Source organism: Actinomyces capricornis (assembly GCF_019974135.1).
Classification (GTDB): domain Bacteria; phylum Actinomycetota; class Actinomycetes; order Actinomycetales; family Actinomycetaceae; genus Actinomyces; species Actinomyces capricornis.
The window spans coordinates 345,783-576,468 of record NZ_AP025017.1 but is presented as its reverse complement, the minus strand read 5'-3'; the positions used below and the strand labels follow the sequence as shown (position 1 = coordinate 576,468).

At 72.4% G+C, this 230,686-nt stretch carries 175 protein-coding genes, 2 tRNA genes, 2 pseudogenes and 1 riboswitch (2 of these 180 only partly in view); of the genes and pseudogenes, 105 read left to right on the top strand and 74 right to left on the bottom strand.

The features are described from left to right. Both MANAM107_RS02325 and MANAM107_RS02320 read left to right on the top strand, forming a co-directional pair. Positions 1-1,532: the 3' portion of an ABC transporter ATP-binding protein gene (locus MANAM107_RS02325; RefSeq protein ID WP_223910601.1), read on the top strand. Its footprint begins 421 nt before the window's first position; the window shows 1,532 of its 1,953 coding nt (coding positions 422-1,953); its start codon lies off the left edge, out of view; it ends in the stop codon at positions 1,530-1,532. Next, the gene (locus MANAM107_RS02320) at positions 1,529-3,256 is read left to right on the top strand and encodes an ABC transporter ATP-binding protein (RefSeq protein WP_223910598.1); all 1,728 of its coding nucleotides are present in this window, start codon (positions 1,529-1,531) and stop codon (positions 3,254-3,256) included. The genes MANAM107_RS02325 and MANAM107_RS02320 overlap by 4 nt, the downstream gene beginning before the upstream one ends. 37 nt (positions 3,257-3,293) lie before the next feature. Here MANAM107_RS02320 and MANAM107_RS02315 read toward each other — a convergent pair whose 3' ends face one another. Next, entirely contained in the window at positions 3,294-3,947 is a 654-nt protein-coding gene (locus MANAM107_RS02315; protein WP_223910595.1) for a TetR/AcrR family transcriptional regulator, read from the bottom strand. A 163-nt stretch (positions 3,948-4,110) separates the two neighbouring features. Between MANAM107_RS02315 and MANAM107_RS02310 the strand changes: the two genes are divergently transcribed. From MANAM107_RS02310 to MANAM107_RS13150, 4 genes are all read left to right on the top strand, one after another. Next, complete coding sequence (locus MANAM107_RS02310) at positions 4,111-4,665, top strand: HXXEE domain-containing protein (protein ID WP_223910592.1); 555 nt, start codon at positions 4,111-4,113, stop codon at positions 4,663-4,665. Continuing rightward, on the top strand, positions 4,662-5,699 hold the full coding sequence (locus MANAM107_RS02305; protein WP_223912765.1) for a zinc-binding dehydrogenase: 1,038 nt from the start codon (positions 4,662-4,664) through the stop codon (positions 5,697-5,699). The genes MANAM107_RS02310 and MANAM107_RS02305 overlap by 4 nt, the downstream gene beginning before the upstream one ends. Before the next feature lie 25 nt (positions 5,700-5,724). Then, positions 5,725-6,468, top strand: a complete 744-nt coding sequence (locus tag MANAM107_RS02300; protein WP_223910588.1) for a TetR/AcrR family transcriptional regulator — start codon at positions 5,725-5,727, stop codon at positions 6,466-6,468. Positions 6,469-6,687: 219 nt separating this feature from the next. Then, positions 6,688-8,013, top strand: coding sequence for an NAD(P)H-dependent oxidoreductase (locus MANAM107_RS13150; RefSeq protein WP_308443632.1), 1,326 nt, complete (start codon positions 6,688-6,690; stop codon positions 8,011-8,013). Between the two features lie 136 nt (positions 8,014-8,149). Here the strand turns inward: MANAM107_RS13150 and MANAM107_RS02290 are convergent, their stop codons facing one another. The 6 genes from MANAM107_RS02290 to MANAM107_RS02265 form a co-directional block, all read right to left on the bottom strand. Then, positions 8,150-8,512, bottom strand: coding sequence for a hypothetical protein (locus tag MANAM107_RS02290; RefSeq protein ID WP_223910585.1), 363 nt, complete (start codon positions 8,510-8,512; stop codon positions 8,150-8,152). A gap of 428 nt (positions 8,513-8,940) precedes the next feature. Then, positions 8,941-9,381 carry a hypothetical protein gene (locus MANAM107_RS02285; protein WP_223913215.1) on the bottom strand — a complete coding sequence of 147 codons (441 nt, stop codon included), beginning with the start codon at positions 9,379-9,381 and terminating at the stop codon, positions 8,941-8,943. Between the two features lie 377 nt (positions 9,382-9,758). Next, entirely contained in the window at positions 9,759-10,613 is an 855-nt protein-coding gene (locus tag MANAM107_RS02280; protein ID WP_223910582.1) for an aldo/keto reductase, read from the bottom strand. A 134-nt stretch (positions 10,614-10,747) separates the two neighbouring features. Next, entirely contained in the window at positions 10,748-11,770 is a 1,023-nt protein-coding gene (locus tag MANAM107_RS02275; protein ID WP_223912760.1) for a zinc-dependent alcohol dehydrogenase family protein, read from the bottom strand. A gap of 276 nt (positions 11,771-12,046) precedes the next feature. Then, positions 12,047-12,895, bottom strand: coding sequence for an ABC transporter ATP-binding protein (locus MANAM107_RS02270; protein WP_223910579.1), 849 nt, complete (start codon positions 12,893-12,895; stop codon positions 12,047-12,049). Positions 12,896-12,930: 35 nt separating this feature from the next. After that, the gene (locus MANAM107_RS02265) at positions 12,931-13,998 is read right to left on the bottom strand and encodes an ABC transporter substrate-binding protein (protein WP_223910576.1); all 1,068 of its coding nucleotides are present in this window, start codon (positions 13,996-13,998) and stop codon (positions 12,931-12,933) included. 170 nt (positions 13,999-14,168) lie between these two features. Between MANAM107_RS02265 and MANAM107_RS02260 the strand changes: the two genes are divergently transcribed. Next, positions 14,169-15,152, top strand: coding sequence for a FecCD family ABC transporter permease (locus MANAM107_RS02260; RefSeq protein ID WP_223910573.1), 984 nt, complete (start codon positions 14,169-14,171; stop codon positions 15,150-15,152). A gap of 254 nt (positions 15,153-15,406) precedes the next feature. Then, positions 15,407-16,441: a FecCD family ABC transporter permease gene (locus tag MANAM107_RS02255; protein WP_223912758.1), complete on the top strand. Its 1,035-nt coding sequence runs from the start codon at positions 15,407-15,409 to the stop codon at positions 16,439-16,441. Here the strand turns inward: MANAM107_RS02255 and moeB are convergent. The 8 genes from moeB to MANAM107_RS02215 form a co-directional block, all read right to left on the bottom strand. Beyond that, a complete protein-coding gene (gene moeB / locus MANAM107_RS02250; protein WP_223910570.1) occupies positions 16,398-17,636 on the bottom strand; it encodes a molybdopterin-synthase adenylyltransferase MoeB in 1,239 nt (412 codons plus the stop codon). The two genes, MANAM107_RS02255 and moeB, sit on opposite strands and share 44 nt — an antisense overlap. Next, positions 17,633-19,780: an ATP-binding cassette domain-containing protein gene (locus MANAM107_RS02245; RefSeq protein ID WP_223910567.1), complete on the bottom strand. Its 2,148-nt coding sequence runs from the start codon at positions 19,778-19,780 to the stop codon at positions 17,633-17,635. The genes moeB and MANAM107_RS02245 overlap by 4 nt, the downstream gene beginning before the upstream one ends. Beyond that, positions 19,777-20,730 (bottom strand): molybdate ABC transporter substrate-binding protein, encoded by a 954-nt coding sequence (gene modA, locus MANAM107_RS02240; protein ID WP_223910564.1) that lies wholly within the window; start codon positions 20,728-20,730, stop codon positions 19,777-19,779. The genes MANAM107_RS02245 and modA overlap by 4 nt, the downstream gene beginning before the upstream one ends. A 57-nt stretch (positions 20,731-20,787) precedes the next feature. Further along, a complete protein-coding gene (gene narI, locus MANAM107_RS02235) occupies positions 20,788-21,576 on the bottom strand; it encodes a respiratory nitrate reductase subunit gamma (RefSeq protein ID WP_223910560.1) in 789 nt (262 codons plus the stop codon). Next, positions 21,573-22,301 (bottom strand): nitrate reductase molybdenum cofactor assembly chaperone, encoded by a 729-nt coding sequence (gene narJ / locus MANAM107_RS02230; RefSeq protein WP_223910558.1) that lies wholly within the window; start codon positions 22,299-22,301, stop codon positions 21,573-21,575. Before narJ ends, narI begins: the two co-directional genes overlap by 4 nt. A gap of 1 nt (position 22,302) precedes the next feature. Then, positions 22,303-24,012 carry a nitrate reductase subunit beta gene (narH, locus tag MANAM107_RS02225; RefSeq protein WP_223910554.1) on the bottom strand — a complete coding sequence of 570 codons (1,710 nt, stop codon included), beginning with the start codon at positions 24,010-24,012 and terminating at the stop codon, positions 22,303-22,305. Next, complete coding sequence (locus tag MANAM107_RS02220) at positions 24,012-27,830, bottom strand: nitrate reductase subunit alpha (protein ID WP_223910551.1); 3,819 nt, start codon at positions 27,828-27,830, stop codon at positions 24,012-24,014. The genes narH and MANAM107_RS02220 overlap by 1 nt, the downstream gene beginning before the upstream one ends. Before the next feature lie 93 nt (positions 27,831-27,923). After that, positions 27,924-29,252 carry an MFS transporter gene (locus MANAM107_RS02215; RefSeq protein ID WP_223910548.1) on the bottom strand — a complete coding sequence of 443 codons (1,329 nt, stop codon included), beginning with the start codon at positions 29,250-29,252 and terminating at the stop codon, positions 27,924-27,926. A 362-nt stretch (positions 29,253-29,614) separates the two neighbouring features. Between MANAM107_RS02215 and MANAM107_RS02210 the strand changes: the two genes are divergently transcribed. After that, a complete protein-coding gene (locus MANAM107_RS02210) occupies positions 29,615-30,259 on the top strand; it encodes a MogA/MoaB family molybdenum cofactor biosynthesis protein (RefSeq protein WP_308443631.1) in 645 nt (214 codons plus the stop codon). A gap of 58 nt (positions 30,260-30,317) precedes the next feature. Here the strand turns inward: MANAM107_RS02210 and mobA are convergent, their stop codons facing one another. The 3 genes from mobA to MANAM107_RS02195 form a co-directional block, all read right to left on the bottom strand. Next, positions 30,318-31,025 (bottom strand): molybdenum cofactor guanylyltransferase, encoded by a 708-nt coding sequence (gene mobA / locus MANAM107_RS02205; protein ID WP_223910546.1) that lies wholly within the window; start codon positions 31,023-31,025, stop codon positions 30,318-30,320. Next, positions 31,009-31,530, bottom strand: coding sequence for a cyclic pyranopterin monophosphate synthase MoaC (moaC, locus tag MANAM107_RS02200; protein ID WP_373314081.1), 522 nt, complete (start codon positions 31,528-31,530; stop codon positions 31,009-31,011). The genes mobA and moaC overlap by 17 nt, the downstream gene beginning before the upstream one ends. 213 nt (positions 31,531-31,743) lie before the next feature. Beyond that, positions 31,744-33,378 carry a molybdopterin molybdotransferase MoeA gene (locus tag MANAM107_RS02195; protein WP_223910543.1) on the bottom strand — a complete coding sequence of 545 codons (1,635 nt, stop codon included), beginning with the start codon at positions 33,376-33,378 and terminating at the stop codon, positions 31,744-31,746. Positions 33,379-33,691: 313 nt separating this feature from the next. Between MANAM107_RS02195 and MANAM107_RS02190 the strand changes: the two genes are divergently transcribed. Next, the gene (locus MANAM107_RS02190) at positions 33,692-34,177 is read left to right on the top strand and encodes a molybdenum cofactor biosynthesis protein MoaE (RefSeq protein WP_223912753.1); all 486 of its coding nucleotides are present in this window, start codon (positions 33,692-33,694) and stop codon (positions 34,175-34,177) included. Between the two features lie 161 nt (positions 34,178-34,338). Here MANAM107_RS02190 and MANAM107_RS02185 read toward each other — a convergent pair whose 3' ends face one another. The 3 genes from MANAM107_RS02185 to MANAM107_RS02175 all read right to left on the bottom strand — a co-directional run bounded on the left by MANAM107_RS02185 (position 34,339) and on the right by MANAM107_RS02175 (position 36,399). Continuing rightward, a complete protein-coding gene (locus MANAM107_RS02185) occupies positions 34,339-34,593 on the bottom strand; it encodes a MoaD/ThiS family protein (protein ID WP_223912750.1) in 255 nt (84 codons plus the stop codon). A 251-nt stretch (positions 34,594-34,844) separates the two neighbouring features. Further along, positions 34,845-35,993: a GTP 3',8-cyclase MoaA gene (moaA, locus tag MANAM107_RS02180; protein WP_223910539.1), complete on the bottom strand. Its 1,149-nt coding sequence runs from the start codon at positions 35,991-35,993 to the stop codon at positions 34,845-34,847. 100 nt (positions 35,994-36,093) lie between these two features. Further along, positions 36,094-36,399 carry a DUF2249 domain-containing protein gene (locus MANAM107_RS02175; RefSeq protein WP_223910536.1) on the bottom strand — a complete coding sequence of 102 codons (306 nt, stop codon included), beginning with the start codon at positions 36,397-36,399 and terminating at the stop codon, positions 36,094-36,096. Positions 36,400-36,687: 288 nt separating this feature from the next. Here MANAM107_RS02175 and MANAM107_RS02170 point away from each other — a divergent pair, with 288 nt between their 5' ends. Then, positions 36,688-37,974 carry a hypothetical protein gene (locus MANAM107_RS02170; RefSeq protein WP_223910533.1) on the top strand — a complete coding sequence of 429 codons (1,287 nt, stop codon included), beginning with the start codon at positions 36,688-36,690 and terminating at the stop codon, positions 37,972-37,974. Between the two features lie 430 nt (positions 37,975-38,404). Further along, positions 38,405-40,072, top strand: coding sequence for a multicopper oxidase domain-containing protein (locus MANAM107_RS02165; protein WP_223910529.1), 1,668 nt, complete (start codon positions 38,405-38,407; stop codon positions 40,070-40,072). A gap of 94 nt (positions 40,073-40,166) precedes the next feature. On the opposite strand, the gene MANAM107_RS02160 is transcribed toward MANAM107_RS02165, so the two are convergent. From MANAM107_RS02160 to MANAM107_RS02130, 7 genes are all read right to left on the bottom strand, one after another. Next, the gene (locus tag MANAM107_RS02160) at positions 40,167-40,985 is read right to left on the bottom strand and encodes a helix-turn-helix transcriptional regulator (RefSeq protein ID WP_223910526.1); all 819 of its coding nucleotides are present in this window, start codon (positions 40,983-40,985) and stop codon (positions 40,167-40,169) included. A 422-nt stretch (positions 40,986-41,407) separates the two neighbouring features. After that, positions 41,408-42,556, bottom strand: coding sequence for a ribosome small subunit-dependent GTPase A (rsgA, locus tag MANAM107_RS02155; RefSeq protein ID WP_223910523.1), 1,149 nt, complete (start codon positions 42,554-42,556; stop codon positions 41,408-41,410). Next, positions 42,556-43,989 carry a 3-phosphoshikimate 1-carboxyvinyltransferase gene (aroA, locus tag MANAM107_RS02150; protein ID WP_223910520.1) on the bottom strand — a complete coding sequence of 478 codons (1,434 nt, stop codon included), beginning with the start codon at positions 43,987-43,989 and terminating at the stop codon, positions 42,556-42,558. Before aroA ends, rsgA begins: the two co-directional genes overlap by 1 nt. 29 nt (positions 43,990-44,018) lie before the next feature. Then, complete coding sequence (locus MANAM107_RS02145) at positions 44,019-44,858, bottom strand: class II fructose-bisphosphate aldolase (RefSeq protein WP_223910517.1); 840 nt, start codon at positions 44,856-44,858, stop codon at positions 44,019-44,021. Continuing rightward, entirely contained in the window at positions 44,845-45,834 is a 990-nt protein-coding gene (locus MANAM107_RS02140; protein WP_223910514.1) for a 1-phosphofructokinase family hexose kinase, read from the bottom strand. Before MANAM107_RS02140 ends, MANAM107_RS02145 begins: the two co-directional genes overlap by 14 nt. A gap of 335 nt (positions 45,835-46,169) precedes the next feature. Beyond that, positions 46,170-48,398, bottom strand: a complete 2,229-nt coding sequence (locus MANAM107_RS02135; RefSeq protein ID WP_223910511.1) for an NADP-dependent isocitrate dehydrogenase — start codon at positions 48,396-48,398, stop codon at positions 46,170-46,172. A gap of 73 nt (positions 48,399-48,471) precedes the next feature. Next, positions 48,472-48,975, bottom strand: coding sequence for a DoxX family membrane protein (locus tag MANAM107_RS02130; RefSeq protein ID WP_223910508.1), 504 nt, complete (start codon positions 48,973-48,975; stop codon positions 48,472-48,474). Positions 48,976-49,255: 280 nt separating this feature from the next. On the opposite strand from MANAM107_RS02130, the gene MANAM107_RS02125 reads away from it, so the two are divergent. The 3 genes from MANAM107_RS02125 (at position 49,256) to MANAM107_RS13200 (ending at position 50,583) form a co-directional block, all read left to right on the top strand. Continuing rightward, positions 49,256-49,960, top strand: a complete 705-nt coding sequence (locus MANAM107_RS02125; protein WP_223910505.1) for a sigma-70 family RNA polymerase sigma factor — start codon at positions 49,256-49,258, stop codon at positions 49,958-49,960. Then, positions 49,960-50,367 (top strand): mycothiol system anti-sigma-R factor, encoded by a 408-nt coding sequence (gene rsrA / locus MANAM107_RS02120; protein ID WP_223910503.1) that lies wholly within the window; start codon positions 49,960-49,962, stop codon positions 50,365-50,367. The genes MANAM107_RS02125 and rsrA overlap by 1 nt, the downstream gene beginning before the upstream one ends. A gap of 141 nt (positions 50,368-50,508) precedes the next feature. Next, positions 50,509-50,583 carry a 50S ribosomal protein bL37 gene (locus MANAM107_RS13200; protein ID WP_373284822.1) on the top strand — a complete coding sequence of 25 codons (75 nt, stop codon included), beginning with the start codon at positions 50,509-50,511 and terminating at the stop codon, positions 50,581-50,583. A 99-nt stretch (positions 50,584-50,682) separates the two neighbouring features. Here the strand turns inward: MANAM107_RS13200 and MANAM107_RS02115 are convergent, their stop codons facing one another. Together MANAM107_RS02115 and MANAM107_RS02110 are read right to left on the bottom strand one after the other, a co-directional pair. Further along, a complete protein-coding gene (locus tag MANAM107_RS02115) occupies positions 50,683-52,293 on the bottom strand; it encodes an ABC transporter permease (protein ID WP_223910500.1) in 1,611 nt (536 codons plus the stop codon). Further along, entirely contained in the window at positions 52,290-53,285 is a 996-nt protein-coding gene (locus MANAM107_RS02110; RefSeq protein WP_223910496.1) for an ABC transporter ATP-binding protein, read from the bottom strand. The genes MANAM107_RS02115 and MANAM107_RS02110 overlap by 4 nt, the downstream gene beginning before the upstream one ends. A 58-nt stretch (positions 53,286-53,343) precedes the next feature. Between MANAM107_RS02110 and MANAM107_RS02105 the strand changes: the two genes are divergently transcribed. After that, positions 53,344-54,054 carry a TetR/AcrR family transcriptional regulator gene (locus MANAM107_RS02105; protein ID WP_223910493.1) on the top strand — a complete coding sequence of 237 codons (711 nt, stop codon included), beginning with the start codon at positions 53,344-53,346 and terminating at the stop codon, positions 54,052-54,054. 188 nt (positions 54,055-54,242) lie between these two features. Beyond that, positions 54,243-55,097 carry a DMP19 family protein gene (locus MANAM107_RS02100; RefSeq protein WP_223910490.1) on the top strand — a complete coding sequence of 285 codons (855 nt, stop codon included), beginning with the start codon at positions 54,243-54,245 and terminating at the stop codon, positions 55,095-55,097. Between the two features lie 108 nt (positions 55,098-55,205). Here MANAM107_RS02100 and MANAM107_RS02095 read toward each other — a convergent pair whose 3' ends face one another. Next, positions 55,206-55,796 (bottom strand): GDSL-type esterase/lipase family protein, encoded by a 591-nt coding sequence (locus tag MANAM107_RS02095; protein WP_179900287.1) that lies wholly within the window; start codon positions 55,794-55,796, stop codon positions 55,206-55,208. A 203-nt stretch (positions 55,797-55,999) separates the two neighbouring features. Beyond that, on the bottom strand, positions 56,000-59,812 hold the full coding sequence (locus tag MANAM107_RS02090; protein ID WP_223910487.1) for a multifunctional oxoglutarate decarboxylase/oxoglutarate dehydrogenase thiamine pyrophosphate-binding subunit/dihydrolipoyllysine-residue succinyltransferase subunit: 3,813 nt from the start codon (positions 59,810-59,812) through the stop codon (positions 56,000-56,002). Positions 59,813-60,210: 398 nt separating this feature from the next. On the opposite strand from MANAM107_RS02090, the gene MANAM107_RS02085 reads away from it, so the two are divergent. The 4 genes from MANAM107_RS02085 to MANAM107_RS02070 all read left to right on the top strand — a co-directional run bounded on the left by MANAM107_RS02085 (position 60,211) and on the right by MANAM107_RS02070 (position 66,599). After that, complete coding sequence (locus MANAM107_RS02085; protein ID WP_223912746.1) at positions 60,211-61,563, top strand: hemolysin family protein; 1,353 nt, start codon at positions 60,211-60,213, stop codon at positions 61,561-61,563. Beyond that, positions 61,560-62,693, top strand: coding sequence for a hemolysin family protein (locus tag MANAM107_RS02080; protein ID WP_223910484.1), 1,134 nt, complete (start codon positions 61,560-61,562; stop codon positions 62,691-62,693). The genes MANAM107_RS02085 and MANAM107_RS02080 overlap by 4 nt, the downstream gene beginning before the upstream one ends. A 942-nt stretch (positions 62,694-63,635) precedes the next feature. Beyond that, on the top strand, positions 63,636-65,825 hold the full coding sequence (locus MANAM107_RS02075; protein WP_223910480.1) for a M23 family metallopeptidase: 2,190 nt from the start codon (positions 63,636-63,638) through the stop codon (positions 65,823-65,825). A gap of 27 nt (positions 65,826-65,852) precedes the next feature. Continuing rightward, positions 65,853-66,599, top strand: coding sequence for a glycerophosphodiester phosphodiesterase family protein (locus MANAM107_RS02070; protein ID WP_223910477.1), 747 nt, complete (start codon positions 65,853-65,855; stop codon positions 66,597-66,599). A 189-nt stretch (positions 66,600-66,788) separates the two neighbouring features. On the opposite strand, the gene MANAM107_RS02065 is transcribed toward MANAM107_RS02070, so the two are convergent. Then, positions 66,789-66,861, bottom strand: a tRNA-Arg gene (locus tag MANAM107_RS02065). Between the two features lie 174 nt (positions 66,862-67,035). On the opposite strand from MANAM107_RS02065, the gene MANAM107_RS02060 reads away from it, so the two are divergent. The 23 genes from MANAM107_RS02060 (at position 67,036) to MANAM107_RS01960 (ending at position 91,020) form a co-directional block, all read left to right on the top strand. Continuing rightward, the gene (locus MANAM107_RS02060) at positions 67,036-68,085 is read left to right on the top strand and encodes a siderophore ABC transporter substrate-binding protein (RefSeq protein ID WP_223910474.1); all 1,050 of its coding nucleotides are present in this window, start codon (positions 67,036-67,038) and stop codon (positions 68,083-68,085) included. Continuing rightward, positions 68,082-69,146, top strand: coding sequence for an ABC transporter permease (locus MANAM107_RS02055; RefSeq protein ID WP_223910471.1), 1,065 nt, complete (start codon positions 68,082-68,084; stop codon positions 69,144-69,146). Before MANAM107_RS02060 ends, MANAM107_RS02055 begins: the two co-directional genes overlap by 4 nt. Then, a complete protein-coding gene (locus MANAM107_RS02050; protein ID WP_223910468.1) occupies positions 69,143-70,099 on the top strand; it encodes an iron chelate uptake ABC transporter family permease subunit in 957 nt (318 codons plus the stop codon). The genes MANAM107_RS02055 and MANAM107_RS02050 overlap by 4 nt, the downstream gene beginning before the upstream one ends. After that, a complete protein-coding gene (locus MANAM107_RS02045; protein WP_223910465.1) occupies positions 70,096-70,854 on the top strand; it encodes an iron ABC transporter ATP-binding protein in 759 nt (252 codons plus the stop codon). The genes MANAM107_RS02050 and MANAM107_RS02045 overlap by 4 nt, the downstream gene beginning before the upstream one ends. 112 nt (positions 70,855-70,966) lie before the next feature. Next, on the top strand, positions 70,967-72,043 hold the full coding sequence (locus tag MANAM107_RS02040; protein ID WP_223910463.1) for a carboxylesterase family protein: 1,077 nt from the start codon (positions 70,967-70,969) through the stop codon (positions 72,041-72,043). A 91-nt stretch (positions 72,044-72,134) separates the two neighbouring features. After that, positions 72,135-73,811: an arginine--tRNA ligase gene (gene argS, locus MANAM107_RS02035; protein WP_223910461.1), complete on the top strand. Its 1,677-nt coding sequence runs from the start codon at positions 72,135-72,137 to the stop codon at positions 73,809-73,811. Positions 73,812-73,934: 123 nt separating this feature from the next. Further along, positions 73,935-75,431: a diaminopimelate decarboxylase gene (lysA, locus tag MANAM107_RS02030; protein ID WP_223910459.1), complete on the top strand. Its 1,497-nt coding sequence runs from the start codon at positions 73,935-73,937 to the stop codon at positions 75,429-75,431. A gap of 349 nt (positions 75,432-75,780) precedes the next feature. Further along, a complete protein-coding gene (locus tag MANAM107_RS02025) occupies positions 75,781-77,598 on the top strand; it encodes a DUF7926 domain-containing protein (protein ID WP_223910458.1) in 1,818 nt (605 codons plus the stop codon). Positions 77,599-77,921: 323 nt separating this feature from the next. Further along, the gene (locus MANAM107_RS13020) at positions 77,922-78,053 is read left to right on the top strand and encodes a hypothetical protein (protein WP_263421913.1); all 132 of its coding nucleotides are present in this window, start codon (positions 77,922-77,924) and stop codon (positions 78,051-78,053) included. A 350-nt stretch (positions 78,054-78,403) separates the two neighbouring features. Beyond that, positions 78,404-79,732: a homoserine dehydrogenase gene (locus tag MANAM107_RS02020; protein ID WP_223910457.1), complete on the top strand. Its 1,329-nt coding sequence runs from the start codon at positions 78,404-78,406 to the stop codon at positions 79,730-79,732. Between the two features lie 2 nt (positions 79,733-79,734). Further along, complete coding sequence (gene thrB, locus MANAM107_RS02015) at positions 79,735-80,634, top strand: homoserine kinase (protein ID WP_223910455.1); 900 nt, start codon at positions 79,735-79,737, stop codon at positions 80,632-80,634. A 200-nt stretch (positions 80,635-80,834) separates the two neighbouring features. Then, complete coding sequence (locus tag MANAM107_RS02010; RefSeq protein WP_223910453.1) at positions 80,835-81,983, top strand: CE1758 family FMN-dependent luciferase-like monooxygenase; 1,149 nt, start codon at positions 80,835-80,837, stop codon at positions 81,981-81,983. A 154-nt stretch (positions 81,984-82,137) separates the two neighbouring features. Further along, positions 82,138-82,833, top strand: a complete 696-nt coding sequence (locus MANAM107_RS02005) for a CE1759 family FMN reductase (RefSeq protein ID WP_223912742.1) — start codon at positions 82,138-82,140, stop codon at positions 82,831-82,833. A 495-nt stretch (positions 82,834-83,328) separates the two neighbouring features. After that, the gene (gene rho / locus MANAM107_RS02000) at positions 83,329-85,416 is read left to right on the top strand and encodes a transcription termination factor Rho (RefSeq protein WP_223910450.1); all 2,088 of its coding nucleotides are present in this window, start codon (positions 83,329-83,331) and stop codon (positions 85,414-85,416) included. 359 nt (positions 85,417-85,775) lie between these two features. Further along, a complete protein-coding gene (gene rpmE, locus MANAM107_RS01995) occupies positions 85,776-85,988 on the top strand; it encodes a 50S ribosomal protein L31 (protein ID WP_223910446.1) in 213 nt (70 codons plus the stop codon). A 172-nt stretch (positions 85,989-86,160) separates the two neighbouring features. Continuing rightward, on the top strand, positions 86,161-87,246 hold the full coding sequence (gene prfA / locus MANAM107_RS01990) for a peptide chain release factor 1 (protein ID WP_223910443.1): 1,086 nt from the start codon (positions 86,161-86,163) through the stop codon (positions 87,244-87,246). Between the two features lie 116 nt (positions 87,247-87,362). Next, on the top strand, positions 87,363-88,334 hold the full coding sequence (locus tag MANAM107_RS01985; protein WP_223912738.1) for a N5-glutamine methyltransferase family protein: 972 nt from the start codon (positions 87,363-87,365) through the stop codon (positions 88,332-88,334). A 23-nt stretch (positions 88,335-88,357) separates the two neighbouring features. Beyond that, the gene (locus tag MANAM107_RS01980; RefSeq protein WP_223910441.1) at positions 88,358-88,834 is read left to right on the top strand and encodes a helix-turn-helix domain-containing protein; all 477 of its coding nucleotides are present in this window, start codon (positions 88,358-88,360) and stop codon (positions 88,832-88,834) included. Further along, positions 88,831-89,301, top strand: a complete 471-nt coding sequence (locus tag MANAM107_RS01975; RefSeq protein ID WP_223910437.1) for a hypothetical protein — start codon at positions 88,831-88,833, stop codon at positions 89,299-89,301. The genes MANAM107_RS01980 and MANAM107_RS01975 overlap by 4 nt, the downstream gene beginning before the upstream one ends. A 248-nt stretch (positions 89,302-89,549) precedes the next feature. Continuing rightward, positions 89,550-89,846, top strand: coding sequence for a COG3415 family protein (locus MANAM107_RS01970; protein ID WP_223910435.1), 297 nt, complete (start codon positions 89,550-89,552; stop codon positions 89,844-89,846). 45 nt (positions 89,847-89,891) lie between these two features. Continuing rightward, positions 89,892-89,978 carry a hypothetical protein gene (locus MANAM107_RS13195; protein ID WP_373314080.1) on the top strand — a complete coding sequence of 29 codons (87 nt, stop codon included), beginning with the start codon at positions 89,892-89,894 and terminating at the stop codon, positions 89,976-89,978. Positions 89,979-90,209: 231 nt separating this feature from the next. After that, the gene (locus MANAM107_RS01965) at positions 90,210-90,632 is read left to right on the top strand and encodes an IS3 family transposase (protein ID WP_223910433.1); all 423 of its coding nucleotides are present in this window, start codon (positions 90,210-90,212) and stop codon (positions 90,630-90,632) included. After that, on the top strand, positions 90,541-91,020 hold the full coding sequence (locus MANAM107_RS01960; RefSeq protein ID WP_223912735.1) for an IS3 family transposase: 480 nt from the start codon (positions 90,541-90,543) through the stop codon (positions 91,018-91,020). The genes MANAM107_RS01965 and MANAM107_RS01960 overlap by 92 nt, the downstream gene beginning before the upstream one ends. A 189-nt stretch (positions 91,021-91,209) precedes the next feature. On the opposite strand, the gene MANAM107_RS01955 is transcribed toward MANAM107_RS01960, so the two are convergent. The 4 genes from MANAM107_RS01955 to MANAM107_RS01940 all read right to left on the bottom strand — a co-directional run bounded on the left by MANAM107_RS01955 (position 91,210) and on the right by MANAM107_RS01940 (position 94,125). Continuing rightward, positions 91,210-91,704: a DUF4411 family protein gene (locus MANAM107_RS01955; protein WP_223910431.1), complete on the bottom strand. Its 495-nt coding sequence runs from the start codon at positions 91,702-91,704 to the stop codon at positions 91,210-91,212. Then, positions 91,701-92,864 carry an ImmA/IrrE family metallo-endopeptidase gene (locus MANAM107_RS01950; protein WP_223910427.1) on the bottom strand — a complete coding sequence of 388 codons (1,164 nt, stop codon included), beginning with the start codon at positions 92,862-92,864 and terminating at the stop codon, positions 91,701-91,703. Before MANAM107_RS01950 ends, MANAM107_RS01955 begins: the two co-directional genes overlap by 4 nt. Before the next feature lie 254 nt (positions 92,865-93,118). Further along, positions 93,119-93,430: a transcriptional regulator gene (locus tag MANAM107_RS01945; RefSeq protein ID WP_223910424.1), complete on the bottom strand. Its 312-nt coding sequence runs from the start codon at positions 93,428-93,430 to the stop codon at positions 93,119-93,121. Next, the gene (locus MANAM107_RS01940) at positions 93,427-94,125 is read right to left on the bottom strand and encodes a hypothetical protein (RefSeq protein WP_223910422.1); all 699 of its coding nucleotides are present in this window, start codon (positions 94,123-94,125) and stop codon (positions 93,427-93,429) included. The genes MANAM107_RS01945 and MANAM107_RS01940 overlap by 4 nt, the downstream gene beginning before the upstream one ends. 274 nt (positions 94,126-94,399) lie before the next feature. Here MANAM107_RS01940 and MANAM107_RS01935 point away from each other — a divergent pair, with 274 nt between their 5' ends. From MANAM107_RS01935 to MANAM107_RS13190, 4 genes are all read left to right on the top strand, one after another. Beyond that, positions 94,400-95,116, top strand: a complete 717-nt coding sequence (locus MANAM107_RS01935) for a DNA alkylation repair protein (RefSeq protein ID WP_223910419.1) — start codon at positions 94,400-94,402, stop codon at positions 95,114-95,116. Between the two features lie 204 nt (positions 95,117-95,320). Next, positions 95,321-96,127, top strand: a complete 807-nt coding sequence (locus tag MANAM107_RS01930; protein ID WP_223910416.1) for an alpha/beta fold hydrolase — start codon at positions 95,321-95,323, stop codon at positions 96,125-96,127. 62 nt (positions 96,128-96,189) lie between these two features. Next, on the top strand, positions 96,190-96,501 hold the full coding sequence (locus MANAM107_RS01925; protein ID WP_223910413.1) for a nucleotidyltransferase family protein: 312 nt from the start codon (positions 96,190-96,192) through the stop codon (positions 96,499-96,501). Beyond that, the gene (locus MANAM107_RS13190) at positions 96,473-96,850 is read left to right on the top strand and encodes a HepT-like ribonuclease domain-containing protein (RefSeq protein ID WP_373314065.1); all 378 of its coding nucleotides are present in this window, start codon (positions 96,473-96,475) and stop codon (positions 96,848-96,850) included. The genes MANAM107_RS01925 and MANAM107_RS13190 overlap by 29 nt, the downstream gene beginning before the upstream one ends. 157 nt (positions 96,851-97,007) lie before the next feature. On the opposite strand, the gene MANAM107_RS01915 is transcribed toward MANAM107_RS13190, so the two are convergent. The 6 genes from MANAM107_RS01915 to MANAM107_RS01890 all read right to left on the bottom strand — a co-directional run bounded on the left by MANAM107_RS01915 (position 97,008) and on the right by MANAM107_RS01890 (position 103,866). Further along, entirely contained in the window at positions 97,008-99,488 is a 2,481-nt protein-coding gene (locus tag MANAM107_RS01915; protein ID WP_223910408.1) for an ATP-dependent Clp protease ATP-binding subunit, read from the bottom strand. Between the two features lie 494 nt (positions 99,489-99,982). Then, complete coding sequence (locus tag MANAM107_RS01910) at positions 99,983-101,152, bottom strand: glycoside hydrolase family 16 protein (RefSeq protein ID WP_223910405.1); 1,170 nt, start codon at positions 101,150-101,152, stop codon at positions 99,983-99,985. Between the two features lie 196 nt (positions 101,153-101,348). Further along, complete coding sequence (locus MANAM107_RS01905) at positions 101,349-102,095, bottom strand: ABC transporter permease (protein ID WP_223910402.1); 747 nt, start codon at positions 102,093-102,095, stop codon at positions 101,349-101,351. After that, positions 102,095-103,006 carry an ABC transporter ATP-binding protein gene (locus tag MANAM107_RS01900; RefSeq protein WP_223910400.1) on the bottom strand — a complete coding sequence of 304 codons (912 nt, stop codon included), beginning with the start codon at positions 103,004-103,006 and terminating at the stop codon, positions 102,095-102,097. Before MANAM107_RS01900 ends, MANAM107_RS01905 begins: the two co-directional genes overlap by 1 nt. Beyond that, positions 103,003-103,245, bottom strand: a complete 243-nt coding sequence (locus MANAM107_RS01895; protein WP_223910396.1) for an AbrB/MazE/SpoVT family DNA-binding domain-containing protein — start codon at positions 103,243-103,245, stop codon at positions 103,003-103,005. Before MANAM107_RS01895 ends, MANAM107_RS01900 begins: the two co-directional genes overlap by 4 nt. Before the next feature lie 225 nt (positions 103,246-103,470). Next, positions 103,471-103,866 (bottom strand): winged helix-turn-helix transcriptional regulator, encoded by a 396-nt coding sequence (locus MANAM107_RS01890; RefSeq protein ID WP_223910393.1) that lies wholly within the window; start codon positions 103,864-103,866, stop codon positions 103,471-103,473. Between the two features lie 81 nt (positions 103,867-103,947). Here MANAM107_RS01890 and MANAM107_RS01885 point away from each other — a divergent pair, with 81 nt between their 5' ends. The 5 genes from MANAM107_RS01885 to MANAM107_RS01865 all read left to right on the top strand — a co-directional run bounded on the left by MANAM107_RS01885 (position 103,948) and on the right by MANAM107_RS01865 (position 109,656). Further along, positions 103,948-104,568 carry an NAD(P)-dependent oxidoreductase gene (locus MANAM107_RS01885; protein WP_223910390.1) on the top strand — a complete coding sequence of 207 codons (621 nt, stop codon included), beginning with the start codon at positions 103,948-103,950 and terminating at the stop codon, positions 104,566-104,568. 9 nt (positions 104,569-104,577) lie between these two features. Continuing rightward, positions 104,578-105,384, top strand: a complete 807-nt coding sequence (locus MANAM107_RS01880) for a protein-ADP-ribose hydrolase (protein WP_223910387.1) — start codon at positions 104,578-104,580, stop codon at positions 105,382-105,384. Next, on the top strand, positions 105,326-106,186 hold the full coding sequence (locus MANAM107_RS01875; protein ID WP_223910384.1) for an SIR2 family NAD-dependent protein deacylase: 861 nt from the start codon (positions 105,326-105,328) through the stop codon (positions 106,184-106,186). The genes MANAM107_RS01880 and MANAM107_RS01875 overlap by 59 nt, the downstream gene beginning before the upstream one ends. A gap of 99 nt (positions 106,187-106,285) precedes the next feature. Continuing rightward, the gene (locus tag MANAM107_RS01870) at positions 106,286-109,237 is read left to right on the top strand and encodes a UvrD-helicase domain-containing protein (RefSeq protein WP_223910381.1); all 2,952 of its coding nucleotides are present in this window, start codon (positions 106,286-106,288) and stop codon (positions 109,235-109,237) included. Positions 109,238-109,272: 35 nt separating this feature from the next. Further along, on the top strand, positions 109,273-109,656 hold the full coding sequence (locus tag MANAM107_RS01865; RefSeq protein ID WP_223910378.1) for a winged helix-turn-helix transcriptional regulator: 384 nt from the start codon (positions 109,273-109,275) through the stop codon (positions 109,654-109,656). Positions 109,657-109,834: 178 nt separating this feature from the next. On the opposite strand, the gene MANAM107_RS01860 is transcribed toward MANAM107_RS01865, so the two are convergent. Next, on the bottom strand, positions 109,835-110,236 hold the full coding sequence (locus MANAM107_RS01860; protein WP_223910375.1) for a nuclear transport factor 2 family protein: 402 nt from the start codon (positions 110,234-110,236) through the stop codon (positions 109,835-109,837). A gap of 457 nt (positions 110,237-110,693) precedes the next feature. On the opposite strand from MANAM107_RS01860, the gene MANAM107_RS01855 reads away from it, so the two are divergent. Continuing rightward, a complete protein-coding gene (locus tag MANAM107_RS01855) occupies positions 110,694-111,779 on the top strand; it encodes a type II CAAX endopeptidase family protein (protein WP_223910372.1) in 1,086 nt (361 codons plus the stop codon). A gap of 272 nt (positions 111,780-112,051) precedes the next feature. Here MANAM107_RS01855 and MANAM107_RS01850 read toward each other — a convergent pair whose 3' ends face one another. The 3 genes from MANAM107_RS01850 to MANAM107_RS01840 form a co-directional block, all read right to left on the bottom strand. Then, a complete protein-coding gene (locus MANAM107_RS01850; RefSeq protein ID WP_373314064.1) occupies positions 112,052-112,732 on the bottom strand; it encodes a sugar O-acetyltransferase in 681 nt (226 codons plus the stop codon). 158 nt (positions 112,733-112,890) lie between these two features. Further along, the gene (locus MANAM107_RS01845; RefSeq protein WP_223910369.1) at positions 112,891-114,903 is read right to left on the bottom strand and encodes a glycoside hydrolase family 84 protein; all 2,013 of its coding nucleotides are present in this window, start codon (positions 114,901-114,903) and stop codon (positions 112,891-112,893) included. A 158-nt stretch (positions 114,904-115,061) separates the two neighbouring features. Beyond that, the gene (locus MANAM107_RS01840; protein WP_223910366.1) at positions 115,062-117,725 is read right to left on the bottom strand and encodes a glycoside hydrolase family 31 protein; all 2,664 of its coding nucleotides are present in this window, start codon (positions 117,723-117,725) and stop codon (positions 115,062-115,064) included. A 257-nt stretch (positions 117,726-117,982) separates the two neighbouring features. On the opposite strand from MANAM107_RS01840, the gene MANAM107_RS01835 reads away from it, so the two are divergent. The 3 genes from MANAM107_RS01835 (at position 117,983) to MANAM107_RS01825 (ending at position 121,396) form a co-directional block, all read left to right on the top strand. Beyond that, positions 117,983-119,839 carry an alpha-glucosidase gene (locus tag MANAM107_RS01835; RefSeq protein ID WP_223910363.1) on the top strand — a complete coding sequence of 619 codons (1,857 nt, stop codon included), beginning with the start codon at positions 117,983-117,985 and terminating at the stop codon, positions 119,837-119,839. A gap of 138 nt (positions 119,840-119,977) precedes the next feature. Then, on the top strand, positions 119,978-120,541 hold the full coding sequence (locus MANAM107_RS01830) for a PadR family transcriptional regulator (RefSeq protein ID WP_223910360.1): 564 nt from the start codon (positions 119,978-119,980) through the stop codon (positions 120,539-120,541). Positions 120,542-120,580: 39 nt separating this feature from the next. Continuing rightward, entirely contained in the window at positions 120,581-121,396 is an 816-nt protein-coding gene (locus MANAM107_RS01825) for a CPBP family intramembrane glutamic endopeptidase (protein WP_223910357.1), read from the top strand. Positions 121,397-121,505: 109 nt separating this feature from the next. Here the strand turns inward: MANAM107_RS01825 and MANAM107_RS01820 are convergent, their stop codons facing one another. Further along, positions 121,506-123,863 (bottom strand): 6-phosphofructokinase, encoded by a 2,358-nt coding sequence (locus MANAM107_RS01820; protein WP_223910354.1) that lies wholly within the window; start codon positions 123,861-123,863, stop codon positions 121,506-121,508. Between the two features lie 370 nt (positions 123,864-124,233). Next, a complete protein-coding gene (locus MANAM107_RS01815; protein WP_223910351.1) occupies positions 124,234-125,037 on the bottom strand; it encodes an RIO1 family regulatory kinase/ATPase domain-containing protein in 804 nt (267 codons plus the stop codon). Positions 125,038-125,314: 277 nt separating this feature from the next. Here MANAM107_RS01815 and MANAM107_RS01810 point away from each other — a divergent pair. Then, a pseudogene (locus MANAM107_RS01810) lies at positions 125,315-126,099 on the top strand (ISL3 family transposase); the annotation flags it as partial. A 141-nt stretch (positions 126,100-126,240) separates the two neighbouring features. Here MANAM107_RS01810 and MANAM107_RS01805 read toward each other — a convergent pair. Both MANAM107_RS01805 and MANAM107_RS01800 read right to left on the bottom strand, forming a co-directional pair. Beyond that, positions 126,241-127,458 (bottom strand): MFS transporter, encoded by a 1,218-nt coding sequence (locus MANAM107_RS01805; RefSeq protein ID WP_223910348.1) that lies wholly within the window; start codon positions 127,456-127,458, stop codon positions 126,241-126,243. Between the two features lie 808 nt (positions 127,459-128,266). Continuing rightward, positions 128,267-128,878, bottom strand: a complete 612-nt coding sequence (locus MANAM107_RS01800; RefSeq protein ID WP_223910345.1) for a MauE/DoxX family redox-associated membrane protein — start codon at positions 128,876-128,878, stop codon at positions 128,267-128,269. 442 nt (positions 128,879-129,320) lie between these two features. Between MANAM107_RS01800 and sucC the strand changes: the two genes are divergently transcribed. The 9 genes from sucC to MANAM107_RS01755 all read left to right on the top strand — a co-directional run bounded on the left by sucC (position 129,321) and on the right by MANAM107_RS01755 (position 140,453). Then, positions 129,321-130,595, top strand: coding sequence for an ADP-forming succinate--CoA ligase subunit beta (gene sucC / locus MANAM107_RS01795; protein ID WP_223910342.1), 1,275 nt, complete (start codon positions 129,321-129,323; stop codon positions 130,593-130,595). Positions 130,596-130,598: 3 nt separating this feature from the next. Next, on the top strand, positions 130,599-131,573 hold the full coding sequence (sucD, locus tag MANAM107_RS01790) for a succinate--CoA ligase subunit alpha (RefSeq protein WP_223910338.1): 975 nt from the start codon (positions 130,599-130,601) through the stop codon (positions 131,571-131,573). Then, a complete protein-coding gene (locus tag MANAM107_RS01785; RefSeq protein ID WP_223910335.1) occupies positions 131,570-133,162 on the top strand; it encodes a cell division protein PerM in 1,593 nt (530 codons plus the stop codon). The genes sucD and MANAM107_RS01785 overlap by 4 nt, the downstream gene beginning before the upstream one ends. Before the next feature lie 76 nt (positions 133,163-133,238). Then, positions 133,239-133,904 (top strand): phosphoribosylglycinamide formyltransferase, encoded by a 666-nt coding sequence (gene purN, locus MANAM107_RS01780; RefSeq protein ID WP_223910332.1) that lies wholly within the window; start codon positions 133,239-133,241, stop codon positions 133,902-133,904. A 255-nt stretch (positions 133,905-134,159) separates the two neighbouring features. After that, complete coding sequence (locus tag MANAM107_RS01775; protein ID WP_223910330.1) at positions 134,160-135,533, top strand: hypothetical protein; 1,374 nt, start codon at positions 134,160-134,162, stop codon at positions 135,531-135,533. Positions 135,534-135,680: 147 nt separating this feature from the next. Continuing rightward, a complete protein-coding gene (locus MANAM107_RS01770; protein WP_223910328.1) occupies positions 135,681-136,253 on the top strand; it encodes an ATP-binding cassette domain-containing protein in 573 nt (190 codons plus the stop codon). A gap of 128 nt (positions 136,254-136,381) precedes the next feature. Continuing rightward, positions 136,382-136,468, top strand: a riboswitch (ZMP/ZTP riboswitch). A gap of 109 nt (positions 136,469-136,577) precedes the next feature. Further along, on the top strand, positions 136,578-138,368 hold the full coding sequence (gene purH / locus MANAM107_RS01765) for a bifunctional phosphoribosylaminoimidazolecarboxamide formyltransferase/IMP cyclohydrolase (protein ID WP_223912730.1): 1,791 nt from the start codon (positions 136,578-136,580) through the stop codon (positions 138,366-138,368). A gap of 249 nt (positions 138,369-138,617) precedes the next feature. Then, entirely contained in the window at positions 138,618-138,914 is a 297-nt protein-coding gene (locus MANAM107_RS01760) for a DUF3017 domain-containing protein (RefSeq protein ID WP_223910325.1), read from the top strand. 228 nt (positions 138,915-139,142) lie between these two features. Next, positions 139,143-140,453 carry a dicarboxylate/amino acid:cation symporter gene (locus MANAM107_RS01755; RefSeq protein ID WP_223912728.1) on the top strand — a complete coding sequence of 437 codons (1,311 nt, stop codon included), beginning with the start codon at positions 139,143-139,145 and terminating at the stop codon, positions 140,451-140,453. Here MANAM107_RS01755 and MANAM107_RS01750 read toward each other — a convergent pair. Both MANAM107_RS01750 and MANAM107_RS01745 read right to left on the bottom strand, forming a co-directional pair. Continuing rightward, a complete protein-coding gene (locus MANAM107_RS01750) occupies positions 140,450-142,267 on the bottom strand; it encodes an ABC transporter ATP-binding protein (protein WP_223910322.1) in 1,818 nt (605 codons plus the stop codon). The two genes, MANAM107_RS01755 and MANAM107_RS01750, sit on opposite strands and share 4 nt — an antisense overlap. Continuing rightward, positions 142,264-144,183, bottom strand: a complete 1,920-nt coding sequence (locus MANAM107_RS01745; RefSeq protein WP_223910319.1) for an ATP-binding cassette domain-containing protein — start codon at positions 144,181-144,183, stop codon at positions 142,264-142,266. The genes MANAM107_RS01750 and MANAM107_RS01745 overlap by 4 nt, the downstream gene beginning before the upstream one ends. A gap of 244 nt (positions 144,184-144,427) precedes the next feature. Here MANAM107_RS01745 and MANAM107_RS01740 point away from each other — a divergent pair, with 244 nt between their 5' ends. The 6 genes from MANAM107_RS01740 (at position 144,428) to MANAM107_RS01715 (ending at position 150,313) form a co-directional block, all read left to right on the top strand. Further along, positions 144,428-145,414 carry a malate dehydrogenase gene (locus MANAM107_RS01740; RefSeq protein WP_179900034.1) on the top strand — a complete coding sequence of 329 codons (987 nt, stop codon included), beginning with the start codon at positions 144,428-144,430 and terminating at the stop codon, positions 145,412-145,414. Between the two features lie 306 nt (positions 145,415-145,720). Next, entirely contained in the window at positions 145,721-147,055 is a 1,335-nt protein-coding gene (locus MANAM107_RS01735; RefSeq protein WP_223910316.1) for an ABC transporter substrate-binding protein, read from the top strand. A 215-nt stretch (positions 147,056-147,270) separates the two neighbouring features. Then, entirely contained in the window at positions 147,271-148,197 is a 927-nt protein-coding gene (locus MANAM107_RS01730; protein WP_223910313.1) for a carbohydrate ABC transporter permease, read from the top strand. Positions 148,198-148,268: 71 nt separating this feature from the next. Beyond that, entirely contained in the window at positions 148,269-149,096 is an 828-nt protein-coding gene (locus MANAM107_RS01725) for a carbohydrate ABC transporter permease (RefSeq protein WP_223912725.1), read from the top strand. A gap of 77 nt (positions 149,097-149,173) precedes the next feature. After that, positions 149,174-149,467 (top strand): Rv1322 family protein, encoded by a 294-nt coding sequence (locus tag MANAM107_RS01720; protein ID WP_223910310.1) that lies wholly within the window; start codon positions 149,174-149,176, stop codon positions 149,465-149,467. 603 nt (positions 149,468-150,070) lie between these two features. Beyond that, entirely contained in the window at positions 150,071-150,313 is a 243-nt protein-coding gene (locus MANAM107_RS01715) for a hypothetical protein (RefSeq protein ID WP_223910308.1), read from the top strand. Positions 150,314-150,338: 25 nt separating this feature from the next. Here MANAM107_RS01715 and MANAM107_RS01710 read toward each other — a convergent pair whose 3' ends face one another. Both MANAM107_RS01710 and MANAM107_RS01705 read right to left on the bottom strand, forming a co-directional pair. Continuing rightward, positions 150,339-150,845: a hypothetical protein gene (locus MANAM107_RS01710; RefSeq protein ID WP_223910305.1), complete on the bottom strand. Its 507-nt coding sequence runs from the start codon at positions 150,843-150,845 to the stop codon at positions 150,339-150,341. 234 nt (positions 150,846-151,079) lie between these two features. After that, a complete protein-coding gene (locus tag MANAM107_RS01705; RefSeq protein WP_223912721.1) occupies positions 151,080-152,579 on the bottom strand; it encodes a hypothetical protein in 1,500 nt (499 codons plus the stop codon). Between the two features lie 339 nt (positions 152,580-152,918). On the opposite strand from MANAM107_RS01705, the gene MANAM107_RS01700 reads away from it, so the two are divergent. The 3 genes from MANAM107_RS01700 to MANAM107_RS01690 all read left to right on the top strand — a co-directional run bounded on the left by MANAM107_RS01700 (position 152,919) and on the right by MANAM107_RS01690 (position 157,176). Further along, entirely contained in the window at positions 152,919-155,090 is a 2,172-nt protein-coding gene (locus MANAM107_RS01700) for a hypothetical protein (protein ID WP_223910302.1), read from the top strand. After that, on the top strand, positions 155,090-156,139 hold the full coding sequence (locus MANAM107_RS01695; RefSeq protein ID WP_306548224.1) for a DUF8094 domain-containing protein: 1,050 nt from the start codon (positions 155,090-155,092) through the stop codon (positions 156,137-156,139). Before MANAM107_RS01700 ends, MANAM107_RS01695 begins: the two co-directional genes overlap by 1 nt. 86 nt (positions 156,140-156,225) lie before the next feature. Continuing rightward, positions 156,226-157,176, top strand: coding sequence for a tetratricopeptide repeat protein (locus MANAM107_RS01690; protein WP_223910299.1), 951 nt, complete (start codon positions 156,226-156,228; stop codon positions 157,174-157,176). Positions 157,177-157,359: 183 nt separating this feature from the next. Here the strand turns inward: MANAM107_RS01690 and MANAM107_RS01685 are convergent, their stop codons facing one another. From MANAM107_RS01685 to glgX, 8 genes are all read right to left on the bottom strand, one after another. Further along, entirely contained in the window at positions 157,360-159,726 is a 2,367-nt protein-coding gene (locus MANAM107_RS01685) for a glycogen/starch/alpha-glucan phosphorylase (protein WP_223910296.1), read from the bottom strand. A gap of 449 nt (positions 159,727-160,175) precedes the next feature. Next, a complete protein-coding gene (gene glgB / locus MANAM107_RS01680) occupies positions 160,176-162,422 on the bottom strand; it encodes a 1,4-alpha-glucan branching protein GlgB (RefSeq protein ID WP_223910294.1) in 2,247 nt (748 codons plus the stop codon). A gap of 66 nt (positions 162,423-162,488) precedes the next feature. After that, a complete protein-coding gene (locus tag MANAM107_RS01675) occupies positions 162,489-164,021 on the bottom strand; it encodes a phosphotransferase (RefSeq protein WP_223912718.1) in 1,533 nt (510 codons plus the stop codon). 2 nt (positions 164,022-164,023) lie between these two features. Then, complete coding sequence (gene treS / locus MANAM107_RS01670) at positions 164,024-165,934, bottom strand: maltose alpha-D-glucosyltransferase (RefSeq protein WP_223912715.1); 1,911 nt, start codon at positions 165,932-165,934, stop codon at positions 164,024-164,026. Positions 165,935-166,047: 113 nt separating this feature from the next. After that, positions 166,048-168,165 (bottom strand): alpha-1,4-glucan--maltose-1-phosphate maltosyltransferase, encoded by a 2,118-nt coding sequence (locus MANAM107_RS01665; protein ID WP_373314063.1) that lies wholly within the window; start codon positions 168,163-168,165, stop codon positions 166,048-166,050. Positions 168,166-168,269: 104 nt separating this feature from the next. After that, a complete protein-coding gene (trpS, locus tag MANAM107_RS01660) occupies positions 168,270-169,385 on the bottom strand; it encodes a tryptophan--tRNA ligase (protein WP_223910291.1) in 1,116 nt (371 codons plus the stop codon). 181 nt (positions 169,386-169,566) lie between these two features. After that, entirely contained in the window at positions 169,567-171,285 is a 1,719-nt protein-coding gene (locus tag MANAM107_RS01655) for an alpha/beta hydrolase (protein ID WP_223910288.1), read from the bottom strand. 146 nt (positions 171,286-171,431) lie between these two features. Then, complete coding sequence (gene glgX / locus MANAM107_RS01650) at positions 171,432-173,798, bottom strand: glycogen debranching protein GlgX (RefSeq protein ID WP_223910285.1); 2,367 nt, start codon at positions 173,796-173,798, stop codon at positions 171,432-171,434. Positions 173,799-174,050: 252 nt separating this feature from the next. Here glgX and MANAM107_RS01645 point away from each other — a divergent pair, with 252 nt between their 5' ends. From MANAM107_RS01645 to MANAM107_RS01590, 11 genes are all read left to right on the top strand, one after another. Further along, on the top strand, positions 174,051-174,818 hold the full coding sequence (locus MANAM107_RS01645; protein ID WP_223910282.1) for an electron transfer flavoprotein subunit beta/FixA family protein: 768 nt from the start codon (positions 174,051-174,053) through the stop codon (positions 174,816-174,818). Positions 174,819-174,961: 143 nt separating this feature from the next. Continuing rightward, positions 174,962-175,975, top strand: coding sequence for an electron transfer flavoprotein subunit alpha/FixB family protein (locus MANAM107_RS01635; RefSeq protein ID WP_263421911.1), 1,014 nt, complete (start codon positions 174,962-174,964; stop codon positions 175,973-175,975). Between the two features lie 222 nt (positions 175,976-176,197). Further along, positions 176,198-177,628: a hypothetical protein gene (locus MANAM107_RS01630; protein WP_223910279.1), complete on the top strand. Its 1,431-nt coding sequence runs from the start codon at positions 176,198-176,200 to the stop codon at positions 177,626-177,628. Between the two features lie 9 nt (positions 177,629-177,637). Then, positions 177,638-178,798, top strand: coding sequence for an ARPP-2 domain-containing protein (locus MANAM107_RS01625; RefSeq protein WP_223910276.1), 1,161 nt, complete (start codon positions 177,638-177,640; stop codon positions 178,796-178,798). Between the two features lie 316 nt (positions 178,799-179,114). Next, on the top strand, positions 179,115-180,332 hold the full coding sequence (locus tag MANAM107_RS01620; protein ID WP_223910273.1) for an ATP-binding protein: 1,218 nt from the start codon (positions 179,115-179,117) through the stop codon (positions 180,330-180,332). After that, the gene (locus MANAM107_RS01615; RefSeq protein WP_223910270.1) at positions 180,329-184,201 is read left to right on the top strand and encodes a DUF5682 family protein; all 3,873 of its coding nucleotides are present in this window, start codon (positions 180,329-180,331) and stop codon (positions 184,199-184,201) included. Before MANAM107_RS01620 ends, MANAM107_RS01615 begins: the two co-directional genes overlap by 4 nt. Next, a complete protein-coding gene (locus tag MANAM107_RS01610; protein ID WP_223910268.1) occupies positions 184,198-186,306 on the top strand; it encodes a hypothetical protein in 2,109 nt (702 codons plus the stop codon). Before MANAM107_RS01615 ends, MANAM107_RS01610 begins: the two co-directional genes overlap by 4 nt. 66 nt (positions 186,307-186,372) lie before the next feature. Continuing rightward, positions 186,373-188,880: a DUF4132 domain-containing protein gene (locus tag MANAM107_RS01605; protein WP_223910265.1), complete on the top strand. Its 2,508-nt coding sequence runs from the start codon at positions 186,373-186,375 to the stop codon at positions 188,878-188,880. Between the two features lie 313 nt (positions 188,881-189,193). Next, positions 189,194-189,580, top strand: a complete 387-nt coding sequence (locus tag MANAM107_RS01600) for a GntR family transcriptional regulator (protein ID WP_223912708.1) — start codon at positions 189,194-189,196, stop codon at positions 189,578-189,580. Next, positions 189,577-190,398 carry an ABC transporter ATP-binding protein gene (locus tag MANAM107_RS01595; protein WP_223910262.1) on the top strand — a complete coding sequence of 274 codons (822 nt, stop codon included), beginning with the start codon at positions 189,577-189,579 and terminating at the stop codon, positions 190,396-190,398. The genes MANAM107_RS01600 and MANAM107_RS01595 overlap by 4 nt, the downstream gene beginning before the upstream one ends. Continuing rightward, complete coding sequence (locus MANAM107_RS01590; RefSeq protein WP_223910259.1) at positions 190,398-191,213, top strand: hypothetical protein; 816 nt, start codon at positions 190,398-190,400, stop codon at positions 191,211-191,213. The genes MANAM107_RS01595 and MANAM107_RS01590 overlap by 1 nt, the downstream gene beginning before the upstream one ends. 142 nt (positions 191,214-191,355) lie before the next feature. On the opposite strand, the gene mnmA is transcribed toward MANAM107_RS01590, so the two are convergent. Then, entirely contained in the window at positions 191,356-192,585 is a 1,230-nt protein-coding gene (gene mnmA / locus MANAM107_RS01585; RefSeq protein WP_223910256.1) for a tRNA 2-thiouridine(34) synthase MnmA, read from the bottom strand. A gap of 196 nt (positions 192,586-192,781) precedes the next feature. Further along, a complete protein-coding gene (locus tag MANAM107_RS01580) occupies positions 192,782-194,104 on the bottom strand; it encodes a cysteine desulfurase family protein (protein WP_223910253.1) in 1,323 nt (440 codons plus the stop codon). 286 nt (positions 194,105-194,390) lie between these two features. On the opposite strand from MANAM107_RS01580, the gene MANAM107_RS01575 reads away from it, so the two are divergent. The 7 genes from MANAM107_RS01575 (at position 194,391) to MANAM107_RS01545 (ending at position 204,862) form a co-directional block, all read left to right on the top strand. Continuing rightward, positions 194,391-195,368, top strand: a complete 978-nt coding sequence (locus MANAM107_RS01575; protein WP_223910250.1) for a sugar-binding transcriptional regulator — start codon at positions 194,391-194,393, stop codon at positions 195,366-195,368. Between the two features lie 396 nt (positions 195,369-195,764). Further along, the gene (gene fucP / locus MANAM107_RS01570; RefSeq protein WP_223910248.1) at positions 195,765-197,144 is read left to right on the top strand and encodes an L-fucose:H+ symporter permease; all 1,380 of its coding nucleotides are present in this window, start codon (positions 195,765-195,767) and stop codon (positions 197,142-197,144) included. Between the two features lie 4 nt (positions 197,145-197,148). Further along, entirely contained in the window at positions 197,149-198,171 is a 1,023-nt protein-coding gene (locus MANAM107_RS01565; protein ID WP_223910245.1) for an aldose 1-epimerase family protein, read from the top strand. 1 nt (position 198,172) lies between these two features. Continuing rightward, a complete protein-coding gene (gene rbsK, locus MANAM107_RS01560; RefSeq protein ID WP_223910242.1) occupies positions 198,173-199,141 on the top strand; it encodes a ribokinase in 969 nt (322 codons plus the stop codon). Positions 199,142-199,151: 10 nt separating this feature from the next. Further along, positions 199,152-200,675 (top strand): NAD(+) diphosphatase, encoded by a 1,524-nt coding sequence (gene nudC / locus MANAM107_RS01555; RefSeq protein ID WP_308443629.1) that lies wholly within the window; start codon positions 199,152-199,154, stop codon positions 200,673-200,675. Positions 200,676-201,046: 371 nt separating this feature from the next. Then, positions 201,047-202,657 carry a P-loop NTPase family protein gene (locus MANAM107_RS01550; RefSeq protein WP_223910239.1) on the top strand — a complete coding sequence of 537 codons (1,611 nt, stop codon included), beginning with the start codon at positions 201,047-201,049 and terminating at the stop codon, positions 202,655-202,657. Between the two features lie 78 nt (positions 202,658-202,735). After that, complete coding sequence (locus MANAM107_RS01545) at positions 202,736-204,862, top strand: ATP-dependent helicase (RefSeq protein ID WP_223910236.1); 2,127 nt, start codon at positions 202,736-202,738, stop codon at positions 204,860-204,862. Between the two features lie 86 nt (positions 204,863-204,948). On the opposite strand, the gene MANAM107_RS01540 is transcribed toward MANAM107_RS01545, so the two are convergent. Together MANAM107_RS01540 and MANAM107_RS13010 are read right to left on the bottom strand one after the other, a co-directional pair. Next, a complete protein-coding gene (locus MANAM107_RS01540; protein WP_223910233.1) occupies positions 204,949-205,917 on the bottom strand; it encodes a helix-turn-helix domain-containing protein in 969 nt (322 codons plus the stop codon). Positions 205,918-206,131: 214 nt separating this feature from the next. After that, positions 206,132-207,349 carry a YlbL family protein gene (locus MANAM107_RS13010; protein ID WP_263421910.1) on the bottom strand — a complete coding sequence of 406 codons (1,218 nt, stop codon included), beginning with the start codon at positions 207,347-207,349 and terminating at the stop codon, positions 206,132-206,134. A 164-nt stretch (positions 207,350-207,513) separates the two neighbouring features. Here MANAM107_RS13010 and MANAM107_RS01530 point away from each other — a divergent pair, with 164 nt between their 5' ends. Beyond that, on the top strand, positions 207,514-209,025 hold the full coding sequence (locus tag MANAM107_RS01530; protein WP_223910230.1) for a zinc-dependent metalloprotease: 1,512 nt from the start codon (positions 207,514-207,516) through the stop codon (positions 209,023-209,025). Between the two features lie 50 nt (positions 209,026-209,075). On the opposite strand, the gene MANAM107_RS01525 is transcribed toward MANAM107_RS01530, so the two are convergent. Continuing rightward, entirely contained in the window at positions 209,076-209,684 is a 609-nt protein-coding gene (locus MANAM107_RS01525) for a PPA1309 family protein (RefSeq protein ID WP_223910227.1), read from the bottom strand. Positions 209,685-209,925: 241 nt separating this feature from the next. Between MANAM107_RS01525 and MANAM107_RS01520 the strand changes: the two genes are divergently transcribed. From MANAM107_RS01520 to MANAM107_RS01505, 4 genes are all read left to right on the top strand, one after another. Next, positions 209,926-213,135 (top strand): UPF0182 family membrane protein, encoded by a 3,210-nt coding sequence (locus MANAM107_RS01520; protein WP_223910224.1) that lies wholly within the window; start codon positions 209,926-209,928, stop codon positions 213,133-213,135. 215 nt (positions 213,136-213,350) lie between these two features. Then, positions 213,351-213,424, top strand: a tRNA-Met gene (locus MANAM107_RS01515). 294 nt (positions 213,425-213,718) lie between these two features. Next, positions 213,719-214,708, top strand: a complete 990-nt coding sequence (locus MANAM107_RS01510; protein WP_223910221.1) for a hypothetical protein — start codon at positions 213,719-213,721, stop codon at positions 214,706-214,708. Between the two features lie 43 nt (positions 214,709-214,751). Then, a complete protein-coding gene (locus tag MANAM107_RS01505) occupies positions 214,752-215,675 on the top strand; it encodes an RCC1 domain-containing protein (protein ID WP_179900220.1) in 924 nt (307 codons plus the stop codon). A 192-nt stretch (positions 215,676-215,867) separates the two neighbouring features. Here the strand turns inward: MANAM107_RS01505 and MANAM107_RS01500 are convergent, their stop codons facing one another. The 4 genes and pseudogenes from MANAM107_RS01500 to MANAM107_RS01485 form a co-directional block, all read right to left on the bottom strand. Further along, the gene (locus tag MANAM107_RS01500; protein ID WP_263421941.1) at positions 215,868-216,353 is read right to left on the bottom strand and encodes a DsbA family protein; all 486 of its coding nucleotides are present in this window, start codon (positions 216,351-216,353) and stop codon (positions 215,868-215,870) included. Then, complete coding sequence (locus MANAM107_RS01495) at positions 216,350-216,607, bottom strand: Na+/H+ antiporter NhaA (protein ID WP_263421940.1); 258 nt, start codon at positions 216,605-216,607, stop codon at positions 216,350-216,352. Before MANAM107_RS01495 ends, MANAM107_RS01500 begins: the two co-directional genes overlap by 4 nt. A 178-nt stretch (positions 216,608-216,785) precedes the next feature. Beyond that, positions 216,786-217,334 (bottom strand): annotated as a pseudogene (locus MANAM107_RS01490) (Na+/H+ antiporter NhaA); the annotation flags it as partial. After that, positions 217,240-217,455, bottom strand: coding sequence for a DUF3107 domain-containing protein (locus MANAM107_RS01485; protein WP_179900221.1), 216 nt, complete (start codon positions 217,453-217,455; stop codon positions 217,240-217,242). The pseudogene MANAM107_RS01490 and the gene MANAM107_RS01485, both read right to left, overlap by 95 nt. A 231-nt stretch (positions 217,456-217,686) precedes the next feature. Between MANAM107_RS01485 and MANAM107_RS01480 the strand changes: the two genes are divergently transcribed. Beyond that, positions 217,687-221,508: a UrvD/REP family ATP-dependent DNA helicase gene (locus MANAM107_RS01480; protein ID WP_223910218.1), complete on the top strand. Its 3,822-nt coding sequence runs from the start codon at positions 217,687-217,689 to the stop codon at positions 221,506-221,508. Beyond that, positions 221,505-225,257: an ATP-dependent helicase gene (locus MANAM107_RS01475; RefSeq protein ID WP_223910215.1), complete on the top strand. Its 3,753-nt coding sequence runs from the start codon at positions 221,505-221,507 to the stop codon at positions 225,255-225,257. Before MANAM107_RS01480 ends, MANAM107_RS01475 begins: the two co-directional genes overlap by 4 nt. A 133-nt stretch (positions 225,258-225,390) precedes the next feature. Here MANAM107_RS01475 and MANAM107_RS01470 read toward each other — a convergent pair whose 3' ends face one another. Beyond that, positions 225,391-225,828, bottom strand: coding sequence for a thiol-disulfide oxidoreductase DCC family protein (locus MANAM107_RS01470; RefSeq protein WP_223910212.1), 438 nt, complete (start codon positions 225,826-225,828; stop codon positions 225,391-225,393). A gap of 173 nt (positions 225,829-226,001) precedes the next feature. On the opposite strand from MANAM107_RS01470, the gene MANAM107_RS01465 reads away from it, so the two are divergent. Next, the gene (locus MANAM107_RS01465; protein WP_223910208.1) at positions 226,002-226,694 is read left to right on the top strand and encodes a DUF6796 family protein; all 693 of its coding nucleotides are present in this window, start codon (positions 226,002-226,004) and stop codon (positions 226,692-226,694) included. Positions 226,695-226,743: 49 nt separating this feature from the next. Here MANAM107_RS01465 and MANAM107_RS01460 read toward each other — a convergent pair whose 3' ends face one another. Beyond that, positions 226,744-228,018, bottom strand: a complete 1,275-nt coding sequence (locus MANAM107_RS01460) for a phosphotransferase (protein WP_223910205.1) — start codon at positions 228,016-228,018, stop codon at positions 226,744-226,746. Positions 228,019-228,311: 293 nt separating this feature from the next. Between MANAM107_RS01460 and MANAM107_RS01455 the strand changes: the two genes are divergently transcribed. The 3 genes in view from MANAM107_RS01455 to MANAM107_RS01445 are tightly spaced (each overlapping or abutting the next) and all read left to right on the top strand, a layout consistent with a single transcriptional unit that may run on beyond the window. Continuing rightward, complete coding sequence (locus tag MANAM107_RS01455) at positions 228,312-229,574, top strand: TadA family conjugal transfer-associated ATPase (RefSeq protein WP_223910202.1); 1,263 nt, start codon at positions 228,312-228,314, stop codon at positions 229,572-229,574. After that, positions 229,574-230,425, top strand: a complete 852-nt coding sequence (locus MANAM107_RS01450; protein ID WP_223910200.1) for a type II secretion system F family protein — start codon at positions 229,574-229,576, stop codon at positions 230,423-230,425. The genes MANAM107_RS01455 and MANAM107_RS01450 overlap by 1 nt, the downstream gene beginning before the upstream one ends. Continuing rightward, on the top strand, positions 230,422-230,686 hold the 5' end (the start) of the coding sequence (locus MANAM107_RS01445) for a type II secretion system F family protein (protein ID WP_223910197.1). 662 nt of this gene lie beyond the right edge of the window; 265 of the gene's 927 nt are visible here — the first part of the coding sequence; it begins with the start codon at positions 230,422-230,424; the stop codon falls past the right edge of the window. Before MANAM107_RS01450 ends, MANAM107_RS01445 begins: the two co-directional genes overlap by 4 nt.

Below are 230,686 nucleotides of genomic sequence, written 5' to 3'. Positions count from 1 at the left end.
CCCGCGCCCCGCTGTCCTGGTTCACCGAGTCCTCCTCCGGCCGGGTGCGCAAGGCCGTCCAGAACGACGCCCACGACCTGCACTACCTCGTGGCCCACCAGTACGTGGAGTACACCGCGGCCATCGTCATGCCGCTGGCCGCGCTCCTCTACGCCCTCGTCATCGACTGGCGCCTGGGCCTGCTGGCCGTGGCCACCCTGCCGGTCTACGCCGCCATCCAGGCCTGGTCGATGCGCGGCATGGGGGACCTGACCCGAAAGGTCGACGCGATGCTGGCCGATGTCTCGGCCCGCATCGTCGAGCTCGTCAGCGGCATCGCCGTGGTCAAGGCCTTCGGCCGCGCCGGACGCGCCCACCAGCGCTACACCCGGGCGGCGCAGGACATGGCCGAGTACTACCGCGCCTGGTGCGCCCCCATGCTGCGCTCCAACGCCCTGGCCACCTCCGTCATCGCCCCGGCGGTCATCCTCCTGGTCAACCTGTCCGGGGGCGCGGCCATGGTGCGCGCCGGGTGGGTCGACCCCCTCCAGGTGCTGGCCACCTGCCTCATCGCCCTGGTGCTGCCCAGCGCCATCGACACCCTGGGCTGGTCGTCCTGGAACAACCGGATCGCCGGGGCCGCGGCCCTGCGCATCATGGATGTCCTGAGCACCGAGCCCCTGCCCGAGCCGGCCCGGGCCCGCAGCCCCCGGGACGGCGAGATCCGCTTCGAGGACGTCTCTTTCGACTACGGCGCCACCCGCGCCCTGGACGGGGTGAGCCTGACCCTCAGGCCCGGCACGGTCACGGCCCTCGTGGGCGCCTCCGGGTCGGGCAAGTCCACCCTGGCCACCCTCCTGGCCCGATTCAACGATCCCACGCAGGGGCGTGTGACCCTGGGCGGGGTCGACCTGCGCGACGTGCCCGCCCGCGAGCTCTACCGGCATGTCGCCTTCGTCCTCCAGGACGCCCAGCTGCTGACCCTCCCGCTGGTGGACAACATCCGCCTGGCCCGGCCCGGGGCCGACCTGGAGCAGGTCCGCGCCGCCGCCCGCGCCGCCCAGATCGACGAGGTCATCATGGCCCTGCCGCAGGGCTACGACACGGTCCTGGGCCGGGGCGCCGACCTGTCCGGCGGGCAGGCCCAGCGCGTGGCCATCGCCCGGGCCATCCTGGCCGACGCCCCCGTCCTCATCCTCGATGAGGCCACCGCCTTCGCCGACCCCGAGTCCGAGGCGGCCATCCAGGACGCCCTGAGCGAGCTGGTGCGCGGGCGCACCGTCCTGGTCATCGCCCACCGCCCGGCCGCACTGGTCAACGCCGACCAGGTGGCCCTGCTGGAGCGTGGGCGCCTGGTCGCCGTCGGCACCCACGACGAGCTCATGGCCGACCCCGCCTACGCCGCCCTGTGGCGGGCCGCGGCGCCGGCCGCCCCGACGGGCGCTCCTCCAGGCCCCCCGCCGGACGCCGTCGGCCGCAGCGCCTCCGGCCCGGGGGCCTCCCCGCAGGCCCGGCCCGCCGGCCCGAGCAGCACCCGGGAGGACAGGCCATGATCCGCTCCATCGTCTCCCTCATGTCCGACGAGGGCCGCCGCCAGGTCACCATCATGGTGGTGCTCTCCGTGGTGGCGGGACTGGCCCAGGGTGTGGCGGCCCTGCTGCTCCTGCCGATCGTCGACGCCATGGTCCTGGGCCGCTCGCCCTGGGGATGGCTCGGCGCGCTGGCCGCTCTGGCGGCCCTGGCCTCAACCCTCCAGTACTTCCTGGCCCGGGCCAGCTACGAGGCCGCCTTCGACATCCTGCGCCGGCTCAACATCGCCCTGGGTGACAAGCTCACGCGCCTGCCGCTGGGGTGGTTCGACACCCCGAGGCGGGGTGAGCTCTCCCAGTTGGCGGGCAAGGGCGTGATGGACCTGGGCGGCCTGCTGGCGCATATGCTCCCCCTCTTCCTGGTGGCCGTCAGCCAGTGCGCGGCCATGGCCGTGGGCTCGTGGTTCATCGACTGGCGCCTGGGCGCGGCACTGACCGCCTGCGCCCCGCTGTTCGCCCTGGCGGTCATCGGCGCGAGCCGCATGGGCGACGCCGCGGAGGCCCGCTCCCACGCCTGCGAGGTGGAGGTCAATGACCGGGTCATCGAGTTCGCCCGCGCCCAGGGGGCCCTGCGCTCCTGCGGGCGCGCGGACTCCTATGAGCCCCTCATCACTGCCCTGGAGTCCGAGCGCCGCACTGGCCTGTCCCGGTTCCTCGTCTCCGTCCTGGCCCTGGGGCTGGCGGGCGTGGCCGTCCAGGCGCTCCTGGCAGTCCTGGTGATCCTGGTGGCGGCCCTGGTGGTGGGAGGCCAGGTCGGCTCCTATCAGGCCGTGGCGCTCATCGGCATCGGCCTGCGCTTCATCCAGCCACTGGACCAGGTGGTCTCCATGTCCTTCGGGATCCGGCCGGCCCAGGCTCAGAGCGCCCGCCTGCGCCGGGTCCTGGACGCCCCGGAGCTGGTCGAGCCCGAGGCCTCGGCGCCGGCCACCAGCCCCGGTCAGGTGGTCCTGGAGGACGTGCGGTTCTCCTACGGCGCCGAGCCTGTCCTGCAAGGGGTGAGCCTGCGGGCCGAGCCGGGCACCTTCACCGCCCTGGTCGGCCCCTCCGGATCGGGCAAGACGACCGTGACCCGCCTCATCGCCCGCTTCTACGACGTCGATGCCGGCGTGGTGAGGGTCGACGGCGTCGACGTGCGCGAGCTGACCAGTGCCGACCTCATGGAGAGGCTGTCCATGGTCTTCCAGGACGTCTACCTCTTCGACGACACCCTGGAGGCGAATATCCGCGTGGGCCGTGTCGAGGCGAGCCGGGAGGAGGTGCGCCGGGCCGCCCGCGACGCCGGGGTCGAGGAGATCGTCGCCCGCCTGCCCGAGGGCTGGCGGACCCGGGTGGGGGAGGGCGGCAGCCGCCTGTCGGGCGGCGAGCGCCAGCGCGTGGCCATCGCCCGCGCCCTGCTCAAGCGCGCCCCCATCGTCCTGTTCGACGAGGCCACCTCCGCCCTGGACCCCGCCAATGAGGCGCGGGTGGTGGGCGCCATGGAGTCCCTGGCCCGGCGCTCCACGGTCATCGCCATCGCCCACAAGCTCAGCACCGTGCGTCGCGCCGATCAGATCGTCGCCCTGGGGGCGGACGGCCGCGTGGAGCAGGTCGGCACCCATGAGGAGCTCATGGCCGCGGGCGGGCGCTACGCCCGCTACTGGCGCGAGCGGGAGCGTGCCGCCGCCTGGCGCCTGTCCTCGGGCGCCTGAGGCGCGGCGACGGCTCTGCGCCCCCGGGCCCGCCCCATCAGGGCGCGCTGATCCCCAGCAGCTCGCGCACGAAGCGGCAGGCCTGGTCGACCGTCATCTCCTGGCCCAGGATGGTGGAGCGGTAGAGCAGACCGCCGATGGCCGCATCGACCAGGACCTCCGGGGCGGCCCGGTCATCGACCAGGCCCTCGCGGGCCGCACGGCGCACCAGCGCTACCGCCCGCTCGCGCACCGGGTCGATGATGCGACGGCGGTAGGCCTCCGTGAGCCCGGCATCGTCCTGGCGGTGGATGTCCAGGGTGATGGCCACGAGCCCGGAGCCGCCCCGGATCAGGGGGGTGAAGGCCGCGCTGATGAGCGCATCGAGATCGGTCAGGACGTCACCGCAGGGCTCGGGCGGGCGCCGATCGCCCAGCATGTGCTCGACGGCGGCGACCGCCAGGTGGGTGCGGGAGGGCCAGCGGCGGTAGATCGTCGTCTTCGCCGCTCCGGACAGCCGGGCCACGTCGTCGATGCGCAGGCCGGCGTAGCCGCGTTCGCCGAGCAGGTCGATGGTGGCCGCCAGGATCGCGGCGTCCGCCCCGGCGCGCCGAGGGCGACCGCGCCCGGTTCTGCGCCCGCCGGGCTGCTCGGGTCGTGAGGCGGGCGGGGGCGCTGGCGCTGGGGGCTGCGTCGACTTCTGGGATGGCACCGCTGCAGTCTCCCATGCCGCCCCGCCAGCCGATCCCGGCATCCCCGCCGAAGCGGACGGCGGCGTCGCCGGCCCCGGTGGGAACCCACCTCGGGGTGGAAGGCCTCCAGCCTTTACGCTACTATAAGTAGCGTAAAGATGTCTCATCCTCCTGGAGCCCCCGATGGACGATCTCACCCGCGTCAGCCTCGGCCTGCTCGCCGCCTGGGCGGTGCATGACGCCGAGGAGCTGCTCACCATGTCCCCGGCCTCGGCGGTCGTGCTGCCGGAGCTGCCCCACTGGCTGCCCATCCCCGAGAGCATGCGCACCTACGGCGTCTCGCAGGCCCACGTCAACCTCGCCATCGGGATCATGGCCGTTCCGGTGGCGGTCTCCTCCCTGGAGGGCGTGCGCACCCGCGGGGCCTCGCCCCTGCTGCGCGGCGGAGTCCTGGCCTTCGGCCTGCACGGCCTGGGGCATGTGGCGGGCGCCCTGGCCCGGGGCGGGTACACCACGGGCGTCCTGACCTCCCCGACGCTCGTCATCCCCTACTGGTTGTGGGCGAGCAGGGTCCTCGCGCGCCACGGGCTGCCCCGGGCCGACCGCGGCGCCGTGCTGACGGCCCTGGGGGTCATCCCGCTGCTGCCGGTGGTGCACGGCACGGTCCTGACCATCCTGGGCCGGCGCTCCATCCGCGCCCACCAGAGCCCCGCCCACCAGGGCCTGTGGCGCCGATGAGTGCCGGGGCGCCGAGGGCGGGGGAGCCCATGTGGGCGGTGGTCTTCCACCGCTATGGCGGGCCCGGCGTCCTGGAGATGACGGAGGTGCCCGTGCCGCGCCTGCGGCCCGGGGAGGTGCTCGTGCGCACAGCATCCTCGGGGCTCTCCGCCGTGGACCTGGATTACCGCAGCGGCGCGGTGCGCCTTCACGGCCTCGGCTTCCCCAAGCAGACCGGATTCGACGCCCTGGGCCAGGTCGTGGACTCGCGCTCAGCCCATGTCCCGGTCGGGGCCTGGGTGTGGTGTGTCCTCGGCCTGGAGCCGCTGAGGCGGCGCGGCACTGCCGTGGAGTACCTGGCCATCGACGACACCCGGGTCGGCCTGTTCCCCCACGGCTGGATCCCGCCCGAGCGGCTGGGATCCCTGCCGTTGGGGGCGCTGACCGCCCTGTGCGCCCTGCGCGATGCCGCCAGGGCTCGGCCCGGCCAGCGGATCCTCGTCGTGGGGGCGGGCGGGGCTGTGGGCACGGCGGCCCTCCAACTGGCGCGCATGCGCGGCATCGGGGCCGACGCCGTCACCGGGGCGTCGGGCCTGGAGGTGTGCGCGGAGCTCGGCGCGCAGGAGGTGGTGGACCACCATGACATCCGGGGCACCGAGCGCCTCCGGCGCGGTCTCTACGATGCCGCGATCCTGGCGGCCGGGCGCGCCGAGGACTGGATCGAGGCCGTGCGGCCGGCGGGTCGCATGGCCCTGACCCGGCCGGCCGCCGCCTGGCCCGGGCCTCGCAGCGCCGCTCGGGTCCTGCGGCGGCGCCTGGTGGTGCGGCCCGTCCTCGCCGGTCATGAGGCGGGTGATCTCACCCGGCTGGCCTCCCTGGCCGCTCGGGGCCGCCTGCGCCCCGTGGTCGGGCGCAGCTACGGCATCGAGGATCTCGCCCGCGCCCACGCCGAGCACGGCCGGGGCGGCACCTGCGGCGCACGGCTCATCATCCACCGCAGGGGGCCGGGCCGGCTCGCCGCCGCTGAGGACCCGCGCACTCCTCCTGCGCGATGACAGCCCGGGCGCGTATCCTGCATCCATGGCGCGCCTGGGACGAAAGACGGGGCCGAAGCCGGGATTCACGCGCGATGATGTCATCGCCGCAGCCCTGGAGATCGGCGTCGACTCCTTCACCATGGCCCAGGTGGCGGCGCGCCTGGGGGTGCGCCCCTCGGCCCTCTACCGCACCGTCGCCTCGCGCGATGACGTCGTGGCCGCCTGCCTGGAGCGCATCGGCGCCGGCATCCGGTTGCCGCGAGGGGGCCAGCCGTGGGAGGACTACCTGCGCGGCGTCGTGGAGGCCATGTGGAAGGCGCTCGAGGAGCACCCGGGCCTGGATCGCACCCTGATGTCCCTGCCCTGGACGAACCTGCACCTCCTGCGCACCGCTCAGTGCGCCCACGGCGAGCTCGTCGCCGCAGGCATGGACCCCCGGGAGGCCTACTTCGCGCTCGACGTCGTCATCGACACGACCGTGGCCACTCACCAGGCCGTCGCGGCCCTGCGCGCCCCGGCCCAGGAGGGACTGGGCGCGGGCGGGAGGGACGGCCGTGGGCAGCCCCGGCCCGTGGACGGCGGTCGGGCGGTCGATGGGCGCGAGCAGCTGCGGGGATTCGACGTCCTGGCCCACCACTGGGAGCGGATGAGCCGGGCCCAGGGCCCCGGCGGCGGGACGATCCCCCTGGCCCCCGAGGAGTCCTGGCTGGACCGCGGCTTCCTGGACCTCAAGATCGACCTGCTCATCGATGGGCTCCGGGCCCGCCAGGACCGCCGGCGGTCGTGAGGAGTGCCGCGCCCCAGCCCTCCGCGCGGTGGCCTGCGCGTCCTTGCCGGCCTCGTCCCGCCGGTGAGGCTCGGCCCCGCGCGCTTCTGGGCCGGGGGCGGGAGGAGTGCCAACGCTCATAGTGAACGCCTGGCACCGCAGTAGTCATCGCCTGATAACGGCACCGCATGGCCGTTACCGATTTGTCGCTGTTGTTATCGTCTCGTTATTGTGGTGCCCATGACACACCAGTCAGGGACCATGGAACCCGCCGCTGGCATCTCACGGGACGAGGTCGTCACCGCCGCCCTGGAGATCGGCATCGATAGCTTCACGATGGGCAAGGTGGCCAGGCGGCTCGGTGTGCACCCCCGGGACCTGGAGCGCACCGTGTCCTCGCGCGACGACGTCGTCGTGGCCTGCCTGGAGCGGGCCACGGCCGATCTGCGGCTGCCGCGCGCCGGCCTGGACTGGCCGGACCACTTGCGCTACCTCGCCGACTCGATCTGGACGATGCTGGAGGCCCACCCGGGCCTCGACCACACCCTCATCGACGTGCCCTGGGCCTACGTGCCCTTCATGCCCGCCGCCAAGCGGTCCCACACCGCCCTGGTCGAGGCGGGCCTGCGCCGCGAGGACGCCTACCTGGCGCTGAGCTACCTGGCGGACACCGTCCTGACCGCGCACCGCTCGGCCACCGCGATGCGCTCCCCGGAGCCCACAGGCGAGCGCGGCATCGACGCGGCCACCAGGATGTGGGATGAGCGCTTCGGCCAGGGCGGGGCCTCCTTCGGCCTGGAGGGCCGATCCGGGCACCGCGGCGAGGCTGAGCCTGTACCCTTCAGGCCTGAGGAGTCCTGGGTGGACGCCGCCTCCCTGGGCTCCAAGATCGAGGTCCTCATCGAAGGACTGCGCGCCCTCAGCACCGTGGTCACGGCCGATACCTCGCAGGCTGCCGTCGGATACGAGTCCGCCGCTCCCACGGATGCATCTACCGAAGAAACGGAGTCCCCCATGAAAACACTCGTGCTCGTCTTCCACCCGGACCTCAGCACCTCCCGCGTCAACAAGGCCCTGGCGGCACGTGCGCAGGCCCTGGGCGGGGACATCACCGTGCGATACATGTACGAGCTCTACCCGGACTTCAACATCGATGTGGCTGCCGAGCAGGAGGCCCTCATGGAGGCCGACCGCATCGTGCTGCAGTTCCCCATGTACTGGCTCTCCTGCCCCCCACTGCTCAAGAAGTGGGAGGACGACGTGTGGACCTACGGCTGGGCCTACGGCTCGGAGGGCACGGCCCTGCACGGCAAGGAGCTCCTCCTGGCCATCAGCGTCGGCGGCAATGCCAGCGCCTACGGGCGCGACGGTGTCCACGTCTACACCGTCCACGAGTTCCTGCGGCCCTTCCAGGGATCCTCGCGAGTCATCGGCACCAAGTTCATGGTCCCCTTCCTGTCCATGGGGGCCCTGGAGATCACTGACGAGGCCATCGCCCAGCGCGCCGAGGACTACGCAGCCGTGCTGTCCTCGGCCAAGCTCCCCGCCCTGGAGCTCTTCGGCTGAACAGGCCCGTTCCGTCGGCTGCGGAGGATCGCCGACCGGCGCATCCATCACCCGGTCCGGAGGGATGCAGGCCCGCGCCTTGAAGGTGCGGGCCTGCATCCCTCAGCATCGCCCTGCGGACGGGCTCACGGGCTGCTCAGCCGTCGTGGGAGTGGTCATCGCCCGGCTCGTGACTGTGGTCGTCGCCGTGATCGTGCGAGTGGTCGTCAGAGCCGTCACCCTGGTCGTGGGTGTGATCGTCGTTCGACTCGTGACTGTGGTCGTCGCCCGGCTCGTGGGTGTGGTCGTCGTCGTGGTCGTCACTGTCATCGGTCATCGCACCCGAGGGCTGGGCGCTCTCATCGGTCATGGCACCACCAGTGGCCTGCTCGGTGGCCTTCTCGGTCGGCGGGGCCGGGGTGGTGGCGCCGTCCCCGGCCTGGGAGCCTCCACAGGCGGCCAGGGCAAGGGCGGCGGTCAGGGCGAGGACGGAGCTGAAAAGAGGGCGGCGAATCCGCATGTCTCTCCTTCGGTGCAGGGAAGTGGTATGCCGGAGCCCCCGGGCGGGATCACCCGAGGACTCCGCACTCTACGGGTGATGAGCACCAGATCCAAGGGGGCTCCCCCGGCATCGTGCGATATCCGTCAGCATCCGCGTCGCGGCGGCGAAGGCGCGGGCGCCGGTCTGAATACGACATCGCCATCCCATCATCCGATATCCGATGATCTTGGGGTGACGGAGGGTGGGCGCACGCACTCCCTTACTGCTGCCCCGGCAGGCATGGACAGAAGACGAGGTCGGGGTGTGCCATGCGATGGTCGCACGGCGCACCCCGACCCGGTGCTGCCGAATTGGTAACGCCCCTGATGCGGGGCCGCCTCACGGCGCATGCGGCGATGGCGTGCCTCGCCGGGATGGAGCGGCAGGATCTGCCGCCCCCACAGGCCTCAGCCGAGTCCGCCACCATTCTCAGGGGCCTGGCTGGCGCCGTCGCCGGCGCCGCCGCCCTGACCCTCACCAGTGCCGCCCTGGTCGCCGCCGGCGCCGCCGTCCTGGCCTCCGCCCAGGCCGCCGCTGTCACCGCCGGGGGCCATGGTGGCCTCGCCACCGGCTCCACCGCTGCCGTCCTGCCCCTGGTCACCGCCCAGGCCGCTGTCGCCGCCGGGGGCCATGGTGGAGTCTCCGCCGGTGCCGCCCGGCTCGTCGGTCATGGCGCCGCCCGCGCCACCGGAGGAGGGCTTGGTGGAGGCGTCGTCCTTCATCGAGGTCTGGGCGGGGGCGGGTGTGGTGGCGTTGTCCGTGGAGTTGCCGGAGCCGCTGCATGCGGCCAATCCGAGCGCCGCGACCGCGGCGAGGGCAGTTCCGATCAAAGTACGCTGGATACGCATGTCTCTCCTTCAGGTGTAGGAACTGGTGGTCACTGCGTATGTCGCGTTTTCACCGTACCGGACATAAAGGTATGCGGAACTGACTTCGCCTAGAGCGTGTTCCCCATGTCGCCTTGAATGAAAGACACTCCCGGCGGGACTGGAAAGGGCCTGAAAAAAGATGTCCGCTGGCTGATCGTTGACGGAATGTTCGGTGTTGAATAACGGTGTCGCTGGCCCGCATCCCCAGGCCTGGCCCGATTCACAATGCGCCGGGGAGAACTGGGCCGGCGCTGAGGATTCTCGCCGCCCGTCGGAGTGCACGGACCGATATGGGGTCCAGGAGGGCGGGCAGGAGCGTAGGCCAGTGGCGAGGCGCCGGATCGCCCGGGCTGCGCTCAGGACGGGACCGTGAACGGGTAGTCGGCCGGGTCGTAGTCCTGCTCGGGGAAGCCCGGCCACCCGATGCAGTGCCCGGTGTCCAGGGCCGCCAGGTGCTCCAGCTCCGCGGCGCTGAGCTCGATATCGGCCGCCGCCAGGTTCTCCACCATGCGATCGCGGTTGACCGTCTTGGGGATGGTGATGACGCCGGTACGCACCTGGAAGGCCAGGGCCACCTGGGCGGGCGTGGCCCCATGGGCCTGGGCGACCTCGGCCAGGACCGGGTCGGTCAGGATGCCGCGGCGCCCCTGGCCCAGCGGGCCCCAGGCCTCCAGGCGGATGCCGTGGCGCTCCAGGGCCGGCATGAGCCGGCGCTGCTGGTAGACCACGCTGGTCTCCACCTGGTTGACGGCGGGCAGGATCCGCGCGCCCCCAATGATCTCCTCCAGGTCCTGGCCGTAGAAGTTGGACAGCCCGATCGCGCGGACCCGACCGGCCTCGACCGCCTCCTCCAGGGCGCGCCACGTGCCCGGGCCGTCCTCCTGCGGCCAGTGGATGAGCATGAGATCGATGCGCCCCAGGTCCAGGGCCGCCACGGAGTCCATGATGGCCCTGCGGCTCTCCTCGTACCCGGAGGTCATGATCTTGGTGGTGATGAACAGGTCCTCGCGCGCCAGGCCCTGGGACAGGGCCGCTCTCACCGCCTGCCCCACCTGCGCCTCATTGCGGTAGTACTGGGCGGTGTCGATGAGCCGGTAGCCCACCTCGATGGCCTCGCGCACCACGCGATCGGTGATGGCCGGCGGGGTCTGGTAGACCCCGAAGCCCAGGGCCGGGATGGTCGTGCCGCTGTTGAGGGCGATGTGATCCATGCTTGCTCGTCTCTCCTCGTTGAGTGCCTCGCCGGCGCCCCGGCGGACGGGCCGGGGCGCCACTGCAGAGACTATCGCGCCGGCCCGGAGCCGGAGGGGCCGGGCCGGCGCGATCGGGCGGGATCGGGCCGGCCTCAGGGGCGCAGGAGCACCTTGATGGCGCGGCGCTCGTCCATGGCCTTGTAGCCCTCGGGCGCCTCCTCCAGGGGGAGGCGCTGGGTGAAGACCCTGCCGGGGTTGATACGCCCCTCCAGGATGCGCTCGATGAGGTCGGGCAGGAAGCGGCGCACCGGCGCGGGGCCGCCGAGCATGGTGACCTCGGCGCGGAAGAGCACGTCGCCGGGCAGGGACACCCCGTGGGCCACGCCCACGTAGCCCACATGGCCGCCGGGGCGGCACGCGGCGATCGCCTGGAGCATCGACTCCTGGGTGCCCACGGCCTCCACCACTCCGTGCGCCCCGTAGCCGCCGGTCAGCTCCTTGACCCGCGCGGCGCCCTCCTCGCCGCGCTCGGCGACGATGACATCAGCCCCGAACTCGCGGGCCAGGGCGGCGCGGTCCTCATGGCGGGAGAAGGCGATGACCCGCTCGGCTCCCAGCGCCTTGGCGGCGAGCACCGCGCACAGCCCCACGGCGCCGTCGCCCACCACGGCGATGGTCCTGCCGGGCGCGGCCCCGGCGGCCACGGCCCCGAACCAGCCGGTGCCCAGCACATCGGAGGCGGTCAGGAGGGAGGCGATGACATCCTCGTCCTCGGGCTTGCCCCCGGGCACCACCACGAGGGTGCCGTCGGCCAGTGGCACGCGCGTGTACTGGGCCTGGGTGTCGCCGATGAAGTCGCCGTTGACGCAGCGCGACTGGAACCCGCTCCGGCAGATCTCGCAGGTGTTGTCGCTCAGGCAGAAGGAGCCGACGACGAAGTCGCCGGGCGCGACCGTGGTGACCTCGTCGCCGACCTCGACGACGGTGCCCACGTACTCGTGCCCCATGGCCCGGGGCCCGGCGAGCTCGTCCACGCCGCGGTAGGGCCACAGGTCCGAGCCGCAGATGCAGGCGGCCTCGACCTTGATGACCGCGTCGGTGGGCTCGATGATGCGCGGGACCTCGCGGTCCTCCACACGCACATCACCGCGGCCGTGCATGACGACGCCGCGCATCGTGGTGGGCAGGGCGGAGGGGGCGGGTGCAGTGGCAGTCGTGGTACTCACGGAGGAATCCTCACATCAGGTCTCGTTGATGCATGCGAGTGTAGGCCCGCCGCCTCGCCCCGGCTCGGGAGGGCCCGATTATTGCGCTGTGAGCCGAGGCGTGCCTCTCGCGGCCCTGGCCGCGCGCCAGGGCGCAGGTGCCCGCCCGGCATTGCCCTCGACGCAAGACGGCGCTGCTGCGCCGGCTGTGCGGCCGCCTGCCGCTGCCCGTCGCTCCCCGCGCGCTCAGGGCCGGACGCCCTGGTCCCGGTCCCGGGGCAGGGGCAGGACCATGGGGGTGCTGGTGAGGGGGTCGGGGATGACGTGGACCGGCAGGCCGAAGGCCTCCTCGACCACGGTGGTGGTGATGACCTCCCGGGGCCTGCCGTGGGAGAGGATCGCCCCCTGGTGCATTACCAGGATCCGGTCGGCGTAGCGGCAGGCCTGGTTGAGGTCGTGGAGCACGGCCACGATCGTGGTGCCCAGCTCGGCGTTCAGCTCGCGGCACAGCTCGAGGACCTCCACCTGGTGGGCCAGGTCCAGGTAGGTGGTGGGCTCATCGAGCAGGAGGATGTCGGTGCGCTGGGCCAGGGCCATGGCGATCCATACGCGCTGGCGCTGGCCCCCGGACAGTGAGGACACCGGCCTGCGCGCCAGTTCGGCCACCCCGGTGCGCTCCATAGCCGTCTGGACGGCCTGGCCGTCCTGGGCCGACCACTGGTGCAGGATCGACTGGTGGGGGTAGCGGCCCCGCGCCACCAGCTCGTGGACGGTGATGCCCGGTGGGGCGATGGAGGACTGGGCCAGCATCCCCACCCGGCGGGCGAAGCGCTTGGGGCGGATGCCGGAGATGTCCTGGCCATCGAGCACGACCTGGCCCGACGCCGGCGCCAGGGTGCGGCTCAGGGCCCGCAGCAGGGTGGATTTGCCGCAGGCGTTGGGCCCCACGATCATCGTCACCTGCCCGGGCGCCACGGTGAGCGAGAGGTCCTCGGTCACCGGGTGCCGGGGGTGGTAGCCCAGGGTGATCGCCCGCGTGCTGAGCACCGGGCCCGCCCCGGGGCGCGTGCCGCGCTCATCCTCCCCTGCTGCCACTGGCTCCGGTCCGTTCACCCGGGAGGCCCTGCGGGTCACTTGATGGTGGCGGAGACGGTGTCCATGACGAAGCGCGCGGCAGTGGGCCCGGCGTTGAGGTAGAAGGGGTCGTCCTCCACCTGGACCGCCTGGTTGTCGATGACTGCCGTGAGTGTGGGCCACAGCGCCATGGAGGTCAGCTCGCCGGCGTCCCCGCCCTGGACCCCGTAGAGGATCCAGTCGCCGTCGGCCTGGGTGAGCTGCTCCTGGGAGATGTCCATGGAGGTCTCGTCGGTGAAGGACTGGGACTCGGGGCGCGCCACCCCCATGTCCGCCAGTACGGACCCGGCGAAGGAAACCGTCCCGAAGATGCGGGTGCGGTCCCCGTTCTTGCGCAGCAGCGAGACCGTGGCGGAGGAGCCCAGGCGCTGGCCGGCCGCGGCGGCGTCGGTGTGGAAGGTCTCCAGCCAGGTCTTGGCGGTGTCGGGCTTGCCCAGGGCATCGGCCACCAGCAGGAAGTCCTGCTTCCAGTACTGGCCGGTGCCCTGGGTGGCCACGGTCGGTGCGATCTGGGTCAGGGTGGTGTAAAGGGCCTCGGCGTCCTTGCCGGAGATGTTCATCAGGATGAGGTCGGGCGCCAGGCTGCCGATGGTCTCGGTGTCGGGCTTGCTGCGGGTGCCGATGCTGGTGATCCTGCCCAGGTCCGCGGCATGGTCGGGGAAGGCCGTGGTCAGGTAGTCGGGCACGGTGCCCGCGCCGTCGCCGGAGGCGGCGCCCACGGGGACCACGCCCAGGGTCAGGGCGGCGTCGAGCTGGCCGGTGGCGATGATGACGACCTTGGAGGGTGTGGCCTCGATGACGGTCTCGCCCTGGAAGTGGGCGACAGTGCGCGGGAAGACGCCGTCGGCCTGGCCTGATCCCATGCCCTCGGGCACGGTGGTGGGCACCAGGGTGGAGGCCGCGCCCGGGGCAGGTGCGCCGGAGGGGCCCGCAGTGGACGGGGCTCCGGGGCCCGCTGAGGCGCCGGATGAGGAGGGGGACGATGAGGAGCAGGCCGCCAGGGCGGAGGCTGCGGCGCTCAGGCTCGCCAGGGACAGGGCGGTGCGACGGCTGTAACGAGTCATAAGCTAAGGGTTACCTCACTAGCGGGGTAATATTCAAGGCACTGCTCATATTTTCTTGCGAGAGGGGAGTCCCGGACTGTGATGACCCCGTGACGACGACTCGGCGATCCCGCCCACCGCGCCCGGCGCACCGGCCGGTCGCGCCCCCGGTCATCCGGCCCAGGGCCCTGATGGCGATCGCGCTGTGCCTAGGAGCGCTGTGCACCCTGCTCCTGGTCAGCCTGGCCGTGGGCTCGCGTGATCTGAGCCCGAGTGAGGTCTGGTCGGGCCTGATCGGCCGTGGTGCGGCCCGGCCGACGGTGGCCTCCATCATCGTCTGGGAGCTGCGCATGCCCCGTACCGCCCTGGCCCTGGCGGCGGGCGCGAGCCTGGCAGTGGCCGGGGTGGTCATGCAGGCCCTGACCCGCAACCCCCTGGCCGAGCCGGGCATCCTGGGGGTCAATGCCGGTGCGGCCCTGGCCGTGGTGGCCTCCATGTCGCTGCTGGGGCTGACCACGGTCAGGGAGTACCTGTGGTTCGCCTTCGCCGGTGCTGCCGCTGCGGCGGTGCTCGTCCACATCATGGCCTCGCGCACTGGCCGGGCCGGGCCCGCCCGGCTGGTGCTGGCCGGTGTGGCCCTGGGGGCGAGCCTGGGGGCGATCACCGGAACCATCACCATGTACGACACCGATGCCTTCAGCTCCTACCGCTTCTGGGTGGTGGGCTCCCTGGAGGGCCGGGACGCGGGCCTGCTGGCCTGGGTGTGGCCCTTCCTGGCCGCCGGCATGGTCCTGGCCCTGGTCAGCGGGCACGCCCTCAACGCCCTGGCGCTGGGCGAGGAGCAGGCCACCGCCCTGGGCGCCCACCTGGGCCGGGTGCGCCTGGTGGCCCTGGCCTCCATCACCCTGCTGTGCGGGGCCTCGACGGCGGCCATCGGCCCCATCTCCTTCGTCGGCCTGGTGGTGCCGCATGCGCTGCGCCTGGCCCTGGGAGCCGACCAGCGCCTGCTCCTGGGCGCCTGCCTCATCGCCGGGCCGGTCCTGCTGCTCGTGGCCGATATCATCGGCAGGCTGGTGATACGGCCCGATGAGATGGAGGCGGGCGTGGTCGCCGCCTTCGTGGGCGGGCCGGTGCTGCTGCTCATGGTGCTGCGCCCCCAGGGGGAGGCGGCATGACGGGGCCGGTCGCGCCTGGATCGCCCCAGGTCTGGTCACGGCGGCCGGCTCATCGGTCGCTGGTGGGAGTCCTCAGGCCCTCCTCGTCGCGAGCCCCGCGGGATCCGTCCTCCTGGCCGCCCCTGCCCGCGGCGGCCCCCGCCTCCGGTAGGGCACCCGGTGCCCGCGACGGCGGGGGATCACAGCCCCCTCGCCGCGCACCTGGCGTATCAGGCAGGAGCAGTCGCCCCGGAGCCGGGCCGCCGGCCAGCGCGCTGCGGGTGGCCCTGCCCGCGGCAGGCAGCCTCCTGCTGCACCGCCGCGGCCTCCAGGTCAGTGCGCTCCTGCTGACCGCGGCCCTGGTGGTAGCGCTCATTGCCCTGCTGACGGGCGCCTACCGGCTCACCACGGCCGAGGCGGTGGGGGTGCTGCGCGGTGGCGGCAGCGAGCTCGACCGCTTCATCGTGCTGGACCAGCGCCTGCCCCGGATCGTGGCGGCCCTCCTGGTGGGCTCGATGCTGGCCGTCTCCGGGGCGGTCTTCCAGAGCCTGTCGCGAAACCCGCTGGGCAGCCCCGATATCGTGGGATTCACCACCGGGGCCAGCACTGGTGGGCTGGTGGTCATCCTCCTGAGCGCGGCCTCGACCACGACCGCTATCGCCGCGGGGGCCACGGTCGGGGGCCTGGCCACTGCCGTGCTCGTGGTGGCGGTGGCCCAACGGCGCAGCGGTGGGGAGCCGGGGGAGTCGTTGGTGCTGGCGGGGGTGGCGCTCTCGGAGATGCTGTCCGCCTTCAACGACTACCTCATCTCGCGGGCCACCATTGAGAGCGCCGAGGCGGCCAAGGCCTGGCAGTTCGGCTCCCTCAACGCGATCTCCTGGGATCAGGTCCGCCCCCTGATGGTCGGGGCCGGTCTGCTGCTGCCGCTCATGGCCGTGCTGTGCCGCCCGGCAGGGGCCCTGGAGATGGGGGACGACGCCGCGGCGGCCCTGGGAGTGGGCGTGGGCCGGGCCCGCGGCGCGCTTGTGGGCTATGGGGTGGTGCTGGCCTCGGTATGCGTGGCGGTGGCCGGGCCGATCGGCTTCCTGGCGCTGGCCGCGCCCCAACTGGCCAGGCGCGTGAGCCGCTCGGCGGGGGTGCCCCTGGGCGCCTCGGCCGCCATGGGCTGCCTCATCCTCATGGTCGCCGACCTCATCGCCGCCCGCCTGCTCAGCCCCTTCCAGATCCCGGTGGGGCTGGTCAGCGCCGGCTGCGGGGGCCTGTACCTCATGTGGCTGCTGGGCCTGCGCGGCCCCCGGGAGGAGGGCTGAGCCCCACGGCACCGTCCTGGGCCCACGCCCGCATCCCGCCGTGCAGGCTGAGCAGGGCCCCGCGGTAGCCCGCCCGCCGCAGGGCCTGGATGGCCCGCAGGGACCGCCTCCCCGAGGCGCAGACGACGACGGTGCACCGGAGCGCATCCAGCTCGCCGGCGCGCCCGGGCACCTCGCCCAGGGGGATATGGACGACGCCGGGCATCGGCTCCAGGGCCGCCTCGACCTCCTCGCGCACATCCAGCAGCGCCGGGGGGTCCTCGCCGGCCAGGGCCGCCCGCAGCTCGGCGGCACTGATCTCCTCCCCGGCCTCCGGGCCGGTGCCCCGGCCGCCGGCCGGGCCCGGCGGGGCGCAGGGCCCGGCCTCCTGGGCCAGCGCGGTGATCGTGGGCTGCGGGCCGCAGGAGGCGCAGCGGGGGTTGCGATCCACCCGGATCTCCCGGAGGTGGGCGCCCCAGGCGTCGAGCAGGTGGAGGCGGCCGATGAGCGGGCGCGCCCCGCCCACGATGAGCTTGAGGGCCTCGGTGGCTTGCATGGTCCCGATGATGCCCGGCAGGACCCCCAGGACCCCGGCCTCGGCGCAGGAGGGCACCGCGCCCGCCGGCGGGGGAGCCGGGTGCAGGCAGCGGTAGCAGGGGCCCCGGCGCGCATCGAAGACGCCCACCTGGCCATGCAGGCCCAGGACCGCCCCATGGATGAGGGGCAGGCCCAGCATCACGGTGGCATCGGACAGCAGGTAGCGGGTGGGGAAGTTGTCGGTCCCATCGATAACCAGGTCCCAGCCGCGCAGGACCCCCATGGCATTGCCCGCGGTCAGCCGCAGCTGCTGGGGGCGGACCTCGATATCCGGGTTGAGGGCGAGCACCGCCTGCGCCGCCGAGTCGGCCTTGGGCGTCCCCACCCGGGCGGTGGTGTGGATGACCTGGCGCTGCAGATTGGACAGGTCCACGACGTCGTCGTCCACGATCCCCAGGCGGCCCACGCCCGCGGCCGCCAGGTAGAGGGCCGCCGGCGCGCCCAGGCCGCCGGCGCCCACGATGAGGACGCGCGCGGCCCGGATGCGCTGCTGGCCCACCAGGCCCACCGGGGGGACCAGGGCGTTGCGGTGGTAGCGGGCCAGCTCCTGGCGGGTCAGGGGCTCCAGGCGCTCATCACTGATGAGCGAGGGGATCGTGGGCCAGTCCTGCCGGCTCATCGGTCCCCCGCCTCATCGCGGCCCCGCCCTCCCGGGCGGTTCGGGTGATCCTGGCGGCCCTGCCGGCCCCGATGGCCGAGCCGGTCCTGGCCGTCCGGGTCGTCCTGGCCGCCCGGGTCGCGGCGGGGGCGCAGTGGCAGGATGCGCACCTCCACGGCCTTGACCACCGCGTGCAGGGCCATGCCGGCCTCGATGCCCAGGCAGGCCACCGCCCCCGCCGTCACCGTGGCCCGCAGGGCATGGCCGGCCCCGATCCTGAGCTCGACCACCACCAGCGCCCCGGCCCGCTCCATACCGACCACCCGGCCCTCCAGGACATTGCGGGGACTGCCCTGGGGCGCCTCGCGGTAGAGCGCCACGGCATCGGGCGGGATGAGGGCCATCCCGGGCCGGCCGGGCAGGAGCCCCCCGTCTCCCGGCGCATCCTCCGGCACGGGGCGCCCGTGGATGACCAGGCCCCCGCCGATCTCCACCGCCGGGGCCCGGCGGGTGCCGCTGAGGACCCCCGGCAGCACGGTGGCCCCCACCAGCCTGGCCATGAACTCCGAGCTCGGGCCGCTGAGCAGCTCGGCGGCCGAGCCGCGCTCCACCACACGCCCGCGCTCCAGGACGACGGCGTCGTCGGCCAGGGCCGCCACATCCAGGACGTCATGGGTGACCAGGACGACGGTCAGGCCCTCCTCCTGGGCGCGCCGGGCCACCAGGCGGCGCATCTCCTGGCGGGAGGGGGCGTCCAGGGCCGCCATCGGCTCATCGAGCACCAGGGCGCCGGGGCCGGTGGCCAGTGCGCGGGCCAGGGCCACCCGCGCCGCCTGGCCCCCCGAGAGCTCATGGCCCCGGCGCTGGGCCAGGTGGCCGGCCCCCACGGCCGCCAGCTCGGCCAGGGCGCGGCGGTGGGCGCGGGATCGCGACAGGCCGCGGCAGCGCGGGCCGAAGGCCACGTTGTCCAGCACCGACATATGGGTGAAGACCCCCGGGGCCTGGCTGAGCAGCGCCACATCCCGGCGCCCGGCCGCCACGAAGGCCCCCGGGCCGTCCAGGATCCTGCCTCCCAGCCGCACCGTGCCGCCGCGGGCATCCAGCAGGCCCGCAGCCACCGCGCAGAGCGTGGACTTGCCCGATCCGTTGGGGCCCAGCAGGGCGGTGATCCGTCCCGCCCCGGCCACCAGCTCGGCCGAGACCCCCCGCTCGGGCAGGACGCAGGAGATCTCGAGCTCCTGGCCGCGCCGGGCGCCGGCCGCATGCCGGGCCCCGAGGGCGGCGGCAGGGCCGCCGTCACCGGGCGCGCCGGGGGAGCCTGCAGCGCCGGCCGGCTCCGTGGAGCCGGCAGACCCCGCCGCCGGGACCCCGGCGCGGCCCAGCAGCCGGTCCCAGTGCAGGGTCGTGGCCCCCACGATGAGGAAGGACGCCGCGATGAGGACCACCGCCAGGGCCAGGGAGGTGGGGGTGTCGTTCTCCCGCTCCAGGTAGATGGCCAGGGGAAGGGTGCGGGTCACCCCCTCCTTGGAGCCGGCGAAGGCGATCGTCGCCCCGAACTCCCCCAGACTGCGCCCCAGCGCCAGAGCGGTGCCCCGCGCCAGGGCCGGGGCCACCAGCGGCAGGGTCACCCAGGCCAGCACCCTCCAGGGGCCGGCCCCCAGGGTGCGGGCGATTGCCTCGGCCGTGGTCTCGCGGCTGCGCAGCGCCGCCTCCAGCGTCACCACCAGGAAGGGCATGGACACGAAGACCTGGGCCACCACCACGGCCGCGGTGGAGAAGGCGATGCCGACCCCCCAGGCCTCCAGCTGCTGGCCCAGCAGGCCGCGACGGCCCAGGGTCGCCAGCAGCGCGATCCCCGCCACCACCGGGGGCATCGTCATGGGCAGCACCGCCAGGACGCGGCTCACCCTCACCCCCGGCCACTGGCGCGCCAGCACCAGGGCCAGCGGAGTGCCCAGCACCACGCTGATGGCTGTGGAGGCCGCGGTGGTGCGCAGGGAGAGCCACAGGGCCGCCCGCGCCGAGGGCGAGGACAGCAGCCCCGGCAGCTCGCCCCAGGCCACCCGCGAGCCCAGGCCCACCAGGGGCAGGACGACGGCGCAGGCGCCCAGGGCGGCCAGAGCCACCACCGCGACCGGCAGGGGCGATCGTGCGGCCCGCCTCACTCAGCGCTCTCCTGGGCTCCCGGCTCGGGGGAGGACTCGGCGCTGTCCCTGGTGGTCGCCGGCGATCCCGTCGCCGTGGGCGAGCCGGTGGCCGCCGGGGAGCCGGGGGCGGTGGGCGTGGCGCTCGCGGATTGGGGCGCGCCGCCGGGGGCGCCGAAGCCGTCGTCGGCCAGGACCAGCTGGCCCGTGCGCCCCAGGACGGTCTCGACGAAGAGCTGGGCGGCCTGCGGGTTGGCGGGCGCGGCGGTGGTGGCGATGGGGTAGTGGTTGACCACGCCGCCGTCGGGGATGCTGATCTCCTCCACCCCGGTGGCCGCCGCGGCGTCGGTGGTGTAGACGATGCCGGCCTGGGCCTCGCCGGACTCGACCTTGCCCCGCACGTCGGTCACCTTCTGCTCCTGCGAGACCGGGTCGAGGGTGATGCCCAGGGCCGTGGCGAGCCTGCCGGTGGCCTCCCCGCAGGGCACCTCGGGGGCGCAGATGACCAGGTCGGCGCCCTCCAGGGAGGAGTCCAGCCCGGTGACCCTGGCGGGATTGCCCTGCGGGACGATGAGGGTGAGCACATTGGTGGCGAACTCCTGGGGCTCGCCCACCAGGGACTGGGAGACCGCCTTGTCCATGGTGGTGGTGTTGGCGGTGGCCAGGACATCAGCCGTGGCGCCATTGGCCAGGGAGGCCACCAGGTCCTGGGAGCCCTGGAAGTCGAAGGTGATGGTCAGGCCCGGGTGCTGCTGCTCGATGGCCTCGCCGATCTCCTCGAAGCTGGCCTGGAGCGAGGCGGCCGCCAGGACGGTCAGCTCCCCGGAGACCTCCTGGGAGGTGCCCGACGGCGGCGCGGAGGGCGAGGCGGTGGGGCCGGCGCCCGTCCCGGCCTGGCCGGAGCAGGCGGCCAGGCTCAGGGCAGCGAGCAGGCCGGTGGCGGTCAGAGCGGCACGGCGGGTCAGGCTCATGAAGGCATCCTATGGTCGGGGAGGGGCGGGAGAGGAAGGTGGCCCAACGGTGGGGCCTCAGGCCCCGTGGGAGGCGGCGACGTCGTCGGCCCCCTGGTTGCCGGTGCCCTGGGTGCGCACCGGCTCCCAGCCGCGGGGCGTGGAGGAGGTGGAGATCGAGGCCTCCCGGGAGCGGTAGACCACGTAGGGCCGGGTCATGTAGCCCACCGGGGCGGAGACGGCGTGGACCAGGCGGGTGAAGGGCCAGATGGCCAGCAGCAGGAAGCCGGCGACGACATGCAGCTTGAAGGACAGGGGTACCTGGGCCATGAGCCCGGGCTCGGGCTGGAAGGACAGCACCGAGCGCAGCCACGGGCTGATGGTCTCCCGGTAGTCGTAGCCGTGGGAGTCCATGAGCTGGTGGGAGACCGTGGCGAAGGTGCCCAGCAGCAGCGGCACGGCCAGGAAGCAGTACATGACGATGTCGTTGCGGCTGGTGGCCAGGCGCACCGATTTGACCACCACCCTGCGGTAGATGAGCCCGGCCATCCCCGCGATCGTCATGAGGGCCGCCAGTGTCCCCAGGTAGGTGGCGCCCAGGTGGTACATGTGCTGGGTCACCCCCACCGCCCGGGTCCAGGACTTGGGCACCATGAGGCCCACCAGGTGGCCCGCGGCCACCATGAGGAAGCCCAGGTGGAACACGGGTGAGGCCAGGCGCAGGATGCGCGACTCCTGCCACTGGGTGGAGCGCGAGGTCCACCCGAACTGGTCGGTGCGCCAGCGCCAGGCCATGCCCACGGCCAGCAGGAGCAGGCAGGTGTAGGGCAGGGCCACCCACAGGAGGTTCTGCTCGATCGGGCTCATGACAGGACCTCCTGGGTCAGGGGCTGCTCCAGCGGGCTGATGACCGGGTGCTTGACGGGCATGGTCGGGAAGGGCAGGGTGTCGGTGACCCCCACCGTCTCGGTGGGCGGGCCCGCGGCCACCAGGGCCCTCATGCGCGCCGCGGTGGCCGGGTCGATGGCCGGCAGGGTCATGGAGACCGCCTCGATGAGCAGCCCGTAGGGCGAGCCGATATCGGCCAGGGCGCTGCGCAGCACCTCGATGCCCTCCCGGTGGCAGGACAGCAGGGCCTGGGCGACCTCGTCATCGCTGCGGGCCGAGAGCTCCAGGACCACCGGCAGGTAGTCGGGCAGCTCATCGCGGGTCATCTCATAGCCCGCGGCGGCCAGGGCCTGCTTGAAGGCCAGGATAGCGGCGCCGCGGTGGCGGGTATCGCCCACCGCGTAGTAGGTCAGGTAGAGGCAGCACCGGCGACGGCGGTCGAAGGTCTCCACATAGTGCTCGGCCAGCGCCCGCTCGCCGCAGCGGTGGGCCCGGGCCACGAAGTCCTCCAGGAGCCCGGCCACCTGCGGGGGCAGGTCGGCCGCGGCGGCGGACACGGCCTCCAGGCGGGGGGCCAGGCGCCCCTCCTGCGGGTAGTCCAGCAGCAGGGAGGCCGCCATGTGCACGGTGGCGCGCTGCTGGGGGCCCAGCTCCACCGGGGCCGGGGGCTCCAGGGCCCGGGGGGCGCGCACGAAGGAGGCCATCTCAGGGCTCCCTCACCGGGCGGGCCGTGCCCGCGGCGGCGCCCCCGCCCCGCAACGGGATCCCCGAGGGCCGCGTGTCGTCGTCGCCGAGGGGCCGGGGCACCCCCACGACCGGCGCGCCCGGGCCCGCGGCGGGCACCGGGTCGCGGCGCACCGTGGGCAGGGGCAGCGCCACCGTCGTCGGGCCTGCACCGCCCTGGCCGACCCCATGGAAGGAGGCGGCATCGGAGTGGCAGCCGGCCGGGGCGCCCTGCCCCAGCAGGGCGCTCACCTCCTGGTCGGCGCCCAGGGGCTCCATGCCGCGCGGCACCTCGGGCTTGGCGGTGGGGATGACGTAGCGGTCGTCGTACTTGGCGATGGCCAGCAGCCGGTACATCTCCTCCAGCCCCTGCCCGCTCAGCCCCACCGAGGCGGCGATGGCCGGGTCCGGCTCGCGGCCCAGGCGCACCTGGCGCATGTGGGAGCGCATGGCCGCCAGGCGGCGCAGCACCCGCTCGACGACGTCGGTGTCCCCAGCGGTCAGCAGTCCCGCCAGGTACTCCAGGGGGATGCGCATCTCGGCCACCGCCGTCAGCAGCACCCGGTGGTCCTCCCCGTCCAGACCGGTGGCCGCGACCTCGTCGACGATGGGCGACAGCGGGGGGATGTACCAGACCATCGGCATGGTCCGGTACTCCGGGTGCAGGGGCAGGGCCACCTCATAGGTGTCGATGAGCTCCCAGATGGGGGAGGACTGGGCCGCCTCGATCCACGGCTGGGGGATGCCCTCGGCCCGGGCCGCGGCCACGACCCCGGGGTCGTGGGGGTTGAGCATGATCTCGCGCTGGGCCATGTACAGGTCCTGGGGATCCTTGACGGCCGCGGCCTGGGAGACCCGGTCGGCGTCGTAGAGGATGACCCCCAGGTAGCGCAGGCGCCCCACGCAGGTCTCCGAGCACACCGTGGGCTCGCCCACCTCCAGGCGCGGGTAGCACAGGGTGCACTTCTCGGCCTTGCCGGTGGCGTGGTTGAAGTAGACTTTCTTGTAGGGGCAGGCCGACACGCACATGCGCCAGCCGCGGCAGGCGTCCTGGTCCACCAGCACGATGCCGTCCTCGGTGCGCTTGTACATGGCGCCCGAGGGGCAGGCCGACACGCAGGTGGGGTTGAGGCAGTGCTCGCAGATGCGCGGCAGGTAGAACATGAAGGCTGACTCGATGTCGGTGCGCACCTGGGTGCTCATTCCCGCCAGGACCGGGTCCTCGGCCAGGGTCTCCATGGAGCCGCCCAGGTCGTCGTCCCAGTTGGGGCCCCACGCGATGGTGGGCATGTACTCCCCGGTCAGCTGGGACCTGGCGCGGGCCACCGGGATCGTGGGGGAGTCCTTGGGCGCCGAGAGCAGGCGGTCGTACTCGTAGGTCCACGGCTCGTAGTAGTCCTGGACCGTGGGCATCTCCGGGTTGGCGAAGAGCGTGGCCAGTCGGCGCAGGCGCCCGCCGGAGCGGGGGCGCAGGCGCCCTCCCGCGGTGCGCTCCCAGCCCCCGCGCCACTTGTCCTGGTCCTCCCAGGCGCGCGGGTAGCCCACGCCCGGGCGGGTCTCCACATTGTTGAACCACATGTACTCCGTGCCCTCGCGGTTGGTCCACGCCTGCTTGCACGTCACCGAGCAGGTGTGGCACCCGATGCACTTGTCGAGGTTCATCACCATCGCGATCTGCGCCATGACCCTCATCAGAACGTCACCTCCTGGTTGCTGCGACGGCGGATGAGCGTGACCTCGTCGCGGTTGTTGCCGGTGGGCCCGATGTAGTTGAAGGCGTAGGCCAGCTGCCCGTAGCCCCCGGCGAAGTGGCTGGGCTTGAGCACGATGCGCGTCAGGGAGTTGTGGGTGCCCCCGCGCCTCCCGCTGCGCTCGGTCAGCGGCGTGTTCATCGTGCGCTCCTGGGCGTGGTGCATGAAGACCATGCCCTCGGGGATGCGGTGGGAGACGATGGCGCGGGCCGCCACGATGCCGTTGCGGTTGTAGGCCTCGACCCACTCGTTGTCCCGCACCCCGATCTTGTCGGCGTCGGCCGGGCTCATCCAGATCGTCTGGCCGCCGCGCCCCAGGGTGAGCATGTGCAGGTTGTCGAAGTACTGGGAGTGGATGGCCCATTTGTTGTGGGCGGTGATGTAGCGCACCGCCACCTCCACGGCCCCCTCCCGGCTGGTGCCCAGGGTGCCGGGCGGGGCCTCGCCGTAGAGGGCGTGGAAGTCCAGGGGCGGGCGGAAGACGGGCATGGACTCTCCCATGTCGCGCAGCCAGTCGTGGTCGAGGTAGTAGTGCATACGCCCGGTCAGGGTGTGCCAGGGCTTGGCGTGCTCCACATTGACCACGAAGGCCGAGTAGCGCCGGCCCCCGTGCTCCGAGCCCGACCACTCCGGGGAGGTGATGACCCCCTGCGGCCGCACGCGGGTGTCCTCGAAGGTGATGCGCTTGCCCGCCTCCTCGGCGCTGAGCTCGATGAGCCCGGTGCCGGTGCGCTGGGACAGGTCCCCCCAGCCCTGGGTGGCGATGCGCCCATTGGTGGTGCCCGACAGGGTCATGATGGCCTCGGCCGCCCGGATGTCGGTGTCGATGAGGGGGCGCCCGACGGCCTGGCCCTCCTGGGAGGCCCCGTGGTGGCGCCGGAGCAGGTCCACTTCGGGCCCGGGCTTGAGCATGATGCCCTTGCAGGGCAGGCCCAGCTCCTCGGCCAGTGGCCCCAGGGCGTCGAACTTGGCGCGGATCTGGGTGTAGTCCCGCTGGGTGGGTACCAGCTTGGGCATCGTCACCCCGGGGATCCACTCCTGGGGCATGTCCGCGACGCTGCCGTGGGCCATCGTCAGCGCGTCGGGCGTGTCATGGGCCAGGGGCGCGGCCACGACGTCGGTCTGGGTGCCCAGGTAGCGCGGCGCCCACTGCGAGATCATCGCGGCCAGGTCCTGGAAGATCTGGAAGTCCGTGCGCGCCTGCCAGGGCGGGTCGATGGCCGCGTTGAAGGAGTGCACGAAGGGGTGCATGTCCGTGGTGGAGATGTCGTGCTTCTCGTACCAGGTGGCCGCGGGCAGGACGATGTCGGAGTGCAGGGTGGTGGAGGTGTTGCGGAAGTCCGAGGTCCACATCAGGTCCAGCTTGCCGGCGGGGGCCTCATCGCGCCAGGTCACCGAGACCGGGCGCTGTCCGGGACCGGCCTCGGCGGCGTTGACATCATTGTCGGTGCCCAGCATGTGGCGCATGAAGAACTCCGTGCCCTTGGCCGAGGAGCCCAGCAGGTTGGTGCGCCAGTTGCACAGGATGCGCGGGAAGTTCTCGGGGGCGTCGGGGTCCTCGCAGGCGAAGCGCAGCGTGCCGGCCCGCAGCTCCTTGACCACGTAGTCCGCGGGCTCCATCCCCTCGGCCCTGGCCTGCTGGCCCAGCAGCAGGGGGGAGCGGTTGAAGGTCGGGTAGGAGGGGGTCCAGCCGCGCTTCATGGCCTCGACCATGGTGTCGGTGGTCGTGCGGCCCACCATGGCCCCGGGGTCGACCGGGGAGGCCAGGCGCTCGGCCGGGGTGGTGTCGTAGCGCCACTGGCTGGTGGTCAGATACCAGAAGCCGGTGGAGATCATCTGGCGGGCGGGGCGGTGCCAGTCCAGGGCGAAGGCGTACTGCTGGAAGCCGCAGATCGGGCGGACCTTCTCCTGGCCCACGTAGTGGGCCCAGCCCCCGCCGTTGACGCCCTGGGTGGCGCACATGGAGGTCAGCGCCAGGATCGTGCGGTAGATCTCATCGGCGTGGTAGTAGTGGTTGATGCCCGCGCCCATGAGGATCTGGGAGCGCCCGCCGGACTCGATGGCGTTGACGGCGAAGTCCCGCGCCACCCGGATCATGGCCGGGCCGGGAACGCCGGTGATCTCGCTGGCCCAGGCCGGAGTGGTGGGGTCGGTGGCGTCCTGGTAGCCCTCGGGCCACTGGCCGGGCAGTCCGGGGCGCTCCACCCCGTACTGGGCCAGGAGCAGGTCGTAGACGGTGGTCACCAGGCGGTCGCCCACCCATGTCACCGGCACGCCGCGGCGCACGACCCCGCCCCCGATACTGCCGGTGGTCGTCGTCGAGCCCGGCAGGTCGAAGCGGGGCAGGAGCACCTGGGCGGCCTGGATGCGGGGCCGGGACTCCGGGCCGCCGGTGGCACCGCCGGCGCCTGCATCGTCGGCGTCGTGGAGGTCCATGATGCTCATCACCGGGTCCACGCCCTCCATGAGCAGGTTCCAGCGGCCCTGGCCCTCGGGGGTGAAGCGGTCCGCCAGGGTGCCCCCCGGGTCGGCGGGGCCGCGCCGGCGGTCCCACACCAGGGGCCGGAACTCGTTCTTGGGCGCCCCGGCGGCCACCCCCTCGATATCGGAGGCGGTCACGAAGCGCCCGGGCACGAAGGCGCTGCCATCGGGGGAGGGCTCCAGGCCGATGAGGAAGGGGGAGTCGGTGTGGCGGCGCATGTAGTCCAGGAAGAGGGGCTCGCGCCTGGCGACGTGGAACTCCTTGAGGATGACGTGCCCCATCGCCTGGGCCAGGGCGCCGTCGGTGCCCGGGGCCACGCGCAGCCACTGGTCGGCGAACTTGGTGTTGTCGGCGAAGTCGGGGGAGACCGAGACGACCTTCTGCCCGTGGTAGCGGGCCTCGGTCATGAAGTGGGCGTCGGGGGTGCGGGTCAGGGGCAGGTTCGAGCCCCACATGATGAGGTACTGGGCGTTGTACCAGTCGCCGGCCTCGGGCACATCGGTCTGGTCCCCGAAGACCTGGGGGGAGGCCGGGGGCAGGTCGGCGTACCAGTCGTAGAAGGAGAGCATGGTGGCGCCGATGAGCTCGTGGAGGCGGGCCCCGGCCCCGTAGGAGACCTGCGACATGGCGGGGATGACGGAGAAGCCGGCGATGCGGTCGGGCCCCCAGGTGCGGATGGTGTGGACGTAGGCGGCGGCCACGATCTCCATGGCCTCCTCCCAGCCCACCCGCACCATGCCGCCCTTGCCGCGGGCCGACTTGTAGGCGCGGGCGGTGGCCGGATCCCCGGTGACCTGGGCCCATGCGGCCACGGCATCGCCGTCCTGGTCGGCCTTGGCGGCGCGGAAGGCGTCGAGCAGCACCGAGCGCACGTAGGGGTAGCGGATGCGCGTGGGGGAGTAGGTGTACCAGGAGAAGGCCGCGCCCCGGGGGCAGCCGCGCGGCTCGTACTCGGGCATGTCCGGCCCGGTGGTGGGGTAGTCGGTGACCTGCTTCTCCCAGGTGATGACGCCGTCGGAGACGTAGACCTCCCACGCGCATGAGCCGGTGCAGTTGACCCCGTGGGTGGAGTGGACCATCTTCTCGTGGCTCCACCGGCGGCGGTAGAAGGCCTCGGCCTGGCGCCCGCCGGCCAGGAACAGGCGGCGGGCGTCGGCCGAGGCCTGGCCCCGGCGCAGGTAGGAGCCGAGCTCCAGCAGCGCCGAGGCGCTCTCGACCCTCGTGTCGGGTCCCGGGACGATCGGGCCGCCGGGGCGGGGGCCGGGTGTCGCGCTCATGGATGGTTCCTCCGAGGTTGTGGTCATCGCGGCGGGTCGGAATCGGTGGGCGGTGGAGTCGGGTGTGCGGGGGCGGCGTCGTCGGGCGGCGGCTCAGCCCGGGCGCCTGGCGCCGGGGCGGGCGTAGCGCATCCAGGTGATGACGGCGCAGATGAGGCAGAAGGCGGTGCAGACCCAGTAGAAGGTCGCGGCCGGCATGGCCGCCAGTGCCACCCCCACCAGGAAGGGGCCCAGCGCGGCCACGGCGGCGGTGAAGCCGATGGCGCCCCCGGCCTGGCGCTTGGGCATGATCATGGGCATCTGCTTGAAGGTCGAGGCATTGCCCACCCCCGCGAAGAAGAACATCGCCAGCATCCCCCACAGGAAGGGGGTGAAGTCCCCCGGCTCGTCGGGGCCGGCGAGCTGGATGGCGCAGAAGGCGAAGGTCGCGGCCATGCCCAGGGCCGAGACGAGGGTCCACACCGCGCCTCCGAAGCGGTCGCACAGGGGCCCCCAGGCGAAGCGCAGGAAGGAGCCGATGAGCGTTCCCAGGAAGGCGTAGGCGGCGCCATCGGGCAGGTCGGAGGCGGGGAAGGAGCCGGCCAGGGGCGAGGAGGCGCCGAAGCTGTGGTTGATGATGAGCGCGGTCTGGGCGGCGAAACCCGAGAACAGGCCGAAGGTCATGATGTAGATGACGGTCATCAGCCAGGTGTCGAGGTTGCCGAAGATGTCCAGCTGCTCCTTGATATTGGCCTTGATGGGCACGTCCTTGAGGTAGAGGTAGGCCAGGAGCGCCGCCAGCAGGGACCAGGGCAGGAAGAAGACGGTGGCGTTGACCACCCGGGGAGCGCCCGGCGCGTAGGGCTCGACCCAGGTCAGGCCGAGCAGGGCGGTGCTCATGAGGAGGGGTGCGGCGAGCTGGATGACGCTCATGCCCATGTTGCCCAGGCCGCCCTGGAGGCCCAGGGCGGTTCCCGCCAGGCGCTTGGGGAAGAAGAAGCCGGTGGAGGGCATGTAGCCCGAGAAGGTCGCCGCCCCGATGCCGCAGGTGAAGGCCAGGGCCAGCAGCACCCAGTAGGGGGTGCCCGGGTTCTGCACGGCGGTGAACCATCCGAGCATGGGGAGCACGTAGAGCAGGGAGGAGGCCACGATCATCCTGCGGGTGCCGATGGTGGCGGGCAGGAGCATGTAGACCAGGCGCAGCAGTCCGCAGGACAGTCCGGGCATGGAGGTCAGCCAGTACAGCTGGTTCTTGGACAGATCGAAGCCGATCTCGTCGAGCCGGGGGGCGATGGCGCTGGGCAGGAACCAGACGGTGAAGCCCAGCATGAGGGAGAAGGTGGTGATCGCCAGGGTGCGCCAGGCGATCGAGGCCGACCAGTGCTCGGGGTCCTCGGGATCCCAACCTGTCAGGACCGTGCCGGTGGTGGTGAGGGGGGACATGGGGCTCCTGCTGGTCGGACGGATCTGCGGGCGCGCCGCCGGCGGTGGCGGTGCGGGGTTGCTGTGGAGCGCGCTGCGGCGCGCCTGAGGCGGGTGGGCGGTAGGTCGGCGGTAGGTGGGTCTCGGTGGGTCGTGGGCTCGGATACGAGTCGTGCTCGCCTCTGGATGGTGCCCGAGTCCTGTGGACTTCTCCTAGAGGGGCTTTTCTTCCTTGGAACAACGGGAAAAATCTGAGCGCCTCGCCAGTGAGGGCCGCTCTTATAGGTGATGCCACCCTATTCTAATGCTTGTTCGATTACTGGTGGGCGGTTCTGGCGCGAGATTCTCGGTGTGGTGACGCGGCCTGGCGCTACCGTGGGGCCATGCCGCACCCCCAGGACGCCACCAGTACCCCCGGCTCTCACAGCGCCGGCCCGCCGCGCGCCCGATCCCCCCGGGCCGGATCGTCGCAGGCCGGCGCCGCGGGCCGGGGCGCTGATGAGCCTCCCGTGGTCCAGAAGGGCCTCGTGCCCCTGGAGGAGCCGGTGCGCGGCGCGGTCATCACCGTCTCGGACCGCTGCGCCAGCGGCGAGCGCGAGGACCGCTCAGGACCCCTGGCCGTGCGGCTCCTGGCCCAGCACCGGGTCATGGCCCCTGCAGCGCGGGTGGTGCCCGACGGCGTGGAGCCGGTGCGCCAGGCCATCGAGGAGGCCCTGGCCCACGGCGCGCGGGTGGTGCTGACCACCGGCGGGACGGGGGTGACGCCGCGCGACCTGACCCCCGAGGCCACCATCGGGCTGCTGGAGGCGCGCCTGGAGGGGCTGGAGGCGCAGATCCGCGCCCACGGGCTGACCAAGACCCCTTTGGCGGGGCTCTCCCGCGGCCTGGTGGGGGTGACCTCCCGTGGGCCCGAGGGCGCCCTGGTGGTCAACGCCCCCGGCTCGCGCGGTGGGGTCCAGGACACCATCGCCGTCATCGGCCCGCTCGTGCCGCACGTCCTGGAGCAGCTCGGCGGCTCCGACCACTGACCCACTCTTCGACAATTTGCATGAGATCGGCCTTCTCCAGGGCCGGAAAAGGCCGATCTCATGCAAATTGTCGAAAGGAAGGGGGGTGGGTGTCCCAGGCGCGGATCTCCTCCCAGGTGTCCAGGTCGCGCGCCTCCGGGCCGGCCAGGGGCACCGCGACGACGTCGAGCACCCCCAGGGCCCGGCGCACTGCGACATCCCTGAGGGCCGCTCCACCGGGCGCCACCGCCGACCTCAGGGCGCGCGTGCGGTAGAGCCCCAGGAGGTACTGCCGGTGATCACCGTCCTGCACCACCGCCCCGTCCTCCTCCCCGGCCCCCGAGCCCTGCGGGCCCCCAGCGGCCAGCCTCCCGGCCAGGACGGGCAGCGCGCGCCAGGACTCCGGCGCATCACAGGTGAGCACGGCGGTCAGGCCGGCCGGCCCCGGCCGCTCCAGGCGGGCCAGGCCCGCGGCGATCCCGGCCACCGGCCCGCCCAGGGGCGGGTCCTCCAGGGCGCGCAGGACGCCGTCGGGTAGCGCCACCTGCTCGGGGGCCACGACGCACACGCGCCCCACCGCCAGGCCCTCGCCCCTGAGCCGGGCCAGGCCCGCCAGGAGGTGGTCGAGCAGCCGCGCCCCGCGCGCCACCACATCGGCCTTGGAGGCCCCGCCCAGCCGCGCCGCCGTACCACCGGCCAGGACGACGACGTCGATGGGGGCGCCCGAGCCGCGGGCCCCGCCGCCCCTGCCGGCCCCGCCGCCTCCGGGCTCAGGCCCCTGCGCCATCGCGCGCATCGCTGCCGGTGCCGCCATCCCGGTCACCCCGGCCGTCCCCGCCTTCGCCGCCGGTGCTGCCCGCCTCCTCCGCGCGGCTCCAGTCCCCCGAGCGGCCACCCGACTTGGCCACCACCCTGGCGCGGGTCAGCTCGACCGCCCGATCCACGCCCTTGACCATGTCCACGACCGCCAGGCCGGCCACGGTGGCCGCGGTGAGGGCCTCCATCTCCACCCCGGTGCGGTCCGCGGTGCGCACCGTGGCGGTGATGCGCACCCCCTCATCGACGATCTGCGGGTCGACCACGGCGCCGTGCACGCCGATGACGTGGGCCAGGGGCAGCAGTTCGGGAACCCTCTTGGCTGCCGCGATCCCGGCGATGCGCGCCACGGCCAGCACGTCGCCCTTGGGCACCGCGCCCTCGCGCAGGGCGGCGACGACGGCGGGGCTGCAGGCCACCAGGGCGGTGGCCCGGGCCTCGCGGACGGTGGGGGCCTTGGCGGTGACATCCACCATGCGGGCCGCACCCGTCTCATCGAGGTGGGTGAGGGCGGGCGCGGGGCTGGGCCGGTCCTGCAGCCGGGCGCCTGGCTCGCCGGTCGGGGCCTGGTGGCGGGGCCGGTGCTCGGGCTGGGCCGGGCGCCGGCGGGAGCCCGGTGAACCGAAGACGGAGAGGAAACCCATGGTGCTCCTTGGAGTGCTGTGGTGGTGCGGTGAGCCGATGGCGCGTCAGTGGTCGGCGGCTGGGCGCCCTGGCGGGCCCAGGGGAGACGGCGGTGCGGACAGGGGCAGGATCTGCAGCAGGTCGCCGGCCTCCACCCGCTCGACCTCGGCCCCCACCACCGCCAGGGCGTCGGCGCCGGGCAGGGAGGCCACCAGATGCGAGCCCGAGCCCAGGCGGTGGCTCGGCGCCACCAGCGCCCCGCCCGGATCGACGGCGCAGTCCGGCGTCGACTGCGCCCGGGCCCCGCCGCCGGCAGCGTCGGTGGGAGCCGGGCCGGCAGGAGCCGGGGCGAGGACGCGCACGGGCAGGTACTGGCGCCGGCCCGGTGGCGTGGTCCAGGACTTAGCCGCCCGCGCAGGGCGCAGGACCGGCTCCGCGGGCCCGCCGGCTCCGGAGGAGCGCCCGGGCGCTGACGACGCAGCCGGCGCAGCCGGCGCGGCTGCGGCCGACGACGGCGCGGGCGGCATCGCGGGATCGCACAGCGCTGATGGCGCTGAGGCGCGCGGGGTGCTCGGGCTCGCGGGGACGGTGCGGGCCGGGCGGCGGTGGCTGTCGTAGCCGCCCAGGCGCGCCAGGACGGGGGCGGCGATGGTGGTGAAGGAGACCAGGACGCTCACCGGATTGCCCGGCAGGCACAGCAGCGGGACCTGCCGGCCATCCCCGCAGCGCACGCGGCCATGGGCCTGCGGCTTGCCCGGCTGCATGGCGACCCTCTCGCGGCGCAGCCGGATGCGCCCCGCTGCGCCCGCGGTGGGGGAGTACCCGCGTGCGGGGCCCGAGCCGGTAGGCGCCGGGTCCTGCTGCCCGTCCTTCCCATCCTGCCCGGCTGCGGCGATCTCGGTGAGGGGGTCGAAGGCGCCGGCGGAGACTCCTCCCGAGGTGATGACCAGGTCCGCCTGCTCGGCCGCCTGGACCAGGAGCGCGGCCAGCTCCGCGGCGGTGTCGGGGCTGCGCAGCACCGCGGTGCACTGCGCCCCGTGCTCGGCCACCAGCCCCGCCAGGAGCAGGCCGTTGGAGTCCGGGATCGTGCCCGGCTCCAGGTCCTGTCCCGGCTCGCGCAGCTCGGCGCCCGTGGAGACCACCGCCACGCGTACCCGTGGCCAGGCCCGCACGGCGCCCAGGCCCGTGGAGGCCAGTGCCGCCAGCGCCCTGGCTGACAGGATCGAGCCGCGCCCCAGCACCGGCGCCCCGGCCCCCAGGTCCTCCCCGGAGCGGCGCACATGCTGGCCCCGGTGGACCGCCCGGCGGATCTCCACCTCCTGGGGCAGTGGGGCAGGGCCCGGCTCCTGGTCGGTGTCCTCCACCCTGACCACGGTGTCGGCCCCCGGCGGGAGCATCGCCCCGGTCATGATCCGCTGGGCCGTGCCCGCCGCCAGGGGCTGCGGGGCGCTGCCGGCGGGCGCATCCCCGGCCACGGGCAGGCGCACCGGGTGGGAGGGGCCGGCCCCGGCCGCATCCTGGGCGCGCAGCGCATAGCCGTCCATCGCCGAGTTCGTCCAGGGCGGCACCGCGACGGCGGCGGCGACGTCCTCGGCCAGGACCAGGCCGTGGGCCTGGGACAGGGGCACCTCCACCGGCGGTGGTGGCTCCATGCCGTGGAGCACCCGGGTGAGGTAGTCCTCCGGTGCGAGCATGGTCATGGGGCCTCCTCGGTGGTGGTGCCTGGCGGTGCGCCGCAGAGCCCATCATGCCCGACGGCGACCCGCCCCCGACGGCGGCCCGCTGGCACGCCGGTCCCTCGGCCCGCCGTCGGGGCTCCCCGGCGCGGGGCGCCCCGAGGCCCGGGGTTTGCACGTGGGGCGGCGGGTGCGTGCCCCGTCCGCACAGGTGGGTCCCCGGAGTCCGGGGCCCGGGCGCCGCGGGCATGGGTATGCTCGGGCCTCCAGCCCCGTGCCCCTCTGGGTGGGCGGGGCCCGTCCAGGAGGGTGGAGTGTGACTTCAGGGCCGACGAGCATGCCCGGCAGTGCGCCCGTGGAGCCGGGCGGGCGGCCTCCGGGAGCCGCCCGTGTGGTGCGGGCCGAGGTGACGCACGAGGCCATCAGTGCCGAGGAGCTGGCCGCGCAGGTCTGCGACGCCGCCGCCGGTGCGGTGGTGACCTTCAGCGGCGTCGTGCGCGACCACGACCAGGGGCGGGGCGTCACCGGCATCGAGTACAGTGCCCACCCGACCGCGGGCGAGGTCGTGGCCCGGATCGCGGCCCAGGTCGCCGCCAGCCGCGGCGCCGGGGCGGAGGCGGGCGTGACCGCCCTGGGGCTGGTCCACCGGGTCGGCGAGCTGGCCGTGGGGGAGACGGCGCTGGCGGTGGCCGTCAGCGCGCCCCACCGCGCGCAGGCCTTCGCCGCGTGCAGCGAGCTCGTCGAGGAGGTCAAGAGGCAGCTGCCGGTCTGGAAGCGCCAGCACTTCACCGACGGCACCTCCCAGTGGAGCAATATGGCCTGAGCCCACCGGGCCCGAGCCGTGGCAGGATCGGGCAGACAGCGGGCAGTGGCGGCATGCGGCGGGGCGGGCCCGCGCCATGGATCAGCATGGTTCAGCGGCACGACCGGGCCGCAGCGCTGCAGGGCCGCCGCCCTCGCCGGGGCCGGCGGGCCCAGTGGGCCTCAGCCGCCGGCGAAGGGCGGCAGGATGTCGACGGCGTCCCCCTCGCTCAGCGGCTGGAGGGAGTCGGCGGGAACCGACCGGGAGTTGACCAGGAGGCTGCAGATCGAGATGGTCGTGGCCATCTGCGTGCTGCGCCCCGCCAACTGCTCGCGCAGGGCGGCGACGGTGGTGCCCGCCGGGACCTCCAGGCGCTCCTCCTGGCGGCCCGCGGCCTCGGCGGCGCCGGCGAAGTAGCGCAGCGTCAGTGCGATCATCGGGGCGGTCTCGGACTCCAGGGCGCTGCCGGCGGGCTGGCCGCCAGCAGGGCGCGATTGGGGCGTGCGGCTCATCCGATGCTCACCTGCTCACTGACCGGCCCCATCTCCCACACTCCGTTCTCCGTAGGTCCGCTACAGGTCCTCTGCGGGCGCCACCTGTCCTGCCAGGAGCGCCTGCCGGCAAGTATGGCAGAGCATCCGGTCCGGCCCATCGGCCGCCGCCGGCGCAGCCACTCAGGGAGGCGCGCCTAGCCGCCGATGGCGGACATGGTGCGCCGGGGGCGGGAGAAGGCGGGGTCGCCCGACGGCGCATCGTCGCAGCCGTGGGCGCGGGGCTTGAGCCAGGTGGCCCGGGCCCACAGGCGCATGAGCTCCTCATCGCTGGCGCCGGCGCGCATGGGCCCGCGCAGGTCGGTCTCGGTGGCGGAGAACAGGCAGGTCATGAGGCGTCCGTCGGCGGTGATGCGGGTGCGGTCGCAGTCGTTGCAGAAGGGCGCACTGACCGAGGCGATGATCCCCACGCTCCCGCCGGGATGGTCGGCCCCGGCGCGCACGCGCCACAGGGCGGCGGGGCGGCGGTCGGGGCGGCCTGCCTCCTCCAGCGTGAAGCCCGCCGCGCGCAGCGAGTCCAGGATCTCCTCAGCGACGACGACCTCCCCGCGCTGCCAGGAGCTCGCCGGGCCCAGGGGCATGTGCTCGATGAAGCGCAGCTGCCAGCCGCGGCGCAGGCACTCGCGCAGCAGCTGGGGGGCGCGCTCGCCCACGGTGCCCGGCAGGGCCACCGCATTGATCTTGATGGGGGACAGCCCGGCGTTCTGGGCGCCGGCGATCCCGGCCAGGACGTCGTCGAGTCGGTCGCGGCGGGTCAGGGCGGCGTAGTCCTGGCGGTCCAGGGAGTCGACGGAGATGTTGACGCGATCCAGCCCGGCCCGCCGCAGGGCGGCGGCCCGCCGCTCCAGCCCCAGGCCGTTGGTGGTCAGGCCGAGGTCCGGCCTGGCGCCGCTGCGGGTGCGCAGCCCGGCCAGCCCCGCCACCACCTCCTCCAGGTCCCGCCGCAGGAGGGGCTCGCCCCCGGTCAGGCGGATGCGCTCGACCCCCAGGCGGGTGACGGCCAGGCGCGCCAGGCGGATGAGCTCCTCAGCGCTGAGCAGCGAGGGGGCGGGCAGCCAGTCCATGCCCTCGGCGGGCATGCAGTAGGTGCAGCGCAGGTTGCAGCGATCGGTCAGTGACAGGCGCAGGTCGCGCACGGTGCGCCCGTAGCGGTCCTGGAGCACCTCGGGCGGCGATCCCGTGGCTGGTGCGGGGGAGGCGGGTGGGTGGGCGCGCACCGTCGGCACGGGCAGGTCGGTGACCCTGCCCGTGCCGATCACCGGAGTCCCCGGGGGCGCAGGCGTCATGGAATCAGGATAGGCAGAGGCGGGAGCGGGCGTCGGCCTCCGGGAGGCGCTCACGGTGCCCGCGGATGCCCACGGGCGCCGGTGGGCCCTCCCGCCAGCCTCAGGCGGTGCGCAGGATCTCCACGCGCGCGTAGCCCTCGGCCTGCTCCAGCAGCGTGTGCCGGTAGGTGAAGGGGAGCTGGTCGATCTGGTGGAGCAGGGGCGTGGGCACATGCGGTGCCACGAGGTCGAAGCCCTCCCCGACCTGCAGGGAGGAGGCGGCGCCGATGATCGCGGGGTGGCGCAGGCGGTGGGGGATGGCGCGGGCGTCCAGGGTCAGGCGCTCGGAGGTGTGCTCCCCGCAGCCGCAGGAGTGCCCGGAGGCCTTCTTCTCGGAGATGGGGATGAGGTCGGGCGACTCGCTCATAGGGTGCTCCTCGGGCTCAGACGGGTTCATCATCGTTGGGCGGGCCGGGGTCGCATCGCTGGGCGGCGTCCCGGCGGCCGCGGCGCCCACGACCTTACTACCGGTTGATGGCGGATAAAAAGCCCGTCCGCTGCGGGCTCACCGGGGGTGCTCCCGGAGCCGACGACGGCGCTGCCATCCCGTCCCGCCCTCGTTGAGGCCCGCCGGGTCCTTGGCTACGGTTCGGGCTGTGAAGGACCAATGGCCGCGCAGGCTCGCCCCGCTTGTGGCGCCCCGGATGGCGGCCCCATGAGCCTGCCCGTCGGCCCGCCGCGGGGTGCGGGCACCGCTGGTCGCTCCGCCGCCAGCCGACCCGCCCCGCACCGGCGCCCCCATCGCCGCAGCACCCAGATCAGGCGCAATGCCCTGGTCCTGGCCTGGCTGGTGAGCGCCGCGGTCCTGGCCGCCCTGATCATCGGCGGCCCCCTGGCCGGCCTGGGCACCTGGCTGCCCCTGCACGCCCTGCTCCTGGGAGGCATCGGCTCGGCCATCACCATCTGGTCGGCGCACTTCGCCGACACCCTCCTGCACCGCCCGGCCCTGGGCGGAGCGGCCCTGCTGGATGCGCGCCTGTACGCCCATGCCCTGGGCACGGTCTGCGTCCTGGCGGGCATCACCGCGGGTCACCAGATCCTGGCGATGACCGGGGTGGCCATCATCATGGGCCAGGCGCTGACCGGCATGGTGGCCATCGGGGTGCAGTACCGGCGGGCGGTGGCCGCCCGCCTGGGCGCGCTGGCCCTCCACTACGCCGTGGCCCTGGTGCTGCTGGCCGTGGGCGCCGCCCTGGGCTACCTCATCTCCTGGGCCGACGACGCTGGCCGCGCCCACCTGGCCGACGTCCTCTACCTGGCCCACACCACCACGATGCTCCTGGGGTTCGTGGGCACCACCGTGCTGGGCACGCTGACGCTCCTGTGGCCCACGATGCTGCGCACGAGGATGGAGCCCGTCGCTCCGCGCTGGGCGGTTCGGGCCCTGCCGCTGCTCGTGGCGGGCACGGCCCTCACCGCCGTCAGCGGGCTGTGGCCGCCCCTGGCGGCGCTGGGGGTGCTCCTGTACTGGGGTGGCGCCTGCGGGGTTCTCCTCCCGGGCTTCCTCACCGCCCGCCGCGTCCCGCCCACCTCCTTCGCCACGGCCTCGGCCGCCGCTGCGGTGCTGTGGCTGCTGGGCTGCCTGGGGTACCTGGGGGTGGGGATCGCCCTGGCCGACGGCGCCGCCGCCGGGCGCGGCGTCATCCACGCCATCCGCCTGGCCCTGGCCGCGGGCTTCGCCCTGCAGATCCTCGTGGCGGCGCTGAGCTACCTCACCCCGGTCATGCTCGGCGGCGGACCCGCGATGACGCGCCGGACCAACGCCATCATGGACCGCTTCGCGTCCTACCGGGTGACCGCCGCCAACGGCTGCCTCCTCATCGCGCTGAGCACCGCCCTGCCCTGGCCGGTGCGCCTCGTGAGTGGGGCGGTGGCCGGGGCCGTGGCCGCCTACCTGCTCGTGGGCATCGTCCTGTGCCTGCGCGCGCTGCGCCGTGGGTAGGGGCGGCGTGGCGCGCGGGGCGGCGGATGGTGCCGGCCCCGCACGCCCGCACTCGGCCGTGGGGCGCCGGCACCGGTCCCGGTGAGGCGGGTGCGGGGCGGCGTGGTGCCCGGGGTGTGGGGAGGTGCTCGTGGGGTGCGGGAACGACGTCGTTTCGCGACGCAGGCGTCGCTTCGCGACGTGGACGTACCTTGCAGGTGTCGCCTCCGTCGCGAAGTGACGCTCCTGTCGCGACGTGACGCCCTTTCTCGCCCGCCCGCGGGCCCGGGCCGCCCGGCGTCGGCGGGGACGGCGGTCGCGGCAGCGCAACGGCATGGCACGCTTGGTCCCACGGGCCACCACCGGGACGGGGCGCGCCTCCCGGATGCTCCACCCGACCCCGGTCCCCAGTCCAGCACCCCGCTCCAGCCCCGTCGATCGAGAACCGGCCATGACCACACCGACCACACCATCCCAGCCCGACGACAGCGGGCACACCCCGCACGACCCGCGGAGGCCCCCGGCCCCCTCCGACCGCGGGGCCCCGCAGGCGGCGGAGGCGCCCCCGGCTCCCTCCGACCGCGACTCCACGGTGGGGGAGGACTCCGGGCCCGCCGTCGTCGCCCCCGGGCGCCGGGCAGTGACGGCGGGGACGACGGCGGGGGCCCCGCCCGCCTCCGCTCGCGCGCAACAGCCCTTACCGGGTGGTGCCGCGGCCCCCGCCACCCCGGGCGCCGACCGCCGCGGGGTGATCATGGGCGTGCTCACTGCGGGGGCCGCCGTCGTCGCCGGTGGGGCGATGGCTCTGCGGGACGGCGAGTCGACGACGGGATCGGGTGGCCAGGGTGTGGCCGCCACGGGGGAGACGGTCGAGGTCACGGTCACCGCCAAGGGCATGCGCTTCGTGCCCGAGACCCTCGAGGTGGCCCCCGGCGACCGCCTGGTCATCACCCTGGACAACCCCACCGGCCTCGTCCACGACCTGGTCCTGGAGACGGGCGCGACCACCGGCCGGATCGCGGCGGGCGGCACCGGGACCCTGGATGCGGGCGTCATCACCGGCCCCACCGAGGGCTGGTGCTCCATCGCCGGGCACCGCGCCCAGGGCATGGTCCTCCACATCACCACCGCCGGTGCTGCTGCCGCCGGGAGCAGTGGGGGCGCCTCCTCCAGCAGTCAGGAGCACGCCGGCCACTCCGGCCAGGAGGAGCCGGCCGCCACCCCCGACAACGAGGCCCCGCTGCCCGAGGACTTCACCGCCGTCGAGGCCACCCTGCCCCCGGCCCCCTCCACCTCTGGCGGGCCGGTCACCCACCGCCACACCTTCACCGTCACCGAGAAGGTCATGCCGGTCGGCGCGGGGTGCACCCAGCGCCGCATGACCTTCAACGGGCAGGTGCCCGGCCCGGTGCTGCGCGGCAGCGTGGGCGACACCTTCGAGATCCTCCTGGTCAATGACGGCACGATGAGCCACTCCATCGACTTCCATGCGGGCATCACCCCGCCCGATGAGGCCATGCGCTCCATCGACCCCGGGCGGTCCCTGGACTACCGCTTCACCGCCCAGCACTCGGGCATCTGGCTCTACCACTGCTCGACGGCGCCCATGAGCCTGCACCTGGCCTCGGGCATGCACGGCGCCGTGGTCATCGATCCGCCGGGCCTGGGCGCGGTGGATCGGGAGTTCCTCGTCGTGGCCTCCGAGGTCTACCTGGGCGCCGAGGGCGGTGAGCCCGACTCCCACAAGATCGCCGCCAAGGCCCCCGACCTCATGACCTTCAACGGGGTGGCCTTCCAGTACGCCCAGCGGCCCCTGGAGGCGCGGGTGGGCGAGCGCCTGCGCTTCTGGGTCCTGGACGCCGGCCCCTCACTGCCCACCTCCTTCCATATTGTCGGCCTCCAGTTCGACCAGGTCTTCCACGAGGGCGCGTGGACCCTGGGCGGCCCGCAGAGCATCGGCCGGGCCTGGTCCGGGGGCTCCCAGGCCCTGGGGCTCCAGCCGGCGCAGGGAGGCTTCGTGGAGTGCGTGGCCCAGGAGCCCGGCACCTACGTCCTGGTCACCCACTCCTTCGCCGACATGGAGAAGGGAGCCAAGGGCCTTCTGCGCATCACCGCCTGAGCGGGTGCCGGCGCCACGGCGCCCTCCGGCGCCGGGAGGGGCGGCGCCGGAGGGCGCGGTGCGGCAGGCTCAACGGGACCGCTCAGGCGCGGGCTCAGCTGGCCCTGGCCACCGCGGGGTCGTCGAGGGGCCCCTCGGCGTCCTCGACGTCGGCGGGGGCCTCGGCCCTGGCCGCATCCGCAGCGCTGGCCAGCTCATTGGCGGCGCTCAGGTCGAGGCGGCAGCCGTTGGCGGTGGGGCGGATGATCCGCACGGGGGTGACGATGTCGCCATTGCAGGCCACGGCCTGGCGGTTGCCGTCGTCGTAGGTGACCGCCCGCAGGAAGCCCTCGTGCATGGCGCACACCAGGGGGTGCGGGTTGTGGCCGTGGGAGACCAGCGGGCAGGCCCGCAGGACGATCTCATCGTCCTTGACCTCGGGGGCGAAGCCCATCATCGCCAGGTGGGGCAGCAGTGCCGACATGCGCTCCTTGGTGGTGGCGTCGAAGGCCGCCGCCACGTCGAGCACCGAGGGGGTCAGCTCGGCCCAGCGCTGCCCGATGGCCAGGGCCATGGCCTCGGCCTCCTCGCCCTCGCCCAGGACATTGGCGACGGCGTCCAGGAGGGTGAGGTAGGACTCGATGACCTGGCGGGGGTCGGGGGCGGTGGAGGAGTAGCGCAGCGCCGGGCGGCCGCGCTTGCCGGTGGGGCGGGTGGAGATGGTGACGAAGCCCGCGTCCACCAGGGAGTCCAGGTGCTCGCGGACGGTGTTGTGGTGCAGGTTGAGAGCGCTGGCGACCTGGACGGCGGTCATCGCCTCATCGGAGGCCTCGACAACCTCCAGGACCCGCCGTCGAGCGGCGGACAGATCGGCTCGTGCCGTCAGGTCGCCCAGCGCTGGGCGAGGAAACGATGCGATACGGGTGTTGTGCATGACAGGAAGAATATCGTGCTCTTCATTGTGGGAAAACCCAAAATCTGGATGGTTGAAACCTGCAATGGATCTGTTACGGGGATTCGGGCCTCCACCGGGGTCAAGGTCCTAGGTTTCCGCCATCCTCGCCACCGTGGATTTTGCCGAGGCTGGTGCGGTCGCAGCCGGGCGGGTCGACGGCGTCCAGGGGCTGGGCCCGAGCCCGCACGGGGGGTGCTGCGGTCGACGAAACCGTGACGTCCTTCGTGGTCGCCGTCGGCGTGTCTATCAGACCGCTGTGGCCGGCCTGAGCGCCGGGTGGAAGAGCCTGGGGGGTGGGCGCGGGGTGCTCGCCACTGCGGGCGAGCATTCCCTGGAGCGCTGCTGGAAACCGCGCCGGGAGCCGCTCCGGCGCAGCCCGGCGGGGGCGCTGCGGCCCGGCCTCAGGGACGCGTGGGATCCTCCGCCTCCAGGGCGGGGGCCAGCAGGCGGCGGAAGGAGTCCAGGCGGGCCCGGCGGTGGGTCGCCAGGGCCGCATCCCCGGCCTGCTCGGCCCACTCCTCCAGGGCGCAGTCCAGCGCCCCGGCGAGGTGGGGGCAGCCACGGGGGCAGTCCTGGGCCACCTGGGCCAGGTCGGCGAAGCCCTGGAGCACCTCGGCGCTGCCCACATGGGCCACCCCGAAGGAGCGCACCCCCGGGGTGTCGATGACCCAGCCGCCCCCGGGCAGCTCCAGGGCCTGGAGGCTCGTGGAGGTGTGGCGGCCCCGTCCGGTGACCGCGTTGACCTGGCCGGTGGCCCGCCCGGCCCCGGGAACCAGGGCGTTGATGAGCGTGGACTTGCCGACCCCCGAGTGGCCCACGAGCACCGAGGTGCGGCTGGTCAGGGCCTCGCGCACCGCCCCGAGCCCGCGGTGCGCACCCACCGGGACGGCCGGCTCCCCGCCCCCCTGGGGCCCCGGCCCCACGGGGCGCTCCGCGGGTCCCGGCCCCGGCCCGTGGGGCGCCAGGACGGTGCTCAGGCAGCGCACTCCCAGGGGCTTGTATAGATCTGACAAAGGCGTCGCGTCGGCCAGATCGCTCTTAGTAAGTATGAGGAGCGGCTCCATGCCCGCGTCATAGGCGGCGACGAGGTAGCGGTCGATCATCCGGGGGCGCGGCTGGGGGTCGGCCACGGCGGTGACGATGACCAGCAGCTCGGCATTGGCCACCACCGGGCGCTGCGTGCCCGCGGCGTCGCCGTCCTCGGCGCTGCGCCGCAGGAGGGTGGAGCGCTCCTGGATGCGCACCATGCGCGCCAGGGTGCCGCTGCGGCCACTGGTGTCGCCCACGACGGCCACCCGATCGCCCACCACCACCTTCCCCCGGCCCAGCTCGCGTGCCTTCATGGCGGTGATATCCCCACTGCCGTCCCGTGTCAGGCCGGGGTCATCGAGGCGGATGCGGTAGTGGCCGCGGTCGATGCGGGTGACCATGCCCTCCACGGCGTCGCGGTGGGCGGGCCGCTGCTTGGTGCGGGGGCGCGAGCCCTTGCCGGGGCGTACGCGCACGCGCGGGTCGTCGGTGCCGGTATCGCGCCGGGCCCGGCCCGCCATCAGCGCTCGCCCCCGCAGCTGGAGAGCATGCCCGACCACAGGCCGGTGAAGCCCGGCAGGGTCTTGGAGGTGCAGGCGACGTCGTCGAGCTCGATGCCGTCCACGGCCAGCCCGACCACGGCCGCGAAGGTGGCCATGCGGTGGTCGGCGTAGCTGCGCAGGAGCGCCCCGTGCAGCGGGGCGGGGTGGATGGCCAGGCCGTCGTCGAGCTCCTCGACCCGCCCGCCCAGGCGCCTGATCTCAGTGCTGAGGGCCGCCAGGCGGTCGGTCTCGTGCCCGCGCAGGTGGCCGATGCCCCGCAGGCGGCTGGCCCGGCCCTGATGGCCGGCCACCGCGGCCAGGGCCGCCAGGGTGGGGGCGAGCTCGCCGAGGTCGGACAGGTCGGCGTCGATGCCCTCGATGCGGCCGGTGCCGGTGACGGCCAGGGTCTGGGAGCCGTCCTGCGCCGGCTCCAGGACCACCTGCCCTCCCAGGCGTGCGAGCAGTTCGCGCCAGGCGTCGCCGGCCTGGGTGGTGGAGACGGGCCAGTGGGGCACGCGCACCCGCCCACCGGCCACGAGGGCGGCCGCCAGGAAGGGCCCCGCATTGGACAGGTCCGGCTCGATGGCCACCTGACCGCCCCGGGGCCGTCCCGGATGAACCCGCCACCGGGGCGGGCCGCCCGGGGCCGGGGCCTCGACGACGACGCCGCGCTCGCGTAGGGCCGCCACCGTCATCTCCACATGCGGCAGGGAGACCACCCGGCCGGTGGCGCTCACCTCCAGGCCCCGGGGCAGCAGCGGTCCCAGGAGCAGCAGGGCGGAGAGGAACTGGGAGGAGGCGGAGGCATCGACCCGCACCTGCTGTGGCGGGGCGCTGCCACCCGATTCCGCCGGGGCGGCCCCGGCGCCCGCCCCGTCCTCGGCGCCAGGCCCGTCGGCCCAGACCTCGACGGGCAGGAAGCCGGTCTCTGCCAGGTAGCGGACCCTCGCCCCCAGGGAGGTCAGCGCCTCCAGGAGTGGGCGCATGGGCCGGCGCCGGGCCGCCTCATCGCCGTCGAAGACCACGGGCCGGCGCGCCAGGGCGGCCAGGGCGGGGATGAAGCGCATGACCGTGCCCGCCAGGCCGCAGTCGATGCTCAGCCCGCCGGCGGGGGGCAGGGGCGCGGGGGTGATCCGCAGCTGCTGGCCCACCTCCTGCCGCTGCCCCTGGTCCTGAGGCTGCGCGGCCGCGGCCTCCAGCTCCTCGATGGAGGCGCCCAGGCGCCGGAGGGCCTCCAGCAGCAGTGCGGTGTCGCGTGAGCGCGGGACGCCGCTGAGGAGCGTCGCGTCCTGCGCCGTCGCCGCCAGGACCAGGGCCCGGGCGGTGAGGGACTTCGATCCCGGGAGGGCCACGACGGCGTCGAGGGGGCCGGTGGCCCGGGGCGCGGACCAGGCGTGCGGAGAGGGCTGCATGGGCCGAGCCTAGCGGGGGCTCTGCGGCCTCAGTCCTCCATGGCGTACCAGCGCAGGAGGCTCTCGACCTCCGTGCCCACATCCTTCATGCCCGGGCCCACGTACTTGCGGGGGTCGACCAGCGCGGGGCTGTCCTCCAGGATCTGGCGGACCCGCGCGGTGAACTGGACATTGAGGTGGGTGGAGACATTGATCTTCGTCATGCCGGCACTGATGGCGGCGCGCAGCCCCTCATCGCTGACCCCCGAGGAGCCGTGGAGGACCAGGGGCACCGGCACGGCCCGTGCCAGGGCGGTGATGAGGTCGTTGTCCAGCTCGGCGCTGCGCTCGGTCATGGCATGGGAGGAGCCCACGGCCACAGCCAGCAGGTCCACGCCGGTGTCGGCCACGAACTGGGCCGCCTGGTCGGGGTCGGTGCGCACCCCCGGCGCATGGACGCCGTCCTTGCCGCCGACCTCGCCCAGCTCGGCCTCCACCGGGACGCCGGCGGCATGGCAGTGCTCGACCACCTGCGCGGTGGTGCGCCGGTTGGCCTCATCGTCGAGCTGGGAGCCGTCGTACATGACGGAGGTGAAGCCCAGCTCCACGGCCTCCTTGATGAGGTCGACGTCGGTGGCGTGATCCAGGTGCACCACCACCGGGACGCCGGCGGCGCCGGCCGCCGCCAGGGTCCCCGCTGCGATGGGGGCCAGGGACCCGTGGTAGGACACCGCGTTCTGCGAGATCTGCAGGACGATGGGCTGGCCGGCGCGCTCGGCGGCGGCGGTGAGGGCCTCGGCGTGCTCCAGGAGGATGACGTTGAAGGCCCCCAGTCCCACGCCGCTGCGCCGGCGGGCCTGGGCCAGGGAGGAGAGGTCAGTCAGTGCCATGGGCTGGAACCACCTTGATCTGGGAGAGGAGCTGGTTGGACAGGCTGAGGTCCACCGCGCCGGCCACCGGGGTGGTCACGGCCGAGGCGGACAGGGCGACGGCGGCGGCCAGGGCGCGGGGCTGCAGCACGGGGGAGCCCGGGGCGGGCGGGTGGTTGAGGAGCTCGGCGGCCAGCGCGGCCACGGCCGAGTCCCCGGCGCCGGTGGGGTTGACCACCTCGACCCTGGGTGCGGGGGCGTACCAGGGGTGGGGGTCCTGGCCGCCGGAGGTGAACAGGATCATGCCCCGGGGCCCATCGGAGGCCACCACCGCGCCGGTGCCCGAGTCCAGGAGCGCCTGGGCGCCCTCGTGCAGGCTCTGGGCGCCGGTGGCCTGGAGCAGCTCCTCCCGGTTGGGGGTGACGACGTCGCAGACGGCGGCCGCCGCGGCCAGCAGGGGGCCGGAGGTGTCGACGATGGTGCGCGCGCCGCGCTGGCGGGCTCCCGCCAGCAGGTCGGTCAGCTGCTCGGCGCTGGTGCCCGGCGGGCAGGAGCCGCACACGGCCAGCACATCCCCGGGGCCCAGGTCCTTGAGGGCGGCGCGGGTCAGTGCCTGCCAGTCGTCGCGGTCCAGGGCGGGGCCGGGCTCGTAGAGGCCGGTGGCGGTGCCGTCCTGCGCGATGACGGTCACGGTGGTGCGAGTGGTCAGGCGGGGCAGGTCCACCCAGGCGGGCACGATCGCGGCGCCGTCCTGGTGGTCCCAGTGACGCAGGAGCTCGCGCAGCTCCTGCCCGGCGGGCCCGCCCAGGGGGCCGGTGACCCGGCAGGCCAGGCCGAGGCGGGAGAGCACCGCAGCGACATTGAGCCCCTTGCCTCCCGCCCGGCGGGAGACGGCGGTGACGCGGTTGGTGCACCCCAGGGCCGGCTCGGGCACCTCGTAGGTGACGTCGATAGCGGGGTTGGGGGTGAGGATCGTGATGCGGGGGCGCCTAGTCATGGCGCTCCGCCCGGCTCGGGGCGGCGGCCCCCGGCGCGGCCGCGCTCCATCCCACTGCGGTCATCATTGCTCCCACGGGTTGAGGCTGGCGGTGATCTGCGGCCGCGCGCTCGGCGGCCCGTGCGGGGCTCTGGCGCAGGCGCGGCAGCGCGCCCCATGATAGTGAATGATCCTGAGATATCCAAGCAGATATGTGTCAGGATCGATCATAGTTTTCCGGGGTGAGGGTCGTTGCTGGGCGCGATCGGCGCGGCCGGGGAGGGGAGGCGCGGCTCGGGCACGACGATGGCCGGCCCCGGGGCGGGGCCGGCCATCGTCGTCGGGGCGGGAGGGCCTTACATGGCGTCGATGATCCCGTTGAGCGCGGCCGAGGGGCGCATGACCGCAGTGGCCTTGGCCTCGTCGGGCCGGTAGTAGCCGCCGATATCGGCGGGGCTGCCCTGGACGGCCACGAGCTCGGCCTGGATCGTCTCATTGGCGGCCTCCAGCTGGGAGGCGACCTGCGCGAAGGCCTCGGCCAGCTCGGCGTCGGCCTCCTGGGCGGCCAGCTCGCGGGCCCAGTACAGGGCCAGCCAGGCGTGGGAGCCGCGGTTGTCGATCTCGCCCACGCGACGGGCGGGGGAGCGGTTCTCCTCCAGCAGGGTCGTGGTGGCCGCGTCCAGGGCGTCGGCCAGAACGGCGGCCCGGGAGCCGCCCGAGACCTCGCCCGCGTGCCGCAGCGCCTCGGCCAGGGCCAGGAACTCCCCCAGGGAGTCCCAGCGCAGGTAGTTGTCCTCCACCAGCTGGCGCACGTGCTTGGGCGCCGAGCCGCCGGCGCCGGTCTCGTACAGGCCGCCCCCGTTCATCAGGGGCACCACCGAGAGCATCTTGGCGCTGGTGCCCAGCTCCAGGATGGGGAAGAGGTCGGTGAGGTAGTCGCGCAGCACGTTGCCGGTGACGCTGATGGTGTCCTGGCCCGCCCGGGCCCGCTCCAGGGACAGACGGGTGGCGGCCACCGGATCCAGGATGCGGATGTCCAGGCCGCTGGTGTCCAGCTCTCCCAGGTGGCGCTGGACCAGCTCGGCCAGCACGGCGTCGTGCCCGCGGGAGGGGTCGAGCCAGAAGACCGCGGGGGCGCCGGTGGCCCGGGCGCGCGCGACGGCCAGGCGCACCCAGTCGCGGATGGGTGCCTCCTGGGTCAGGCATGCCCGCCAGATGTCCCCGGCCTCCACCTCGTGGGAGACCAGGACCGTGCCCGGCTCGCCCCCGGCGCCCCGGGTGATGACGACCTCCACGGTGCCGGCGGCGGGGATGAGGAAGGTCTTGTCGTGGCTGCCGTACTCCTCGGCCTTGCGGGCCATGAGGCCCACATTGGGCACCGTGCCCATGGTGCGCGGGTCCAGCGCCCCGTGGGCCTTGCAGTCCTCGATGACGGCGGCGTAGACCCCGGCGTAGGAGGAGTCGGGGATGACCGCCAGGGTGTCGTGGGTGGCGCCGTCGGGGCCCCACATCTTGCCGCCGCTGCGGATCATCGCCGGCATGGAGGCGTCGATGATGACATCGCTGGGCACGTGCAGGCCTGTGATGCCCCGGTCGGAGTCCACCATGGCGATGCGCGGGCCCGCGGCCAGCTCGGCCTGGATCTCCGCGCGGATGGCCTCGCCCTGGGGCAGGTCCGCCAGGCCGGCCTCGATGGCGCCCAGCCCGTCCTCGGCGCGCAGGCCGGCCTGTGCCAGCGCCTGGCCGTGGCGCTCGAAGACCCCCGGCAGGACGGCGCGCACCGCATGGCCGAAGATGAGCGGGTCGGAGACCTTCATCATGGTGGCCTTGAGGTGGACCGAGACCAGCAGCTGCTCGCGGGAGGCCGCCGCGACCTGCTCGGCCAGGAAGGCGTCCAGGGCGCGGGCCGACATGAAGGTGGCGTCCAGCACGTCCCCGGCGCGCACCTCCAGGGACTCGCGCAGGACCACCGGCTCCCCGCCGTCGGCGGGCCGCAGGCGGATGGCCACCTCGCCGTCGGCGGGCAGGACGGTGCTGCGCTCGTTGTGCCGGAAGTCCCCCGAGCTCATGGTGGCCACCCGGGTGCCCGACTCGGCCGACCAGGCGCCCATCCGGTGGGGGTGGGAGCGGGCGTAGGCCTTGACCGCAGCGGGTGCGCGGCGGTCGGAGTTGCCCTCGCGCAGCACCGGGTTGACGGCGCTGCCCTTGACGGCGTCGTAGGCGGCGCGGATCCGCTGCTCCTCCTCAGTGGCGGGGGAGTCGGGGTAGTCGGGGACCTCCATGCCCTGGGCCTGGAGCTCGGCGATGGCGGCCTTGAGCTGGGGCAGGGAGGCCGAGATATTGGGCAGCTTGATGATGGTGGCGGTGGGCGACTGGGTGAGGTCGCCCAGGCGGGCCAGGTCGTCGGGCGCCAGGCCGAAGGCCGCCAGGATGCGGCCGGCCAGGGAGATGTCGGCGGTCTCGACGCCGACCTGGGCCCGCCGCGCGAAGCCCTCGATGATGGGCAGCAGCGAGTGGGTCGCCAGCATGGGGGCCTCGTCGGTCCAGGTGTAAATGATGCTCGGCTGGCTCGACTGGTCGGTCATGGCTGCTCCCTTGGGCATAGACGGCGGCGTTGCACGCCTGAGGGTAGCGCCTCGCCCCGCTGGGGGGACAGGTTCAGGCCGCCTCCACCCCGTAGTGCCGGCGCACCGCCAGGTGGGCGGTCTCGATGGCCTCGCGCTGCTGGCGGGAGTTGCGCAGCTGCCAGGCCAGGGAGGGGCGGCCCTGGCGGTCCACGCTGGCCATGAGGAGTCCGGCGCCCAGCGCCGCCCCGCGCAGCAGACCGGAGAAGGCCTCGCGCCGCGCGCTGCCCGACAGGGTCCAGCCGGGGTTGCCCACAATGGTGACCGGGAGGTTGATGGCCGCCAGGACGGCGGCGCTGGTGCGCGGCGCCCGGCCCGTGGCCAGTCCCAGGCCCGCCACCACGCTCGCGGCGCCGGACAGGCGTGCCAGCATGCGGGCGTCGGCCCTGAGCATCGGCGGCAGGCCCGTGCGCTCCAGGGCGGGCATCACCCTCTCCAGCTTCTCGGCGTGCCTGCGGGGGCGCACCACGGCGTCGGCCCCATCGACGATGAAGGGGGCGGCGAGCATCGGTCGGGTCAGTGCGCGTAGAAGATCCATAGTGACCATCCTGACGCACCCGCACCTCTCAGGCCATGTTTTCCGCCCTCAGAGTGCCCCTGCGCCAGGCCTGCCGGTGCTCTCCTGCGGCCGACCGGTGGTGGGGCCGGGAATGAAACGGGGTGGTGGGCCCGTTGCTCAGGTCGTGACACTCTGCCTGACCCGCCCTGCGCCGCAGGGATCGCAAGCGCCCTCTGGCCGTGCCGGCGCCGTGGCAGCCAGCACCGCCGGCGCTGTCGATGACGGGGGCATGGCCCCGACCGGGCTAGGCTCGTGGCTGATGACGGACACCGACGACCACCGCACCGACGCCTCGCCGGCCGACGCCGAGCCGCACGAGTCGCAGGACGACTGCGACCGGGCCGCCTGCCCCGTCGAGGCCGACTCGCCCGACCGGGCGCCGGCCGACGAGGACGAGGCCGCCCGTGCTGCGCGCTTCGAGGCCGAGGCCCTGCCCTACCTCGACCAGCTCTACGGCGCCGCCCTGCGCATGACCCGCAACCAGGCCGACGCCGAGGACCTGGTCCAGGACACCTACGCCAAGGCCTTCGGCTCCTTCCACCAGTACCGTCCCGGCACCAACCTCAAGGCCTGGCTCTACCGGATCCTGACCAACACCTTCATCAACTCCTACCGCAAGAAGCAGCGCGAGCCCCTGCAGTCCGACGCCGATACCGTCGAGGACTGGCAGCTGCACCGCGCCGCCTCCCACGACTCCGTGGGCCTGCCCAGCGCCGAGAGCCTGGCCCTGGACCTGCTGCCCGATGAGGAGATCAAGGCGGCCTTCGGGGAGTTGAGCGAGGACCGCCGCCTGGCGGTCTACCTCGCTGACGTCGAGGGCTTCGCCTACAAGGAGATCGCCGAGATCATGGACACCCCCATCGGGACCGTCATGTCGCGCCTGCATCGCGGCCGCCGCCAGTTGCGCGAGCTCCTGGCCGACCATGCCCGCTCGCTGGGCTACGTCAGGGGGGAGGAGCAGTGATGAGCCGTTTCGAGGGTGCCGCCGCGCCAGGCGGCGCACCGGGGGCGCAGGAGGCTCCCGGCTCCCGGGGCGCCGGGGCGGCCGGGGAATCGGACTGCTCGTGCAGTGAGGCCCTGGCCCACCTGGAGGCCTTCTTGGACCATGAGTGCTCCGCCGATCTCACCGAGCGCCTGGCCCAGCATGTGGCCGCCTGCGACCACTGCTCGCGTCTGGCCGACGCCGAGACCCACCTGCGTGAGCTCCTGCGCTCGCGCTGCGCCGAGCAGGCCCCGCCCGAGCTGCGCGCCCGCGTGCTGGGCCGGCTCTCCCTCATGCGCATGTCCTCCTCGGTGAGCGTGACGACGGTCGACGGCGTCACCCGCACGACCCGCACCACCTCCCAGTCCTGGCGTATCGAGCGGGGCTGACGGCGGGGTGCGACCCGACCTCGATGTGGGTACCCTCACCGGGGCGCGGGGGAGGCGCCACTGGCAGCCTGAGGAGCCGGTGTGCAAGAATCAGGCGTTCCATGCCCCCTCGTGGGGCAGATCTGACACGAGGAGGCAGTGATGAGCAAGCGCGGTCGCAAGCGTCGTGCACGGGCCAAGTCCGGCGCCAACCACGGCAAGCGTCCCAACGCCTGAGCCGGGCCGGGCAGGCGCCCTGACGCACCACGACGGCGGCCGACCACCACGCAGGTGGCCGGCCGCCGTCGTGCGCGCCGGGGCGATGGTGCTGCCCGCTCATCCTGCGGCGAGGTCGCGGTGGCGGAACATGGCCGTGGAGGCGGCCAGCAGCACCACTGCGGCGGTGCTCAGCCCCGTCACGGCCGGCCCGCTGAGGTCCTGGAGCGGCTGGGTGCCCACGAGGTGGAGGGGCGAGAGGTCCTGGGCCCACTGCGGCAGCTGCAGGGCCTGTCCGAGGAATCCCACGGTGAGGATCCACCCGATGGCGGCCCACCCCAGCGCCGGCCACCGGGGCCCCAGCGCCCCCAGGGCCGAGCACAGGGCCACCACCACGGCGACCGGTGCCGCGTAGGCGGCCACCACGCCCCAGGCCGTGGACAGGTCCTCCACCTGCCCGGTCATCAGCCAGGCGCTGAGCCCCAGGGACAGGCAGGAGGCGGCGAGCACGACCAGGGAGCCGAGCAGGGCCAGCGCCCACCATGTGAGCCACAGGCGCCGGCGCGGCACCCGAGTGCAGAGCACGGCGGCCAGGCGGCCCGTCGCCTCCTCCGCGGCCAGGCGCGTGCCGGCCTGCACGCCGACAGCGGCCGAGGCCGCACCGGCCACGATCGTGGCCAGCATGACCAGCACGTCGGTGCCCCGGCTCGCCCCCAGGGCCAGCAGCAGGCTCGGGGTGGCCTCGGCGATCTCCTCCATCTCCCGGCCCAGCAGGCCCAGGAGCAGGGACCAGGTCACTGTCAGCGCCATGGCCCCCAGCATCCCCGGACGGAGCATGCGCCAGGCATAGCCCGCGCATGTCGCCAGGCGGGGGTGGGCCGCCCTCGGCCCCGGGCGGGGTGCCAGCACCCCGGCGCCCAGGTCGCGGCGCGCAGCCACCGCCGCCGTGATGAGGAGCAGGAGCCCGACGGCGATGAGATGGGCCAGGAGCGGCCAGGCCCGTGGCTCCTCGAAGGCGCGGACCTCGGGCAGCCATCCCAGCGGTCCCAGGACAGCGGCGCGAGAGCCGAAGCCGTCGGCCAGTGCGCGGGCCAGGAAGGCGGCAGTGATCACGCCGACGCCGAGGCGCAGCGCCGTCCGGCTCAGCGCGCACACCTGGCCCAGGAGGCACCCCAGGGCGCCGAAGAGCAGGAGGCAGGCCCCGGTGCTGGCCGCGTACCACGCGGAGCCGGAGGCGGGCAGCCCCAGGACGGTCAGGCCCACGAGGATCCCGCCCGCCATGAGGGCCGCCGTCGCCGTGAGCAGGAGGAGGGCGGCCCCCAGTGCGGCGAGCCGGCCCACGGGGGCGGCGGTGAGCAGCTCGGTGCGCCCGGCCTCCTCCTCACCGCGGGTCAGATGGACCGCCAGGATCAGGCCCGCCATGGGGAAGAGGAGCTGCCCCATGAACCCGACCTCGTAGGCCGTGATCCCGCCCAGGGAGGTCAGGCCGTAGCCGCGGCCGTTGAAGGCGATGATGACCGCGGAGGGCCCCATGAGCTGGGCGTAGTGCTCGCGCTCGGCCGCCGTGGGGTAGAGGCCCTGGGCGCTGACGGCGTTGCCGAGCACCAGCGCCGTGCCCAGTGCCGCCGCGCTCATGAGGGCGGGCCCGGAGGTGCGCAGCCCGATCCTCGTGCTCCGCCCCAGCCCGGACAGCAGGCGCGCCTGGGCGCGGTGGCCGCCGCGCGCGCTCACCGGGGCTCACCCCCGCCTTCGACCCGTGCGAGCACCGGCTCGGGGGCGTCGTCGGCCCCCGACGGCGGGGGCCCGGCCGCGCCGTCGTCCCGGTAGTACTCCAGGAACAGCTGCTCCAGGCTCGGGGGGCGCACGGCCAGGTCGAGGGGGCCTGCGGCGCTGAGGGCGGCCACGGCCTCGGCGAGCCCGGTGCGGGCGACCAGGAGGCTGGTCTCCACCCCGCGGGGCGCCGGTCCCTGCTGGAGGCGACTGACCCCCTCCAGGCGATCGAGACCCTGCGGGGCCGTGGCGGTCAGCGCCTCGATGGACACCGGCGCCCGGGCGCGCAGCTGCGCCAGGCTGCCGGTGGACACCGCCCGCCCGGCCCGCACCACGGTCACCCGCTCGCACAGGGTCTCGACCTCGGCCAGGATATGGCTGGAGAGCAGGACGGTGGCGCCCTGGGCGCTGCGCTCGGCCACCACCTGCTGGAAGACCGCCTCCATGACGGGATCCAGGCCGGAGGTCGGCTCATCGAGGACGAGCAGCTCGCAGGGGGTGGCCAGGGCGGCGATGAGCGCCACCTTCTGGCGGTTGCCCTTGGAGTAGGTGCGGATGCGGCGGGAGGGGTCGAGCTCGAAGCGCTCGATGAGCTCCTCCCGGCGCGAGGGGCTCACCGGGCCGTGCAGGCCGGCGAGCAGGTCGATGCACTCCCCGCCGGACAGGCCCGGCCACAGCGCCGTGTCCCCGGGCACGTAGGCCAAGCGCTCATGGATATCGACCGCCCGCTGCCATGCCGGCATGCCCAGGACCTCGGCGCTGCCGCCCTCGAGGCGCAGCTGGCCCAGCAGGGCGCGGATCGTCGTCGTCTTGCCCGCGCCGTTGGGGCCCAGGAAGCCGTGGACCTCACCGGTGCGCACCCGCAGGGTCAGGCCGTCCAGGGCGCGAGTGCTCCCGAAGGTCTTCACCATCCCCTCGGCACGGATCGCCAAATCTGAAAGCGACTTGCTCATGAGAGTAACTGTACATGCTACGGTGACCTTGTCCACCCCATGACAGCCAGGAGCCCGAGTGACCCAGACCGGCGGCGACCGCCCCCGCAGCGCTGCGCAGCAGGAGGGGGCCCTGGGCCCCAGGCCCGGACTGCGGGCCCGCAAGAAGGCCGCGACCATGCGCCATGTGCAGGCCACCGCCCTGGCCCTGTTCGCCGAGCGCGGCTACGACGCGGTGAGCATCGAGCAGGTCGCCGAGGCGGCCGAGGTCTCCCCCTCCACCGTCTACCGCTACTTCGCCACCAAGGAGGGGCTCGTCCTGCACGACGAGCACGACGACGTGCTGACAGCCGCACTGGAGCACCACTTCGGGCAGGGCCAGCCCTCCTGGGAGGCCATCCGGGCCTCGGTCGAGGAGATCTGGGAGCGGCACGTCGTCACCGATGCGGCCACGACCCTGGCGCGCATGCGGCTGTGGTCCCAGGTGCCGAGTATCCGGGCGGCGGGGTATCTCCTGGTCGAGCAGCGCGCCGATGAGCTCGCCGCCCTCATGGCCGGCACCGGGCGATGGAGCCGGGGCCAGGCCCGGATCATCGCCACGGGCGTCATCTCGATGTTCGTGGCGGCCCTGCGCAACTGGCACGAGACCGATGGGCGCACGCCGTGGAGCCTGCACATCGAGAAGCTCGCCCAGTGGGTGGGCACCATGGTCGACGCCCTGGGGCAGGGCCCCGAGGTGCCCGGTGCGGAGCGGGCTCAGGACGACGGGGCGCCGCCGCCCCGCGCGTGATCCGCGCGCGACCCGCCCGCAACCGGTTCGACACTGGCGAGACCTGCCCGAGACCCGCGCGCGACCCGCCCGTGATCCGCCGTCGATCCGCGTCATTGCAACGGCATGGCGCATGCGCACCGGGAGGGCGCGGCACTAGAGTTCCTCCATCCCCAACACGCCTGCCCGAGGAATCCCCAGGAGGACCCATGCTGATCGACCGGTTGTGCGGCCAGATGCTCGACCACGTCGTCATCTCCGCCGCCAGCGCCCGCAGCGCCGATCCGGCGCTGGCGGTGGCCTCCAACCGGGAGGTGGTGGACTACCTGCGCGAGCGGCAGGTGGCCTATGAGGAGATGAGCGTCCAGGCGGTGGGCTCCTACTTCGTGGACCGCTACCTGAGCCTGGTCCTGGAGGGCGGCATGGCCGGATTCGTCAGCCACTCGCAATGGAGCCCCCTCATTGTCAGCGCCATCGGGCGGACCCTGCCGCTCATCGGCGCCATCGGCCACGCCGAGATCTTCGAGCGCCTGTGGGAGGCCGTCGAGGAGGCGCCCACGCCGGCCCCCGGGGCCGATCCGAGGACGGAGGCCGCCTTCGAGGCCCTCACCCGGGAGTTCCTGGCGGCCCAGGCCGTGGAGGACCTGGTCGAGCTCAACGCGGCCTTCCTCACCGCCCACCCCCGCACCGAGCTGGTCGACCAGGACGACCTCCTGCCCTTCCTGGACTCCCTGCTCGCGGGCGCGACCCGGGCGCGGCCCGGCCAGGGCCGGGCCCCGGCGGGGTCGCCCGCCTCGCCGGGGGCTGCGGGCGCCATGGGGGCCCGGACGCATTTCGAGCAGGCCATCGACCTCTTCTGCGAGATGCGGGGCATGACCCTGGAGGCGGTCTCGGCCGGGGACCCCTCCTTCACCTACCGGGGCGCCCCGGCGACAGCCTGGCACTTCCTGACCGATGCGGGCCACTTCTCCGTGGTGGACCTGGGCGGCACCGCGGTGCTCTTCGACGAGAAGGACATCGAGGTCGCCACCATCGACACCTCCAGCCTGGCGCCCGTGGCCTGATCGCTCCCCGGAGCGTCCAGCGGCAGCAGGGCGCAGTAGGGCGTGGAAGCGGCGTCGCCTCCCTCCCGCTCCCTCCTCCGGGCTCAGGGGCAGCGGCGCCCGCCGGGCTCAGGCGGGCTGGTCGACCCCCAGCCACTCGTACCAGCCCCGGTGGAGGACCAGCCAGGCCAGGAGCCCGTAGCCGGCCTGGCCGGGGTGGGCGCCGCCGGCGGCGGTGACATCGGTGTTCCACTGCTCGTGGTTGCGCAGCGGCTCGAAGGCGTCGACGAAGGGCACCTGCCGGCGCGCGCACACCTCGGAGGCCGCCTTGGTCAGCTGGGCGGTGGCGTCGGGATCCACCCCCGCCAGCGGGGGAGGGCCGACGACGAAGCAGGCCCGGTTATCGGAGGCCGCCGTGTCCAGGATGTTGGCCAGTGCCAGGCGCGAGCGGGCGTAGGACACCCCGGCGCGCACATCGGCCACGCCCAGGCCCACGACGAGCCGGTTGCGGCCGGTGGGGGTGGAGCGGCGGGCCACCTCGGCCTGCCAGCGCTCGGCCAGCTGGGCGGTGGTCTCCCCGGGCACGGCCAGGGAGGTCCACAGGATGTCGGCCTCCCGCGGGGTGCGCGCCATGACCCGTCCCGTCCAGCCCAGGGCGCGCCCGTCGCCGTGACCGGCCACCAGCTCGTCACCGATGAAGCTCAGCCTTGTCTCCTCCACGGCATGCCTCCTCGTCATCATGGTGGATAGACGCTATCGCGCCCGACCCCCGCGATGTGGTAGGCCCGCGGTGTCGTGGCGCCGTGGTGGCCGACGGCGAACAGCGGCCGCGCCTGCAGGGGCGCGGGGCCGCCGCGCAGCGGCCCCGCACGCGCGACGCGCAGCACTCGCCGGTGCGGTGGCCGAGGGGACGCCGGAGGGGCTCAGTCGCGGGCGAAGGCGCGGGCCACCAGCTCCTCCTGCTGGGCGCGGAAGGCCCCCGCGGCGCCCACGGCGGGCGCGGCGGCCTCGGGGCGCGAGACCAGCCCCGGCAGGACGCCCCCGGTCAGCTCCACGGGCAGGTGCAGGGCCAGGTAGGGCCACATGCCCTGGTTGGCGGGCTCGTCCTGGACCCAGACCGGCTCCGCGCCCGCGAAGGGGGCCAGGGCCGCGCTGATGGCCTCGGCATCCAGGGGGTAGAGCTGCTCCAGGCGGATGATGGCGGTGCGGGTATCGCCGGTGGCCTGACGGTGGGCCAGCAGGTCGTAGTAGACCCGCCCCGAGCACAGCAGCACCCGGTCCACCTCGCCGCTGGCGGCAAGGCCCGCGTCGACCTCCCCGATGACGGGCTGGAAGGCCCCGGAGGTGAAGTCCTCCACGGGGGAGGTGGCCGCCTTGAGCCGCAGCAGCTGCTTGGGGGTGAAGACGATGAGCGGGCGGCGCGGGCGCCGGTAGGCGTGCTCGCGCAGCAGGTGGAAGTGGTTGGCCGGGGTCGAGGGCTGGGCGACCCACATATTGTCCTGGGCGCACATCTGCATGTAGCGCTCGATGCGCGCCGAGGAGTGGTCGGGCCCCTGGCCCTCCTGGCCGTGGGGCAGGAGCATGACCAGGCCCGAGCGCTGCCCCCACTTCTGGGTGGCCGAGGTGACGTACTCGTCGATGACGCTCTGGGCCCCATTGGCGAAGTCGCCGAACTGGGCCTCCCACATGGTCAGCCCCTCGGGGCGCTCCACCGAGTAGCCGTACTCGAAGGCCAGGGCCGCGTACTCGCTGAGCAGGGAGTCGTAGATCTCCAGGGAGGCCTGGTCGGGGGTCAGGAAGCTCAGCGGCGTCCACTCCGCCCCCGAGTCGTGGTCGTGCAGGACGGCGTGGCGCTGGGAGAAGGTGGCCCGGCGCGCGTCCTCCCCGGCCAGGCGCACCGGCACCCCCTCCATGAGCAGGCTGCCCAGGGCCAGCAGCTCCCCGAAGCCCCAGTCGATGCCGCCCTCGCGCGAGGAGGACTGGCGCTTGGCCAGCATCGCCTCCAGCTTGGGGTGGACGCGGAAGGAGGGAGGCCAGGCCACCTGGGCATCCCCGATGCGCTCGATGACATCGCGCGGCACCGCCGAGGTCCAGCCCAGCATCATGCCCGAGCCGGCCTGCTGGGAGGCGGGGATCTCCAGGGAGGAGCGCGGGATGCCCACCCTGGCGGGGTCGGAGAAGTCCTGGGTCTCGGCGGCGGACCGGCCCTCCGGGGCGCCCTCGGCGCCCCCGGCCTGGGCACGGGCCTCGGAGAAGACCCGCTCCAGCTCGTCGTGGTACTCCGCGGCCAGCTCCTCGGCCTCCTGGGCGGTGATGTCGCCGCGGCCCACGAGGGCGGAGGTGTAGACCTGGCGGGTCGAGGGCAGGGAGTCGATGAGGCGGTACATGACCGGCTGGGTCATCGAGGGGTCGTCACCCTCGTTGTGCCCGCGGCGCCGGTAGCAGATGAGGTCGATGATGACGTCCTTGTGGAAGGTGCGCCGGTACTCGTAGGCCAGGTGGGCGGCACGCGCCACCGTGTCGGGGTCATCGGCGTTGACGTGGAAGATCGGCACCTGCAGGCCCTTGGCCAGGTCGGTGGCGTAGGTGGTCGAGCGCGCCGAGGCCGCCCCCGTGGTGAAGCCGATCTGGTTGTTGACCACCACGTGGACGGTGCCGCCGGTGCGGTAGGCGGGCAGCTGGCTCATGTTGAGGGTCTCGTAGACCACGCCCTGCCCGGCGAAGGCCGCATCGCCGTGGACCAGGACCGGCAGGACCGTGTACCCCTTCTCGCCCAGGCCGATGCGGTCCTGCTTGGCCCGCACGATCCCCTCCACAACGCCGTCGACGGTCTCCAGGTGGGAGGGGTTGGCGGCCAGGGACACGCGGGTGGAGACCCCGTCGGTGCCGGTGAACACGCCCTCGGTGCCCAGGTGGTACTTCACGTCGCCGGTGCTGGCGCCCTCGATGACGCTGTTGCCGTCGAACTCGTCGAAGACCTGGCTGTAGGACTTCCCGGCGATATTGGTCAGCACATTGAGGCGCCCGCGGTGGGCCATGCCGATGACCACCTCGTCCAGGCCGTCATGGGCGCAGGAGTCCAGGAGGCGGTCCAGCAGCACGATGAGGGACTCCCCGCCCTCCAGGCTGAAGCGCTTCTGGCCCACGTACTTGGTCTGCAGGAAGGTCTCGAAGGCCTCGGCCTGCTCCAGCTTGGACAGAATGCGGCGCCGCTCGGCGTGGTCGATCTCCCTCCAGTCGGTCTCCAGGCGCTCCTGCCACCAGGTGCGCTGGGCGGGGTCCTGGATATGCATGTACTCCACCCCGACGGTGCGGCAGTAGGCGCCCCGCAGCATCTCCAGGATCTCGCGCAGGGTGGCGCGCTCGCGGCCACCCAGCCCGCCGGTGGGGAAGGTGCGGTCCAGGTCCCACAGGCTCAGCCCGTAGGAGGCGATGTCCAGGTCGGGGTGGCGCCGCAGGCGGTAGGTCAGCGGATCGGTGTCGGCGGCCAGGTGGCCGCGCTGGCGGAAGGCATGGATGAGCTCGGCCACGCGCGCGGGCTTGCCGGTCTCCAGCTCGGGGTCGTAGGTGGAGTCGCGGGCCCAGCGCACCGGCTCGTGCGGGATGCGCAGGGAGGCCAGGGCCCGGTCCCAGAATCCGTCCAGGCCCAGGAGCTTGCGCTCCACCAGCCGCAGGAACTCCCCGGAGGCCGCCCCCTGGATGACGCGGTGGTCGTAGGTGGAGGTCAGGGTCAGGATCTTGCCGATGCCCTGGCGGGCCAGGGTCTCGGCGCTGGCGCCGGCGAAGGCCGCCGGGTAGTCCATGGAGCCGACCCCCACGATGAGCCCCTGGCCGGGCATGAGCCGCGGCACGGAGTGCAGGGTGCCGAGCATGCCGGGGTTGGTCAGGGTCACGGTGGTGCCCTGGAAGTCGGCGAGCTCGAGGCCGCCCTGCCGGGCCCGGGAGACCAGCTGCTCGTAGGCGGCCACGAAGCCGGCCAGGTCCATGAGGTCGGCCTGCTTGATGGAGGGCACCAGGAGGCGGCGCTCGCCGTCGGCCCCGGGCACGTCCACGGCCAGGCCGAAGGCGACGTGCGCCGGGGTGTTGAGCATCGGCTTGCCGGCCTCGTCCACGGAGTAGGACACGTTCATCCCCGGCATCTCGGTGAGCGCCTCGACCACGGCCCACCCGATGAGGTGGGTGAAGGAGACCTTGCCCCCGCGGGTGTGGGACAGGTGGGCGTTGATGACGGCCCGGTTCTCGATGAGGACCTTGGCGGGCACCGCGCGAGCCGAGGTGGCCGTGGGCACCGACAGGGACTCCTCCATGTTCTTGGCGGTGCGGGCGGCGGCGCCCTTGAGGCGGGTGGCCGCGCCCTGGCCGCCTTGGCCCGAGGGGTCCTGGGCCTGGAGGGCGGCCCGGCGCTGGGCGTAGGGGGAGGTGGGCGGGGCGGCGTCCGACGGCGGCGCGGGCGGCAGGTCCGAGCGGCTGACGTCCTGGACGGCGGAGGCGGTGCGGGGCGCCGAGGGTGCCGAGGAGGCGGTGATCGTGGCCCGCCGGGGGCCCTCCAGGGGGTCGGGGGCGGCGGCGCCCTGCAGGGCCTGCCCGGCCTGGGGGTCGGCCTCGAAGAGCTCGCGCCACTGGGTGCTCACGGAGGCGGGGTCGGCGGACCAGGCGGCCCGCATCTCCTCCACTATCCACTCGTTGGCTCCGAATCCTGCGCTGGATCGTGGGGCGGGGCGGTCCTGCGTGGGCACAGCGTCTCTCCTCGGTGAGATCGTCGTTCACGAGGCCTGGTGGCGGGCCCGACCGGCCTCATGACGTGCGGTTCTGTCCGGTGCCATGGTACGGGCTCGGCGCCCCCGTCGCCGACGAAACGCGGGACCAAGGGCTCATATGTTTCCGACATATTGCGCCCTGCGGAGGCTCTCATCCGCGAGGTGCCCCCACCCGCGCCGCGGCTCGGGCTCCGCCCCGGCCGGCCGCGCGGTGATACCGTTCCTGCCACTATGCGATCGGCCTCCCGACGGACCCGCAGGCGCACCTCCCGCCAGCGCCCCGCCTCCTCACCCGCCCCCGACCACCCCCACTCACCGTGGCCGCCCCGCGCTGAGGGCGCCGGGGGAGCCCCGAGGCGGCCGTGATGACCGGATCGATGACCGACTGGCTCATGATCGGCGCCGGGATCGTCCTGACCATCGGCACCGCCCTGTTCGTGGCCGGGGAGTTCTCCCTGGTGGCCCTCGACCCCTCCACGGTGGAGACCCGCGCCGCGGCCGGGGACAGGCGCGCCGTCACCGTGCGCCGGGCCCTGGGGTGCCTGTCCACGCTGCTGTCCGGCGCCCAGGTCGGCATCACCCTGACCACCATCCTGCTGGGCTACACCATGCAGGCGGCCCTGGCCGGGCTGCTGGAGGGGCTGATGAGCCGCTGGCTGGCCCAGTCCGTGGCCACCGGCGCCTCGGTGGCCCTTGCCCTGATCATCGTCAACGCCTTCTCCATGGTGGTGGGCGAGCTCATCCCCAAGAACGCCACCCTGGCCGACCCCATGCGCGCCGCGGGGCTGGTGGCCCCCTTCATGATGGGCTTCACCACCCTGCTCCGGCCCCTCATCGTGGTGCTCAACAACACCGCCAACCGGCTGCTGCGCCGCATGGGCATCGAGCCGGCCGAGGAGATCAGCGGCACCCGCTCGGCCTCCGAGCTGGCGGCCCTGGTGCGCCACAGCGCCCAGGAGGGGACCCTGGACGTGTCCACCGCCGCCCTGCTGACCCGCAGTATCGGGGTCGGCCGGCTCACCGCCGTCGACGTCATGACCGACCGCGGCCGCCTCCACACCCTGGAGGCCGAGGCCAGCGCCGAGGACGTCGTGGCCCTGGCCCGCGCCACCGGCCACTCCCGCTTCCCGGTCATCGGCCGCGACGCCGACGACGTCATCGGCATCGTCCACCTGCGCCGGGCCATCGCCGTGCCCCACGACAAGCGCGGCGAGGTCCCGGTGGCCTCCTCCTCCCTCATCACCCCCGCCCCGCGCGTGCCCGAGACGATGCCCCTGGCGGCCCTGCTGGTCGAGCTGCGCGCCCAGGGCTCCCAGATGGCGCTGGTCGTCGACGAGTACGGCGGCACCGCGGGCGTGGTGACCCTGGAGGACGCCGTGGAGGAGGTCGTGGGCGATGTCGCCGACGAGCACGACCGGCGCCGCTCCGGCGCTCACCTCGACCCCTCCGGCCACTGGGTGGTGCCCGGGTGGATGCGCCCCGACGAGCTGGCCGCCCGCGCCGGCATCCACGTGCCCGACGACGGCCCCTACGAGACCCTGGGCGGGCTGGTGATGAACGAGCTCGGCCGCATCCCGCGGGTGGGCGACGCCGTCACCCTGCCGCGCGCGGTCCTGCGCGTGGACGCCATGGAGGCCCGCCGCGTCACCAGGCTGCACGCCCGGGCGCGCGAGGATGGGGGCGGCGGGGCCGGGCTGCCCGGCGGCCCCGCGGGGGAGGGGGGTTCATGAGCACCCCCCTGGCCCTCCTCATCACCCTCGCCCTCCTGGCGGGCAATGCCTTCTTCGTGGGCGCCGAGTTCGCCGTCACCTCCGCGCGGCGCAGCCAGCTCGAGCCCCTGGCCGAGTCCGGCGACGCCCGGGCCGCCACCGCCCTGTGGGCGCTGCAGAACGTCTCGCGCATGCTGGCCACCGCCCAGCTGGGGGTGACCCTGTGCTCCACGGGCCTGGGGGTGGTGGCCGAGCCGGCCATCGCCCATGCCCTGGAGCCCCTCCTGGAGCGGGTGGGGGTGGGCCACGGCGGCTCCCACGCCGTGGCCGTGGTCATCGCCCTGGTCATCGTCGTCTACCTGCATGTGGTGGCCGGTGAGATGGTGCCCAAGAACATCTCCATCGCCTCCCCGGACAAGGCGGTGCTGTGGCTGGCCCCGCCCCTGGTGCGGATCTCGCGGATCCTGGGCCCGGTCATCAACGGGCTCAACAGCCTGGCCAACGGCGTCCTGCGCCTGGTGGGCATCGAGGCCAAGGAGGAGGTCTCGGCCACCTTCAACGCCCAGGAGGTGGCCTCCATCGTCGAGCGCTCCACCGCCGAGGGGGTCCTGGAGGACTCCACCGGCCTGCTCAGTGGCGCCCTGGAGTTCTCCGAGGAGACCGCGGGCGGCGTCATGGTCCCCCTGGACCGCCTGGTGACCCTGCCGCGCGACTGCACGCCCGAGGATGTGGAGCGGGCGGTGGCCTCCACCGGCTACTCCCGCTTCCCCCTGGTCGAGCCCTCGGCGGGCCCGGAGCCGGGGGAGGAGGGCGCCGCGGGCACGGCGGTGGCTGCAGGGGCTGAGGCGCCCGGCGCCGTCGTCCCGGTCATCACCGGCTACCTCCACCTCAAGGACATCCTCTACGCCGAGGGCCCCGAGCGCGGTGAGCCGGTGCCCTCCTGGCGGGCCCGGGCGCTCGTGCCCGTCAAGCGCGACGACGAGGTGGAGGACGTCCTGGCCGCGATGCAGCGCACCGGCGCCCACCTGGGGCGGGTGGAGGACCCCGACGGCGCCCTGGTGGGCGTGGTCTTCCTGGAGGACATCCTCGAGGAGCTCGTCGGTGAGGTGAATGACGCCATGCAGCGCGAGGAGTACCAGCGCCGTGGGTGAGGCCTCCAGGGGTGCCGGCGCCCCCGGGATCCTGTGGATTCCTCGCAAGCGGGCCTCCCGGCGCTGTACAGTTCGGGCGGTGGAGGTCACATGTGTGTGTGACTCTTCTCCTGGCACGACCCTGTTTGCCTCGCTATCGTTCCGGCAGACAGGTAACGGATAGCGTTCTATTGTTATGAGGGGCAATCGACAACTCGCCGCCTGAGCGAGGGATCTACCAGCCGCATGGAGGCCGACAGCGTGACCACACAGCCGATGAGTCGACGCCAGCGTCGAGAGGCTGAGCGAGCCGCAGCGGCCGCTCAGCTCCGCACTGGCGCCCAGGCTGCGTCCAAGCCTCCCGAACCCGCCTCGGCGATTCCCTCGGCGCCCGCTGAGCGGCCCGCCGATACGGCCAGCCCCTCCGCCCGCCGCTCGGCCGAGCCCCGCGGTCACCGGCTCACCGAGGCCGAGGCCGCCAGCGCCCTGCTGGGCCAGACCGCTGTGCCCCCGGCCTCGCAGCCTGTGCAGCGCCGCGGCCGTCACAGCGCCGACTCATCCGCCTCATCCGCCCCGGCTGCCCAGTCGGCCAGGCCGACGATGTCCCTCCCCTCCACCGCGGAGGGACCGGCCGGACCCATCGGCTCAGCCCCCCTCGGCTCACAGGCTGGAGACGGCGCCGGTGCGGTGCCGATGACCCGCATGGCCCGTCGGCGCCTGTCGGCAGGTGCCGGAGCAGGGCCTGCGGCAACCGATGGCCCGGCGGGCACCACTCCCGGTGCCGCCCCGGGGCCAGGTTCGGCCCAGGCGGCGCCAGCGGCCCGGAGTGGGCGCCAGGGCGGGGACCGCCGGTGGGCGCAGAGCTGGTCGGCCGCCCCGTCAGACTCCCTGTCGGCCGGGGGCGGCGGCCATGCCCTGAGTGGCGCGCGCCCGCCCTCGGGGGGCTCCGCGGCTGAGGCGGCTGTGACCCTGCGCTCGCGCCGCCTCCAGCAGGTCGGCTCCGCGGTGGCCGCGGCCCACCAGTCCTCGGATCCTCAGGGCCGCGCCCCCCAGCCCGCCTCCCCGAGCCCGGCGCCCCAGTCCTCGGCGTCGAGGCCGACGACGTCCCAGGCCTCAGCGCCCCAGTCCTCGGCGCCGTGGTCATCGGAGCCGCGGGCCTCGGTGGCCACTGGTGCTCCGCAGGGCCGGGCGCCGCAGGCCCCCACCTCGCACGCCTCCGCCCCACCGGCTGCTCCCGGTGCCTGGGAGCGTTCGGCATCGGCGCCGTCGGCCGCCCCGGCCTCCTCCGGCACTGCGGCCCCGGCCGCCCATGAGGTGCCCGGGGGCGGACCCTCGGTCCCCGCCCGGGCGCGTCGATCCCGTCGTGCCCGGGGCTCCCGCGCCGCCCTCGATGCCTCGCTGGATGCCGCCCTCCTGGCCCAGTCCGGCGGCTCCGCCGCGACGCCTGCACGTCAGGCCCCTCATGGAGCCGCATCCCCCGGTTCGTCCGCCACCGGCTCCGGGGGCCCCGAGCCCACCACCCCGCGCGCCGGACGGGCCCGCACCCTGGGAGCCGGCGCCACGGTCGGGCATGCGGGGCGGGCCGCCACCGGGCGGGACTGGCAGGCGGAGGCCGCCTCAGGCGAGACCGCCTCAGAGGCCTGCGCCGTATCCGTGCCCGGTGCGGCCCGATCATCGGGCCCCCCGGTCGGGCCGACGCCGGCCGCCCAATCGCAGGATGCCGACGGGTCCGACGCTGATCGTTCCTGGGACTCCGCCACGGCCGCAGGCCTGAGCTGGAAGCCCATCGCCATCGCGGCCGCAGGCGCACCGGCTCACCAGTCGGCCCGCGGCCCGCAGGCGCAGTCCGCCCAGCCGCCCACGCCCGCCCGGGCCCAGGGGCCCGCCGGTGGTGCCGGGGCGCGCGCCGATGAGGCCGCCCCCGAGGCGGCCAGGGCCGAGCGGGCCATCGCCGGGAGGCTCACTGGCGGGAGGGCCACTGACGACGCTGGGGCGGCTCGGAGCCGCGGGGCGGCGGCGATGGCCGTGGTGAGCAGCCCGCAACGGCAGGCCGGCCGGAGTGCTGCGTCGCCCAGCCCGGCCGAGGTGGCGGCAGGCGCCGCCGAGGCTGCCAGCATGGGCGGTCGCGAGCTGCGCTTCTCCCGCGAGCTGGAGGAGTTCCGCAGCGCTGACACCCTCCAGGTCCCCGAGATCCGCCGCATGAGCCGAAAGGCCCGCAGCCGCGCCCAGGACGACCGCGCCCAGGAGGGCGCGGACACCGTCCGGGGCGAGTCCTTCGGCCTGAGCGGTGCGGGCTCGCGCCCCGTCCGCGGCAGCCGCCGACCCACCCCGGCACGCCCCTCCCCGGGGCGCCGCAGCGCCAGCGTCCTGGGGCGCACCGCCGTCCTGGTCACGCTGGCCGTGGCCACCGTCATCGCCCCGGTCAGCGGCCAGCTGACCAACGCCGCCCTGGCCAGCACCGGCGGGTTCTCCCAGTCCTTGAACGAGGCCTCCCCGCAGGCCAGCTCCCGGCCCTCCTCCGTGGCGGCCGCCGTCCTGGGCTCGGATGCCGACCTGGATGAGGAGGGCGGCGAGGACCTGTCCAATGTTCCCGATGCCGCTACCCTGGCCCGCATCCGCGAGGCCTACCAGAACGCCGCCAAGACCTGCTCCTCGGTGACGGGCGCCTCGGGCGACACCAGCGCCTTCAACTCCGCCCCGGAGCTGTTCTACCCCATGCTCCCGGACACCTACACGATCTCCTCGGAGTACGGCTACCGCATCCACCCCACCCTGGGCTACCTCAAGCTCCACGCCGGCCAGGACCTGTCGGCCCCCGTGGGAACCGCGATCTACGCCGTGGCCGCCGGTACCGTGACCACGGCGGGCATGGTCGACGGCACCGGCACCGTCACCATCAAGCACGAGGTCGATGGCAAGGTCTGGTACACCAGCTACCTGCACATGTACGAGGACGGCATCTACGTCAAGGCCGGGGACACCGTCACCGCCGGCCAGCTCATCGCCGGTGTGGGCAACACCGGCCGCTCCTCGGGCCCCCACCTCCACTTCGAGGTCCGCACCGCCGATGACACCGCCGATGAGTCCACCGTTGAACCGTGGGGCTGGCTCAAGGAGCACAACGCCGTTGAGCTGACCACCAACTGCTCCTGAATCCCCATTCCTGAGAGGCACCTAACCGTGGCACGTACACGACGTCCGGCCGTCATCGCACATCGCGGGGGAGGCCGCGAGGTCCCCGAGAACACCTGGAGCGCAGTGGAGCACGTCTCCAAGCTGGGCCTGGGGTGGATGGAGACCGACCTGCGGGCCACCGCCGACGGCGTCGTCGTCCTGGCCCACGACGAGGACCTGCGGCGCGCCTCGGGCGACCCCCGCAGGATCGATGAGGTCATGTGGGCCGAGCTGGCCGACCTCGATGCCGGCGACGGGCGCGGCTTCGTGCGCCTCTCCGATGCGCTGGAGCTCCATCCCGGCCTGCGCTTCAACGTCGACCTCAAGGCCTCCGGTGTCGTCCAGGGCGCCCTGCAGACCGTGCGCGACGCCGAGGCCCTGGGGCGGGTGCGCTTCGCCTCCTTCTCGGCCCGCCGCCTGGCCGTGCTGCGCCGTCAGGAGCCCCGGGCCACCACCTCCCTGGGAGTGGGGGACGTCATGGGCCTCATGCTGCTCAGCGAGGCGGCCCTGCCGCTGCCGCACACCCGCTGGGGCTGGACGCGCGGCCGGGTGGACGCGGTCCAGGTCCCCGAGTCCTACCGGGGCGTGCCCATCGTCACCCGGCGCTTCGTGGCGGCCGCGCACCGCGAGGGCCTGGAGGTCCATGTGTGGACCGTGGACAGCCCCGAGCGGATGCGGCGCCTGGCCGCCCTCAACGTCGACGCCATCATGACCGACGTGCCCACCCTGGCTACGAAGGTCCTGGCCGCCTGAGGCCGACCCGCACTGAGCAGGGCTCAGCGGCGGAACGCAGGGGATGTCGGCGCATCGGCGGTGCCTCATGCCCGTCATGCGGTAGCAGCCCTGCCATGTGCCGTCCAGGGCCGGTGACGTGCTGGGGCTGTCGCGGCTCCTCGGATCGACGAAGCCCCCGCCACGGGTGGTGGCGGGGGCTCGGGGCCGTGCCCCGGACAGGATTCGAACCTGCGACCTTCTGCTCCGGAGGCAGACGCTCTATCCACTGAGCTACCGGGGCCCGGGTCGGGACTCTACCAGGGCGCAGGCCCGGGAGCGTAATCGCCAGGCGCGCCCACCCTTGCTCCCGCGGTGGTCGTATGCATCACATAGCAGATCACGGCAGAGTTATGTAAGGCTAACCTTGTGAAAAATGGGGTGCGTCCCAGCGCCTCCACCCACATCAAGGAGCACCATGACCACTCGCCGATCCTTCCTCTCCCTGGCCTCCGCGGGCACCCTGGCCGCTCTCGCCGCCTGCTCCTCCGGCGGCTCCTCGGGCTCGGGCGCCTCCGCCTCTGCCGGGCAGACGCAGGGAGCCCCCGCCACGAGCGGCTCCGCCGCGCCCAGCAGCGGGGCCAGTGCCCCTGCGGCGGGCCCGGACGCCGGCGCCTTCCCGGTGACCGTCACCGACGGCAAGGGCGAGATGACCATCGAGAAGCTGCCGGAGAAGGTCGTCGTCCTGGACGTCACCGCCCTGGATACCCTGGTGGCCCTGGGGGTGGCCGACCGGGTCGTCGGCGTCGTGGCCAATGGCGACAAGCTGCCCTCCACCCTGGCCGAGCACTTCCCCTCGGCCGAGATCGTGGGCAGCTTCCAGGAGCCCTCCGAGGAGAAGATCGACGCCCTAGGGCCGGACCTGGTCATCGTCGGCGGCCGCTCGGCCGACACCTACGAGTCCATCTCCCAGAGCTTCACCGCCCTGCTCATGCCCGGGGGCCGCGGCACCGCCTTCTCCGAGCGCCTGACCACTGGCTCCGAGCTGCTGGGCAAGGTCTTCGGGCTCCCGGCCAAGGCCACCCAGGAGCTGGACGCCTACAAGGCCAAGGTCGAGCAGACCAAGACCACGGCCTCCACCATCGGCAAGGGCCTCATCCTGCTCACCAGCGGCGGGGAGGTCACCGCCTACGGCCCGGGATCGCGCTTCGGCCTCATCCACGACGACCTGGGGGTGGCCCCCGCGATCCCGGACCTCAAGCCCGAGGTCCACGGCGAGGCCCTCTCCTTCGAGCGCATCAACCAGGCCAACCCCGACTGGCTCTTCGTCGTGGACCGCGACGCCGCCATCGGCGAGTCCGGCAAGGCCGCCAAGGAGGTCCTCAACACCGAGCTGGTCACCTCCACCACCGCCTGGACCAAGAACCAGGTGGTCTACCTCGACGGCGAGCGCTGGTACATCATCGGCGCGGGCCTGCACAACGCCCCGGCCATGGTCGACGAGATCGCCACCGCCATCAAGGCATGACCGCGCCGCTGCCGGTGGCCCACCCTCCCGCAGCCCCAGCGCCGGGCCCGCGAGCGTCCTCGCCCGCGGGCCCGGCGCCCGCCGGGAGCGCGCAGCGCAAGGCCCTGCTCATGGCGGCCATGGTGGTGCTCCTCGTCGTCCTCATCCTCGCCTCACTGTCCGTGGGCGCCGCGCAGATCTCCCTGGAGGGGCTCCTGGGCGGCGGCGCCTCGGGGCGCGACGCCCGCATCGTCGTCGTCTCGCGCATCCCGCGCACCGCGGCCGCGGCCCTGGCCGGGGCGGCGCTGGCGATGGCCGGGGCCCTCATGCAGCTGCTCGTGCGCAACCGCTTCGTGGCGCCCTCGACCACCGGTACCGTGCAGTTCGCCACCGCCGGCATCCTGGCCGCCACCGTCCTGGCCCCTGCGGCCCCCGTGGCCACCAAGATGGCCATCGGCGCGCTCAGCGCGATGGTGGGCTCGGCCCTCTTCCTGTGGCTCCTGCGCCGCCTGCCCACCCACCGGCCCGACGACGTCCTCGTCCCCCTGGTGGGGATCATGCTGGCCTCCGTGGTGGAGGCCGCGACCACCTTCGTGGCCTGGCGCCTGGACCTCATGCAGACCCTGGGCACCTGGACCAATGGCGACCTGTCGGGCATCGTGGCGGGGCGCTACGAGCTGCTGTGGGGGGTGGGCCTCGTCGCGCTCATCACCTGGCTGGCCGCGGACCGCCTCACCCTGGCCGGCCTGGGCCGCGACCACGCCGTGGGCCTGGGACTGGCCTACGATCGCACCATGGCCCTGGGGCTGGCCATCGTTGCGGTGACCAGCGCCGTGAGCGTCGTCGTCGTGGGCGCCCTGCCCTTCCTGGGGCTGGTGGTGCCCAACATCGTCTCCCTCATCGTGGGGGACCACCTGCGCCGCTCCCTGCCGTGGGTGGCACTGGGCGGGGCCATCATGGTCCTGGGCTGCGATGTCATCGGCAGGCTCGTGCGCCAGCCCTACGAGATCTCCGTGGGGGTCATCATGGGCGTCGTCGGCTCCCTGCTCTTCCTCCTGCTGCTGCTGCGGGGGACCCGATGAGCGCGCGACTCCACCCCGGCTGGCGCCTGGCGGCCATGGTCCTGCTGGCCCTGGCGCTCGCCGTCCTGTTCATGGGCTATGACGTGCGCAGCCTGCACTCGGCCCTGCGCTTCCGCCTGCCCACCCTGGGGGCGCTGGTCATCGTGGGCTGGGCGGTGGCGGTGTCCACCGTGGCCTTCCAGACCATCACCGCCAACCGGATCCTCACCCCGGCGATCATGGGCCTGGACGCCGTCTACACCCTCATCCAGACCCTCGTGGTGGCCCTGGCCGGCAGCCAGGTGCTGGCCACCACCTCCAGCCTGGCCCAGTTCGCCGCCACCACCGCCGTCATGGTGGCCGCCTCCTGGCTGCTCATCGTCCCCCTGCTCAGCTCCGGGCGCCAGATCCACGTCCTGGTCCTGGCCGGGATCATCCTGGGCACCCTGCTGCGCAGCATCGTGGTCTTCATCCAGCGGCTGCTCGACCCCAACGAGTTCTTCGTCCTGCAGTCCCGGCTCTTCGCCTCCTTCAGCGGCGTGAGCACCGAGCTGCTGTGGGCCGGGGCGGGGGTGGTCGGAGTCCTGACGGCGTGGCTGTGGTGGCGCCGCCGCACCCTGGACGTCCTGCTGCTGGGCCGCCCGACGGCGGTCTGCCTGGGGGTGGCCTACGACCGGGAGGTGCGCCGGACCATGGTGGTCATCGCCCTGCTGGTCTGCGTCTCCACGGCGATGGTGGGCCCCATCACCTTCTTCGGCCTCCTGGTGGCCCACCTGGCCTACCGGCTGGCCGGCAGCCACCGCCACGCCTACACCCTGCCCATGTCGGGGCTGTGCGCCATGGTCACCCTCGTGGGCGGCCAGGCGATCCTCCAGCACCTGCTGGACTGGGGCACCGTCCTGTCAGTGGTGGTGGAGTTGGCCGGTGGGCTTCTTCTCATCATCCTGCTCATCCGGGAGGGCAAGCGCCAGTGATCTCCATCGACCGCGTCTCCAAGCGCTACGGCGACCAGCTCGTGCTGGACGGCGTGAGCGTCGACCTGCCGGCCGGCGGGGTGACCTGCCTCATCGGCCCCAACGGGGCCGGCAAGTCCACCCTGCTGTCCATCATCGCCCGCCTGCTGGGCGCCGACGCCGGGACCGTCGTCGTCGGCGGGCTGGACGTGACCACGGCCGACAGCCGCGAGTTGGCCCGCACCATGGCCGTCCTGCGCCAGGAGACCCACCTGACCGTGCGACTGACCGTGCGTGACCTGGTCTCCTTCGGCCGCTTCCCCCACAACGGCGGGCGCCCCACCGACGCCGACCGCCAGGCGGTGGAGGAGGCCATCGCCTGGATGGACCTGGAGGATCTGGCCGAGCGCCGCCTGGACCAGATGAGCGGCGGCCAGCGCCAGCGGGCCTTCGTGGCCATGGTGCTGGCCCAGGACACCCCCTACCTCCTGCTCGATGAGCCCCTCAACAACCTGGACATGACGCATGCCACCGCCATGATGCGCCGGCTGCGGGCGGCCGCCGATGAGCTGGGCCGCACGGTGGTCCTGGTCCTGCACGACGTCAACTACGCCTCCTGCTGGGCCGACTCCATCCTGGCGCTGCGCGAGGGGCGGGTGGTGGCGCACGGCGGCCCCGAGACGATCATGGACACCGAGGTGCTCCAGGGCATCTACGGGTGCTCCATCCCCGTCCACACCGTCGATGGCCGGCGCCTGGCCATGTACTACGCCTGAGCCGCCCCCGCCCCACAGGGCCCATTGAGGACCCGCCCCCAGGGAGGCCTTCACAGATGCGGCACAGCCAGGGCTGGCCTGACGATAAGGCGGGCAGTGCAGGATCGGGGCCATGAGCACCTCCACTCCTTCCGCCCCTGGTCTCCCCGATGGCCGTCCGCACCCCTCCCGTCCGCCGCGCCGTCACGTCCTGGCGCTGTCCCTGGCATCGGCCTCGGCAGCCGCGCTGGCGGCCTGCGGGCAGGGCTCCTCCTCCGCGGCCTCCTCCGCGGCCTCCGCCCCCGGCCCTTCGCAGGGGGCCACGGGGACCGGGGCCGCCGCCACCGAGCCCGCCGCCACCATGGAGGCCTCGGCCTCACCGACCCTGGAGGAGCTGGCCGCCACCGTGCCCGGCCTCTTCCGGCAGGCCGCCTACGAGGACGCCCAGACATCCAAGACCCTGCCCTACAACATCTACCTGCCGGAGGGCTACGAGGCCTCCGGGGAGAGCTACCCCCTGGTGCTCTACATCGCCGACTCCAGCCTTGCCGGTCAGGAGGTCACCGCGCCACTGGGGCAGTACGGCGCCCTCATCTGGGCGGCGCCCTCCGAGCAGGCCAGGCACAAGGCCATCGTCGTCGTCCCGGCCTACCCCGAGGTGGTCCTCGACGACCACGACGGCTACACCCTCACCGACTATGTGGAGATGTCCCAGCGCCTGGTGGCGAGCCTGGTCGAGGAGTACCCCGTGGACAGGGCCCGCGTGTACGGCACCGGCCAGTCCATGGGATGCATGACGGTGATGTACCTGGCCGCCCAGCACGCCGACCTCTTCACCGCCCTCATGCTCGTCTCGGGGCAGTGGGACCCCTCCCAGCTCCAGGGGCTGACCGGCCAGGACTTCTGGTACTTCGCCGCGGCGGGAGACTCCAGGGCCAGTCAGGGGCAGGAGGACGTGCGGGCCCTGCTCGACTCCGCCTCCGTGCCCTACGCCTCGGCCACCTGGGACGCCACCTGGAGCGATGAGCAGACCCGGGGAGCGGCTGAGGAGCTGCTCGCCCAGGACCAGGACCACCTGTTCGTCTCCTTCGAGGAGGGGACCGTGCTGAGTGCCAACCCAGTCTCCGAGATGGAGCACATGGCCTCCTTCGAGCCCGCCTACAAGGTCGGGGCCGCGCGCGAGTGGCTGATGGGCCGCAGGCGGGGCTGAGCGCGAGGAGCCCCGCAGCCCCGGCGGATCTGGGATCATTGTCATGAGGGCCGCACGCCGGCCCGCCTGTGCAGGCGGTACCCTTGCGCTCGTGACTCCCGAAGAGCTTGCCGCAGCGATCCGCACTGTCCTGACCACCGCCGCCTCCGACGGCTCCCTGTCCCTCAGTGAGCAGGAGGTTCCGCTGCCCCGCGTCGAGCGACCCAGGAACCGCGACCACGGGGACTGGTCCACCAATGCGGCCATGCAGCTGGCCAAGAAGGCGGGCACCTCCCCGCGCGCCCTGGCCGAGCTCCTCGCCCCCCGCCTGGCCGGGCTCGACGGCGTGGCCGGGGTGGAGGTGGCCGGTCCCGGCTTCCTCAACATCCGCCTGGACGCCGGGGCCGCCGGCGGGCTGGCCCGCACCATTGTGGAGGCCGGGGCCGACTACGGCCGCAACGAGACCCTGGCCGGCCAGCACATCAACCTGGAGTACGTCTCGGCCAACCCCACCGGTCCGGTCCACCTGGGCGGGGCGCGCTGGGCGGCCGTGGGCGACTCCCTGGCCCGGGTCCTGGCGGCCAGTGGTGCCACCGTCACCCGCGAGTACTACTTCAACGACCACGGCACTCAGATCGACCACTTCGCCGCCTCCCTCCTGGCCGCCGCCCGCGGCCAGGAGACCCCCGAGAACGGCTACGGAGGCGCCTACATCGCCGAGATCGCCCAGCGCGTCACCGCCGATGAGATCGCGGCGGGCCGCCCCGATCCGGCCTCGCTCGACGACGCCGAGGCGGCCGAGGTCTTCCGCTCCCAGGGCGTGGAGCTCATGTTCGACGCCATCAAGGCCGAGCTGCACGCCTTCCGCTCCGACTTCGACGTCTTCTTCCACGAGGACTCCCTGCACAGCTCGGGGGCGGTCACCCGCTCCATCGGCGAGCTGCGCGAGCGCGGCGTCATCGAGGAGCGCGACGGCGCCACCTGGCTGCGCACCACCGACTTCGGCGACGACAAGGACCGCGTCCTCATCAAGTCCGACGGCAACCCCGCCTACTTCGCCGCCGACACCGCCTACTACCTGGACAAGCGCTCGCGCGGGGCCACCTGCTCCATCTACCTCCTGGGCGCCGACCACCACGGCTACGTGGGGCGCATGATGGCCATGTGCGCCGCCTACGGCGACACCCCCGGGGTCAACATGCAGATCCTCATCGGCCAGATGGTCAATCTGGTCAAGGACGGGGCCCCGGTGCGCATGTCCAAGCGGGCCGGCACCATCGTCACCCTGGAGGATCTCGTCGAGGCGGTCGGGGTGGACGCCGCCCGCTACGCCCTGGCCCGCTCCTCCATGGACTCCACCATCGACATCGACCTGGACCTGCTGGCCTCGCGCACCAACGACAACCCCGTCTACTACGTCCAGTACGCCCACGCCCGCACCCGCAACGTGGCCCGCAATGCCGCCGAGCACGGGGTGCGCCGCGAGGCCGGCTTCGAGCCCTCGGCCCTGGACGACCCCGCCGACTCCGCCCTGCTGGGCGTGCTCGCCCAGTACCCCGCCGTCGTGGCCCAGGCCGCCGCCCTGCGCGAGCAGCACCGCGTGGCCCGCTACCTCGAGCAGCTCGCCGGGGCCTACCACGGCTGGTACTCCGCCACCCGGGTGACCCCGCGCGGCGATGACCCGGTCGAGGCCGGTCACGTCGCCCGCCTGTGGCTCAACGACGCCGTCGGACAGGTCGTGGCCAACGGCCTGGGCCTGCTGGGCGTCAGCGCCCCGGAGCGGATGTGAGCATCGCGGCCCGGTCCCGCGCCTGGGGGCCGGGCCGCGCAGCCCCGCCCCGGCCGTGCCGGCCCCGGCCATCTGCCGGGCGAGTCCCCGAGTTGTCCGCCCGCCCCAGCCCCGAGGAGCACCATGACCGAGACTGCTGAGACCGGAGCCACCGCTGAGGAGGGGGGGAGCGCGGTCCCCGCCGGTGAGGCCCCCCTGGGCGCCCTGGTCTGCCCCGAGCCGGAGGAGCGCCCCGACCTGTGGCCCACCACGGCCCGGCGCACTGAGGATGGTGAGCTGGAGATCGGGGGGCGCCCCGTCAGTGCGATCCTCGATGAGGCGCCGGCCCCTGTCTACGTCCTGGATGAGGCCGACTTCCGGGGGCGGGCCGCCACCTGGGCCGCCGCCATGGCCGAGGAGTTCTGGGAGGGCTACGGGATGGCGGGGGGCGAGGCCTTCTATGCCGGCAAGGCCTTCCTGACCACCCGGGTGGCCCGCCTCGCCCTGGAGGAGGGCCTGGGCATCGACACCGCCTCGCGCGGCGAGCTGGCCGTGGGCCTGGCCGCCGTCGAGCAGGTCGAGGGGGCCGGTGCCGCCACCAGGGCCCATCGCCTGGGTCTGCACGGCAATGGCAAGACCGAGGCCGAGGTGAGCCTGGCCGTCTACCACCGCCTGGGGCATATCGTCATCGACTCCCCCGAGGAGATCGAGTACGCGGCCGGTGCCGTGCGCCGCTGGCGCGAGGAGGGGCACTACGGCCCCCAGGAGCGGGCGGGCCTCATGGTGCGCCTGACCACCGGCATCCATGCCGGCGGCCACGAGTTCATCGCCACCGCCCACGAGGACCAGAAGTTCGGCCTGTCCATCCACACCGGGGCCGCCCGCGAGGCCATCGACCGGATCGTGGCGGCCCCCGAGCTGGAGCTGCGGGGCCTGCACTCGCATATCGGCAGTCAGATCACCGACCCGGCGGGATTCGAGGAGGCCGCCGCCGCCGTCCTGCGGCTGCGCCACGAGGTGGCCGCCGACACCGGCTGGCTGTGCCCGGAGATCGACCTGGGCGGGGGGCTCGGCATCGCCTACACCGGTGCCGACGACCCCGCCCCCTCGCCCACGACCCTGGCCCGCGCCCTGGCGGCGGTGGTGCGCCGGGTGTGCGCCGAGCTGGGCGATGAGGCGCCGCGCGTCTCGGTGGAGCCGGGGCGCTCCATCGCGGGCCCCTCCCAGGTCACGCTCTACCGGGTCACCGGCCTCAAGCGGGTCGAGCTGGGCCAGGGGGCCAGCCGCCTCTACGTCAGCGTCGAGGGCGGCATGAGCGACAACCTGCGCCCCGCACTCTACGGCGCCGCCTACACCGCCCTGCTGGCGGGACGGCGCTCGCAGTCCACCGGGGTGGTGCGCTGCCGCGTGGTGGGCAAGCACTGCGAGAGCGGGGACGTGGTGGTCCGCGACGTGGACCTGCCGGCGGATGTGACCGTGGGCGATGTGCTGGCGGTCCCGGCCACCGGCGCCTACGGGCGCTCCATGGGCATGAACTACAACCTGTTCACCCGCCCCGGTGTGGCCTGGGTGGCCGGGGGCGAGCAGGGCTGGGTGCTGCGCCCCGAGACCATCGAGGACCTCCTGCGCCTGGAGGGCTGAGGCGCTGCTGAGATCCCGGGTGGGGTGGCGGCCCGGCCCGAGGACGGCGGATGCGCAGGTCATGAGGCCCCGGCAGGCTCGTGGGTGGTCGAGTTCTTCTGCCGTCGGCGGCCCCCGTCAACCCCAGGAACCTGAGAGTTGACGGGGAACTTCCCTTAGTGCCTGCTATGGGACTGTGAGATATCGCCCGTCTGGCTGATGTGCTATGCGGATCGTGCGGTTTGTGACAGAGTGGTCACGAAGGTCACGGAGTGATAAGGAATAGCCGCCGTCCTGAGACGTGCCGGTGCTCCGTGAATGGGACGAGCCCGGCCTTCGACATCGACGACGTCCAGAACTCGGAGATCCCATGAACACAGTGCCAACGGGTGCCGTGTCCCGTCCGGCCCTCACCCGAGGGGCTGCTGCGGGACTGGCTGCCCTCCTCACTCTGCTCCTGGCCGCGATCAGCCCCCTGGCCTCGACGGCTCACGCCGCTGAGAACCCGGGCATCACCGTCACCAACATGTCGCTCACGCGCGTCGACGGCAGCAATGCGGACCAGGAGGGCAACCTCAACTACTACGACAACGCCCGTCTGAGCTTCGACTGGGATGCCAGCGGGACCACCCTGAAGCCCGGCGACTCCTTCACCATCGACCTGGGCACCTACTTCGAGAACCTCCAGGTTCCCTCCAGCCTGCCCATGACGGTGGATCACAACGGCGCTGACACGCAGGTGGGCACCTGCGATCTGACCGCCAAGGAGATCACCTGCACCTTCAACGACAAGGTGACCGAGCTCCAGCAGGCCGGCTTCCACAACTTCAAGGGCAACGGCTCGGCGCTGCTGGCCATCACCCAGACGACCACCTCGCAGACCGCCGACATCACCGCCAACGGCACCACCCAGGTGGACCTGCCCGGCCCTGGCGGCGGCATCAGGGGCCCTGAGAACTCCCCGTGGCAGCTCTACAAGTGGTCCTCCAGCTTCTACAACAACTACTCCGAGCTGACCTGGGGTGTGAACTTCGGCGCCAACGAGACCACCGGCACCAAGCTCGGCACCACCTTCGACGGCAGCCGTCAGACCATCACCTTCACCGACACCCTCGGCGAGGGGATGAGCTTCAACCAGGACCTCACCCGCTGGGTCCTCAACCTGCGGCCCGACGGCCAGCAGAATGTGAGGCTGACCGACGCCTCCGGTGCCGACGCCACCACCGAGCACGGCGACTTCGACGTCAAGGCCTCCGTGGGCAGTGACGGGCGCACCGCCACCCTGGAGGTCACCGGCCCCTTCAAGGCGGACACCAACTTCACCCTGGAGTACCCGGTGACCTTCGCGGGCGGCCAGGCCACCCCCGGCAGCACCTACAGCAACACGGTGACGATGAACGGCACCGACCTGTCCAGCACGCAGGAGCAGACCTACGTGCAGTACTTCGACATCAATGTCGAGATGGAGCGCGGCTTCGGCTCCTTCGAGGTCGCCAAGAGCGTCGAGGGCGACTCCGCCGGTGCCACGCAGGGCGCCTCCTTCGTCGTCGACGTCGCCTACGAGCTGCCCGCCGCGGCGAGCTCCTACTCGAACTGGGCCGCACCCGAGGGCCGCAAGCCCCAGGGAGAGGACCGCACCGGCACCACCAGCCTCACCGTCAAGGCCGGCGAGGTCACCCAGTTCGACGGCACCTTCCCCGTGGGCACCAAGGTCACCCTCAGCGAGGACCTCTCCCAGTCGACCGCCCCCGAGGGCGCCTCCTGGAAGGACCCGGTGTTCACCATCGATGGCCAGCAGACCTCCACCTTCACCATTGGTGACCAGGTGCGCACCAAGGTCGAGCTGACCAACGCCGTCGTCTCCGGGCCGCCCGCCGCCCCGCCGACGCCGAGTACCCCGGCCACGCCGAGCGCGCCGGCCACACCGAGCACCCCGGCCGCCCCTCCGGCGACGAGCACCCCTGGTGCCCCCAACGCCCCGGAGAGCCCGGGGGCGCCCAGTGCCCCGGCCACCCCGGACCAGCCGGGCACACCGACGACGCCCACCGCTGTGCCGCCCACCGGCGGCACCCCCGGCGGTCCGCCCACCCTGGCGCGCACCGGTGCCAATGCCGCAGCACTCCTCGTGCTGGCCGGACTGGGCATGGGCGGTGGCGCCTTCATGCTGGCACGCCGTCGCAGCTCCTGAACCGCGGAGCCCCGGAGGCACGGCACCAGCGCCTCCCTGAGGCCGGGTGACGGGACCTGACCCGCCAGCCGTCCTCGGAACCCTGCGGTGCACCCAGTGGCCCGCCCCGATCATCGGGGCGGGCCACTGCGCTGGAACCGCAGTGCTGAGAGCACAGCCCTGAGGCCGCTGGAGGGCGAGCACGGCCCGGCGCCTCATCCGTGTCCCAGGGTTGTCCCCGAGGCGGGGCCGCGCGCCGATCCATCTGGAGGAGGAGGCCCGCGCGCTCAGTATCCTTCCCCGGAGGGTGACCGGTGCCACGCGCGCTTCTCTAGGCTCATGCCATGAGCGCAGCAACCTCCTCACTGGAAGAGCCGCCCCCGGTCTGGCACCGCTCCGGTGACCTGATCCTGGACGACGGCCTGCCCCTCAAGCAGATCCTCCTGCTCCTCGCCCGCCGGATCGTGCGGCTCTGACCGGTACTGAGCGGCATTGACCGGCATTGACCGGCACTGACCGCCGGCGCTTGCAGCCGATCGGCGCCCGCAGGCGGGGTGCCGCCCGAGAGCCGGCCCATGGGTCGGGCCGGTCGTCGCCCCCAGCGGTACTGCTCACCGGTGGAGGTCGGTGGATGCCGGCGGGTGGCGGTATCGGTGGACGCCTGGTTCGCCGCAGCCTGCCCGCCCCTTATGCTGGCGACAATGACGGCCCGCCCGTCCTGCCCAGCGCGCCCCGCCCCCATGGCGCTGCCGGGCCGGGCTCTTGCGGAACGGCCGCCAGCGCACAGCACGCATCCCGTATCCGCTCACAGCAAGGTGGTTCCGCCGTGGTCCAGCCCCAGTCCTCCGCTCCCAGCTCCCGCGCCCTGACCGTCGGCGTCCTGGGGGCGGGCACCGTCGGCACCCAGGTGATCCGGCTCCTGACCGAGCAGGCCGAGGAGTTCGCCGCCCGGTCCGGGGCGCTGCTGACCGTCACCGGCGTCGCCGTGCGCGATGTGGAGGCCCCCCGGGACCCTGCCGTGCCTCGTGAGCTGCTCACCGATGACGCCACCGCCGTGGCCACCGGCAACGACCTGGTCATCGAGCTCATCGGCGGGATCGAGCCGGCTCGCACCCTCATCCTGGCCGCCTTCAAGGCCGGGGCCAGCGTCATCACCGGCAACAAGGCGCTCATCGCCGCCCACGGCCCCGAGCTGTATGCCGCAGCAGCGGCTGCCGGCACGGATTTCTACTATGAGGCCGCCGTGGCCGGGGCCATCCCGGTGGTCTACGCCCTGCGCGAGTCCATGGCGGGTGACCGGGTCACCAGCGTCCTGGGCATCGTCAACGGCACCACCAACTACATCCTCGATGAGATGAGCACCAAGGGCCTGTCCTTCGAGCGCGCCCTGGCCGCCGCCCAGGAGCTGGGCTACGCCGAGGCGGACCCGACCGCCGACGTCGAGGGCCTGGACGCCGCGGCGAAGGCCGCCATCATCGCCTCCCTGGCCTTCCACACCCGTGTGGGCCTCGACGACGTCACCGTCGAGGGCATCCGCGAGATCACCTCCCAGGACATCCGCGAGGCCCACGCCTCGGGATGCGAGCTCAAGCTCCTGGCCATCGCCCAGCGGTGCCGCCCCGAGGCCGGGGCGGCCGAGGGCATCTCCGTGCGCGTCCACCCCGCCCTCGTGCCCACCGACCACCCCCTGGCCAGTGTCCACGGCGCCTTCAACGCCGTCCTGGTCGAGGCCGAGTCCGCCGGTCGCCTCATGTTCTACGGGCAGGGCGCCGGAGGCGCGCCCACCGCCTCGGCCGTCCTGTCCGACGTCGTCGCCGCGGCCGCCCACCGCGTCCACGGCGGTCAGGCGCCGCGCGAGTCCACCTACGCCGCCCTGCCCATCCTGGGCCCCGGGGCTGCCGTGACCCGCTACCAGATCCAGCTGCTCGTCGACGACGCCCCGGGCTCCCTGGCAGCCATGGCCGGGGTCTTCGCCGATCATGCGGTCTCCATCAACTCGGTGCGCCAGAGCGCCTACGTCTCCCAGGAGCAGGCGGTCGTCACCATCGTCACGCACCCCGCGCCCGTGTCGCGCCTCGACGCCGCCGTGGAGGGGCTGGGCGCCTGCGAGCGTGTCCTGGAGGTCGTCTCCATCCGTCGGGTCGAGGGCGAGTGAGCATGAGACTGATCCATGAGCGCGCCGCCGTGCGCGTGCCGGCCACCACCGCCAACATGGGGCCGGGCTTCGACTCCTTCGGCATGGCCTTCCGCTTCTACGACGAGGTCGAGGCGCGCCCCATCACCGGTGTCACCCGGGTGGAGGTCGCCGGCGTGGGGGCGGGCAGTGTGCCCACCGGCGAGGAGAACCTCGTGGTGCGCGCCCTGCGCGCCGGTCTGGACGCGGTGGGCGCCCCTCAGGCCGGCTTCGAGATGCGCTGCACCAACCGCATCCCCCACGGGGGAGGCATGGGCTCCTCGGCCAGCGCCGCCGTGGCCGGGCTCATGCTGGCGCGCGGGCTCATCTCCGAGCCCGAGGCCCTGGGCGACGAGCTCGTCTTCGCCCTGGCCACCGAGTTCGAGGGCCACCCCGACAACGTTGCGCCCGCGGTCTTCGGCGGGGCGACCGTGGCCTGGACGCAGGCCGATGGCCTGCCGCGCATGGCCCCCATGCCCGTGGACAGCGCACTGCCCGTCAGCCTGCTCATCCCGCCGTCGAGCACGCGCCTGTCCACCGAGGAGGCGCGCCGGGTCCTGCCCGTCTCCGTGCCGCGGGCCGACGCCCTGTTCAACACCTCGCGGGCGGCGGTGCTCATGCTGGCCCTGGCCGGGAGGCCCGACCTGCTCATGGCCGGCACCGAGGACCGCCTCCACCAGGAGTACCGGCGCAATGTGCTGCCCGCCTCCATGGCGGTGATGGACTCTCTGCGCGACAAGGGCTACCCCGCCGTCATCTCCGGGGCCGGGCCCACGGTCCTCGTGCTCTCAGCCCTGGAGGAGGACACCCGCGCCACCCTGACCCACCACGGGTGGACCGTGCTCGTGCCGGGTATCGACACCCACGGTGCGGTCCTGAGCTGAGGGATCCGGCCCCGGGGCGCCGTCCGGTGCGCTCCGCCGTCGGCGGTGCCTGAGGCAGGCGCGCAGGCGGACTCCCGACCGAGCATGCGCATGTGAGGGGGGACTCATCCCCGGGTAGTTTACTATTCAACCAAATTGAGTCTAGAGTCGTGCCATCAGGACAGGCCACCACCGACCCTCCGTAGAAAGGCGGCACTGACATGCAATTCGGAATCTTCACCGTCGGGGACGTCACCACCGACCCGGCCACCGGCAAGGCCCTCTCCGAGCGCGAGCGCATCAAGAGCACCGTGGAGATGGCGGTGCTCAGCGAGCAGGTCGGCCTCGACTTCTTCGCCACCGGCGAGCACCACAACCCGCCCTTCGTGCCCTCCAGCCCCGTGGCGCTCCTGGCCAGCATCGCGGCTCGCACCGAGACGCTGCTGCTGAGCACCGCCACCACCCTCATCACCACCAACGACCCGGTGCGCATCGCCGAGGAGTACGCCTACCTCCAGCACCTGGCCGACGGGCGGGTCGACCTCATGATGGGCCGCGGCAACACCGGCCCGGTCTACCCCTGGTTCGGCAAGGACATCCGCAAGGGCATCTCCCTGGCCGTGGAGAACTACGACCTCGTGCGCAGGCTGTGGGCCGAGACGAACGTGGACTGGGAGGGCGAGTTCCGCACGCCCCTGACCGATTTCACCTCCATGCCCCGCCCGCTCGACGGCGTCGCCCCCTTCGTGTGGCACGGCTCCATCCGCTCCCCCCAGATCGCCGAGCAGGCCGCCTACTACGGCGACGGCTTCTTCCACAACAACATCTTCTGGCCCGTGGAGCACACCGCCAAGATGGTCCGGCTCTACCGCGAGCGCTATGCGCACTACGGTCACGGCAGCCCCGAGCAGGCGATCGTGGGCCTGGGCGGGCAGTTCTTCGCCGCCAAGACCCACGACGAGGCGGTGCGCAAGTACCTGCCCTACTTCCGCAACAGCTACGTCTACCAGGGCGCCAGCCTGGAGGAGATGACCGCCCACACCCCGCTGGCCGTGGGCACCCCCGAGCAGATCGTCGAGAAGTACCTGACCTACCGCGACGCCGTGGGCGACTACCAGCGCCAGGCCTTCAACGTCGACATGGGCGGGGTCCCGCACGCCGAGGTCATGCGCCAGATCGAGATCCTGGGCACCGAGATCGTCCCGGCCCTGCGCGCCGAGCTGGAGGGCTCCAAGCCCGCCGAGGTCCCCGAGGCGCCCCTCCACCCCCGCCACCGCGCGATCCTGGAGGGCGCCGAGCCCCCGGCGGACAAGCCCTTCTCCATGACCGACGACTTCGACCCGCTCACGGGCAGGAAGGTGAGGATCTGACATGTCGAACACCGCACAGGGGCCCGGCGCCCCCCGGTCCGGCCAGGGCGCCGCGGCGCCCGGATACGCCCCCGAGCGCCAGGAGGTCGAGGCGGCCCGACTGGCCGGGCGGGCCGGCACCACCACCGCGCGGGCCGATGAGGCCGGCGGCCCGATGGTGGGGGAGTACGGGGACTTCGATGACGCCTACGACCACACCCAGATGGGCCGGATCGCCCGCCTGGTGGCCGTCCACGCGGGGATCAGCACGCCGTCGACCTCGGAGAGGCTGGCCGACCGCCTGGCCCAGGCCGCGCGCCGGGCCCTGGAGGCCGACTCCCGCCTGGCCTCGGTGGAGGTCATCTCCCTGCGCCCCATGGCCGGCGATATCGCGCTGGCCTCCGTGGGCGGACCGATGAGCGCAGAGCTGGACAAGGCCGTGGAGTCCCTGAGCCGGGCCGACGGCGCCATCCTGGTCTCCCCGGTCTTCCAGGGCTCCTACTCCGGACTGTTCAAGAGCTTCGTCGACGTCCTGCCCGAGGGCGCCCTCGAGGGGATGCCGGTGATCCTGGGGGCGACGGCGGGCACCGCGCGCCACTCCCTGGTCACCGAGTACGCCTTGCGCCCGCTGCTGACCCACCTCAAGGCGCGCCCCGCCACCCTGGCGGTCTTCGCCGCCAGCGAGGACTTCGGGGCGGCCTGGGCCTCCGAGGCGCCCGCGGCCCGCAGGGAGGCCCCGCTGGGGGCCAGGGTCGAGCGGGCCGGCAGTGAGCTGGCGCAGATGCTGCGCTGCCACAGCCGCCAGGAGCCCGTTGATGCCATGGCCGGCTTCACGCCCATGGACTCCCTGCTGCCGCGCCGCTCCCGCTAGGGGGCGGGGTGGGGCGCTGCTCCCGGCCCCGGGCATCGCCCCATGCCCCGGCGCTCCCCGGCGGGCAGCGGTGGCTCACGTGGATCGTGAAGGCCTGCGGTCGGTGGTGCGATGACGCCCAGCCCGCGTCCTGCCGCAGGCCTTCACCCACGTTCACCCACGTCCCGCCCTGTTCACCGTCTCCCGGGACGGGCATCCCACCTGCCCTGGGCCCGCGCCGTGCGCAGCGCCTGGGCCCGGCCCGGCGCGGACGGGCCGTGATGAGCACGATGGCGCGGGGGAGTTGCCCTGCGAGGGCATGGGGCTGCTAGGATGACGGCAATGGCCCTGCGTATCGCAGCGCCAGCCCGCACCCGTCGTCGGCAGGAGGCTCTGCCTCATGATGCACGACGTTGCGTGCACGACCCTCTGTGAGCGACTCCAACGGCTCCTCAGTGGTCTCCCTGTTGAACGCCAGGCCGCAGCGCGTGGCGCAACCACACCGTAAGGACACTCGTGACCGAGACCTCCAGCTCCCAGTCCTCGCTCTCCACGATGCGCCTGGCCGAGCTCCAGGCGCTTGCCGGGCAGATGGGCCTCAAGGGCACCTCCCGCATGCGCAAGAGCGAGCTTGTCGCCGCCATCCGCGAGGCGCGCGGCACCTCCACTCCCGCCACAGCTCCCACACCCGACCAGGCGCCCTCCGCCGAGCAGCCCACGGGCCAGGCCGCTCCCGCTGAGGAGAGTGCGCGCCCCCGCCGACGCCGGGCCCAGGCGGCCGCCGGCACCCCCGCGCGCGAGTCCGCCCCGGCCCTCGACCTGGGCATCGAGCTGCCCTCGCGCTCCCCGATCTTCCCGGACACCTCTGAGGAGTCCCGGGCCGAGCGCGCCGACGACGCCGAGGAGGCCCCCGGGCCCCGTCGTCGCCGCGGGCAGCGCGCCGACCGCACCGACCACGACCATGCCGGCTCCGACCGTGAGATCGACGAGTCCCGCGATGACCAGCCGCGCGAGTCCCGCCGTGGGCGCCGTCGCGCCCAGGCCGCCGCGGGCACGCCCGAGCGCAGTGACAGCCGCAGTGGCAGCGCTGAGCGGGGCGGGTCCTCCCGACGCGAGTCGAGCCCCGATGCCCCCGAGGACCACCTCGACGCCAAGGCCGCGCTCATGCGCGACCTGGCCGACGCCACCGGTACCGCCGCCGTCGAGCCCACCGAGCGATCGCGCCGCAACCGCGAGGAGGACGATGGCTACGACGAGGGCCGCGGCGGGCGCCGTCGGCGGGGCCGCAAGCGCGGGCGCGACCGCTTCGAGCGCGAGGGCCGCGACACTCAGGGCCGTGAGGCGGGCGAGTCCGGCGGGCGCCAGGGCCGGGGCCAGCCGCGCGAGGAGGAGGTCCTGCTGCCCGTGGCCGGCATCCTCGACGTCACCGACCAGCAGCACGCCTACCTGCGCACCTCCGGCTACCTGCCCGGCCCCAAGGACGTCTACGTCTCGGGCCACCTCATCAAGGACAACGGGCTGCGGGCCGGCGACGCCGTCACCGGCTGGGTGCGCGAGGGCGGGGAGACCACCAGCCCCGGCGCCCAGGGCCGGGGCAACCGGCGCCAGAACCGTGCGGGGCGCGTGAAGTACAACCCTCTGGTGAGCGTGGAGACCATCAACGGGATGGACGCCGAGCGCTCCAAGCGCCGCCCCGAGTTCACCAAGCTCACCCCCCTCTACCCCCAGGAGCAGCTGCGCCTGGAGACCACGCCCAAGGCCCTGACCCCCCGCGTCATCGACCTGGTCTCGCCCATCGGCAAGGGCCAGCGCGGGCTCATCGTCTCCCCGCCCAAGGCCGGCAAGACGATCGTCCTGCAGCAGATCGCCAACGCCATCGCCATCAACAACCCCGAGGCCCACCTCATGGTCGTGCTCGTCGACGAGCGCCCCGAGGAGGTCACCGACATGCAGCGCACCGTCAAGGGCGAGGTCATCGCCTCGACCTTCGACCGCCCCGCCTCGGACCACACCACGGTGGCCGAGCTGGCCATCGAGCGGGCCAAGCGCCTGGTCGAGCTCGGCCAGGACGTCGTGGTCCTCCTGGACTCCATCACCCGCCTGGGGCGCGCCTACAACCTGGCGGCCCCCGCCTCGGGGCGCATCCTGTCCGGTGGTGTGGACGCCTCGGCCCTCTACCCGCCCAAGCGCTTCTTCGGTGCGGCCCGCAATGTGGAGAACGGCGGCAGCCTGACGATCCTGGCCACGGCCCTGGTGGAGACCGGCTCGAAGATGGATGAGGTCATCTTCGAGGAGTTCAAGGGCACCGGCAACATGGAGCTGCGCCTGTCCCGCCAGCTGGCGGACAAGCGCATCTTCCCGGCCGTGGATGTAGCGGCCTCGGGCACGCGCCGCGAGGAGCTGCTCATCGATCCCGCCCAGCTCAAGATCATGTGGCGCCTGCGCCGCCTCTTCGCGGGCCTGGAGCAGCAGCAGGCCCTCGAGCTGGTGCTGTCCAAGCTCAAGGACACCCAGTCCAATGCCGAGTTCCTCATGGTCATCTCCAAGACCACCCCGGCCGGCACCTCCCTGGCCGACGCCGACGACGAGGCCACCCCCGCCTGAGCGCGGGCGGGGTCCGGGCTTGGCCGCGGGGCGTGTCCTCGGGCAGTCCCTCGCGCCATCGGGCGCTGGGCGCCCTTGGTGCTCCCGCCGGACCCGGTGCCAGCCCTGCGGGCGCGCCCCGCAGCCCGGCTCCTGCGATGCCGGAAGCACGATGCGACTGCGGGTCGTCGCCTCGTGCGCTTCGTGGAGGCGCCTTGAGGGGCGCGGTCTCGCCCGGACCGTCAAGCGGCAGGGTGCCCGGGTTCACGGGCGCGAGCATTGTGCCTGGTGCGCCCACGTGGAAGAATCACCGATCGGCCTCCGGTTCACCCGTGCCGCCGCATGGGACCCGGACCCTCTGATCGCTTAAGGAGACACCGATGAAGCAGGGTATCCACCCCGACTACGTGGCCACCACGGTCACCTGCACCTGCGGCAACACCTTCGAGACCCGCTCCACCGTCACCGACGGTGAGATCCGCGTGGACGTGTGCTCGGCCTGCCACCCCTTCTACACCGGCAAGCAGAAGATCCTCGACACCGGTGGCCGCGTGGCCCGCTTCGAGGCCCGCTACGGCAAGCGCGGCAAGTAGCCCCGCCTCACGACGCCGACGGAGACTCCCCGCGAGTCGCCGTCGGCGTCGTCGTGCATCAGCGGCCCGCACCGGCCTTGTCGGCCCCGCAGACCCCGCAGATGGCGGCCCGGGGCACGGCAGCCCAGCGGCCGACCACCGATGACCAGCGCAGCATGAGGAAAGGTGAGCCGTGAGCGACTTCCAAGCAGCCGCCCCGCTCCTGGAGGAGTACGCGGCCATCGAGGCCGAGATGGCGGGCCCCGCGGCCTCGGACCCGGCGGCCATGCGCCGACTGGGGCGCCGTTACGCCGAGCTCGGGCGGGTGGTGGCCGCCTACCGCGCCTGGCAGGCCGCCAGCACCGACCTGGCCGACGCCGTCGAGCTGGCCGAGGAGGACGCGGAGTTCGCCGAGGAGCTCCCCGCACTGCGGCAGGCCGAGGCCGAGGCCGCCGAGCGCCTGCGCGAGGTGCTCGTGCCCCGCGACCCCGACGACGCCCGCGACGTCATCATCGAGGTCAAGGCGGGGGAGGGCGGGGAGGAGTCCGCCCTGTTCGCCTCCGACCTGGCCCGCATGTACACCCGCTACGCCGAGCGCCAGGGCTGGGCCGTGGAGGTCCTGGACGCCACCGACTCCGACCTGGGCGGGTACAAGGACATCCGCCTGGCCATCAAGACCCGCACGCCCGTCGAGCCCCAGGAGGGGGTGTGGGCGCACCTGAAGTACGAGGGCGGCGTCCACCGCGTCCAGCGCGTGCCCGTGACCGAGAGCCAGGGGCGCATCCACACCTCGGCCGCCGGGGTGCTGGTCATGCCCGAGGCCGACGATCCCGGCGAGCTGGAGATCGACGCCGCCGACCTGCGCGTGGACGTCTTCCGCTCCTCGGGGCCGGGCGGGCAGAGCGTCAACACCACCGACTCGGCGGTGCGCATCACCCACCTGCCCACCGGCATCGTGGTCTCCATGCAGAACGAGAAGTCCCAGCTGCAGAACAGGGAGGCGGCCATGCGGGTGCTGCGCGCCCGGCTGCTGGCCGAGCGGGCGGCGGCGGCCGCCGCCGAGGCCGCCGAGGCGCGCCGCAGCCAGGTGCGCACCGTGGACCGCTCCGAGCGGATCCGCACCTACAACTTCCCTGAGAACCGCATCGCCGACCACCGCACCGGCTTCAAGGCCTACAACCTCGACGCCGTGCTCGACGGCGACCTGGGGCCGGTCATCGCCTCGGCCATCGCCATGGATGAGGCCGAGCGCCTGGCGGCCGTCGGGGACCAGGGGTGAAAGACAGTCCTGAGGGCGGTCGGGCGGTGGACCCGCTCCTCGACTGGTCGCAGGCTCCTTTACGTCTTCGGAGCGGGTCCACCGCCCGACCGCTTGGCAGGCACGCCTTCCGCCGCCTGGTCCGAGAGGTCGGGCAGGCTTTGAGAGAGGCGGGAGTTGCCTCTCCTGAGAGCGATGCTCGGGTGCTGGCCGAGCATGTGGTGGGGGTGTCCCTCGTCATGTGCGAGGGGGCGAGTGCCGAGCAGGTGGAGACCTTGCTCGCGTTGGTGGAGCAGCGGTCCGCGCGCGTGCCGCTGCAGCACCTCACGGGGCGCATGTGGTTCCGGGGCCTGGAGATGGTGTGCCGGCCCGGGGTATTCATCGTCCGGCCCGAGACGGAGGTGGTGGCCGGCGCCGCGATCGACGCCGCGCGGGAGGCCGCCCGGGAGGGAGTGGGCCCGGGGGAGTGCACCGACGACGGGGCCGCGCGCCACCGGGAGGCGGACGGGGCCCCGATGCGGGCCGCCTCCGGTGCGGTCAGCGGGGAGGCGGCACTGGTGCGCGAGCCGCTCGTGGTGGACCTGTGCGCCGGTTCGGGGGCGATCGCCGCGGCGGTGGCCGCCGAGGTGCCGACAGCGCGGCTGATCGCTGTGGAGCTTGACGCCGCTGCTGCCGCCCTGGCCCGGGACAACTGTGAGCGCCTGGTGCCGGGCCGGGTGGAGGTCGTCCAGGCCGACGCCACCGCTCCCGGCACGCTGGCGCTGCAGGACGGGACGGTGGACGTCGTCGTCTCCAACCCGCCCTATGTGCCGGCGGGCGCGGTGGAGGATGCCGAGACTGAGCGGCATGACCCCGATCTGGCGCTCTACGGCGGGGGAGGAGATGGCCTGGAGCTGCCCCGGGCCGTGGTGGGGCGGGCCTCGGCGCTCCTGCGGCGGGGCGGCGTACTGGTCATGGAGCACGACCCGGGGCAGGGCGCTGCGCTGCGCGAGGCGGCGGCCTCGGCGGGCTTCCGCAGCGCCGTCACCGGCCGGGACCTCACCGGCCGCGACCGCTACCTGCGGGCGGTGCGCGGTGTGAGGACGCGGTCATCTGATCGCCCTTGTTAGCGGCGTTTCTATATGATGGGGTCGTGGCACGATTCCGAGTCGAGGACGCACCTGCTCTGGTGCGGGCAGTGCACATTGATGCGGGCTTGCAGGCTGAACTGGCTGGGCGTGCAGGGGTTGCGCAGCCAAGTATCGCCCAGATTGAGCGAGGGCGCCGAACGGTGTCTCCGGAGATGCTGGGGCACATTCTCGAGGTTGCGGACTACCGCCCATTACTTGCACTTAAGGTGCTTGCGGAGAGGATTCGTGAAATAGCTGGCATCCATGGCTTGGAGAATCTCAGAGTGTTTGGGCCTGCTCTGACTGGATCTGACGGCTATCGCAGTGATATTGGTCCCTTCTTCACCCCGCACGAGGGTGTGGATCTTTTTGATGCTGCACTGTTCTCGCAGGAGGCCGAGGAATTGACTCGCTTTAGTGGTGACGCGGTCTCAGGAAGGTCTACGACAGCGCAGAGAGGCGTGCTGGCCGATCCTCTATATGAGGATGTTGCCTTATGAAAAAACCTAAAGGGCCCCGCATTCTACTCTTTAGAAAAACTGATGGAAGCGTCGACAAGCGCATCTTCATGAGAATGTATGGGCCTGTCATTCTCGCGATTGCGGCGATGGCTTCGGTGGTCTTGTTCATCTTTTACTCCACCGTTATATATGACTCTCGTAAGGATATTCCACAGGCTCCATTCCTTCATGACAGATATCTCTTGCACAATCCTAAGGATATCACTTCGGAGGTATGTGGCAGTACTCTTCCTTGCAGGTGGGCATCTACGTCAGATGAAGCCACCGTTATGATGTTCGAGTCCAAGGATGATGCGAAGGAGGCTGCCAGCACTCTTCCTGACGCTCGGCGGTCTAATTGGATTGTCGTCAGCTTCCACTCCAATCAGCTTAGCCAGCAGGAAAAAGCGGAATTCATGAAATGGGTAAACGGAATCTGGCATTCCGATGATGCATGGTTTGATTAATGGTGCGGTGTGACTGAAGACCGACTGATGGTCGATGGTGAAACGGTGCTCACGAGAGTATGAGTGGATGCCGTGGCGTGTTGGGCGTTTTTCAGACTGGGGTTGTTATGTGGGTCAGGCTGCTTTCTGGTGCCCCAGGAGTTGGCGTTCGACCTCGTTGGGTGTGCGGTATGGCTGGCTTTAAACAAAACCGTATTCCGGCGCGTTCTTGGGTGGAGTTTAGTGCGGGCGCGGTATAGAATGGGTGCATGAGGGTTGATGTGACATCGGAAGAGCGCGAGGTCCTTTTGAGGTGGAAGAAGCGCAATGACATGCTCATTCTCGTGAGGTTGAAATCCGAGGCGGTTCTCTACGCCTCCCGCGGTGTTGATACGGGCATCATCTCTGAGATGGTCGACCGCACCGCGAGGACCGTGAGGGAGTGGCTCTCGGATTGGCGGCGCTCCAGGCTGTGCTCGGTGGTCAGCGGTCATGCCGGCAATGGACTGCCTGGCGTTTCTCGGACAGTGGGAGAAAATGTTGTCCCGTTTGATCCGATAGGATAGAGAGCATGTCGAGAGGGAAGTGACTGCGAGGAGTTCAAGGCACAGGTGGTGCGCGAGGTGATCGAGAAGGACCGCACGATCGCATCAGTGGCGTCCTCCTATGGCCTAGTGGCCCAGACAGTAGGAAACTGAGTCGCCAGGTATCGAGAAGAGCACGCCAGCGATGACGATAAGCAGGCCGCCGCCGAGTCCGCAGAGATCGCAAGACTCAAAAAGGAAGTAAGAGAGCTCCGCCAGGAGAACGATTTCTTAAAAAAGCGGCAGCCTTCCTCAGTCCAAGGAGCGTCCCTGAGCGATAAGTACGGACTCATTCGCAGCGAGGAAGGTAACTATCCCGTCTGGTCCATGTGACGGTGGCTGGGGGTGTCGAAATCCGGCTACTACTCCTGGAAGTGCCGCAAGGACTCCAAGACCGCATCTCGCAGGAAGGAGCTGGCCGAGTTGATACGCGCCGAGTTCGAGGCCTCCAATGGCGTCTACGGGTATCGGCGGATCACCGCCTCCCTGGCCCGCAAAGGCATCAGCGCAGACCCCGATACGGTGCGCCGCATCATGAGTTCTCTTGGCCTGCAAGCGGCGCAACCGTGCCGAAAGGTCCGCACCACCACCCCGGCCGCAGATGTGAGCTCCAGGCTCGATCTGGTGGAGCGGGACTACCGCCGCAAGCAGCCCAGGGCTCAAGTGGGTAGGCGACATCACCTACATCCGCACCTGGGCGGGATTCGTCTACCTGGCCACCGCTGGGGACTGCGCCACCAAGAAAGTCGTGGGGTATGCGATGGCTGATCATATGCGCGCCTCCCTGGTGTGCGAGGCTGTCGATATGGCGGTGCGTAACTGCCCCATCGTCAAGGGCGAGACGATCTTCCACTCCGATCGAGGCTCGCAGTACACCTCCGAGCAGTTCTCGGCGCATTTGGTCAAGCACGGCATTCGTGCCTCGGTGGAACGAACCGGGGTATGCTGGGATAACGCCTGGGCAGGGTCCTTCAATGCCACACTGAAGAACGAGAGGGCGCATCGCATGGTCTACCCCACCAAGACCAAGGCCATGAACGATGTTGCCTCATGGATAGAACTGACCTACAATCACACCCGGCTGCACTCCGCGCTGGGATACCGAACCCCCAACGAGGTCGAGCAAGAACTACGGACCCACAGCCAAGCAGCCTGAAAAACCGAAAATAACCCCAGTCCGAAAAACACCCAGCAGTCCAGTTGACAGCCTTGGGGAATCCGTTGTGGTGCTCCCCGGGGGTCCAGTTCTGCACCGCTTGGCGCGTGACTCCCAGGCGGGCCGCGATCTCGGGGCGGGTGACCAGGTCGGGGACGAGGCGGATACGGCGCAGCCGGTGGGACCTCCTCACTGAGGAGCGAGGGCGAGTCGGGCGCCGCAGGTATGCATCATGGTGAACGTGCTGCACCAGGAGACATTCATCGCGTCGCAGGCGTCGGGGATCTTGACCCGCTTTCGGCTTCCCGAGCCGGCGACCTCGTGAGTGACGACGGTTAATCCGTAGGCTGCGGCATGTGCGACCAGGAGGAAGTCGGCGTTGGACGCCGTGAACGCATTCAAGGCGGCAGGCGTGAAGTGCTGTTGATGCGCCCACTGGATGAGAGGCGGGAACCGGGCGATCGTCCGCTGATCAGGGGAGACGAAGAACCCCTTGTGACTCCTCGCCCAGTCTGAGAGCTCGTCCTCGCCGGCGACCAGCTCCCGGTGAACCGCGTCAATGCTGCACGCCTTCCCTGATGCCTCGACGCACTCGAGCCAATCCCAGAACCCTGGCGCCAGGTCGAAGGCATAGTATGAGTTCTTGGCCTGAATGAAGACGTTGGCGTCGAGGAGGTAGGTCATGCTGCGACTGCCGTCTCTCCCAAACGGGCGAAGGTCTGGTGGCTCTGAGTTCCTAGAAGTCGATAAGCGTCCCGGTAGAGGGTATGGCCCTCGTGCGCACTGGAGACGACTGCCTGGATGAAGGGGAGTCCGAGCCGGTACCGCTGAGTCTTATAGAACTCCCCACCCGACGAGGTAGTGCTGCGCCGTTCCTCCAGGAGCTGCTCGCTCCGCTCCCGCTCGCGCTCCAGCAGCGCCTGGAACCGATCAGGAGTGAGAAGACTGTGGTCGCGAAGGCAGCAGAGAAGCACCTGGGCGCTGATGCCGTAGGACTCCGCATGCCTCCGCAAGGCATCGGAATCCTCCAAGAGCTCAAGCGCGCCATCGCGTGCGGCCTGGGGAACGAGGACCTCCGCGGCAACCCGGTTGCACCACCGCTCGGCAGCAGGTGCCTGCTCGGCGAACGGGGTCGCATCGGATAGGGCGGATCCCCCGAGCCACAGGTGGGCCAGCTCGTGAACCAGGGTGAAGACCTGTGCGGTCTTCGCGTCGGCGCCATTGATGAAGATCAGCGGGGCGAGGTCGTCGGTGAGGGTGAAGCCGCGGAACTCCCGCACGTCGAGGGGTCGGTTTCCATTATTGCCGACGATGCCGCTGACCATGACCAGGACCCCCAACTCCTCCAGCCTCTCAACCAGCGCTCTGCGAGCACTGCTGGCATTCTTGAAGCCCCGGGCGCGCAGAGCGCTGATCTGCAGGGACTCACTGATCCTGCGCGCCGCATCGGTGACGGGCGTTGCCGTTGTCAACGAGCCGATGAATGCGGGCCCCGCTCCACGGCTCGCCGCCACGTAGTCCCGGTACCAGTCCTGGCGGAGCTGGCAGGTGTAGATGGTGTCGAGAAGGTTGGCGGAGGGCTCTCGGAGTGCCTGATCGCCGAGCGTTCGCATATCCGGGATGGGGATCTCCTCGACGGGCGGCTCGGGCAGGAACAGCGTGTCCAGACCGACGTGAGTGGCCTTCGCGAAAGCCTCGAGCTGCTTGAGGGTGGGCTTCCTCGTGCCCTCGAGCCACTGGGGGAGCTTGTTCCGAAAGCCTTGGGGGATATCGCGCGACTCCCACCCGGCTCGTCGGGCCGCCCACCGCAGGAGGTCGGGCTCCACATCGACCCTGATGGTCATGGCTGCCCTCCTTCATGCCCGTGCATGCGCAGCACAGGTGCTTCACTGCCTGGCATTCAGCGTAGCAGGGGGATCGGGCGCCCTCGGGGAGCTCTGCGAGCTCCGGTGACTTGTCCCCGTGGGCTGCAGGCTCCCGCGTCATCACGCCAGAGCGTGAGGGCCCTGCCCTCATCGGCTCCTACGCTCACCGCGCCGAGGTGCGCGGCGTTGTCACTGGAGATGGCGAGGAGTCGGGCGTCACCCGCCTGCCCCCGTCAGCCGTCGGCGATGGCGCGCAGCGCCTCCAGGTGCGCCTGCCACTGGGCGCGGCCCTCCTTGGTCAAGGACATCCAGGTGCGGGGCCGCTTGCCGACGTAGCCCTTCTTGATGCGCACCATGCCCAGGTCCTCGAGCTGGGAGGCCTGACGGCTGAGCACCGAGTCCGAGACCTGCAGGGTGTCGCGCAGGGTGGGGAAGTCGATCTCCTCGGCCGAGGCCAGGGCTGCCGCCAGGGAGAAGCGCACCGGGTGCATGAGTGCGTCATTGAGCCGATGGCGCGGGTGCTGATCGTGCTGCTCGGTGCTCACTGTCGCGCCTCCCGCCAGGCGCCCCACGTCGTCACTACGGTGATCGCCCCGATGGCGGCGAGGGAGAACCAGAGCTCACCCCTCCACAGCATCGTCATGCCGAGCATGACGAGCAGCCACAGGACGCCCCAGATCGCCATCACCTGGAGCCATCGTGTAGAGAAGCCCGCCTTGGCCGACCGGTGGAAGGCACCGAAGGCGATGAGGAGAGTAGCCAGCCAGGGCATGGAGACCGACAGGGGCAGCCAGACGAGGCGCTCATCGGCGAGGGTGACCAGGTGCAGGGCGACGATGAGCATCGAGCACAGGCATCCCAGGGCTAGCAGGAAGAGGCTCGGGACCACGCTCGCGCGCGAGCGGGTGGAGGCGCCCAGGCGCTCGGCCCGCACAAGGAGTGCCTGGGCCTGCGCGGCGCCAAGCTCCTGGGCTGAGAGCGCGGGCGGTAGGAAGGGGTCCTCTTCCTCGACCTCATTGACCGCCTCCTCCGCCTGACGGGTCCGGCTGGCGGAGGAGGCGATGACGATCGCCACGGCATTCGCAACCGCGAAGAACCCCATGGCGGCCATCTCCGGGCTCCTCGTCGTGACACCGATGGCGATGAGCGTGGCGACAGCGGCGATGCCCAGTGCGAGAAGGATGCGCCCCACCGGCCCCTGAGGGAGGGGTGCTCGGTCTGGGGCCCTGTTGGTGCTCATGGTGTGCTCCTGTGGGTCGGTGCGGCTGATGGTGGAGCGTCCTCGCTCCACGAATCAGACTCTAGCAAGTACTTTCCAAAGTGACAAGTACTTGCGTGCCGGGGTCCTCGGTCCCCAGGGTCGTCGTTGCACATCTTCGGCGCCCACCGCCGAGGCTCGGACCGAATGAACCGCGGGATCGTGCGGATCAACCATTCGGTCGATTCTTGACGATGTGCAGCCGGGGCTGCGGCCGCCACTGCGCCGGTGGCGCGACTCTGGCTATCGTGGCGGCATGAGTCCACTGGCAGGCACCCAGCTCGCCGAGGAGGCGGAGGCCCTCATTTGTGACCTGCGCGAAGCCCTGGCCGCGGCCGGCGATCCGGCGTGCGCCGCCCAGCAGCGCGCCTACCTCAAGTCCGACATGGAGATGTACGGCGTCGGCGTCCCGGCCGCCCGCCGCATCGCCCAGGCGGCCGCCGCCTCCCACCCCGGCCTGTGGCGGGAGGCCGCCGACTGGCGAGCCGTCCTGCATCAGGTGTGGGACGGGGCGGAGCGCAGGGAGGAGCGCTTCGCTGTACTTGCCATCATCCGCTCCAAGCACTCCGCGCCGCATGCCGACCGCATCGACTCCCTGGCCCTGTACGAGCACCTGCTGCGAACCGGCCAGTGGTGGGATCTGGTGGATGAGGCCTCGCATGCCGTGGGCCTTGTGGTCCTGGCGCATCCCGCCGCGGCCGCCCGGATGCGCGCCTGGGCGCGCGACGCGGACTTGTGGGTGCGCCGCAGTGCCATCATCTGCCAGCTCCAGCACAAGGAGCGCACCGACCTCGACCTCCTGCGCGACGTCGTCGAGGCCAATCAGGACGACGGCGAGTTCTTCATCCGCAAGGCGATCGGCTGGGCGCTGCGCGACTACGCCCGCACCGACGGCCGGTGGGTGCGCGCCTTCGTCGAGGCCCACCCGCGCCTGTCCCCTCTGAGCCGCCGTGAGGCCCTCAAGCACCTGTGAGGCGGGCACTTTCGCTGGGTCGCTCGCATCCTGAGGGCCCAGACGGCGCGGAATCAGCGGGCGAAGAGCGGATGAGCCAGCGAAAGGCGCCCGAGCCCGCAGCCCGTCGCCCGCCACCGCCCGCTGCCACCCGTACAGTTGCCCCACCGCCGCGCCACCACCCCACCACCACCCAGGCGCCCGCGGGCCAGACCGGAGGAGACCATGAGCACCCAGCCGATCACCTGGATCCGCAGCCGCCGCCCGGGGGCGCCCCAGCTGCTCCTGTGCCACGGCGTGACCGACAACGCCGCCTCCCTGGCCGGGGCTCTCCAGCACTGGCAGGATGCCTACGACGTCACCGGCCTGGATGCCCGCGGTCACGGCACCTCCCCGCGCCTGACCCCCGACCAGCTCGCCGACCCCATCTCCGTCATGGTCGACGACGTCATCTCCCTCCTGGAGGACCGCCAGGCCCATGAGCCCGGCGTGCCCCGCGTCCTCGTGGGCCACTCCATGGGCGGGGCCGTGTGCGCCGCCGCGGCCGCCGCCCGCCCCGACCTCGTGGAGGCCCTCATCGTGGAGGACCCGGCCTGGCTCAGCGCCGAGCAGGAGGAGTCCTACCGGCAGGGCGCCTGCGCCTCAGCCGACCACATGGACCGGATCGCCGCTGACCCCGCCCGCGCCCTGGCTCAGAACCGGCGGGACTACCCCGCCTGGGAGGTGCAGGAGGCCTGCGCCTGGCTCCAGGCCAAGACCCAGGTCGACCGGGGCCTGCTGCGCACCGGCATTGTCACCCCGCCCACCCCGTGGCGGCAGGTCGCCGCGTCCCTGAGCGTGCCCACCCTGGTCATCACCTCCGACGGCGGGGGCGTCCTGCTCGGTCAGAAGGGCCTGGCGCAGGTGCGGGCGCTGGACAACCCGTGCCTGACCACCGCCCTGGTGCCCGGCGCCTCCCACTGCGTGCGCCGCGACCAGCCCCGGGGCTTCTACGAGGCCTGCAACTCCTTCCTGCGCCAGGCCCTTCCCTGAACCTCTGCGGGTGGCTTCGGCTGGGCTTGGCGCAACGCGGCTCTCCTTGAGATACTTCGCTCATGAGCGGATTCGAGCGTTTCCTGCCGAGCGCGCAACTCCTGGCTCGCGCATGTCAAGAGCATGGTGTTGCTCGGCTGCGCTTGTTCGGCTCTGCGGCAACGGATCGTTTCGACCCGGATCGTAGTGACCTTGATTTCCTTGTGGATTTTCTCCCGGGGCGCTCGGATCGGCTTGCCGACTATCTTGGTCTTCGAGATGAGCTGGCGCGATTGACGGGGATGTCAGTCGATTTAGTTATCGCCGACTCGATGAGGAATCCTTATTTCCGGGCCTCGGTCCTGGATGGAGCGAAGGAGCTCTATGCGGCGTGAAACGTCAGCGTACTTGTGGGATGCGCTGCAAGCGGCTCGGGCTGCGGGGCAGTTCATCGAGGGCGTTGAATATCAGGAATTCGTTGGCGATCTCATGCGCAGGTCGGCCGTGGAGCGGCAGATCGAGGTCCTTGGCGAGGCACTTAATCGCATCCGTCGCGCCGACCCTGATGTGTCCTCGGCGATCGAGGATGCGGATCGTATCATTGGGATGAGGAATATCATCGTTCATGAGTATGGGAGCATTGATTACCTTCTTGTCTGGCAATCAGTGACAATGAGGGTGCCGGCGCTTGCTGCGCTATTGGCGTCACTGCTTGAGGAGCATGGGCAGGATTCTACGCCGTAGGGTGCGCCTGTCGTCGTCAGGTGGCGATAGCGGGCACTGCATGAGCCGGAGTGCACATGCTGGGAAGAGCTCCTTCCAGATACCGCGTCAGGCACTCAAGCGCGTGAGCCCCGGCCTCGCCCGGCTGTGTGGGAGGCACGGGCGCAGCCGAGTGTGATCACGCAGGTTCGTCCTCGCTGCTCTCGCCGGGCTTCTGGCCGCGGGTCACCGACAGCTCCAGGTCCCCGTCCGTGACCTCCACGACGACGGTGTCCCCAGGCTGGGCGGCGCCGTCGAGCAGGAGGGCCGAGATCCGGTTGTCCAGCTCGCGCTGCACTGTGCGCCGCAGCGGGCGCGCGCCCAGGCCCGGGTCGAAGCCCTCCTGAACCAGCAGGTCCTTGGCCCCGTCGCTGACCTCCAGGGCAACATCCTGGGCGGCCAGCAGGCGCCGCGTGCGGGCCAGGATGAGATCGATGATCTCGCGCAGCTCGGCCTGGGTCAGGCGGTGGAAGATCACCGTCTCATCGATCCGGTTGAGGAACTCCGGCCGGAAGTGGCTGTGCAGCAGCTCCATGATCTGCGGCTCGATCTCGGCCAGGTCGCCCTCATGGTCCAGGATGAGGTGGGCCCCCAGGTTCGAGGTCATGATGACGATCGTGTGGGTGAAGTCCACGGTGCGCCCCTGGGCGTCGGTCAGGCGCCCGTCGTCGAGCAGCTGCAGGAGGGTGTTGAAGACATCGGGGTGGGCCTTCTCCACCTCATCGAAGAGGATGACCGAGTAGGGCTGGCGGCGCACCCGGTCGGTGAGCTGGCCGCCCTCGTCGTAGCCGATGTAGCCGGGAGGGGCGCCCACCAGCCGAGAGACCGTGTGCTTCTCCTGGAACTCCGACATGTCCAGGCGGATCATCCGCCCCTCATCGCCGAACACGGCCTCGGCCAGGGCCTTGGCCAGCTCGGTCTTGCCCACGCCCGTGGGGCCCAGGAACAGGAAGGAGCCCAGGGGGCGACCCGGGTCGGACAGCCCCGCCCGCCCTCGCCGCACCGCCGCGGCCACGGCCGCCACCGCCTCGCCCTGCCCGATGACCCGGTGGTGCAGGGCATCCTCCAGCCCCAGCAGGCGGGTCTTCTCCTCCGCGGTCAGGTCGGCCACGGGGATGCCGGTGCGGCGGGAGACCACCTCGGCCACGTCCTGGGTGTCGACGACGGGTGTGGCGCTCTCGCTCGAGGCCTCCAGAGCGGCCTCGGCCTCCTGGCGCTGGGACTTCAGCTCCCCGGCCCTGGTGAAGTCCTCGACGGCCACCGCCTCATCGATCTCCCGGGACAGCGCCGCCACCCGATCCTCCAGGGCCTTGGTGTCGGCGTCGGGGGTGCGGGCCTTCAGCCGCGCCCGGGCCCCCGCCTGATCGAGCAGGTCGATGGCCTTGTCGGGCATGAAGCGGTCGGTGATGTAGCGGTCGGACAGCTCGGCCGCGGCGGTCAGGGCCTCATCGGTGTAGGTGACCCCGTGGTGGGCCTCGTAGACATCGCGCAGGCCGTGGAGGATCTCAATGGTGTCCTCCACGCTGGGCTCGCTGATGAGCACCGGCTGGAAGCGCCGCTCCAGGGCCGCATCCTTCTCGATGTACTTGCGGTACTCATCAATGGTGGTCGCCCCGATCGCGTGGAGCTTGCCGCGCGCCAGCGCGGGCTTGAGCAGGTTGCCGGCATCCATGGAGCCCTCGCCCCCGGTGCCTGCCCCCACCACCGTGTGCAGCTCGTCGATGAACAGGATGATGCGCTCCTGGGAGGCCTCGACCTCGTCCAGGATCTTCTTGAGCCGTTCCTCGAACTCTCCGCGGTACTTCGCCCCGGCGACCACCGCCCCCATGTCCAGGGCGATGACGCGCGCCCCGGCCAGGGAGGAGGCCACATCCCCGTTGACCACGCGCTGGGCGATGCCCTCGACGATGGCCGTCTTGCCCACGCCCGGATCCCCGATGAGCACCGGGTTGTTCTTGCGGCGCCGCGCCAGGATCTCCACAGTCTCCTCGATCTCCTCGGCGCGCCCGACGACGGGGTCGAGCTCGCCGGCCCGGGCCTGGTCGGTCAGGTCCGTGCCGTACTCGTCCAGGGTCGGCGTTGTGCTCTGGGGATGGCCGCCCCGGCCACCGGCCAGGGGCCGCTCGCCCCGGCCGGGCTCGATGGGCCGGCGGGTCAGGAGGCGGGCGGCCGGGTTGTCGGAGTTCGAGGCGATGCCGATGAGGATGGACTCGGGGCTGATGTAGTCCGCCCCGGTGCGGGCCGCATGCTGCTGGGCGACCTGGATGGCCAGGCGCAGGCGCGGGCCCAGGCGGGGTGCGTCGTCCCCGGTGGGCAGGCCGTCGAGCCAGCCCCCGACCGTGTCGGCGACCTCCTGGGGTGACAGGCCGGCATCGGTGAGGATGGACCGCCCCTCGGGGGAGGTGGCGGCCGCCAGCAGGACATGCTCCGGGGTGACCTCGCTGTTGCCCCGCTCGGCGGCCTCGTCGACGGCCTCGGCCAGCAGGCTCTTGGCCGACTCGGTCAGCAGGCGGGAGAGGTCCACGCGCTGCACGGGGGCGCGCCGGGGGCCCGAGGGGCCGAAGAAGCGCTCGAAGATGTCGTCGAAGGGGGAACCGGGGCCGATGGGCCAGTCGCTCATGGTGGTGCCTACTCTCGGTCGGGTGCGCATGCCAGCGCTGGAGGCGGCATGCCGATGGCGTGTCCGGCGCATGAGGGCCCTGGTGGCGGCGCGGATGGCGCGAGTGGTGCGGCAGCCGCGGCCCTGCGGTCTCAGCGTCCAGACCTCGTCAGAATGTGACGGTCCTCCCATGGTAAAGGCGGGGCCGGTTCCCTCCAGGGCTTCGCCTCTGGGCGAAGCACGCTCAAGGCTCCGGCCCTGCTGCCCGACGGTGTCCGCCGGCCGCCCGCCCTCCCGCGGAGTCCCCTCGGGCGCCCCGAGCCCCGTCCCCGAAGCGCGGGCTGTGCAGCTCGGGCAGTGCGGCTGGGTGCCGGTCCTCGACGACGACGCCCCCGGCCCCCGGAGCGCAGCCGTGCGGCCGCCCGCGAGGGGACGGCCGCACGGCGTCTGCATGAGTTCCAGGCGCTCCTGGGCCCTGGCTCTCGGGCCCGCCCGGGAGGCCGGCCCGGTGGGGCTCAGTTCCTGGTGTAGTGGGCGACGTAGTCGATCTCGATGTCGCTGACCGCAGGCGTCAGCGGCCCGGGCACACCGCCGTCGACGGTCTCGGTGCTGCTCTGCCAGCCGTTGGGGTCCATGGCGCCGGTCTGGAAGCCGATGAACATCTGCTTGTCCGTCACGCTCGGGTGCTCGATGGTGCCCCAGGGCCGGCCGTCGAGGGTGAAGGTGATGAGGTCGGGCTCCACGATCACGCCGTAGGTGTGCCAGCCGCTCATGTCGTGGTGGTCCATGAAGCGGTGCTCCTGCTTGTTGTCCGGATCCCAGTGGTAGACGCCCATGACCTGGGGGCCGTTGACTCGCCCCTCGGCGAAGTCGATCTCCGGGGGCCAGCCCTCATCGGCGGGCCACAGGAGGAAGGCGTAGCCGATGCCCTTGGCCTGCGGGAACCTCGCGCGCACCTCCCACCTGCCGTAGGAGGCGGTGTGGACGAACTTCGAGCCGGCGCCCCCGGCGCTCCACTGCCCGTTCTCGTACTGGGTGCGGATGACGAGGCTGCCGTCGCGGGTGAAGGAGTTGCGCTGGGACATCACGCCCATGGCGCCGTGGCCCACCGGCGGGTCGCCCCAGCCGTAGCGCTCCCACTTCGTCTGCTCCAGGGGCGTGTCGAAGCCGTCGAAGAAGTCGATGCTCCAGCCCTCGATCTGCGCCTGGGACTGGTCGTGGCCGGGCTCGGAGCCGGGTGAGCCGGTGCTGCCCGGTCCTCCCGTTCCCGGGCTCTCGGGCGCCTGCCCGCTGCCGGTCTCCGGCGCGGTGGGCCCCGCGGTGCCCGGCCCTGCTGCTGGCGGCTGGGGCGTCGTCGACGACGGCCCCCCTGCCTCGGGCGGCGCCGCTGACGGAGCCAGGGGCGAGGCGGGGCCCGACGGCGCTGCGGCACTTGCGGCGGGGCTCGGCTGCGCGGGGGCGTCCAGGGAGGGTGAGGGCGCCGCGCCCCCGCCCTCATCGGCCGCCGGCCCCTGAGACTCCCCGGGGGCCCCGGGCTGCTCGGCCGCCGGGCCCACTGTGCTCGTGGACCCCGGTCCGCCGGCTCCCGCGTCCCCGGGGGCCGGCCAGCAGCCGGCCAGGCAGGCCGATGCCATCCCCGCCGCCGTCAGGGCGGCGATTCTCCGTATGCCGTAGTGCGTCATCATCAGTCCTCTCCTCCTGATTGCTGCACGGGTACCCTAACCACTGCACGGGGAGCGCGGGCCGGTTCGGGCGGACTCCTGTCCGCGCGGGGCCGAGTTGCAGGGCTGAGGGGGGCGGGTGGCCCGATCCCGCCCCTGCTCCGCCCCATGCCCTCGCGGTCCCATCGGCTCTATCGGCCCGGGCTCCAGCCCGGCCGGCTCAGGTGCTCCACGTGAACAGGCGCGCCCCCAGTGCCCCGAGGATCATGGCCATGCCGGCCAGTACTGCCGTCGCCGGGCCGTAGTGGGACCACGGCTCGCCACCCCACAGGCCCCGCACCAGGTCGACCAGGTAGTAGAACGGCGAGTAGCCCATGATGCGCTGGACGCTTGCGGGCAGCTCGGCCGTGGGGATGAACGCCCCGGAGGAGAGCATGAGCACGATGAACAGCCCATTGCCGATGCCCGTGGCGGCCCGCGAGGAGGGGAGGACGGCTGCCAGCGTGTAGCCCAGGGCCAGGAAGGCCACTAGTCCGAGTGCCACCGCGGCCACAACCAGAAGCGGATTCCCCCGCAGGGTAGCGCCGAAGCCGAGCATGCCGGCCGCCAGCGCCAGGATGACGCCGGCCATGCTGATGAGGAAGTTGACGCTCAGATCCGCGGCCACATAGATCCCCTGCCGCAGCGGCGTGGCCCGTAGCCGGGCCAGGGCCCCGCTCTCGCGGAGCTGGAGCTGGGTGACCGGCAGGAGCAGGACGCCGGTCATCGCCACCACCAGACAGGAGCAGGCGGGCAGCACGGCGTCGACGAATCCCTGCCCCCCGAATTGGGGCGTGGGGTCATTGCCGAAGAACAATCCGAGGATGATGACCAGCATCGGGGCGAAGATGAGGCTGAAGAACAGGCCCACCGGCTCGCGCAGCGCGGAGCGGGCGAGCATGACGACCAGAACCCGATAGGTGCGCATCAGTGTGCCTCTCTCATGGCGCGCCCGGTGAGGTTGAGGAAGACCTCCTCCAGGCCGGGCGAAGTGGTGGACATGCTGGTGACGCCGACGCCGGCCCCGGTCAGGTGGGCCAGTGCGGCCTGGGCGAAGGCTCCGGAGCCGCGCACCACCGTCGCCGCGCCGTCGGCCTCCACCGAGGAGACGCCCTCGACGGCGGACAGGGAGGCGGGTGCCGGCCCGTCCAGCGAGAGCCGCAGGCGGCCCTGCCCGCCGTGAGCCGCGATGAGGGCCGCGATGGTGTCCAGCGCGATGATCCGGCCGTGGTCGATGATGGCGACCCGGTCGCACAGGGCCTCGGCCTCCTCCATGTTGTGGGTGGTCAGCACCACGGTCTTGCCGCGCTCGCGGATATCGCGGACGACGTCCCACATCGCCAGGCGCGCCTGCGGGTCCAGCGCCGTGGTCAGCTCGTCGAGGAAGAGCAGGTCGGGGTCGTGGAGAAGGGCCAGGGCGATGAACACCCGCTGGCGCTCGCCCCCGGACAGGCTCGTGACGTAGGAGGACTCCTGGGCGGCGATGCCGAGCCGCTCCAGGAGCGGGCGCCAGGGCAGGCAGCGCTCGTAGAAGGTGGAGAAGAGCTCCAGGGCCTCGCCCACCTTCAGACGGGGCAGGAGCGAGGCCTGCTGGAGCTGGACGCCGGTGCGCTGGGCCAGGGCGCGTGCCTGCCTGGTCGGGTGGAGGCCAAGGACCTCGATGGCTCCGGAGGTAGGTTCATCCAGGCCCTCGATGCAGTTCAGGAGCGTGGTCTTGCCCGCGCCATTGGGGCCGATGAGGCCGAAGATCTCGTTGTCCTCCACCTCCAGGCTCACGCCGTCCACGGCGGCGAGGCCACCGAAGCGGCGGGTGACGCCTCGGCATGACACGGCGGTCACGGCTCCTCCTTGGCCTGCGGTGGTTGGGCGCCGCCGCTCATGATCTGCGTGATGTAGAGGTCGGCGAGATCGGGCGGGACGATGGCGATGCCCTGCTCGACGTCGGCCAGGATGAGGACGGTGTCTCCCGGCTGGATCCCGAACAGGTCCCGGACCCCTTTGGGGATGACGATCTGGCCCTTCTCTCCGAGGGCGACGGTGGCGGCGAACTTTCCTGGGGGTGGTGCTGGTGAATTCATGACCCAAGGGTAGCAAAGTAGGAGAAGTAAGACTAGTTGAACTAGTGAGTCATGGGGGAGTGGTGAGCGGGGCGCCCCGCCCTCCCCGCCGGCTCTGCGCATCGTCTCGCCCCGACGGCGCTCCCGGCCCCGACGTCCCGGCATGCCCGCAACGCCGTCGATGATCCGCTCATCGGCCGCCCCCACCTGGTCCCGCCCGGACCGCGGGTGGGCCGGCGCTGCGCCTCAGGCGCCCCCCAGTGCTGCGGCCCCTGCGGAGAGGTCCTCTGCTGGGTCTGCGTGCCGTGAGAGCTCCTGGTACCGACTGCCCCAGGAGGAGAGGCTGTCGAGCACGGGCGCCAGACTGCGCCCGAGGTCGGTCAGGCCGTACTCGACCCGTGGGGGCACCTGCGCGTAGGCCTTGCGCCAGATGAGCCCGTCCTCCTCCATCGATCGCAGGTTGGCGGTCAGCACCTTTTGGGTCACCCCGCCCACCGCATTCCTCAGGGCGGTGAAGCGCAGCGGCCCGGCCATGAGGTCCCGCAGGATCAGTACCTTCCACTTGTTCCCGATCAGCAGCAGACATGTCTCCACGGGGCAGGCGGGCAGGTCCGCCCGGTCGTGTGTTGTGATAACGCCCACGATTGCCTCGGTTTCCTTTTGGTTCCTAGTATCCGAACGATCCTAAGGTAGTCGTGCACCCGATCAGAAAGGAAGAGCATCATGAAGATCGTCATCATCGGAGCCGCAGGCAGGGCAGGTCGCCTCATCGCGCAGGAGGCCGCCCGGCGCGGGCACGAGGTCCTCGGTGTGGGCCGCAGTCCCAAGCCCGGAGTCGACCGCGTCAAGGACGTCTCCGACATCGACAGCACTGATATCGCGGATGCGGACGTGGTGGTCGACGCCCTCGGCTTCTTCACCCCCGACACCCTCGCCCAGCACACCTCGTCAGTGCTGCACCTGGCCGATGTGCTCTCCGGGAGCCCCACGCGCCTGCTGGTCGTCGGTGGGGCCGGGAGCCTCTACGTGGACCCCGAGCACCGCACCCGCCTGTTCGAGACCCCGGACTTCCCCGCGGAGTACCACGCCCTGGCCAGCGCCCAGGCGGCCCAGCTCGATGCGCTGCGCGGGCGCGACGACGTGGCATGGACGTACATCAGTCCCGCGGCCGATTTCCAGGCCGACGGCGAGCGCGCCGGCGGCTACGTGCTGGCCGGCGAGGAGCTCGAGACCGGTGCCGACGGCAACAGCGTCATCTCCTACGCCGACTACGCCATCGCCGTCATCGACGAGGCCGAGCAGGGCCGGCACCCGCGCCAGCGCATCTCGGTCCACGCGGAGTAGCGGGCCCCGATGGAGCCGGAGACCAAGGACAGCCTCGTCAGGAGCATGCTGGACTGGTTCCAGCAGGACTCCCCTCAGGCATGGGCGGCCCTGTCGGGCTGGCCGCGGCGGACCCCCGATGAGCGCCGCCGCCTCCTGCGGGGCCTGATGAACCTGCGGGGCCCCGCGCCCGTGCCCATCGGCGTCGCTGACGACCAGGACCGCCTCCTGCGCGCCGAGATCAGCGAGCGCGGGCTCATCGAGGCGATGTCCTTGGCTCCGCTCGCCTCGGATCAGCGCCTGGCCCTCTGGCGGGGGGACATCACCCGCCTGCGGGCCGACGCCATCGTCAACGCGGCCAATGCCCAGCTGCTGGGCTGCTTCATGCCGCTGCACCATTGCATCGACAATGCCATCCACTCCGCCGCGGGGATGGGGCTGCGTGCCGAATGCGCGCGCATCATGGCCGAGCGCGGGCGCCCGGAGCCCACGGGGACCGCCACCCTCACGCAGGGGCACTGCCTGGCCGCCCGCCACATCGTGCACACCGTCGGCCCCATCGTCCGCGGCGCCCCCACCCCCGAGCAGTGCCGTCAGCTCGCCTCCTGCTACGCCTCCTGCCTGGCAGCGGCGGCGGGGGCAGGGGCCAGGAGCATCGCCGTGTGCTGCATCAGCACCGGTGAGTACGGCTTCCCCCAGCAGGAGGCGGCCCGGGTCGCCCTCACGGCGCTGCGGGCGGAGCTGGGCAACCACCCCACGATCGAAAGGGTCGTCCTCAATGTCTTCACCGGCACCGACCAGGCCATCTACCGCTCACTCCTCGGGCCGGACGCCTGAGGGCCGTGAGGCGGCACGGATCCTCAAGGAGGCGATCGACGCCGCCGACGCCGTGGTGCTCGGGGCGGGCGCAGGCCTATCGGCAGCCGCGGGGCTGACCTATGACGGCCCCCGGTTCCGCTCCCTGTTCGCCGACCTCATCGAGCGCTACGGCCTGTCCGACATGTACAGCGCCGGCTTCCACCCCTTCCCCACGCCGCAGGAGCGCTGGGCGTACTGGTCCCGCCACGTCATGGCGAACTGCTACGACCAGCCGGACCTGCCGCTCTACCGCCACCTGCTCGGCCTGCTGGAGGCAACCGAGTTCTTCGTCGTGACGACGAACGCGGACACCGCCTTCCTGCGCAACGGCCTGCCGCCCGAGCGCCTCTTCGCGGTGCAGGGAAGCTACGCCCGCTTCCAGTGCAGCCGGCCCTGCCGGCAGGAGACCTGGGACAACGAGGCGTCGATCAGGGCGATGGCAGCCCACCAGAGCGATGCACGCATCCCCAGCGGTCTTCTTCCCCAGTGCCCGTGGTGCGGTGCCCCCGCCGCCATGAATCTCCGCATCGACAGCACCTTCGTCCAGGACGCCTCCTGGGACCGCTCCTGCCGGCGCTACCAGGACTTCCTCGATCGGCATGGCAACGAGCGGGTGCTCTACTTGGAGATCGGGGTGGGATGGAACACCCCGGGCATCATCAAGCTCGACTTCTGGCGCAGGGTGCATGCCAACCCCCGGGCCACCTACCTCCTGGTGAATCCCGACTCCACCGTCCCCGCGGAGATCAGGGACCGCACCATCATCCTCGATGGCCTGTGACGCCCCATGCCCGCCTGCCGCCCCTGGGAGGGGCGGCAGGCGGCGATGATGCGCGGCCATGAGCATCATGTCGTCGCCCTGGCCTAGGCTTGGTGCGCCATGAGTAACGCGATGAACCCCCTCTTCGGTGCCCTGCCCATGCCCGGCGCGGACGCCCGGCCGCCGGCCGAGGCCGCCCTGCCCGCCCTGGTTCCCAGCGAGGGGCGGGCCGGGGCCTGGGAGGACGACTCCTGGGCGCAGGTCGAGGCCCCCGAGGAGGACTGGGGGCCCGAGGAGCCGCCCGCACCCGAGGATGCGGCCGCCATCGCCCCCACCTGGGAGGAGCGCCAGGACGAGGTCGCCGCCCTCGTGGCCCGAGCCCAGGCCAACGCCGCCGCTGCCCGGGCCCGCCAGGACGGGCGGGCCCGGGGCGGGACCGGCGCCGGCGACGCCGGAGCGGGCGCCCCGCCGTCGTCCCGCCCGGGCGCCCCCTGGGGGGTGGGCGCGGCCGACCCCGAGGAGCTCGTCCGCGGCCTCAACCCCGCTCAGTCCCAGGCCGTCACCCATGCCGGCAGCCCTCTGCTCATCATCGCCGGCGCCGGTTCGGGCAAGACCCGCGTGCTCACCCACCGCATCGCCCACCTCATCGCCACCGGCCGCGCCCGCCCCGGGGAGATCCTGGCCATCACCTTCACCAACAAGGCCGCCGCCGAGATGCGCGAGCGCGTCACCGCCCTGGTGGGGCCAGCGGGGCAGCGCATGTGGGTCTCCACCTTCCACTCCGCCTGCGTGCGCATCCTGCGCCGCGAGCACGAGGCCGCAGGCCTGCGCTCCACCTTCTCCATCTACGACGCGGCCGACTCCACCCGCCTCATCACCCTCATCGTGCGCGAGCTGGGCATCGACCCCAAGCGCTTCACCCCCAAGACCTTCGCCCGGCGCATCTCGGATCTGAAGAACGAGCTCATCACCCCCGCCCAGTTCGCCGAGAGGGCCGTGGCCTCCAATCCCCTGGAGCGCCACCTGGCCGAGGTCTACCCCGCCTACGCCGCCCGCCTGGCCGCCGCCAACGCCCTGGACTTCGACGACATCATCATGCGCACCGTCCAGCTCCTCCAGACCCGGCCGGCGGTGGCCGAGATGTACCGGCGCCGCTTCCGCCACATCCTGGTCGACGAGTACCAGGACACCAACCACGCCCAGTACGTACTCGTGCGCGAGCTCATCGGCGGCCCCGGCTCCAGCGGGGCCTGCGCCCCCGGAGCCCCCGGCCGGTCCAGCGCCCCGCCCCCGGGCGAGCTGACCGTCGTGGGCGACTCCGACCAGTCCATCTACGCCTTCCGCGGGGCCACCATCCGCAACATCGAGGAGTTCGAGGAGGACTACCCCACCGCCGAGACCATCCTGCTGGAGCAGAACTACCGCTCCACCCAGAACATCCTCACCGCCGCCAACGCCGTCATCGCCCGCAACACCGGGCGGCGCGCCAAGAGCCTGTGGACCGACTCCGGCCAGGGCGAGCCCGTCGTGGGCTACGTGGCCGACTCCGAGCACGACGAGGCCCGCTGGATCAGCCAGGAGATCGACCGCCTGTGCGACGAGCACGGCCTGCGGCCCGCCGACGTGGCCGTCTTCTACCGCACCAACGCCCAGTCCCGCGCCCTGGAGGAGGTCTTCATCCGCTCCGGGCAGCCCTACAAGGTGGTCGGCGGCACCCGCTTCTACGAGCGGCGCGAGATCAAGGACGCCATCGCCTACCTGCGGGCCGTGGACAACCCCGACGACGACGTCAACCTGCGCCGCATCCTCAACGTCCCCAAGCGGGGCCTGGGGGACAAGGCCGAGGCCGCCCTGGCCGAGCACGCCACGCGCCACGCCGTCTCCTTTGGCCTGGCCATCGCCGATGCCGCGGGGGAGCCCCGCGAGCACCCCGGGACCGGAGCGGTGGGAGCCCCCGGAGGCGCGGGCCCCCATGCCGGCGATCCCCCCGCCGTCGAGGGCCTGACCACCCGGGCCCGCAACCAGGTGCGCGGCTTCCACGAGCTGCTCACCACCCTGCGCCACATGCTGGCCGCCGGCGACGGCGTGGCCGACATTCTCGACGCCGCCCTGGACGCCTCGGGCTACCTGGCCGAGCTGCGCGCCAGTGACGACCCCCAGGACGCCACCCGCGTGGAGAACCTCGCCGAGCTGCACTCAGTGGCCTCCGACTTCCAGGCCGCCAACCCCGGCGGGACCCTGGCGGACTTCCTGGAGCGGGTCTCCCTGGTGGCCGACTCCGACCAGCTGCCCGACGCCGACGCCCAGGGCCAGGACCAGGGCCAGATCACCCTCATGACCGTGCACACCGCCAAGGGCCTGGAGTTCCCGGTCGTCTTCGTCACCGGCATGGAGGACGGCACCTTCCCCCATATGCGCGCCCTGGCCGAGGAGGCCGAGCTGGCCGAGGAGCGCCGCCTGGCCTACGTGGCCCTCACGCGAGCCCGCCAGCGCCTCTACGTCACCCGGGCGGCAGTGCGCTCGGCGTGGGGGGCGGCCAACGCCATGCCCGCCTCCCGCTTCCTGGACGACATCCCCGCCCAGACCATGGAGTGGCGGCGCCTGGCCTCCTCCACCGAGGCCCTGCGCGGGGGCAGCTCCTGGGGGGAGGGCGGCCTGGCCTCGGGCTTGCGCCGCTCCTCGCGCGAGGCCTACTCCGACGACGACGATTTCGCCCCGCCCGTGGGCGCCGGCACGCCGCGCGCGGGCAGGCTCGGGCGGGTCGAGACGCCCAAGGACCGGGCCGAGGCCCGGCGCGCCAAGCGCCTGTCCGAGCGCGGCGGGCCGGCGCGCCTCGATGGCAGCCGGGGCTCGGGGGAGTCGGACCCGCAGGAGGAAGCGCTGCCCGCCGCCGTCGCCGGGATCCGGGTCGGGGACACGGTCCTGCACGACTCCTACGGCGCGGGCACCGTCGTCGGCCTGGAGGGCCGGGGGCGCTCCCTGACCGCCCGCGTGGAGTTCACCATCGACGGCGCCCCCACCACCAAGCGCCTCATGCTGCGCTACGCCCCGGTGACCAGGGCGCCACAATGACCACTGCGGGTACGGGCAGGCGAGGCGGGGACACGATGGCGAAGGACTACGACGTCATGGGGGAGGGGTGCCCCTCGCGCTCCTCCCTGGCCCGGATCGCCAGCAAGTGGCCCGCCCTGGTGATCCTCGCCCTCAGGGAGGGGCCGCTGCGCTTCACCCAGGTCCAGGCGGTCGTGGAGGGCATCTCCAACAAGGTGCTCACCGCGACCCTGAGGACCCTGGAGCGCGATGGGCTGGTGGCCCGCGAGGCCTTCCCCGGGGTGCCTGCGAGGGTCGAGTACTCCTTGACCCCCCTGGGCCGCAGCGTCCTGGAGCCCATGGCGGCGCTCCGGGCCTGGGCTGAGGCTCACGCTGGCGAGGTGCTGGAGGCCCGGGCCGCCTACGACGCCCGGCACGGCGAGCGGGCGGGCCAGGACTGACGGCCGCCACGGTGCCGGACCGGCTGCCGTGGTGGGCCGGGCTCGCGCGCTGGGCAGTGCCCTGCGGTGAGGTTCCTGCTGCTTGTCCGGGATGTGCGGCCATGTGCGGCGCTGGCTGGCGTCCGCCGCACGGTGCCTCGTGGGCCGGGCCGGGACTGGCCGCCTACGGCGGGGCCGGTCAGGCCCGCCCCCAGAACTCGTCCTCGGCGGGGCCGTCCTGGGAGAACAGGTGCACCTCGACGATGCGGCCGTCCCTGACCGTCAGCAGGTCGACCCCGGCCTGGTCCAGGTCGGCGCCTTCGCGCCTGCCCGAGAAGCGCACCGGGACGGCCACCAGCTCGCCGTTGCCCATGGCCGGGCCTTGGGGGACCACCGCGAGGGTGCCCCCGCTGGCCTCCATCATCGCCCCGATGAGGGCGCCGACCTGCTCAGGGCCGGTGTGGTCCCCCGAGAACCGGTTGGCGCCGGGCTGGTGCCAGACGACGTCGGGGGCCAGCAGGGCCATCGCCTCAGCGACCCGGCCCTGGGCCAGGGCCTGGAAGTAGTCGTTGACGACGTCGAGCGGTGTGCTGGTGGACATGAGGGCTCCTTGCTGTGGTCCTGCGTGCTGCGAATCGCTCCGGGTCTCCCACGGCGGGCTGATGCGGCCCCTGATCGGCCGACTGCCGGTAAGCAGCCGGTGGTTGCCGGTGTGGGCGGTGCCCCGGTGCGCGGCATGCCATCTGGGCATGCGCCAGGAGCCTGGCACCGGCGCTCCGGTTACCTCCACGTCACTACAGGAGTGAGGCTCGCCACTTCCGGTGCGCTGCGGGGCTCGCCCGGGACTGGGAGGGGGCCGGAGCCGGCAGGGAGTGCAAGATGAGCGTCGGTTGGCGGCAGGGACGTCGCTTCGCGACATGGACGTACCTTCCAGGTGTCGCCTCCGTCGCGAAGTGACGCCCCATTCGCGAACGGACGTTCTTCGTGTGCCTGGCGGTGGCCCCAGGATCGGACCTGGGGAGGAGTGCGGGGATGGGGCGCGGCGGGATACTGGAGAGATGAGCACGCACCACGTCCGCGGGATTTCGGAGGCCGGTACCACCACCAGTTGCGCCAGCGGCGTGGCGGATGCCATCGGCGGGGTCCGAACCGGCCACCCGGGCGCCGGCCACCCGGGCGCCGGCCGCCTGCGCCGGCTCCTGCCCACGGCCCCGGCATGGCGGCGTCCGGGCCACCGCGCCGAGCGGCTGGGCTGGCTCCAACTCATCCTCGGCATCGCCCTGGTTGTCATCGCTCAAGTCCTCGGCGGACTGGCTCAGGGGCTGGTCACCGCCGTCGGAGGCCCCGGGAGCCGTGGCCTGGGCTCGCTCAGTGGCGCCCTCGTCACCGCTGTGGTGGCACTGGGGGCCTACTGGTACCTCATCCGTTTCACAGGGCGCCGGGACGTCGTTGAGATCGGTCAGGGCGGCGCGCTGGGGGAGCTGGGCGTGGGATTGGCCATCGGGACCGCGCTCATCAGCGCCGTCGTGGCCGTCCTCGCCCTGGCGGGCTCCTACCGGGTCCAGAGCGTGGGCTGGAGTGAGGGCATTGTCCTGGGGCTGGCCTCAGGCATCTCAGCCGGTGTCGCCGAGGAGGTCCTCTCCCGCGGCCTCCTGCTGCGCCTGCTGGAGGACTGGCTGGGCACCTGGTGGGCGCTGGGAATCACCGCCGTCCTCTTCGGCGCCGGCCACCTGGGCAACGCCGAGGCCACAGTCCTGGGCGCCGTGGCCATCGCCCTGGAGGCGGGCATCCTGCTGGGGGCCTGCTACCTGCTCACCCGCCGCCTGTGGCTGGCCATCGGGGTGCACCTGGCTTGGAACTTCATCCAGGGCGGCATCTTCGGCTCCGACATCTCCGGGACCGGCAGCGGCCGCGGGCTCATCGAGGCCGGCTTCCCCGGCCCCGACCTGCTCACCGGAGGGCCGATGGGACTGGAGGGCTCCCTGATCGCAGTACTGCTGTGCACCGCCGTCGGGGTGGCGATGATGCTGGAGGTGCGGCGCCGCGGCCTCATCGTCGCACCCCTGTGGCGCCGCAAGTGCCAGGCCGCAGAGGTGCCCGTCCCCCAAGGGCGCTGCACATCTTCAGAGCGGCTGCGGGCATGAGAGCCCCGGAATGCTGCGGAACGGCCCGGCGCTGCCCGACCGGCAGGGGCTGAAGATGTGCAGCGGGCCCGGCGCTGCACATCTTCAGCGCGAGCCCCACCAGCCGATTGGCGGCACCACGCGGATTCCCACGCACTGGAGCAGCCAAGCGGCTGTGAAGATGTGCAAGGGGCCCGGCTCCTTGCTGCGAACTCCTGGCCGCGGACTGCCGGGAGGATCCCGCTGTGCGCCATGGAAGGGCCCGTGGCGCCGGGGAGGACGGCGCCGGCGGCTCAGTGGCGCGGGGCGAAGGTGGAGTCCTCCAGGGAGCGGATGACACGGGCAGGGTTGCCCACCGCCAGGCTGTAGGGCGGGATGTCCCTGGTGACCACCGAGCCCGCGCCCACCACGGAGCCCTCACCGATGCTCACCCCCGGGCACACGATGACCCCGCCGCCCAGCCACACGTTGTCGCCCAGCGCGATGGGGTCGGCCGCCTCCAGGCCCGCCCTGCGCGGCGCGGGCTCCAGGGGGTGGACCGGCGTGAGCAGCTGGACATTCGGCCCGATCTGGCAGAAGGACCCGATGCGGATCTCAGCGACATCAAGGGCCACCAGCCCGTAGTTGGCGAAGGTGCCCTCTCCCACGGTGATGTTGTCCCCGTAGTCCACGCGCACCGGCGGCAGCAGCCGGGCGCCCTGGCCCAGGCCCGGAATGGCCGAGCGCAGCAGGTCCCAGCAGTCCTCCTGCCCCAGGGCGAAGGCGCGCTCGAACTCGTAGAGCGCCTTGCGGGCGTGCGCGGCGATGCGCGCATTATCCGGATCGTCGGCGACGTACCAGTCGCCCGCCAGCATGCGCTCGCGGTTGGTGCGCTCATCGCCGTGGAAGTAGGGCTCGGCCTCGGGGAAGCGGGGTTCTGACGCCTCGGACCGGCTCCGGGGTTGGGCTGTGGGCTCGCTGCTGGGATCGCTCATGGCCCGACCGTACAGCGCCGACGCCGCAGCGGTGGAGATCCACCATGCGAGTGCGGGGTACACGAAGCGAGTGCGGGGTACTCGCTTCGTGCACCCCGCACTCGCACGTCGCAGCCTGCGCCCGCGTGGAGGCCTGCGCTCCCCGCTCGCGCGACCCGCTAGCGGTTCTTCCAGGCCTCGCGCGCCTCGTCCACCAGCTCGCTCATGGCCTTCTCGCCGATCGTGGGCGCCACGGCATTGGCCACCACATTGCCCTGCTCATCGAGGGAATCCACCTTCCCCGCGGCGGTCGCGGCGACCATCGCCTCCATCGTGTCGTGCGCCTTCTGGGCTCCAGCGGTATCCCCGCGGCGCAGTGCCAGGATGAGGTCGATCGCCGCGAGGTCGGCCTTGGCCCACTGCGAGGTCACCTCGATCCACGGCTTGGTATCGGTGTAGAAGCCCTCCTCCTCCACCGAGGCCAGTGTGGTGGGCGCGTCGGCGAGCAGTCGCAGGCGCGAGCGGAGCACCTCCGCCTTGGCGTTGAGATCCGCATCATCCGAGCCCTCCGTGGCCCAGATGACGTGGTAGGTGTCACGCCAGGTATCTGTCTGCTGCCACCCGGAGAACTCCCACTGGCGGTGGATGTCCACGAAGGCCTGGGCCGTCTGCCACGTCGGCCCGGAGTCGGCGCCCACGATGTGCGCCAGTGCCGTATCGCGCGCCACCCGGGCATCGTGCTTGGCGGGGTTCCAGGCGTAGCCGGCGTAGTCGGCCAGGGCCAGGCGCGAGGCGTAGGGCTGGATCATGGGGTTGGTGGTGATGCCGCTGATGGTGCTGCTCAGGTCGGCACTGCGCGCGGGCATCGCCCCCAGAAAGAGGCGGGCCTGGTTCTCCCCGTCGTTGGCCGGGAAGTTGTCCCAGATCACCAGGCTGGAGGTGTCGTAGTTCTTCTTGGCCTGTGCCGCCTGGGTGGTGGTGATGGAGTCGGTGACGATGGCGCGCCCGGTCCACTGGACCCGCACCCTGTTGTCCAGGGCCGAGCCGAGGGCCGTCATGTAGGGGGTGGCCTCCACTCCGACGTAGTGGGTGGGCACCGTCCACAGGTCGGGCAGGCCGTTGGGCCGGATGTACTCGTTCTGGATCCGGTTGAGGAAGTGGGCCTGGGCCTTGGCCAGGGACACCAGGCGGTCCCCGTTGCCGAACTGGGAGGTGTCGGACTCGCACAGAGGGGCGGGCAGGCCGTCAGGGCCCAGCAGATCGTCCAGGGCCACGTAGAAGCTGGTGATGCCGATACCGCGCAGCTGGTCGAGAACCGCGATCGCGGCGTCGTAGTCCTCCTGGGAGGTGTAGCAGATGGAGTCCCCGGGCGAGAGGGTGACCACGAGCTCCACGTGGGCGGCCTGGGCGGCCTGGGCCAGCTCGGCCATCCTGCCCAGCTCCGCGGCGGGGTAGAGAGTGCGCCAGTTCTTGCGCAGGTAGGGGTCGTCCTTGGGAGCGTAGATGTAGGTGTTCATGCGCTGCTCGCCCATGTAGGACAGGGTGTCCAGGCGTGCCTGGTGGCTCCAGGGCACGCCGTAGAAGCCCTCGACGACGCCGCGCACGGCCATCGTGGGCCAGTCGCGCACCTGGGCGCCGGTGACGCTGCCGTCCTCGATGAGCTGGTCCAGGACGGTGATGGCGTGGAACAGGCCATCGGCGTCGCGCCCCAGGGCCACCACTGTGGGCACGTCCTTGCTGAGGGTGCCCAGCAGGTAGCCCTCGGCCTGGGTGGGCACGCTCTGCTTGGGGGGCAGCCAGGAGCTGACATTCGCCGCCGCCGTGCCCAGCACGACGCGGGCTGCGGGCTTGGCCCCGGAGGCCACCACCGTGCCGCCGGCATCGGTGATCTGCTCGGTGACGGCGGCAACGACGTCGTCGTCGACCTCGCCGAGCTTGGTCACCTCGACCGATCCGTTGAGCGGGACCGCCGGGCCCTGCCAGGTCACGGACTGCGGGACCGGCAGCAGGACGGGGCGGCTCTGGGCGGCCTGAGCCGCCGGGGGGCTGATGAGGAGGGTGAGGACCAGGGCTGCCATGACGGCGATGGACATCAGGGGCAGGCCGGCGGTGGTCTGGGTGGACTGAAGGGGGCGGGCGGTGGCCACGCACACCTGGGGAGTACGGGTCCGTTCCCGTTCGGGGTATGCCATGGGCTGCATTGTGCCTGATCACAGGGTGAATAGCACGGCGAGGGCGCCTTGTTCCGCGCTGGTGGGCGCCTGGGCGCGACCAGGCCGCCCCTGGTCGCGCCCCGCCTGCCGGGTGGGGCGCGCCAGTCCCAGCGAGGAGCTGATCGGCCGACGGCCCGTCAGAACAGCTCGGCGACGGCGCTGCGCAGCGCCTCAGGCAGGCCCAGGGCCTCCAGCTCGGCCAGCAGGGCGGTGCCCTCCAGCCCCCGCTCCACCGCCTCCCAGGCCCGGTCCTTGGCCAGGTAGTCCAGGCGGGCGGGCTCCAGGAGGCCGTACAGCTCCTCGCGCCAGGGGGCGGGAGCCTCCACGGCGCCCTCCAGGACCAGCTCGACGCCGTGCTCCAGCTCCTGGTGGCTCAGCTCGCCCAGGTCGAGGAGCACGCCCGCCCCCAGGGTGAAGCCATCGGCCGCCACACTCCGGGGGCTCAGCCCGCGGCGCTGCTCCGAGGCCCCCACCTCCAGCGATGCGCCCGAGCACTCAGCGGCCAGCAGTCTCACACGCAGGTGCCGGGTCTCGGGGACCACGGGGCTCCCACCCTCCAGGCGGATACTCAGCCGGGCCCGGTCCGCACTGCGGGCGCCCTCGCCCCGCGCGATGTCCTGCCCGGAGGCGCCATCGGGCAGGACAGCACCCTGGCGCCGGGGCCCGGTGGGCTCAGCCGGACCGGCCGGGGCGCCGTCGTCGATCCGGCCCTGGGCGCCGGCCTCGCCGGCGGGGCCGGACCCGCTGCCCTGAGCCCCGGACCAGGACAGCGCCAGGACCGTGCGGGCCGTCTGCCGGGGCCCGGGGGCCGGTGAGCCGTCGTCCTCCTCCAGCACGAAGACGCCGTCGCCGCCGGGCACCACCACGATCTCCAGCTCGCGCGGATTGTCCCCGGCGGCCTCATCCAGGCCTGCCGCCAGGGGGATGATCGAGCCCGCCCGGGCCAGCACCGGCAGGCGATCCAGGGGCCGGGACAGGACCAGGGTGCGGCCTGCGGGTCCCGCCTCATAGCGCCGGCCCGTGGGCAGGTCGTACCACCGGCCCTCGGGCAGCCAGGCGGTCTCGCGCCCCAGGCCCGTGACCCCGTCGAGCGGGGCGGTCATGGGCACCACCAGCAGGTCGCCGAACAGGAAGGTCCGGCGGTGGGCGTAGGCGCCCTCCTGGTGGGGGTGGTCGTGGTAGAGCGGGCGCACCGGGCCCACCCCCTCGGCCGCCGCCCGCCGCGCCCAGGTGTACAGGTAGGGCACCAGCCGGTGGCGCAGCCGCAGGTGGGCCTCCATCGTGGCCCGTGCGTCGCGCGAGTAGCGCCAGGGCTCCTTGGAGTTGAACACCGAGCGGGTCGAGTGCAGGCGGTTGATGGGAGAGAAGCAACCCAGCTGCACCCACCGGGCCGCCATGGCGTCGTCGCGGACGCCGAACATGTGCCCGCCAATGTCATTGGACCACCAGTAGTAGCCGATATTGGCCGCCGTGGCCGTGAACTCCGGCTGGAAGCGCAGCGAGTCCCAGGTGGTGATCGTGTCCCCCGAGAAGCCCACCGGCGTGCGGTGGCTGGAGGCATCGGCGAAGCGGGAGAAGGTCACCGGACGACGGCGCAGCCCACCGTCCGGCCCGGCGGGGCGCTCGCGGCCGGAGTCCAGGTAGTGGATGTGGTTGAGCATCCACAGCGGGTCCAGGCCGGGGATCGTCGTCGTGCCGCCCTGCTGCCAGTCCAGCCACCAGAAGTCCACGCCCTGGTCCTCCAGGACGTGGTGGATGCGCGAGAGGTAGGAGCCCACGAAATCGCGGTCCCCGACGCTGAAGGGTACATCCGCCCCGTGGGAGGCCTCCAGCCCCAGGTCGGAGCACACCGCCTCGTAGGCCTCCTCGTGGCGGCGGATGCCCTGGGCCGGGTGGACGTTGAGGGAGACCAGCATGCCGCGCCGGTGGAGGGCCTCCAGGAAGGCGGGCGGGTCGGGGAAGAGCTCGCGGTTCCAGGTGTAGCCCGTCCAGCCCGTGCCGATGGCCGGGTCGATGTCCACCAGGTGCCAGTCCATGTCGATGACCGCCACGGACAAGGGCAGGCGCTCCGCGGCGAAGCGGTCCATGAGCGCCAGGTACTCCTGGTCGCTGTAGGCGTGGTAGCGGCTCCACCAGTTGCCCAGCAGGGCCCGGGGGATGAGCGGGGTGGGGCCGCTCAGGCGGAAGAAGTCGGTCAGGGCTCCGCGGTAGTCCTGGGCGTAGCCGAAGAGGTAGAGGTCCTGGGCCCCGTCCTGCAGGCGGCCGCCGGCGGGGCGCGGGGCCACCCACTCATCCTGCGTCAGCAGCAGGGAGGCGGAGTCGTCCAGGACGGCGATGCCGGTCAGCGCCAGCAGCCCCGGCTCCAGGGCGGTGCGCCCGTCGACCTCATCGAGGGTGCGGGTGGTCCCGCCCAGGTTGGTGGGGAAGGCCTCCTGGGGGTCCCAGGCATCGCCGTGGTACCAGGCGCCGCCATGCGGGGAGAGGGTGGTGGTGCGCAGGCGCACATTGAGCCCGGAGCGGCTGAAGCCCAGGGAGGGCACGTGGGTCAGGTGCAGGTGCTCGGTGATGATCTCCAGGTGGTCCTCGCCCCGCACCACCTGGAACGGGCCGGGATCGCCCAGGTCGCGGTCGAGGACCAGCTGGGTGGCCTCGTCGCAGAACACCCCGGTGGGGGAGTGCTCCATGCGGATGAGGCGGCTGGTGAGCACGGTGAAGCGGAAGGTGGGGCCGGCCACGACGGCGTCGGGGCGGGCGGGGGCCGGGCGCGGCTCTGCGGGGGCCTGGGACAGTGGAGAGGTCATGGGGGCAAGGGTGGCACCGCACCGCCCTCATCGCATCCGACCCGCCGCTGCACATCGTCGGGCCGGTGGGGCCGGGGGTGGGTGGGGCGATTGGCGTGATGGCGCGGCTGGGCGCGGTGGCGGCGGGCTGAGGATGTGCAACGGGGTCTGGCAGACTATGGCGCTGGCCGCCCGGGCGCCGCCCGAGTGGCCAGCCGGGCCGCCGCAGGCCGATCGCAGTCCCGCCGCCCCTCCGTCGTCGTAGGAAAGGACCTCCCATGAGCTCCCAGGCACCATCCCTCATCGTCTCGCCCAGGCACGTGGGCACCCAGGAGGACTGGTGGCGCCACGCCGTGGTCTACCAGGTCTACCCCCGCTCCTTCGCCGACTCCAACGGCGATGGCTACGGCGACATCCCCGGCATCACCTCCCGCCTGGACTACCTCGACGCCCTGGGGGTCGACGTCGTCTGGCTCAGTCCCGCCTACCGCTCCCCCCAGGACGACAACGGCTACGACATCTCCGACTACCAGGACATCGACCCCCTGTTCGGCACCCTGGAGGACATGGACGCGCTCATCGCCGGCCTTCATGAGCGGGGGATGCGCCTGGTGATGGACCTGGTGGTCAACCACACCAGCGACGAGCACGCCTGGTTCGTCGAGGCCCGCTCCTCGCGCACCAGCGCCAAGCGGGACTGGTACATCTGGCGCCCCGCCCGGCAGGTCGAGGGGCTGGCCCCCGGGGCGCCGGGAACCGAGCCCACCAACTGGGGCTCGGCCTTCTCCGGGCCGGCCTGGGCCTGGGACGAGGCCACCGGTGAGTTCTACCTCCACCTGTTCTCCACCAAGCAGCCCGACCTCAACTGGGAGAACCCCGAGGTGCGCCGCGCCGTCTACGACATGATGGCTTGGTGGCTGGACCGGGGCGTGGACGGCTTCCGCATGGACGTCATCAACTTCATCTCCAAGACCTACCCGTTGGCCGACTCCCCCCGGGGCGAGGGCCAGCTCTACGGCTCCGGCTTCGACGCGGTGGTCAACGGTCCGCGCATCCACGAGTTCCTGGCCGAGATGCACCGCGAGGTCTTCGCCCCCCGCCCCGGGCACATCCTGACCGTGGGGGAGATGCCGGGAGTCAGCACCGAGCAGGCCCTGCTGTACACCGGGCCGCAGCGGGCCGAGCTGGACATGGTCTTCCAGTTCGAGCACGTGGGCCTGGCCGACGGCCCGGGCGGCAAGTTCGACCCCGTGCCGGTGGACCTGGTGGCGCTCAAGACCAACCTCGCCTCCTGGCAGGAGGCGCTGGCCCCCGCGCCCCGGGAGGGGGGCGGCCTGGAGGAGCGGGGCTGGAACTCCCTGTACTGGGACAACCACGACCAGCCGCGCGCGGTCTCGCGCTTCGGCGACGACGACCCGGCCTGGCGCCGGATCTCGGCCAAGACCCTGGCCAGTATCCTGCACGCCCACCGGGGCACCCCCTACGTCTACCAGGGCGAGGAGCTGGGGATGACCAATACGGTCTTCACCGGCATCGAGGACTACCGGGACCTGGAGTCCATCAACCACTTCCACGAGCGCGTGGAGCAGGGGGACGACCCGGACGCCCTCCTGGCCGCCATGCCGGTCAACTCCCGGGACAACGCGCGCACCCCCGTGCAGTGGTCCGACGCCGAGCACGCCGGCTTCACCACCGGAGAGCCCTGGATCGCGGTGGCCCCCAACTATCGTGAGATCAACGCCGCCTCCCAGGTGGGGGTGGCCGGCAGCGTCTTCGAGCACTACCGCGCGCTCATCGCGCTGCGCCATGACGAGGACGTCCTGGCCCTGGGGGCCTTCCGCCTCCTGGCCGCCGACCACCCCAGTGCCTGGGTGGTGCTGCGCGAGCTGGAGGGCCCGGGGGGTGCCGAGCAGCTGCTGCTCATCGCCCAATGCGGGCGCGGGGACCTGGCGCTCAGCGGGGCCGGCGGCCTGTGGGAGGCGCTGGCCGCCGAGGGCCTGGAGGCCGGCGACTGGTCGGGCGCCGAGGTGCTGCTGCGCGCCGGGGACCCGGAGGTCCGGCCCGGCTCCGGGCCCACCGGTGCGCCCGAGGTGCTGGCGGGCTGGGACTCGGTGCTGCTGCGCCGTCGCCCCTGACCCCTTCTTTTCGACAATTTGCATGAGATCGTACTTCTCCAGGCCCGGAAAAGGCCGATCTCATGCAAATTGTCGAAGGTTAGGAGGGCGGGGCAGCGCCTCGCCCCGGTCGGTGCCGCCCTGGTCTACTGTGGCGGCATGAAGCTCCGGCACGCGATCCTGGGCCTGCTCGCCGACGAGCCGCGCAGCGGCTACGACATCAGCAGGGCCTTCGCCAGTTCGGTCGTCCACTTCTGGTACGCCGACCAGTCGCAGGTCTACCGCACCATCAGCCGCCTGGAGGCTGATGGCGCGATCTCCACGCGCGTCATCCCCCAGAGCGGGCGCCCCGACCGCCGCGTCCACTCCCTGACCGACGCCGGGCGCGCCGAGCTCGAGGCCTGGCTCACCAGTCCGCTGGAGCCGCGCCAGGCCAAGGACACCCTCCTGGCCCGGGTCTTCTTCGCCGCGTCCCTGGGTCACGAGAGGGTGCTGGCCCTCCTCGACGAGGTCGAGCAGACGATCCGCGCGGACCAGGAGGGGCTCGAGGCGGTGGAGCAGGGGCTGCTGGCGGAGATCGATGACGCCGGCGAGAGCCTCGATACCGTGCTGAAGATGGCGACCCTGCGCTATGGCCTCCACGGGGCGCGGGAGGAGCTGAGGTGGATCGAGCAGACCCGGCGGGCTGTGAGGGATGATGCGGCGAGGGCTAATCCCACCTGATACTGGTAAAGTCTAATACTTGTGAAGTATAGTATGTAGATGCTGTCTCGTTTCTCGCTGCCCCTGTACATCCTCATCGTCCTGTCCTCGGGCTGGGTGGGCCTGGCCGTCAACCGCCTGGCGGGCCTCCCTGATTCCATGGAGTCCCCCGCGACCCTCATCTGGATCCTCACCCCGCTGCTCGCCGGGGCGGTGCTGGCCCTGTCCGATCGCGCGCGGCGGCGCGCCTACCTCGCCTCCTGGCGGATCGGGCGTCCCAGTGCCTACGCCGTGGCACTGGCAGTCTTCCCCGCCGCCACCGCCGTCGCCCTGGGGCTCGGGTGGGCGCTCGGGGTCTTCGGCCTCACGGGCCTGGGCGCCTACGGGCCGGCCGTGGCGGCCGCCGTCGCGCCGACCCTGATGAAGAACATCGGGGAGGAGGGGGCCTGGCGCGGGTATCTCGCCCCCGCACTCATCGCCCGCGGTCTGCCCGAGGCCTCCGTGTGGCTCCTCTCCGGGGCGGTCTGGGGCCTGTGGCACCTGCCCTACTACCTGTTCTTCCTCGATGAGGCGCTCATCCGCGCCGTGTGGGACGCCCCGCCGATCGTCTACGCCCTGGTGGCGATCCCCCTGTGCATCGCCTGGGCCCCGCTGCTCACCGAGCTGCGCCTGGCGGGCCGCAGTGTGTGGCCCTGCGTGCTCGCCCACAGCTGCGCCAACCTCATCCAAGTCCCGCTGTCCCTCGGCTGGCTGCCGATGAGCACCCCCGAGGCTCTCCTGTTCTCGCCGATCGTGGGGATCGTCCACAACGGGATCGTCCTGGGCGCCGGACTGGCGCTCCGGCGTCGCAGGAGGATGTCACGGCCGTCTCGATGAGGGGGGCGACGACGTCACCGCCCTACTTTTCGACAATTTGCATGAGATCGTACTTCTCCAGGCCCGGAAAAGGCCGATCTCATGCAAATTGTCGAAAAGAAGGGGAGGGTCAGGGGCGGTCGGGATCGGCGGCCTCGTCGACGGCCTCACCGAAGTCGGGCACCTCCTCCACGGGCAGGACCCCCACGTTCTGGCTGACCAGGTCCACGGCATCGCGCATGCCCAGCCACCACTGGTGGCGGGGACGGCGCTTGGCCAGGTCGAGCTCCTCATTCATCCGGTCCAGAGGGCGGTGGCTGACCTTCCCGCCCACCAGGCCGACGTACCAGGCCGCCGGGATCCCGCGATCGAGCTCCTTGGCCAGCAGGCCCAGGGCGTAGGCCACCAGCTTGGTGGCCAGGATGCGGTCGAAGGCGGAGGGGTTACCGCCCTGCTGGAGGTGGCCGATGACCGCCTCGCGCACGTCGTACAGGCCGCGCCCCTCCTCGGCGAAGATATGCGCCAGCACATCGGTGGTGTAGTTCTCCGAGGCCCGCTCGTTGCGCACCACCAGGTAGAGGCTGCGCCCGGAGCGGAAGGCATCCACCATCCGCTGCGAATCGGCGGCCAGGCCCGCCAGCCGGATCCCGTCCTCATTGAGGTAGACCTTCTCCGCGCCGGTGGCGATGCCGGACATCAGGGACAGGTACCCGCACTTGCGCCCCATCACCTCGGCCACGAAGCACCGGTGGGAGGCCGCGGCCGACAGCTTGATGGCATCCAGTGCGGCCACCGCGTTGTTCAGGGCGGTGTCCGCCCCCACGCTCAGCTCCGAGCCCGGCAGGTTGTTGTCGATGGAGGCCGGCACGCACACGATCGGGATCTGGAAGGCCGGGTAGCGGTCGCGCTCGGTGACCAGGCGGTGGGCGGCTAGGTAGGCGTTAAACCCCCCGATGATGAGCAGGGCGTCGATCTCGTGCTTCTCGATCTCACGGCCCAGGGCGTAGAGCTGCTCGATCTCGGGGATCTCGCGGCGCGTTCCCAGGGCCGCCCCGCCGTCGCCCACCCATCCCTCGACGTCGGCCCAGGTCAGCTCGCGCACATCGCCGTCGAGCAGCCCGGGGAAGCCGCCGTGGACGCCCAGCATGGTGAAGCCGTGGTCGATCCCCAGGCGCACGGCGGCGCGCGCCGCCGTGTTCATGCCCGGGGCCAGGCCGCCGGCGTGGAGGATCGCCACCCGCCGGCGCCGGCCCCCGTCCTGGAGGCGGCCGGGGTCGTGGTCGGGGTGGGGCGGGACGGACATCGTCTCGAAGATGCCGATCATCTGCTCGAAGCTGCCGCCGCGGGCCTTGACGGCCGCCAGGTAGTCATGGGCCGCCACGAGGTCCTTGACCGAGCGCGTGGCCTGGACCTGCTTCATCATGGGCAGGCGGCGGATGCGGTTGTGGCGCTCGGCGATGATGACCGGCTCGGCGCCCGGGCCCATGGTGATGGCCTCGCGGGCCGCCGCGCAGCCCAGGAGCGTGGACATCCAGCGGTCGTAGGCGCTGGGGCGGCCACCGCGCTGGACGTGGCCCAGGATGGTCACGCGCGCGTCCTCGCCCAGGCGCTCGGACAGGACCTGCTTGATGTCCTCGGCGGTGATCCGCTTGCCGTCCCGGTCGGTGGCGCCCTCGGCGACGATGACCATGGACTCGCGCCGCCCGGCCGCCCGGCCCTCCTTGAGCCGCACGCACATGTCCTCCTCCCAGTTGGGGCCCGGGGGCAACTCGGGGACCAGCACGTAGTCGCAGCCCCCGGCCACGGCCGCCATGAGCGCCAGGTAGCCGCAGTGGCGCCCCATGACCTCCACGATGAAGGTGCGCTGGTGGGAGGCGGCGGTGGAGGAGATGTCGTCGATGGCCTCCAGGATGCGGTGCAGGGCGGAGTCAGTGCCGATGGTCATATCGGCGCCCACGAGGTCGTTGTCGATGGAGCCCACGATGCCGGTGACCATGAGCTCGGGGTGGGCGGCGGCGGTCTCCTGGGGGATCTCGCCGTTGTCGACGAGCTCGGCCAGCAGGGAGGGCCAGTTCTTGCGGAACTCGTTGGTACCGGTGAGGGACCCGTCGCCCCCGATGACGACGAGCCGGTCGATGCCGTGGGCCAGCAGGTGCCGCGCGGCGGCCAGCTGCCCGGCGCGCTCGCGGAACTCCGCGGAGCGGGCGGTGCCGATGATGGTGCCGCCCTTCTGGAGGATGGAGCTGACCGAGTCCCAGGTCAGTGGCCGGATGGCGTCCCCGCCGGCGACGGCCCCGGCCCACCCCTCCATGACGGCGTAGGGCTTGGCGCCCAGGCGCAGGGCGGTGCGCACGACGCCGCGCACGGCGGCGTTCATGCCCTGGGCATCGCCCCCGGAGGTCAGGACGCCGATGCGCACGGGCTCCTTGGGCAGGTGGGTGGGTTCGGGGTGCGCGGTGGTCTCGTCGTGAGCGGCGGTGCTGGGCATGGCGGGCGGGTCCTTCCGGGGTGCCAGGGTGAGACGTCGCCCCCTATTCTGCCCCGACCGCCTGCCGGGGTCACCACCCCGGGCGGGCAGAGAGCCTCCGCATGTCGCTGGGTCACTCGCATCCGGCTGGGCCAGATCGATGGATCTGGACGGGCGGGATACGGCTGACCCAGCAGAAAACGGCAGACCCGGCAAGAGAGGTGGTGCGCAGGGCTGGGCGGGCCCAGGGCGTCCGCTTCGCAGGGCCGACGGCGGGGCCCGGCGCCGGTGCGCGGGTGCGGCTCGACGACGACCGGGACCTCCCCGGCCCCGTTTCGGTGGGGCCCTACTGCGGAAAGGCGCCGGGGCATGCGGACCGGGGGCGTGTGTATCAGGACGACCAGGCCTCGGCGATCGTCAGGGAGAGCAGCTCCTGCGGGTCGCGGGCGGTCGCGCCTCTCTCGGCCAGCCACCGCGTGACGTTGACGCAGTCGCGCTCCAGCAGCGAGGGCCCCAGAGGGTTCCTCGCGATGTCCACGACCTGCGGGCAGTCGATGATGACTGCGTCCCCATGGCGCACCAGCACGTTGTAGACCGATAGGTCGCCGTGGGCGTAGCCCAGTCTGGCCGCGCCGATGAGGAAGATGAGGAAGTCGGTGATCTGCTCATACAGGTGCGTGGCCAGGCCGGGATCGAGATCGATGTCGCAGACCCGGGGGCTGGCCTGCCCATCGTCATCGCCGATCCACTCCATGACGACCTCGTGCCCCAGGTACTGAATCGGATAGGGAACGGCGAGACCCGCCTCATAGAAGAGCCGCAGGAACCGGAGCTCGGCGGCGGCCCACTCGGATTTCTCCATGCCGATCCCGAAGCGCGTGCGACGTGCCAGTGCGCGCTTCTCACGCGAGCCGGCCACCTTGCGGTCATCCCCGTTGTTGGTCGTGAGCATGGTGGTGGTCGGGAGGAAGGGGCGGTAGCGCTTGCACAGCATGAGGCACGAGCCGCCGTCGGGGGCGACCCTCTCGATGAGATAGGCCTCGGCCTCCTTGCCTGTCCGCACCACGCCGCGCTCGTGCTCCACCGCCTCCGCACTGGTGACCAGCCATGGTGGGTGCGGCTCCGGGCCGAGCGTCCTGCCGGGGGTCATCTGCGCCCACTGGCTGGGGCGGGTGCCGGCGATGAACTCGCTCATGGCCGCTCCTGGTGTCAAGGGGTACCCATGCCTTGATAGCACACCCAATGCCGCCGCCCCACCCCTGCGCATTGAGATGGAAACCCCTCCTCCCGCATGTTGCCGGGTCACTCGCATCCGGCTGGGTCAGATCGATGGACGCCGGGTCACCCGCATCCGGCTGGGTCAGATCGATGGATCTGAGCGGGCGGAATGCGGCGGACCCAGCAGAAAACGGCGGACCCGGCAGAGAACGGCGGTGCGCAGGGCTGGGCGGGCCCAGCTGCTCGGGGCCGGCCGCCGGGGTCGCCAGCGGTGCGTGAGCGTCGTGATCGACCTGACCCCCGTGCGCGAGGGCAGTGGTCCGGCCAGGCTGCTGGACATGATAGAGGGCCGCTCGAAGAAGGCCCTGGCCTGTTGGCTGGCCCAGCGCGACCCCGCCTGGCGCGCCGGTGTCGAGATCGTGGCGATGGACGGCTTCACCGGCTACAAGACCGCCACCGCCGAGCAACTACCGGCCGCGCGGGCGGTGATGGATCCCTTCCACGTGGTCAAGCTCGCCGGCGACGCCCTGGACGAGACCCGCCGCAGGGTCCAGCAGGCCACCACAGGGCGGCCTGGGAGGGCCAATGACCCCCTGTACACGGCGCGCCGGGCCCTGCTGACCAGGGACGGCCTGCTCACCGAGAGGCAGGCCGGGCTCCTGAAGGTACTGCTCGCCGACCAGCGCCACACTGCTGTGGAGGTCACCTGGGCGGTGCACCAGAAGATGATCGACGCCTACCGCAACCCCGATCCCGCCGCCGGCAGGCCAGTGATGAGCGCTCTGATCGACTCTATCGCCACCGGGGTGCCAGCCGGCATCCAGGAGGTCTCCCGCCTGGGGCGGACCCTGAACCGGCCCCACCGAGGACACCCCTGGCCTACTTCGACCACCCCGGCGCCTCCAACGGCCCCACCGAGACCATCAACGACAGGCTCGAGCACCTACGCGGCATCGCCCAGGGCTTGCACAACCTCACCCACTACATCACCCGATCCCTCATCCACGCCGGAGGCCTCAGACACCGACTGAGCACCTAGCTACCCCCTCAAACCGGAAGCGCCGTGTTGGTGTCATGCGAGAAAGTCGTAACGCTGTCCGGGTGATCCTCCTGAATGATGAAAGATTCGCCCGAAGAGACGATGAATGTTATGATTGGAAGACGCTCACAAAAGGTATTGTCATGAATCGTCGCCAGCCACCATCTGCTTTCTAGATGGAATGAAGGAGCCGAAGATGATGAGCCCACCAGCCACCGCACTAAATACCACAGCGACCTGTGTGCCCATGAGGGACCCCAGAACCCCGGCGCGAAAGTTTCCCAACTGCGGACCGGCCATGGCAATGATGTTCTGAACGCTTCCCACTCGACCGAGCGCGGCGGTTGGCGTCTGTACCTGCACTACCGTCTGTTGAATGATTACGGACCACACATCCAATATGCCCATCGCAAGTATCGCTGATAGGGCCACCGAGAGAGTGGAGGTCATTCCGAGAATCGCAACTACCGCACACCAGAGACAGGCGATAATTATGACCGCGTTGACTGGCCGACGAATTCGCTCAAGTTTGCCGGAAAAAGTTGTCCCTAAGAGCCCCCCGACACTTAATGCCGTCAGTAGTGAGCCGTAGGTTGTGGCATCTCCTTCTAATACCTCTTCGTTTAGGGCGGGAAATAAAGCTGTAGGTAGGGCGATGGATGTGGCTAGGATGTCTGTTAGTAGCACTGTGCGAATATCATGTATATTCCAGGTAGTTTTGAGGCCGGAAACAATGACTGAGATGCCCGGCTTCTCTTGAGATGCCGCCTCAATGTTTGGTAGGGTTGCAATAGACAGGAAATATGGGATGAGTGTTATCGTGTGGACGGCAAATATTAACCCTATTGTGTTCTTATCAAGCAGCAAACCACCCAGTATTGGGCCAATGATTTGCCCCATGTTCATGCTTAGCATGTAGAGACTCATTGCAGCCGGGATAGAAGAGTTGGCTAATAGGTGGCTGATGTATGGGCGCCGAGTGGGGGATGTAATCGCGCCGAATGCTGACTGGGCAAAAAGTGCGGTATAGAACAGTGTCAGCGAGAAGCCTATGAGGGCTGTGGTTGCCAAGAGAGCCAAGGCCACCACGACCTGCCCACCGACACCGACCAGGCCAAGTCTGCGAGGGCGACTGGTATCGGTTAGCGCTCCGCCAACCAACCCGAACACCAGCGTAGGAAGGCCGATGGCCAATCCAAGGCCGCCGACCGCGAGAGATGATTTTGTCTCATCGTAGACGGTCCAGGCGATCGCCATCTGCGTCATTTGAGCGGACACGCTCACGAGCACCCCGGCTGACCATAGTCGCGCGAATGGGCGCGACTCGCGCAGGGGGCCGATGTTGATCAGAAGACCCATTCAACCAGTATAAGGGGTAGATCGACGTCAGGCCGCTTCACACGTCAAGGGTAAGAGAGAGTAGGTCTCGTAGTGTAGCCGCCGGTGGTCGTGGACCCGCGCTGAATGTGGGTGCGGTCACTATGTGGTCCTTCGGCCTGAGGGGGTTATTCATAGGGTTTGTCTGTGTCGATAGTGGGTGCATCGGTCATCTCGGGAGAGAATTGGGTTGCCACACTCGATTCTCATGGGGAGGCGTCCGATGCGTTATTGGTCTACCGCGGGGCTGTGCGATGATGATGTCGATGAGCTTGTCGGGCGTATCGGTCAGGTGCTCGAATCGCGTGGTCAGAGTCTGCTGGACTGCTGTCTGGGGCTCAGGCGGGTCGAGAATGCCAGCTATTCTGGTAAGCACCACGCCCAGTGCCTGAGCGTCCAGGCCCCGTCATCACCGACGGCATGCTCGTGGCAGTCTCATGCCCTGTGCCCGGCTCGCGTCATGACAGCGCCGCCCTTCGCTTGTGCGGTTGGGATGTGACCCTTACCGGTGCTGATTGGATCGCGGGCGCCGCCTACGCTGCTCACGGCGCACTGACCCCGATCAAGAAGTCTCCGACAGAGATCGCCTGGAATGGGAGAATGAGTTCGATTGGGTCGTACGCCCTCCAGGTGCGCCACTATCGAGCGCACGATCGCCACCTTGAAGAAGTGGAGGATCCTACTCCATGGGCTACCGCCACCGCCTAGCAGAATTTCCTAGAATCATCACCCTGATCGCCAAACTCGAGCTCTACGGAATAAGTTGGTAATACCTACATGGATAACACCCTCAGTGCGGAGCGCCCGGCCGGCCCACCTGGCCATCGATGCCGCGTGTTCTCGCATGAGGACGTGCCGCTGGCCCCTCCGTGAGGGGATACTCGGGGTGTGCGGTAGCGAGGATGCGGAAGAGTCCGATCGACACTCCGATGACGACCAGGGCCATGATGGCGGCCAGGATGGTCTGGTCGATTGTCCGAGTCGGGTGATCGGCGACGACGGCGGTCGCCAGGGCGGCGATCAGTATGAGATGACGAAGAAGTTCAGAGGGCCTTACCCGCGCCGGCCCGGTTCTGTGTCCGCTTCCGTATCCACCATCGCCGGATGCATACCCTCGGAAAAGAACGATCGCCATTCCCGTGCAGGAGACGAGGAGGAGTGCAATGAGAAGGGCTGCGCTGCCTGACGGGAATACTCCGGAGGCGAGGAGGAGGCCGCAGAAGAACTCGGTCGGGGCGGTGAGCGCTGCCAATGCGCGTGAGATATGGGGGCCGGTGATCCTGTAGGACAGGATGGCGGTGAGCAGGGGCCTCGGGCTGGCCATCTTCGAGGCGCCGGTGTAGATGAAATAACAGCCCGAGATGAACCAGAGCATTCGTAGAGTGGAATCCAGGGTGTGCATGCTCGGATCCTCCGTGACTGTGAATGCATTAACGCGGATGATCGAGGCTACGCCGGGGGTGGGTGAGAGACAAGGCTGTAGCGCGATGCTGTAGGACATCTCCAATCGAGGCTGCGCCATGGCGCATGCATGGCCATGATCATTGTGGGTGAGGCACAACCGGTCATCCGCCTGGTACGCACCCGTGCGCTTTGATCGCCGTCGCCAGCATCACCGACACCGTCGCCAGCATCGCTGCCACCACCGTTATCAGTGCGGAAGCGCCATACGGGCTACCCCACTCGAATCGCGCTGCTCGCCGCCCCCCGACCCCCGGGGTCCCGACGCGCAGCCCGCATCTCCCGACGCGCCCGGCGTCGGGACGTTAGGCTCAGACCGGATGCGCGACCGGCCAGCGCCGGCCGTCGCGAGCAGCAGCCAACACGCCGGGAGGACACGCCGCATGGATCTGTACGAGTACCAGGCCAGGGAGCTCTTCCGCTCCCACGGCGTCCCCGTCCTGGGCGGGGCCATCGCCACCACCCCCCAGGAGGCCGAGGCGGCCGCCCAGCGGCTCCTCGACGGCGGCGCCGAGCTGCTCGTGGTCAAGGCCCAGGTCAAGACCGGCGGGCGCGGCAAGGCGGGGGGCGTCAAGCTCGCCCGCAGTGCCGAGGAGGCCCGGGGCAGGGCCGAGGACATCCTGGGCATGGACATCAAGGGGCACACCGTGCGCACCGTCCTCATCTCCGAGGGCGCAGACATCGACCAGGAGTACTACTTCTCCATCCTGCTGGACCGCGCCGAGCGCCAGTACCTGGCCATGTGCTCGCGCGAGGGCGGCGTGGACATCGAGACCCTGGCCAAGGAGCGCCCCGAGGCCCTGGCCCGCATCGGCATCGACCCCCTGGAGGGCCTGACCCCCCAGGTCGCCCAGCGCATCGTCCAGGCCGCCGGCTTCGCGCCCGGCCCCATCGCCGACCAGGTCGCCACCGTCATCACCCAGCTGTGGGAGGTCTTCACCACCGAGGACGCCACCCTGGTGGAGGTCAACCCCCTGGTGCTCGCCGACGACGGCCGCATCCTGGCCCTGGACGGCAAGGTCACCCTCGATGACAACTCCCGCTTCCGCCACCCCGAGCACGAGGCCCTCGTCGACGCCGCCGCCGACGACCCTTTGGAGGCGCGGGCCAAGGCCGCGGGCCTGAACTACGTGCGCCTGGAGGGCGAGGTCGGCGTGCTGGGCAACGGCGCCGGACTGGTGATGTCCACCCTCGACGTCGTCGCCGCGGCCGGCCAGGAGCACGGCGGCATGCGCCCCGCCAACTTCCTGGACCTGGGCGGGGGCTCCTCGGTCGAGGTCATGGCCACCGGCCTTGAGGTCGTGGCCTCCGACCCGCAGGTGCGCGCCATCCTCGTCAACGTCTTCGGCGGCATCACCTCCTGCGACACCATCGCCCAGGGCATCGTCTCGGCCGTGGAGACCCTCGGCGGGCTGCCCAAGCCCATCGTCGTGCGCCTGGACGGCAACAATGCCGAGGCCGGCCACGCCATCCTGGCCCGGGCGGCCATCGAGGGCGTCACCATGGCCCAGACCATGGACGGCGCCGCCGACGCCGTGACCGCCATCGCCGAGAAGCAGCCGGCCGCTGCCGGTACTGCCGACGCCGAGGGCGCCGCGACCGGCGCCCCATCGCGCACCGCCACCCCCACCGCCCCGACCGCAGCCCAGGAGGCCTGAGCCATGAGCATCTTCCTGACCGAGACCGACCGCGTCATCGTCCAGGGCATGACCGGCTCCGAGGGCCGCAAGCACACCGCCCGCATGCTCTCGGCCGGCACCAGGATCGTGGCCGGGGTCAACCCGCGCAAGGCGGGCACGACCGTCGCCTTCGACGTCGCCCCCGTGGGGCCCGGCGCGGGGGAGGTCGTCCCCGGCACCGTGGAGGTCCCCGTCCACGGCAGCGTCCAGGAGGCCAAGGAGGCCACCGGTGCCGAGGTCAGCGTCGTCTTCGTGCCGCCGGCCTTCGCCAAGGCCGCCGTCACCGAGGCCGTGGACGCCGGCATGCGCCTGGTCGTGGTCATCACCGAGGGCATCCCGGTGGCCGACGCCACCTGGATGCGCGCCCATGCCGCCGCCCACGGCGTGCGGCTCATCGGCCCCAACTGCCCCGGCATCATCTCCCCGGCCCGCTCCAATGTGGGCATCACTCCACCCGACATCACCGGCCCCGGGCCCGTCGGCCTGGTCTCGAAGTCGGGCACCCTGACCTACCAGCTCATGCACGAGCTGCGGGACCTGGGCTTCACCACCTGCATCGGCATCGGCGGGGACCCGGTGGTGGGCACCACCCACATCGAGGCCCTCGAGGCCTTCGAGGCCGACCCCGACACCGAGCTGGTGGTCATGATCGGCGAGATCGGGGGCGACGCCGAGGAGCGCGCCGCCCTCTACATCCGCGACCACATGACCACCCCCGTGGTGGCCTACGTCGCCGGCTTCACCGCCCCCGAGGGCAAGACCATGGGGCACGCCGGGGCGATCGTCTCGGGCTCGGCGGGCACCGCCGAGGCCAAGAAGGAGGCCCTGGAGGCCGCCGGTGTCAAGGTGGGGCGCACCCCCAGCCAGACCGCCCGGATCGCGCGCGAGCTCTACCGGGCCAAGGCCGGCGGGACCACCGGTGGTGGGCAGGCAGGTCCTGCAGGCGGGCGCGAGTGAATCTCAAGCGGCTGCGCCCCCACGACTGGGGGTGGGCCCTGAGGGCTGGCCTGGAGTCGGTCCTGCCCATCTGGATCCTCGTCGTCCTCATCACCGTCCTGGTGGTGCTGTCGGCCTCCAGCCTGGATGCCGCCGCCGCCCTGAGCGTGGGCCAGGCGATGCGCGCCGGCACGGGCCTGTGGAGCCTGGCCTTCGGCGGGAGCATCGGCGTGGCCGACTCCGAGGACGGCGTGCTGGGCCTGCCGCTGCTCGGGATCACCGTCCTGCAGTGGCTGTGGACCCGCAACTGCGTGCGGCGCGCCCGGCCCGCCGGCCTCCTCAGCGGGCTCTGGACCTGGGCCTGCGCCACGGGAATCGCGGCCCTGGTGGCCCAAGCGGGTCCGGTGGGCTCACCCACCTGGCCCGCGGTGGTGGGCCTGAGCGTGCTGACCGCCCTGGTCATCGCCTGGCACCTCAGGGGCCAGGGGCTGCTCCCCGCGGTGCTCGACCGGTGGTGGGACAGTCGCCCCCACTGGGTGAGCCCGGGCCTGTCCCTGGCGCGCGGTGCGACGGCGGCCCTGGGGGTCCTCAGCCTTCTGGTGCTCCTGGCCGCGGCGGCCTCCAGCGCCGGCCGCGTCTCCCAGCTGCATGACTCCCTTGCCGGCGGGGGCTTCCTGGCCTCCCTGGGGCTCATCGCCCTCCAGGCCGCCTGGCTGCCCACTGCCCTGGTGTGGGCCGCTTCCTGGCTGGTCGGCTCGGGCTTCGCGGTGGGTGAGGGCACCGTCTTCGCTCCGGACCGGGTGGTGCCCGGTCCGGTGCCGTCCCTGCCGCTGCTGGGCCTGCTCCCCGCCGGCCCCCTGGGAGGGGTGGGGCTCTTCCTGCCCCTGGTGATCACCGCGGGCGCCATGGTGGCCGCCTGGCGACGGCGGACCGTCCTGTACTCCCTGCGGGTGCGCTACGCCGTGGCCGCGGCCCTGCTGGCGGGTGCCGTGGTGGCCCTCGGCATGGGCGCCGCCTGCCTGGCCGCCTCCGGTCCTGTGGGGCCGGGAGCCATGGCAGAGGTGGGGCCCAAGACCGGTTATGCGATGCTGCTGGTCTTCCTGGAGGTCTCCGCGGGGCTGGGCGCTATCGCCGTCCTGTCCCACCCCTACACCTTGAGCCTGGCCTCGGGTGCGGTGAGCACCACCGCGCTGGCCGCCACGGAGGCGGCCAGCGGCGCGCGCCAGCGCGTGGGGGACCGGGTGGAGTCCGCCGCCGAGTCCGCCCGGGAGCGGCGCGCCGCCCGCGCCCGGGGCTCGACCGGCTCCGCCAGTGCCGCCAGCGCGCCCAGCCCTGCGACTGCGCAGAGCTCCGCGGCGGCCGGCGACGGCCGTGCCGGCAGCCCCGAGGAGGCCGGTGGGGGCACCACCGCGCCGGGCCTCGCCAGCGCTCCTAGTCCCCATGAGCCTCCGGAGGCAGGCGCGCCGGCGCCCTCGCGCCCCGCCCCGACCCTGCGCCCGCCCAGCCCGTGGCGCAACTGGCGCGAGCAGGCCGCGGGCAGCCCGCAGCCGGACCGCCATCCGCTGCAGGGCGAGGCGTCGGCGAGCGGGCAGGATGATGAGCAGTCCTGAGCGGGACCGGGCCGTCCCCGGCAGCCCCGAGCCGGTCGGGGCGAGGGAGTCCAATGAGAGGCGAGGAGGAGTGCCGATGAGCACCACTGCAGACCAGGGCCGGGGCGGGACCCGGGGAGGGACGATGAGCGGCGCCGCCGGCCTGGAGCCGGCCAGGCTCGTTGTCCTCATCTCGGGCACGGGCTCCAATCTGGCCGCCCTGCTGCGTGCCTGCCAGGATCCCGGCTATGGGGCGCAGGTGGTGGGCGTCGTCGCCGATCGGCCGTGCGCGGGCCTGGCGCATGCCGAGGCCGCCGGGGTGCCCACCGCGGTGGTGCTCCCGCGCGACTACCCCGAGCGGGCCGTCTGGGATGAGGCGCTGGCCCGGGCCGTGGCCCTCCACGAGCCCGACCTGGTGGTGTGCGCCGGCTTCATGCGCCTGCTGGGCCCCGGCTTCCTCAACCGCTTCCCGGGGCGCATCATCAACACCCACCCCTCCCTGCTGCCCGACTTCCCCGGGGCGCATGCGGTGCGCGACGCCCTGGCGGCCGGGGCGCGCCGCGCCGGGGCCACCGTGTTCTGGGTCGATGAGGGCGTGGACACCGGCGCCATCATCGACCAGGTGGAGGTGGCGGTCCTGGACGGCGACGACGAGGACGCCCTCACCGAGCGCATCAAGGCCGCCGAGACCCCCCAGCTCATCGACGTCGTCGCCCGCCTGGCCCGGCGCGGCCACGCCGAGGCCCCTGGAGAGGAGGCGTGATCCGGGGCGGCCGGCGGGTCGTCCGCCGCGCCTGGGCCCTGGGGCTGCTCGGAGCAGTCCTCATCTGCTCCAGTCTCATCGGCACATCCGCCGAGCTCAGCGTGCGCGACATCCTGTTGGCCGCCCGGGACCAGCCCTCTGAGCGCCTCAAGCCTGCGCACCACCCAGGGCGCCATCACCCAGACCCTCGACGCCACGGGAGCCGCCACCTCCGCCGCCCCGGCCCTCGTCTCCCGCCACCTGCTGGCCTCCCTCATGGAGGAGGGGCAGGGTGCTGAGGGCCTCTCAGAGGCCTCGGAGCTGGGGGCCACCGTCGTGCGGGTGCGCCTGGAGCGGACCGACGGCCAGCCGCCCAGCGACACCGAGCTGGAGCGCATCGCCGCCCAGATCTCTCAGATGGGGCTCAGCGCCTCGGTCCTCACTGGTGCCTCCCGCAGCGAGGTGGCCGTCGACCTGACCGGGAACGACGCCGCCGCCTGGCATGGCCGGGCCACCGAGACCTGGACCGAGCTCGGGGCCGTCCTGCGGGTCGAGCGCGCCACCGGCCGCGCCCTGGCGCTCCTGCCCCTCCTGGCCGTCCTTGTCGTGGGATTCCTGGCGCTGGTGGTCGAGCGCAGCTCCTCGGCGCTGCGCCGTCAGGAGGCCCGCACGCTGCTGAGCGCGGGCTGGTCCGGGTCCAGCGTGCGGCGCCGCCTCCTGGCCGGGTCCCTTCCCGGGATCGGTGCCCTGCTGGTCTGCTGCGCGGTGGTGGCCCTCCTGGGGGCCAGGAGGGCCGTTGCCCATCCGGGCACGGGCCCGGGCATGATCGTGGCGATCGGGGTGCTGGCCTGCACGGGCGCGGCCGCCCTGGCCTGGTGGGATGGCCTCAAGGCCTGCCGTCCGAGCACGATCGCCCGCCCCCGTTCTGACCAGCCCAGTCCTGCCCAGGTGTCCCCGGTGCCGTCCCCGACCCGGCCACGCCGCCTGATCGCCCTGACCACCGCCTCCCGGCGCCGGCGCGCCACCAGTGGCCCGGCCGGGGCGCGGGCGGCCCGCAGCACCACGCTGGCTGCGGGATGGGGGGCCCACGGGCCGGGCCGGGCCCCGGTGAGCGTGGCGGCCCTGGCGGCCGGCGCCCTGGCCGCCCTGGCCGCCCAGATCCTGGGAGGGGCCGCAGCCCAGGCCGGCATGTCGGCGCTCGCCGTCCAGGGCACGGGCGTGATCGGGGCCGCCTCCCGACTCCTTCTCCTCCTGAGCGCAGCAGCGGCGGCCCTCATCCTGGGGGCGGGACTGCGCGATGTGCAGCGGGCGGCCCAGCGCCGCCAGCGCGTCCTGGCCCTCCAGGGCTGGCCCCGCCGAGCGCGCCTGGCCGTGGAGGCAGTCCTGTGGGCGCGCCAGTTCGGGCCCCTCCTGCTCCTGGCGGTGGCGCTGGCCGGGATCGCGGTGAGCACCCGGCTCACGCCATGGATGGGCCCGGACCCCAGTGCGGTGGCCGCCAGCCTGGCCTGGGCAGGCCTGACCGCCCTGGCCGTCCTACTCATCGTGGCCCTGGTCACGGCCCGCCTGGCGGCATGCGCATCCGTCCCCCAGCGCATCGCGCGCCCCACCTCCCGCACCGACGCCGACCAGCTCCCAGGAATCACCCCATGACCCAGGCCTCAACCAGTCCCACCCCCGCCACCGACCAGTCCTGCTCCAGCGCTCCCGAGCCGGGACCGGCCCTGGTCAGTGCCGTCGGCCTGTCCATGGCCGTGGCCGGCCCCAGCGGCCCCCGCCACCTCCTGGAGGACCTCAGCCGTGGACCTCCACGGCGGGCAGATGATCGCCGTCACCGGTCGGACCGGCTCGGGCAAGTCGACCCTGCTGCGGATCCTCGCCGGGTTCCTGCTGCCTCAGGAGGGCGCCGTGTCATGGCGGGGCACCGCCCTGGACGGGGTGGGCCCCGAGCAGGTCACCCGCCTGCGGCGCGGCTTCCTGGGCTTCCTCGACCAGGAGGCTCCCGTCGTCGACGGGCTCGCCGTCCTGGAGGCCATCACGGTGGGCGCCGGGCCCCTGCGCCGCTGCGAGCGCGCCGAGGCCCGCCGGCGCGCCACTCGGCTCGCCCGGCGCCTGGGCCTGGAGCTGGTCCTGGAGCGGGACGTGCGCACCCTCTCGGGTGGGGAGCGCCAGCGGGTCGGGCTGGCCGGCCTCATCATCGCCCGGCCGCGCGTCCTCCTGCTCGACGAGCCCACCTCCGCCCTGGATGAGGCGACCACCCACCGGGTCATCGCCCACCTGCGGGAGCTGGTCGACAGCGGCGTCGGCATCCTCACCGCCACCCACGACCCCCTCCTCATTGAGGCCGCCGACACCGTCATGCCCCTGCACTGAGCCGCAGGGCCCGACGTCGCCCCCGCCAGCGGCCCCGGGGCCGGGACGGGACCCGCCGCCCCTCCTGTCGGACGATCCGGGGCGGCCCCGGGCCGTCGGGGGCGATCCGGGGGCCTGTGGGTCTATCCTGGGCCTGCCGCGACTGGCGAGGGTGGGCCACCACCGGGGAGCGGCCCAGACATGTGGAGGGGACGTCGCCCGCCTGGGCGTCCCGCCGACCCGCTGGCACCACAGGAGCATCCCGTGACCGCACACGCCGACCCCTCAGCCGCCCCCTCCGCCGCCCAGGACGGGGCACCCCCGGCCCCCGTCCCCACCGCCCACGTGCCCACCGAGGGCCCGGAGAGCCCCGACCGCCTCCCCGTGCGCCGCGCCCTGGTCTCCGTCTACGACAAGACCGGCCTGCCCGACCTGGCCGCCGCCCTGGTGCGGGCCGGTGTGGAGATCGTCTCCACCGGCTCCACGGCCGCGACCATCGCGGCCGCCGGCCTGCCGGTGACCCCCGTGGAGGCGGTCACCGACTTCCCCGAGTGCCTGGAGGGCCGCGTCAAGACCCTCCACCCGCGCATCCACGCCGGCATCCTGGCCGACCGCCGCAAGCGCGAGCACATGGACCAGCTGGCCGAGCTGGGCGTGGCTCCCATCGACCTGGTGGTGGTCAACCTCTACCCCTTCGCCCATACCGTGGCCTCCGGGGCGCCCTTCGACGCCTGCGTGGAGCAGATCGACATCGGCGGGCCCGCCATGGTGCGTGCCGCCGCCAAGAACCATCCGAGCGTCGCGGTGGTCACCGACCCCGGCGCCTACGACGACGTCGCCGCCGCCCTGGGGGCCGGCGGCTTCACCCTGGCCCAGCGCCGCGCCCTGGCCGCGGCCGCCTTCGCCCACACCGCCGCCTATGACGCCGCCGTGGCCACCTGGATGGCCGAGCGCGCCGAGGAGGCGCCGCCCGCCCAGGAGGACCTGCCCGCCCAGGGGACGGGGGCCTCGTCCGCCGTCGCCCTGCCCGGGCAGGGCTCGGGGCAGGGTCGGGAGCCGGCCGGGCCGCCGGCCTACATCGGTGCCGGCTACGAGCGCATCGCCACCCTGCGCTACGGGGAGAACCCCCACCAGGGGGCGGCCGTCTACCGCACCCCCGGCGCCAGCGGGGGAGTGGCCGGGGCGCGCCAGCTCCACGGCAAGGCCATGAGCTACAACAACTACACCGACACCGACGCCGCCCTGCGCGCCGTGCGCGACCACGGCGAGCAGGTGTGCGTGGCCGTGGTCAAGCACGCCAACCCCTGCGGCATCGCCGTCTCGGCGGCCGGGGACGTGGCCGAGGCCCACCGCAGGGCCCACGCCTGCGATCCGGTCTCGGCCTACGGCGGCGTCATCGCCACCAACGCCACCGTCACCGCGGCGATGGCCCGCCAGGTCGCACCCATCTTCACCGAGGTGGTGGCCGCCCCCGGCTTCGAGCCCGAGGCGGTGGAGATCCTGTCGGCCAAGAAGAACCTGCGCCTGCTGGAGGTCGAGCCACCTCAGCACGAGGACTATGAGATCAAGCAGATCACCGGGGGCGCGGTCATCCAGCAGCGCGACGCCCTGGACGCCGCCGGTGACGACCCGGCCAACTGGCGCCTGGTGGCCGGGCCCGCCGCCGACGAGGCCCTCATGGAGGAGCTGGTCTTCGCCTGGCGCAGCGTGCGCGCCGTGCGCTCCAATGCCATCCTGCTGGCCAGCGGGGGCGCCACCGTGGGTGTGGGCATGGGGCAGGTCAACCGCGTGGACTCCTGCGCCCTGGCCGTTGAGCGCGCCAACACCCTGGGCGCGCGCAGCACCGGTGACGCCGCGCAGGTGCCCAGCGCGCAGGCGGGTGCCGAGAAGGGCGCCGTGGGTGGGGCGGAGGCCGCCGAGGTCCTCGATGCTGCCGCACCCGAGCGGGCCCGGGGGGCTGTGGCGGCCTCCGATGCCTTCTTCCCCTTCGCCGATGGCCTCCAGGTGCTCATCGACGCCGGGGTGCGCGCCGTGGTCCAGCCCGGTGGCTCCATCCGCGACGAGGAGGTCATCGCGGCGGCCCAGGCGGCCGGCGTGACCATGTACCTCACCGGCACCCGCCACTTCGCCCACTGATATCCACTGACATCCGCAGGCGTCCGCGGGCATCTGCAGGCGTCCGCGCAACAGGTGCGTCACTTGGCGGAATGGACCTACCTTGTAGGTGACGTCCATTCCGCCAAGTGACGCCCTTTCCGCGAAACGACGCCCAACGGCGGCCCTGCCGCCCTCCCCGGCCCGCACCCTGGACCACCCCGAACCAGGAGGGGACCACTACCCGATTGACCTCACCACCTGCCGGGGAAGTACAACTAGACTGCCGCCGTGAGCCAGGAGGAGCCGCAGCGGTCCGCACGCCATCAGTCCTACCGCACTGTCGGCGTTGTTGTCGTGGCCCTGGGACTGGCCGCCGTACCGGCCCTCAGCCTCCTGGGCTACCAGCGCCTGGCCGTGCTGTGGCTGGCCGTCGGACTCCTGGCCCTGGCCCTTGTGCGCCTCCAGCGCCCCGACGGCTCCTGGATCGCGGCGCGCGGGCGCGTCTTCGATGTCGTCTTCGGTGTGGGCCTCGCACTCCTCATCCTCCTGCTCTCACCCAACGTGGACCTGCCCCGCCTCATGTGAGTGCGGGGGAGTGCCGGTGGGAGCCGCAGCGCCACCGCAGCGCACAGGCGGCCCGGGATCCACTTCGTGGTTGGGGGGCGACCGAATGGTGATCGATATGGCAGGCTGTCCCTATCCTTGACGGCGCTCCGCAGTCGTCTGCCTGACATACGGAAAGGCACGCTCATGTCACAGGCTCCCGTGGGCGAGCGCAGCTCCCGCTCCTTCTTCTCCCAGGTCCCCGGCGGCATGCTCACCTGGGTCGTCCTGGCCATCGTCCTGGCACTGCTGCTGGGCTCGATCAGGATCGGCGATCGCCACCTCATTCCAACGGCGGTGGGCAATGTCTTCGCCACCTTCTCCGACCTGTTCAGCCAGTTCCTCACCTTCTCCATCCCGCTCATCATCATCGGCCTGGTCACCCCCGCGATCGCCGACCTGGGGCGCGGGGCGGGCAAGTGGCTGGGGATCTGCGCGGCCATCGCCTACGGCTCGACCATCTTCGCGGGCGCACTGACCTACCTGGTGTGCACCGCGGTCCTGCCCCGCCTCATCGGGCACGGCGCCCTGTCCGGCGTCGAGGAGCCGGGCAGTGCGCTGTCGAGCTACTTCACCGTCGAGATGCCGCCCGCGGTGGAGGTCATGACGGCCCTGCTGCTGTCCTTCCTCCTGGGCATCGGCCTGTCCATGGTGCCGCGAGGCGTCCTGCGCAAGGGCTTCATCGAGTTCCGCGCCATCATCACCAGCCTCATCGAGCGGATCATCGTCCCCCTCCTGCCCCTGCACATCTTCGGGATCTTCCTCAACCTCACCTACACCGGCGAGGCCTGGCAGATCATGCGCACCCTGCTCAACGTCGTCGTCGTGGTGCTGGTGCTGGAGGTCGTCATCCTGGCCTCCCAGTACCTCGTGGCGGGGCTCATCTCGGGCAGGAACCCGCTGCGGGCCATCATCACCATGCTCCCGGCCTACGTCACCGCGCTGGGCACCTCCTCATCGGCGGCCACCATCCCGGTGACCCTGCGCCAGGCCAAGAAGAACGGCGTGTCCGACGCCGTGGCCTCCTTCACCGTGCCCCTGTGCGCCACCATCCACCTGGCGGGCTCGACCTCCAAGATCTTCGCCTTCGCCTTCGCCATCGTCCTGACCCAGGGCCTGGTCGTCACCCCCGTGCAGTGGTTCGGCTTCATCTTCATGCTGGGCATCACCATGGTGGCCGCCCCGGGTGTTCCCGGCGGCGCGATCGTGGCGGCCACCGGTCTGCTGTCCTCCATGCTGGGCTTCAACGACGACCAGGTGGCCCTCATGATCGCCACCTACATCGCCCTGGACTCCTTCGGCACGGCCACCAATGTCACCGGCGACGGCGCGATCGCCCTGGTGGTCGATCGCCTCGCCGGCGGGCGCATCGGTGCCGAGGGAGACCCCGAGAACGCCCGCGAGCTCGCCTTCGACGGCATGGCCTACCTCGACCGCGTCAGCGTCGAGGGCGTGGTCAGCCCCGAGGACCTGGCGGCCTCCGCCCAGGCCGCGGGCACCGACAGAGCCCAGGAGCGCTAGCGGGCGGCCAGGGTGCGCAGGGGGCCATCGGCCTGGAGGAGCGCGGCCGGGTCGCCCTCCTGCACCACCCGCCCCGCATCCAGGACGACGACGTGATCGGCCTGGGTCGACCACTGCAGGCGGTGGGTGATCTCAACGACCGTCGCCCCGGCCAGATGGCGGCGCACCGCCTCGCGCACCGTCGCATCCAGGGCCGGGTCCAGGTGGGAGGTGAACTCATCGAGGATGAGGACCGAGGGCCGTGCCAGCAGCACCCGCGCCAGGGCCAGGCGCTGGCGCTGGCCCCCGGACAGGGACTGGCCCCGCTCACCCACGAGGCTCCCGTAGCCCCCTGGCAGAGCCATGACCTCCTCATGGATGCCGGCGACTCGGCAGGCCTGCTCCACCTGCGCGTCACTGGCCGAGGGCGCCGCTAGGCGAACGTTGTCGGCCACCGGGGCCCGGAAGAGGTGGATGCGCTGGGAGACCAGGCCGACCTGCCCGTACAGGCTCTCGACCCGCAGCCCGCGCACATCCGTGCCGTCGATGAGGATGCTCCCGGCCTGCGGGTCGTCGAAGCGCAGCGCCAGGTGCGCCAGCGTGGACTTCCCCGAGCCCGAGGCGCCCACGATGCAGGTCCACTGCCCGGCCCGCGCCCGGATGCTGACGCCCCGCAGGGCGGGGGCCGAGGAGCCCGGGTAGGTGTAGTCCACCTCGCGCCACTCCAGCCCATGGCTCACGCCGGGCTCCAGCTCGACTCCTCCTTCGGCCTGGGGCAGGGGGGCGTGCACCACCTGCCAGACGCGCTCGGCCGAGGCCAGCGAGGCGCTGAGGGAGGCCGCCAGCTCCTCAACCCCGCGCACTGTGCCGCTCAGCCTGAGCACCGCGGCGGCGGCCCCCGCCAGGGCCACAGCGCTCACCTGCCCGGCAGAGACGCCACCAGCGCCCACGGCGACGACGGCCACCGGACCGGCCAGCCCCAGCAGCGCGCCCGCACCGCGGCGCACCGCCGCCCATCGGGCAGAGGGTGCCAGGGTCCGTGCCACGGCGTCGTCGAGACCGCCCATCTCCTCCAGGCGCGCGGCGGTGCGGCCGTAGCCCACCACCTCGGGCATGCCCTGGACCGTGTCGGTGACATGCTGGACCAGCGCCGCCCGCCCGGCCGCCCCCGCCCGGGCAGCCCCCAGCGAGGCCGTCGTGCCCAGGACCGGGACCACGAGCAGCTGGAGGGCCAGGAGTCCCAGGGCGGCGCCCGCCACCGGCCAGGAGACCATCGCCCCGATGGCGCCCACCACCATGAGCGGCCCCACGACGGCGCACACGACGGGCGCCAGGGTGTGGGCGAAGAGGACCTCGATGCGGTCGATGTCCTTGGTCGCGCGGGTGAGCAGCTGGGCGGAGTGCCAGGCCGGGGACAGCCGCGGGGAGCGGGGGATGAAGGAGGCGAAGACCTCCGCGCGCAGTAGCTCCAGGGCCCGGAAGGCCACCAGGTGGCCCAGGAGCTGCTCGCCGTAGCGCAGGGCGGCCTTGACCAGGGCCATGACCGCCATGGCGGCCACCACCGGCCACAGCCCGCTGAGCGGTCGCCCCTGCGCCAGGGCGATCCCATGGGCGGCCACCGCCGAGGCCCCCAGGGCGAACATGCCCACCCCCACCAGTAGGGAGGCCAGGCGGCAGGCTGTCGATCCCAGCAGCGGGGCCAGGACGGGCCGGGTCACCCGCACCAGCCAGCCCGCCAGCACCCTGCGCGGGGGTGGGGCCGGCAGCTCCGAGACCTCCCGGGCGCCACCGGGCAGGGGACTCCGGCGAGCCGGGGGAGTGGTGGTGGCGCTCATGGGTGCACCTCCTGGGTACTGCGGTCGATGGGGCGGTCCTCCCCGGGCGGGGCCTGGCCGCTGGGCGGGGCGCCGTCCTCGACCAGGCGGCCATCGACGACTCTGACCGTGCGGTCGGCCCGCACCAGGGCGCCGGGGCGGTGGGAGACCGTGATGACGGTGCGGTCCCGGGCGAGGCGCTGCAGGGCCCGGGTGATGGCCGCCTCACTGGCCAGGTCCACCTGGCTGGTGGGCTCATCGAGCAGCAGCAGGGGCCGGTCGGCCAGGACCGCGCGCGCCAGTGACAGGCGCTGGGCCTGTCCGCCCGAGAGCCCCATCCCCGCCTCGCCCACGCTCGTGTCCAGGCCCTGGGGCATGAGGCGCACCTGAGGGGCCAGGCCCACCTCCTCCAGGGCCCGCCACATCTGCTCAGTGCTGGCCCCGGGGCGGGCCAGTCGCAGGTTCTCGGCGATGGTGCCGGTGAACAGCCACGTGCTCTGGGCGACCAGGGAACTGGCCGCGCGCACCTGCTCCTGGGCGGTGGGGCGCAGCTCGGTGCCATGGACCCACGCCCTCCCGCCGCTGGGGATGAGGTCGCCGGCCAGCACGGCCAGAAGCGTGGACTTGCCCGCCCCGGAGGCCCCGACGACGGCCAGGTGCTCGCCGCGGCGCACCCGCAGGTCCACCCCGCGCAGGACCGGCGGAGCCTGCGGGTCCCAGGCGGCCCAGAGGCCGTCGAGCACCACCTCATCCTCCGCTCCGCCCGCGCCGGCGCACTGGGAGCCGGGACGACGGGCATGGGCCGATGGGGCCGCCGAGACTGCCGAGGCCGGAGAAGCGGCGGAGGCCGGAGGGATGCTGGAGGCCGGGGAGACGGCGACCGGAGGATCCGCGGCCGGGGAGGCAGTGGGGGCGCCGGGCAGGGGGCGCGCCAGGATGCGGCGCAGCGCCCGCTGATTGGCCATCCCGCCCATGCCCACGTAGAAGAAGGCGCCCACATGGTCCAGGGGCTCCAGGAGCACGTAGGAGGTCAGGATGATGGCCAGGGCGTCGGCGGCGGTGATGGCTCCCTGGCCCATGCGCGCCAGTGCCAGCCCGGCCGCCACCGTGATGAGGCACAGGGAGAACAGGCCGTCGGTGACCAGGATGACGATCTGATTGCCCGCCAGCACCCGCATGATTGCGCGGCGGTTCTCCTCGCCCCGGGCGCGCAGGCGCTGGGCCGTGCGCTCGGCGGCGCGCGAGATCCTGAGGGTGCTCAGCCCCTGGATGGCGTCGAGGTAGTCCGCCGCCAGGCGCATACGGGCCCGGCGCGACTGGGAGGAGGAGGCCCGCAGCCGGCGGTGCAGCAGGGCGATGGCTGCGGGGACGACGACGATGGCGGCCGCCAGGACCAGGGCGGTCACGGCGTCGGCGGCCACCGCCAGCTCGGCCAGGACCAGGAGCGGGGCCACGGCGGCGGCCGCAGTGGGCGCCAGGAAGGTCTGGCGGTACAGGGCCACCCGCTCGGCGCCGTCGGTGAGCAGGGAGACCGTGGAGCCGCTGCGGGCCTCCACGGTGTGCGCCGGCCCCAGGGCCAGCAGGTGGGTGAGGGTCAGGCGCCGCAGATGCGCCTCCTCCCGGGTGGCGCTGGAGCGTGAGACCAGCTGAGCCCCCGTCTGGCAGACGGCGCTGATGAGGGCCGCCACGGCGGCGATCACCAGGTGCTCGCCCGCGGCCTGCCCCGCCACCAGTGCCCCCAGGGCCCGCCCGGTGGTGATGAGCGCCCAGCCCCCAGCCAGGGCGCCCAGGATGCTCAGGGTGAAGGTGGCCGCATTGGCGCGCCGCCCGTGCGGTGAGGCGAGGGCGGGGCCAGGGGCCCGCGGTGGGCGCCGCGGCCCGGGCTCCGGAGCGGGGCTCGGGGCCGGCTGGTGGGGGTGCTGGATCGGATGAGTCATGACTGGTTCGTGCTGGTGGTGCCGCCTCGGCGGTGTTGCACGGACGGCATTGGCTGGACGGTGGTGGATCGATGGCGTCGGCTGGATGATGATCGGCCCGGGCCGGTCAGGGGCGTGCTCTCTCCTGGCGTGGTGAGGGTCACGAAACGCCGGCGGGCTGTGTGACGCACCCATCGGCGTCATAGCGTTGGACCGTGGGCTGCTCGCGTGGCCCGTGACGACGATCGTCCCGAAGGAGTCTTTCATGGCCAATGCCCCTGTCAACATCACCGTCACCGGTGCCGCCGGCAACATCGGCTACGCGCTGCTCTTCCGCATCGCCTCCGGCGCGCTGCTGGGCGCCGACCAGCGCGTCAACCTGCGCCTGCTGGAGATCCCCCAGGCGGTCAAGGCCGCCGAGGGCACCGCCATGGAGCTGTTCGACTCCGCCTTCCCCACCCTGGGCAGCGTGGACATCTTCGATGACCCCAAGGCCGCCTTCGAGGGCGCCAACATCGCCTTCCTCGTGGGCTCGATGCCGCGCAAGGCCGGGATGGAGCGCTCCGACCTGCTCTCGGCCAACGGCGGCATCTTCGGCCCCCAGGGCGAGGCCCTCAACGCCGGCGCCGCCCAGGACATCAAGGTCCTGGTCGTGGGCAACCCCGCCAACACCAATGCGCTCATTGCTGCCTCCCATGCCCCGGACATCCCCGCCTCCCGCTTCACCGCCATGACGCGCCTGGACCACAACCGTGCCCTGGCCCAGCTGGCCACCAAGGCCGGGGTCCACGTCTCGGACATCGACAAGGTCACCGTGTGGGGCAACCACTCCACCACCCAGTACCCCGACCTGACCCAGGCCACCATCAAGGGCGCTCCCATCCCCGAGATCCTGGCCGACCGGGCCTGGGTGGAGGAGGACTTCATCCCCACCGTGGCCAAGCGCGGCGCCGCCATCATCGAGGCCCGGGGCGCCTCCTCGGCCGCCTCGGCCGCCTCGGCCGCCATCGACCACGTCCACGACTGGGTGCTGGGGGTCTCCGGCTCCTGGACCTCCTCCTCGGTCATGTCCGACGGCTCCTACGGCGTGCCCGAGGGCATCATCTCCTCCTTCCCCTGCACCTCCGTGGGCGGGGAGTGGAAGATCGTCGAGGGCCTGGAGATCGACGAGTTCTCCCGCGGCAAGATCGACGCCTCGGCCGCCGAGCTCGTCGAGGAGAAGGAGGCCGTGGCCTCCATGGGCCTCATCTGAGCCCGCTGACCCCGCAGCGCCTGAAGCCCCCGCCCCGATCCCGGGGCGGGGGCTTCAGGCGCGGTAGGACCTCCTCGCGCCTGCCGGGCACGCGGCGGCGGTGCGCGGTGCGCAGGGCGTGTGGGAGACCCCGGGGCCTGGTGGCGCCGCCGACGGCATGACGTTACGTGATTGATCGTGATGGAAAGACTTGTCTGTCCGTCAACTTCGGTATAGTCTCCTTCCAGAGGTCAGATGACTGCCCTGGCCCGGCTCCCGCAACGAGGCGGCAGCCCTGGAACAACGATGTTTCTAAGGAGCAGACCCATGCGTCCCACCCTCACCCTCTCCCGGCGCACTGCCCTCGCCGGGCTCGGCGCCACTGCCATCGCCGCCACCCTGGCCGCGTGCGGCACGACGGGCACCCAGGACTCCGGCTCCCAGTCCGGGGCGCCGGCGGGCGAGGGCGATGCCAGCAAGGTCGACGTCGTCACCTGGTGGTCCGCGGGCAGTGAGAAGCTCGGCCTGGACGCCCTGGTGGCGGTCTTCGAGGAGCAGTTCCCGGACACCGCCTTCGAGAACAAGGCCGTCTCCGGCGGCGCCGGCAGCCAGGCCAAGCAGAAGCTCGCCGCGGACCTGGCCGCCTCCAACCCGCCGGACACCTACCAGGCCCACGCCGGTGCCGAGCTCAAGGACGACATCGAGGCCGGCTACCTCACCGACGTCTCCAGCCTCTACGAGGAGTTCGGGCTCAAGGACGCCTTCCCCGCCACCCTCATGGACCGCCTGACCGACGCCGAGGGCGCCATCTACTCCGTGCCCTCCAACATCCACCGCGCCAATGTCGTGTGGGCCTCGGTCTCCGCCCTCAAGGCCGCCGGGCTGGACCCGGCCAAGCCCGCGGCCGATATCGAGGCATGGATCGCCGATATGGAGAAGGTCAAGGAGGCGGGCCTGACCCCCATCACCATGGGCATGGCCTGGACCCAGCTCCAGCTGCTCGAGACGGTCCTCATCGCCGACCTGGGCCACAAGGCCTACAGCGGGCTCTTCGACGGCAGCACCGACTGGGCGGGCCCCGAGGTCGCCAAGGCCCTGGAGCACTACCGCAGGATCGTCGCCCTGACCGACACCTCGCTCTACACCGAGGACTGGGAGCCGGCCATGAAACCGATCATGGACGGCAAGGCCGCCTTCAATGTCATGGGCGACTGGGCGGTGGCCGCCTTCGACGCCGCCGGGCTCAAGGCCGGCACCGACTACGTCCACTTTCCGGTGCCCGGGACCGACGGCGTCTTCGACTTCCTGGCCGACTCCTTCACCCTGCCCGACGGCGCCGCCCACCCCGGCGGGGCGAAGAACTGGCTCAACTGCATCTCCTCCAAGGAGGGCCAGATCGCCTTCAACACCGTCAAGGGCTCCATCCCGGCGCGCACCGACCTCAGTGATGAGGACCGGGCGGCCTTCTCCGACTACCAGCGCTCGGCGATGGACTCCTTCGCCTCCGACACCATCGTGTCCTCCATCGCCCACGGCGCCGCCCTGCCGGCCAAGGCCTCCAACGCGATGAACGACGCCCTGACGAAGTTCGCCCAGGGCGCCTCCGACATCGCCACCCTCCAGGCCGATCTCAAGGCCGCCTACGACGCTGTGGCCTCCTGAACCCTCGGCGGGCCGTGGATGCTCCGTCACGGCCCGCCGAGCGCCCGCTGGGGCGGGACCGCGCACCCCGGTCCCGCCCCGGCTCCGGACTCGTGCCGGCAGCAGGAGCAGCAGGCCGCGGCAGCGCTCCGCGGCGATAGGCCGCCTCGGGGCCGGGGTGCGCGGCCCGTGACGTGCAAGACCTGCATCGCTCATGCGGGCCGGGAAGGAAGACCATGGGCGCCAAGCCGCGCCGGGGACGTCGTCGGACCAACTGGCAGCAGTGGGGGCCGGGGCTCCTGCTCATCTCCCCATCACTGGTTCTCGTGGGCGTGTTCGTCTACGGGATGATCGGGGTCAATATCAACACCTCCGTGCTGGACATGCATACCGCCGGCCAGGTCTCCGGGCGCAAGGGCTCCAGCCCCGTGGGCCTGGAGAACTTCATCGCTCTGTTCAGGGACCCCGACTTCCAGCACTCCTTCCTCAATCTCATCCTGTTCACCGTGGCTTTCCTGGCCGGGACCCTCGTGCTGGGCTTCCTGTGGGCCTGGCTCCTGGACCGGCCCCTCAAGGGCGAGGGCGTGTTCCGCTCGATCTTCCTGTTCCCCATGGCGGTGTCCTTCGTGGCCTCGGGCGTGGTGTGGCGGTGGCTGCTCAACTCCGCCCAGGGGGAGCAGGCCTCCGGGCTCAACCGGCTCTTCGAGATGCTGGGGCTGCGCTTCCTGGAGAACTCGTGGACCCAGAGCACCACGGTGGGGATCCTGGCCATCGCCCTGCCGGCGATCTGGCAGCTGGCGGGCTACGTCATGGCACTGTTCCTGGCAGGCTTCCGCGGCATCCCCGAGGACCTGCGCGAGGCCGCCCGTGTCGACGGCGCCAGTGAGTGGCAGCTCTACCGCTCCATCATCTTCCCCCAGCTCACCCCGATCGCCCTGAGCGCCGTCATCATCATCGGCCACATGTCCCTCAAATCCTTCGACCTCATCATGTCCATCACCGATCAGCGCACCTATTCCACCAAGGTGCCGGCGATCGACATGTTCAACTTCATGACCGACAACGACTACTCCAACGCCGCCGCCGTCGGCACCATCCTGCTGGTCCTGGTCGCGATCGCGGTCGTGCCCTATCTCATCCATGACGCCAAGGGACGGAGGTGACCCCGATGACCGCGCCTCGTACTGCTGAGCCGATCCCCGCCGCGGCCGCCTCCCGGCGCCGGGCGTCCTTGATGGCCGGATCGCCGTGGAGCAGGGGCCTGCGCTACGTGCTGCTCCTGGCCTCGGTCGTCTTCGTGCTCATCCCCGTCTACGTGCTGCTGGTGACGTCCTTCAAGGGCAGTGTCGAGGCCGATCCCTCGCGCACCTGGTTCCTGCCCGAGACCTGGACCCTGCGGAACTGGGCCAATGCCTGGAACGAGCTGTCCGGGGGGCTGCTGCGCTCCCTCATGCTGGTCATCCCCTCCTCGCTGATCTCCGCGATCCTGGGCAGCGCCAACGGCTTCGTGCTGTCCAAGTGGCGCTTCCCCGGGGCCAACCTGGTCTTCACCCTCATCCTGTTCGGGATGTTCATCCCCTACCAGGCGGTGATGATCCCCCTCATGCGCCTGGTGACCAGTGCTGATATCGGCTTCGGCATCCACACCCTCATCCTCATGCACGTGGTCTACGGGATCCCCATCACCACCCTGATCTTCCGCAACTACTACGAGACGATGCCCGAGGAGCTCATCGAGGCCGCGCGGGTCGACGGCGCCGGCATGCTGCGCACCTACGCCTCGGTGGTCCTGCCGATCTCGGTGCCCAGTTTCGTGGTGGTGCTCATCTGGCAGTTCACCTCGGCCTGGAACGACTTCCTCTTCGCCCTGTTCTTCGGCGGAGGGGCCCAGTCCGGCCCTGTGACCCTGGCGCTGAACAACCTGGCGCACGGCTCGATCATGGCCGACTACGGGGCATCGATGTCCGGGGCGCTCATCGCCTCGGTGCCCACGCTCATCGTCTACATCCTGCTGGGCAAGTACTTCGTGGGCGGCCTCATGGCCGGCAGCGTCAAGGGCTGAGCCGGCTGCCGCCCGGCCCCGGCCCCGCGGCGGGCCCGGGCTTGGGGGCGCCGGCCCGCTCATGATGTGATCGGGCCATGGCACGCCGCAGCTCCAAGCGACCCTACGGGCGGGGGCATGTGCCCCTGAACATGGACCGCCTCGCCTCCGTCCCGCGCACCCAGCGCGGCCCGGGCGGCGCGGCCTTCACCGTGCGCCACCTGCACGGTGGGGACAAGGCCTACACCTGCCCGGGCTGCCACCGCCTCATCCCGGCCGGCACCCCGCATGTGGTGGCCTGGTCCAATGAGTCGCTCTTCGGCGCCGACCGGGGCCTGGAGGAGCGGCGGCACTGGCACACCTCCTGCTGGGAGCGCGGCCTGTGGCGCTAGCTCCGGTTCAACGCGGCAGGCCCCGGAAGAGTCACCGGCACGCTCACGCGTCCTGAAGGTCGAAACCACGGGACCGGGGGTGGGCGCAACGACCCAGATGATCAGCAGCGTTGCCGGGCTACTGCCTCGGCCTGTCGATCACCTTCCCCACCCCATTGCCAGGGATGTCATGGAGACCTTTCAGTTCATTGAAGGTTATTCAGGAGCTGGAGCGTACACCCTCTGACCTGGGCAAACGCATACGATCAACTCCTCTCTGAATAACCCTCATTAGTCAGGTAATATCAAGTGACATCTCAGGAAGGTGGCGTGCCGGGATGTCGTCATGAAACGAGAGGCAAGTTCGTGGAATTCTACATGTGGTAGCTTCTGATGTCTTGTGTCTTGAATCGCTGAGGGTGGGGTTGCTGACATGTGTGGGGATCCTCGGTTCGTCAACGGGTAATGGGGTGGTTGTGGTTTGTTGGCTGAGCATCGGGGGCGTGGTGGTGTTGACAATGCTCCCGCCAGGGGGGAGGCTGTCGATGTCAGAAAGTTGATCCGCATCAAGATCCACTACTGGCTCACAGTCAGTGAGGTCGAGTACGGCGCCAGGGGGTGCTCGTGAATCGATTTCTTCTGCGCATGAGATTCGCCTGTATCGTGGGGCTGGCGATCGGTGGCCTCATGAATGCCGCAGCCTTTGTGGGGGATGCCTTGGCGCTCGGGACGATCACATACGCCCTTGTCATGATTCTCTTCGTCGTCGGCGCCATCGGCGGCGAGATTGCTCTGCGCCGGCAGTGGAGGCGTCGATCCGACGAGGGTCTTCCCATGCTCGGCAGCACCAGGTCGTCCACCAGGTAGCCAAAGGGCGGCCTGGGCCCGGTCCTCACACCAGCGGCTCGGGGCTGCGCTCCTCCCAGCCCGGCAGGAGGCGGTCCAGGGCGAAGCGCAGCGGGACGATATCCCCGTCGCGCCCGCCCTCGCCGATGGTCATCGGAACCGGCTCGCGCACCGGGCGCGCCCCCAGAAGCCGCTGCCGGGCTCCGAGCGGCATGGACAGCACGTAGAAGCCGCCGTCCTCGCCCAGGGCCACCGTCCGGTCCCCGCGCAGGTACCAGCCGCGCAGGCCGGTACGGGCCGTGCCGCCCCGGTAGCCCCTGGCCCGCAGCTCGACCGGCTCCAGCCCCTCATCGCGGGCCACAGTCAGGAACAGCGCCACGATCCGGGCCGCCCGGGCCTCCTCGGCGGCCTGCCGCTCCTGGAGCATGCGGGCGCGCTCAGCGGCCGCCCGACGGCGCTCCTGGGCCCAGTCCCGCTCCTGCGCCGGCCCCTGGTCGGGGCAGGGCCCGTCCTCACCGGCCTGGCTGCGGCCCGGCTGCTCCTGACTGCTCACTGGGCGCTCCCCTCTCACGGCTGCGATCCGCACCATCGTAGGACGTCGGCGCGCCCGGCCCCGGCCGGGCGCGGAGGGCCGGCACGGGAAAGCGGGGGAGGAGGCACGGCCGGGCCGTTCAGTGGCACCCGGGCCGGTCGGGGTGCCCGGGAGGGAGGGACGACGACGGCGCCCAGCACCGGGGGAGTGCTGGGCGCCGTCATGCAGGAGCCGGAGCCGTGTCGAGCCGGGCGATCAGCGCCGGCGCGACTTGCCCTGGCGCGGCGGGCGCGGCGGCCGGGGCGCGGGAACGGTCTGGATCGCCTCCGTGGGGTCACTGGGCTCGGGGGACGGGGCGGAGCCGTAGGAGGAGGCCGAGGGGGCGGGGGCCTCGATGACCTCATCGGCGCTAGCGGAGTCGGAGTCCGCCTGGTCGTCCCCGGCAGCCTCATCCGCGTCCGCGGGCTCCAGGGTCGCCAGCGGGTGGAGAACGGGGGCCTGGGGGAGCACGCCGCCCAGGACGCCGCGCATCTCCTCCAGGTAGCTGGCCACCGAGTCGCGCTGGCGCTCGAGCTCCTCCAGCTGACGGTTGGCCACCGCGGCGGCGATATCAGCGTCGGCGCGCGCATCGGAGACGATCTGCTCGGCCTCCACCCGGGCCTGGGCCAGGGTCTCCTCGGCCTGGGCCAGGGCGTCCTCCTGCTTGGCTCGGGTCTCGGAGTCGGTGCGGGCGCGCACCTCCTCGGCGCGGGCCAGGGCCTCCTGCAGGCGGGCCTCGGCCTCCTCGGCCTGGATCTGGGCCTGGGCCTGCATCTCCTTGATGCGCTCCTTGGTGGCCTCGTGGGCATCGGAGTCCTCCTGGGCCGCCGCCTCGTGGGCCGCGGCGATCTCCAGGGTGGCCTGCTGGCGCAGCTCGGTGGCCTCGGCGCGCGCGGCGGCGGCCTCGTCGGAGGCCGTGCGCCGCAGCGCCTCGGACTCGGTGCGCGCGGCGGTGAGGATCTCATCGGCCTCACGGCGGGCCTTGCCCAGGGTGAGCTCGGCCTCCTGCTTGGCGTCGGAGAGGATCTCCTCAGCGGTGGCCGCCGAGGAGCTGCGCAGCTCATCGGCCTCGGCCACGGCGGCGTCCCGGTTCGCGGTGGCGTCGCGCTCCGAGGAGATGGCGATCTCGGCGGCCTGCTTGCGGGCCTGGGAGAGCACCAGGGCGGACTCGCGCTCGGCCGAGGCGCGCAGCTCGGTGGCGGCGGCCTCGGAGTCGGCGGCGAGCTGGGCGGCCTTGCGCTCGGCGGAGGCCACCAGCTCCTGGGCGCGCGCCTCGGCGTTGGCCAGGGTGGTGGCGGCCTCGCTCTCCGAGCGCGTGCGCAGATCACTGGCCTCGCGCCGGGCCTCCGAGAGCAGCGTGGCCGCCTCGGAGGCGGAGCGCTCGGAGAGGTTCTTGGCATTGGTGCGGGTGCGGGTCAGCAGCGCATCGGCCTCCGCATTGGCCTTGGACAGCACCGAGGCGCTCTGCTCCTCGGCGCTGCGCAGCAGCTGCTCGATGCGCGAGCCCAGGCCCGCGTAGGTGGGCTTGTCGGCCTCGCGCAGCCGGCGCTGGGCGTCGGCCAGCTCGCCGGCGAGCGTCATCGCCCGCTGGTCGAGGCTGGCCACCTCACGGCGGGCATCGGCGAGCTGCCGATTCAGGGTATCGAGCCGCTGGTCAACCTGGGGCCGGTCATAGCCCTTCCGGACGACCGCGAACTCACTGTGCTCCTCGGACACGTGTTCCTCCTCCTGCTGGGCGGTCAGGGTCACCGCCACCTGGGCAAGCGTAGCGAGACAGGGGCCCTCCGGGCAGCGTGTCAAAAGACGGAAAAGCCCGCAGGGGTGTAGAAACGCGCACAATCGTGCACCATCCGCGGAGGTACCCGATTCAACGACCGCCGCACAGGAGACTTCGCTCAGCGCGTGCAGGTCTGTGATCTTGTCCCGTCCTGACGGTCATCGGCTGCTGCTCATGCGATTCTGGTTGCTCGGATGCGCCTCGGCGCACTGAATGACTTCGACCCGGGGTCCGCCCAGGGTCGGCGCCCATGTCCGCGAACATAGGAGATCCGCGTCGTGAGACGTATCTTGAGCGCGATCGTGACCGTCCTCGGGCTGGTTGCCATTGCCCTGGCCGTGTGCTCCGCCACCATCTGGAAGCCCAGCTCGACGGTCGAGGCCTCTCTTGCGCAGAGCCCGAACCAGCCCTACGTCATCACCGAGCCCGGGGTCCTGGGCACTATCGGCTCTGATGTCACGGTGACCGCCACCGCCGAGGGCGGGCAGGAGGTACGCGTCATCGTCGCCCGCGCCGCCGACGTCCAGGCCTGGCTGGCCACCGACCCCTACGTGTCCGTCACCGGGCTGTCGGGTGACGCCTCCTCCCTGGAGTCCACCGAGGTCACGGAGAAGTGCGAGGCCGACGCCGGTGCCTCCGCCGACGCCTCCGGGCAGGCGGCCCAGGGCGAGGGCGGCTGCACGCCGCGCGAGCCCTCCGGCGCCAACCCCGCCGACTCCGACCTGTGGATCACCGAGCACACCGGCTCGGGCTCGGTGACCTTCGAGCAGTCCGCCGCCGACGCGCAGGTCGTCATCATGGCCGTGACCGATGGCACCGCCAGCGCCCCGAGCCTGACGCTGAGCTGGCCGCGGACCGTGGAGACCCCCTGGTACTTCTACGCCTTCCTGGTCGTGGGCGGCCTGCTGGTGCTCGTGGGCGTCTTCCTCTTCCTCATCGACATCCAGATGCGTCACGCCGACGCCCAGCGCCGTACGCGCGCCGCCGAGCGGGCCGCGCGCGTGGCCCAGGCCGACGGCGTGGCCACCGCCAGCATCCCCCAGCTCGACGACCCCGACCGGCAGCTGACCCGTCGCGAGCTGCGCGACAAGGAGCGGGCCGAGAAGATGGGTGAGGAGTGGATCGACCCGCGCACCGGGCGCGTCCATCGCGACGGCGTCGAGGTCCCCGACGTACCCGCGGCCCCCGCGGGCCTGCCGGGCCAGGAGGCGCAGGACGCCCAGGGCCGGTGGCAGCCTGCCGCCGTGCCGGGCCGCCCCATCGACGACGTCGGCGCGGCGCGCGGATCCGCGGTCCTGCCCGGGCTGGATGAGGCCACCACCCAGGCGCACCGCGCCACCCGCGACCTGGGCGGGCAGCCGGCCTTCTCCGTGAGCCCCACCGGCGGTATGGACGCCAGTACCGCAGAGGTCCCCGCCTACAACGATGAGATCCCCGGCGACCCGTCCCAAGCCGCCGGTCAGGCGCCGGACCACTCCCGCTTCGCCGCCCCATGGCCCGCAGCCGACCAGGGCACCGGCGTCCAGGGCGTCGATATCCAGAGCGCAGGGATCTCGGACGTCGGCATGCAGCCCGCATCCGAGACGGGCCTGGAGGCCACCCAGGCCTTCACCGGCGCCACCGGCCCGCAGCATCAGCCCGTCGCCGACCCGTGGCAGCAGGCAGGCGCGCAGGCCTGGGACCAGCAGGGGCCCGCCTCCTGGGGCCAGGGCCTGGATCACCAGGCCCCGGCGGACCCCGCCGCAGCGGCAGGGGCGGCCGTCCCGCAGGACGCCGTGGCCGAGCAGGGCTGGGGACAGGTCCAGTCGGGTCAGCACGCCCTTCCGGACTGGGCCGGTCAGGTCCAGCAGAGCTGGGGTGAGCCCCAGGCCCCGCAGGCCGCTGCCGAGCCCGCCGCCCCGGCCGCATTCGACGCACCCCTGTCCGGCTCCGACCACGCCACCGCCGCTCGCCCCGGCCTGGCCGTGCCCGAGCAGCCCGCCGCCCCCGCCTACCCCGAGGCCCCGGTGACGCCGTCGGTGCCGGCGATGCCGGGCACGACCCAGGACGCCTGGGCGGGCCCCGGCGGGCAGGCCGGACCGGGCTGGCCCGCTGCCGCTGCCGACCCTGCGGGTGGCCTGGAGCCGCCCGCCCCCGCCGTCGGGCAGCCCGCCGATGCGGCCGGCGCGGACGCTCCCGCCAACCCCTACCTCAGGGCGGGGGCAGCCATGGGCGACCCGGCCGCCGGCGCCCCTGCGGTCCCCGGGCAGGGAGCCGCACCGGCCACGCCGACGGCGCACACTGCTGAGGCCGGGCAGGCCGCCGGGGCCCCGGGGACGCAGGCAGCTCCTCGTGGGGCCGCCGAGGCCGGATCGCAGGTCGAGGACTACCGGGTCTCCGAGGAGGAGATCAGGGCGGCCAACGCCGTACCCGTGTCAACCAACAACCCCACCACCGAGGAGCGCCTCTGATGACCAGCCGTCGAGCCTTCCTGGCCGGAGGGACCGTCTCCGCACTGTCCCTGACCCTGGCCGCCTGCTCCCAGAACAAGCCCTCCGTGACCACGCCGACGGCCACCGGCAGCGCCGCGGCCGAGTCCGTGCTCAGCCCCGAGAAGCTCACCGCGGTCCTGGAGCGCATCAAGACCGGTATGGATGCGGCCGATGCGGAGAAGAAGCCCGAGCTGCTGGCCGGCTACGCGGAGGGGCCCGCCGTGCGCGTGCGCACCGCCGAGTACGCCCTGGCGACCGCCACCAAGGACGACGCGCATATCCAGGTGCTGCCCGCCACCACCAGCCAGACCAGCTCGGCGGGTGTGACCCTGGACTTCCCGCGCGTGGCCATCAATGTCACCGATGCGCCGGCGGAGAAGGTCGCCCCCTTCCTCATGGCGCTGCGCCAGAACAGCGCGCGGGACAACTTCCAGCTGTGGGCCTGGGTCCAGCTCTTCCCATCGGTCAACGTCCCCGCGATCGACTCACCCCTGTCGGGCACCGAGCAGGTCGTGGCCGACAGCGAGGGCCTGGTGGTCACCCCCCAGGCGGCTCTTGACGCCTATGTCGATGCGCTCAACAACCCCGAGGGCGACAACGGCAAGGCCTTCGCCGACGACCCGGTGCGCCAGCAGGTCGCCGCTCAGCGCTCCGTCGACGTCAGCCCCACCGGCGAGGTCACGGTCACGGCGGCCGCCGGATCGGACGGGTTCTTGGGCCTGCGCACCGACGACGGTGGGGCCATCGTGATGACCACGCTGACCTACACCAGCACCTTCAAGAAGACGGTCGACGGCGGCAGCCTCACACTTCAAAGCGATATCGGCGCCATGCTGGGGGATAACAAGGAGGTGGTGGGCACCGTGACGGCCACCTACGAGGCCATGGTCGCCTTCTCCATCCCGCCGGAGGGCGGGGACGCCAACGGCTCCACCACTACGGTGGTCCTGGGCGCGGAGACCATCCTGGCCAAGGTCGAGCGCGACGACTCCCAGGCGCCCACGCCCACCGCCACCCCCACCCGCTGATCGCGGCCGCCGGGCCGCGGGGGCGACCCACCCGCAGAGATTCCGCACAACCGTCAACGGGCCCAGCCCGAGGAAGGCCGTCATCCATGAGCATGTTCGGTGCCGTCGACCTGTCCACCCTCGCCCCCTCCACCGCGCCGGGCGGGGGCGCAGCGACGCCGGGCGGCCGTCCCGGCGCCCCCGGGGTCGGGGCCGCCGGGGCGGGTGCCTCGGGTGGCCTGCCCGCCCCGCTCATCGTGGAGGTCGATGCCACCACGCTCAGGGATGTGGCGGAGATCAGCACGCAGGTGCCGGTGCTCCTGGTCCTGCACAGCCCCCGCAGCCAGGCCGCCACCGATCTGGTCGCGCTTCTGGAGCGCCTGGCCCAGGAGTACGGCGGGCGCTTCCAGCTGGGCCGCATCGACGTCGACGCCGCACCCGAGGTGGCCCAGGCCCTCCAGGCCCAGGCCGTGCCCGCCGTCATGGCGCTGCTGGCCGGCCAGCCCGTCCCGATCTTCCAGGGCACGGCGCCCGAGGAGGAGCTGCGCCGCGTCATCGACCAGCTGCTCCAGCTCGCCGCCAGTAACGGGGTCACCGGCACGATCGCCGTCGACGGCACTGAGGAGGCCGAGCCGCCCGAGGAGGAGAGCGAGGTCGAGAAGGCGGCCCGGCAGGCCATCGAGGCCGGCGACTATGCGGCCGCCGAGGAGGTCTACGACCGCGCCATCAAGCAGTCCCCGGGCGATGACCAGCTCAAGGCGGCCCGCAGCCAGGTCCGCTTCCTGGCCCGCACCGACGGCGTGGACCCCGCCGCGGCCCTGGCGGCCGCCGATGCCGCGCCCCAGGACCTCCAGGCGGCCCTGGCCGGGGCCGACGCCGCCCTGGCCCTGGGGGACGCCAATGCCGCCCTGGTGCGGGCCCTGGAGGCCGTGCGCTCCCACACGGGCGAGGAGCGCGAGACCGCGCGCCTGCGCCTGCTCGAGCTCTTCGACATCGTGGGCTCCGGCTCCCCCGAGGTCGCCCGGGTGCGCCGCATGCTCGCCACCATCCTGTACTGATCTGTACTGACCTGTACTGGCCTGCACTGACCCTTGGCCAGCCGCGCTGCGCCACCTGCACTGCGGGCTGAGGGGGCGGCGCAGGCCGCTGGCACGGCGAAGGGCCGTGGCGCGGATCGCGCCACGGCCCTTGCGCATCCCCGGCGGCTGCCGCTCAGCCGCCGGGGCACTGCGGGGTCGGGGTCAGCCGACGGGGGCCGGCTCGATCTTCCACACCTCGCGCGCGTAGTCGTCGATGGTGCGGTCGGAGGAGAAGCGTCCCGAGCGGGTGATGTTCACCCAGGCCTTGCGGGCCCAGGCGCGCTGGTCGGCGTAGTCGGCGGCCATGGCGTCCTTGGCGCTCCGGTAGGCCTCGAAGTCACCCAGGACGTAGTAGACGTCGGCGGGCTCGTAGGAGTCCTCCAGGAGGCTGCGGCGCAGGTCGGCGAACCAGCCCGAGCCGTTGTCGTCCAGGGTGCCGTCGGTGAAGGCGTCCAGGACCCGCTTGAGCCCGGGCACCGTCTCGTAGGCGGTCCGGGGGTTGTAGGTGCGGCGCAGCTCGGGCAGCTCGTCCTCGGTGGCCCCGAAGATGTAGGCGTTGTCGTGGCCCACGGCCTCCAGGATCTCCACATTGGCGCCGTCGAGGGTGCCCAGGGTCAGGGCGCCGTTCATCATGAACTTCATGTTGGAGGTGCCCGAGGCCTCCTTGCCCGCCATCGAGATCTGCTCGGAGACGTCGGCGGCGGGGATGATGTGCTCGGCGGGGGAGACGTTGTAGTTGTGGATGAAGACGACCTTGAGGGTCTTGGAGACCACCGGGTCGTTGTTGACCAGCTCGGCCACGGCGTTGATGAGCTTGATGACGCCCTTGGCCCGGATGTAGCCGGGGGCGGCCTTGGCCCCGAAGATGAACACGCGCGGGGGCACCTCCATGCCCGGGTTCTCCTTCATGCGGAAGTAGAGGTCCAGGATGTAGATGGCGTTGAGCAGTTGGCGCTTGTACTCGTGGAGGCGCTTGATCTGGACGTCGAAGATCGCCTCGGGGTCGATCTCGATGCCCTCGCGGTCCTTGACCCAGGCCGCGAAGTCCTTCTTGTTGGCCTGCTTGACCCGGGTGAGGCGGTCCAGGACGGCGTCGTCGGCGGCATCGGTGTAGTCCGCCAGCACCGACAGGTCTTTGACCCAGGCGTCGGAGCCGGTGACCTCGTCCAGGAGGGCCGACAGGCGCGGGTTGCACTGGCGCAGCCAGCGGCGGGGGGTGACCCCGTTGGTCTTGTTGTTGAAGCGCTCGGGCCAGATCGCGTGCCAGTCCTTGAGGGTCTCGCGCTTGATGATCTCGGTGTGCAGCGCCGCCACGCCGTTGATGGAGTAGGAGGCGTAGCAGGCGATCCAGGCCATGCGGACCTTGTCGCCACTGATGGGGGCCATGTAGTCGATGACGGACTGCTCGATGCCGCGGTCGGCCATCTCGGCGCGGAAGCGGCGGTCGATCTCGCGCACGATCTCCATGATGCGCGGGAAGAGGCGCTCGAAGATGGAGATCTCCCAGGTCTCCAGGGCCTCGGCCAGCACCGTGTGGTTGGTGTAGGCGAAGGTGCGGGTCACCACCGACCAGGCCTCCTCCCAGCCCAGGTGGTGGACGTCCATGAGCAGGCGCATGAGCTCGGGGATGGCCAGGACCGGGTGGGTGTCGTTGAGCTGGACGGCGTTGAAGTCGGCGAAGCCGCGCAGATCGGTGCCGTGGACCTGCACGTAGTTGTCCACGATCTCCTGCAGGGAGGCCGAGCAGAAGAAGTACTGCTGGCGCACCCGCAGGACCTTGCCCTCATAGGTGGTGTCATTGGGGTAGAGGACCCGGGAGATGTCGGAGATGCGCTCGCGCTCGACAATGGCGTCGGTGAAGCGCTGGGAGTTGAAGGCGTCGTAGTCGAACTCCTCGACCGGCTCGGCCTTCCACAGTCGCAGGGTGCCCACGTTCTTGGTGCCGTAGCCGGTGATGGGCATGTCGTAGGGAACGGCGCGCACCGTCATGTCCTGGTAGCGCACCAGGCGCTGGTCCTCCTCGTGGCGGATGACGAAGGGGTAGCCCTCCTCCATCCAGGGGTCGGGGTGCTCGGTCTGGAAGCCGTCGTTGAACAGCTGCTTGAACAGGCCGTAGCGGTAGAGGATGCCGTAGCCGGTCACGGGCAGGTCCAGGGTGGCGCAGGAGTCCAGGAAGCAGGCGGCCAGGCGGCCCAGGCCGCCGTTGCCCAGGGCGGCGTCGGGCTCCTGCTCCAGGACGTCGGTGAGGTTGATGCCGAAGGCCTCGACGGCCTGGCCGGCCTCCTGGACCAGTCCGAGGTTGGTGAGGTTGTTGAGCAGGGCGCGGCCCATGAGGAACTCGGCGGAGAAGTAGTGCTCCATGCGCCCGGCGCGGTACTTCTGCTGGGTGGCGTACCAGTCCTCGGCGATGGCGTCGATGACGGCGGCGGACAGGCCCTGCCAGACCTCCATGGGGGTGGCAGCGGCGGCGGGGCGACCGGAGACGGCGCGCACCTGCGCGGGCACGCTCGTGACCAGGTTCTGTGTCATGGCTTCTTTCCTCATGAGGCAGCAGGTTCGCCGACTGCAAGATTCTTGCAGCGGTATGAAACAAGCGTACATCGCCGTGGCTCGGGCCCACCGGCGCGCAGGGCGGGGAAGGCCGCGCGCCCGTGCGAGACACCGCCAGACTACCGGCTCGGGCTGGACTGTGCTGGACCATGGTCCCTGGACGAGCCCGGGCAGGGACCATGGTCGGCTCTTGGTGCCCGCCTCATGCGACGCATCTCGCCCGCGGGCGGGCGACGGGCACGGTCAGGCACGGCGCTGCCGAGGGCACTGCCGACAGGTGCCGGGCTGCACACAGACAGGTGGGGGCCTACCGGATCACCGGCAGGCCCCCACCGAGGCTCTCGCCCCGGGGTCGGGGTGAGAAGCGGGCGGTCAGCCCCGCGCCGCGGCTTGTCCCTGCTCGTCCTTGCTGGGCGCGGTCTGCCGCCTCAGTCCCGAGCGGGGCGCAGGAAGACCGCGCCCATGGGGGGGATGCGCAGGCGCACCGAGGCGGGGCGGCCGTTCCAGGGCAGCTCCTCGGCCTCCACCCGGCCCAGGTTGCCCACCCCCGAGCCGCCGTAGAGCTCGGAGTCGGTGTTGAGCACCTCATCCCAGCTGCCGGCGAAGGGCAGCCCCACCCGGTAGCCCTCGTGGGGGGTGCCGGCGAAGTTGACCACGCAGACGATGAGGTCCTCGCGGTTGTCCGCATCGCTGCCCTTACGCAGATAGGACAGGACGTTGTGGTCCCCGTCGCCGGCCTCGATCCACTCGAAGCCGCGGTGGGAGAAGTCCTCGGCCCACAGGGCGGGGGAGTCCTTGTAGAGGCGGTTGAGGTCCCCCACCAGGGCGAGCAGGCCCTGGTGGCCCGGGTCGTCCAGGATCCACCAGTCCAGGGAGTGGTCGGCGTTCCACTCCGCCCCCTGGCCGAACTCCTGGCCCATGAAGAGCAGCTGCTTGCCGGGGTGGGACCACTGGTAGGCGTACAGGGCCCGCAGCCCGGCCAGCTCCTGCCAGGCGTCGCCGGGCATCTTGGACAGCAGCGAGCCCTTGCCGTGGACGACCTCGTCATGGCTCAGCGGCAGGATGAACTGCTCGGAGAAGGCGTAGACCAGGGAGAAGGTCAGCTCCCCGTGGTGGTAGCGGCGGTTGACCGGGTCCTCGGCCAGGTAGCGCAGGGTGTCGTTCATCCAGCCCATGTTCCACTTCAGGCCGAAGCCCAGGCCCCCGTACTCGGTGGGCGCGGTCACCCCGGGCCAGGCGGTGGACTCCTCGGCGGCCATGAAGATGCCGGGGCACTTGCGGTAGGCGGTGGCGGTGGACTCCTGCAGGAAGCTGATGGCCTCCAGGTTCTCCCGCCCGCCGAACTGGTTGGGCCGCCACTGGCCGTCCTGGCGCGAGTAGTCCAGGTAGAGCATGGATGCCACGGCGTCCACCCTCAGGCCGTCGATGTGGAACTCCTGGAGCCAGTACAGGGCGTTGGCCACCAGGAAGTTGCGCACCTCGTTGCGCCCGAAGTTGAACACGTAGGTGCCCCAGTCGGGGTGCTCCCCGCGCTGGGGGTCGGGGTCCTCGTACAGGGGGGTGCCGTCGAAGCGGGCCAGGGCCCACTCGTCCTTGGGGAAATGGGCGGGCACCCAGTCCAGGATGACGCCGATGCCGGCCTGGTGGAGCTGGTCGACCAGGTAGCGGAAGTCGTCGGGCGTGCCGAAGCGCGCCGTGGGGGCGTAGTAGCCGGTGACCTGGTAGCCCCAGGACCCGCCGAAGGGGTGCTCGGCCACGGGCATGAACTCCACGTGGGTGAAGCCGGCCTCCTTGACATAGGGCACGAGCTCCTCGGCCAGGCCGCGGTAGCCCAGGCCCTGGCGCCACGAGCCGATGTGCACCTCGTAGATGCTCATGGGCCCGTTGTGGGGGTTGGTGGCGGCGCGCCGCTCCATCCACTCCTCGTCCTGCCACTGGTGGACGGCGTCGGTGACCACCGAGGCCGTGGCCGGGGGCACCTCGGAGGCCCGCGCCATGGGGTCGGCCTTCTGGTGCCAGGAGCCGTCGGCGAAGCAGATCTCGAACTTGTAGCGGGCCCCCACGCCCACGCCGGGGATGAACAGCTCCCAGACCCCCGAGGCGCCCAGGGAGCGCATGGCGGTGGCGGTGCCGTCCCAGTAGTTGAAGTCGCCGACCACGCGCACGGCCCGCGCGTTGGGCGCCCAGACGGCGAAGGCGGTGCCCTCGACCTCGCCCATGGGGCCCGAGTAGTGCTTGACGTGGGCGCCGAGCACCTCCCACAGCTCCTCGTGGCGGCCCTCGGAGATGAGGTAGGTGTCCATCTCCCCCAGGGTGGGCATGAAGCGGTAGGGGTCGTCGACGGTGGTGGTCTCCTGGCCGTAGGTGACCTCGATGCGGTAGTCGGGGATCTCCTGGCCGGGCAGGAGGGCCACCCACACCCCGTCTTGCTCGTGGGCGGCGGGGTAGGAGCCCTCGGCGGTGACGATGACGACGGCGTCGGCCAGATGGCGCACGGTGCGCACGGTCACGCCGTGCTCGCCCACGTGGGCGCCCAGGACCTCGTGGGGGTTGTGGTGGCGGGCGTTGGCGATATCGGCCAGCTGCCAGGTGTCGATCTGGACGGGGGCTGGGGCCTGCGGGGCCTGGGGGACGTCGGCGGGCTCAGTGGGCTCGGGGGCCTTGGAGTCTGTCATGCGGCAACTCTTCCATGCGAGGGCGGTCAGGGTGGGGGTTTGGACGGCGGTCGAAGGAATCCGTGCTCAGGGTGCGTCGATGGGCGCCTCCCCGGGGTGGGCCGCTTCGGCGGCCATGAGCGAGGCGATGCCGGCCACGGGGATGCCCAGCCAGTCGGGGCGGTTGCGCGCCTCGTAGACGGCCTCGTACAGCGCCTTGTCCAGCTCCAGGCAGGTCAGGACGGTGGCGCGCGCCCGGCGCTCCTGGGCGCTGCGCGCCGGGCGCTCGGCCTCATACCCCCGGGTCAGGGCGGCGCGCATGGCGGGCAGCCAGTCGGGGCGGGCGGCCCGGCCCACGGCGTCGGCGTAGTCCAGGGAGCGCAGCATCCCGGCGAGGTCGCGCAGGGGCTGGTCGGGCCGGCTGCGCTGGGCCAGGGGCCGCAGCGGCTCGCCCTCGAAGTCCAGGACGTACCAGCGCTGGGCGCCCCCCACCTCGCGCAGGACCTGGCCCAGGTGGTAGTCGCCGTGCACCCGGGTGGCCGGCTCCAGGGCCTCCAGCTCCTCCAGCGCGCCCAGGGCCCGCTCGATGCTGGCCCCCAGGCCGGGCAGGCGCCGGGACAGCTCGGGGACCTCGGCGGTGGCCCACTCGGCGCGAGCGCGCAGGGCGGCGGCCAGCTCGGTCGGGGACTGGGCCTGCTCGGCGCCCAGGGCGGCGGCCAGGTGGTCGTGCATGTCGGCGGTGGTGCGCCCCAGGTCCTCGGCCAGCTCCTCGGCGCGGCGCCGCACCGGCCCCTCGCCGTCGTCCTGGGCGGCCAGCTCGCAGAACAGCTCGAAGCCGTCCTCGGCTTTGGGGATGAAGGCGCAGGCCACGGCCGAGTCGGTGGCGGCCTGGGAGCCATCGGGCATGGTCCAGGACAGGGCCGACCAGGCCACGGGACGGCGCACCCGGTCCCAGCCCTGGCGGGCCAGGGCCACGGAGACCTCCACATCGGGGTTGCGCCCGTGGGCCAGGACCCGCAGGAGCTTGACGATAAGGTCGCCGGTGGCGGAGTCCTGGGGCCCTCCCGCCTCCTGGGGGGAGCGCGGGGCGGGCAGCACCACGGAGGTGTTGGACTGCTCCCCGGTGGTCACCCGAAGGCGATCGGCCCGCTGGGCGATGGCCCGGGCGCCCTGCTCATCCAGGACCGTGCCGGCCTCCAGGGCCCCGGCGGCCCAGGTGCGCCAGAAGGCCGGGTGGTGGGCGCCGTCGACCAGGGCCAGGGCGCCGTGGGGCCCCTGGAGGATCAGCCCGTGGCTGCCGGGGGCCTGGCCGGGGGTGGCGAAGCCCTCCAGCGCCCCGGCCTCCTCCAGGACCAGGGGGACCTGCATGATCACCGGCTCCCGCCCGCCCTCATCGCCGCGGGGGGCCGCGATGAGCAGGTGGCGCACCCCGGGGGCCGGCTCCCAGGAGGCCACAATGCTCAAGGAGCCGGGGGCGGGGGCCGCGGTCCCCTTGAGGGGGAACCAGCGCCGCTGGAGCAGCCAGGGCCCCAGGGCCTCCAGCAGGGCACCGTCCTGCGGCCAGGTCAGGGCACCGGTCTCAGGGCGCTGGGGGGTCCCAGGGGCCGACGGCGTCGTCATGCTCATGGCGCCCCCTGCGCCGCGTCGTGGCCCGGGGCGGTGCCCTCGGCCTCCGGCACGGCGGGCCGCTCCTGCTCGCCGTGCTCCTGCGCGTCCTCATCCGCGTGCTCAGCGTGGCCGGCGGCCTCGGCTCCGCCCGCGGCCGCGCTGATGCGGGCCGCCGCCGAGCCGGCACCCTCGGCCTCCGGGTCCCCCTGGGCGGTGGGCCCCACGGTCAGCCAGTAGTAGCCGCGCGCCCCCAGGGTCAGGGTGATGCGGCCCTGCTCGTCGATCGCGGGGAAGGGGGTGCCCCCGAAGATGTCCGTGGTGGGCCTGCCCGCCAGCTCGGGGACCTCCACCGTGACCGCCCGGGGCACGGTGGACAGGTTGGCCAGGCACAGGAGCACCTCGGCGCCGGGCAGCTCGGGGTCATCGCAGCGGGTATGGGCCAGCACGGCGTCGTCGCTGGTGGTGCGCAGGGTGAAGCGCCCGCGGCCCAGCACCGGATGGGCCCGGCGCAGGTGCAGCAGGCGGCGCGTGAAGTGCAGCATCGAGTCCGGGCGGGCCATCTCGGTGGCCACCGTCAGGTGGGCGTAGCCGGGGGTCTGGATGATGGGGACCGTCAGCGCACCGGGGTCCACCACGGTGGAGAAGCCCATGTTGGGCGAGTCGTCCCACTGCATGGGGGTGCGCACGGCGTCGCGGTCCTCCAGCCAGATGTTCTCCCCCATGCCGATCTCATCGCCGTAGTACAGGCAGGGGCTGCCCGGCAGCGACATCAGCAGGGTGTGGGCCAGCTCGATCTCGGCGCGCGAGGCGTCCAGCAGGGGGGCCAGGCGGCGCCGGATGCCGATATTGGCGCGCATGCGCTCCTCGGGCGCGTACCAGGCGTACATCTGGTCGCGCTCGGCATCGGTGACCATCTCCAGGGTCAGCTCGTCGTGGTTGCGCAGGAAGGTGCCCCACTGCCCGTGGGCGGGGATGTCGGGGGTGCGCTCCAGGACCCAGCGGATCGCCGAGGCCGAGCCCTCGCGCAGCGCGTAGTAGATGCGCGGCATCACCGGGAAGTGGAAGCACATGGTGCACTCGGGCGCCTCCTCGGTGCCGAAGTACTCCACCACGTCCTGGGGCCACTGGTTGGCCTCGGCGATGGTGATGACCCCGGGGAACTCCCGGTCCAGCAGCTCGCGGATGCCCGCGATGATGGCGTGCGTGCCCGGCAGGTTCTCGCAGTTGGTGCCCTCGGCCTCGATGAGGTAGGGGATGGCGTCCAGGCGGAAGCCGTCCACGCCCGTGCGCGCCCAGAAGCGGACGACGTCGTGGACGGCCTCGACCACGGCGGGGTTGTCGTAGTTGAGGTCGGGCTGGTGGGAGAAGAAGCGGTGCCAGTAGAACTGGCCGCGCTCGACGTCGTAGGCCCAGTTGGACTCCTCGGTGTCCACGAAGATGATGCGCGTGTCGGGGTAGCCCGAGTCGTCGTCGCGCCACACGTAGAAGTCCCCGTAGGGGCCCTCGGGGTCCGAGCGCGAGGCCTGGAACCAGGGGTGGGCGTCCGAGGTGTGGTTGAGCACCATATCGATGATGATGCGGATCCCGCGCTGGTGGGCCTGGTGGACCAGCTCGCGGAAGTCCTCCATGGTGCCGTAGCGCGGGTCGATGGCCGTGTAGTCCGAGATGTCGTAGCCGCCGTCGCGCATCGGGGAGGGGTAGAAGGGCGGGATCCACACGCAGTCCACCCCCAGCCAGGCCAGGTAGTCCAGGCGGGAGATGAGGCCGGGCAGGTCCCCGGTGCCGTCCCCGTCGGAGTCGGCGAAGGAGCGCAGCAGCGCCTCGTAGAACACCGCGGTGCGGAACCATTGGGGGTCGGCGCTCAGCCCGGGGCGCTCCTGGGGGGGAAGGGCCGGGATCCCGGGGATGGCCGGTGTCAGGGTCATGGGCGCGGGGGCGCCGCCCGCCGCGGTGGGGCGCACCACCGGGATCGCCCCGGACACGGCGGGCGCGCCGGACTGGCCGCCCCCCGGCTGCGGCTCGGCCCCCGGCACGACGCTCACAGGGCCTCCACCGAGAAGATGTGGGCCACCTGGCCGGCGAAGGGGTCGAGGCGCACGTAGTTCTGCCCCGACCAGTCGTAGGAGGCACCGGTCAGCTCATCGGTGACCCGCACCACCGGGTGGGAGCCGTCGGTGCCCGCGGGCAGGCCCAGGGCCTCCAGGTCGAGGTAGACCTCGCCGGCGCGCGCGCTGTGGGGGTCGAGGTTGACCACCGTGAGCACCACGTCCTGGCGGCCGGTGGGGCTGTGGGCGGCCTCCAGGCGCTTGGAGTAGGCGATGAGGCTGTCATCGCTGGTGGCGTGGAAGGTGATGTTGCGCAGCTGGGTCAGTGCCGGGTGGGCCGCCCGTGCGGAGTTCAGGCGCGTGAGCAGGTCCTCGATGCCATTGGCCCGGGCCGCGCCGAAGTCGCGGGGCTTGTACTCGTACTTCTCGTTGTCGATCTGCTCCTCGTAGCCGGGGCGGGGGGTGGACTCGGCCAGCTCGTAGCCAGAGTAGATGCCCCAGGTGGGCGACAGGGTGGCGGCCAGCACCGCGCGCAGCTTGAAGGCCGGGACCTTCCCATTGGTCATGAAGGGGGTGAGGATGTCGTGGGTGGTGGGCCAGAAGGCAGGGCGCAGCACGTGGGCGGTGTCCCGGCTCAGCTCCTCTATGTACTCGATGAGCTCCGCCTTGGTGTTGCGCCAGGCGAAGTAGGTGTAGGACTGGTGGAAGCCGATCTTGCCCAGGGTGCGCATCATCGCCGGGCGGGTGAAGGCCTCGGCCAGGAAGAGCACCTCGGGGGACTCGGCGTGGATCTGGGCGATGAGCCGCTGCCAGAAGGGCAGGGGCTTGGTGTGGGGGTTGTCGACGCGGAAGATCGTCACCCCGTGGCGGATCCAGGTGCGCACCACCTCCAGGATCGCGGCGTAGATGCCCTCGGGGTCGTTGTCGAAGTTCAGGGGGTAGATGTCCTGGTACTTCTTGGGCGGGTTCTCCGCATAGGCGATGGAGCCGTCGGACAGCACCGTGAACCACTCAGGGTGCTCGGCCACCCACGGGTGGTCGGGGGAGCACTGGAGGGCCAGGTCCAGGGCCACCTCCATGCCCAGCTCGCCGGCGCGCGCCACCAGGGCGTCGAAGTCCTCGAAGGTGCCCAGGTCGGGGTGGATGGCGTCGTGGCCGCCGTCGGCCGAGCCGATCCCGTAGGGGGAGCCGGGGTCGCCGGGGCGGGCGGTCAGGGTGTTGTTGCGGCCCTTGCGGTTGGTCAGACCGATGGGGGAGATGGGGGTGAGGTAGAGGACGTCGAAGCCCATGGCTGCGATGCGCTCCAGGCGCTCGGCGGCCGAGCGCAGAGTGCCCGAGTGCCAGTTGCCGTGCTCATCGGCCCCCGAGCCCAGGGAGCGGGGGAAGATCTCGTACCAGGATCCGGCCAGCGCGCGGGGGCGGTCCACCTGCAGGGGGTAGGCCGCCGAGGGCGAGACGTAGTCGCGCAGGGGCAGGCGCTCCAGGGCGGCGACCACCTCGGGGGAGCGGCCCGCGGCCAGGCGCTCCTCGGGGCTGCGGGAGGCCTCGCGCAGCCCCGAGGCCGCACCGCGCAGGACGGAGGCGCCCTCCTCATCGCGGCCTTGGACCTGCGCGGCGCGCTCCAGGACCCGCGCGCCCTCCTCCAGCATGAGCTCGACGTCGACGCCCGCGGGCACCTTGATGCCCGCGTCGTGGGACCAGGTGGCGTAGGGGTCGGACCAGCCCTCGACGCGGAAGGACCAGTCGCCGGGGGCGTCGGGCACCAGCTGGGCCTCGTAGAGGTCCCGGCCCACCGCGATCTCCCTCATGGGGGCGCTGGGGCCGTCGGTGCCGTCGGGGCGGATGAGCACGGCGGTGGCGCCGAAGCGGTCATGGCCCTCGCGGAAGACCGTGGCCCGCACCGGGATGACCTCGCCGACCACCGCCTTGGCGGGCCACCGCCCGTCCTCGATGACGGGGAAGACCTCGGTGACGGGGATCCGGCCCACCGGGGCGAAGGGGGTGGGCTGGGGGACGGCCCCCACCGGGAAGGCCGGCGGGGCGGGGGTCTGGGTCTCGTGCTGGTCGGGGGACGGCGTCGTCGCGGCCTGGCGCGTGGTGTTGGGGGTCACAGGGACAGCCTACCCGGCCCACGAGCATCTGTGGCCCGATGCCGCAGGCTGGGTGTCGGCCCGGTCAGCGCTCGCGGAGGGGCGCGGACCGGGACCGTTGAGGCTCAGGCGTAGTCCATGCCCATGGCGGTACGCACGTCGTCCAGCGTGGCCTGGGCGACCTCGCGGGCCCGCTGCGTGCCCTGGGCCAGCACCTGGGACAGGTGTCCCTCGTCGGCCACCAGCTCGGCGCGACGGGCCCGGATGGGGGCGAAGAACTCGTTGACCGCCTCGGTGACCAACGCCTTGAGGGCCCCCGCCCCGCCGTCGCCGATGGACTCGGCGATCTGCTCCGGGGCCCCGGCCCCGCACAGGGAGGCCAGCATGAGCAGGTTGGAGACCTCGGGGCGGGCGGCCGGGTCGTAGGTGATGACCCGCTCGGAGTCCGTCTTGGCCTTCCTCAGCAGCTTGGCGGTCTCATCGGCGCTCATGCGCAGCTCGATGGTGTTGCGCCGCGACTTGCTCATCTTCTCCCCGTCCAGGCCCAGCAGCAGGGGCGCCTCGCTGAGCAGGGCCTCGGGACGGCGGAAGACCGGGTGGTCCTCCACCGCCCGGCCGTAGCGCTTGTCGAAGCGCTGGGCGATGAGCCGGGCCTGCTCCAGGTGGGGGAGCTGGTCCTTGCCCACCGGCACCAGGTTGGCCTGGCAGAACAGGATGTCGGCCGCCTGGTGGACGGGGTAGGTGAGCATGAGCCCGGTCATGGCGCGCCCGTCGGTGGCCTCCAGCTCGGCCTTGACCGTGGGGTTGCGGTGCAGCTCGGACTCGGTGACCAGGGACAGGAAGGGCAGCATGAGCTGGTTGGCGGCCGCGACCCCCGAGTGGGCGAAGATCGTCGAGCGCCGGGGGTCCACGCCCACCGCCAGGGTGTCGGCCACCAGGGACAGGACGCGCTCGCGGATGGGGCCCACGGAGTCGCGGTCGGTGATCACCTGGTAGTCGGCCACCAGGATCCAGGTCTCCACGCCCGCGTCCTGGATGGCCTGCCAGGAGTGCATCGTGCCGAAGTAGTGGCCCAGGTGCATGTGCCCGGTGGGGCGCACCCCGGTGAGCATGCGGTAGCGCCCGGGGTTGACGGCCAGATCCGCCTCGATCTGCGCCGAGCGGGCGATGGAGCGGGCCAGGGAGGCCTCATTGGTGGCGGTGGCCAGGGCCTCCTCGGCCGAGGTGGGGGTCTGAGTCATGGGCACATCCTAGCCGCGCGCCGTTCCTGCCCCGCCGCCTGGCGCGGCCCCGCCCCGTGGCGCGGGGGTGCGCAGAGCCCAGGATGCGAGTGCGGGGTGCACCATGCGACGACCCCGCACTCGCATCCTGCACCCCGAACTCGTCTTCTGCGCCCGGCACCTCGACCGCGGCCGGGGCGCCTCAGTCGTCGGGGGGCTGGGTCTCCATGGCGGCCAGGAGCTCCTGGCGGGCCCGGGCCACGCGCTCGGGGGTGAAGGCGGGGTCATTGGCCACCAGCGCCAGCCCGTCGAGGATCTCGGTGCCGTAGCGGTGGCCGTGCCCCGGCGGGACGTTCATCGCCCGCGGCAGATCCGCGGAGACCTGGAGGAAGGTGATGTAGGGCATCCACCTCATGGCGGGGGAGCGGTCCGCCCCCGGCTCCTCCCACAGCCAGTCGGGCCGCTGGCGCACCAGGTCGGGCGACCACCACACCACCGGGTCGCTGGCGTGCTGGATGTAGAGGATGCGCTGATCCCCCCAGTCCTCATCGCCCAGGAAGGACTCGACCTGCTGGCCGTCCTGGGCGAAGCGTACCGTCATGCCCGCGGAGTAGACCGGGGCCGCCTCGCGGGTCCCGGGGTCGCGGCGGGTGACGAAGTCGCGCCACAGGCGCGCGGAGTGGGGCGGGCCCACCCACAGCACGCCGTCGACGCTGTTGAGCACATCGGCCAGGTCCTTGAAGGCGGCCTCCCCGGCGAGCACCCCCAGGGACTCCCCGTAGAGCAGGAGGCGTGGCCGGTCGTCGGCGGGCAGGCCCCGCCACCACTGGACGACGGCGCCCACCAGCGCCCGGCCCCCGGCGCGCGGCCGGTCGGTGTCGGAGATGAACTGGACGGAGGAGGGCAGGTAGGAGTACTGGGCGGCGGCGATGGCGGTATCGCCGTCGTAGAGGAGCTCCAGGGACATCGCCGCCACCGGGTCCACCCAGCCGGTGCCCGTGGTGGGGGCGATCATGACCGCCGAGCGCTGGGCGGCGCCGGTGCGCTCGAGCTCCTCGACCACCAGGGCGGCCACCTCCTCATCACCGCTCGCGCTCTTGAGGCCCGCATAGACCCGGATCGGCTCGGTGGCGGGGCGCCCGGTGACCTCCTGGAGCCCCCGGGCGCCCAGCCCCCGCCCCACGAAGCGCTTGCCGTAGGCCCCCAGGGTCTCCCAGGGAACCGCCGAGTCCGGCGAGCCGGAGCGCTCCGCGGCGGTGGGCCGCACCACCGACGGCGGCTCGGCGTCGTTGCGCACCGAGAAGGCGGCCTCCGCGCCCCGGCCGATGGCTCCGGGGATCGCATGGTTGACCATGGCGAAGACGAGCACCAGGACCAGGGCCCAGGAGAAGAATGAGCGGGCCGGGGCCGGCAGGCGCCCCGGCAGCCAGGAGCGCAGCCAGGCCTCCAGCCGCAGGATCGCCCGCCCCACCGCCATCAGGGCCAGCCACAGGCCGAAGCCCACCGGGAAGACCAGCAGGTACTGGGCCGGGGTGTAGGCCTGGGAGTCGGTCAGGGCCGCGACCTGCCGCTGCCAGGACACCGCCAGCAGCAGGATCCCGTTGAGCCCCAGCACGACGGCGGCGGTGATGGTCGTCTCCACGCGCCGGCGCCACCGGGGCACCCAGGTCGGCAGGCTCCGGCCGCTGGAGGCCCACAGCGCCTCCACCAGCGGGCGCACCCAGGTGCGCCAGTTCCACGACAGCCACACCCCCAGCAGGTGCCCGTTGGCGGCGCACAGCCCGCAGGCGACCCCCTGGAACAGGATGTCGCGCGGCAGCAGGGAGGGGGTCAGGGCCAGGATGAAGAACAGGGCCCCCAGGACCATGCCGGTGGGGTCGGGGCTCAGATGATCCCAGGCTCGCTGCAAGGTGTGTCGCATAGTGCTCGGCTCATATGGTCGGGACTACGGGCCCCGCCATGGTACCCAGGCCCGGCCCCACCGGGCCCGCTCCCGCGTGCCCAGTGGCGGCACGGAGCCCCGGGAAGGCGGCGGGACCGGCGCTATCCCGGGCAGGCGGGCGGGCCTCAGTCCGCAGGCCCGGAGGGGGCCAGGGTCTGGAGGGGCTCGCCCGAGAAGTAGACCCGCAGGGACAGGGCGTCCAGGGAGGTGACGTCCCCGGGGCGGTCCTGGCGGCAGTTGTGGACGGCGGTGGGAGCCTGGCGGCCCTCCTGCCCGCCGCCGGCGCGAGCGCCGGCGGCCTCGGCCCCCGGCTCGGGGGAGGGGCGGCTGACCCGGCGCGCCATGGAGAAGGGGGAGGTGTGGGGCTGGGGCGCCGACCAGGAGGAGTCCCAGGCCAGATGCCAGTCCGTGCCGTGCGCATCGGGCAGGAGCACCTCGGCCTGATCCAGGGATCCGTTGACGATGACCAGGAGGTCCTGGTCGCCCCAGGGGCGCCCCGAGCGCAGCATCTGGACCACCCGGACATGCGGGTCATGCCAGGACACGGCGTCGATCTGCTCCCCATCCCCACCGAACCAGGACAGGTCGGGGATCGTGTCGCCCTCCAGGACCTGGCCCGTGGCGAAGCGGTCGGGACGGACCACCGGGTGGGCGTGGCGCATGTGGATGAGGAAGCGGGTGGTGGCAACCATGTCGCGCTGCCAGGTCTCCAGATCCCAGTTCACCCAGGACAGCGGGGAGTCCTGGCAGTAGCAGTTGTTGTTGCCCTCCTGGGTGCGGCCCAGCTCGTCACCGCCGGTGAGCATGGGGGTCCCGGCGCTCAGCAGCAGCGTGCCCATCATGTTGCGCATGGAGCGGCGCCGCAGCACCTCGATGGGGCCCTGGTTCATCCCCTCGACCACCGGCCCCTCGTGCCCGTGGTTCCAGGAGCGGTTGTTGTTGGAGCCGTCGCGGTTGTCCTCCTTGTTCGCCAGGTTGTGCTTGTGGTCGTAGGACACCAGGTCGCGCAGAGAGAAGCCGTCATGGGCGGTGATGAAGTTGACCGACCCCAGCGGCCCACGCCCACCGGGGTACTCCCCGTAGCCGAACAGGTCCGCGCTGCCCGCCAGCCGCGTGGCCAGGTCCCGCAGGTCCGAGCCCAGGCGGCCCTTGGACATCTCCGAGGCGTCATGCAGCCAGAAGGAGCGCACCGTGTCCCGGAAGTGGTCGTTCCAGTCCTGGAAGGGCTCGGGGAACTGGCCGGTGCGCCAGCCTCCCGGCCCCACGTCCCAGGGCTCGGTGATGAGCTTGACCCCGCTGAGGATCGGGTCACTGGCCATGGCCACCAGCAGCGGGTGGCGTGAGGTGAACTCCGAGGCGTGGCGCCCCAGGGTCACCGCCAGGTCGAAGCGGAAGCCGTCCACGCCCACCTCCCCGGCCCAGTACCGCAGCGAGTCCAGGGCCAGCTGGACGGCCCGCGAGGAGCGGAAGTCCACCGTGTTGCCCGTGCCCGTGACATCCACGTACTGGGCCGGGCGGTGGGGGCCGTGCAGGTAGTAGTCCAGGTTGTCCAGGCCCCGCAGGCTCAGGCTCGGCCCGTCCATGCCGCCCTCACAGGTGTGGTTGTACACGACGTCGAGAACGACCTCCAGGCCGGCCTCGTGCAGGATCGAGACCATGCCGCGCACCTCGTCGAGCACCGCCTGGGGGCCGGCGGCCTGGGAGGCGGCCGTGGCATAGGAGGGCTCGGGGGCGAAGTAGCTGAGAGTGGAGTAGCCCCAGTAGTTCGTCAGGCCCTTCTTGGCCAGGAAGGGCTCGGTGAAGGCCGCATGGATGGGCAGCAGCTCGATCGTGGTCACGCCCAGCTTCTTGAGGTGCTCCACAGTGGCGGAGTGGGCCAGGCCGGCGTAGGTGCCGCGCAGGTGCTCGGGGACCCCGGGCAGGTCGTGGGTCAGGCCCTTGACATGGGCCTCGTAGACGATCGTGCGCTCGCGGGGGATGCGGGGGCCGGGCACCACCGCGAAGCCCTGCCCGGTGACCACCCCCAGGGCGGTGCTCCCGGCGGAGTCCAGGCCGGAGGGCTGCCAGTGCTCGCCGATGGGGGAGAGGTCCTCGGTGACCTCATGGGCGTAGATCTCGGGGCCGAGCCGCACCTGCCCGTCCAGGGCGCGGGCGTAGGGGTCCAGCAGGAGCTTGCGCGGGTTGTGGAGCAGCCCCTCGTGGGGCGCCCACTGGCCGTGGACCCGGTAGCCGTAGCGCTGGCCGGCTCGCACGCCGGGCACATGCGCCCCCCAGGTGCCCCGGCGGGGGCCGTGCATGCCGACCCGGGTCTCCTCGACGATCCGGCCCTGCGCATCGGTGGTGAGCAGGCACAGGTCCACTGCTGAGGCGTGGGAGGCGTGCACCACGAAGTCCGCGCCGTCGCCGGTGAGCACGGCCCCGAGGGTGTGTCGGGCCGAGGCGTCGTGCTCGGCGCGCGGGGCAGGGAGCAGCGCAGGGGGCGTGGTGGACATAGGCCCATTGTCCTGGGCTTGGTGGGGGGATACCAACCGCTCAGACAGTGAGGTCTCACTCTCCGAGGAATCTGTCTCGTAGGTGCGCGGATCGCGCCCCTCCCGGGTGGCCGGGACGCGCCTGGGTGCCCAGGAGCCGGCCCGGACTCGATGGGACCGCCCGGGGCCGCCCGGCCTTGCGGGCCTGCACGGGACCAGGCGGGTGATGCAGCGCTCACCGGGGCGGGGAGCGGTTTATGGCAGCCTTGGCACATGAAAATCGTGGTCTGCATCAAGCACGTGCCCGACCTGCAGTCCGAGCGCCGTCTGGAGGACGGCCGCCTGGTCCGCGGCGAGGAGGACGTCCTCAACGAGCTCGACGAGAACGCGGTGGAGGCCGCGGTCAGCCTGGCCGAGGAGCATGGCGGCGAGGTCATCGCCCTGACCATGGGACCCCAGGACGCCGAGGACGGCGTGCGCCGGGCCCTGCAGATGGGCGCCGAGCGCGGCGTCGTCGTCAGCGACGAGGACCTGGCCGGTGCGGACGTCGTCACCACGGCCCGCACCCTGGCCGCCGCCATCGAGCGCATCGGCGAGGTGGACCTGGTCATCACGGGCATGGCCTCCCTGGACGCCCTGACCTCCATGCTGCCCGGGGCCCTGGCCGCAGCCCTGGGGGTGCCGGCCCTGACCCTGGCCCACGAGGTGGCGCTGGAGGAGGACCCGGCCTCGGTGGCCATCACCCGCACCGTGGGCACCGCCCGTGAGCGGCTGCGCGCCCCCCTGCCCGCCCTGGTCTCGGTCACCGACCAGGCCAATGAGCCGCGCTACCCCAACTTCGCCGCCATGCGCGCCGCCAAGAAGAAGCCCGTGGAGGTCTGGGACCTGGGCGATCTGGGCATCGCGCCCCAGGCCCGCGAGGTCCTCGCCGTCAGCCGGACCAGCCAGAGGCCCGCGCGCCAGGCCGGCATCATCCGCACCGACGCCGGCCAGGGCGGGCGCGAGCTGGCCGCCTGGCTGGTGGACAACTCCCTGGTCTGACGCGGACCCGGGGCCGGTGGCCCGGCCTGCTGCTGTGAGCCGGCTCCCGGGCCGCCGCCCCGCCCACCTCCTGCCCCGCCGAGCGGGCCGCCCACCGGCCCCGGCGACGGCCCGCACCGTGTTGAGAAAGAAGCTGAATCCTCATGATCGATTCCCCCGTCCTCGTCCTGGCCGACCTGGAGACCGCCGGCGCCCCCGGCGGCCTGGCCGCCGGCCTGCCCACCGGCCCCGCCCTCGAACTGCTCACCGCCGCCCGGGCCCTGACCGGCGGCGAGGTCGTCGCCCTGGTCCTGGCCCAGCCCGGCCCCCAGGCCGTCGAGGCGCTGGCGGCCACCGGCGCCGACCGCCTCCTGGTGGCCGACCTGGGCGCCCTGGGGGTCCCGGCCAGTCTGGCCGCCCCCACCGCCGATGCCCTGGTGGCCGCCGCCAGGCAGGTGGGCCCCGGCGTCATCCTGGTGGTCAGCGACTACCGCGGCAAGGAGGCGGCGGGCCGCGCCGCCATCGCCCTGGACTCGGCCTGCGTCTCGGACGCCACCGAGCTCAGCGCCGTCGACGGAGAGCTGCACGCCTCCAAGCTCGTGCTCTCCGGCTCCTGGTCCACCACGGTCACTGTGGCTCCCAGCGCCCAGGGCACGCCCGTCATCTGCCTGCGCCCCGGCACCGTGGAGGCCGCCGAGAGCCAGGGGCGGGCCCTGACCCCCGAGCCCCTCGAGGTGGCCCTCAGCCCGGAGGCCGCCGCCGTCGAGCTGGTCTCCCACGAGGAGGCCGCCGCGGCCGCGGGCCCGGTCCTGTCCGAGGCGCGCACCGTCGTCGTCGGGGGCCGCGGGGTCGACGGCGACTTCGACCTGGTCCGCTCCCTGGCCGACCCACTGGGCGCCGCCGTGGGCGCTACGCGCGTGGCCTGCGACGAGGGCTGGATCGAGCGCAGTGCCCAGATCGGGCAGACCGGGGAGACGATCTCCCCGCGCCTGTACATCGGCCTGGGCGTCTCCGGCGCCATCCACCACACCTCCGGCATCCAGGGCGCCGGCACCATCGTGGCCATCACCGATGACTCCGAGGCGCCGATCCTGGAGATGGCCGACTACGGCGTCGTGGGGGATGTGGCCGAGGTCGTCCCCCAGCTGGTCGAGGAGCTCGAGCGCCTGCGGGGCTGAGGCGGCCCGGCCCGAGGGTGCCGAGGCGGGGCCGCGATTCTGGAGATGTGCTGGATATGGGCAGAACTCCCCATGGGAGGTGACTGGGGCTCCGCCTACCATGCCGCCTGGCGCCCGTGGGACTCAGGCGTGATTCCCGAGTCCTCCTTCTGACAGAGAACCTCTGCATCACGCCCCATCTCCCCGGGCGCCGCCCCACGCCGCCGACCTTGGGAGACCGCGATGATGAGCGCCGAGGAGGTTGCGCGCGAGGATCTCCTGACCTTCCTCAACGCCGCCCTGGCCTCCACAGCCCAGGCCGAGTTCGCCTCGACCGCCGCCGAGCAGCGAGAGGCGCTGGCCTTCCTCCACGAGTACGTGCGCGGCAACTACCGCCGCCTGTACGCCCGGCTCCTGGCCCTGGGCGTCAACGATGCCAACACGATGGAGATCGTCGTCGGACTGCTGTCCACCGGCCGCCAGAGCCCCGAGGACTTCAGGGCCGAGGAGGGGGCCCTGCTGCGCGCGGCCGTGCGGGCCCTTCCTCCCCAGCGCTTCTGGAGGCTCACCGCGCGCCTGCGCGCCGAGCGCATCAACAACCGCCGCAGCCGCGCCCTTGTGCGCGACTACATCCGCGAGCACCCCGACCTGGCCTTTCAGGCGGTCAAGTACCGCGGCAAGGTCGCCGGAGCCCTGCGCCACGCCCACCTGCGCGCCCCCGGGGAGGTGGACCGATTCCTGTTCGGAGCCCACGATCAGCCCTTCTCCACCCCCATCCTGGAGTCCTACCGGCGCGCGCACCACAGCCGCTCCGCTCTGGCGGAGCTGCCCTACACCGTCGCCCAGGGCCTGGCAGCCCGCCACGGGATGGGAACGTCCGAGACCATCGAGGCCGCCCGGGCGCGCCTGACCAGCCGCGAGCGCCTGCGCCTGGCGCGCCATAGCGGTCAGGAGCTGGTCAACCCGGCCCGCCAGAGCCTGACCGAGCTGGCCATCTACCTCCTCAGCCTGCCCGAACTCGCGCCCCCTCACCTGAGCTGGATGCCGCGCGCCGCTGACCGCCTCCTGCGGCGCAGCGGCCCGCTGCCCCTCGACGGCGCCGTGGCGGCAGTCCTGGACAACTCCTACTCCTCCAGCGGGTCGCGGGCCAAGCGCGGGCGGCCGCTGGCCGTGGCCTGGGCCGTCGATGCGCTCCTGAGCGCCGGGGTCGACTGCTACCGGGGCTGGTGGACCCACCCGGTTCCCGACGGCGTGCCCCGGCCCCAGGGCACCACCAACCTGGCCGAGCGTCTCCTGGACGCCCTGGAGTGGGGCGCCACCACCGTCATCGTGGTCTCCGACGGCGTGGAGAACGACCCTCCCGGAGCCTTCCACGCGGTGCTGGAGCGGGCGCGGCGCTTCGTGCCGGGACTTGCCGCCATCCACCTCAACCCCGTCTTCGACCCCCGCAGCCTTCAGGTCCGCAGCCTGAGCCCCCTGGCGCCGGCCATCGGGCTGCGCAGTGCCGAGGACCTGCCCGCCGCCCTGGGCCTGGCCCGCTACCTGGCCGGCAGTCAGAGCCTGGAGGCGCTGGAGGCCTACCTGTCCGGGCGGGTGGCCGAGTTCATCGCCGCCCACCGGAGGCCGCCGTCGGCCGCCCGTGCCCTCGGCCCGGACGCCACCATCCGCTTGTAGGAGACGAGCATGCGCCACCCCGCCCCGCCCCTGACTCTCACCGGTCTGGTGCCCGCGCCCTCCCAGGTGTGCGGCGCCCTGCGCATCGTCCCGCTGCTGCGCGAGCGACCCTGCCAGGACGTGCGCCTGGCGCGCTCGGCCATGCCCGCTGGGATCAAGGCCGTCGACCTGCCCGAGCTGCCTGGGCGGGCCGCCTACCTCGCCTTCGTGCCCCACGCCCTGGTCCTGCAATGGGGACCCGCGGTGGGCGCTCAGGTTCAGCGACGCGACCGGGCCAAGGGATGGGCGTGCCACGAGGATTCCTGGGGCATTGAGGGTCTCCGCCGCCTGCGTCAGCGTGAGGGCCCCGGCCGGCTGCGCCTGCTGCCCCAGCACCTGGCCATGGAGGGCCTGCTGGCGCTGCACTTCGCCCCGCCCACGATCGCCTGGCCCGAACTGTCCCAGGACTTCCAGCGCCACGGGCTCATGCACCGCCAGGAGTCGATGGTGCGCGGATGGCAGGTGCCGGGCTACGACACGGCGCTGCGCACCTTCGAGATCCACCCCGAGCAGGTCGGCTCGCTTATCTACGCCGCCGACGCCCTCATGGCCGCCTTCGTCGTGCCCAGTGCCCAGGACTACCGGCTCCTTCACCGCACCCTCCTGGATGACATGTACGGCGAGCTCATGGTCACCTACGCCTGCATGCCCACCCACGACCAGGTCATCGAAGCGGGACCGCACATGGCCGGGGCCCGTGGCCTGGCCGACCTGCGCCGCGGCCTGGAGGCGCTGCGCCGCCAGTGGGCTCAGGTCACCGAGGACCTTCTCCTGGGGGATTGGCGGGACAGGTGCCTGCGCACCGAGGCCGTCTACCGGCCCGGGGGGATGGTCTTGGACCGCTTCATCACCGACCTGGACCTGTTGGCCGCCAACCACATCGGTGAGCGCCTGGTGCGCGAGGACGGTGAGGTGCTCTACCTGTCCACCATGCGCCTGTCCAAGGGGCAGACCCGCAGGGTGCACCTGCTGAGCGCGCTGGCGCAGCACGAATGGCATCTGGGGCGCGCGGCCCAGGCGCTGCACACCGACGTGCCCGGCCTCATCGCCCGCATCGAGGCCTACGGCTTCGGCTACCTCATCAACCGGTGCGTGCGCGAGCGCGCCGCCAAGGAGCGCCGCTCCCGTTGATCCGGGCTGTGCAGTTGTGCAGACTGCGGCAGGGGCAACGACGGCGGCCCGCGCCAGACCGCCCGGCCGGGGGTGCACATCTTCAGTGAGGCGGGGCCAACCCGGTTCCCGGAATCCTGCGGTTCTCTGGGCCGGGAGTCGCCGGTGAGCGTCTGAAGATGTGCAACGGCAGGAGCTGAGCATTCGAAGACCCGCCCGAGGCCCCGGCAGGTCCCCGCCCCACTGCTCACAACCTCACAGGGAAGTACAGCTAGTCTCGCTTAGTCTCGCTGTCATCCAGCCTCGCCGCCGCGACAAGGACGATGAAAGGACGAAGATGAGTCCCACGCCCTCCGCAGCCCGTCACTCGCGCCATCACAGCGCCAGCCCTGCCATCCCCGCTGACCCCGCTGACTCCGCCGGCCCCGACGCGCCTGCCGGCGAGGACGCGCGCCGCACCGGGGCCACCCGGGCCCAGATCAGGCCCCCGGCGGAGGAGCAGTGGGCGGCCGAGCTCGCCGCCCTGGCCCGGGCCGATGCGCGCCGCGGTGCGCCGATCCCACCCGGATGGCAACTCAGCCCCCGCAGCGTGCGGGCCTTCATCGTCGGCGATGGTGAGCTGGGGATCAGTCGCAAGTTCTACGGCGATGACCCCCTGGTTGACCGTGCCATCGTCACCCTCCTGGGCCGCCAGGGCCTCATGCTCGTGGGCGAGCCCGGCACCGCCAAGTCCATGCTCTCCGAGCTCCTGGCTGCCGCCATCAGCGCCGCCTCCACTCTGACCGTCCAGGGGTCGGCGGGTACCACCGAGGACCACATCCGCTACTCGTGGAACTACGCGCTGCTCATCGCCCAGGGCCCCACGCCCCAGGCGCTGGTGCCCTCGCCGATCTATCAGGCCATGGAGGCCGGCAGGATCGTGCGCTTCGAAGAGATCACCCGCTGCCCGCCCGAGATCCAGGACACCCTGGTCTCCATCCTGTCCGACAAGCAGCTCATGGTCCCCGAGCTCGGTGACGGCTACCGCCTGGCCGCCTCCCCGGGCTTCAACGTTATCGCCACCGCGAACCTGCGCGACCGCGGCGTTCATGAGATGTCCGCCGCTCTTAAGCGCCGCTTCAACTTCGAGACCGTACGGCCCCTGACCGACAGGGCCTTCGAGGCCGAGCTCATCGCCCGGGCCCTGGACGCCGAGCTGGGCCAGGATCGACCGCGGATGAGCCCCGCGGTGCTAGAGATCCTGGTGACCACCTTCGCCGACCTGCGCACCGGGGTGACCGCCTCGGGCACGCCGGTCAAGCGGCCCGAGGCCATCATGTCCACCGCGGAGGCCGTCAACGTGGGTGTGGCCGCCTCCATGAGCGCCACCTACTTCGGCGACGGCGCCGTCACCGCCGCCGACGTCGCCCGCCAGCTGGTGGGTGTGGCGCTCAAGGGCCAGGAGGAGGACGCCGAGCGCATGCGCTTCTACCTCGAGACCGTGGTGCGCGAGCGCGCCTCTACCAGCCGGGAGTGGGAGAGCTTCCTATCGGCGGCGGGTGAGCTGTGGGGATGAGGAGTCCGACGCCGTCGGCCCCGGTCCCGGCCCGCCTCCAGCGGGCCCTGGACTCCCTGAGTGCCTGGGGCGAGCGGGGCGTGCACCTGGCGGCCATCCGCCACCATTCCCCGGCCTGTGCCCTGGCGCTCCAATCGCTGCTGGAGGAGGTGCGCCCCACCACCGTCCTCATCGAGGGCCCCAGCGAGTACACCGCGCTGCTGCCCGCCCTCCAGGATGAGCAGACCCGCCCGCCGGTGGCCGTGCTCTCCCTGGGCGCGGCGACGGGCCCCGCGGTGGGCCCGACGGCGCCGGGCCCGGCCGGTGCGCCGGCGGGAGGGGCCCTGGCCGCCTACTACCCGCTGGCCGAGTTCTCCCCGGAGTGGGTGGCCCTGCGCTGGGCGGGGCGCCACGGTGCCAGGGCCGCCTTCATCGACCGCAGTGCGCAGGCACTCCTGGAGGGGGCTGCCGGGGGCGCCGGGGATAGGGCGGGCCGGGCCGCGGCGCGCACCCTCCAGGCCGAGCACCATCTGGCCCACTCCGCCGCCATGGAGGCGCTCGCCCGGCGCCTGGGCTGCCGCGACCACGACGAGCTGTGGGAGCACCTGTTCGAGAATCGCTCCACCGGCGACCTGCGATCCTGGAGTCCCTTCTTCGCCCAGACCCTGGCCTGGGCGGCCACCGCGCGCCTCGATGCACGGCGTGAGGACCTGGAGGGCGATGGAACCCTGGAGCGCGAGGCCGTCATGTCGCGGGCCCTGGACGAGCATCTGCCCGCATGCGCTGTCAGCCCTGCTCGCACGGCCGGTGCCACCGGCGGCGATGGCGGTGGTGGAGCCGGGCCCGGCCCCCTCGTCGTGGTCACCGGCGCCTTCCACGCCCTTGCCCTCCTGGAGGCGCTCGACGGCGCAGCCCCGGCTGAGGCTCCGGGCGAGGCGGCCGTTCCGGGCCGGGTGGCGCCCGCCCAGCGGGAGGCCGGCCCGTGCTGGCTCATCCGCTACGACTACGCCCGCCTGGACGCATTGCGCGGATACGGTGCCGGCATGCCCTCCCCGAGCCTGTGGCAGCGGGCCTGGCGGGTCCGTCAGGCGGATGGCCGATCCGGGCCGCGCGCCCTGGCCACCGGGGTGGCCCTGGAGGTGATCGAGGCGCTGCGGGAGGCGGGTGAGCCGGTGGGCACCGCCCAGGCGCAGGAGGCCGCCGCCCACGCCCTGGGGCTGGCTGAGCTGCGCGGACACGCCTGGCCGGGGCGCAGCGACCTGCTCGATGCCCTGAGCAGCTGCCTGGTCAAGGGCGAGGGCGGCCTGAACGGGCCGCTGGGCCGGGCCGTGGCGCGCGTCTTCGCCGATCCGCAGCTGGGGCGCATCCCCACCGGGACCACCAGCCCTCCACTGCTGGAGGAGGTGCGCGCCCGGGCCAGGGCCTTGCGCCTGGTGATCAGCGACTCCGCGGAGCGGCGCACCGTACTGGACACTGCGCGCAGGCCGGCCCACCGCGCTCGGCGCGAGTTCCTGGCCCGCACGCGCTTCGCCGGCATCGGCTTCGCCCGGCAGGTCGGTGGTGCCGACATCGTGGCCGGCACCGGGATGGGCCGGCTCACCGAGGAGTGGGCCTACGCCTGGACGCCGCAGGTGGAGACGGCCCTCATCCGCGCCAGTGGCACGGCCCCCAGCCTGGAGGCGCTCATCGCCTCCAGGATCGCCGAGCGCCTCCAGGCGGGGCCCACCGTGCCCGAGCTGGTCGAACTGCTGACCCAGATGGTGGTCATGGGCATGGGGGGCCAGGCCGCGGCACTATGCGCGCGGTTGGAATCGGTGCTGGCCCGCGCCGGACTCGATGAGCTGGTGGGGGCCCTCCACGGGGTCCTCACCCTCACTGAAGGAACGGGCCGCCTGGATACCGGCGCCCTGGAGCCCTGGCTGCGCTCGGCGCTCGGTGAGGGAGTGCGCACTGCCGCCCGCCTCCTGGCCGGCCTGGCCGCCATCCCCGAGACGGCCGAGGACACCGCCCGGGATGCGGTGGAGACCCTCATCGCCCTGCGCGACCTGCTCACCCGCCTGGGCGCGCAGGACCAGGCGCCGCAGGAGCGCGAGGCGGTGGCGCGCCAGGTCGAGGCGCTGAGCCGCAGCCGGTGGGCGCCCCCGATGGTGGTCGGCTCGTGCACGGGCATCGCGGCCCTGGCCGGCAGGCTCGACCAGGAGGAGGTCGCCGCTGCGGTGGCGGCCCACCTGGGCGCCGGCGCTGACCCGCAGCGCTCGGCGGGATTCCTCATCGGCCTGGTGCGCACCAGCCCCGACCTGGTCCTGCACGCCCCCGGCACCCTGGAGGCCATGACCCGGGCGATTGTGGCCATGAGCCAGGACGCCTTCCTCACTGTCCTGCCCGACCTGCGCCGCGCCTTCACCGCCCTGCGCCCCAGGGAGACCCACCGCCTGGCCGCGCAGGTGGCGCGGCTGACGGGGGTGCGCACCAGTGACATCGACGCCGTGCGGATGGTTTCCCCCGAACTCGCCAGCCGCGGCCTGCTCCTGGAGCGCGACCTGGTTGCCGGCCTGGAGCGCGACGCACTGAGCCAGTGGGTGGGGTCAGGCGGCACGACGGCGGCGGGGAGTGCTGGGGCGTCGGAGGCGGCGGGCGCCGGCCACCATCGTCCCCACTGGCCGATCCGGGCAGCGCCCGGCCCCGAGCCCGACAGCAGTGCCGATCCGGGCAGCGCCGATGAGGGGGCCGAGCCCGTCCTCGACGCTGCCGTGGCCACCCGCAGGTGGCGCCTGATCCTGGGCCGCTACGCCGAGCCGCGCCTCGCCCGCCACACCCAGGACCAGGGCCTCGACGAGACCCTGGGTCACCTCTACGACCGGGAGTACCGGTCCCGTGGACACCAGTTGTGCCCCGCCCCGGGGTCGGCGCGGCAGGAGGAGAGCACCCGGCCCGGTGGCCTGGGCCCCTCCGTGCTGCAAACGGTGACCTGGCTGGCCACCGCGCGCGAGCTCTTCCCCGCCTCCGCCCTGGAGCGCATGGAGGCCGACGCCCTGACCCGCTACGGGCTGACCGACCTGCTCGCCGACCCCGCCGTCGTCGAGAGCATCGAGGCCGACCCCGACCTGGCCGCGGCCCTCCTGCGCCACCGGGGCACCATGCCCCCGCAGCTGAGCGAGGGCATCCGCGCGCTTGTCGCCAAGGTCGTGCGCGACGTCGTCGCCCGCCTGCGCCCCCAGCTGACCACCGCTCTGAGTGCGCCGCGCCAGAACCACCGCCGCAGCCCCCACGCCTGCGCCCGTGATCTGGATTGGCGGGGCACCATCCGCGCCAATCTGGGCCATGTGGACCCGGCCACCGCCCGGATGATCGTCCAGGACATGCGCTTCGTGGCGCGCCAGCAGCGCCGCAACCTGACCTGGGACATCATCATCCTGGTGGACCAGTCGGGCTCCATGGCCGACTCCCTCATCCACAGCGCGGTGACCGCCTCCATCCTGGCCGGCCTGCCGGGGCTGAGCTTGCGACTCCTGGCCTTCGACACCGCGGTGGTGGACCTGACCGACATGGCCTGCGACCCGGTCGAGGTGCTCATGACCTGCCAGCTGGGAGGGGGCACGGACATCGCCGGTGCCATGGCCTTCGCGGCCCAGCAGGTGCGCTGGCCCACGCGCACGCTCATCGCGCTGGTCAGCGACTTCGGGGAGGGCGGGTCGCTGTCAGCCCTCCTGGAGACGGTGCACACCCTGGCCGGCGGCGGGGTCCGCATGCTGGGCCTGGCCGCTCTCAACGAGCACGGTAGGGCCTGCTTCGACCGGGAGATCGCCGAGGACCTGGCCGGGGCGGGGATGTCGGTGGCCGCCATGACCCCCGACCGCTTCGCCGAGTACCTGGCGCAGGTGATGTCATGAGCGAGGCGGACGCGAGCCGGCTTCCTCTCTGGACGCGGGTCTATGCGGCCCTTGACGACCAGGCGCTGGCCGCCCTGGCCAGCAGGGGCCTGGTGCGTCGGGCGCGGGGCGAGCTGGCAGCCGCGGGTGCGCGCCTGGTCGCCGCAGATGAGGGCGCTGCGGGCGGGGGTGCCGCGGTTCAGGACGCCACGGGCCGGGGCGAGATCACCGTCGAGGTGGGCCGGGGGCCCATGAGCGTCGTCCTCCCGGACAGCGGGCCCCAGGATGCTCGCTGCCCCTGCCCCGTGGCCGGGGTGTGCGTGCACATCATCACCGCCTGTCTGTGGCTGCAGCAGGCCGCAGGCCCACATGCGTCATCGCCTGCCCAAGAGGGCAGCACCGGTGCTCCCGACTCTGCCGCCCCGCCCGAGTCCTCAGCCCTGGCGCGGGTCCTGGCCTGGAGCATCCAGGACATCGAGGCCGCTGCGGGCGCCGCTGCCAGGCGACGAGTGGCCAGGGCCCTATCGGCCTGCTCCACCGGCGAGCTGGCGGCCTCCACCCGGGTGGCCCAGGAGAGCGGGAGCCTGACCATCAGCTGGCCGCAGGGGCCGCGGGTCATCCTCACCCCCGAGCTCGGGCCCCGCGGAGCGATCGTCTCGGGCCGCCACTCCCGCACCGCCCGGGCCGCCCTGGCGCTGGAGGCCGTCGTTCGCCTCTTCGCCACCGCCGGGCGGTCCTGGCCCTGGCCCTCCGTGGCGCAGGAGCTGACGCCACCCCAGCGCGAGCTGCTCGGCCAGGTCCTGCGCAGTGCCGAGACGCTGATCGGCGCCGGCCTGAGCCATGTGGGCCGGTCCAGCAGCGAGGAGCTCTCCCGCCTGGCCCACACCGCCCGCCTCGAGCAGCTGCCCTACCTGGCCCGGCTGCTGAGCGCCGCGGCCGGCGCCCTGAGCGCTCTGACCCGGCGCGACGACGCCGTCGATGAATCCCGCGCCCTGTCCGCCCTGGCCGCCGCATGGTCGCTGGCCCTGGCCCTGGACGGTACCCCGGGCCCCGCGCCGCAGGGACTGGTCGGGGCCGCCCGACCCCGCACGGTGCGAACCGGCAGGCTCATCGCCCTGTCGGCCACCTGGTGGCAGGGCCTGTCCGGCTCCCGGGGCCTGACCATGCGCCTGTGGGATACCGAGCATGAGCGACTGGAGTCGGTGAGCACCGGGCGGGCCGCAGGCGCGGACCCCGCCTTCCGCCAGGATTCCGACCTGCCACTGATCTGGGGGACGCCGGTGCGCGGTCTCCTGGCCGGGCCGATCCGCCTGACCGGCGCCACCAGGCGGGCCGACGGCACGCTCTCGCCGGCGGCGAGCACCCGCGTGGCACCCGCGGGCCGCTTGGAGGAGGTGGACCTGGCCGCTCTGAGCACGGCGTTGGAGGAGGCCCGCCAGGGCCCCGGGATGGCGGGGTTCGGGCCGGGCGCCCCGCCCGTGCGACTCATCCTCACCGCCCTCACCGGGCCAGGCGGCAGTGACGGTAGCGGCCGGTACGGCCGGATGGACCTCGATGAGGTGCACCAGCAGTTCCTGTGGACCGTGACAGACCGGGCGGGCGCGCCTCACCTCCTGCGCCTGGGCGGCGACGAGCTCGAGCTCGTCGCCGCCCTGGAGGCCGGCGAACTGCCCGTAGTGGCCGTCGTCGTCGAGGGCTCCCGACTCACGGCCGTGCTCACCCGCATCGAGGGCGCCCTGCGAGTGGTGTCCCCAACCATGATGACCCTGGGCCGGGGCGATGACGCGCGCCGCACACACCTGCTCACGCGGTGGGGCGCGCATCTGGAGCGACTGCGCTCGCAGGCCGCCGTCGTGCCGCCCCCGCCGGTCGCCGACCCGCTGGCGGCGCTGCTCGAGTGTGCTCAGCAGGCACTGGCCGTGGTGGCCGCCATCGGCACCGGTGCAGGTACCGGTGGCCCGGCCGGCCCGAGTGCTCTCGCGCTCCGCCGGTGGGCGCGCCAGGCACGGGACCTCAACCTGGAGACGCTGGCAGCCGCGCTGGAGGAGGTCGCAGCCGCCCAGGGCGCGGCGGCACTCCTGCGCGCCACAGCCATCCTGGACCGGCTGCGCGCCCTGGCCGGCTGAGAACCACCACGCTCGCCCCCAGTCCCACCCCAGAGACGCATGGCACCATGCGTGACCATGACAGCCATGGAGCGATCCGCCAGTCATTCCCGATCCACCAGCCGAGCCCAGGGCGGCATTGATCACCAGGACGACCCTGATCGTCAGGGCGCCTCGGCGCAGCCCGCAGACGGCCCGGCGATCCCACCGGTGGTGCTTGTGGCTGACACCAGCGCCGCCCCTGCGGCGCGCGAGCTGCGCCAGGCCCTGGACCGGCTCATCGCCAACGGCAGCATCGAGGAGCCCTGGGCGCGCCGCCAGGCCCAGTGCGCGCAGGGCATCAGCGATCGCTCCCTGGAGGAGCTCGTGGCCATCGCCGATGGCCATGCCAGTACGGGTGACCCAGACCCAGACCATCCAGGCGGCCCAGACGGCCCGCAGGACCCCGGGAGCCCTGCGAGCGCCGGCCCGCATGAGCTCCTGGCCGCTTTCGGCCCCAGGTGGGTCGCCATCAACGCGCCCAGCCTGACCCTGGTCCACCTCGCCCGGCTCGTGAGCACCAGCCCGCGGCGTGACCTGGAGGACCTCATCAAGCTGCGCGCCGGCTGGGGCGTGGACCCGCGCACCGTGGAGGAGGCCCTGACCAGAGCCGGGATCGCGCGCGAGACCATTGATGAGATCGTCGCGCCCTGGGCGTGGACCACGGCCGAGCCTGAGGCCGCCTGGCCCTGGATGCTCGAGCACGCCGAGGAGCTGACCGCCAGGCTCGCCACCACCTCCTATGGGGCCACCGCGGTGCTGCGCGCCCTGCTCCACGCACCGGGTGTGCCCCCGGTGGTCCTGCCCGTGCTCGCGGACATCGCCGTGGGCCGCTCGGAGCGCAACCGTCTCCTGGCCCAGGAGCTCCTCGCTGGCCGGCCGGAAGCCCTGGAGCTGGCCACCGCCACTTTGGAGGCCGAGCGCCCCGCGGTGCGCCGGGCGGGCGCACTCTGGCTGGTCGACATGGCCGAGCCGAGAGCGGCGGAGGCCCTGCGCCGAGCCTACGCCCAGGAGCAGGACTGGCAGGCCCGCGCGGGAATCCTGCGCGCTCTGAGTGCCAGCGGCGAGGAGATCACCGACCTCCTCTCGCCCCAGGTCCTGACCGATCAGGCCGCCAGCGCCCCGCGCCGCACCCCCGTGGCCCTGTCCTGGCTGGGATTCGAGCTGCTGCCCCGGGTGCGCTGGGCCGATGGCGAGCCGGTGGAGGACTCCGTGGTGCGCTGGTGGGTGCTCCTGGCCCACAAGCTCAAGACCCCCGACGGGCGCGGCCTCATCGATCTCTACCTCTCCCAGCTCATGGCCCAGGACGCCGCCCGCCTGGGGCTGGCGGTGGTCGAGGCGTGGGCCGCATGGAGCCGGGAGGCCTCCAAGGGCCAGAGCCTGCCCACCAAGGGCCTGCTGGCCTTCGCCGTCGCCGCCCAGGGCCCCGGCCTGGCCCGAGTCGCCCGCTCCTGCCTGCGGGCCTCCGCCACCTGGCGGGCCGAGTCCGAGGCGGTGCTGATGAGCCTGCGCGCCAACGGCAGCACAGAGGCCATGGAGGTGATCATCGCCGCCTCCCAGCGCCACCGCCTGCCGCGCGTGCGCGCCACGGCGACCGAGCTGATCCAGCAGGTGGCCCAGGAGCGCGGCTGGAGCCCCGAGGAGCTGGGCGACCGCTGCATCCCTACCGCCGGCTTCTCCGCTGACGGCATGCTCCATGTGGACTACGGGGATCGGGAGTTCCTCGGCCGCCTGGCACCCGACCTGAGCATTGTGCTCACCGGCCCCGACGGCAGGGTCCGGGCGGGCCTGCCTCCCGCCCGCAAGGGGGAGGACCCCGAGGTTGTCGCCCGGGCCAAGAGCGCCCTGAGCGCCGCGCGCAAGGAGGCCCGGGCGGTCCTGGCCGCGCAGGCCGACCGGCTCTACGAGGCCATGTGCACCCAGCGCCACTGGGCCTTGGCCGACTGGCAGGCTCTCCTGGCCGGCCACCCGCTCGCCTCCCAGCTGATCACCCGCCTGGTGTGGGCCCTCGATGAGCCCTCGCAGCGCCGCACCGTGCGCCCCAGCGAGGACGGCGCCCTGCTGGGACTTAACGACGCCGTCGTGACCCCCTCACCCCGGGCCCGCATGAGTCTGGTGCACGGCAGCCTCATGGACGCCCAGGAGGCTCAGGCATGGCGCGAGCACCTGGCCGACTACGAGGTCAGCCCCCTGTTCGACCAGTTCTCGGCCACCGCGCCGCAGGCGGCGCCGGGGCAGATCTCCTTCGAGGAGCGCCGGGGGCGCAGGGTGTCCGTGCGCGAGCTGCACCGCGAGCTGCGGGCGCGCGGTTACCTCAAGTCCTCCCACCACCTGGCCTGGGGCGAGGAATACCAGAAGGAGTTCCCCATCGCCGATCTCAGGGTGGTCATCCGCATCGACGGCGGAGGAGGACCGGACCAGACGGCGGTCATGGATGACATGACCATCGTGCGCGGCCGCCACGACCGGCCCGTGCCCTTCGGGGACATCCCGCCAGTACTGCTGGCCGAGGCCCACGCCGACTATCTCGCATGCGCCGACCCGGCCTCCGCCTGAGCCGCCCCGCCTGAGACCATCCCGGACCGCGGACCGGTGCCGACCACGGCGATGAGGCGGGCGATACGCGCGCCACGTGGCGCACAAGGCGGCACCTGGGCGACGTCGAGCCGCCGAACGATGCCCTTGTTGGAGCCGGAGGGTCCTGAGCGCAGGGTGGTGATCCCGCGCAGGGTTGTGGGGAAGGGGCGCAGAGCGCTTGACGGCGCCGCCTCGCTGTGTCACTGTATTAGTGCAGTCATACAGAAGGGGCTGACGAGCCCCTTCCGCTGCGCTCATGAGCCCCTGTCCACCCGCCACCCACGGAGGCGCGATGCGCATCGACGACGCCCGACCGATCTGGATCCAGCTGGTCGACGACTTCCGAGTGCGCATCGTCTCCGGCCAGTGGCCTCCAGGAAGCCGGATCCCCAGCGTGCGCGAGCTCGCCACGCAGGCCGGCGTCAACCCCAACACCGTCCAGCGCGCCCTGGCCGAGCTCGACCGCTCCGGACTGAGTGCCGCCGAGCGCACCGCCGGCCGCTTCGTCACCGCGGATCCCGCGGCCCTCGACGCGGCCCGGCGCGAGCTGGCCGGTAGCGCCACCGACACCTACATCGCCGCCGTCGCCGCCCTGGGCATGGACCTCGCCCAAGCCAGCGCCATCCTGGCCGAGCGCTGGGCGGCGCACGGCACCGCCACCCAAGGAGAAGCACCATGAGCGCGGTACCCGCCGCCAGGCCCGCCGATGAGCGGCCACCGGTCACCAGTCAGACCACCACACCTCCCGCCGCATCGCCGACGGCGCCTGCGGCCTCGGCGTTCATCGCCTCCTACGACGGCGCCCCGCCCCTCGTCGCCGTCAGCGGCCTGACCAAGGCCTACCGCGGCAGGCCGGCCCTGCAGGACCTGAGCCTGGAGCTGCCCGCCGGGCGCATCGTGGGCCTCATGGGGGCCAACGGCTGCGGCAAGACCACGCTGCTGAAGATCCTGGCCGGCGTCCTGTCGGACTACCAGGGCAGCGTGAGCATCGCCGGGCACGCCCCGGGCCCGGCCTCCAAGGCCCTGGTCTCCTTCCTGCCCGATGCCTCCTTCCTGGCCTCGTCCCAGACCCCCGAGCAGTCTGTGGCCGTGTTCTCCCGGTTCTTCGCCGACTTCGACGCCGACAGGGCCCGCCGCCTCATCGACTTCTTCCAGCTGCCCGCCGAGCGGAGCCTGAAGGAGATGAGCAAGGGCATGGGCGAGAAGCTGCGCATCGCCCTGGCCATGTCGCGGCGCGCCCGCGTCTACCTCCTGGACGAGCCCATCTCCGGGGTCGACCCCGCCGCCCGCGACATCATCCTGGACGGGGTCCTCACCGACTTCGATCCCCAGGCCCTCATGATCATCTCCACCCACCTCATCGCCGACGTCGAGCCCATCATCGACTCGGCCGTCTTCCTCAAGGACGGCCGGCTGCTCCTGGCCGGCGACGCCGACGACCTGCGCCAGGCCCGCGTCATGAGCCTGGACGCCCTGTTCCGCAAGGAGTACCGCTGATGCTCACCACACTGATCGCCCACGAAGCCCGCTGCCTGGTCCGCACCCACCTGACCATCGTGGGGGTCTGCCTCCTGGTGGGGGCCGGGCTCATCGGCGTCGGCCTGCTCGATGTCCCCACGCTGAGCCCCTTCGCCATGCTCCTGGCCGCCGGGGCCTTCATGGTGCCCGCCTACGCCGTGTTCATCCACTGCCTCGTGGAGTACTGGCAGTCCATGTATGGCCAGCGCGGCTACCTGACCATGGTCATCCCGGTGCGGGGGCGCCTCATCTACGCCGCCAAGGTCGCCTATGGCGTGCTGGCCTCGGCCGTGGCGGCCGTCGTCAGCCTGGCGGGCGTGGTGGTGACCTTCCTTGTCAACGCGCACATCCAGGGGGTCGGCCTGTCCCAGGCCTGGGAGCCCATGCGCGAGGCGATCGAGACCCTGGGGGCTTGGCGGTGCCTGCTCCTGGCCCTGACCGCCCTGCTCATGTGCCTGGCCTGGATGGTCATGGACACCGCCCTGATGAGCATCGGGGCGCAGGGGAGGTGGAACCACCTGGGCTTCGCCGCCCCCGTCATCGGCTTCGTCATCCTCTATGCGGTCAGCCAGGTGGTGACCCTGGTCTCCATGATGCTGGTGCCCCTCAGCCTGGACCTGACCACGGGGGAGCTGGGCACCGAGTTCATGCTCGGCTCCTTCCTGGAGTCGGTGCGCACCGACTCCGAGCCCCAGATCCTGGGCCTGGGCTTCCTGCCCGCCACCTGGATCCTGGCCGCCGTGCTGGCCTGGTGGGCGGTGCGGGCCATCGAGAAGCACACCTCGCTGCGTTGAGCCAACCGGCCGGCCCGGCGAGCCCGGCCTCCCCCTGCCAGCCAGGCGGCCCCCGCCGCCGGCCCTGGCGGGGGAGGCCGGGCTCGCCGCTCGGGCGACGGCGCCCGGGGCTGTACGTGGGGGTGTGCGCCGGCCCGGGGGCTCAGGCCACGGTCGCCTGGGCCAGGACCTGCTCGCCGCCCGGCCCGCCGTAGACGACGACGGACTGTCCGGCCGCCAGGCCCCGAAGCGGCTCGTGCAACTCGGCCACCAGGGTGGCGGCGCGCTCATCGACGATGACGTCGGCGGGCACGGCCCGGCCGTGGGCCCGCACCTGGACCGCCGCGCCCCGCCAGCCCCGCAGTCCCCGGTCCGGGAGGGTGTCCGGGCCCTCGTGCCGGCTCCCGCCCTGACCAGCACCCTGGCCCCGGTCCTCGGCCGGCTGCTGGTGCTGATCGGGCTGCCCGGTCCGGCCTGCCGTGAGCGGCTCGGGGTCGGCCAGCAGCACCAGGCCCGTGCCCTCCACCCGGCTCCGGCTGAGCAGCTCGGCGGGGCCGACGACGACCTCGTTGGTGGCCGGGCGCGTCTCGATGACGTAGCGGGGGCGGCCATCGGGGGCCGGGCGGTCCAGCCCCAGCCCCTTGCGCTGGCCCACGGTGAAGCCGAAGTACCCCTCGTGGGAGCCCAGTACCTCGCCGTCGGGGGAGACCATGGCGCCCTCGCGGGTACCCAGGGAGCGGGACAGGAAGCCGCGGGTGTCGCCGTCGGCCACGAAGCAGATGTCGTAGGAGTCGGGCTTGGCGGCCACCGGCAGGCCCCGGGCCTCGGCCTCGGCGCGCACGGCCGCCTTGGAGGGGGCGTCCCCCAGGGGGAACAGGGCCCGGGCCAGGCCCTGGCGGCCCGAGACCGCCAGCACATAGGACTGGTCCTTGGCGCCGTCGGCCGCCCGGCGCAGACTCAGGCCCCGGGCCTCACCGGGCCGACCGGCGGCCGCGCCCCCCTCAAGGCGGGCGTAGTGGCCGGTGGCCACGGCGTCGAAGCCCATGGCCAGGGCGCGGCTGAGCAGGACGTCGAACTTGACCCGCTCATTGCAGCGCACGCACGGGTTGGGGGTGCGCCCGGCCCGGTACTCGGCCAGGAAGTCGGCCACCACCAGGTCCTCGAACTCCTCGGACAGGTCCCAGACATAGAAGGGGATGCCCAGGATCTGGGCCGCCCAGCGAGCATCGGAGGCGTCCTCGATGGAGCAGCAGCCCCGCGAGCCCGCGCGGCTCTGGGCGCGCTGGCGGGACAGGGCCATGTGCACACCCACCACCTCGTGGCCCGCCTCCACGGCGCGCGCCGCGGCCACGGCGGAGTCGACCCCGCCGGACAGGGCGGCCAGGACTCGCATGGGGGCTCCTTGATCGTTCGGGTCAGTCCGGCGGCTGGAAGGACCAGGGCAGACTACAGCCGCCGGCTACGACGCCGGAATGCGGGATCAGGATCCGTGAGGCGCTGCGCGGCCCTCCTGGTGACCGAGTCCTCGGCGATTGAGGGAATGCCTGCGGGGACTTGTAAGGGCGGGGAGACCGATGCCGGGCCCGGCCTCACATCTCCCGGCGCTGTGGGGCGGGGGAGTGCCCCGGGCCTGCAGCCGCACGCATCCGACGAGCCGCGTCCACGGCGCCGGGCAGCGCCGTCACCAGGCGCTCGACATCCCGTTCAGTGGAGCCCGGCCCCAGGCTGACCCGCAGCGTCGAGCGGGCCGCATCTTGCCCCAACCCCATTGCCAGCAGCACATGGCTGGGGCCATGCACCCCGGCATGGCAGGCCGAGCCCGCCGAGGCATCGATCCCCGCCAGGTCCAGGGCCATGAGCAGCGCCTCGGCCTGAGCCCCCTCGAACCACAGGTGGGCAGTGGAGGGCAGGTGGGCCGCATCGGCGGGAAGCGTGGCATGCACCCCCTCCAGGGCAGTGGCCTCCCGCAGCAGTCTGTCGCGCAGCGCCCCCAGGCGCACCGCCTCCGCCTCGCGCTCGCCCACCGCCAGCTCCACGGCCAGCGCCAGCGCCCGTGCACCGATGACATCCTGCGTGCCCGAGCGGACCCCCCGCTCCTGGCCGCCCCCGCCCGTTACCGGCCGCAGATCCACCTCACGGCGGACCACCAGGGCCCCCACCCCCACCGGAGCGCCCAGCTTGTGGCCGCTCAGGCTCATCGCATCCAGCCCCCACCCACGGAAATCCACAACCGTCTTGCCCAGGGCCGCCACGGCGTCGCAGTGCACCGGCACGTACCCCGGCTGCCCAGGACGCTCGACCCCCGTGGCCCGCCGCACCCGACCGACCACCGCCGCCATGTCCTGAACCACCCCGGTCTCGTTATTGGCGGCCATCACCGAGACCAGGCTGACCCGGCCGCGCCGGGGCGGGCCGGTGTCGGCCCCAGTCGGGCGCGCACGGGAGCCCGCGCCGCCCGGATCGCCGGCGGGGCCCGCGCCGCTGCTGGCGCTCAGACTCGCGGTGAGGCTGTCGAGCCCGACCCGCCCGGCGCCATCGACCTCCAGGAGGCTCAGGCCCGCCCCCAGCTGCTCGACAGCCGCGCGGGCAGAGTCCAGCACCGCCGGATGCTCAATGGGGGAGACCACCAGGCGCCCACCTGGCACAGCGCGCGCCCGGCCGGCGATCATCAGCGCGCTTGCCTCAGTACCGCCGGAGGTCAGGACCACCTCATGGGCATCGACCCCCAGCGCCCGGGCGATCCTGGCACGAGCCTGGGCCAGCAGCCCCGCCATCCGCCTGCCCGAGGCATGCTGGGAGCTGGGATTGGCCCACCCTCCCAGCCCCTCGGACAGATCCTGCGCCACCTGCTCGGCCACCTCGGGGCGGATGGGACTGGAGGCGGCGTGATCAAGGTAGGCGCGCGCGGGCATGCCCCCACCCTATCGGCCCCGGCTGCACATCTTCAGACCGAGCGCCGACGGCATCATGCCGGAAAGTCGGGGTCCGGGGCCCGGATCGGACTTGAAGATGTGCAACGGGAGGGGTGCTGCACATCTTCAGATCGGGCGGCAACGGCATCATGCGGGAAAGTCGGGGCCCAGGGCCCGAATCCGGCTTGAAGATGTGCAGCGGGGTGGGGGCGGGCCGTTAGGCTGGGCGGATCGGAGCAGGAATCGGACCAGGGTACGGAGCGCCGCGGAGCGCGGGGAGGCGGGCATGACGGCATACGCGTCGAGACTGTCGGCCAAGGAGGTCCAGGCCCTGGATGCCGCCAAGCTCTACTACGCCGGGCTCACCCAGCAGGAGGTCGCCCAGCGCCTGCACGTCTCGCGGCCTACCGTCTCCAAGCTGCTGGCCTACGCCCACCGGCGCGGCTTCGTGCGCATCGAGATCCACGACCCCCGCGAGCAGGACCCCATGCTCCTGGAGACCCTGCGCGAGCGCTTCAACCTGCTCGACGTTCGGCTCGTCAGCCCCGTCGGCCCGGGGGAGGACCTGCTGCGCGCCGCCCTGGGCCGGGAGGGGGCCCGTCTGCTGTCCACCCTGGTCCGCGACGGGGACCGCATCGGGGTCGTGGGCTCACGCACCCTGGTCGAGCTCGCCCGATCCCTGGAGCCCGTGCCCCGCCACCACGTCGAGCTCGTCCAGATGGCCCGCGGCCTGCTGCCCGCCGACCGGGGGCTCGACGAGGAGGCCTGCCTCGTGCGGATGGCGCAGGCCTTCGACGCCCGCCTCCACCCACTGGGCATGCCACTGGTGCTGGGGAGCATCGCCGAGCGCAACGACCTGCACCGCGCGCCCCAGGGGCGCCGCCTCAGGGAGATGGTCGACCAGGTGCGCATCGCCCTGTTCACCGTGGGGGAGATCCACTCCGACCTCCAGCACCTGGGCCACGAGGTGCTCAGCGACGCCGAGCGCGAAGCCCTCATCGAGCGCGGCGCCGGGGACCTGTGCTCGCACTTCATCGACGTCCACGGCAGGATCTGCCTGCCCGACCTGACCCACCGCACCACCGGCATCACCCTGGCCGAGCTGCGCCGCAAGGAGCAGAGGATCCTCGTGGCCGGGGGCGAGGCCAAGGCGCCGGTGATCCGGGCGGCCCTGGCCAACGGTTACGTCAACCGGCTCATCACCGACGTCTCGGCCGCCCGCGGCGTCCTGGAGATCGACGACGCTCTGGCGCCCCGGCAGTGAGCCGCCCGGGCCGCCGCCCAGGCCGCTGCCGGGGCGCCAGGGGCCGTGAGGCACAGATGTTCCAAGTGAGCACCTCTGCGCCAACATCCCGCCCCTGGCGGCGCCTCCATGCCGATTTTTCGTTGCCATAGCAGCGAATCAGTGGCGGAACATTCGTTCGGCGGGGGCTCGTGCTGACTCCTGGTGGATTGCTACGTTCCGGTCACGCCCGGCAGCGCAGAAGGCGCCGCCGGGGCAGCGTCATCGAGGACATCGAGGCACTGCCGCGCATTCGGACAAAGGAGTTCCCGTGGTACCACTGTCGCGCACCATCGACCACGCCCAGCCGCGGTCGCAGACGACCACTGCCGCCCGGCACGCCGGCCGCACCCGGCCGGCACTGACGGGAGGCCGGTCATGACCAGCACCACGACCGCGCCCAGCGACACCGCCCACCCCGCCGCGCCGTCCTGGGGGCTCATCAAGGACCCCACCACCCAGCTGCCCGACGGCTACCTCGACCGCACCCCGATGTTCCAGTACATCCTGCTGTCGATCTGCTTCCCCATGTGGGGCGCCGCCGCGAGCCTCAACGACATCCTCATCACCCAGTTCAAGTCCGTCTTCACCCTGTCGGACTTCGCCTCGGCCTTCGTCCAGTCGGCCTTCTACGGCGGCTACTTCCTCATCGCCATCCCCTCCTCGCGGATCATCCGGCGCACCAGCTACAAGACGGGGCTGCTCATCGGCCTGGTCGTCTACATCGTGGGCTGCACGCTGTTCTTCCCGGCCTCGCATGTGGCCACCTACTCGGTGTTCCTGGCGGCCCTGTTCGCCATCGCCGTGGGCCTGTCCTTCCTGGAGACATCCGCCAACACCTACTCCTCGATGATCGGGCCCAAGCGCTCCTCGACCCTGCGGCTCAACATCTCCCAGACCTTCACGCCCCTGGGGTTCCTGGCCGGCGCGGTGCTGGGCAAGTACCTCATCTTCACCGACGGCGAGGCCCTGCACAGCCGCCTGGCCTCCCTGACCGGGCTGGAGCGCCAGCAGGTGGCCGAGGCCGCCCTGCAGCGCACCCTGGCCCCCTACCGGGTCATCATCGTGGTGCTGGTCATCCTGGCCATCATGGTGGCCATCACCCAGTTCCCGCACTGCAAGCCCCTCAACCACCGCCACGAGGAGGCCAAGGCCACCATCGGGGAGACCCTGTCCTACCTGGCGCGCAATGGGCGCTTCCGCATGGGCATCCTCACCCAGTTCCTCTACGTGGGCATGCAGACGGCCGTGTGGTCCTTCACCATCCGCCTGGCCCTGAACCTGGATGACTCGCTCAATGAGCGCACCGCCGCCAACTTCGTCATCGCCGCCTTCGTGGCCTTCTTCGTGGGCAAGTTCATCGCCAATGTCCTCATGACCCGCTTCAACGAGGACCTGGTCCTGGTGGCCTACTCGATCCTGGGGGTCATCACCCTCCTGTGGGTGGTCCTGGCGCCCAATATGTCCTCGGTCTATGCCGCAGTGATCACCTCGGGCCTGTTCGGCCCCTGCTGGGCCACCATCTACGCCCGCACCCTGGACAGCATCGAGGACAAGCGCCACACCGAGACCGGAGGCGCCGTCATCGTCATGTCCATCATCGGCGGTGCGGTCATCCCGGTCATCCAGGGCCTGGTCTCCGACACCATCGGCTCCCTGCAGGTCTCCTTCCTGGTCTCCCTGCTGTGCTTCGCCGCCGTCCTGATCTACTTCATGTCCGAGTACCGCGCCTCAGCGCGCCGCGAGAAAGCCGAGTGAGCACATGAGCACCACCATCCCCCTGCATCCGGAACTGTTCAACACCGAGGCGCGCACCATCCTGCGCTCCCAGGACTTCGAGGCCCGGGCCCTGCGCTACCCCTCCGGGGTGGCCTCGCTGAGGCTGACCAACTCCCGGGGCCTGATCGAGGTCCTGCCCTTCATGGGCCAGATCATCTGGGACGCCCAGATGGACGGCGTGAGCCTGCGGATGGACAACATGTTCTCCCAGCCCCAGCCCGCCCGGGAGATCATCGGCACCTACGGCTGCTTCGCCTTCCACGCGGGCCTGCTGGCCGCCGGCTGCCCCGCCCCCGAGGACGACCACCCCCTGCACGGGGAGTTCCCCTGCGCGCCCATGGACGAGGCCTGGCTGGAGGTCGAGGCCGACGCCGTGCGGATCGTCTCCTCCTACGAGTACGTCATGGGCTTCGGCAGCCACTACCGGGCCCGGCCCCATGTGGAGATGCGCGCGGGCTCGTCCATGATGACCATCGGCATGGAGGTCACCAACCTCTCGGCCTACGCCCCGATGCCACTGCAGTACATGTGCCACATGAACTACGCCTTCGTGCCCGACGGCGTCATGAGCCAGTCCCTGCCCGAGGGCTCCTTCCAGCTGCGGCGCACCGTGCCGGCGCATGTGACCCCCAACCCCGCGTGGGAGCGGATCAACGAGGAGATCCTGGCCGGGAGGATGGACGCCGACTCCCTGGAGGGGGCCACCGCCTTCGACCCCGAGATCGTCTACTTCGCCGACAGCCTGGAGCGCTACGACGACGAGCTCGTCTTCGAGATCGCCTCCCCCCAGGGGCATGTCTTCCAGACCCGCTTCTCGGGCAGGGAGTTCCCGGTGGCCACACGCTGGATCCTGCACAATCCCGACCAGAAGGTGGCCTCCTTCGTCCTGCCGGGCACCTCCCGGCCCGAGGGCCTCATCGCCGCCCGGGAGGCCGGCACCCTCATCAGCCTCGGGGCGGGCGAGAGCCGGTCCTTCACTGTGACCACGGGACTCAAGGAGGACTGACATGGCAGCCGATCGCACCAACCTGCCAGGCACTGCGAGCAGCGCCGGCGGGGGCGGCAAGGACATCGCCGTCATCGGGTCCAGCAACATGGACCTCATCACCTACATCACCCGCATGCCCAGCGAGGGCGAGACCGTCGAGGCGCCCGACTTCGCCATGGGCTTCGGCGGCAAGGGGGCCAACCAGGCGGTCAGCGCCTCCCGGCTCGGCTCCCGGGTGCTCATGCTCACCCGGGTCGGCAACGACCTCTTCGCCCAGAGCACCATCGAGAACTACCGGCGCAACGGCATCGACACCGACCTCGTCCTGCCCACCCAGGCCGCCAGCGGCGTGGCGCCCATCTTCGTCGATGAGGAGTCGCGCAACTCCATCCTCATCGTCAAGGGCGCCAACGCCCTGCTCACCCCCGAGGACGTGCTGCGCGCCGAAGAGGACATCGCCTCCTGCCGGCTCATCGTCCTGCAGCTCGAGATCCCCCTGGAGACGGTCTACGAGGCGGTGGCCCTGGGTAAGCGCCACTCCATCCCGGTGCTGCTCAACCCGGCCCCGGCCCAGCCCGACCTGGAGCTGGAGAAGGTGCGCGACTGCCAGTACATCGTGCCCAACGAGAGCGAGCTGTCCCTGCTGACCGGCATGCCCGTGGACAGCCTCGACGACGTGCGCAACGCGGCGGCGGTCCTGCTGGAGGTGGGGATCGCCAATGTCATCGTCACCCTGGGCTCGCGTGGCGCCCTGTGGATGACCCGCACCGAGGACCGGCTCATCCCCGGTGTAGCGGTCGAGGCGCGCGACACCACCGGCGCGGGGGACGCCTTCATCGGCTGCTTCGGCCACTTCCTGGTCTCCACCGGCGATACGGCCGCCTCCCTGGAGATGGCCAACCGCTACTCGGCGGACTCGGTGACCAAGCGGGGCACCCAGTCCTCCTACGCCTCCAAGGAGGAGTTCGAGCAGATCCTGCGCGGGTAGGCCCGCCACGATGCTCCTGCGCCCGAGGGCCGGCGCCGGATATCCGCGCCGGCCCTCGGGCGCCGCGGCCGGCCGGGCGGGGCTGGGCACTGGGCCCGGCCGGGCGGGGCTGGGCACTGGGCCCGGCCGGCCGGGGCTGGGCACTGGGCCCGGCCGGGAGGCAGCGGGCGCTGCGGCCCGCGGCGTCGCCATCCCGGCGAGCCTGGAGGGCGCCGGGGCCACGACGGTGGAGGGTTGGGCCATGATGACCGACTGGCTGCCCCTGTCCCGCTCCCGTCACGCCCGCGACGCCGAGCGCCGCAGCCGGCCCGGGCTGGTCGCCGAGCTGTCCCGGGACCCCTCCACGCGGCTGGTGCTCATCGACGCCCGCGGCAGGGTGGCGCTGCGCCGCCCCGGCCCGGTGGGCCCGGCGCCGGTGGGCGCCTCCTCAGGCTCGGCGACCCGGCCCATGCCTCCGGCGGCTGCCGGCGGCGCCCTCGACGACGCCTCCGGGCCCCACCACTCGAGGCAGGAGGGCTCGCCGGGCTGGGAGCCGCCCGCCGCCCGCGCCTCCTCCGGCGGGCCCGAGGGGCGCAGCGCGCCGACGCCGCAGGAGGACCGCCTGCCGCGGATCACTGCCGCCGACCTGGATCCGCAGGAGCTGGAGGGCCTGACGACCATCTACCTGGGCCGCACCGGGCGGGCTGAGCAGGAGGGCCGCCCCCGGGGCGGCGCACCATCGGAGGGCACCGCTCAGGGCGCCGCCCCTCAGGCCGTCATGGAGGCGGGCCGGGCGCAGGGGCCTGCGGGGACCAGCTGGCTGGCCGTCGTCGTGCCCACCGAGCTGGAGGTGCCCGAGGCCCCCGCCGCGCCCGCGGGTGGCCGTGACGCCGAGGGCGCGGGCACGCAGCGCCCGGGCCTGCGCCGCCTGCTGGAGCGCTACCCGCTCATCCCCTTGCGCTCGGTGGGGGCGCGGATGAGCGCGCGCGACGCGGGCCTGGCCACCGCGGCCGCCGCCCTGGCCGCCTGGCACGCCTCCTCGACCTACTGCCCGGGCTGCGCGGGGGCGACCCGCCCGGTGGAGGCGGGGTGGGCGCGGCGCTGCGCAGTGTGCTCCACCACCCACTTCCCGCGCACTGATCCGGCCGTCATCGTCGCGGCCACCGATGAGGACGACCGCCTCGTCATGGTCCACGGCGCCACCTGGCCCCAGGGGCGCTACTCGGTGGTCGCCGGCTATGTGGAGGCGGGCGAGCCCCTGGAGGCCGCCGTCGTGCGCGAGGTGGCCGAGGAGACGGGGCTGGAGGTGTCCCGGGTGGAGTACGCGGGCTCCCAGCCCTGGCCCTTCCCCCGCTCCCTCATGGTCGGCTACCGGGCGCGGCTCGCCCCGGGCAGCCGGCGCCCCCGACCCGACGGCGAGGAGGTCACCGAGGTCCTGCTCGTCTCCCGCAGCGAGCTGGCCGCGGCCGTGGCCCGGGGGAGCATCATCCTGCCGGGGGCCACCTCCATCGGGCGGGCCCTCATCGAGGACTGGTACGGCGGCCCCATCCCATGACGAGAGGAGGGCCACCAACAAGGTAACGGGCATCGGTGTCCTAGAATGATGTCAGGTTGGATCACAATGGGACGGGCCACCCTATGGTAAGATGTGTTTAAAGCGCGCTATTTTAAGGGAGTAGGGGCAGGTGAATTATATAGATTGATAGATGTTTAAGTGAACTAACCTCCAGATGAATCTACTTTCAATATTCTCGTACCCGAGATTCATGGTAGCCAATATTATTGGCATCCCTATTAAGGTAGTAAGATTCAGTGGAATGAGCAAAACGGGCGAGAGTGTTCGTTTGTGCTTTATCGCCACCAAAAAGGAAGCAATGAGATCTGCGTCACTGCATTTTCGATACTGACCGTCACATCAATGTCGCGATGAATTGTTTATTCATTGTCCAGATAGGAGAAGTTGATTTGATTTCGATATTTAATCGAGCTCTGAATGCGATCCCGAAAAGGGCGGATCAGCAGCAGGTTGAAGAGTTACGCCGAACATTCGAAGACTCTGGTGTTACCGTGGCGCTTGAGACAATCGATAATCAGGTCATGTACGGGCGGCGTGGTACGGGCAAGACTCATGCATTTAGATACCTCGAAACCCAAGTCCTAGAGTTGGGAGATATTCCTGTATATGTTGATCTGAGGCAGATCGGGTCCGCCAATGGGCTCTTTAATGGAAACGAAGTAAAGACTACGGAGCGGGCAGCTAGATTGCTGGTAGACCTTCTCGGGAACGTGAGAGATCATATATTTGAGATCGTCGTAAACGATGAAGATCTAGTTAATAATCCGTCAATTGTAGATAATCTCGATCGTCTCGTCGACGCAATTTCTAAAGTTCGCATTGTTGGCCCAGTAAACGTCGGGGTGGAGTCGTCTCGGACGAATTCGATAGTTTCTAATGAAAATCTATCTCTTGGCGCTTCTTCAAATCCCGCCCTATCGTATTCTTCGGCTAGCCAGCACGAGGTCGGAAGTTCTGGTCGATCAACAATGGCAAGAGAAGGAGATGAGGAAGTATTCCTGGAGTTCTCTCCCATAGTCAATGCTCTACGGTCGTTCGCCGGTAATCTAGGGAAAAGAAGGCTTTGGATATTGCTGGACGAATGGAGTAGCGTACCGTCTGATCTTCAGCCGCTGCTGGGGGAGTTTATTGTTCGGGGCTTATCTCCAGTCTCAGCAATTACCGTTAAAATTGCCGCTATTGAACAGCAGAGCAATTTTCGAGACTACTGTGGTGATCAACTTGTGGGTATAGAGTTAGGTGCTGATTTTGCGGCGAATCTGAACCTAGACGACTATATGGTGTATGAACAACATGAGGAGAGGTCGACAAGTTTCTTTAAAGGCCTTTTCCATAAGCATCTGATGTCTGGCAGGGGTGGCGGTCTTCTCAGTGATCGAGTTCTTCGTGAAGAGGAAATGATTAGCCAGTTATTTTCGGATAGGAGAGCTTTCGAAGAGTTGGTTCGCGCGTCTGAGGGTGTACCTCGAGATGCACTCAATATCGCAGGAAAAGCAGCCCTATCGGCAGGAGGTAAAAAAATCTCTATGAAGGATGTGAGAAGTGCTGCGAGAAGTTGGTATCAAGCCGACAAGGAGAATGCGCTTCAATCCGATTCTGATGCAACTAGAATGCTTCATAGGATCGTCGATGACGTAATTAGAGAGAAGAAATCAAGGGGATTCCTTGTTAATCAGAGGGACTCGAATAATCCAGTCTTACTAAAGTTGTTCGACGCTAGAGTTCTCCATATTGTTCGACGAGGTTATTCGGCTCAGGATGTGCCGGGAGAGAGGTTTGATGTCTGGACAATTGATTACGGAGCTTATGTAGATTTAATAAGAACTCAGAATGAACCACGATCTTTTTTGCCTGGCGGTGATGAGGGTGATCTAGAGGCGGAGATTGATGTTCCAATGCAAGATCTCAGGGCGATCAGGAGGGCGATTTTGGATTTGGATGCATTATCGAAAGATAAATGAAATCCTGTATTGTTGAGGTGGTTGAGAAGTTGGTCGTCTGTGTGCATGGAGTTTTCACGCTGTGGCAGGCTGTGCCCGATGACCCCCTCCGCCCCCCGCCCCGCGCCGCGCACCTCCACCCCACCGCCCGGGCCCGCGCAGGCCTCCAGCCTCCTGGACGCCCTGGACCCCGACCAGCGCGAGGTCGCCGAGCACCTCGAGGGGCCCCTGTGCGTCCTGGCCGGCGCGGGCACCGGCAAGACCCGCGCCATCACCTACCGCATCGCCCACGGCGTGGCCACCGGCGCCTACCAGCCCACCCAGGTCCTGGCCGTGACCTTCACCGCCCGCGCCGCGGGGGAGATGCGCTCGCGCCTGGCCGACCTGGGCATCCCCGGGGTCCAGGCCCGCACCTTCCACTCCGCGGCCCTGCGCCAGCTCACCTACTTCTGGCCCACCGCCATCGGCGGGCGCCGACCCGAGATCCAGTCCTACAAGGCCCCCCTCGTGGGGGCCGCCGCCCGGCGCCTGGGCCTGCCCACCGACCGCGCCACCGTGCGCGACCTGGCCGCCGAGGTCGAATGGGCCAAGGTCACCATGACCCTGCCCGAGGACTACGCCATCAAGGCCACCGCCGCCGGGCGCACCGACGCGGCCGGCGGCATGGAGCCGGAGACCATCGCCCAGGTCCTGCGCCTCTACGAGGAGGCCAAGACCGAGCGCGGCGTCATCGACTTCGAGGACGTCCTGCTCCTGCAGATCGGCATCCTGCTGGACCGCGACGACATCGCCTCCCAGGTGCGCAGCCAGTACAAGCACTTCGTCGTCGACGAGTACCAGGACGTCTCACCCCTCCAGCAGCGCCTGCTCGACCTGTGGCTGGGGCGGCGCCGCCAGCTGTGCGTCGTGGGGGACGTCTCCCAGACCATCTACTCCTTCACCGGCGCCACCCCCGCCTTCCTCACCGGCTTCGCCCAGCGCTACGAGGGCGCCCGCACCGTGCGGCTCAGCCGCGACTACCGCTCCACCCCCCAGGTCGTCTCCCTGGCCAACCGGGTCCTGGCCGGCACCCGGCGCTCCGGCGGGCACCTGCGCCTGCCCACCGGCGCCGTCGAGCTGGTCGCCCAGCGCCCCTCGGGCCCCGCCGTGCGCTACGAGATCCACGACGACGACGTCCGCGAGGCCCAGGGCGTGGTCGCCCAGGTCCAGCGACTGCGATCCGAGGGCGTGCCCCTGAGCCAGATCGCCGTGCTCTACCGCACCAACTCCCAGTCCGAGGTCATCGAGCAGGCCCTGGCCGAAGCCCAGATCGGCTACCTGGTGCGCGGTGGGGAGCGCTTCTTCGAGCGCGAGGAGGTCAAGCGGGCCATGGCCGTCATCCTGGGGGCCGCCCGCACCGAGAAGGCCTCCCTCACCGGGGACCTGGGCCAGGACGTGCGCATGGTCCTGGCCCGCGAGGGGTGGAGCGCCGAGCCCCCCGCCGCCCGCGGGGCCGTGCGCGAGCGCTGGGACTCCCTCAACGCCCTGGTGGTCCTGGCCGACGAGCTGGCCTCGGCCCGCGGCGCCGACCTCGATGCCCTCCATGCCGAGCTGCGCGAGCGCGCCGAGGCCCAGAACGCCCCCGTGGTCGACGGCGTCACCCTGTCCTCCCTGCACGCCGCCAAGGGCCTGGAGTGGGATGCGGTCCTGCTGGTGGGCGCCTGCGAGGGCCTGCTGCCCATCTCCCTGGCCGAGGGGCAGGCCGCGATCGAGGAGGAGCGGCGCCTGCTCTACGTGGGGGTCACCCGCGCCCGCGAGCACCTGGTCATCTCCTACGCGCGGGTCCGCAGCGCCGGGGGCCGGGCCTCGCGCAAGCCCTCCCGCTTCCTGGAGGGCATCTGGCCCCAGGAGCGCCCCGCCGGGCGCCGCCCCGCCGGGCGCGGCGAGTCGGCCGCCTCCCACCGGGCCCGTGCCAAGCAGGCCGCCGCCGACTTCGAGGCCACCGCTGATGAGCAGACCCTGGCCCTGTTCGAGATGCTGCGGGCCTGGAGGGCCACGGCGGCCAAGGAGCGCTCGCGGCCCGCCTACACGGTCTTCGCCGATGCCACCCTGCGCGATATCGCCGAGGTCAAGCCCACCACCCTGCCCCAGCTCTCCCTCATCCGCGGCGTGGGGGCCACCAAGCTCCAGGACTACGGCGCCGATGTGCTGGCCGTGGTGCGCTCAGGCACCGGCGCCGAGCTCTGAGCACCGGCGCCCCTCGCGCCGGCGCAGGACCGCGCCCCGGGAGGCTCTGCACTGGGGCGCAGGCACGGGCCCGTGGGGCGCGGGTCTTACGGCAGGGCGGCGCACAGGCACTCGGGGTGGGGCGGCCAGCGGCGCCGCAGGCCCAGCGGGTCGGTGCCGCTCAGCTCGATACTGTGGCGGCCCCAGGGCAGGTGCTCGCCCGACCGGTCCTGGGGCGCCGCGGCCCCGGCACCGGGGGAGGGGCTGGCAGAGTCCATCAGCGCGTCGATGGCTGCCCGGGCCGCCAGGGCCGCGGCCTGATGGGCCAGGAGCCGCTCGACCTCAGGCTCCGCCAGGGTGCGCATCTGGGTGGCCAGGGCGGGCCAGCAGGGGTCGGCGTCCCGCTCCCACAGGTCCAGGCAGGTGGCGCACACCTCCTCGCCCAGGACCGGCCCCACCCGCACGCTGACCTCGCGCACGAGCACCGGCAGGTGGGCCAGCCCCTCCTGGGCCAGGCGGCGGGCCCGCAGCGGGTCGATGACATGGGGCTCGACGGTGATCACCAGATCGGGGTGCGCGCCCAGGCCGGCGCGGGTGCGCACGGTGGGGGCGTGGTGGGCCAGGAGCGCCTCCAGGCCGTCCTCCTCCGCGGTGGGGGACAGGATCGTGCCCACTCCGGCCTCGGCCAGCAGCAGCGCGATCTCCTGGGGCAGGGCGCCCGAGCCGTAGAGGGCCACGGTGGCCGAGTCCAGGACACGGCCGCGGCCCCGGGCGTCACCTCCGAGGCGGTCCCAGTAGACCTCGTCGGGCGTGCTCGGCTCGGCCCCGGGCCGGCGCTCCACGGCGCCGTGGGCCTCCAGGTCCTCCACGATGCGCCGGGCGCGAGAGACCGGCACCTGGGTGCGCCGTGCCAGGTGGTAGACGCTGCCCCTGCTCATCGCGGTGGGGAACTGGTCGAGGAAGTGCTGCTCGGCGGTGCTCAGCCCCCTGACGATGGTGGCGTGCGCCGTCTCGGTGCCCACCTGGCTGACTCCCGGCTCACGCCACAGCACGGCCCTGTATCCACGGATCCTCATGGCCGCTGCCTCCTCATGCCCGCGCCCTCCCAGGCCTCGCCGGCGCGACCACGCTCCTGGTGCGCGCCCCCAGGGGCCGGCACGACGGCGGGCCCCGGCACCCGCGGTCCTGCGGGCGCCTGCGCATCACCGTGGCATGCGCGCCGTCGGGCTGCCACCGCGATGATCAGGCGGCGCTCACCCTGTGGTAAAAGCTGTGGATAACCGGGGTCGCCTACTGTCCGGCCGGGTTCGGGTTCTGGCAGGTGGCCAGGCCGGAGGCATTCCCTGCGGCAATGGCCTGGACCACCTCGACGCCCTCGTGGAGGGAGCCCACGGCATAGACCGTCATGCCCTCGGGCTCGTGGCCCACCACCTCGCCGCAGTTGTCCATCGGCGCCAGGAAGTAGTCGGAGCCGGCCTGGGAGGCGCCGGCCATCTTCTGCCGGATGCCGCCGATGGGCCCCACCGTTCCGTCCAGGGCGATCGTGCCGGTCCCGGCGATGCTCCGGCCGCCGGTGAGCGATCCGGGGGTGATCTCATCGACGATCCCCAGGGCGAACATGAGGCCGGCGCTGGGCCCTCCCACATCGGACAGCGCGAAGGACACATCGACTTGGGGGCTGACCTCGAAGTGGATCATGACGCCCAGCAGCGAGCCCTTGCCCTCGGGGCTCTCGATGGTGGTCAGGGCCGCGGTGGTCTCCTGCCCGTCGCGCTCGATCTCCAGGGTGACCGCGGTGCCGGTGGGGATCGTGGTCATGAGCTCGCGCAGCTGGTTGTAGGAGGTGATCGCCGTGCGCTGCCCGCCCTGGGGGGTCAGGGCCCTGAGGGTGTCGCCCTGCTGGAGATCGGAGGAGGTCTGCTCCGGCGCGATACCACCGACCTGCAGGCTCAGGTGGTCGGCCATCCCGACCTCGTTGAGGGCGGCGACCACGGCGGAGTCCTGCGAGCTGGTCATGGCCGCCTGGTTGGTGGCGCGGATCTCCTCCTCAGTGACCTCCTTGGGACAGATCTCGTCGCGGTCCAGCACCGCACGGTCGCGGGACAGCAGGGCCACCAGGACATCGACCGTGGTCACCGGGTAGCCGGGGCAGCCGTTGAGCGAGATCGTGGTCATCCGCAGCTCGCCCTCGGTGGGGTAGGTCGGCACGCCCTGGACGGTCAGCAGGTCCTCCTGGGAGGCGCCGGTGGCGCCGGCGGCGCCGGCGGAGTCCGAGGAGCCGGCGGCCAGGACGTTCCAGGTGGGGCCGGGGGCCTCGATGACCTTGTCCACCGGAACGGTGAAGGCCGCGATGATGAGCCCCAGGATCACGACCAGGGTCGTGGCCTGGAGGGCGCGGCGCCGTATCCGGGCCACGGGTGGGCGCCCCGCACCCCCGGGGTGCGGCGGCGCCCCGGCCTGCTCCTGGGCGGGGGACTGGTGCGAGGGTGGCTGATCCGGCTGGGTCACAGCCACATCATGGTGCATCTTCCTGGGAGATGCGCGGCGCTGCGCGAGGCGTGGCGCACTGGGGCTCCTCACGGAGCTCACCGGGGCGGCCCAGGAATGTGTGGGACGATACCGGTGTTGCAGGCAGCTGAGAGGATGATCCAGAGGATGACAAGAGGAGATCCATGAGCGCCGACCCCTTCGATGAGCTGGAGCAGATGCTCTCCTCCCTGTTCGGCGAGCAGATGGCGGCCGACGCCGTGGCGGCCCTGCGCTCCTCCGGCGTCGATGCCGAGTCCCTGGCCCAGATGCCGGGGATGGCCGATGTCTCCCAGCTCAGCCCCGGCCAGCTGCTCGCCATCCGCGCCCAGTTCCAGCAGATGTTCCACGCCTCCCCGGCTGAGCCGATCAACTGGGGCATGGGCCAGGACCTGGCCCTCCAGCAGGCGCGCCGGGACGGCGACCCGGTGGTCAGCGCCTCGCAGGCCGAGGCCTTCCGCCAGGCACTCCAGGTCGCCGACCTGTGGCTGGACACCGCCACCGAGCTCATGCCCGCCCCCGGGGCGCGCGAGGCCTGGACGCGCAGCGGCTGGGTGGAGCGGACCCTGCCGGTGTGGAAGGAGGTCTGCGCCCCCGTGGCCGAGGCGGTCACCGCGGCCCTGTCCGCCACCCTGGAGAAGCAGATCCGCGAGCTGCCCGAGGAGATGGGGCAGGCGGCCCAGCAGATGGGCGCCCTGGGCTCGATCATGCGCACCATGTCGGGCACCGCCTTCGGGCTCCAGGTGGGCCAGGCGGTGGGCACCCTGGCCACCGAGGCCCTGGGCGCCACCGACACCGGGCTGCCCCTGACGCGCGAGCCGGGCACCGCCCTGCTTCCGGCCAATGTCACCGCCTTCGCCGAGGGCCTGGAGATCGAGGCCTCCGAGATCCGCATGTTCCTGGCGGTGCGCGAGGCCGCCACCGCGCGCCTCTACGCCCACGTCCCCTGGCTGCGCGGCCAGGTGATGGGGGCGGTGGAGGCCTACGCCCGGGAGATCCGCATCGACACCGAGGCCCTGGAATCCGCCGTCGCCCAGGTCGACCCGCACGACCCCGAGGCACTGCGCGCAGCCCTGGAGGGCGGCATGTTCGCCCCTCAGGAGACCCGCCAGCAGCGTGAGGCCCTGGAGCGGCTGGAGACCCTTCTCGCCCTGGTGGAGGGCTGGGTCGAGGTGGTCACCGCCCAGGCCGTCGCCCCCCACCTGCCCCACGCCATGGCCCTGGCCGAGATGATCCGACGGCGCCGCGCCCACGGGGGGCCCGCCGAGCAGGTCTTCGCCCGCCTCATCGGCCTGACCTTCCGGCCGCGCCGGGCGCGGGAGGCGGCCCAGCTGTGGACCCACCTGGGCGCCAGCGCCGGCATCGCCGAGCGCGACGCCCTGTGGCAGCACCCCGACGTCATGCCCAGCCCCGCCGAGCTGGTCAACCCCGAGGACTTCCTGACCATGCGCCGCATGGCCCAGGACATGGACGCCGAGATGGACGCCGACCTGGCCTCCCTGCTGGACGGGACCCTGGGGTACACCGAGGGCGCCCGCAGTGCCGGCGGCCCGTCCGCCGAGGGGGAGCAGGACGGCGGTGAGGGCCGTGACGGCGGCGGTGATGAGGGCGGCGGCGAGGACAGCGGCACCGGCTCACCCGAGGCGCCCCACCGCTGAACCGCGGTTGCGCCGGCGGCTCGGCATCACCACCTCCCCGGGAGGTGCCTCTAGAGGAAGGTCGCGCCGAGGGCCTCGACGAGGCCGGGAACCAGCAGGGTGCCCTGGTAGACCTCGCCGGGGGAGTCATGGCTGCGCGAGCGCAGGGCGCACCAGGACTCCCCACTGCGCAGCACCCCCACCACGATGCGGATGTCCTCCCGGTCGCTGCGGGAGGCCAGGAACGCCTGGAGCTCGTGGGGGTCGTCGATGGCCTCGGCCTCCTGCTGGGCCTGCGGGGGCAGCATGACGCGCTCGGCACTGATGACGGCGCCGTCGACGCTGTCGGGCCAGGCGATCTGGTCCAGCAGCTCCTCCAGGTCGCCGGCCGCGGGAAGGTCCTCCTGCTCCACCACCGTCAGCAGCTCGGGGTCGGTGCGCGCCAGGTCCAGGGTCTCCTGGTCGAGCAGCTCGGCCAGGTCCGGATCGATGGCCAGCGCCGCCGCAGTGCGCACCAGGGCGAAGACCCTGGCCGGGGCGTCCCAGCCCTCAAGGGCCACATGAGCCTCGGTCTCCACCACCGCCCGGATGAGGGCCTGGGCCCGAGGGGGGAGGGGCACCGCCGTCGGGCCGCCCGCCTGCGCGTCCGCCACCTGCTGCTGATCGATGTCATCGCTCATGCCCCCATCGTCCCAAGTCCGCCGCCGTGGGCCAAGAGCGCAGCCCGGCCGGGCGTGGCCGGGCCGTATGGCCGTACGGCCCGGCCGAGCCGGCGCGGGGCGCCTGCGGGGCGGGGCCTCGCCGTCGGACGGGTGGGGTCGTGCGAGGATTGCCAGTGCGGTGGGTGACTGTGGGACGATGGGCCCGACCGGCCTCCCGGGCCGGTATGAGTCATGACCCAGCCAGCGACGGAGCGTGATCGTGAGCAACCGGCCCGACGACGAGTCCACAGACAAGCCCGAGGACGCCTCCGCGGAGAAGGCCTCCTCCGGGGCGAGGCAGGGCAGGAGGAGCTTCGGGATGCGGGTACCGGGCGCCACGGCCGGTCGCGGCGGGCCCGGCGGCCGTGGGGGAGGACGACCCCCGCGCCGACCCCGCGGGGCCGGCCGGCCCGGGGCCGGCGAGGGCCGCCGTCCCAGCCCGCTGGCCCTGACGGTCCTCATCCTGGCCGTGCTGGGAGGCCTGGCCCTGTTCGCCTCCCAGACCTGGACGGAGGTGCTGTGGTACGGCCAGCTGGGCTTCGCGCGCATCGTGTGGACGCGGTGGATCGCGGCCGGCGTGCTGTTCGTCGTGGGCTTCGCGCTCATGTTCGGCGCGGTGTTCACCGCGATCTCGCGGGCCTACCAGGCCCGGGAGATCCACGTGCCCGGCGATGAGGCCTCCCGGAACCTGGAGGCCTACCGCACGGCGATCGAGCCGCTGCGCCGCCCCCTGACCTGGGGACTGCCCGCGGTGCTGGGCCTGACCAGCGCCGCCTGGGAGTTGGCGCCCAACTGGCAGCAGATGGTGCTGGCGCTCAACTCCGAGCCCTTCGGGGTCAAGGACCCGCAGTTCGGCATCGACGTGTCCTTCTACGTCTTCATCCTGCCCGCCCTGACCATCGCGCTGAGCTACCTGTCCAATGTGGTGGTCTTCTCCGGGCTGGTCTCCGTGGCGGTCCACTACCTCTATGGGGGCATCTCGGTGACCCGCACACCGCATTTCACCCGGGCCGCCCGCATCCACCTGACGGTCTTCCTCACCCTCTACGCGCTGCTGCGGGCCGTGCGCTATTGGCTGGAGCGCTATACCGCCCTGCACGCCTCCAACTCCAAGTTCGACGGGGCCGGCTACACCGACGTCAACGCATCCATCCCCGCCAATGCGATCCTGGCGGCCATCACCGTGGCGGTGGCGGTGCTCTTCGTGGCCTCGGTGCGCTCGACCTCCTGGCGCCTGCCGGTCACCGGCGTGGCCGTCATGGTGGTCTCGGCCCTGCTGGTGGGCACCGCCTACCCGGCGGTCATCCAGAAGTTCGTCGTCGACCCCAATGCCCAGCGCGAGGAGGCCCAGTACATCCAGCGCAATATCGACGCCACCCTGGCCGCCTACGGGCTGGACGGCATCGAGACCACCGCCTACGACGCCGCCACCACCGCCGAGGCCGGCCAGCTCCAGTCCGACGCGGAGTCCACGGCCTCCATCCGCCTGCTGGACCCGGGACTGGTCTCCCCGACCTTCCAGCAGCTCCAGCAGAACAAGCAGTACTACTCCTTCCCCGAGTCCCTCAATGTCGACCGCTACACGGTGGACTCCGCCAGCCGCGACACGGTCATCGCCGTGCGCGAGCTCAACGTCAATGGGCTGGGCCAGGGGCAGCGCACCTGGGTCAACGAGCACACCGTCTACACCCACGGCTACGGCGTGGTCACCGCCTACGGCAACACCGTGGCCAGCGGCGGCTACCCCTCCTTCTGGGAGGGAGGGATCCCCTCCAGCGGCGACCTGGGCGACTACGAGCCGAGGATCTACTTCGGCCAGGCCTCGCCCTCCTACTCCATCGTGGGCGGTGACGACGGCGGCAAGCCCCGCGAGCTGGACTACCCCGATGACGAGTCCTCCACCGGCCAGGTCAACACCACCTTCTCGGGCAGTGGCGGGCCCAGCGTCTCCAACCCCTTCAACCGCCTCCTGTACGCGGTGAAGTTCCAGGAGGCCAACATCCTGTTCTCCCAGGAGGTGCGCGAGGGCTCCCAGATCCTCTACGACCGCGACCCCGCCCAGCGCGTGGCCAAGGTGGCGCCCTGGCTGACCCTGGACGGCAGCCCCTACCCGGCCGTCGTCGACGACGACGACGATCCCTCCACCCCCAAGCGCGTGGTGTGGATCCTGGACGGGTACACCACCACCAACAACTACCCCTACTCCCAGCACGAGTCGCTGGAGGAGACCACCGCGGCCGCCGGCTCGGACTCCTCCCTGCTCAGCGCGCCCGAGGAGTCCAACTACGTGCGCAACTCGGTCAAGGCCGTCGTGGACGCCTACGACGGGTCGGTCAAGCTCTACGAGTGGGACGACAAGGACCCGATCCTCAAGGCCTGGAGCTCGGTGTTCCCCGGGTCGGTCACCCCGATGACCCAGATGAGCGCCGATCTCATGGCCCACATGCGCTACCCGGAGGACCTGTTCAAGGTCCAGCGCACCATCATGGCCAGCTACCACGTCAACGACGCCGCTGAGTTCTACTCCGGAGGCGACTTCTGGAAGGTGCCCGACGACCCGACCACCCAGGAGGCGGATCAGCAGGCGCCCTACTACCTGACCCTGAAGATGCCGGGGCAGGACCAGGCGAGCTTCTCCCTGTCCAGCGTCTACATCATCGGGGGCAACACGGACCGCAACGTGCTCACCGGGTTCCTCGCGGTGGACTCCGAGACGGCCACGGGCAAGCCGGGCGAGCGCAATCCCGGCTACGGGAAGCTCAGGCTCCTGGAGCTGCCGCGCTCCTCCAACGTCTCGGGACCCGGGCAGGTGCAGAACATCTTCGACTCCGACCCGGAGGTCTCCCAGACCCTCAACCTGCTCTCCCAGCAGGGCTCGGAGGTGATCAAGGGCAATCTGCTCACCCTCCCCGTGGGCGGGGGGCTGCTCTACGTCCAGCCCGTCTACGTCCAGTCCTCCGCGGGCACGCAGTACCCGCTGCTGCGCAAGGTCCTGGTGTCCTTCGGTGACAAGGTCGGCTTCGCCGACACCCTGTCGGGGGCGCTGGACCAGGTCTTCGGGGGCGACTCCGGGGCGACCACCGGTGAGGAGGCGGTCGATGGTGATGCGGCTGCGGCCAATGACACCAATGAGGCCACTGACGGATCCGATCCGACCGCCGGCGGCGGGCAGGAGGCGGCGCCGTCGGCCACTCCCAGTGCCCCGGCCACGCAGGCCCCCAGCGCCTCGCCGAGCCCGCAGGCCCCGGCCACCGGCGATCCGCAGGCCGAGCTGGATCAAGCGCTCAGCGATGCCCAGACGGCGATGACCGACGCCGATGCGGCGCTGGACAAGGGGGACTGGGCCGCCTACGGCGAGGCTCAGAACCGGCTCAGTGATGCGGTCTCGCGCGCGGTCGAGGCCAAGAAGAGGCTCGACGGCCAGGGCTGAGCGGGCAGGCTCCTCGGGGGTGATGCCCCTGAGGGGATCCGGCTGGCGCGGGGCGCCGGGGCGCGTGGAGCGCTGCGGCGCCCCGCGTCGTCCTCGGCACTGGTCCGGGGATGCTCGATGGGCGGCGGTAGGGGACGGCAGAGCAGCAGGTGAGCAAGGGCACGTCCCGGCCGTTTGCTCTGCGGGCGGACGGGGAGTAGTGTTGCTCAGGCCGACGCGGGGTGGAGCAGTTCGGTAGCTCGCCGGGCTCATAACCCGGAGGTCGCAGGTTCGAATCCTGTCCCCGCTACGAGAGTGAGAGGACCCGATCCCCATGAGGGATCGGGTCCTCTTGCATGATCGCTCGCATGGCTGCGGCAGTGGGCCGAGCGGCGGGCCGGGGCCGGCGGTGGTGCCTCCGACGTGAGATGGTCATAGCCTCATGAGGCGTGGCGCACATCGGGGCCTGAGGCGGGGACACATCCCCGAATGGTGGCCCTGGCGGCCCGGGTATCGGTATTGTGACGGCGGCGGGCTTCCCGTCCTGCCGCGGAGAGCGATGAGTCTCCGTCCCCACCCCTCTGAGAGGAAGACTATGAGGCCCATGAAGCGACGCTTGTGGATGACCGCGTCCGCGGCGGTGGCGCTCACGGTGGCGCCTGCCGCCGTGTCCATGGCTGACGAGGCCGGCGCACCGGCGGACGACCAGCCGCCCGTTGTCGCCGCCGACGCCGCTGTGCAGCCGGCAGCTGAGCCCGCTCCTGCCGAGCCGGCCCCTGCCGAGCCCGCGCCCAAGGAGCCCGCGCCTGGGGACAATAAGCCCGCTCCGGGCCCCGCCCAGCCCGATCCCGCCCAGCCCGATCCCGGCCAGCCCGACCCTGGCCAGCAGCCCCCGGCCGACGGCGGTGACCAGAACCAGCCCCCCGCTGACGGCGGTGACCAGAACCAGCCCCCGGCCGACGGCGGTGACCAGAACCAGCCCCCCGCTGACGGCGGTGACCAGAACCAGCCCCCGGCCGACGGCGGTGACCAGAACCAGCCCCCGGCCGACGGCGGTGACCAGAACCAGCCCCCCGCTGACGGCGGTGACCAGAACCAGCCCCCCGCTGACGGCGGTGACCAGAACCAGCCCCCCGCTGACGGCGGTGACCAGAACCAGCCCCCCGCTGACGGTGGCGACCAGAACCAGCCCCCCGCTGACGGTGGCGACCAGAACCAGCACCCCGCCGACGGCGGGCAGGCAGGGGGGCAGCCCGAGTCCCCCGCACCGGCTGAGCCCGGCCCCGCCTCCGAGGGCGCCGGTCGTAGCAGTGCCGGTGGGAGCGCCGGGCAGTCCGCCCAGCAGCTGCCTGAGAACCCGGACTCCGCTGCCGTCAGTGGCTCCCGGAGCCAGATGGGTTCCGCGCCCTCCCAGCAGTCGGAGGCCGGTGCTCCCGGTGGCCAGCAGGCCGCAGGATCGCAGCAGGCTGCCTCGCAGGGGCGTACCACGGCGCTGGCGGAGACCGGTCCCGCGACGACCGGAGCGGCCGTGGCGGCCATGAGCCTGGTCGGCTTCGGAGGCGCCGTGCTCATGACGCGCCGCCGCAAGGGCTGACTCGCGGATCCGCGCAGCGCGCCGAGAAGAAGTCACGTCATCGATGGACAGTAACGACGGCACCGGTATGACGGTGGGCAACCATCCCCCTGGTGGGGGCGCACCGCAGGGCTGGCCATCCGCGCCTGCGGCAGGCCCCGCCTCGGCTCCGCACGCCCCCGCCGGGGGCGGCGGTGCCGGATTCGCGGCCCCCGCGAGTCCGGGTGGCTCGGGAGACTTCCTGTGGAGTCCCCAGCCGCCGCGCAGGCGGGTGATGGGGCGGGTCCTGCTCTCCGTGGCGGCCGTGTGCGCGCTCGTGGGTGGGGGAGTGATCCTCGGCCGGGTCTTCGCCCCCGGCGTGCAGCCCGCCACCTCCAGCCCCGAGGCCGAGGCGATCTCCGAGCCCGCGTCGAGCGCAGGCCTGCGCTCGGGTGACGGCTCCTACGTGTGCTCCTCGCCCGGGGTGGGCGTGACCTGCTGGGGCGCCGACCTGGAGGGCAAGACGGTGGCCCCCGCCGCCGTCGCCGGACTGGAGACGGTCAAGGTCTCGGCCCTGAGCGTGGGGCGGGGCTTCGCCGTCGCCGTCGATGAGGGGGGAGTCGTGTACAGCTGGGGCGCCAATGACCTCGGCCAGCTCGGTACCACTCCCGGTGACGCCGTGACCGAGGCGACTGAGGTGGGGCGCCTGCCCGCTGCCCCCGACCAGGTCGTCTCCGGCAATGAGCACACCTGCGCCCTGGTGGACTCCTCGGTGTTCTGCTTCGGCTCGAACCGCTACGGCCAGGTCACCGGCTCGGTCGCCGAGGAGCCCTCCGGCCTCACCCAGGTCTCCGAGGTCCAGGGCGCCATCGAACTGGGCACGTCGGGCTATGACACGTGGGCCCTGACCGCCGAGGGCACCTGGGTGTGGGGCAACAACTCCTGGGGCCAGGCAGATCCCGCCGCCCAGGAGAGCGTGCTGGGCCCGGTCCTCATCACGGAGAAGTAGGCGCTCGCTCCCCACAGCGGCGGCCCGCCGAGCAGTGGATCTGCTCAGCGGGCCGCTTCGTCTCCGGGTCGGGTCTGCCATGCCACTTCTTCACAGACCTTTTCACAGACCTGCGTCACGGCCCTCCGTGAGCGTCCCTCCGTCTGTGCTCCTGGGCCAGGGCAGGGGGCGCCTGGCCGTCGGCTCGCCGGATCAGTGGACCGCCTGCGGTGCGGGCGGGCCGCCGTCGGCCGTCGTCCTGTCCACCTCGGCGAGGGCCTCGTTGGCGGCCTCGGTCAGGGTCCACCGGTTGAGCAGCCCGTGGAGGCGCCTGCCGTTGACGTAGACGACGGGGCTGCCGTCCTCCTGGAGCCCCTCGACATCCAGGCCGTCGTCGGTCACCTTGGCCCCGTCGGTCTCGCTGGTGATGCGCGACCACAGCTCGTCGACGTCGAGCCCCGCCTTGGCGGCGGCCTGGCTGATGGTGTGGTCGTCGACGTCGCAGCGCAGCTCGGCCAGGGCGTCGTGCATCGGCCAGATCCTGCCCTGCTCGTTGGCGGCCTCCAGGGCCAGGGCCGCGTTGATGGCCTCGGGGGTGTAGGCCATATGGCGCAGCACGAGGCGCACCTTGCCCTTCTCCACCAGGGGCGCCATCCCCTTGAGGGCCTCCATGAGCCGCCAGCGGCCCTCGTAGGTCATGTCCGCGTAGTTGATGAGGGTGACCGGGGCGTGGATATCGCCGACGATGTGGTCGCAGTGGCTGTCGATGGGGCGCCGCAGCGTCTCGCCCTCGGGCGGGGCAGGGGCCAGAAGCGGTCGCCCAGGCGGAAGATCGCGGCGGCCAGGACGAGGGCCATGAGGGAGGCGCACAGGACGCCGATCCGGGCCTGGTCGGCCAGGGCTTCGTCGTCCAGGGCGAGACCGGCCACCAGCAGGGAGATGGTGAAGCCCATGCCGGACAGGGCGCCGGTTGAGGGGGATGGAGAAGGCCAGCGCCTCCCGGGCCACCATGGCGGTCCCGGGGGCTGGGGTCTGGCGGAAGAGCCGGAAGATCTCGTTGGTGCGCTCCAGGTCGCGGCTGCGCACCGTATGGATGGGCATGAGCAGGGCGATGAGCACCCCGGCGATGGTGGCGTGCACCCCGGAGCGGTAGACGGCGTACCAGGTCGCGATGCCCAGGAGCAGGTAGGGCAGCACCCGCCAGACCCCGGCCCGCTGCAGGTACCACACGCCCAGGAGGCCCAGGCCCGCCACGGCCAGGGCGACCAGGTTGAGCGACTCGGCGTAGAACACGGCGATGACCACCAGGGCGCTGATATCGTCGATGACGGCGAAGGCCAGGAGGAAGAGCTTGAGGCGCGGGGCCTCCTTGGGGCCGATGAGGGCGAGCATCCCGATGGCGAAGGCCGTATCGGTGGAGATGACCGTGCCCCATGCGTGCGCGCTCGGACCGCCACCGGCCACCAGCAGGAAGAGGCACACGGGGACGACGAGTCCGCCGATGGCGGCGCCGGCGGGAAGGAGCGCGCGGCCCGGCAGGCGCAGCTCCCCCAGCGTCAGGTCGTGGCGGACAGCGCGCTGGAACTCAGATGCCGAAGCCGACGCGGCGCGGCTCGGCCTGGCCGAGCTCGATGTAGGCCAAGGCGCCGGCGGGGACGAAGACCTTGCGGCCCTTGTCATCCTCCAGGACGACCGACTCGGTGGCGGCGTTCCTCACCGCCTCCAGCACCTCCTGCTGGGAGGAGGAGGTCTCCACGGTGAGCTCACGGGCGGAGTGCTTGATTCCGATGGTGACCTGCATGGTGCTCCTTCATCATGGGCCTGGGGACGGGCCCGCCGACTGCTGCTGGGCCACATCCTAGGGCCGGCCCGGGTGCCCGGGGCCGAGGGCGGGGGCCGCAGCCGGGTCTTTTCGCCTCACGCGGACACCTGCGGGGCCGGCGGTGCTGAGCCGGTGCTGAGCCGGCCCTGCCCGGTGACGATCCGCTAACAGCGCCGCATTCATGTCTCAGGGCCGTGGTGAGATGGTCCCATGCCGCAGGACACCACCCCGATCCGCCTCCTGGCACCGCAGGCGCCGCCCGCCCTGCCCGCGCCGGACCACTGGGCCCGCGCCGTCATGGACCGGGTGGCCGGGCACGGCAATGTCGTGGTCCTGGGGGCCTCGGGCACGGGTAAGACCACCCTGGCCCTGCGCCTGCTGTCCCGGGCGGTGGCCGCGGGCCGTGATGCCGTTCTGCTGGCCCCCACCCGGCTGCGCGCCGACCACTTGCGCGCCCAGGCCGCCCACCTGCTGGGACAGGGCCACGGGGACGGTACCGTGCGGGTGCGCACCCCCGCGGCCCTGGCCCTGACCATCCTCACCACCTCCCTGACCCGGCGCCCCGATCCCCTGCCCGCCCCGGTGCTGCTGGCCGGCGCGGAGGAGGACGCCGCCCTGGCCGCCGTGCTCGACCCCATGGCATGGCCGGGGCTGGCGCCCGAGACGGTGGCCTCGCGGGCCTTCCGCTCCGAGCTGCGCAACCTGCTGGCCCGCGCCGGAGAGCTGGGGGTGGGGGCCCAGGAGCTGGCCGAGCTGGGAGACCGGCTCCAGGTCCCCATCTGGGGTCCCGCCTCCCAGCTCCTGCGCAGCTGGGACGCCCAGGGGCGCCCCACCGCCGATCGGCGCTCCCAGGTGCGCAAGGTGGACACCGCCCGCCTCCAGGACCGGGCCGCCGAGGCCCTGGGCACCTGGGAGGTCGACGCCGTCGAGGCACCGCGCCCGGTCCCCGACCTGGTCATCGCCGATGACTACCAGGACTGCACGGCCGCCACCGCGCGACTCCTGGCGGCCCTCACGCGCCCCGACGCCGATGGGCACCGCGCCCAGGTGGTGGTGCTGGGCGACCCCGACGTGGCGGTCGAGACCTTCCGCGGCGGTACGCCCAGCCTGCTCATCGAGGCCGAGGACCGCTCGGGCCTGGACGCCGAGCGCCTGGTGCTGGCCACCCGCCACCGGGGCAACCCGGCCCTGGCCCGCCTCTGGGAGGACCAGAGCTCCCGGCTTCCGATCACCGGGACCGGCTCCCACCGCCGTCCCGAGCTCGACGCCGCCCTCGACGCCCCGCTGCCCACCCCCAGTGGATCCGCGGACTCCGCCGGGTCCACTACCCCCGCCTCCAGCGCCGCGGCCGGTGCGGCGCCGTTGGGCGAGGGCATCGGGGCGGGACCGGATCGCCCCCCACTGCCCTCGGGGGCGGGTGCCGTCGTCGCCGGCTCCCCGTCCCAGGAGGTGGCGCACGTGGCCCGGATGCTGCGCGAGGAGCACATCCACCACACCACGCCCTGGAGCCAGATGGCCGTCATCGTGCGCTCGGCGGCCCAGGCCGGCGCCGTGGCCCGCGAGCTGCGACGCCGCGGCGTGCCGGTCACCCTGGACACCCCCGCGGTGCTGCTGCGCGCCGAGCCCGCGGCGGCCGCCCTGCTCGACGTCGTCGGGGCGGGGCTGTCGGGCCGCCTCGGGCAGGTCGAACCGCCGGCTGGTCCGATCGCGCCCCCGCCAGTGCCCCCGGGCGAGTCGCAGGCGGAGCCGCAGCCGGATCCGCCCGAGCCGGCCCGGGCGCCGGTTCACGGCTCGCCGGTGCTGCTCGATGACCAGGGCGGCCCGCTGCCCGACCGCGGCCCGGTCATGGACCTGCTCACCAGCCCCCTCATCGGCCTGAGCACCCTGGACCTGCGCCGCCTGCGCAGGCGCCTGCGCGCCGGCCAGCACAGCCCGCACACCTGCGAGCCCGCCCGCGAGCCGGGCGCCGAGGAGCTGCTCCTGGGGCTGGTGGCCGACCCGCGCCGAGCCCAGTCCTTCTGCGAGGCCGTTGCCGGCGAGCCGATCGCGCTCCAGGCCGGCCTGGTCCTGCGCGCCTCCCGCGTCGTGGCAGCCCTGAGACAGGCGGTCGGGGGCGAGGCCGACATCGAATCGCTCCTGTGGGCCGCCTGGGAGGCCTCCGGGCGGGCCGAGGCCTGGCGGGCCCTGGCCCTGCACGCCGATGACGACGTCGCCGCCCCCGCCCTGGCCGAGGCAGCCGAGCACGACCTCGACGTCGTCACCGCCCTGTTCAAGCGCGCCGAGGTCTGGGCCGAGCGCCACCCCGGTGCGCCCGCCTCTCGGTTCCTCACCGAGATGGCCGCCGAGATCCTGCCCTCCGACTCCGTCGCACCTCAGGGCATCCGATCCGTGGGCGTGAGCGTCATGACCCCGGCCGCCGCCGCAGGCCGCCAGTGGCAGGTCGTAGCCGTCATGGGGCTCAACGCCGAGTCCTGGCCCGACCTGCGGCTGCGCGACTCCATGACCCGCGCCGGCCTGCTCGTCGACGCCGTCACCGGGCGCCTGCCCCATGACGGCGCGGGCCAGGTCGATCCGGCCCTGGCCCGCGCCCAGGTGCGCGCCGATGAGCGCCGCATGCTCCTGGCCTCCCTGACCCGCGCCACTCGGAGGCTCCTGGTCACCGCCACCTCCGACGCCGACCACGTCCCCTCCTCCTTCCACACCCAGATCGCCCAGGCCACCGGCACCCTCGGCCTCGATGAGGACGGCGCCATCCTGCCCGCCCAGGACGTGGGGGACCTGACCCTGCGCGGCCTGGTCGGCGAGCTGCGGCGCGCCGCCGTGCAGGCGAGCCTGCCCGGGGCCAGCGCCCAGGAGCGCCACCGCGGCCAGGAGGCCGGCCGACTGCTGGCCGCGCTGGCCGCGCGGGGGGCGCCCGGGGCCGCGCCCGACACCTGGGCCGGGGCCATCAGTGCCTCCAGCCGGGAGCCCCTGGTGGCCCCCGGCCAGAGGATCCGCATCAGTCCCTCGGATGTGGAGGCCATCACCGACTGCCCCCTGCGGTGGTTCCTCCAGCGCCACGGCGGCTCCAGCCCCGCCACCGGCGCCCAGGCCCTGGGCAGCCTCATCCACCAGCTGGCCGAGCGCGCCGAGCGCGAGCACCTGCGCGGCCCCGACCTCATGGCGGCCTTCGAGGCCCAGCTGCCCACCCTGGGCTACCCCAGCACCTGGCTGGGGGACCAGGCCGCGCAGCGGGCCCGCGCCATGGTCGAGCGCCTGGAGGCCTACCTCCAGGGCGTGCCCGGGGGCGCCGAGGTCGAGGTGCCCATCCGGGCCGAGCTGGACCTGCCCATACCCGCAGGCAGCGCGTCCAGCCCCGAGGAGCCCCGGGGCGCCGCCCTGCCTGAGGGCTCCCAGGGCCCCCAGAGCCCTGCGGGTCCGGGAGGTGCTGGGGGGATCGGGCAGTGGCAGGCCACCGGGCCCACGGTCCCGGTCACCATCACCGGCCGCATCGACCGGCTGGAGGCCGCAGCGGGCACGGGCGCCGAGAACGAGGACCCCACGCGCCTTCAGAGCGCGATGGGCGTGCCGCGGCACGGTGGCGTCAACGGTGTCGGCGAGGGCTCTCCCGGCGGTGCCCTCGACGCCCGTGACCCCGTCGACGATGAGGGGCGCCGCCCCGCAGCGGTGCGCGTGGTCGATATCAAGACCGGTCAGAGGCCCCATCCCGACGCCGCGCACCACCCCCAGCTGGCCACCTACCGCCTCGCCCTGGAGGCCCACGGCTACGAGGTCGTCGGAGGGGCCCTGGTCCTGCTGGGCAAGGAGCCGGGCAAGCGCGATGGGCTGACCGTCATCAGCCCACCGGGCGCCGCCCTGGCGCCCAGCCCCGACCCGGACTCCGGTCAGGACTGGGCGCGCGACCTGGTGGGGCGCGCCGCCCTGGACGCCGTCGGCCCCCTCCTGCAGGCCCGCACCGGGCCCCACTGCCGCACCTGCCGCCTCAAGGACTCCTGCCCGCTCCAGCCCGAGGGGAGGCGGGTGGTCGCATGAGCCCCGAGTCCGCCGCGCCCGCCACCGCGTCCCACGGCGCCCTGAGTCCCGAGGGGATCGCTGCGGCCCTGGGCCTGCCGTCCCCCACCCCCGAGCAGTCCCGCGTCATCGCCCACCCCCTGACCCCCCTGCTCGTCGTCGCCGGCGCGGGATCGGGCAAGACCGCCACCATGAGCCAGCGCGTCGTCCACCTCGTGGCCACCGGCGCCGTGCGGCCCGACCAGGTGCTGGGCCTGACCTTCACCCGCAAGGCCACCGCCGAGCTCGCCCAGCGCGTGGCCACCCGCCTGGCCCAGCTCGCCGAGTCCGGCCTCATGGCCGCCCCCGCGCAGGCCGATGAGGCGGCGATGCCCACCATCGCCACCTACAACTCCTTCGCGGGGACCATCGTGCGCGAGCACGGCCTGCGCATCGGCGTCGATCCCGACGCCACCCTCATCACCGAGGCCCGCGCCTGGCAGATCGCCTCCTCCCTCATCGAGGCCCGCACCGAGCCACTGCCCCTGGAGACCCTGGGCGCCGCCACCCAGGCCGTCCTGCGACTGGACGCGGCACTGTCGGAGAACCTCCTGGAGCCCGGGGAGGCCGCCCGCGACCTGGAGGACCTGGCCGGGCTCTTCGAGGGCCTCGCCGCCATCCGGGGATGCAAGTCCCTGGTGGGCAGGGCCCCTGAGACCATGCGCCAGTGGCACGGCACCCTGGAGGCCGCCATCGACTATCGGGACTACAAGCGCTCCCACGGCCTGCTCGACTTCGGCGACCAGATCTCCCTGGCCTGCCGCATCGCCGAGAGCAGCCAGGAGGTCCGCGCCCAGCTGCGCGCCCAGTACCCGGCCGTTCTGCTCGATGAGTTCCAGGACACCTCTGTGGCCCAGCTGCGCCTGCTCTCTGCGCTCTTCGCCGGCTCGGGGGTCACCGCCGTCGGCGACCCGCACCAGGCCATCTACGGGTGGCGCGGTGCCAGCGCCGGGGCCCTGGACACCTTCCACGCCCGCTTCAACCCCGCGGCCAGCGCCCCCGGCGCCACCAGTGGCACGACGCCGGTCCTGCCCCTGTCCACCGCCTGGCGCAATGACCCCGCGATCCTCCAGGCGGCCAACGCCGTGTCCTCGCCCCTGCGCCACCACACCCCCGAGCCGGGCGACAGCCCTATCGCCCACATCCCCGTCGAGCCCCTGCGCCCCCGTCCTCAGGACGAGGGCGCCACAGGAGCAGTCACAAGCCAGGCAGCGCAGAGTCGGGCAGAGAGGAGTGAGCCGGCACGGAGCCAGGCGGCAGGGCACGCCGCGGGGGCCGGTGCGCCGGGAACCGGGCAGGCAGGGGCCGAGGCTCCGCAGGCCGGGCTCATGGCCGCCGCCTACCTCCAGGACCCTCGTCAGGAGGCCCGCACCATCGCCGACTTCCTCCACGAGCGCTGGAGCCCCCAGGCGCAGATGGCGGTGCTGTGCCGCGCCCGCAGCCTCTTCCCACCCATCGCCCAGGCCCTCCAGGAGGCGGGCCTGCCGGTGAGCATCGTGGGCCTGGGCGGCATGCTCGCCGTCCCCGAGGTCGCCGACCTGCGCGCGCTGCTGGGCGTGGCCGCCGACCCCGAGCGCGGCGACCGCCTCATGCGCCTGCTCACCGGCGCCGGGATCGGGGCTGCTGATCTGGCTGCGCTCCACCACCTGGCGCGGGGGCTCCTCACCGGCCCGCGCGCCGCCCCGGGGGAGCACTCCGCCGAGGCCCCGCTGCTCTCCGAGGCCCTCGAGGTGATCGTGCGTGAGGGGGAGGAGGCCGCACCGGTGCCGGGCCTGAGCCCCACCGGCAGGAGTATCGCCCTGCGACTGGGGCGCCAGCTGCGCGCTGTGCGCTCCGGGCTCCACCTGCCCCTGCCCGACCTGCTCGCCCTGGCCGAGCAGGCCCTGGGCCTGGACATCGAGCTGGCGGCGCGCCTCGGCGACCCCATGGGGCGTCGCGCCCTGGACGCCTTCCACGCCACCGCCCAGCAGTACGCCGCCGACATCGAGGCCCCCACCCTCGCAGGATTCCTCACCTGGCTGGAGACCGCCGAGGAGCGGGAGAACGGCATGGAGGCCCCGCAGGTCGAGCCCGAGCCCGGGGCCGTCCAACTGCTGACCATCCACGCCGCCAAGGGACTGGAGTGGGACACCGTGGTGGTGGCCGGCATGACCGAGGGCGGCTTCCCCTCCTACCGCAGGACCCCGCCCAAGGACCTCGTCCTGACCGAGAGCGGGTGGATGACCTCCCAGGAGAGCTTCCCCCACCCGCTGCGCGCCGACGCCCAGACCCTGCCCCCCTTCGAGCTGGGGGCCCTCGAGCCCGGTGCCACCGACAAGGACACCGTCAAGGACCTGTGGGGGCAGTACACCCGGGCCCTGGGCCGCCACACCATCGCCGAGGAGCGGCGCCTGGCCTACGTGGCCATCACCCGCGCCCGCCACCACGTGCTGCTCACCGGCTCCCACCTGGCCAAGACCTCCCAGAGTCCCAAGCCGCCCTCCCGATTCCTCGACGAGCTGCGCCGGCGCGGCATGCTCACCGCCTACGGGCCCGGGTGGCTCGAGCCCGACCCCCAGGCCACCAACCCCCTGGCCAACGAGGTGCGCACCGGGTGGTGGCCCGTCCCGGGGCCCGCTGGAGAGCCAGGCGCAGGAGCGGATGCGGGGTCGGGCGCATCGGGCGCCGACTCCAAGCGCACGGCGCCACTGCCAGAGCCGGGGCCGGGCGCGGCCCCGGAGCCGGAGCGACTGCTGGGGCCGGAGCGCCGGCTCTCCCAGGCCAGGATCACCGCGGCCCGGTCCGTGCGCGCCGCCATGGAGGAGGCGGCGCAGGCCGGTCGCTCCGGGCTCCCGGGCCTGGAGGGCGGCGCGTCCCGCCCGCCCGGCCCGGCGCCTTCTCCCACTGCGGCCGCCCCTGCAGCATCCGCCCCCGCCGGGGAGGCGGGAGCGCTCCCGGCCGGCGGCGCCCGCGATGCGGGGCAGGCCGATGCGGGGGAGCGGGATCCGGGGCGGTCGGGGGAGGCCGAGGAGGACCCCCTGGTGGCGCGCTGGCGCTGCGAGGCGGCCCTCCTCCTGGCCGAGCGCGAGCAGGTCGCCAGTCGGCCGTGCACCGTGCGCATCCCCTCCCACCTGGCCGCCACCCGCCTGGACGACCTGCGCCAGGATCCCGCCGCCTTCGCCCTGGACCTGCGCCGCCCACTGCCACCGCAGCCCCGCGCCGCAGGCAGGCTCGGCACCGTCTTCCACGAGGCCATCGCCCAGCGTCTCTCTGCCCGCGGGACCCTGCTCAGCCTCCTGGAGGCGGGCATCCCCGAGACCCTCAGCGAGCCGGATCGGAGCAGGATCGAGCGCTGGCTGGAGACCGCCCAGAGCATCCCGCTCCTGGCCGACTACGTCCTGGTGGACACCGAGGTGGAGCGCGAGCTGAGCGTGGGCGGAACGACGCTGCGCTGTCGCATGGACGCCGTCTTCGAGCACGCCCGGGGCGGGCGGTGGCTCATCGTGGACTGGAAGACCGGGGGACGCCGGGTACCGGTGGACCAGCTCAGCGTCTACGTCCACGCCTGGGCCGCCTCCCAGGGGGTGGAGGCGGGGCGGGTGAGCGCCGCCTACATCTACGTCAATGAGCCCGGTGGCGCCGTCGAGCAGCTGGGGCAGGCCGACCTGCTGCCCCTGGAGCAGATCGCCGCCGAGCTACAGGAGCCCAAAGGCCAGTGGGCTGGCACTGACGATCCACTGAGTCGCCTCTGAACGGCTGCGAACAGGTGTGGGACGGATGCGGAATCGACCATCAAGACGCGGATGCGCCCCGTGATGAGGGGCTGATCCGTGCTGTCAAGGGCGAAGCCGCAGAGCAGCACCGCCGCGCACGATCCCGTGTGCCTTAGCCGTGCCTGCTCGGGGGCTGGTCCGCCTGTGGTGCGGGGGAGGGGGCCTCGGGCAGGTCGAGGGCGCAGGCGCTCACGGGCAGGCGATGGCGCGCCCCGGCCACCCACCGGTAGACCTTGCGGGCCGGAGTGCGCAGCGGCCGCCACACGATGATGCGGCCCAGCCAGCACCAGGGCCACCGGGCACGCCTGAGCAGGCCGCCAATGGCGTCCTGCTCGATCCTCACCCCCTGGTCGGTCACGAGCAGCGCCGTGCGATCGGTCAGCTCCGCGCCGGGCCCCCGGTAGGCGCGACCACCCATGAAGCGCACCCGATCGCCGTCGATACGAGACCGCATGAAGGTCACGAAGCGTGAGCATGGCCCGCACCCATCGTCGTAGACGAACACCGCCACGGGCCTGCTCGGCACTTCTGGTGCCCCCGTCATCGCCATCAGCTCCCTCATTGCCTCGTTCAGCTGCGCCTCCACCGCGTCAAACCCAGTGCCCCGGCGGCGCATGAGGGCACCTCGCGGCTGCCCGCCCGCCACTGAGCCGGGTTGATGAGGGTAGCCTAAGCGAAGCGCCCTTGATCCTGGCGCCTCGGCCGAGGAGGTATCCCGCACCGATGACATCCCTGACCTGGTCCGCACTCGCCTTCCTCCTCAGCGCGCTCGCGTGGATCCTGGGCGACGCCCTCATCGTCGGCTTCCACAAGCCCGACCGGCGCCGGTACGGCGAGTTCATCGAGCTCATGGGCGATGACGCCTACGCCTTCTACGCCCGCGTCAACGAGCCGCGCCTGCGCTGGGGCGCGCTGGTGGCCAACTACTCGGCGCCCCTCATGCTCGCGGGCCTCTACGCCCACTGGGCGCTGCTGCACCACAGCACCATCGGGGTGGTAGCGGTCGTCCTCCTGGGCATCGGCTTCTCCTTGGCGCCCCTGGCCCACGCCTCCTTCTACCCCCTGGCCCTGGCCTCGGAGCGGGCCTATGCCGCCTACCTCACCGGCGAGCCCGATCGGGAGGTGCTCAGGCACGCCCGCCGGCTGCGCCGCTTCCTCATCGCCGCCTGGGTCCCCGCCATCGCCATCACCGCCATGGGCTGGCTCCTCGTGGGCCTGGCCATCCTCCTGGGCCACACGCCCCTGCCGCAGTGGGCGGTGCTGCTGACCCCGCTGCTACAGGCCGGCCCCTGGATCCTGCTCACCCGCCTGCCCTACCCGGGCAAGCCCCTGCTGGACGGGGCACTGTTCAACATCCTCAACCTCGTGTGGGCCATCGCCCTGCTGCTCCTGGGCGCCCGCGCGCCCCTCGGCTGAGCCGACCAGGCCCGGGGATCGCCGAGGCCGCCCGGGCCCACGGGCGGCCTCAGGCCCCGTCAGGGTCCTCCGGCTCCACGCTGACCATGGCCACCGGGCTGGTCGAGGCGTCCTGGTCGGCGGGGACCCGCTCCCCGGGCACCGGCGCCAGACGGGGAGTGGCAGGCGCCACCAGCGGGGTCTCACCCACCTGGGCGGCCAGGTCCTCCAGCATGGACACGGCGTCGGAGACCACCGCCTGCTCACCGCTGCGGACCCCGTGCAGCAGCCAGCGCGCCAGGCTCAGCTCGCTGACGAGCTCGGCGCGGTCCCGCAGGTGCTTGTCCACGCCCTCGGCGCGGGCCACGTCATAGGCGTCCTCGATGGAGTCCAGGCAGTCCACCGGCACCGAGGAGTAGATCCAGGCCATGTCCTCGGCCGGGTCGCCCACATGCGCCTGGGTCCAGCCCCGCACCGAGACCACCGCCCCGCCCGCGGTCAGCACATTGTCCTCAGCCAGGTCCCCATGGACCACCACGGGCCTGAAGCGCCACAGCGCCGTGTCCTCCAGGGCCTCCTCCCACCGGTTCAGCAGGACCGGGGGCACCTTGCCAGTGGCCGCGGCGTCGTCGAGCAGGCTCAGCCACCGCTGGCGCACCTCCTCAGCGGTATAGACCGGCATCCCGGACTCGGAGATGACGGCGGTGGGCATCTCATGGATCTCTCCCAGCACCTTGCCCAGCCCGGCCGACAGCCCCGGGCCCGGGCGCAGGGAGTCCACCGCGATGGGCCGGCCCTCGATATGGCTGCGCACCTGGATGTGGGCCCCCTGGCTGCGCAGCGACCCGCCCGCGCGCGAGACGTCGAAGGAGATCCGTCCCGCATCGGCCACGCGCCCCACGCGGCGCAGAACCTCGGCCTCGGCCTCCAGGCTGGCTCCCGTCGCATCTGTGGAGGCCTCGAAGACCTCCCAGTGGCGGCCCTGGGTGTCGACGACGCCGACGACGTGCAGCTCCTCGGTGCGGGACTGGGGCAGGGCCAGCCGGGCGGGATTGAGCCCCGGGACCGCCACCGTGGCCATGGCCGCCAGCGCCAGGGCCGAGCGGTGGCCGCGGCGCCCCATCGAGGCGCCCGCCCCGTCCGCCGCGCCCCCTGCCCCTGCCGAGTCACCGACGACCGCGGATGGCGGCGACGCCGAGTCGGGGGAGCCGGGGGAAGGCGCCGGTGCGGCGGAGCCCGCCGAGGCGGCCGACCCTGCCGGCTCAGCCGGCCCCGCAGGATCGGCGGACGGAGCGGGGTGCTCGGCGGCGTCGGGGGCGTCCGGGGACTGCGGCGGCTGTGACATGATCCAACCGTAGGTGACGCGGAGCCCGCGCACAGCCTGCCGCGCCAGTCCGCTCAGGGCAGAGCCCCCGCACCACCGCCGCGGGGCCCGCGGTGAACCCCGCCGTCGAACGGTGCGCCCGGGGGCTGAGAACAGGAGTTATCCACAGGCCGGGCTCCTCCAGTGGCGCTGTGACCCATCCGTGACCTACAGTCGGCGGTGACGGCGCTCACGAACCGGTCGCCGTCCCAGATCAGCGTTGATCTGCCCAGACTCTCGCGCATCCGCGCTCCGTCCCACCACCCTGGAAGCCCATGGACGCCGCCGACATCCTGCTGACCGAGATCCAACAACTCGTCCGCGACCGCGGCATCGACCCGCTCAAGGACACCTCCACCCTGGAGGGCCTCGTGGCCGAGGCCAGTGCCGACTACCTCCAGCGGGCCGACGCCGGACTCGTGCCTGCCCTGGTCGACCCCGACGCCGCCCGGGCCCGGGCCCTGGACTCCCTGGCCGGCCTGGGCCCCCTCCAGGCCTACCTCGACGACGAGGGCATCGAGGAGATCTGGATCAACGCCCCCGGCCGGGTCTTCGTGGCCCGCTCAGGGCGCCCCGAGCTGACCACCACCATCCTGGAGGCCGAGGACCTGCGGGTCCTGGTCGAGCGGATGCTGCGCGTCTCGGGGCGCCGGCTGGATCTGTCCAGCCCCTTCGTGGACTCCCAGCTCCCCGGTGGGGAGCGCCTCCACGTCGTCATCCCGCCCATCACCTCCCAGAACTGGGCGGTCAACATCCGCAAGCACTCCTCGCGGGCCTCGCGCACCGCCGACCTGGTGCGCATGGGCTCCCTGCCCGCCGGTGCCGCCGCCTTCCTGGACGCCTCGGTCCAGGCCGGCCTCAACATCCTGGTCTCCGGGGCCACCCAGGCCGGCAAGACCACTCTGGTGCGCGCGCTGGCCGGGGCCATCCCCGCCGCCCAGCGGGTCATCAGCTGCGAGGAGGTCTTCGAGCTCGCCCTGCGCAACCGCGACTGCGTGGCCATGCAGACCCGGCCCGCCAACCTCGAGGGCGTCGGCGAGATCACCCTGCGCCGCCTGGTCAAGGAGGCGCTGCGCATGCGCCCCGACCGGCTCATCATCGGCGAGGTCCGCGAGGCCGAGGCCCTCGACCTGCTCATCGCCATGAACTCGGGGCTGCCCTCGATGTGCACCATCCACGCCAACTCCGCCCGCGAGGCGATCGTCAAGATCTGCACCCTGCCCCTGCTGGCGGGTGAGAACGTCTCCAGCGATTTCGTGGTCCCCACGGTGGCCTCCGCGATCGACCTGGTCATCCACCTCGACATCGACGTCCGCGGACGGCGCACCGTCCGGGAGATCTCCGCCCTGTCCGGCAGGGTGGAGAACGGGATCATCGAGCTGGCCGACATCTACCACCGCGACATCTCCGGCGCCCTCGTGCGCGGCCCCGGATTCCCCTACGGCTCGGAGCGCTACACCCGCGTCGGGCACGACCTGGCCGCCCTCCTGGCCGACCCCGACCTGCCCCGCGGGCCGGGACCGGGGGAGTGGCACTGATGGGCGCCATCGCCGGGCTGCTGGCGGGCCTGGGCCTGCTGTCGCTGTGGATGGCCTGCACCAGTGAGCCGCCCCGCTGGCACTCCGAGCGCTCACGGCGCCTGGCCGACCTGCTCATCCAGGCCGGGGCGGGGCGCACCAGCCCCGCGGTCTTCGTGGCGGGCAGCGCCGCCCTGGGGCTGGTCACCGGTCTGGTCTTCCTGGGACTCTCCGGGGCCTGGCCCATTGCCGTGGCCTTCGCCGTCATCGCCTCGGGCGCGCCCTTCCTCCTGGTCTCCTCTCGCGCCCGGGCACGCCGCTCCCGCCTGCGCGAGGTGTGGCCCGAGGCGGTCGACACGCTCCTGTCCGGGGTGCGGGCGGGCATGAGCCTGCCCGAGGCGCTGTCCAACCTGGCTGAGCGCGGGCCCGAGGCGGTGCGCCCCCAATTCCGGGCCTTCGCCGTGGACTACGCCGCCACCGCCCGCTTCGAGCACTGCCTGGACCGGCTCAAGGCCCGCTTCGCCGATCCCGTGGCGGACCGCATCGTCGAGGCGCTGCGCCTGGCCCATGAGGTGGGAGGCACCGACCTGGGCAACCTGCTGCGCTCCCTGTCGCGCATGCTGCGCGAGGACATGCGCACCCGCGGTGAGTTGGAGGCCCGCCAGTCCTGGACCGTCAACGGCGCCAAGGTCGCGGTGGCGGCCCCCTGGCTGGTCCTGGCTCTGCTGTCCACCCGCCCCCAGGCGGCCTCGGCCTACGCCACCTCCGCGGGCGCCGCCGTGCTGGCCGTCGGGGGCCTGGCCTCGATCCTGGCCTACCGGCTCATGCTGCGCCTGGGCCGTCTTCCCGAGGAGGGCAGGACCCTGCGATGAACCCCACCCTCATCGGCGGCCTGTCCGGGCTCCTGGGCGCCTCGGGCCTGCTGCTCATCGTCTCCGCGCTCCACCGGCGCCGCCCCACCCTCATGGCCCGCCTATCGCCCTACGTCCACCAGCGCCCGCCCGGCTCGGGCCTCCTGGCCGCCGCCGACGCCGAGGGGCGCAGCATGACCGACCTGCTCCTGGCCACCGTCACCGGCCTGGGCGGGCTGCTGGAGTCCTTGGGATCCTCGGCCTCCTCGGTGCGCACGCGCC

Excerpts from the sequence above, each read along its gene's own strand:
- rpmE (WP_223910446.1), top strand. The coding sequence starts at position 85,776 with ATGAAGCAGGGTATCCACCCCGACTACGTGGCCACCACGGTCACCTGC.
- sucC (WP_223910342.1), top strand. The coding sequence starts at position 129,321 with ATGGATCTGTACGAGTACCAGGCCAGGGAGCTCTTCCGCTCCCACGGC.
- MANAM107_RS01575 (WP_223910250.1), top strand. The coding sequence starts at position 194,391 with ATGACGGCATACGCGTCGAGACTGTCGGCCAAGGAGGTCCAGGCCCTG.
- MANAM107_RS02210 (WP_308443631.1), top strand. The coding sequence starts at position 29,615 with ATGCCGCACCCCCAGGACGCCACCAGTACCCCCGGCTCTCACAGCGCC.
- MANAM107_RS02050 (WP_223910468.1), top strand. The coding sequence starts at position 69,143 with ATGAGCGCGCGACTCCACCCCGGCTGGCGCCTGGCGGCCATGGTCCTG.
- MANAM107_RS01750 (WP_223910322.1), bottom strand. The coding sequence starts at position 142,267 with ATGAGCGCCACCACCACTCCCCCGGCTCGCCGGAGTCCCCTGCCCGGT.
- sucD (WP_223910338.1), top strand. The coding sequence starts at position 130,599 with ATGAGCATCTTCCTGACCGAGACCGACCGCGTCATCGTCCAGGGCATG.
- MANAM107_RS02215 (WP_223910548.1), bottom strand. The coding sequence starts at position 29,252 with ATGTCCCCCCTCACCACCACCGGCACGGTCCTGACAGGTTGGGATCCC.
- nudC (WP_308443629.1), top strand. The coding sequence starts at position 199,152 with ATGCTCCTGCGCCCGAGGGCCGGCGCCGGATATCCGCGCCGGCCCTCG.
- MANAM107_RS01915 (WP_223910408.1), bottom strand. The coding sequence starts at position 99,488 with ATGAGCGACTGGCCCATCGGCCCCGGTTCCCCCTTCGACGACATCTTC.
- MANAM107_RS01910 (WP_223910405.1), bottom strand. The coding sequence starts at position 101,152 with ATGATGACGCACTACGGCATACGGAGAATCGCCGCCCTGACGGCGGCG.
- MANAM107_RS01855 (WP_223910372.1), top strand. The coding sequence starts at position 110,694 with ATGAGCACGCACCACGTCCGCGGGATTTCGGAGGCCGGTACCACCACC.
- MANAM107_RS01485 (WP_179900221.1), bottom strand. The coding sequence starts at position 217,455 with ATGCAGGTCACCATCGGAATCAAGCACTCCGCCCGTGAGCTCACCGTG.
- glgX (WP_223910285.1), bottom strand. The coding sequence starts at position 173,798 with ATGTCCACCACGCCCCCTGCGCTGCTCCCTGCCCCGCGCGCCGAGCAC.
- MANAM107_RS01800 (WP_223910345.1), bottom strand. The coding sequence starts at position 128,878 with ATGCACACCCTGGATTCCACTCTACGAATGCTCTGGTTCATCTCGGGC.
- MANAM107_RS02085 (WP_223912746.1), top strand. The coding sequence starts at position 60,211 with ATGACCGACTGGCTCATGATCGGCGCCGGGATCGTCCTGACCATCGGC.
- aroA (WP_223910520.1), bottom strand. The coding sequence starts at position 43,989 with ATGCAGCCCTCTCCGCACGCCTGGTCCGCGCCCCGGGCCACCGGCCCC.
- MANAM107_RS01925 (WP_223910413.1), top strand. The coding sequence starts at position 96,190 with ATGAGCGGATTCGAGCGTTTCCTGCCGAGCGCGCAACTCCTGGCTCGC.
- modA (WP_223910564.1), bottom strand. The coding sequence starts at position 20,730 with ATGAGCCTGACCCGCCGTGCCGCTCTGACCGCCACCGGCCTGCTCGCT.
- MANAM107_RS01725 (WP_223912725.1), top strand. The coding sequence starts at position 148,269 with ATGGCCGGATCGCCGTGGAGCAGGGGCCTGCGCTACGTGCTGCTCCTG.
- MANAM107_RS02125 (WP_223910505.1), top strand. The coding sequence starts at position 49,256 with ATGACGGACACCGACGACCACCGCACCGACGCCTCGCCGGCCGACGCC.
- glgB (WP_223910294.1), bottom strand. The coding sequence starts at position 162,422 with ATGACAGACTCCAAGGCCCCCGAGCCCACTGAGCCCGCCGACGTCCCC.
- MANAM107_RS01685 (WP_223910296.1), bottom strand. The coding sequence starts at position 159,726 with ATGACACAGAACCTGGTCACGAGCGTGCCCGCGCAGGTGCGCGCCGTC.
- MANAM107_RS01615 (WP_223910270.1), top strand. The coding sequence starts at position 180,329 with ATGAGGAGTCCGACGCCGTCGGCCCCGGTCCCGGCCCGCCTCCAGCGG.
- moaA (WP_223910539.1), bottom strand. The coding sequence starts at position 35,993 with ATGACGCCTGCGCCCCCGGGGACTCCGGTGATCGGCACGGGCAGGGTC.
- MANAM107_RS02195 (WP_223910543.1), bottom strand. The coding sequence starts at position 33,378 with ATGACCATGCTCGCACCGGAGGACTACCTCACCCGGGTGCTCCACGGC.
- MANAM107_RS01850 (WP_373314064.1), bottom strand. The coding sequence starts at position 112,732 with ATGAGCGATCCCAGCAGCGAGCCCACAGCCCAACCCCGGAGCCGGTCC.
- MANAM107_RS01655 (WP_223910288.1), bottom strand. The coding sequence starts at position 171,285 with ATGCGACACACCTTGCAGCGAGCCTGGGATCATCTGAGCCCCGACCCC.
- treS (WP_223912715.1), bottom strand. The coding sequence starts at position 165,934 with ATGACCCTGACACCGGCCATCCCCGGGATCCCGGCCCTTCCCCCCCAG.
- MANAM107_RS01550 (WP_223910239.1), top strand. The coding sequence starts at position 201,047 with ATGAATTGTTTATTCATTGTCCAGATAGGAGAAGTTGATTTGATTTCG.
- MANAM107_RS02160 (WP_223910526.1), bottom strand. The coding sequence starts at position 40,985 with ATGCACAACACCCGTATCGCATCGTTTCCTCGCCCAGCGCTGGGCGAC.
- MANAM107_RS01720 (WP_223910310.1), top strand. The coding sequence starts at position 149,174 with ATGGCACGCCGCAGCTCCAAGCGACCCTACGGGCGGGGGCATGTGCCC.
- MANAM107_RS01905 (WP_223910402.1), bottom strand. The coding sequence starts at position 102,095 with ATGCGCACCTATCGGGTTCTGGTCGTCATGCTCGCCCGCTCCGCGCTG.
- MANAM107_RS02170 (WP_223910533.1), top strand. The coding sequence starts at position 36,688 with ATGAGCCTGCCCGTCGGCCCGCCGCGGGGTGCGGGCACCGCTGGTCGC.
- MANAM107_RS01510 (WP_223910221.1), top strand. The coding sequence starts at position 213,719 with ATGAAGCGACGCTTGTGGATGACCGCGTCCGCGGCGGTGGCGCTCACG.
- MANAM107_RS01940 (WP_223910422.1), bottom strand. The coding sequence starts at position 94,125 with ATGAGCACCAACAGGGCCCCAGACCGAGCACCCCTCCCTCAGGGGCCG.
- MANAM107_RS02135 (WP_223910511.1), bottom strand. The coding sequence starts at position 48,398 with ATGACCGACCAGTCGAGCCAGCCGAGCATCATTTACACCTGGACCGAC.
- trpS (WP_223910291.1), bottom strand. The coding sequence starts at position 169,385 with ATGACTCAGACCCCCACCTCGGCCGAGGAGGCCCTGGCCACCGCCACC.
- MANAM107_RS01775 (WP_223910330.1), top strand. The coding sequence starts at position 134,160 with ATGGAGGAGGGGCAGGGTGCTGAGGGCCTCTCAGAGGCCTCGGAGCTG.
- MANAM107_RS01815 (WP_223910351.1), bottom strand. The coding sequence starts at position 125,037 with ATGAGCGAGTTCATCGCCGGCACCCGCCCCAGCCAGTGGGCGCAGATG.
- MANAM107_RS01505 (WP_179900220.1), top strand. The coding sequence starts at position 214,752 with ATGGACAGTAACGACGGCACCGGTATGACGGTGGGCAACCATCCCCCT.
- MANAM107_RS02310 (WP_223910592.1), top strand. The coding sequence starts at position 4,111 with ATGGACGATCTCACCCGCGTCAGCCTCGGCCTGCTCGCCGCCTGGGCG.
- MANAM107_RS01865 (WP_223910378.1), top strand. The coding sequence starts at position 109,273 with ATGGCGAAGGACTACGACGTCATGGGGGAGGGGTGCCCCTCGCGCTCC.
- MANAM107_RS01930 (WP_223910416.1), top strand. The coding sequence starts at position 95,321 with ATGAGCACCCAGCCGATCACCTGGATCCGCAGCCGCCGCCCGGGGGCG.
- MANAM107_RS01745 (WP_223910319.1), bottom strand. The coding sequence starts at position 144,183 with ATGACTCATCCGATCCAGCACCCCCACCAGCCGGCCCCGAGCCCCGCT.
- mnmA (WP_223910256.1), bottom strand. The coding sequence starts at position 192,585 with ATGCGAGTCCTGGCCGCCCTGTCCGGCGGGGTCGACTCCGCCGTGGCC.
- MANAM107_RS02055 (WP_223910471.1), top strand. The coding sequence starts at position 68,082 with ATGACCGCGCCGCTGCCGGTGGCCCACCCTCCCGCAGCCCCAGCGCCG.
- MANAM107_RS01610 (WP_223910268.1), top strand. The coding sequence starts at position 184,198 with ATGAGCGAGGCGGACGCGAGCCGGCTTCCTCTCTGGACGCGGGTCTAT.
- MANAM107_RS02040 (WP_223910463.1), top strand. The coding sequence starts at position 70,967 with ATGAGCACCTCCACTCCTTCCGCCCCTGGTCTCCCCGATGGCCGTCCG.
- MANAM107_RS01895 (WP_223910396.1), bottom strand. The coding sequence starts at position 103,245 with ATGAATTCACCAGCACCACCCCCAGGAAAGTTCGCCGCCACCGTCGCC.
- narI (WP_223910560.1), bottom strand. The coding sequence starts at position 21,576 with ATGAGCCCGATCGAGCAGAACCTCCTGTGGGTGGCCCTGCCCTACACC.
- MANAM107_RS01530 (WP_223910230.1), top strand. The coding sequence starts at position 207,514 with ATGAGCGCCGACCCCTTCGATGAGCTGGAGCAGATGCTCTCCTCCCTG.
- rsrA (WP_223910503.1), top strand. The coding sequence starts at position 49,960 with ATGAGCCGTTTCGAGGGTGCCGCCGCGCCAGGCGGCGCACCGGGGGCG.
- MANAM107_RS01695 (WP_306548224.1), top strand. The coding sequence starts at position 155,090 with ATGACCAGCCGTCGAGCCTTCCTGGCCGGAGGGACCGTCTCCGCACTG.
- MANAM107_RS01950 (WP_223910427.1), bottom strand. The coding sequence starts at position 92,864 with ATGACCATCAGGGTCGATGTGGAGCCCGACCTCCTGCGGTGGGCGGCC.
- MANAM107_RS01455 (WP_223910202.1), top strand. The coding sequence starts at position 228,312 with ATGGACGCCGCCGACATCCTGCTGACCGAGATCCAACAACTCGTCCGC.
- MANAM107_RS01565 (WP_223910245.1), top strand. The coding sequence starts at position 197,149 with ATGAGCACCACCATCCCCCTGCATCCGGAACTGTTCAACACCGAGGCG.
- MANAM107_RS01675 (WP_223912718.1), bottom strand. The coding sequence starts at position 164,021 with ATGACGACGCCGTCGGCCCCTGGGACCCCCCAGCGCCCTGAGACCGGT.
- MANAM107_RS01805 (WP_223910348.1), bottom strand. The coding sequence starts at position 127,458 with ATGGGTCTTCTGATCAACATCGGCCCCCTGCGCGAGTCGCGCCCATTC.
- MANAM107_RS01955 (WP_223910431.1), bottom strand. The coding sequence starts at position 91,704 with ATGACCTACCTCCTCGACGCCAACGTCTTCATTCAGGCCAAGAACTCA.
- MANAM107_RS01625 (WP_223910276.1), top strand. The coding sequence starts at position 177,638 with ATGCGCCACCCCGCCCCGCCCCTGACTCTCACCGGTCTGGTGCCCGCG.
- MANAM107_RS01845 (WP_223910369.1), bottom strand. The coding sequence starts at position 114,903 with ATGGCATACCCCGAACGGGAACGGACCCGTACTCCCCAGGTGTGCGTG.
- MANAM107_RS01860 (WP_223910375.1), bottom strand. The coding sequence starts at position 110,236 with ATGTCCACCAGCACACCGCTCGACGTCGTCAACGACTACTTCCAGGCC.
- MANAM107_RS02185 (WP_223912750.1), bottom strand. The coding sequence starts at position 34,593 with ATGATCGCACTGACGCTGCGCTACTTCGCCGGCGCCGCCGAGGCCGCG.
- MANAM107_RS01580 (WP_223910253.1), bottom strand. The coding sequence starts at position 194,104 with ATGCCCGCGCGCGCCTACCTTGATCACGCCGCCTCCAGTCCCATCCGC.
- MANAM107_RS02265 (WP_223910576.1), bottom strand. The coding sequence starts at position 13,998 with ATGACTCGTTACAGCCGTCGCACCGCCCTGTCCCTGGCGAGCCTGAGC.
- moeB (WP_223910570.1), bottom strand. The coding sequence starts at position 17,636 with ATGAGCCGGCAGGACTGGCCCACGATCCCCTCGCTCATCAGTGATGAG.
- MANAM107_RS02025 (WP_223910458.1), top strand. The coding sequence starts at position 75,781 with ATGAACACAGTGCCAACGGGTGCCGTGTCCCGTCCGGCCCTCACCCGA.
- MANAM107_RS01450 (WP_223910200.1), top strand. The coding sequence starts at position 229,574 with ATGGGCGCCATCGCCGGGCTGCTGGCGGGCCTGGGCCTGCTGTCGCTG.
- MANAM107_RS01975 (WP_223910437.1), top strand. The coding sequence starts at position 88,831 with ATGAAAAAACCTAAAGGGCCCCGCATTCTACTCTTTAGAAAAACTGAT.
- MANAM107_RS01735 (WP_223910316.1), top strand. The coding sequence starts at position 145,721 with ATGCGTCCCACCCTCACCCTCTCCCGGCGCACTGCCCTCGCCGGGCTC.
- MANAM107_RS01630 (WP_223910279.1), top strand. The coding sequence starts at position 176,198 with ATGATGAGCGCCGAGGAGGTTGCGCGCGAGGATCTCCTGACCTTCCTC.
- MANAM107_RS01595 (WP_223910262.1), top strand. The coding sequence starts at position 189,577 with ATGAGCGCGGTACCCGCCGCCAGGCCCGCCGATGAGCGGCCACCGGTC.
- MANAM107_RS02190 (WP_223912753.1), top strand. The coding sequence starts at position 33,692 with ATGCCCGGCAGTGCGCCCGTGGAGCCGGGCGGGCGGCCTCCGGGAGCC.
- MANAM107_RS01870 (WP_223910381.1), top strand. The coding sequence starts at position 106,286 with ATGAGTAACGCGATGAACCCCCTCTTCGGTGCCCTGCCCATGCCCGGC.
- MANAM107_RS13150 (WP_308443632.1), top strand. The coding sequence starts at position 6,688 with ATGACACACCAGTCAGGGACCATGGAACCCGCCGCTGGCATCTCACGG.
- fucP (WP_223910248.1), top strand. The coding sequence starts at position 195,765 with ATGACCAGCACCACGACCGCGCCCAGCGACACCGCCCACCCCGCCGCG.
- MANAM107_RS01540 (WP_223910233.1), bottom strand. The coding sequence starts at position 205,917 with ATGAGGATCCGTGGATACAGGGCCGTGCTGTGGCGTGAGCCGGGAGTC.
- MANAM107_RS01470 (WP_223910212.1), bottom strand. The coding sequence starts at position 225,828 with ATGGCGATGACGGGGGCACCAGAAGTGCCGAGCAGGCCCGTGGCGGTG.
- MANAM107_RS02100 (WP_223910490.1), top strand. The coding sequence starts at position 54,243 with ATGCTGATCGACCGGTTGTGCGGCCAGATGCTCGACCACGTCGTCATC.
- MANAM107_RS01970 (WP_223910435.1), top strand. The coding sequence starts at position 89,550 with ATGAGGGTTGATGTGACATCGGAAGAGCGCGAGGTCCTTTTGAGGTGG.
- MANAM107_RS02290 (WP_223910585.1), bottom strand. The coding sequence starts at position 8,512 with ATGCGGATTCGCCGCCCTCTTTTCAGCTCCGTCCTCGCCCTGACCGCC.
- MANAM107_RS01730 (WP_223910313.1), top strand. The coding sequence starts at position 147,271 with ATGGGCGCCAAGCCGCGCCGGGGACGTCGTCGGACCAACTGGCAGCAG.
- MANAM107_RS01600 (WP_223912708.1), top strand. The coding sequence starts at position 189,194 with ATGCGCATCGACGACGCCCGACCGATCTGGATCCAGCTGGTCGACGAC.
- MANAM107_RS01880 (WP_223910387.1), top strand. The coding sequence starts at position 104,578 with ATGGAGCCGGAGACCAAGGACAGCCTCGTCAGGAGCATGCTGGACTGG.
- MANAM107_RS02130 (WP_223910508.1), bottom strand. The coding sequence starts at position 48,975 with ATGGATCTTCTACGCGCACTGACCCGACCGATGCTCGCCGCCCCCTTC.
- MANAM107_RS02220 (WP_223910551.1), bottom strand. The coding sequence starts at position 27,830 with ATGAGCGCGACACCCGGCCCCCGCCCCGGCGGCCCGATCGTCCCGGGA.
- MANAM107_RS01465 (WP_223910208.1), top strand. The coding sequence starts at position 226,002 with ATGACATCCCTGACCTGGTCCGCACTCGCCTTCCTCCTCAGCGCGCTC.
- MANAM107_RS02165 (WP_223910529.1), top strand. The coding sequence starts at position 38,405 with ATGACCACACCGACCACACCATCCCAGCCCGACGACAGCGGGCACACC.
- MANAM107_RS02280 (WP_223910582.1), bottom strand. The coding sequence starts at position 10,613 with ATGGATCACATCGCCCTCAACAGCGGCACGACCATCCCGGCCCTGGGC.
- lysA (WP_223910459.1), top strand. The coding sequence starts at position 73,935 with ATGACCGAGACTGCTGAGACCGGAGCCACCGCTGAGGAGGGGGGGAGC.
- MANAM107_RS01830 (WP_223910360.1), top strand. The coding sequence starts at position 119,978 with ATGAAGCTCCGGCACGCGATCCTGGGCCTGCTCGCCGACGAGCCGCGC.
- MANAM107_RS01885 (WP_223910390.1), top strand. The coding sequence starts at position 103,948 with ATGAAGATCGTCATCATCGGAGCCGCAGGCAGGGCAGGTCGCCTCATC.
- MANAM107_RS02110 (WP_223910496.1), bottom strand. The coding sequence starts at position 53,285 with ATGAGCAAGTCGCTTTCAGATTTGGCGATCCGTGCCGAGGGGATGGTG.
- MANAM107_RS01590 (WP_223910259.1), top strand. The coding sequence starts at position 190,398 with ATGCTCACCACACTGATCGCCCACGAAGCCCGCTGCCTGGTCCGCACC.
- MANAM107_RS02140 (WP_223910514.1), bottom strand. The coding sequence starts at position 45,834 with ATGACTAGGCGCCCCCGCATCACGATCCTCACCCCCAACCCCGCTATC.
- MANAM107_RS02275 (WP_223912760.1), bottom strand. The coding sequence starts at position 11,770 with ATGCGCGGCGTCGTCATGCACGGCCGCGGTGATGTGCGTGTGGAGGAC.
- MANAM107_RS01935 (WP_223910419.1), top strand. The coding sequence starts at position 94,400 with ATGAGTCCACTGGCAGGCACCCAGCTCGCCGAGGAGGCGGAGGCCCTC.
- MANAM107_RS01545 (WP_223910236.1), top strand. The coding sequence starts at position 202,736 with ATGACCCCCTCCGCCCCCCGCCCCGCGCCGCGCACCTCCACCCCACCG.
- MANAM107_RS01460 (WP_223910205.1), bottom strand. The coding sequence starts at position 228,018 with ATGTCACAGCCGCCGCAGTCCCCGGACGCCCCCGACGCCGCCGAGCAC.
- MANAM107_RS01495 (WP_263421940.1), bottom strand. The coding sequence starts at position 216,607 with ATGGGCTTCACCATCTCCCTGCTGGTGGCCGGTCTCGCCCTGGACGAC.
- MANAM107_RS13020 (WP_263421913.1), top strand. The coding sequence starts at position 77,922 with ATGAGCGCAGCAACCTCCTCACTGGAAGAGCCGCCCCCGGTCTGGCAC.
- MANAM107_RS02320 (WP_223910598.1), top strand. The coding sequence starts at position 1,529 with ATGATCCGCTCCATCGTCTCCCTCATGTCCGACGAGGGCCGCCGCCAG.
- MANAM107_RS01755 (WP_223912728.1), top strand. The coding sequence starts at position 139,143 with ATGCTCACCTGGGTCGTCCTGGCCATCGTCCTGGCACTGCTGCTGGGC.
- MANAM107_RS13190 (WP_373314065.1), top strand. The coding sequence starts at position 96,473 with ATGGAGCGAAGGAGCTCTATGCGGCGTGAAACGTCAGCGTACTTGTGG.
- MANAM107_RS02010 (WP_223910453.1), top strand. The coding sequence starts at position 80,835 with ATGCAATTCGGAATCTTCACCGTCGGGGACGTCACCACCGACCCGGCC.
- MANAM107_RS01620 (WP_223910273.1), top strand. The coding sequence starts at position 179,115 with ATGAGTCCCACGCCCTCCGCAGCCCGTCACTCGCGCCATCACAGCGCC.
- narH (WP_223910554.1), bottom strand. The coding sequence starts at position 24,012 with ATGAGGGTCATGGCGCAGATCGCGATGGTGATGAACCTCGACAAGTGC.
- MANAM107_RS02260 (WP_223910573.1), top strand. The coding sequence starts at position 14,169 with ATGGCGATCGCGCTGTGCCTAGGAGCGCTGTGCACCCTGCTCCTGGTC.
- MANAM107_RS02005 (WP_223912742.1), top strand. The coding sequence starts at position 82,138 with ATGGTGGGGGAGTACGGGGACTTCGATGACGCCTACGACCACACCCAG.
- rsgA (WP_223910523.1), bottom strand. The coding sequence starts at position 42,556 with ATGGCGGGCCGGGCCCGGCGCGATACCGGCACCGACGACCCGCGCGTG.
- MANAM107_RS02145 (WP_223910517.1), bottom strand. The coding sequence starts at position 44,858 with ATGGCACTGACTGACCTCTCCTCCCTGGCCCAGGCCCGCCGGCGCAGC.
- MANAM107_RS01645 (WP_223910282.1), top strand. The coding sequence starts at position 174,051 with ATGAAAATCGTGGTCTGCATCAAGCACGTGCCCGACCTGCAGTCCGAG.
- MANAM107_RS01480 (WP_223910218.1), top strand. The coding sequence starts at position 217,687 with ATGCCGCAGGACACCACCCCGATCCGCCTCCTGGCACCGCAGGCGCCG.
- MANAM107_RS01690 (WP_223910299.1), top strand. The coding sequence starts at position 156,226 with ATGAGCATGTTCGGTGCCGTCGACCTGTCCACCCTCGCCCCCTCCACC.
- MANAM107_RS02080 (WP_223910484.1), top strand. The coding sequence starts at position 61,560 with ATGAGCACCCCCCTGGCCCTCCTCATCACCCTCGCCCTCCTGGCGGGC.
- MANAM107_RS01835 (WP_223910363.1), top strand. The coding sequence starts at position 117,983 with ATGAGCTCCCAGGCACCATCCCTCATCGTCTCGCCCAGGCACGTGGGC.
- MANAM107_RS01840 (WP_223910366.1), bottom strand. The coding sequence starts at position 117,725 with ATGACCTCTCCACTGTCCCAGGCCCCCGCAGAGCCGCGCCCGGCCCCC.
- moaC (WP_373314081.1), bottom strand. The coding sequence starts at position 31,530 with ATGGTGGATGTCACCGCCAAGGCCCCCACCGTCCGCGAGGCCCGGGCC.
- MANAM107_RS02285 (WP_223913215.1), bottom strand. The coding sequence starts at position 9,381 with ATGCGTATCCAGCGTACTTTGATCGGAACTGCCCTCGCCGCGGTCGCG.
- mobA (WP_223910546.1), bottom strand. The coding sequence starts at position 31,025 with ATGGCGCAGGGGCCTGAGCCCGGAGGCGGCGGGGCCGGCAGGGGCGGC.
- rbsK (WP_223910242.1), top strand. The coding sequence starts at position 198,173 with ATGGCAGCCGATCGCACCAACCTGCCAGGCACTGCGAGCAGCGCCGGC.
- MANAM107_RS01500 (WP_263421941.1), bottom strand. The coding sequence starts at position 216,353 with ATGACCTACGAGGGCCGCTGGCGGCTCATGGAGGCCCTCAAGGGGATG.
- MANAM107_RS01875 (WP_223910384.1), top strand. The coding sequence starts at position 105,326 with ATGTCTTCACCGGCACCGACCAGGCCATCTACCGCTCACTCCTCGGGC.
- MANAM107_RS02305 (WP_223912765.1), top strand. The coding sequence starts at position 4,662 with ATGAGTGCCGGGGCGCCGAGGGCGGGGGAGCCCATGTGGGCGGTGGTC.
- MANAM107_RS01605 (WP_223910265.1), top strand. The coding sequence starts at position 186,373 with ATGGAGCGATCCGCCAGTCATTCCCGATCCACCAGCCGAGCCCAGGGC.
- MANAM107_RS01525 (WP_223910227.1), bottom strand. The coding sequence starts at position 209,684 with ATGAGCGATGACATCGATCAGCAGCAGGTGGCGGACGCGCAGGCGGGC.
- MANAM107_RS02300 (WP_223910588.1), top strand. The coding sequence starts at position 5,725 with ATGGCGCGCCTGGGACGAAAGACGGGGCCGAAGCCGGGATTCACGCGC.
- MANAM107_RS01820 (WP_223910354.1), bottom strand. The coding sequence starts at position 123,863 with ATGCCCAGCACCGCCGCTCACGACGAGACCACCGCGCACCCCGAACCC.
- MANAM107_RS01635 (WP_263421911.1), top strand. The coding sequence starts at position 174,962 with ATGATCGATTCCCCCGTCCTCGTCCTGGCCGACCTGGAGACCGCCGGC.
- MANAM107_RS01825 (WP_223910357.1), top strand. The coding sequence starts at position 120,581 with ATGCTGTCTCGTTTCTCGCTGCCCCTGTACATCCTCATCGTCCTGTCC.
- purN (WP_223910332.1), top strand. The coding sequence starts at position 133,239 with ATGAGCACCACTGCAGACCAGGGCCGGGGCGGGACCCGGGGAGGGACG.
- MANAM107_RS02060 (WP_223910474.1), top strand. The coding sequence starts at position 67,036 with ATGACCACTCGCCGATCCTTCCTCTCCCTGGCCTCCGCGGGCACCCTG.
- MANAM107_RS01475 (WP_223910215.1), top strand. The coding sequence starts at position 221,505 with ATGAGCCCCGAGTCCGCCGCGCCCGCCACCGCGTCCCACGGCGCCCTG.
- narJ (WP_223910558.1), bottom strand. The coding sequence starts at position 22,301 with ATGGCCTCCTTCGTGCGCGCCCCCCGGGCCCTGGAGCCCCCGGCCCCG.
- MANAM107_RS01740 (WP_179900034.1), top strand. The coding sequence starts at position 144,428 with ATGGCCAATGCCCCTGTCAACATCACCGTCACCGGTGCCGCCGGCAAC.
- thrB (WP_223910455.1), top strand. The coding sequence starts at position 79,735 with ATGAGACTGATCCATGAGCGCGCCGCCGTGCGCGTGCCGGCCACCACC.
- MANAM107_RS02175 (WP_223910536.1), bottom strand. The coding sequence starts at position 36,399 with ATGAGCGAGTCGCCCGACCTCATCCCCATCTCCGAGAAGAAGGCCTCC.